This window comes from Streptomyces sp. NPDC053427 (assembly GCF_044544985.1).
In the GTDB taxonomy this organism is placed as follows: Bacteria; Actinomycetota; Actinomycetes; order Streptomycetales; family Streptomycetaceae; genus Streptomyces.
The window spans coordinates 55,632-263,104 of record NZ_JBITYA010000015.1 but is presented as its reverse complement, the minus strand read 5'-3'; the positions used below and the strand labels follow the sequence as shown (position 1 = coordinate 263,104).

Genomic DNA, 207,473 nt, shown 5'->3' with positions numbered 1-207,473 from the left:
CGCCCGGTTACATTTCGAACCCGGAAGCTAAGCCTTTCAGCGCCGATGGTACTGCAGGGGGGACCCTGTGGGAGAGTAGGACGCCGCCGAACAAAATTTAAGAGAAAGCCCCGTTGGGAACCCCGTTCCCGACGGGGCTTTTTCGCGTTTTCCTGGGCCCGGGACCCCCGGCGTGGCGTGGCCGACGGGCCAGGTAAGGTCAGGGGTATCGTCGGCACATTTCCCACAGGAGGCTTCCGCGTGGAGGTCCAGGAGACGCAGGTCCAAACGGACCGCGTCCTCACCATCCCGAATATTCTGAGCATGGCGCGCCTGGTCGGCGTGCCGGTGTTCCTGTGGCTGATCCTGTGGCCGGCATTCGACGGTCCGAGCGCTGCCGATCGCTGGGCTTTGCTGGTCCTCGCGCTGAGCGGCGTCAGCGATTATCTGGACGGCAAGCTCGCCCGGCGTTGGAACCAGATCAGCAGTCTTGGCCGGATCCTCGACCCCGCGGCCGACCGCCTCTACATCCTGTCCACCCTCGTCGGGCTGACCTGGCGCGAGATCCTGCCGATCTGGCTCACCGCGGCGTTGCTGGCACGCGAACTGATGCTGCTGATCGCGGTCGGATTCCTGGGCCGTCACGGGTATGGCCCTCCCCAGGTGAACTTCCTGGGCAAAGCGGCTACGTTCAACTTGATGTATGCCTTCCCGCTGCTCCTGCTGAGTGTCGGGAACGGCTGGCTTCACACGCTCGCTGCTATTTTCGGATGGGCGTTCGCGGGTTGGGGTACGGCGCTCTATTGGTGGGCAGGGATCCTCTACGTGGTCCAGGTCCGTCGGCTGATCAGGGCGGACGCCACGGCCGACTGAGCTCGCCGAACCGGCAGATTGTGCCAAGGCCCGGCGCCCGTACGTGAGTACAAGAACAGTGGGCGATCTGGACAGGTGAAGTCGGCAAGACCGTCGTCTCTTAGAGGAGGACGCTTCCGACATGAAGGCCGTTGTGATGGCGGGCGGTGAGGGCACACGCCTTCGCCCCATGACGTCAAGCATGCCCAAGCCGCTGCTGCCTGTGGTCAATAGGCCGATCATGGAGCATGTGCTGAGGCTGCTGAAACGGCATGGTCTCACCGAGACCGTCGTAACCGTTCAATTCCTTGCCTCGCTCGTCAAAAACTATTTCGGCGACGGGGAAGAGCTCGGAATGGAGCTCACGTACGCCAACGAGGAAAAGCCGCTGGGCACCGCGGGCAGCGTGAAGAACGCGGAGGAAGCCCTCAAGGACGACGCATTCCTCGTCATCTCGGGTGACGCTCTCACCGACTTCGACCTGACCGACCTGATCCGTTTCCACAAGGAAAAGGGCGCCCTGGTAACGGTCTGCCTCACGCGGGTGCCGAACCCGCTGGAGTTCGGCATCACCATCGTCGACGAGGCCGGCAAGGTCGAGCGTTTCCTGGAAAAGCCCACCTGGGGTCAGGTGTTCTCGGACACCGTCAACACCGGTATCTACGTCATGGAACCGGAGGTCTTCGACTACTTCGAGCCCGACGTTTCGGTGGACTGGTCCGGTGATGTCTTCCCGCAGCTCATGAAGGACGGCAAGCCGATCTACGGCTATGTCGCCGAGGGCTACTGGGAGGACGTCGGCACCCACGAGAGTTATGTGAAGGCCCAGGCCGATGTGCTCGAGGGCAAGGTCGACGTCGAAATCGACGGCTTCGAGATCTCGCCCGGGGTGTGGGTCGCCGAGGGCGCCGAAGTACACCCGGACGCGGTGCTGCGCGGTCCGCTGTATATCGGTGACTACGCCAAGATCGAGGCCGGCGTGGAACTCCGTGAGCACACCGTCGTCGGATCCAACGTGGTGGTCAAGAGCGGGGCGTTCTTGCACCGGGCGGTGGTGCACGACAACGTCTACATCGGGCAGCACAGCAATCTGCGCGGCTGTGTGATCGGCAAGAACACCGACATCATGCGGGCCGCACGGATCGAGGACGGCGCGGTCATCGGCGATGAATGCCTCATCGGCGAGGAGTCGATCGTCCAGGGGAATGTGCGGGTCTATCCGTTCAAGACGATCGAGGCCGGCGCGTTCGTCAATACCTCGGTGATCTGGGAATCCCGCGGTCAGGCTCATCTGTTCGGCGCGCGTGGGGTTTCCGGCATCCTCAACGTCGAGATCACCCCGGAGCTTGCCGTACGGCTCGCAGGCGCGTACGCCACCACGCTGAAGAAGGGCTCCACGGTGACGACCGCGCGCGACCACTCGCGTGGCGCGCGGGCGCTCAAGCGCGCGGTGATCTCCGCGCTGCAGGCCAGCGCCATTGATGTGAGGGATCTCGAGAACGTACCGCTGCCGGTCGCCCGTCAGCAGACGGCCCGGGGCAGCGCGGGCGGCATCATGGTCCGTACGACGCCCGGGGTGCCGGATTCCGTCGACATCATGTTCTTCGACGAGCGCGGGGCCGATCTCTCGCAGGCCGGGCAGCGCAAGCTCGACCGGGTCTATGCCCGTCAGGAGTACCGCCGCGCCTTCCCCGGTGAGATCGGCGATCTGCGTTTCCCGGCGAGCGTCTTCGACTCCTACACCGGCTCCGTCCTACGGGCGGTGGACACCACGGGCGTCGCCGACTCCGGGCTGAAGGTCGTCGTGGACGCCTCGAACGGCAGCGCCGGGCTGGTCCTGCCCAGTCTGCTGGGCCGGCTCGGCGTCGACTCGCTGACGATCAATCCCGGTCTCGACGAGTCCCGGCCGACCGAAACGCCCGATGCCAGGCGTTCCGGTCTCGTCCGGCTCGGCGAGATCGTGGCGTCGGCGCGGGCCGCGTTCGGCGTGCGCTTCGATCCCGTGGGCGAGCGGCTTTCCCTGGTGGACGAGCGCGGGCGGATCATCGAGGACGACCGCGCGCTGCTGGTCATGCTGGATCTGGTGGCGGCCGAGCGGCGCAGCGGGCGGGTGGCACTGCCGGTGACCACGACCCGTATCGCCGAGCAGGTGGCGGCGTACCACGGGACGCAGGTGGAGTGGACGACGACCTCGCCCGACGATCTGGCCCGGGTGGCCCGGATGGAGGGCACGGTCTTCGGCGGGGACGGCATGGGCGGCTTCATCATTCCGGAGTTCAGCGCCGTCTTCGACGGCGCGGCCGCATTCGTCACGCTGATCGGCCTGGTGGCCCGTACCCAGATCTCGCTCAGCCAGATCGACGCGCGGATCCCGCGGGCGCATGTGCTGCGCCGCGACCTCGCCACGCCGTGGGCGGTCAAGGGCCTGGTCATGCGGCATGTGGTCGAGGCGGCCGGCGACCGGGACGTGGACACCACCGACGGTGTGAGGGTCGTGGAGGCGGACGGCCGCTGGGTGCTGGTGCTGCCCGATCCGGCCGAGGCGGTCACGCACCTGTGGGCGGAGGGGCCGGACGACGCCTCCGCTCAGCAGCTGTTGGACGAGTGGGCGTCCGTGGTGGACAGCGCCGGACGCTGAGCCCGACCCACCGGCGTGCCCGCGATCGGGCACGCCGGTGGGGCCATTGGGAGACTGCGCGGGCGACGTGCGACGATGTGCGGCATGTCGCAGCAGCGCCCCGATCGGAGCACTCCCAGCAAGCCCGCTGCGCGCCCCGATGCGTCGATGTCGCTGCTGACCAATGTGATGGATCACAGCCTCGACGACGGGTACGCGGAGGCCGCCGCGCGGAAGTCCGCCGCGGGCGTACGCGGTCTGCCGCGCACCCTGCGGGCGAAGTTGGGCCTCGCGGCCGGACTGGTGCTGGCAGCGGTGGTCGTCACGGTGGGTGCCGCCCAGGCGCGGGTATCGGCACCGACGCTGGCCAAGGAACGCGAAGAGCTCATCCATCGCATCCAGAAGGGCACCGGCGAGGCGGACAAGCAGCAGAAGCGGGTGGACGCGACCCGGGACGCGGTCAGCAGGATGCAGCGCGAGGCGCTGAAGAAGCACGGCGGTGACAAGGCCGAGCTGCTGGCGCTGTTGTCCGGTTCGACCCAAGTGACCGGGCCTGGCGTGAAACTGGTGGTGGACGACGCCAAGGATGCGGAGTCCAGTGGGGGAGGGCCACGCGAGAGCAGTGGTTTCTCCGACACCGGGCGGGTACGCGACAGGGACATGCAACGCGTCGTCAACGGCCTGTGGGAGTCCGGAGCGGAGGCCATCTCCGTCAATGGGCAGCGGCTTACGTCACTCTCGGCGATCAGGGCCGCGGGAGACGCCATACTGGTCGACAACAAGCCACTGGTGCCGCCTTATACGGTGCTGGCGGTGGGGGACGGGCAGCGGCTGAGCACCGCGTTCCAGGACAGCGCCGACGGTCAGTATCTGCACGTCCTGCAGGAGAACTACGGCGTGCGTACCAGGATTTCCGCCGAGAGCGAGGTCATGCTGCCGCCCGCGCCCAGTTTGACCGTACGTACCGCAAAGCCGCAGGCCGGTGCCGCCAGAGCGGACGGCGCCGACACAGGGAAGGGCACATCGTGATCGCCGTACTGGGCCTCATTGTGGGAGTCGTGGTCGGGCTTGTGGTCCGACCCGTGGTGCCGACGGTGGTCGAGCCCTACTTGCCGATTGCTGTCGTCGCGGCGCTGGACGCCGTGTTCGGCGGTCTGCGCGCGATGCTGGACGGCATTTTCGACGACAAGGTCTTCGTCGTCTCCTTCCTGTCGAACGTCGTGGTCGCCGCGCTGATCGTCTTCCTCGGTGACAAGTTGGGCGTCGGCGCCCAGCTCTCCACCGGTGTCGTCGTGGTGCTGGGCATCCGGATCTTCTCCAACGCTGCCGCGATTCGCCGGCACGTTTTCAGGGCGTGAGGCGGATGGCAACGGACGAGACCCCCGAGCCGGAGAAGAAGCCGGAGCCGCAGCAGGACCGCAGCCCCGCCGACCGGCGGCCGATGCCTCCCGAGAGCCGGCCCGCTCCCAAGGCGGCCGATGAGGGGACGGAAGGGCGTAAACCGGACGACGCGCAGCAGAACGGCGACAAACCGGCAGACGCCGCCGCCCCTGCCCCAGGAGGGGAAGATGGGGGCGCGGGGAAGCCGCAGAACGGTCGGCAGCGGCTCGCCGCGAGCCTGTGGCCGCCTCGGCTGACCCGGGCTCAACTGATCGTTGCGTTGCTCCTGTTCATTCTCGGCCTCGGCCTGGCGATTCAGGTACGTTCCACGAGTGACAGCAGTGCGCTGCGGGGTGCGCGTCAGGAGGACCTGGTGCGCATTCTGGATGAACTGGACAATCGCTCCCAGCGGTTGACGGACGAGCAGCGGCGCCTGGAAGGGCAGAAGACGGAGCTGGAGAACAGCTCGGACCAGGCCGAGGAGGCCCGTAAGCAGACCGTGGAGAAGGAACAGCAGCTGGGCGTGCTGGCCGGGACCGTCGCGGCGCAAGGGCCCGGCATCAACCTGACCATCGCCGACCCGACGCACTCCGTCGAGGCGGACAAGCTGCTGGACACCATCCAGGAGCTGCGAGCGGCCGGCGCCGAGGCCATTCAGGTCAATGACGTACGGGTCGTCGCCAACACCTATCTCTCGGATGTCAGCGGCGGCGTGGAGATCGACGGCAAGCGGGTTACACAGCCTTACCGCTTCAAGGTCATCGGCAAGCCGGAGGACCTGGAGCCGGCGCTGAACATCCCCGGCGGGGTGGTTCAGACTTTGGAAAAGGAGCAGGCCAAGGTGTCTGTGACCCGGCAAGAGAAGATCATTGTGAATGCCTTGCGAGAGGCGAAGCGGCCTGACTACGCTCGGTCGTCTTCGCAGTGAGGTGTCCACGTATGTCCATGGCCCGGGGAGGGCATGAGGTAGCGGGGGGTCGGCGCACCGTGATTGTGGTGTGTGGTGGAAACTGTCTGCAGGCCACGGACGTTCACAGGATGTCCGGATCGGCCGGTGTGTGCATCGAGGGTTCGTCCTGCCCCACGGGCGGGTCTGTTTCGTTCAAGGGGAATCGCCCGTGAAGTTGTTTGGAAAGCTGTTCGGCAAGAGCGCCCGCCAGGAGGGCGGCAGCGGCTCGGCGCGGCATCGTGCCGCGGGCCGGGCCGATGAGAGCGGTGCGGGCGAGGACCGTCCGCTCTTCCGTGATGAGGTCAGCGGTCCGTCCGGGGGGTACGGCGCGGGTTCTGTTGACCCCTCCGGTGCCGCCCGCATAGGTTCCCAGGAACCATCAGCCTCATCCACGGGTGGAGGGTCGGCCGTGCCGGTTTGTACGAGGTGTGGGCACCGGAACGCCGAGGCGAGCCGGTTCTGCTCCAACTGTGGTGCGCCGCTGCGCCCGGGTGCACAGCCCGAGCGCGCGTCCGAGACGACCTCGACCATCTCCATCTCGGGGATCGAGGCCTATGACGCGGAGGCGACGGGCCAGACCCAGATGCCGTCCCTGTCGCCCGAGGCCCAGGCGGCCGTCGACGCCCTTCCGATGGGTTCGGCGCTGCTGGTCGTCCGCCGGGGGCCGAATTCCGGCAGCCGCTTCCTTCTGGACGGCGAGCTGACGACGGCGGGCCGGCATCCGCAGGGCGACATCTTCCTCGACGATGTGACGGTCTCGCGCCGCCATGTGGAGTTCCGTCGCGGCCCGGACGGGCGCTTCACGGTCGCCGACGTCGGCAGCCTGAACGGCACGTACGTCAACCGCGAGCGGATCGATTCGGTCGCGCTCTCCAACGGCGACGAGGTCCAGATCGGCAAGTTCCGCCTGGTCTTCTACGCGAGCCAGCGAGGCGCCGGAATCTGACCGGCCAGGGAAGGCATATGCGCCACTCACCGACGGGCGGTGCCGGGTCCTCCGGCGCCGCCTCCTCGGACGGCAAGCCGGTGAGCATCGGTACGGTGCTCACTTTGCTGCGCGAGGAATTTCCCGAGGTCACCATCTCCAAGATCCGTTTTCTGGAGGCCGAGGGGCTGGTCGAGCCGACGCGCACGCCTTCCGGGTACCGCAAATTCACCGCGGCCGACGTCGAGCGGCTGGCGGGCGTCCTGCGGATGCAGCGGGACCACTATCTGCCACTGAAAGTCATTCGGGAGCATCTGGACGCCCTGGAGCGCGGTGAGCAGGTGCAGCTGCCGGCCCAGGCCACTTCCTCGCGGGACCTGGTTCCGGGCATGCGCGAGCCTGGTGAGGACCGTCCGGCGGCCGCCCGGGTCGGCCGGGCCGAGCTGCTGGCCGCCGCCGAGGTGGACGAGGCGGCGCTCGCCGACTGGGAGTCGTACGGGCTCGTCGTCCCGGATGCCGACGGCGGCTACGACAGCGAGGCCGTCACGGTCGCGAAACTGGTCGCCGAGCTGGGGCGTTTTGGGCTCGAACCGCGGCATCTGCGGGCCGTCAAGGCGGCCGCCGAGCGGGAGGCGGGCCTGGTGGAGCAGGTCGTGGCGCCCCTCCGCCGGCACCGAAATCCGCAGACCAGGGCCCATGCGGAGGCCACCGCCAGGGAGCTGGCAACGCTGTCGGTACGCCTCCATGCGGCATTGGTGCAGAGCGCACTCAAGGTCCGCCTCACGTGAGCAAATGACTGCCCGACTACCCAAACCTGCCGGGCACGTCCTAGGGTTGCTGTGTGAACGAGCTCGACGTCGTGGGTGTCCGGGTGGAAATGCCTTCCAGCCAACCGATCGTGCTCCTGCGGGAGGTGGGAGGCGATCGCTACTTGCCCATTTGGATCGGGCCAGGGGAGGCCACCGCCATCGCCTTTGCCCAGCAGGGCATGGTCCCTGCCAGGCCGCTGACGCATGACCTTTTCAAGGACGTGCTGGAAGCGGTGGGCCAGGAGCTGACGCAGGTCCGCATCACGGATCTGCGCGAGGGAGTGTTCTATGCCGAACTGGTCTTTGCCAGCGGCGTCGAGGTCAGCGCGCGTCCGTCGGACGCCATAGCGCTGGCGCTGCGCACCGGGACGCCGATCTTCGGCACCGACGGTGTGCTGGACGACGCGGGCATTGCGATCCCGGACGAGCAGGAGGACGAGGTGGAGAAGTTCCGCGAGTTCCTCGATCAGATCTCGCCCGAGGACTTCGGCAGCAGCAGCCAGTGACGCCATCAGCCGGAAGCATCTGATTCCGGCCAAACTTATTAGCCGTTCCCCGCGCGAGGTCACGAGAAACCACTCGTAGGGTGATTATCACTCGGCGTGGCGAGCGCGGCGATCGTTGACGCACCCCGAGTGACTGCATACCGTCGATAAGGCAGGTCCCGTCCGGGACGTGGAGGACGGAGGGCGGCGTGGCAATCACCGGTGACGGTACGGCGGCGGAAGGGGCGTTGCCGCTCCACCCGAATGCAGCAATGAACCGCGCACCGGCACAGCCCGCCGCGGTGTCGGGGGACTGCGCGACGGGGACCATCGGCTACCGCGGTCCGACGGCTTGTGCGGCGGCGGGGATCACCTACCGGCAGCTCGACTACTGGGCGCGCACGGGCCTGGTGGAGCCGAGCGTCCGCCCCGCCTACGGTTCCGGCACCCAGCGGCTCTACAACTTCCGGGACGTCGTCGTCCTGAAGATCGTCAAGAGGCTGCTGGACACCGGGGTGTCGCTGCAGAACATCCGCACCGCCGTCCAGCATCTGCGTTCGCGCGGGCTGGACGACCTGACCCGTATGACGCTGATGAGCGACGGGGCCACGGTCTACGAGTGCACGTCGCCCGACCAGGTCGTCGATCTGCTCCAGGGCGGCCAGGGCGTTTTCGGGATCGCGGTGGGCGTGGTGCTCCGGGACGTGGAGGGCGCGCTCTCCGAGCTGCACGGGGAGCGGCTGGACACCGGCGAGACGCTGGTCGGCAAGAACCCGCGCGACGAGCTGGCGCGGCGGCGCAACCGGGCCGGCTGAGCCTCCGAACGCGGCCCCCGGCCCGGCAGCGGGCCGATTGTCAGTGGTGTGCGGGAGGATCGGTCATGTGAGACCCGCGCCGACGATTCTGCATCTGGACATGGATGCGTTCTATGCCTCCGCCGAGCAGGCGGCCAAGCCGAGCCTGCGCGGAAAGCCCGTGATCGTCGGCGGGATCGGGCCGCGCGGGGTGGTCGCCACGGCGTCGTACGAAGCGCGGGTCTTCGGTATCCGCTCGGCCATGCCGACCGCCCAGGCGCGCCGGCTGTGCCCCAACGCGGCTTACCTCAGTCCGCGGTTCCAGCTGTACCGCCAGGTGAGTGACACCGTGATGGAGCTGCTGCATGCGCTGTCGCCGCTGGTGGAGCCGCTGAGCCTGGACGAGGCGTTCGTGGACCTGGAGGCGGGCGGGGTGGCGGCCGAGGTGTCCGCCGTACGGGCCGTGGGGGAGCGGCTGCGGCGGGACATCCGGGCGGCCACGGGGCTGACGGGCTCGGTGGGGCTCGCGGGCGCCAAGATGCTGGCGAAGATCGCGTCCGAGGCGGCGAAGCCCGACGGCCTGATGGTGATCGAGCCCGGCACGGAACGGGAGCTGCTGGGGCCGATGCCGGTGCGGACGCTGCCCGGGGTGGGGCCGGCGACGGCCGAGGCGCTGCGCCGGGCCGGGATCCATACCGTCGCGGAGACCGCGGAGGCCGGTGAGGACGAGCTGGTGCGGCTGCTGGGCAAGTCGCACGGCGCGGGGCTGTATGCGATGGCGCTGGGCCGGGACGACCGCCCGGTGGTGGCCGAGCGGGATGCGAAATCCATCTCGGTCGAGGACACCTTCGAGGTCGATCTCACCGACCGGACGCGGGTGCGGGCCGAGCTGGTGCGGCTGGCCGAGCGCTGTGTGCAGCGGCTGCGGGAGGCCGGGCGGTCCGGTCGCACGGTGGTGATCAAGGTCCGTAACTACGACTTCTCGACGCTGACCAGGTCGGAGACGCTGCGCGGGCCGACGGACGATCCCGCGGTCGTACGGGAGGCGGTGGCGCGGCTGCTGGAGACGGTGGACACCACGGGCGGGGTGCGGCTGCTGGGGGTGGGGGTGAGCGGGCTGGCCGACTTCACGCAGGAGGATCTGTTCGCGCAGCTGGCGACGGAGCGGGAGGCCGAGGAGACGGCGGCCAGGGCGGCGGAGCCGGCGGCGGACGGGGCGGGTGAGCCGGAGGCGGAGGAGGAGCGGCCGCGCCGCTGGCATCCGGGGCTGGACGTGGTGCACGACGCATACGGCGCCGGATGGGTGCAGGGCAGTGGGGTGGGGAGAGTGACCGTACGTTTCGAACAGCCGTGGTCCGCACCGGGAAGGGTGCGGACCTTTGCCGTCGATGACCCGGCGCTGCGGCCGGGGGAGCCGTTGCCGCTGGTGGGCGGGGAGCCCGGGGCCGGTCAGTCCTCCGATCCGGCGATCCGGCCGAAGTCCTTGTCGCCCGGGGGAGGGGCGGGGTCGGAGGTCGGGGAGGAGATATCCAGCCGGTAGTGGTGGTAGAGCTGGAGTTCCTGCTCGGGAGAGAGATGGCGGCCCACCCCGAAGTCCGGGGCGTCCTTGATCAACTTGCGGTCGTAGGGGATACGCAGCCCCTCGTCGACGAGCTCGCTGGGCTCCAGGGGGACGAACGCGTCCCGGCTGAAGAGGCCGGTACGCACGGCCGCCCATTCGGGTTCGCCGGTCGCATCATCGAGATATACCTCATCAATGGTCCCGATCTTGGTGCCGTTCCGGTCGAACGCTTTGCGGCCGATCAGGCTCCGGGGATCGATATCGGTGTGCACAGCCCCTCCTTGTGGTCGCAGCTGCCCTGTGACAACTACCAAACGGCACATTTCATGCCCCGGCCACTCGAAGGTTCCCTCGAGAGGTGCGCTGGTAGGCTGACGTTTGGCCGCTGACCCCATGCGGGAGAGTCCCTTGCCGTTCGCGGCGGGGGCGCCGAAGGAGCAAATCCTCCCCGGAATCTCTCAGGCATCCCGTACCGCATGGACGAGGTCACTCTGGAAAGCAGGGCGGGCCGCGGAAGGCACAGTGCCGGGACCCCTCCTCACCGACGGTGAAAGCCGGGCCGCAGCCTGCGGACCCGGTGAAGCTCTCAGGTTGAGATGACAGAGGGGGAGGCCGTCCGGGCACCCGCGCCGTGGTGCCCCTCGTAGGTCGCAGTGACCAGGAGGCCCCCGCAGATGACCACCAATCGCATCTCCTTGACCGAGCTGGAGCGCGGTACGCCCTTCGAGCGCCGGCACATCGGCCCCGACCACGAGGCGCAGGCGAAGATGCTCGCGCAGGTCGGCTTCGGATCGCTGGACGAGCTCACCGCCACCGCCGTACCCGACGTGATCAAGAGCGCGGAGGCGCTCGGCCTGCCGCAGGCCCGTACCGAGGCCGAGGTCCTCAAGGAACTGCGCGGCCTCGCGGACCGTAACCAGGTCCTGTCGTCCATGATCGGCCTTGGCTACTACGGCACGTTCACCCCGCCGGTGATCCTGCGCAACGTCATGGAGAACCCGGCCTGGTACACGGCGTACACGCCCTACCAGCCGGAGATCTCGCAGGGCCGCCTCGAGGCGCTGCTCAACTTCCAGACCATGGTCGCCGACCTGACCGGACTGCCCACCTCCGGTGCCTCCCTGCTGGACGAGGGCACCGCGGCGGCCGAGGCGATGGCGCTCTCCCGCCGCATAGGCAAGGTCAAGGAGGGCGTCTTCCTGATCGACGCGGACTGTCTGCCGCAGACCATTGCGGTGATCCAGACCCGCGCCGAGCCGACCGGCGTCGAGGTCGTCGTCGCGGACCTGAGCGAGGGCATTCCCGCCGAGATCGCCGAGCGCGGCGTCTTCGGTGTGCTGCTGCAGTACCCGGGTGCCTCCGGCGCGGTGCGCGATCCGCGCGCCGTGATAGCGCAGGCCCAGGAGCTGGGCGCGGTCGTCACCGTCGCCGCCGACCTGCTCGCGCTGACGCTGCTGACCTCGCCCGGCGAGCTCGGCGCCGACATCGCCGTCGGCACCACCCAGCGCTTCGGCGTCCCGATGGGCTTCGGCGGGCCGCACGCGGGCTTCATGGCCGTGCGGGAGAAGTTCGCCCGCAGCCTGCCCGGCCGCCTGGTGGGCGTCTCGGTCGACGCCGACGGCCACAAGGCCTACCGCCTCGCGCTGCAGACCCGTGAGCAGCACATCCGCCGCGAGAAGGCCACCAGCAACATCTGCACCGCGCAGGTGCTGCTTGCGGTGATGGCCGGAATGTACGCGGTCTACCACGGCCCCGAGGGCCTGCAGACCATCGCGCGGCGCACCCACCGCTACGCCACCGTTCTGGCCGAGGGCCTGCGCGCGGGCGGAGTGGAGATCGTCCACGACGCGTACTTCGACACGCTTACCGCGCGGGTGCCGGGCCGGGCCGCCGAGGTCGTCGCCGCGGCCCGCGAGGCGGGCGTCAACCTCCGACAGGTCGACGCGGACCTGGTCGGTATCGCCTGCGACGAGACCACCGGGCGCGCGCAGCTGGCCGGTGTCTGGGGTGCCTTCGGGGTGCAGGGCGACGTCGAGCAGCTGGACGCCGTCGCTGCCGAAACGTTGCCGCAGGGTCTGCTGCGCGAGGTCGACTACCTCACGCACCCGGTCTTCCACCAGCACCGTTCCGAGACCGCGATGCTGCGCTACCTGCGCACGCTGGCGGACAAGGACTACGCGCTGGACCGCGGCATGATCCCGCTCGGCTCCTGCACGATGAAGCTGAACGCCACCACCGAGATGGAGCCGGTCACCTGGTCCGAGTTCGGCCAGCTGCACCCGTTCGCGCCCGCCGACCAGGCGCAGGGCTATCTGACGCTGATCCAGGAGCTGGAGGAGCGGCTCGCCACGGTCACCGGCTACGACAAGGTCTCCATCCAGCCGAACGCCGGATCCCAGGGCGAGCTCGCGGGTCTGCTGGCCGTCCGCGCCTACCACCGCGCCAACGGCGACGAGCAGCGCACCGTCTGCCTGATCCCGTCCTCGGCGCACGGCACCAACGCCGCCAGCGCCGTGATGGCCGGGATGAAGGTCGTCGTCGTCAAGACCGGCGAGGACGGCGAGGTCGACGCCGACGATCTGCACGCCAAGATCGAGAAGCACCGGGACGAGCTCGCGGTCCTGATGGTCACCTACCCCTCGACCCACGGCGTGTTCGAGGAGCACATCACCCAGATCTGCGCGGCCGTGCACGACGCCGGCGGCCAGGTCTACGTCGACGGCGCCAACCTCAACGCGCTGGTCGGCCTCGCCGAGCCCGGCAAGTTCGGCGGCGATGTCTCGCACCTGAACCTGCACAAGACCTTCTGCATCCCGCACGGCGGCGGCGGCCCCGGTGTCGGCCCGGTCGGCGTCCGCGCCCACCTGGCGCCCTACCTGCCCAACCACCCGCTGCAGCCCACCGCGGGCCCCGAGACGGGCGTCGGGCCGATCTCCGCGGCCCCCTGGGGCTCGGCCGGCATCCTGCCGATCTCCTGGGCGTACGTCCGGCTGATGGGCGGCGAGGGCCTCAAGCGCGCCACCCAGGTTGCGGTCCTGAGCGCCAACTACATCGCCAAGCGCCTGGAGCCGCACTACCCGGTGCTCTACACCGGCCCCGGCGGCCTGGTGGCCCACGAGTGCATCATCGACGTCCGGCCGCTGACCAAGGCGACCGGCGTGAGCATCGACGACGTCGCCAAGCGGCTGATTGACTACGGCTTCCACGCGCCGACGATGTCCTTCCCGGTGGCCGGCACGCTGATGATCGAGCCGACCGAGAGCGAGGACCTGGGCGAAATCGACCGGTTCTGCGACGCGATGATCGCCATCCGCGCGGAGATCGAGAAGGTCGGCTCGGGGGAGTGGGACAAGGACGACAACCCGCTGCGCAACGCCCCGCACACCGCGGGCGCGGTGACCGGCGACTGGTCGCACCCCTACAGCCGCGAAGAGGCCGCCTTCCCGGCCGGTGTCGTGGCCGCGGAGAAGTACTGGCCGCCGGTGCGCCGCATCGACGGTGCCTTCGGCGACCGTAACCTCGTCTGCTCCTGCCCGCCGCTGGACGAGTACGACGTCTGATCCATCCCTACGGAGCGTCCGTACAACATCAAGGGCCCTCGGCAGTTCTGCCGGGGGCCCTGTTGTACTGCCAGGCGCTGACGGTCAGGCCACGCTGGCAACCCGTTCGGCCTGCGGCCGGTGCGGGGCGATGACCTGCCCGTCCGGCAGCAGCTCACCGGTGTCCTCGAAGAGCAGGACGCCGTTGCACAGCAGGCTCCAACCCTGCTCGGGGTGGTGCGCCACGGGATGCGCGGCTTCCCGGTCGCTGGAGTCTGCGGACGGGCATGGAGGTTGGTGCTGACACATGGAAGTTGTCTTTCGCTGCGGTGTGAACGTCGTCGTGCGGCTCGATGAGGTGGTCATGGCCGCTCCCCCGTTTCCATCGGTTGGTCCCAGTGTTGCCCCACGGACGGGTTTCCGCAGGGATTTCGCCGCAGTAGTACTCACTGGATAGGGACGCATCACCCGTGCGGGCGGTTCAATTGCTTTCGGCCTCAAGGGGGTTGGGAGTATTTCCGGTCCACTGGACCGCCCGGGTGAGCGCAGCGCTGCGCCCCGCGTCCGGAAGGGGCGCGGGGCGCAGGGTCGGGCGACGGCGTACGCCGTCAGGCGGCCGGGGAGTCGAGCAGCGGGCCGGGGCCGATGCGCAGGGTGAGCCGGGGGAGCAGATCGGCGACGCGCTGCGGGTGGTGCGGGGCGATGCCGGGCGGGGCGGGCGCCAGGGGTACCAGCAGGTCACTGGGGGCGGGCAGGCCGGTGGTGCCGTCCGAGGCGATGTCGTGATGCAGCCACAGCGTGAGCATGTACAGCTCCGGTACGGACAGCAGCCGAGGCTGGTACGGCGTGGCCAGCGGCTCCGCCTGCTGGAGGGCCTGCTCGGTCGCGCCCACGTACGGGCCGCCGCAGAAATGCGAGAACGTCCAGCCGTCGGCGGTGAGCATCGCCTCGGCGGCCGCCACGGCGCGCTCCCCGCTGCGGACGAGGAAGCGCCAGCCCGCCAGCCGGGTGAGCGGCGGGCCGCCCGCACGGCTGACGTCGTCCCAGACGTGCACAGGCAGCGGACGGTCGGGGCTGAGCGGGCCTTGATGGGCGCGCAGGGCGGAGGTCGGGGCCTCGCGGACGGCGGTGGGCGAGCCGAGGGCGGCGAGAACGCTGCGCAGGGCGGGCGCAGGGGCAGGGGGGAGGTGCAGCGGCATGGTGGGTCGCCTCTCACTTCGGAGACACGGTGAAGCCGGGCAGGTGCGGACGGCGCTGTCAGCATGCGGGGCCAGAGCATGGCCGACCGGAGCGGCAGCCCCGGTGGGTCAGCCGCAGTGCCCCAGTGCCGGTGGGAACACCGCAGCACTGGGCGCCAACTCTCTGCCTCGTGTGCGGAGTTTATACGACGTATGTTCTGAAAATGTTTCGGCTACTGGTCTTGTGGATTTCCGGCAAGGCGGAATCCGGGCCCTTCTCCGGGGGGATTTTCACCGCTTTGCACGGGCCTTCGGGTGCGCCACCTCATATTTCACCACGGAAGCGGTAGGCCGGATCTCGTCGGTGTTTTTCACAAGAGAAATGCGGATGGCGATGGCCGCCGAGATATGCCGTTGGCGCGTGCCGCAGGTATCCCCCGATGAGGTTCGGACTCTCCGTCACTTCGAGCCTATCGGCACCGGCACGCCCTTGAGGCGTTATCGATCAGATTGCTGGGGCATCATCGACCGTAGCGCGTGCCCCGGTGGTGTCGGGGACGGCCCCAATCGGCCCGTGGCCGCGGGCCGTTCGCTCGATCGAGGAAGGACCCTTCGATGGGGGAGAAGGTCGCCGCGCACGGGATCGACCTGGCTGACCGGGAGCGTTATCGAAGAAAGCTGCACGAGTGTCTTACGGGATTGCAGAGGATGCTGACGGAGAAGAGGTTCGACCGGCCCAAGAATCTCATCGGTATGGAGATCGAGCTCAATCTCGCGGGCGCGGACGGACTGCCCAGAATGCTGAACTCTCAAGTTCTGGAACGCATCGCGAGCCGTGATTTCCAGACCGAACTCGCCCAGTGCAGTCTCGAGGTCAACATCACGCCGCACCGTTTGGCCGGTCGCGTCCTCGACCAGCTCGCCGAGGAACTCCGTACGGGCTTCGCCTACGCCGACAGAAAAGCCCGCGAGGTCGCCGCCCGGATAGTGATGATCGGCATTCTGCCCACCATGGCCGCCACCGACCTCACGGCCGCCAGCCTCTCCGCCATCGATCGCTATGTGCTGCTCAACGACCAGATGCGGGCGGCCCGCGGCGAGGACTTCGCGATCGACATACAGGGCGTCGAGCGCCTGGTCGCCCGCTCGGCCTCGATAGCGCCGGAAGCCGCCTGCACATCCGTACAGCTGCACCTGCAGGTCACCCCGGGCCGGTTCGCCGCCGTCTGGAACGCCGCGCAGGCCATCGCCTCCGTGCAGGTCGCCATCGGCGCCAACTCGCCGTTCCTCTTCGGCCGCGAGCTGTGGCGTGAGTCCCGGCCGCCGGTCTTCCAGCAGTCCACCGACACCCGGGCGCCGGAACTCCAGGCCCAGGGGGTGCGCCCGCGCACGTGGTTCGGGGAGCGCTGGATCGACTCCGCGTACGACCTCTTCGAGGAGAATCTGCGGTACTTCCCGCCGCTGCTGCCGATCCCGGGGACGCAGGAGCCGCTGCGGATCCTCGACGAGGGCGGCGTGCCCGACCTGGCGGAACTGGTGCTGCACAACGGCACGGTCTACCGCTGGAACCGCCCCGTCTACGGGGTCGCCGACGGCGCCCCCCATCTGCGGGTCGAGAACCGGGTCCTGCCGGCCGGCCCCACCGTCGCCGACGTCATCGCCAACACGGCCTTCTACTACGGCCTGGTGCGGGCGCTGGCCGATGAGCCCCGCCCCCTCTGGAAACGCCTGCCGTTCGCCGCCGCGGCCGCCAACTTCGACACCGCCTGCCGGTACGGCATCGACGCCTGCCTCCACTGGCCACGCTCCGGCCGCGCCGGCGGCATCACCGAGATGCCGGTCGTACGGCTGGTACGCCAGGAACTGCTGCCCCTGGCGGCGGCGGGACTGGACGCCTGGGGCATCGAACCGGCCGACCGGGACCTGTATCTGGGCATCATCGAAGACCGCTGCGCCCGGCGGGTGAACGGCGCGTCCTGGCAGGCCGCGGCCTTCCATCACGCGCTGCGGCAGGGGCTGGACAGGGATGCCGCGCTGGCCGCGATGACCCGGCGTTACAGCGAGCTGATGCACGCCGGGCAACCTGTGCACACCTGGCCGGTGGCCTGGGCGGTGGGCGCGCCGCCGGCCGTACCGGGGGCGCGGCACTCCGTCGAGAGCGCCTGATCGGGGCGGGCCGACGCGGCTCAGGGGTGCCCGGGGGCTGTGGGGTACGGATCCTCCTGCCTTGGAGGAGCCGCGAGTTCGGGGGAATGGCGTCGGGGCGGGCCCCCGTGCTCTCCGGCGCGGACGGATCGGGCAAGCTGTGTCGTTCCATTGCGGTAGCGCCTCTCCCGATGCCCGGAGCCCGTTGTCCCGGACTCGATCGGGATCAGGAGAGGGAACGCGCCACGTGGATGGCGCCCGTCCCCGGCCTGTCGCGCGCGATCTTCGTACCTGCTGTCGAGACCCTGGCGGGGCGGTGGTGGTGAAGCGGCGGCAGCCCGGAGGTGGAGGAAGCGTGGAGTCGGAGACGAGTCCCTTGGCTGATGCGGATGTTCCAGGCCGAGGGCCTGGTACGGGACGGGATGCGGGGGTCGCGGAGGGGCCGTTCCGGAGCGTCCTGAGGAGTGAGACGCTGCTCGTTCTGGCCCTCTCGCTCGGGGCCAGCGCGCTGTCGGCGCTCATCAGCTTCATCGGCTCGGTGACCAGATCCGGCGCCCTCAAGCACCAGGCGGCCACGCTCAATGCGTCCCATGCACCCGGCCGGCCATGGCTGGATCTCGCCTGGCAGCTGTTCGGTATCGCGACCGCCCTGGTGCCCGTAGCCCTGGTGGCGCACTTCCTGCTGCGGGAACGGGCGGGCGGACTGCGCGCCCTCGGCTTCGACCGGCGGCGGCCCGGCTTCGACCTGAGCCGCGGCGTCGGGGTGGCCGCGGCCATCGGCGGCAGCGGACTGCTGCTCTACCTGGGTGCGCGGGCGGCCGGATTCAATCTGACGGTGGTTCCCGAGGCGCTGCCCGAGGTGTGGTGGAAGATCCCGGTGCTGATCGCCTCCGCGGTGCAGAACGCCGTGGTGGAGGAGGTCATCGTCGTCGGCTATCTGCTGCGCAGGCTGGGGCAGTTGGGCTGGGCCCCGATGGCGGCACTGGCGGCCAGCGCGGTGCTGCGCGGCTCGTACCACCTCTATCAGGGCATCGGCGGGTTCATCGGCAACACGGTGATGGGCGTGATCTTCGTTCTGCTCTACCGGCGATGGGGCCGGGTCGGGCCGCTGGTCGCCGCGCATGCCCTCATCGACATCGTGGCGTTCCTCGGCTACGCACTGCTCGCCGGCCGGGTGGGGTGGCTGCCGACGGCATGAGAGCGGGGGCGGCGCGGGCCGCCGGTGGTGCGTCCCGCGCCCGGGGAACGGGCTCAGCCGGTGGCGAGCAGCTCGCCGTCGATGACGGTGACCGCGCTGCCGGTCAGCAGCGTACGGTCGCCGCGCAGCCGGGTCCGTACGAAACCGGAGCGGGCGCCGCCCTGGAGTCCGACCAGCGCGTCGCGGCCCAGGCGCGCCGACCAGAACGGGGCGAGCGCGGTGTGTGCGCTGCCCGTCACGGGGTCCTCGTCGATGCCCACGTACGGGAAGAAGCAGCGCGAGATGAAGTCGTAGCCGCCGTCGGGGTCTTCGGCGCGCGCAGTGGCGATCACACCCCGGCCGCCGTGCCCCGCCAGCGCTCTGAAGTCGGGTGACAGCGCCCGTACGGACCTCTCGTCCGCCAGCTCGACCAGGAGATCGCCGACGTCGGGGCCGGTGTCGTGCGCGGACCGGAGGTCGGCACCCAGCGCCCCGGCGACCAGGGGCGGCACCTCCACCGGGGTCAGCGGTGCCGTCGGGAAGTCCATGGTGATCGACCCGTCGTCCCCGGTGGTCGTGATCAGCACACCGCTGCGGGTGCGGAAGCGGACCGTGCCGGTCGCGGTTCCGGTGGTGTGCAGAACGTGCGCGGTGGCCAATGTGGCATGCCCGCACATGTTCACCTCGGTGGCGGGGGTGAGCCAGCGCAGCGCCCAGTCGGCGTCGCCGCCCGCGGGCAGCGGATGTGCGAACGCGGTCTCGGAGAGGTTGACCTCGGCGGCGATCTGCTGGAGCCAGGCGTCGTCGGGGAAGGCGTCGGAGTCGAGGAGGACGACTCCTGCGGGGTTGCCGGCGAACGGACGCTCACTGAAGGCGTCGACGATACGAATCCTCATGGCCGCGAGCGTAGAGGGGCCACAGAACCGCAGGCCAAGGCCAATCCCGGGAAATTGGACCCGGATGGACCACCGGGGGTTCCGTTTCGATGGTTCCTGACGGTCGCGCGGAACGGTGCGACGCCATCGAAGCCGGCGAGCCGGTCTGGGGCAGACGGCTGACTCTGCGGCCATAAGGCCGCTATGTCTACTTTGCATAGATATTCTATGAAGCGTGATCGAGTCTGGATGGCTGCGGCTCCGTCGTCGCCACGGCCGGGGGCCGCTTGTGCTGCTGTCGCCGGTGATCCTGACCGTCGTCATCGCCGGCCTGGCGTACGCCACGCCCCCGGAAATGGCCTTCAGCCGCCTGCTGCCCGCGGCGCCGGCACTCGCCGCCGCCATGTGGCCGGTGCTCCCCACCGTCCTGCTGGGGACGGTCTGCCTCTTTCTGATGATCGGCCTCAGCGTCGTGTTCCCCGGTCTGGGGACGTGGTGGACGGCTGCGGGGATCATCGCGGTCACCGTCGCGGCCGCGTACGGAAGTCATGTCCGGCTCCAGCGGGAGCGGACCCTCTTTCAGGTGCGGCTCGTCGCCGATGCGGCGCAGCAGGTGGTGCTGAGCCCGATGCCGCGCCGCTTCGGGGGTGTCGAGATCGACTCGCTGTATCTCGCGGCCGCGGCGGAGGCCCGTATCGGCGGGGACTTCTACGAGGTGGTCGACACGCGGTACGGGGTCAGGCTGCTCATCGGTGATGTGCGGGGCAAGGGCCTGCCGGCGGTGGGGGCGGCCGCGGCGATCGTCAACTCCTTCCGGGAGGCGGCCTACGGCGAGACCGACATGGTCAGCATCGCGCGCCGGCTGGAGGCCAGCACCACCCGTTACAACGCCGCCTTTCCTCCTGAGGGGCCGATGGAGCGCTTCGCCACCGCCCTTCTCGTCGAGATCCCGCACGAGGGCGGGCGTATCGAGATCCTCAACTGCGGACACCCCCCGCCGCTGCTCCTGAATCGCGGGGAACTGCGCGTCCTCGAGCCCACCGCTCCCTCGCCGCTGCTCAACCTCGCGGAGCTGATCGGCGATCACTACAACATCGACACCTTCGACTTCACCCCCGGTGACCTGCTGCTTCTTTACACCGACGGGGTCGCCGAGGCCCGCGCCCGCGACGGCGAGTTCTTCCCGCTGGCGGCCTGGATGCGCCGACAGTCCCCGACGCCGCCCCGCGAGCTGCTCGCGGCTCTCCACCGCGACCTCCTCCACTACAGCAGGGGGCGTCTCGACGACGACATCGCTGCCCTCGCCGTGCGCCTGCGTGAACCCTCGGAGTGAGCGCAAAGTCGACATAAACGGCTAATGGGGTCTTTGGGGAGGGCCGGCCCCTGGTTCGGCCAGTCGAGGGGTTGTTCGGCGAACAGTTCCGATATATCGTTGAGGCATCGCGATCGGTCAACGATGGCGGTTCAGTAACGACTGTGCGGGCGCGAGCAGGCACGACTGCACGATCGATGAGATCGACGAGATCAACGAGATCGATGAGAGCGGCAGGAACGGCCGAGAGCGACTGCAGAAACGAGAAGGAAGGACGCCGTCATGCGTTCCCAAGGACACCACCACGACAGCAACCACGAGCACCGTCATGAGCACTGCGGACCGGGCCGCCCAGGGGGCTGGGCCGAGTTCGCCGGCGGCTTCGAGCGGCGGCGGGCCGCGTTCGGCGGCTTCGGGCCGCCCTTCGGGGGTCCGCCCTTCGGCGGCGGCCGGGGCCGCGGCGGCCCGCGCGGCCGGGCGCGGCGCGGCGATGTGCGCGCCTCGATACTGGCGCTGCTCAAGGACCGACCGATGCACGGCTACGAAATGATCCAGGAGATCGCCGAGCGCAGCGGCGGGGCGTGGAAGCCCAGCCCCGGTTCGGTCTACCCCACTCTCCAGCTCCTGGAGGACGAGGGCCTGATCACCAACGCCAGCGAGGGCGGCAAGAAGCTCTTCTCGCTGACCGAGGCCGGCCGCGCCGAGGCCGACGGCGGTTCGGACGCCCCTTGGGAGGACGCCGGACGTGGCGTCGACTGGGAGGCGATGAACGAGATCCGTAAGGCGGGCGGCGGCCTGGTCGAGGCCTTTCGGCAGGTGTGGGCCACCGGTAGCCCCGAGCAGCGGGAGAAGGCCATGGCGGTGGTCAACAAGGCGCGCAAGGAGCTGTATCTGATCCTTGCCGAGGAGGACTGAGCGGCGGCGGGGCGCGCCGTATGCGTGCGCCCCGCCTCAGCCCACCAGGACCGCGAGCTTGCGCAGCGACTCGTTCAGGGCCGCGCTCGCCGAGTCCTTCAGTTTGCCTGCCATCAGGGAGACCGCGGCCCCGGTGAACGCCCCCTCGATCCGCAGCGTCGTCGCCCCGCCGTCCGGCGTCAGCTCGTAGCGCATCCCCAGATTGACGCCCATCGGCCCCTTGCCCTTGATGTCCAGGAGGCGGCCCGGCTCCAGTTCCTGCACGGTCCAGGTCACCTCGGCCGGGAAGCCCATCAGCTTCATGTTCTCCTCGTATCCCGCGCCCACTTCGAGCGTTGCGGGGCCGCCCTTGGGGAAGGCGGTGTGGGTGGCGTTCCACTGTCCGTACGAGTCGAAGTCGGTCAGCCGGTCCCAGACCTGCTCGGCCGGTGCCTCGATACGGGCCTGAGCGGTGACTTCGGCCATGCGACCACCCCTTCGGTGACTGTCCCTGGCTGGTGCCGCGGAACGTAGCCCCAAGGAGGCGAAGGTTCAATACCGAAGGCCGTCATTGCTGATGAGCCGTCAGGTTCATGCACAGCCGCGGCCGGGGCGGGGCGGCGAGCAGCCGGTCGACGTGGTCGCGGCGCAGTCCGCGCGCCGGATCCACCGGGATCAGCAGCCGGTCCGGCCGCCACCGGCTGCGCCGCACCAGGGAGTCGGGCATCACATCGTCGACCCAGGCGAACGGGCGCCCGTCCGCAAAGCGCAGTATCGGGGCCCACTTCCGCGCCAGCAGGCTCTCCGGACCGTCGAACTGCGGGTCATCGGGCCGGCCGAGATAGCCGCTGAACGCGACGACCGGCAGCTCGGGCAGCTTCAGCAGCGGGGCGATGTGGGTGTTCGCGTGATGCTCCCAGGTGGTCGCCCAGACGAGTTCGTAGCGCGCGGACAGCTCGCGCAGCCAGTCGGCGTGGTCCATGGAGAGCAGCACGGTGTGATCGAGAAGATCGTGCGCGGTGAAACCGGGGGACGGCAGCACGGGGTTCAGCACACCGTCGATATCGAGGAAGAGCAGCGGGCGGGTGGCCATCGGAATCCTTCGCCACGGAGGAGTTCGGGGTGGACAGGGGAGCGGGCGGACGTGGTCCGGTGGGGCCGTCGCGGAGCCTGTCGGGGAAGGACGTACGCGGGGCGGACTCCGGTTGCCCGCATCGGCCCCGAAAACGGGGAACCCGGAACCCGTAGGGGCAGCACCGGTACCGCGGTTCGGGCAGCACCGGTACCGGCGGCCTCCGTCTCGGCGCGCTTGCCGACGGGGCCGTGAATCCTGCGGCGATGGCGGAGGGAGGAAGGCAGCGGACCTGACACGGCCGGCAGGGATTTTTTTCAGCTCGCCCCGGTGTGATGTACACAAACCCGATGACCTTTTCTCCGCTGCGACTTCGCGGCGTTCTCGACCAGGAGTTTCCGGCCTGGGCGCGCATGATTGCCGACACCTACGGCATGGACCGGTCGGAGGAGGAACTGGCCGAGCAGCGAGCCGCGACGGATCTCGGTCGCACCCTGGCCGCGTTCGACGAGGGGGTGCCGGTTGCCGGAGCCTCCGTCTACAGCCGCATGCTGACCGTGCCCGGGGGCACCCTGCCCGTGGCAGGGATCGCCTCCGTAGGGGTGGCCCCGACACATCGCCGCCGCGGCATCCTCACGTCGATGATGCGTGCCCAGCTGACCGACCTGCACGACCATGCGCGCGAGCCGATCGCCGCGCTCCGCCCCTCCGAGGCCGGGATCTACGGACGCTACGGCTTCGGCCCCGCGACGCTCGGGAACCGGATGCGCTGCGACCGGCGTGCCATGAGCTTCCGCCCCGATACCGACGTCGGCGAGGGGACCGTCCGGCTGCGGCAGGCCGGCCAGGTCCGCCCCCTCCTCGAGAAGGTCTACGACCAGGCCCGCATCACGACGGCCGGCTGGCCCGACCGACAGGCGGTCCACTGGGCGGTGCGCCTCGCCGACCATCCGCACCGGCGCGGTGCGGCGACCTCGCTCCGATGCGCCGTGCACCAGGAGAGCGACGGCCGCGCCACCGGCTACGCGCTCTACCGGCACAGCTCCGCGCCGGACGGGCGCGGCGGCACCGACGGCGTGGCGGAGGTCGTGGAACTGGTGGCGCTCTCGCGCCGGGCGTACGCGGCGCTGTGGCGCTTCCTTGCCGGGATCGACCTGGTGACCTGGATCGACTACGAGGGCGCCGTGGACGAGCCGCTGCCGCACCTGCTGGCCGACCCGCGAGCGGTCCGGAGCGCACCGGTGGACCGCCTGTGGCTGCGGCCGGTCGACGTCGGCCGAGCCTTGACGGGCCGGAGTTACAGCCTCCCCTTCGATCTCGTCCTCGACGTGCGGGACGACTTCTGCCCGTGGAACACCGGGCGCCACCGGCTGCAGGCGGAGGGCGGGAGCGCGCGCTGCGAGCCCACGACCGCCCCGGCCGACCTGCGGCTGACGGCGGCGGAGCTCGGTGCCGCCTTCCTCGGTGGCACCCCGCTGACCGCCCTCGCGGCCGCCGGCCTCGTCGAGGAACTGCGGCCCGGTGCGCTCACCCTCGCCTCGGCGGCCTTCCGCGGGGAACGCGAGCCCTGGTATCCCGGAGGCTGGGCCTTCCCGCTGTACTGAACAACCCCTGGAACCACCCGCGTCTCCTCCGTAAGGAGGAGACGCGGGGAAGTCATCCCCAACCAGGGTGGGATGCGCAAATGCTTCCCGCCGGGGATGCTCCGGGCCGCAGCGGCTGGTGGGGTGGATCTGTGCAAAACCGTACTGCGTATGGCGACGGCCCCGCCCAGGTGGATCTCGACACTCAGCTCACCGTGGAGCTGGCGTCCGTTGTGTCCGCCGCCCGCAGGAGGGCCACCCGCGACGGCGACCGCCAGGTGGACACCGCGCATCTGCTGCACGGCCTCCTGGAATCGGACCCCGCGGTCCGCGATGCGTTCGACGGCGGCCCCCAGATCGCCCGGCTGCTCGGCTATCTCGTCCAGCGCAGCATCGGCTACGGACTTCAGTGGCACGGCACGGTCGAGGACTCCGGCTCCGTCCCCGTGGTCACCGAGGGCGGCGTCCCCGGGTGGTCGCCCGCCGCGGCCGCCGCCCTGGACGGCGCGCTCGACCGTGCGCACGCCCGCTACGACACCCGCGCCGGCTGCCTCGACCTGCTCGCCGCCCTGGTGGACGACCCCGAGTCCCGGGCCGTCGAGGTCCTGCACCGGGCCTCCGTGGACACCGGCCTGCTCGCCGCTCGCCTGGACGGGGACGGCCCCGGCCAGGACTGACAGGGGTCTCGGGGGTGGCGCTGCTGACGGCGGCTGTCATGATGACCGGATGCACGCGACTTCGGGGAGCCCCGCCGGTCCAGCCACCGGTATCGGCCCAGCAGCACCAGGGTCCGCCGGGACCCCCCAGGCATCTTCGGCCTCCGGTGGGAGCGCGCCCCGGGGCAGGGGCGCGGGCGTCGGTATCGCGCTGCTCTCCGCGCTCGCGTTCGGCGGCTCCGGCGTCGCCGCCAAGCCCCTGATCGAGGCCGGCCTCGAGCCCCTGCACGTCACCTGGCTGCGGGTGGCCGGCGCCGCGCTGGTCATGCTGCCGCTCGCCTGGCGTCACCGCGATCTGCCGCGCCGCCGGCCCGCACTGCTCGTGGGCTTCGGGCTGCTCGCCGTCGCCGGCGTCCAGGCCTGCTACTTCGCCGCGATATCCCGGATCCCCGTCGGAGTCGCGCTGCTCATCGAATACCTCGCGCCGGCCCTGGTCCTGGGCTGGGTGCGCTTCGTCCAGAAACGGCCGGTCACCCGCGCCGCGGCCGTCGGCGTCCTGCTGGCCGTCGGCGGTCTGGCCTGCGTCGTCGAGGTGTGGTCGGGGCTGAGCTTCGACATCATCGGCCTGGCCCTCGCGCTCGGCGCGGCGTGCTGCCAGGTCGGATACTTCGTGCTGTCCGACCACGGCGGTGACGGCGACGACACGCCCGACCCGCTCGGTGTGATCGCCTACGGCCTGCTGATCGGCGCCGTCGTGCTCACCCTGATCGCCCGCCCCTGGAACATGCACTGGGAGGTGCTCGGCGGCAGCGCCGGCATGAACGGCACCCAGGTCCCCGCGGTGCTGCTCCTCGGCTGGATCGTGCTCGTCGCCACGGTGGCCGCCTACCTCACCGGAGTCGTCTCCATCCGTCTGCTCTCGCCCCAGGTGGCCGGGGTGGTGGCCTGCCTCGAGGCGGTGATCGCGACCGTACTGGCCTGGGTGCTGCTCGGCGAACATCTCTCCGCGCCGCAGATCGCGGGCGGGGCGGTGGTGCTGGTCGGCGCCTTCATCGCGCAGTCGGCCAAGCCGAAGGAGCCGGCCACGGGTGCCTCGGATCCGGCGCCCGCCGAGGACGGCTTGTCGGCCGGCTCATGGGCGCCGTAGGCTATCGATCATGCGTTTGACTGTGCTGCCCCCTCCCGCCGCGTAGAGCGGGCGGCGGCCTCTGCGGAAACCCCGGCTCGGGAGAGCTCCTGAGCCGGTTGTCGCTGCCTGCACACGGGACCACGCGACCCTTCCGCGGCGCATCGCGCCGTCCTGGATTTCCCGGAGCACACTCTTATGCACGCCACACCCTCCTCCGCCCTGCCCGTGGGCCGGGGGCTGCTGTACGTCACCTTCACCGGCATTGTCTGGGGCACGGCCGGTGCCACCGCCGCCCTCCTCTACCGGGGCAGCGGGCTCGGCCCGCTCGCCGTCAGCTTCTGGCGCACCTTCGGCGGCCTGATGCTGCTGCTCGCCGTGCGGGCGGTGCTGCGCCGCCGGTCGTCCGGTACGGCCGCCGCCGCGGCCCCCTACGAGCCGGTACGCCGCCGGATGAGGCGGATCGCCGCCACCGGCATCGGCTTCGCCGTCTTCCAGACCGCCTATTTCGCCGCCGTCGAAGAAACCGGTCTGGCCGTGGGCACCGTGGTCACGATGGGGGCGGCGCCCGTCCTGATAGCCATCGGTGCGCGCGTCTTGATGGGCGAACGGCTCGGCGTGGGCGGGGTCCTGGCCGTGGCCGGGGCGGTGTCCGGACTGCTGGTCCTGGTCCTCGGCGGGGGCGACGCGACGGTGCGGCCCGCCGGCGTCGGCTACGCCCTGCTGTCCGCGGCCGGCTGTGCCGCGATGACGCTGATGACCCGGCGGCTGGGAAAGGGCGGGAGCGGTGATCCCTACGCCTCGACGATCAGCACCTTCGCGGTGGGCGCGCTCTGCCTGCTGCCGCTCGCGCTGGCGGAGGGGCTGTGGCCCCAGGCGCACGAGCTGGGCCGCAGCCTCCTCCTGCTGGGCTATGTCGCCGCCGTGCCGACGGCGCTGGCGTATGTGCTGTACTTCGCGGCGCTGGCCGTGGTGCGGGCCGCGACCGCATCCGTGATCCTGCTGCTCGAGCCGGTGTCGGCCGCGGCCCTCGCGGTGCTCTTCCTCGGGGAACGGCTGACGATGACCACGGCGATCGGAACCGGGGTGCTGCTGACGGCCGTTGCCGCGCTGGCGGTGACCGAGGCGCGGCGGGCTTCGACGGCCGTGGAACCGGCGGTGGTGCCGGCGGCGGGCTGACCGGGCGTGGCCGGCCGGCGGGTGGGCGCCGGCCGGGCAGCACGGCGGCTCAGCGCGTCGTGGCGGACCGCGCGGCCCGGCGGCGCTCCTGGTGGCCGCGGGCCGCCGCGTCGCCGGGGCCGTTCCGCTCGGCGAGGCGCTCGCAGATGCGCCGCTGGACGGCCTCGCTCCGCTTGCCCGCGTACTTGAACTTGGCGCGTACCTCGCGCACTTCGAGCCGCAGCCCACGGAGGCCGGAGAGCTGTCGGCCGTACGGCGCCTGGCCGGCGGCGACTGGAGCCGAGCCGCCCTCCGGCTGGAAGTGGCCCATCTGGCGCTGCAGCAGCGCGGCCTTGGCCTCCGGGTCGTCCACGACATGGGCGGTGCAGGTCAGCTGGACCGCGGCGTAGAAGCTGGTCGGGACGCCGTGCTCGGGCGGCTCGTCCTCCGCCGCCTGCCAGGGGCCGGGGATGAAGGCGTAGTCGTCCACCACGCTCAGCAGCACCGTGGGCCGCTCCTCCAGCGCGCGCCAGATGGGGTTGGGGCGGGCCAGGTGGGCGAGCACCTCCCGGCGGGCCGGGTCGTAGGCGAAGTGCGTCGGCTGCACCATCGGCGGTGCGCCGGATGTGCCGTTGACGGCCAGCTGGCCGAAGTCGTGTGCGGCGAGCCAGTCCTGCCACTCGGCGTCGTCGGTGGGGGCGTCCCAGGGATGGATCAGCATCGGGGCTCCTCAGCGGGCGGTGAGATACGGGGGCTGGGGCGTGCCGGGCGCGAGATCGTCGGCCGGTATGGGGGCGCCGTACACCGGGGCCACGGGCAGGACGCCGCTCCAGTACGGCAGCTCGAGATCCTCCGGCTCGTCGTTGGGGCCGCCGGTGCGGATCTTGGCCGAGACTTCGCGCAGGTCGAGGCGGATCACCGCGGTGGCGGCCAGTTCCTTGGTGTTGCCCGGCCGGGAGTCGGCGGCGCGGCCCGGGAGCACATGGTCGACGAGCGCGTCCAGGGCGGCCGTCTTCTCGTCCGGGTCGACGACCTGACGGGCGGTGCCGTGCACCACGACGCTGCGGTAGTTGATGGAGTGGTGGAAGGCGGACTTCGCCAGGACGAGGCCGTCGACGTGGGTGACGGTGACGCAGACCGGCAGGCCCGGGTCGGCCGTTTCGCCGGCCGTCCGCAGCGGGCGGGAGCCCGTCGAACCGTGCAGATAGAGGCGGTCGCCGACGCGGCCGTAGAGGGTGGGCAGGACGATCGGGTCGCCGTCACGCACAAAGCCGAGATGGCAGACGTATCCCGCATCGAGGATGGCGTGCACCGTGTCGTGGTCGTAGGCGGCGCGCTCGCGGGCGCGGGTGGGGACGGTGCGCTCGGTCGGCGTGTACGACGTATCCGGTGCCGATTCCTCGTGTGCCATTGCCTTCTCCATTGCACTAGTGCATAATCAAGTTTGTGCTAGGAGAGTATCGGATCGAAGGGCGGCGCGCATCGGAGATTGCCGCCAGCGTCGAGCGAGCCATCGGTGCGGGCGAGCTCAATCCAGGCGAAGTGCTGCCTCCGCTGAGGGAGTTGGCCGTCTATCTCGAGGTCAATCCCAATACGGTCGCCTCCGCATACCGGACGCTGCGGGACCGTGGAGTGATCGAAACCGCGGGTCGCCGGGGCAGCCGGGTGCGCCCCAGGCCCGCGAGCACCCCCCGGGAGGAGCTGCGGGTGGAGGCTCCGCCGGGCGTACGGGACGCCTCGGACGGCAACCCCGATACGGCGCTGCTGCCCGCCCTGGAGAGCGCGCTGGCCGAGGCCGCGGCGCGCAGCGCCCGGCGGGCCACGCTCTACGGCACGCCCTCCGTCGACAGCGATCTCGAGGCGCTGGCCCGCGCGGCCTTCGTCCGGGACGGCGTGCCCGAGGCCCCGATCGCCGTCACCAGCGGCTCGCTCGACGCCATCGAAAGGGTGCTCGCCGTCCATCTGCGGCCGGGTGACACGGTGGCGGTCGAGGACCCGGGGTGGGGCAGCCTGCTGGACCTGATCCCGGCGCTCGGGCTGCGTCCCGCGCCGGTCGCGGTGGACGACGAAGGGCCGGTGCCCGAGCAGTTGGCGCGCGCGCTCCGCGAGGGCGCCCGGGCCGTGGTGATCACCGACCGGGCGCAGAACCCCACCGGCGCCGCGGTCGGCCGCGCCCGTGCCACCGAACTCCGCGGGCTGCTGGCCGGCCATCCCGGCATCCTTCTCATCGAGGACGACCACGGCCACGGCATCGTCGACCTCCCGCTCCATCCGCTCTCCGGCGTCACCGACCGCTGGGTGCTGGTCCGCTCCACGGCCAAGGCCTATGGCCCGGACCTGCGCCTCGCGGTGCTCACCGGTGACGAGGTGACCATGGACCGGGTGCGCGGCAGACAGCGCCTGGGGCCGGGCTGGGTCAGCCATCTGCTCCAGGACGCGGTCGTCCATCTCTGGCGCACGTCCGCCATCGACCCGAAGCGGATCGCCGGGGCGTACGACCGCCGGCGGGACGCTCTCATACGGTCCCTGGCCGAGCGCGGAGTACGGGCGCGGGGGCGCAGCGGCATGAATGTCTGGGTGCCGGTCCCCGACGAAACGGGTGCCGTCGCCCGGCTTCTGCACTCCGGCTGGGCGGTGGCGCCGGGCGCCCGCTTCCGGATCCAGTCCTCGCCCGGCATCCGGATCACCGTGTCCGCCTTGTCCGACGACGACATCACGCCGGTGGCGGACGCCGTCGCCGCGGCCACGGGCGTCGGGGAGGCGCGGCGGTATGAGTGAGACCCGACGGGCCGAGGCGCCTTCGGCTGCGAACATACGGAAGGGCCGCCCGGCGGGCTGCGTCGGCCGCAGGTGTGGCAGCGGAACCGTGTCCGGCGGTGGTCGCCGGACCGTACCGGCCCGAAGCTGACCCGCTGCGATGTCGGCGAGGGAGTCGCCGAAGGGCAACCTTCCGCGATCGGCGGCGCTCTCGGCGACCGCGTCCGCCCGGCCGGTTTCGGGCGAGGGGCGTGAGGTTCACCGGGTCGGGGGTCGGCGGAAGTGTCGTACGGCAGGGAGGGGTCGGCGCTCTTGTTTCGGGCGGCGCTCGGGCGGCCCTTGTGCCGGGAGGGATCGGGGGATTCCTCGCGGGGCGCTGCGGGGGGCGCCCCCGACCGAGCGCGGGCACGGGTGCCGATGGGGAGGGGAGAGCCCCCGAGTTGGGGCTCGGGGGCTCTCCGGATGAGTGGCGTCGGGGCCGGGCCGGGCCAGGGCGAGCGCCAGGGCCGGAGCTAGGGGTGTCCGCAAAGTCCTGTCGTCCGCCCGGAGGGCGGGGCTGGCGGCGTCTGGTGCGTGCGATCGCAAGGCGGAGGGTCGTCCTCGTAGCGGGCTACGTGGACGATCCCGACAACGCAGCGAGCGTGCGTGCCAGGCGCCGCCAGCCAGGCGGGACTTTGCGGACACCGCCTAGGCCTTGCGTCGGGGTTTGCTCTGGGTGAGGGCGGCGCCGGCCAGGACGATCAGGGCGCCCACCGGGGTGTTCCAGCTCAGCCGTTCGTCCAGGAGGGCCACGCCGGCGGCGGTGGCGATCACGGGAATGAAGTACGTGCACATCTGGGCCGTGGTGGGGCCGATCTCCGCGACCAGGCGGTACTGCAGGACGAAGGCGAAGCCGGTGCCGAGTGCGCCGAGCGCGAAGACGCAGAGCAGCGGAGCGAGCGGGAACGACGTCGGAAGCGAGGTGAACAACGGCGCCACAACGGCCAGTTCAAGGGTGGCCAGCAGGAGCTGGGTGCCGGTCATGGCGACGGGGGAGTGGTCGACGCCGGCCAGCGTGCGGCGGACGTAGATCCAGCCGATGGGGTAGCAGAGCGAGCCGCCCAGTGCCATCGCGGTGCCCGTCAAGTCCGTACCGGAGAAGCCCTGCCAGGCGCCGAGGACGGTGAGCACGCCCAGGAATCCGAGGCCGAGCCCCGCGACGCGGCGACGGGTGGGGCGGTCCTCGGAGAGCGCGACGAGGGAGAGCAGCATGCCCCACAGGGGGGAGGTGGCATTGCAGATGCCGGCCAGGGTGGAGGGGATGGTCGTCTCGGCGTAGGCGAAGAGGGTGAAGGGGAGGACGTTGAGGATGGCCGCGGCCACCGCCAGATGGCCCCAGATCCGGGGGGAGCGCGGCAGCCGCTCGCGCTTGATCGCGAGGATCACCAGCAGGACGAGCGCACCGCAGGCCAGGCGGCCCAGGGTGAACTGCACCGGCGTGAAGCCCTGGGTGCCCACCTTGATGAACAGAAAGCTGAAGCCCCAGACCAGGCAGAGCACGGCGAAGCGGATCGGCCAGCCGAGAGCACGGCGGCGGGCGGGGCGGTCCGGAGCCTCGACGGAGACCGGGGCATCGGCGGAGGCCGGGACGTCGACGGAGACCGGAGCGTCGGTGGTCGCGGCGGAAGGGGGCGTGGTGCGGGCGGCGGCGGTGCCCGGGCCGGTGGCGGTGCTCATGCCGTCTACGATGCTGACCTCGACTTCTTAGCACAAGCGAGAATTCGTGGTAGGTATCGCGTAGCATTGCTTATGTGTTGAGCCTGGAGCGTCTACGGACCCTGAGCGCGGTCGCCCGCCATGGCTCGGTGAGCGCGGCCGCCGAGGGGCTGCACGTCACGACCTCGGCGGTTTCGCAGCAGATCGCCAAGCTGGAGCGGGAGACCGGGCAGCAGCTGCTGGCGAAGAATGGCCGCGGGGTGCGGCTGACGGACGCGGGACGGCTGCTGGCCGAGCATGCGGGGCGCATCCTCTCCCAGGTCGAGCTGGCGCAGGCCGAGCTGGAGGCGCACCGCGGCCAGGCGGTGGGCGAACTCCGGCTCGCCGCCTTCCCCACCGCGGCCCGGGGCCTGTTCCCGGCCGCGCTCGCCGCCCTGCGCACGGAGTACCCCCAACTCCGCGCGCGGCTGCGGGAGATGGAACCGGACGACTCGGTGCGTGGCGTGGTGCGCGGCGATCTCGATCTGGCGGTCGTCCTGGACTGGTACAACCGGCCGCTGCCGCTGCCCGAGGGGCTGGCGAAGGCCCCCCTGCTCGACGATCCGGCGGACGTGGCGATGCCGTCGGACCACCGGCTGGCGCACCGGAGCTCCGTCGAGCTGGAGGAATTCGCCGATGACGAGTGGATCTCCTGGCCGCAGGCCGAGTTCTGCCACGACTGGTTGATGTTCACCTTGCGCAGCAACGGCGTGGAGCCCCGCATTGCCCATATGGCGGAGGAGCACCACACCCAACTCGCCCTGATCGCGGCCGGGCTGGGCGTCGCGGTCGCCCCGCGCCTCGGCCGCGGCCCGGTGCCGGAGGGGGTGAGCGTGGTGCCCGTACGGCATACGATGCGCCGCCATGTCTACGCCATCTGGCGCGCGGACGCCGACCGCCGCCCCTCGATCCGGGCCGCCGTCGAAGCGCTCCAGGAGGCGGGGAAGGCCGTAGCGGGCCGCTGAGCCGTCGGAGCGGATCGAGGGGCGGCCGGTCAGGCCGGCGGGACGATGCCGCGGATGACACCCAGGTCCAGCAAGTCCTGTGGCCGGATGCGGAGTTGGTCGGCGGTGTGGTGCACCTCCTGCGCGTCGCGTTTGAGGATGGCCGCGGCCAGCTCCGGAGCGATGACGGAGAAGTAGCTGTCCGGGGTCGCCCAGAGATTGCCGGGCGCGGCGAGGGCCAGCGCGCCTCCCGAACCGCCCTCGCCGATGAGCAGCGACGTGATCGGCACCCGGGCCGAGGCCAGCGCGGCAAAGGCGTCGGCGATGGCCGCGCCGGCGCCGGCCCGCTCGGCCGCCGCGTCGTTCGCGGCGCCCGGGGTGTCCACGAGGGTGAGCACCGGGATGCCGAGCCGGTCCGCGAGCCGGACCAGCCGGGCCGCCGTCCGGAATCCGGCCGGGCGGGTGGCCGTACCGCACTGCGCGGCGAACGCGACGGTCCGGCCGTCGCGATGGCCGAATCCGCAGCGTATGCCGCTGTCGACGCCGCCGCACCGGTCGCCGCTGATCTCCTCCCGGTCGTCGAAGTACGCACGCAGATACGCCTCGGCGCGCGGCCGCCGGGCGTCCCGGGCGCGGACCACCGCGCGCCAGCCCGTCTCCGGCAGCTCGCGCTCACCGAGCGCGGACGGCGGCGGCACCGGACCGGGAGGGGCCGCAGCCGCCGGCTTCCCCGCCCCGCCCAGGAGGCGGAGCCACCGCTGCAGCGTGCCACGCAACCGGTCGGGCGGGACGACGGCGTCGATCTGCCCGGCCGCGAGCTGGCCCTCGGCGGAGTACGCGTGCGGGTCGGCGTCCGCCGGGCGCACCCGGGAGCCCGCGAAGCCGATCTGTGCGCCCGGCAGGGCGAGGAGCACATCGGCGCCCGCGCCGAGCGTCGCCCAGCCGCCGCCCGTCGTCGGATCCCTCAGCACGGCGATCCCCGGCAGCCCCGCGGCGCGATGGAGCGCCCACTGCCCGGCCACCCGCTGGAGCTGGGCCAGCGCCCGCATCCCTTCCTGCATCCGGCTGCCGCCCGTGGCGATCAGCGACACCAGCGGCAGGCGGCGCTCGCGGGCCAGGGTGTACGCGGCCTCCAGGCGGTCGCCGGTACGTTCGCCGAGCGAGCCGCCCAGATAGCCGAACTCGAAGGACAGCAGGACGACTTCGGTGCCGCCGAGGGTGGCGAGGGCGGCGACCACCGACTCGTCCTCGCCGGTCCGGGCGTGCGCCCGGGCCCGGGACGCGTCGTAGCCGCGCCAGCCCAGCGGCCCGTCCGGCCGGCCGGGCCCCGGATCCCCGGGCGCCGGCAGCTCGACGGAGGAGTCCGACACCGCCGCCATGGCCTGGCGGGCCGTCAGCCGCATACTCGGCATCGGGGCCGCGGCGTCGGACTCATGCATGGAGCTCTCGTTTCAGGATCTTGCCCATGTCGTTGCGCGGCAGCGCGTCCAGGAAGTGCACCACGCGGGGCCGCTTGTGCGGCGCCAGCTGGCGGGCAACATGGTCGGCGAGCTCCTGGCCGGAAGGCGGTGGCCCGGCGTCCGGGCCGGACTCGGCCACGATCCAGGCCACGATCCGCTCGCCGAGGTCCTCGTCCGGCTCGCCGGTGACGGCCGCCTCGGCGACCCCGGGGTGCGCCAGCAGGGCGTTCTCGATCTCGCCCGCGCCGATTTTGTAGCCGCCGCTCTTGATCAGGTCGGTGGCCTTGCGGCCGACGATGCGGTAATTCCCCGATGCGTCACGGACCGCCATATCGCCCGTACGGAACCAGCCGCCGTCGAACGCCGCGGCCGTGGCATCGGGACGGTTGAGGTACTCGACGAACAGATTCGGGCCGCGGACCTGCATCTCGCCCACCGTCTCGCCGTCGCTCGCCTCGATGGCCTGCCCCGCGTCGTCCACCAGCCGGACGTACACCCCCGGCAGCGGCACCCCGACCGTCCCGGCGGCGTCCGGGCCGTCCGCCCGCACGCTGGTGTTCATCAGCGTCTCCGTCATGCCGTAACGCTCGATCACCCGCCGCCCGGAGGCCGCCGCGATCCGCTCGTGATCGGTCAGCGGCAGCGCGGCCGAGCCCGAGACCAGCAGCCGCGCCCCGGAGAGCGCCTTGGCGAGCGCGGGGTTCTGCCCGGCCTCGACGGCGAGGCGGTGGTACATCGTCGGCACGCCGAACAGCATCGTGCCGTCCGCGGAAAGCTCCCGGGCGACCGCGTCGGTACTGAAGCGCCCCAGGTGGTGGACGCTGCCACCGCGGCGCAGCGGACCCAGGATGCCGAGGATCAGGCCATGGACGTGGAACAGCGGCAGGGCGTGGACGAGGACGTCGTCGGCGGTCCACTGCCAGGCGTCCTCCAGCGCGTCGAGGGTGCGGGCGATGGCGCGCCGCGGGAGGACGACGCCCTTGGGTGGTCCCGTCGTGCCGGAGGTGTAGACGATCAGGGCCGGTGCCTCGTCGACCGGTTCGTACGGGAGCGGCACCGGCTCGGACCCCTCCTCGGGCTCGGCCACCGTCACGTCGAGACGGGGGAGCGCGGCGAGCGCCGCCGGTAGGTCGTCGCCCGATGCGGCCAGGACCAGCGAGGGCGCGCTGTCCGCCACGATGTGTGCCAGCTCGCTCTCGCCGATCTTGGGATTCACCGGCACCGCGGCCACCCCGGCGAGCAGCGCGGCGACCGCGGCGACCGCGGTCTCCAGCGTCGGGGTCGCCCAGATCGCCACGCGGGTCTCGCCGCCGATCCGCCCGGCGAGCGGCACCGCCACCGCGGCCAGTTGGCGATAGCTGAGTGCGCGGTCACCGAAGCGCAGCGCGGGGGCGGGCGAAGCGTCGTGCAGTGCGGGGAAGAGCACGTTCACCAGATCTCCTTCGTCGTCGGCGCCCGGCCCGTGACGGCCGAGCCACCCCGCTCCCGCACCCGTGACGGTGGAGAACGGGCTGACCGCTCCACTTTCGCAGAGACCACCGACAATCCGATCTCCGACGGCGCGACGGACCATGTGATCTCGGACGGCTCGGCGAGGGAGGGCCGCCGTGACGGGGCGCGAAACCCCCGACGGCCGCGGCGGATCACCCCGGCATCTTGCGGAAGTCCCACGAAGCGAGGGAGTCCGGCGTCAGCCGCAGCCATGCGTGCCGCCCGTCGTGCGGCATCGCGTCCATCCCGAAGTACTTCGCCGCGAACAGCCGCTCCGGGACGTCCAGTTCGGGGCAGGGCTCGCCGGTACGGGGCGCCTCGCCGACGAACACCGCCTCGCCGGCCAGCTCGGCGCCGCGCAGCTCCCCGTACTCGTGCCCGTCGTCGACCACCACCGCGATCCGCGGATCCTTGCGCAGCTGGGCCCACCGCTTGCTGCGGGTGAGGGAGTAGAGCCACAGCGCCGTACCGTCCCAGACGAACCACAGCGCGCCGACATGCGGCGCGCCGTCCCCGCCGACCGTCGCCACCCGGCAGGTCCGCTGCGCCGCAAGGAACGCGTCGAGTTCCCCCCGCGTCATCATGATCCGGCGCCCGCGCCGCTGAGTGTCCGCCATCCGTCATCGCCTCCACTGCCGTCCATCGCGTACCGAACCGTCCATACCTGACGAGGTGTCAGGAATCACGGAGGAATCATGCGGGCTCTTCCTAACGGACGCAATGGCGGCTAGCGTCGCGCGCCTCGCACAGGAGGGGATCGCCCATGCCGTCGGACGCGCGACTCATCGAGCAACTGGACCCGGCCACCACGGTGCTGCTCACCGTCGAGTGCCAACGCGGGGTGGTCGGTACGGACAGCGCGCTGCCCGAACTCGCCGAAGCGGCCCGTACGACAGGGGCGCTGGCACGCATCGCCCGGCTGGTCGCGGCCGCCCACGAGGCCGGGGTCCAGGTGCTGCACGCGATCGCCGAACGCCGCCCCGACGGGCGCGGCGCCAGCCACAACGCCCGCCTGTTCAAGGCGGCCGAGCGGCTGCCCGTCCAGCAGACCATCGGGTCCACCGCGGTACGCGTCGCCGACCCGATCCCGGTCTCGGACGACGACCTGGTGGTGCGCAGGCTGCACGGCCTCTCCCCGCTCGCCGGCACCGATGTGGACGCCCTGCTCCGCAATCTCGGATGCCGGACGCTGGTCGTCACCGGGGTCTCGGCGAATGTGGCGATCCCCAACGCCGTGTTCGACGCCGTGAACCTCGGCTACACGGCCGTCGTACCGGCGGACGCCATCGCCGGAGTGCCCGCCGACTACACCTCCGCGATGGTCCGGCACACGCTCGCCCTGGTGGCCACCATCGCCACCACCGAAACCGTTCTGACCTGCTGGAAACGCCCCCGCCGCGCCCGCTGAACCGGGACGCCGTCCCGCCCCGGCCCGGCACCCCGGGCGAACGGTCCGCGCCCGTCGCCGACCGCTGCTGACACGCGTCCGCGCGGGGCCGGGCCGGAGGCCTCACAGTGCCGGGTGGCATCGGGTGCGGTGGGTGTTACGCCGCCGTGGCGTTGCCGGTCATGCCCGGGCAACACGCCCTTTCTAGGTTGGCGGGGACGGGATCGCCCCGCGCCGCCGGTCGCAGCGGCCCCGAGCCCGGGGTTGTCGGTCGGTGATCTGGAGGGGACTTCCTGTGGCTGAGGCGAAGGCTGCGACCGGGCGGGTGCGCACGGTCTGCTCGTACTGCGGCGTCGGCTGCGGGATCGTGCTGGACATCGCCGAGGGCGCCGACGGCCGGCGGACGGTGGCCAAGGCCTCCGGCGACAAGGAGCATCCGGCCAACGGCGGACGGCTGTGCACCAAGGGCGCGACGCACGCGGACATGCTGGCCGCCCCCGGCCGGCTGGCCACTGCGCGGGTCCGCGCCGAGCGGGGCGCCGAGCCGGTGGCCCTGGACGTGGATGCGGCGATCACCCGGACCGCCGGGCGCCTTCGGGAGATCCTCGACGAACACGGCCCCGACGCTCTCTCGCTCTACGTCTCCGGCCAGATGTCGCTGGAGGCGCAGTACCTGGCCAACAAGCTGGCCAAGGGCTTCCTGCGCACCCCCCGGATCGAGTCCAACTCCCGGCTGTGCATGGCGAGCGCCGGGAGCGGCTACAAGCTGTCGCTGGGCGCCGACGGGCCGCCCGGCTCCTACCAGGACTTCGAGCGGGCGGACGCCTTCTTCGTCATCGGCGCCAACATGGCCGACTGCCACCCGATCCTCTTCCTGAGGATGATGGACCGCATCAAGTCCGGCGGCGCCAAGCTGATCGTGGTCGACCCCCGGCGCAACGCCACCGCGGACAAGGCCGACCTGTTCCTCCAGATCCGGCCGGGCACCGATCTGGTCCTGCTCAACGGCCTGCTGCACCTCCTGGTCGAAGGCGGCTGGACCGACCCGGAGTTCATCGCCGAGTACACCGAGGGCTGGGACGAGATGCCCGGATTCCTCGCGGACCACCCGCCCGCGAAGGTCTCCGAGATCACCGGCATCCCGGAGGCCGACCTCCGCCGGGCCGCCCGGTGGATAGGCGAGGCCGGCGAGTGGATGAGCTGCTGGACGATGGGCCTCAACCAGTCCACCCACGGCACCTGGAACACCAACGCCCTCGTCAACCTGCATCTGGCCACCGGCGCGATCTGCCGTCCCGGCAGCGGCCCCTTCTCCCTCACCGGCCAGCCGAACGCCATGGGCGGCCGCGAAATGGGCTACATGGGCCCCGGCCTGCCCGGACAGCGCTCCGTCCTGGTCGAGGACGACCGCCGCTTCATCGAGAACCTGTGGGGCGTGCCGGAGGGCACGCTGCGCACCGAGGCCGGCGGCGGCACCGTCGAGATGTTCGAGGAGATGGCGGCCGGTGAGATCAAGGCGTGCTGGATCATCTGCACCAACCCGGTCGCCTCCGTCGCCAATCGGCGTACCGTGATCGAGGCGCTGGAGACGGCCGAACTCGTCATCACCCAGGACGTGTTCGCCGAGACCGAGACCAACGCGTACGCCGACATCGTGCTGCCCGCCACGCTGTGGGCGGAGGCCGACGGGGTGATGATCAACTCCGAACGGAACCTCACCCTCGTCCAGGGAGTCGTCGACCCACCCGGACAGGCCCTGCCGGACTGGCAGCTCATCGCCCGGGTCGCCTGCGAGATGGGTTTCGCCGACGCGTTCAGCTACTCCTGCGCCGAGGAGGTGTTCGAGGAGCTCAGGCAGGCATGGAACCCGAAGACCGGATGGGACCTGCGCGGCGTCACCTACGAGCGGCTGCGCCGCACGCCGGTGCAGTGGCCCGCGGCGGCCGTGACAGGTCCGGACCGCAACCCGATCCGCTACCTCAACGACGGCGTCAGCCAGGCCCTGGTCGAGCGCCCGGACGGCAGCCGGCCCCGGCTGGTGTTCCCGACCGTGTCCGGCCGGGCGTCCTTCTTCGCCCGCCCCCACCTCCCCGCCGCCGAACTCCCGGACGACGACTACCCCTTCGTGCTCAACACCGGGCGCCTGCAGCACCAGTGGCACACCCTGACCAAGACCGGAAAGGTCGCCAAGCTCAACAAGCTGGATCCCGGCCCCTTCGTCGAACTCCATCCGCAGGACGCCGCCGCGCTGGGCATCGTGGACGGCGACGGGGTGGACGTGGTCTCGCGGCGTGGCCGGGCGGTGCTGCCCGCGGTCGTCACCGACCGGGTCCGGCCCGGCAACTGCTTCGCGCCGTTCCACTGGAACGATCTGTTCGGCGAGTACCTCAGCGTCAATGCGGTCACCAACGACGCCGTCGACCCGCTCTCCTTCCAGCCCGAGTTCAAGGTCTGCGCGGTGACCCTCACCAAGACCAGGACACCGGTGCCCGCCCCCGGCCCGGCCGCCGCACGGCCGGTCCGCGGCGACCGGCGGGGCGCCGCGACGGCGGGGCCGCCCCCCGCCGCCGAGCAAGGTGCCGTCATGACCCGGTTGCACACGGAGACGAACGTGGCCACCTCGCCGGTCTCCGGCATCGCCGAACTGTTCGGCCTGACCGACCTGACCGCTCCCGCCCTCGCGGACCACGAACGCCGGTACCTGGCCGGCTTCCTGGCCGGGGTGGCCGCGGCCCCGCCCGGCCAGGCCGTGCCGACCCTCCCCGCCGACGCCCCGTTCGAGGCATCGACCGCCCTCTGGGTCGACGGCTTCCTGGCCGGCACCTTCTCCCGGACGCCGGGGCCGGTGACGGGGCCGCCCGGAGCCCCGGGGCGGTCCGCGGCGGAGCCGGCGCCCGCCACCGCAGGCGGCGAGCCCATGCGACAGGTCGTGGTGCTGTGGGCCTCCCAGACCGGCACTGCCGAGGACTTCGCCGCCACCGTCGGTGGGCGGCTGGCCGAGACCGGCCGTCCGACGACCGTGCACAGCATGGCGGACCGCGCACCCGCGGCCCTGTCGCCCGGCACGGACCTGCTGGTGATCACCAGCACGTTCGGCGACGGGGACGCCCCGGACAACGGGGCCGACTTCTGGCAGGCCCTCAGCGCCGCCGATGCCGCCCGCATGGAGGACGTCCGGTATGCGGTGCTCGCTTTCGGCGATTCCGCCTACGACGACTTCTGCGGCCACGGCCGCCGTCTCGACCACCGCCTCGACGAGCTCGGAGCCATCCGTCTCCTGCCGCGCGTCGACTGCGAGCCCGACCACGAAGAGTCCGCCGGCCAGTGGCTGGAGCAGGTGATCGCCGCCCTCGCGACCCCCACCGGGCCGACCGCCGCGCCGTCCGTCGGGCCGCCGGCAACTCCTGCGGGGCCCGCTCCCGCGGAAGGCACCGCGCGTCCCGCAGGCGCGGCCCGGCCGAGCAAGGCCGCCCCGTACCTCGCCCGGCTGTCCGGCAACCAGCTGCTCAGCCTGCCCGGCGCGGGCAAGGAGATCCGCCGGTTCACCTTCGACCTGGGCGAGAGCGGCGTGGCGTACGAGGCGGGCGACGCCCTCGGGATCTGGCCGGTCAACTGCGCCGGTCTGGTGGCGGAATGGCTCGCCGTCACCGGAGTGTCCCCGGACGCCGAGGTCCTGCTGTCGGGCCTGGAACCCATGCCGTTCGCGCAGGCGCTGCACCGCCACCTGGACATCACCCGCATCACCTCCGACCTGCTGCGTTTCGCCGCCGAGCGCACCGGTCACCGCGACCTCAAACGCTTGATGCGCCCGGACAACAAGGACGGCCTCGCGAGGTGGACCTGGGGCCGGCAGGCCGTCGACGTCCTCGCCGAGTTCCCGGTCCGGGTCGGCGCCCAGGAGTGGGCCGAACGGCTCAAGCGGCTGCAACCGCGCCTCTACTCGATTTCCTCCAGCCCGCTCGCCGACCCGCGCGAGGTCAGCCTGACCGTCTCGGTACTGCGCTACGAGGGGCCGTCGGGCCACCAGCGCAAGGGCGTCGCGTCGACCTTCCTCGCGGATGCCGAACCGGGCAACGAGGTGCCGCTGTTCGTGCAGCGCTCGGCGCACTTCCGCCCGCCGGCGGACCCCGCAACGCCCGCGATCATGGTCGGCCCGGGCACCGGAATCGCCCCGTTCATGGGCTTCCTGGAGCAGCGCCGAGCCCTCGGCCACCACGGCGGCAACTGGCTCTTCTTCGGCGAACAACGCCAGGCCACCGATTTCTACTACCAGCAGGAGCTGGCGGAGTTCCACCGGCACGGCACGCTGAGCCGCCTCGATCTGGCCTTCTCCCGCGACCAGCGGGCCAAGGTCTACGTCCAGGACAGGATGCGCGAGCATGGCGCCCAGCTGTGGTCCTGGCTGCAGGACGGCGCCCACTTCTACGTCTGCGGCGACGCGAACCGGATGGCCAAGGACGTCGACCGCGCGCTGCGCGAGATCGCCGTGGCCCAGGGCGGGCTGAGCGAGGACGAGGCCGCGGTGTACGTCAAGCAGCTCGCCACCGACAAGCGCTACGCCCGCGACGTGTACTGATCCGCCGGGCCCGGGTCCGGGCCGCCGGCCGGTCCGGTCACAGGCCACGTGCATTCCGACGGTTCTCCACCGGCACCCAAGATCGCATAAGCGAGAGCAAAAGCCCCCTGATGATTGCCACATGCGATGTGATGTAGTCGTCTCGCATCGCATCTGTGGATCGTGAGGTGAGTCGGTGACCGTCCTGGTGGTGGAGCACGTGCCCGGTGAGGGGCCGTATGCGATCGGCGAGGCGATCGCCGCGGCCGGTCTGCGCATGAGGGTGTGCCGGGTGTGGGCGGGCGACCCCGTGCCGGGGAGTCTGGACGGGGTGGCGGCGCTGGTGGTGATGGGCGGGCCGATGTCGGCGTGCGGCGACGACGGCTTCCCCACGCGGTCGGCCGAGGTGGCGCTGCTGCGGTCGGCGCTGGCCGCCGGGGTGCCCGTGCTGGGGGTGTGCCTGGGGGCGCAGCTGCTGGCGCTCGCGGCGGGCGGGGTGGCCCGTCCGGGGTGGGGGCCGCAGATCGGCTGGGGGGAGATACGGACGCGGGAGGCGGCGAGCCGGGATCCGCTGCTCGCCGGGGCGCCGAAGCGGTGGCGGGTGCTGCACTGGCACGGCGACACCATGGACCTTCCGGCCGCGGCCGTGCCGCTGGCCTCCTGCGACCGGTATCCGGTGCAGGCGTTCCGGGTGGGCGGCTCCGCGTGGGGGCTGCAGTTCCACCTGGAGGTCGACGCGGCGGCCGTGGACGCCTTCGTGACGGCGTTCCCCGAGGAGGCGGCGACCGCCCCCGGCCTGAGGGAGGCCGCCCCGGCGGAGCTGGCCGCGCTGGCCCCGCACCGGGACCGGGTGTTCGGGCGGTTCGCCGCGCTGGTGGCGGCCCGCGCCGAGCACACCGCCACCCGCACCTTCTTCGCCCCGCGGGCCGATGCCTGGGAGATGCGGTTCGCCGCCGACGCCCCGCGCTACGCGGCGGCCGTCGCCCGTATGCGGCTGCGCCCCGGCCAGACCGCGCTGGACCTGGGCTGCGGCACCGGGCGGGCGCTGCCCGCGCTGCGCGCGGGGGTCGGGGACGACGGCGCGGTCCTGGGAGTGGACGTCACCGAGGCCATGCTCGCGGCCGCCGCCCGCGCCGGGCGCATCGGCCCGGCCCGGCTGCTGCTGGCCGACTGCCACCGCCTGCCCCTGGCCCCGGGCAAGGTCGACGGCATCTTCACGGCCGGGCTCCTCGACCACCTCCCCGACCCGCCCGCCGCCCTGCACGAATGGGCCCGCGTCACCGCGCCCGGCGGCACCCTCCTGCTCTTCCATCCATCCGGCCGCGTCGAACGCGCCGCCCGTCACGGCCGCCCGCTCAGCCCCGACGACCCCCTGGCCGAGCCGAATCTGCGGCCCGCGCTCCACCACGCAGGCTGGGCGTTGGACGAGTACGACGACGCCGGGGAGTACTTCCTGGCCCGCGCCGTCCGGGCCCGATGACCGCTCGGCCCGGCGCCGCCGCGAAGACCGCCGCGTGACGCACGAGGTGCGCCCGGCGGTCGGGGCCGCCGACCGGCTCCGGTGCCGCGGGCGTGGGGGAGTGCCAGGCGCACCCCCGCCTCCGTATAACCCCCATTCGTAGCTTGACAGGTTAGGTTTTGGGTGGTTGGCTCGTACTCGTACTAACCATTTAAAGTCCCTATGCCGGTTATAAGTCGGTGGGAAGTCGAGTCTGCCGGCCCGGCACGGAACGGAGCAGACATGACGACCCTCCATCACCGTTACGCGACCGTGCGCGGGCAGCGGCTGTTCTACCGGGAAGCCGGGCCGGCCGACGCGCCGACCGTGGTGCTGCTGCACGGCTTCCCCACCAGCTCGTTCATGTTCCGGAACCTGATTCCGCTGCTCGCCGACCGGTATCACGTGATCGCCCCCGACCATCTGGGCTTCGGCCTGTCCGACGCGCCGCCCGCCGAGGAGTTCGACTACACCTTCGACGCCCTGACGGACCTGACCGCGGACCTGCTGGAGCAGCTCGGCGTCACCCGGTACGCCCTGTATGTCCAGGACTACGGGGCGCCCGTCGGCTGGCGGCTCGCCGTCAGGGACCCGGCGGCGGTCACCGCGATCATCACCCAGAACGGCAACGGCTACGAGGCAGGATTCGCCGAGGAGTTCTGGAAGCCGGTGCGGGAGTTCTGGCAGGAACGCACCCCGGCGACCGAGGCGCCGGTGCGCGGGGCGCTGACCCTGGAGGCCATCCGGTGGCAGTACCTGCACGGCGTGGCGGACGAGACCCTGGTCAGCCCCGACACCTGGCATCACGACTTCGCCCTGGTGTCCCGGCCCGGCAACGACGCGGTGCAGCTGGACCTGTTCGCCGACTACGCCAACAACCTCCCGCTCTACCCGCGGCTGCACGCCTATCTGCGCGACAGCCGGGTCCCGCTGCTGGCCGTCTGGGGCCGCAACGATGAGATCTTCGGCCCCGAGGGCGCGCTCGCCTTCGCCGACGACGCTCCCGGCGCCGAGATCTGCCTGCTCGACGGCGGCCACTTCCTGCTCGAAAGCCACCTGGATGCCGCCGCGGGCACCGTCCGCCGGTTCCTCGACAGAACGCTTCTGTGACCGGAACCCGGTCCGCGGCGGCGCCCGCTCCCCGGGCGTGATCGACACCGGCGCCGGGGACGCCTCGGTGAGAGCATGGCAGGGCGGGCCGCTGCGCCGATATCGGCGCCCCGCGTCGTCCGGCCCGGCGCATCGGCACTGCCGACGCCGTGGCCGACGGGGTCCTCCCCGCCGTGACCGGCGCCCTTCCGGCCGGCGTGCCGCCGGGCATCGACGGCGGTAGGTCGCCGACCCGCACTCCCCGCCCGGGCGGACATGTGCCCGGGTGTCTCCGGAAGGATCACCACGATGGGCCTTTCCTGGCAGCAAGGGCCGCTCGCCCCGGGCGCGGTCGGCCGATTCCTCGTCCCCGGTCCGCTGCCCGAGCGGATGCCGTTCGCCGAGCCGCTGCGCCGGCGGATGCGGGTCCGCTTCGGCGGCGCCTGGATCGCCGACAGCGAAGACGTCGTACTGCTGCACGAGCCGGGCCGCTACCCCGTGGCCTACTTCCCGCTCGGCGACGTCACCGACGACGTCCTGCAGCCCGGCGAGCACACCACCCGGCACCGTGACCTCGGCCCGACGGTCTGGTACACCGTCCGGGCCGGCGGGCACAGCACCCCGCGCGCGGCCTGGCAGCACACGGAACTGCCCCGCTACGCAGGCGAGTTGGAGGGGCGGGTGGCGTTCGCGTGGCGGGCGATGGACGCCTTCTACGAAGAGGACGAGCGGATCGTCGGTCACGCCGCCGACGGCTATCACCGCATCGACATCCGCCGAACCAGCCGCCATCTCGTCGTCCGCGGCGGCGACGGGATCGTTGCCGACACCACCAGCCCGCTGGTCCTGTACGAGTCCGGGTTCGCACCCCGCTGGTACGTCCCGCGCGCCGATGTCGACGCGTCCGCGCTCACGGCCGCCGAGGGCCGAACGTTCTGCCCGTACAAGGGCTTGGCCAGCTACTACGACATCGCCGGCGCCCGTCGCGCGGCGTGGTCGTACGAGGACGCCTGGACCGAGGTCCGGCGCATCAGCGGGCTGCTGTCGTTCGAAGCGGACCAGGTCGAGGTGCGGCTCGACGGCACCCGGCTGCGCCCGGAGCCCGGACAGGGCGTGGTCGCGCACGGCGTCGACCGCGACCTCACGCTCGACGAAGCGTCTCCGGGACGGCATCCATGACCGCCGTCGGAGAGGCCGTCGCCGCGGAGGGGAAGACCCGGCCGCCCGTCTTGCTGTCCGTGAACGTCGGCCTGCCGCAGAACGTTTCCTGGCAGGGCCGGACCGTCTACACCGGCGTCTGGAAACACCCCGTGCCCGGCCCGGCGAGGGTGCGCCGGCTCAACATCGACGGCGACGGTCAGGGCGACACCCAGGGCCATGGCGGCGAGCAGCGGGCGGTACTCGTCTACCAGATCGAGTCCTACCGGTACTGGCAACGGCACTTCGGACGCGACGACTTCGGCTACGGCCAGTTCGGGGAGAACCTCACCGTCGACGGCCTGGCCGACGACGAGGTCTGCATCGGCGACCGCTACCGCATCGGCGAGGCCGAGTTCGAGGTCACCCAGCCCCGGGTCACCTGCTACCGCGTCGGCCTGCGCCTGGGCGAACCCGAGCTGCCCGCGCTGCTGGTCAGCCACCACCGCCCCGGCTTCTACATGCGGGTCATCCGCGAGGGACGGATCCGGGCCGGCGACCGGATCATCAAGACCAGGGCCGGACCCGGCGCGCTGACCGTGGCCGCCGCCGACGCGCTGCTCTACCTCCCCGGCCGGGACCCCGCCACGCTGCGCCTCGCCACCCGGATCCCCGCCCTGAGTCCGGGCTGGCAGGACTCGTTCCGCGATCTGCTCAAGGCCGCCGACATGCCGGGCAGCGCGGCCGCGCCAGCGGACACCGAGCCGGCATGGCCGGGGTTCCGCGCGTTGCGGGTGACCAGAACGGTCCCCGAAAGCGCGACGGTCCGCTCCCTCCACCTGGCCGCCGCGGACGGGACCCGGCTCCCGGCTGCCCGGGCCGGTCAGTACCTGACGCTGCGGATTCCCGACGCAGGACAGCCTGCCCCGGTGCGCAGCTACTCCCTGTCCTCCGCGCCGGACGACGGCAGCTACCGGATCAGCGTCAAGCGCGAGGCGCACGGCACCGCGAGCAGGTACCTGACCACCGAGCTGCGGACGGGCGCGGTGCTCGACGCCGCGGCGCCCCGCGGCACCTTCGTCCTCGACGAGGACACCGGCCCGGTCCTCCTCGTCTCTGCCGGTATCGGCCTGACTCCGGTGCTGGCCATGCTGCATGAGCTGGCGGGTTCCGGCAGCGGCCGCACGGTCTGGTGGATCCACGGTGCGCGCGGCCCGCGGGAACATCCGCTGGCCGCCGAAGCGCACGATCTGCTCGCCTCGCTGCCCCGCGCCCGCGAGCACATCTTCTACAGCGCCGCCACGCCCGAGGAACGCCGCCGCGTTCACGCCGCCCCCGGTCGCGTCACCGGGGACAAGCTGATCGCTCTGGACCTCCCGGCCGACGCGACCGCGTACGTCTGCGGACCGGCCGCGTTCATGGCCGACGTGGGGGAGGCCCTCGCAACGGCCGGGATCGCTCCCGCCCGCATCCACACCGAGCTGTTCGAGGCCCTGCCCCCCATCAACCCCGGCCTGACCGGACAGCCCCGCCGGCCGCCGCACCAGCCACCCGGGCCGCCCGGAACCGGCCCGCTGGTGACCTTCGCCCGCAGCGGCATCTCCACGCCGTTCCCCGCCACCGAGCGCAGCGTGCTCGAACTGGCCGAGGCCTGCGACGTCCCGGCCCGCTGGAGTTGCCGCACCGGCGTCTGCCACACCTGCGTCACGCCCCTGCTGTCCGGCGAGATCACCTACTCGCCGGCCCCGCTGGAGCCCCCCGCCGCCGGACAGGTACTCACCTGCTGCGCCCGGCCCGGCAACGACGTCGTCCTGGACATGTGAAGCAGCCGCTGCCGGGACGGAACGGAGCGATGCCGCGTCAGCGGCCCCTTCCGGTCGGCTCGTTGCCCGTCATCGTGACGAGGCGTCCCGGGTCCGCTCGTAGTGCCGCCGGGCCTTCATGCGGTTGCCGCACGTGGCCATCGAGCACCACCGGGCGGTGTTCGGCTTGCTGCGGTCGATCAGGAACAGCCGGCACGCGGGATTGGCGCACGGCCGCAGCCTGCCGGGGCCGGACGTCTTGAGAGCGCCCCACGCGAGCACGGCCCTGGCGGCGGCGGATCGCCCTTCGGGCAGGTCCAGGCTCCAGACGATGCCGTCACCTTCGACCGTCGGACGGCGGCCGGCACCGGCCACGAACGGCGCCACCGAGGCCGGGGGCCGCTCCCCGCGGACCACGGCCTGAAGCGCCGAACGCGCCTCCCGCACGGCACGCCACTCCTCGGCCGAGGCCGGCTGGTCGTGGGCGGCGAGCCAGCGCCGTCCGGCGTCGACGTCACCGAGTTCGTCGCGCGGCAGGCCCTCGACGACCGGCGTGGTGTTCAGCAGGTCCAGCAGCAGTTCTTCGTCCGTCGGTGACGCAGCCGTCAATCTAACCTCCAAAGGTACCTTGACAGGTTAACCCAAGGAGGGTGAAAGGCCTAACTGGTGAAAGTACTTATCGGGGTTAGACGGTGCGGCCCCGGTCGGCGGCCGGTCCGGTCCATCACTGGGCGTGGCGGGCGGGGCGGAGCTTCCATGAGGAGTGAGGGCCGCTCACGCCCATCGACCTCCCGGCCTGCGCGCGCAGAGGAATGAGCCATGGACACCACGAACGACACCCTCCACGCCGACGTCCTCGTCATCGGCTTCGGCAAGGGCGGCAAGGTCGTGGCCGCGACGATGGGCGGGCTCGGCAAGCGCGTCGTCCTCGTCGAGCAGTCCGCGCACATGTACGGCGGCACCTGTCCCAACGTCGGCTGCGTACCGACCAAGGCACTCGTCCACCGCTCCGGCAAACGCCGCCCCCAGGACCCGCCGCAGGAGTGGTACGAGCGCTCCGTGCAGGAGACCCAGGCCCTCACCAAGCTGTTCCGCGGCGGCAATTACGACGCGCTCAACGGCATGGACACCGTCACGGTCCTCACCGGCCACGGCCGGTTCCTCGACCCCCACACCGTCGCCGTGGACACCGGCACCGGCCAGGTCACCGTCACGGGCGAGGCCATCCTGATCAACACCGGCTCCCAGCCGGTCGTCCCCCGCATTCCGGGGCTGCGGGAGAGCGCGTACCTCGTCACCAGCACCGAGCTGATCGAGTCGACCGTCCTGCCGGACCGCCTGGCCATCGTCGGCGGCGGCTACCTCGGCATCGAGTTCGCCGCGATCTACGGCGGATTCGGCTCGCAGGTCACCATGTTCGAGGCCGCCCCGAAGATCCTCGGCCACCAGGACGACGACATCGCCGCGGCGGCGGTGAAGATCCTCACCGACGACGGCATCGAGATCGTCGCGGGCGCTGAGGTGACCGAAGTCCGCGACGGGGAGACCGGCGCGACCCTCACCTATGAGACGGACGGCGTGCGCCACACCGTCGAAGCCGACGCGGTCCTCGTCGCCGCCGGCCGCGCCCCCGCCACCCAGGACCTCGGCCTCGATGCCGCCGGCGTCGCCATTACCGAGCGCGGAGCCGTCCAGGTCGACGCCTACCTGCGCACCAGCCGGCCGCACATCTACGCCCTCGGCGACGTCAACGGCGGACCGCAGTTCACCTACATCTCCCTCGACGACAGCCGCATCGTGCTCGACCAGCTCACCGGCGAAGGCAAGCGCTCGACCGATGACCGGGTGGCGATCCCCCACACCCTTTTCATGACCCCGCCGCTGGCGACCGTCGGACTCACCGAGAAGCAGGCCCGCGCGGCCGGACGCCGGGTGAAGATCGGCAGCCAGGCCGTCGCCGACATCGTGGCCATGCCGCGCGCCTACATCGTCGAGGAGACCCGCGGGATGATGAAGTTCGTCATGGACGCCGACACCGACGAGATCCTCGGCGCCGCCCTGCTCAGCGTCGACGCGCAGGAACTCGTCAACACCGTCGCACTCGCCATGCGACACGGCATCAAGGCGGCCGACCTGCGCAGCGCCGTCTACACCCACCCCAGCTCCACCGAGGCGTTCAACGACGTCATCGCCGCCGTCGTCCGCACCGACGAACCGCGGACGGCCGGCGTGTAGGCCGCCCGGTGCGCCGCCCGCCACGCGGCGGCCGCTCACTGCGGGGCCGCGCCGTCCCCGCGCATCGAGTTGCTGCGGCCAGGAGACCTGCGCAAGGTGGAGAGGGGGACGGCATCGCCCACCGCGTCCCTCCAGGGCAACCGTCCGGCCGGTGTCGGTCACCGCGTACCGGGGAGCCGCCCGAGGCCATGGAGCGGAGGGATCATGGGGACGACGGGAACCTCCCGGCCGGGTGCGGCGGCGTGGCCGCAGTTGCGCGTGGCCGACTGGACCGAGACCCGCGAGACGCTGCACATGTGGACGCAGATGGTCGGCAAGGTCCGGCTGGCGCATGCCCCGCTGGTCAACCACTGGTGGCAGGTGACCTTCTACGTCAGCCCGCGGGGACTGACCACCTCCGCCATTCCGCACGGCGCGGGCGTCTTCGACATCGAATTCGACTTCCTCGACCACGCGCTGAATCTGCGCACCAGTGACGGCGGCGCCCGCCGCATCACGTTGGAGTCCATGCCGGTGGCCGACTTCGGCACCCGTTTCCTGCGGGCCCTGGAGGAACTGGGCGTCCCCACCACCATCCAGGGGCATCCGAACGAGGTCGAGCCGGCGATCCCGTTCGCGGAGGACTACCGGCACCACACCTACGACCCGGCCGCGGCGCAGCTCTTCTGGCGCCAACTCCTGCAGGCCAACCGGGTGTTCGGGGAATTCCGCGCACACTTCGCCGGCAAGGTCAGCCCCGTCCACTTCTTCTGGGGCGCCATGGACCTGGCGTGCACCCGGTTCTCCGGGCGCGGTGCCCCGCGACACCCCGGAGGCGCACCCAACTGCGGTGACTGGGTCATGGTGGAGGGCTACTCGCGCGAGCTGAGCAGTTGCGGGTTCTGGCCGGGCGGCGGGGACGAAGGGGCCTTCTACTCCTACGCCTACCCCGAACCGGAGGGCTTCGCGGACAGCCCGGTCGCGCCCTCCGAGGCGTTCTACAGCCAGGAGAACGGCCAGTTCCTGCTGCCGTACGAAGCGGTGCGCCGCTCCGGCGACCCGGACCGGACGCTCTCCGGCTTCCTGCACAGCACCTATGAGGCGGCCGCCGAGCGGGCCGGATGGGACCGGGCATCGCTCGAGGTCGACCCCGCGCGCTGGAGTTCGGGCCCGGTCGGCGCGGAGACGAAGGGATGACCCGATGACGCATCACGACGACTGGCCGACACCCACCGAGGGGCTGGTGCTGACGCACTTCCTGACCGTGCGGGACGTCGCGACATCGCGGCGCTTCTACGCGGACGTCTTCGGCGGTGAGGTGGTGCTGGCGGAGAACCCCTGCATCGTGAAGATCGCCAATGGCTGGATCATCATGAACCCGGGCGGTGGCCCCACCCCCGACAAGCCGGACGTCACCCTCACCGCCCCCGAACCGGGCGACCCCGTCTCCTCCTTCCTCAACGTACGGGTGGCCGACATCGCGGCCTTCTACGAGCAGGCCGTGGCCAAGGGCGCGCAGTTCCTCACCGAGCCCCTCGACCGCAAGGCCGAACTCCGCTGCTACCTCCGCGATCCGGACGGCCACCTGATCGAGGTCGGACAGGCCACCGGCATGCTGAAGGGCGTCTTCGCGGACCGCGCCGGTCCGCCCGGACAGGAGGCATGAGCGCGCGGCGGTCGGCGGCCCGTGTCGGCGTCCCATGCCGGGATGCACCCCTCACCGCCGTACCGGCCGCCGCGGTCCGTCACAGCATGACGTGCTTGACCTGCGTGTAGTCGAGCAGCCCGGCGAGCGAGAGGTCGCTGCCGTAGCCGGAGTGGCGTACGCCGCCGTGCGGCATCTCCGACACCGTCGTGCCGTGGGTGTTGACCCAGACGATGCCGGTGTGCAGCGCGCGGCTGGCGCGCATGGCGCGGTCGTGGTCGCGGGTCCAGACGCTCGCGGCGAGTCCCTGGGGCACGTCGTTCGCCATCCGGAGGGCCTCGGACTCGTCGGCGAACGGCTGGACGGTGACGACCGGGCCGAACACCTCGCTCTGGACGATCTCGTCCTTCTGCTGCGCCCCCGCGACCACCGTGGCCTCGTGGAAGTAGCCCGGACGGGTGGGGGACGCGCCGCCGGTGACGATCTCGGCGTGGTCCGGCAGACGTCGCAACAGGCCCTGCACGGAGGCGAGTTGGGCGGCACTGGCGAGTGGGCCGAAGGCGGCGTGGGCGTCGTCGGGGGCGCCGGGCAGGCGTTCCGCGGCCCGGTCGGCGAAGGCGGCCACGAAGGCGTCGTGGATCCGGTGATGGACCAGGATCCTGGTGGCGGCCGTGCAGTCCTGGCCCGCGTTGTAGAAGGCCAGCGACGACAACTGCTCGACCGTGTCGTCGAGATCGGCGTCGTCGTGGACCAGCACCGGTGCGTTGCCGCCCAGTTCGAGGTGGAGCCGCTTGAGGTCGGCGGCCGCCGCGGCGGCGATCTCCTGTCCGGCGCGGACGCTGCCGGTGACGGCCACCAGCCGGACAAGGGGGTGGGTGACGAGGCAGCGCCCGGTGTCGCGGTCGCCGCAGACGACGTTGAGCACGCCGGGCGGCAGGTGCTCGGCGGCCAGCCGGGCGAGGAGCACGGCCGACGACGGCGTGCTGTCGGACGGTTTGAGGACGACGGTGTTGCCGGCGGCGAGCGCGGGGGCGATCTTCCACACGGCCATCATCAGCGGGTAGTTCCACGGCGTGATCTGGGCGCAGACGCCGACCGGCTCCCGCCGCAGGACGGAGGTGCGGCCCGGCGTGTACTCGGCGGCGGCGGTGCCCGGCAGGTTCCGGGCGGCTCCGGCGAAGTACCGCAGCACGTCGACGATCGCGGGCAGCTCGTCCGCCAGGAACAGCGCGCGCGGCTTGCCCGTGTCGGCCACCTCGGCGCTGGCCAGCGCGTACGCCTCCCACTCCAGGGCGTCGGCGAGGCGCAGCAGCGCGGCCTGCCGTTCCCCCGGGGCCGTGGCCGACCAGCCGGGAAAGGCGTCCTGCGCCGCCCGGCAGGCCGCGTCCACGTCCTCGGGGCCGGAGAGCGGGGCCGAGCCGTGGGGGAGTCCGGTGGCCGGGTCGACCAGCGACAGGGTGGCGCCGGAGGCGGCCGCGACTTCCTTGGCGCCGATGTGGTTGAGGACGGACCTCAGGCGTTCGGTGTCAGCCACGGCGCAGTGCCTCCTCGGCGGCGGCGCGGCCGGTGCGGACGGCGCCTTCCATGTAGCCGGCGACCCACTGGTCGGAGCCGCAGACGTAGAACGGCGGTTCGTGGGTGCCGTGCAGCGGGCCGACGGCCATGACCTCGCCCGGCGGCCACTGGGTGACATAGCCCTGCGTCCATGGGTCGGTGCCCCACAGCCGCAGGTGGCAGGCGGTCGGCCGGTGTGCCTCGTCGCCGAACATGGCGGCCATCTCGGCAAGCAGCTCGGGGGTGCGCAGGTGGGGCGGGGTGCCGAGCAGGACGCCGTAGCGCTCGGGCGGTATCAGCGCCGACAGGATGCCCTCGCTCTGCGGCCAGGTGCTGCCCAGCACCCCCTCGGACTCGGACAGGCCGTTGAGTCCGTCGGCGCGCCAGAAGGGCCGGTCGTAGACGGCGGCGAACTTCGCGGCCGCTGCATGGCGCTGCCGGTGCAGCGAGGCGAGCCGGGCCTCGCTCACGCCGCTGACGGCGACGGCCCGCAGGGGACCCACGGGAAGGGCGCTCACCACGGCCCCGGCGGTGAACACCTCGCCGGTGACCAGGCGCACCGCGCAGCGGCCGGGGCGGATGTCCAGGGCGGCGACGGGGGAGCCGAGCCGGATGCGCGGGCCCAGCTCGCGGCCCATGACCTCGGCGAGCGTCGCCGATCCCGCCGCCAGCCGCAGCCCCTCCCAGTCGTCGTAGTCGTAGTCGCCGGTGCCCGAGCCGGGGACCGCCGCGCTCTTGCGCAGCGCCGCCAGCAGCGAGATCCGCTCGTAGGAGCCGCCGGCCAGGGCGAGTTGACCGATGTCCCACAGGCGGACCACGGCGGGCGTGGCATGCCGGGAGCGCAGCCAGTCGGCCACGGACAGCCGGTCCAGGGCGGTCGCGTCCGGGTGCGACCAGGGGGCGTCGGGATCGACGCCGGCGGCCAGGTCGGTGTATTCCGCGCCGAGCCGCTCGTGCAGGGCCGCGTCGCCGGGGCCGAACCAGTGCGGGGGATCGCCGGCCGAGCGGCCCTCCGGCGTGGCACGGGTGAGGCGGCCGGGTTCGGCGACATAGCTGGGGACCAGGTCGAGGCCGAGTTCCTCGGCGAGTCGAAGGTAGGCGGTGTGCCCGCGGCCGACCACCTCACCGCCCAGCTGGACGGTGCGGCCGTCGGGCGTACGGGTCTGCTCGACCCGGCCGCCGACGCGGTCCCGGGCCTCCAGGACGAGCACGTCGGTGCCGGCGGCCGCCAGGTCCCGGGCGGCGGCGAGCCCGGCCAGCCCGGCGCCGAGCACGATCACGTCGTGATGCATCAGCTTCGCTTTCGTCGGTACGGGGGTTCGGGTGCGGGCGTCAGGCCAGGACCAGGCAGTGCTCGGGGAGCCAGCCGAACTCCACCGTCTCGCCGCCGCTCCAGCGGTCCTCCATGCGCGCGCGGGCCGTGTTCTGCTCCAGGACGGACAGCGTGACGCCGGGGGCGAGTTCGATGAGGTAGGTCGTGGTCGGGCCGCTGTAGACGGTTTCGCGGATGACGCCGCGCAGCATCGACATGCCCGGTTCGAAGTCGGACAGCCAGATCTTCTCGGGGCGCACGGACACACTGACGGCGGTGCCGTCCGCGATGCCGGTACGGGGGCCGACGGGCAGGGCCGGACCCTTCTCCAGCGCCACCGCACCGTCCCGGTAGGTGCCGGTCATCAGGTTGGAGGTGCCCATGAAGGAGGCGACGAAGCGGCTGGCGGGGTGTTCGTAGATGTCCTCGGGGGTGCCGCACTGCTCGATGCGCCCCGCGTTCATCACGGCGATCCGGTCGGACATGGTCAGCGCCTCGTCCTGGTCGTGGGTGACGAAGACGAAGGTGATGCCCACCTCGCGCTGGATCTGCTTCAGCTCCACCTGCATCTGCTTGCGCAGCTTCAGGTCGAGGGCGGCCAGCGGCTCGTCGAGGAGCAGGACGGCCGGACGGTTGACGAGCGCGCGGGCAAGGGCGACGCGCTGGCGCTGGCCGCCGGAGAGGGTACGGGGCTTGCGGTCGGCGAGACCGGCGAGCTGGACCAGCTCCAGCATCTCGCCGACCCGCAGCCGCCTCTCGGCCTTGCCGACGCCCTTGCGCTTGAGGCCGAAGGCCACGTTGTCGGCGACGCTCAGATGGTCGAACAGCGCGTAACTCTGGAAGACGGTGTTGACGTTGCGCCGGTTCGGCGGCAGCGCGGTCACGTCCTCACCGGCGAGCAGCACCGAACCTTCGGTGGGGTCGCTGAACCCGCCGATCATGCGCAGCGAGGTGGTCTTGCCGCAGCCGGAGGGGCCCAGCAGGGAGAAGAAGTGTCCGGCCTCGATGTCGAGGTCGAGGCGGTGGACGGCGTAGGAGTCCGCGAACTGCTTGGAGACGCCGTCGAGCCGGACTGCGGGGGTCGCGTCCATGGGGTCACTCTCCGGAGAGGATGTCGAGGCCGCCGCGGCGGCCGAAGAGGCGCGGGATGAACAGGGCCAGGGCGATCAGGGCGATGGATCCCGCGAGCATCAGCGTGCCGACCGCGTTGATGGTGGGCTGTACGCCGAAGCGGATCGCCGAGTAGATCCGTACCGACAGCGGCTGGGGGTCGACGCCGGTGGTGAAGTAGGCGAGGACGAAGTCGTCGAAGACGAGCGCGAAGATCAGTACGGCGGAGGCGAGCACGGCGGGCAACAGGGCCGGCAGGGTCACCAGGCGCACCGCTTGCCAGCGGGTGGCGCCGAGGTCCATCGCGGCCTCCTCCACCTCCGGGTTCAGCGCGGCGACCCGGGACCGCAGGACGACCGTGACGTAGGAGATCGAGAAGGTGATCTCGGCGAGCATCACCGTGCCGGTGGACAGGGTCACACCCAGGCCCTTGAACAGCAGCATCGACGCGACGCCCGTGACGATCTCCGGCGTGATCAGCGGCACCAGCATGATCAGGCCGGCCAGCGAGCCGAGCCGGGTGCGGCTGCGGACCAGGCCCAGCGCGAGCGCCACCCCGAGGACGAGGGAACCGGCCATCGCCACCAGGGAGATCCGCAGGCTGGTGCTCAGCGACGAGATGATGAGGTCGTCGTGGACGAACGCGTGGTACCAGCGCAGGCTGAACCCGCCGAACACGGTCAGGGACTTCTTGGAGTTGAAGGAGAACAGGGCCACCACGGCGATGGGCAGGTAGAGCAGCGCGAAGAAGAGCGCGGTGACGGCGATGAGGATCCGGGGCCTGCGGTCGGTACGGCCGCGCCGCGCGCGCTTCCGGGTGGCCGGACGGGCCGGGGCGGTGGTGGCGGACTCGCGCAGCAGGGTCATCGGCGGGCCTCCGCCTCGTCCTTGCGGGTGCGTCGCAGATAGCCGAACATCCCGATCAGCAGGACCAGCATCAGCAGCATGGTGAGTGCGGAGCCCAGCGGCCAGTTCTGGCCCTGGAAGAACTTGTCCTGGATGAGATTGCCGATCATGATCTGGTCCGGGCCTCCCATGAGCTGTGCGCTGACGAAGTCGCCCATGGCGGGCAGGAAGACCAGGACGAGTCCGGCCGCCGCGCCCTGCCGGGTTGCGGGCAGGGTGACGAAGAAGAAGGTGCGGATCGGGCCGCCGTACAGGTCGCGGCCGGCCTCGATGAGGGAGACGTCCAGCCGTTCCAGGGCCGCGTACAGCGGGATGATCATGAAGACGACGAAGCCGTAGACGAGTCCCGCGACCACGCCGACGCCGGTGTTGAGGATCTTCGTGCCCGCGTCGGCCAGTCCCACCGCGCGCAGCGCGCGCAGCACGGGCCCGTCGTCGGAGAGCACCACCGACCAGCCGTACATCCGCACCAGGTAGTTGGCGAAGAACGGCACCACGATCGCGGCGATCAGCGCGTGTTTGTAGCGTCCGCCGTGCAGGGCGATGGTGTACGCCACCGGGTAGGCGATCAGCAGGCTGATCGCGCAGGTCAGCAGGGCGTAGCCGAGGGATCGTGCCAGGACGTCGGTGTAGGCGGAGTCGGCGAGGGCACGCACGCCGGACAGGTCGAAGCCGAAGCGCGGGTTGCCGAGCTCGTCGGTGGTGCCGACCGAGAGGACGGCGACCAGCGCCAGTGAGGCGATCAGGAAGCCGGTCATCCACAGGGTGCCAGGCAGCATCAACCAGGTCCACATGCGGGTGCCGGTGGCGTCCGGGCCGCGGCGGCGGGTGCGCGAGGAGCGACGGAGCAGTGGCATGTCAGCCCGCCTTCACATGGGTCCAGGCGGTGTCGCGGGCGTTCTCCACCGCGCGGCTGCCGTTGCGGAAGAACAGGTCCGCCTTCAGGTCGTCCTGGGTGACGAGACACTCGGGGAAGGGTTTGACCACGTCCGCGTAGACCTTCTCGTAGCCCGCCACCGGCATCGGGTAGCCGATGTACTCGATGTTCTTCTTCACGTTCTCCGGCCGCAGCATGTAGTCGATGAACAGCATCGCGGTGCCGGGGTGGGGGGCGTTCCAGGGGATGGCGTAGCAGTCGGAGTTGATCGGCGCGCCCTTCTTGGGAGCCTGGAAGCCGAACACGGAAGGGTCCTTGGCCTGGTTGAGCATGGCGGCCATGTCGCCGCTCCACGCCTGCGTCATGAGCGCGTTGCCGTTGAGGAGGTTGTTGTAGCTGTCGCTGGAGAAGCCGCGCAGCCGCGGTCGCAGGGTGCCCAGCAGGGAGGTGATGCGGTCGAGGTCGCCGGAGTCCCCGGTGCTGACGTCCAGCCCGAGTTCGAGGGCGCCCATGCCGAGGACCTCGTCCCGGTCGTCGAGCAGGAAGACCTTGCCCCGGGCCTTGTCGCTCCACAGGTCCTTCCAGGAGTCGGTCAGCTCGCCGATCCGGTCGCGGCGCCAGCCGATGCCGGTCTTGTACGCGGTGAAGGGGACGGTGTGCGCGGAACCGGGGTCGTACCAGGGGTCGGCGAAGTAGGTGTACGTGCCGAACACGGCGTGCGCATGGGCGAGTCGGGAGTGGTCGATGCGGCGCAGCCGGCCGCCGCGGACCAGGCGCTGGGCCCACTTGGCGGTGGGGAAGATGATGTCGTAGCGGTTCCCGGCGTTGAGCTTGGCGACCATGCCTTCCATCGAGTCGAAGTTCGACTGGATGACCTTGACGCCGTACTCCTTCTCGAAGCCCCTGAATACGGACGGGTCGACGTAGTCGGCCCAGTTGAAATAGACGAGATCGCCGTCGACGCGCGGCCGGACCGGGGCGAGGGCCTTGGCGTCGGGTGCTTTCGCGGGCATGAACCCACAGCCACCGGCCGCGGCGCCGAGCAGGCCGAAGGCGCCTGCCCGCAGCACGGCGCGTCGGGTCGGTGGGGGTACCTCGGGGGACATGGAGCGTCCTCTCCGTCGAGGAACGGCACAAGTCCAGGGCGGGACCGGTTGGTCGGCTCACGGAGGCCCTGACTCCGTAGTGAAGACCGGTCTGGGGAGGGTGCGAGCGCGCGTCAGCGGGCGCGGGATAAGCCCGACGGAAGGCGTACGGCGGGCGAGTGCGGCGCGGCGGCCGCGCGGGAGGCCGTCACTGTGCGTCCCCCTCCAGGTCGTCCCGGACCCGGCGGGCGAACCAGCCGACGGCGGCCTCGCGAGCGGAGAGCGGACCCGGCTCGAAGCCGGGCGTACGCAGTCCGGCCTGCACGCGCTCCACCAGCTCGGCGTCCTCGTCGTTGGTGACCCAGCCGATGTGGATGTTCAGCCGCCGGGCCAGCCGGGTGCGGACGCTCTCCCCGTGCCGGGTGTAGAAGGCGCCGGGGATCGCCGCCCGGTCCTGGGCGGTGGGCAGGGCGGTCCACGCGAGCACGTGGTCAGGGTAGAAGTCGATGAGGGTGTTGGGATAGATCACGGCGTAGCGCCATACGCGCCGGTCGGCCTCGGTCAGCCCCGGCATGGGGGTCGCCAGCCGCTGGTAGAGCCGCTCGGTCCAGTTCGAGGACGGCTTGTCGCGCAGCGGGGACTCGAAAAGAACGTAGTTCTCCTGCACGTCCACCGTGTACGCCTGGTAGTCCAGCAGCCGCATGAGCGCGGGGTGGGCCACGGGGACGTGGTAGCCCTCGAGATAGTTGTCGACGATCACCTTCCAGTTGGCGTTCTGCTCCTCGCCGCCCTTGAGGTCGTGGATGCGGTACTTGCCGACGGGTACCAGGCCGGGCCCGGCATAGTGGCCGACGGCCTCGGCGAGCCCGGCGCAGCTCTCCGCGAGCGGCACGGCGTCGAGATCGAGGTTGGCGAAGACGAAGCCGAGGAAGGACTCCACCTTGACCGGGTGCAGCCCCAGGCGGGGCTTGTCCAGGCAGGGGATCCGGCGGGCCTCGGGGGCGCCGACGAGCCGTCCGTCCAGCTTGTAGGTCCAGCCGTGGTACGGGCAGCGGATGGCCTTGCCCGACGACTCGGGGGCGGCCACCAGGCGGGTGCCGCGGTGCCGGCAGACGTTGAGGTGGGCGGCGAGGTCGCCGTCCTCGGTACGGACGACCAGCACCTCCCGGCCGGCTACCGAGCCGACCAGCCGTGCGCCGGGGCCGGGGAGGTCGGATTCGTGGCAGACGAGCTGCCAGGACTTGGCGAAGATGCGCTCGGTCTCGGCCTCGGCGACGGTCGGGTCGGTGTAGTAGTGCGCGGGCAGCGCTTCCCCGGGGTGCTCGGAGGACGGCTCCGGCGGGGCAGGGGAGTGGGCGGCTGCCCGGGTGGTCGAGGGGTGCATGGAGTCCTCCTCCGCGCCGCGGCGGCGGCGATGGGCGGTGAGGCTGTACGCGGAACGGGCGGCGGCAGGTGTGCCGTCTGCGGCTTCCGGACCTGCCGGGATCCCGGCTGACTAATTGGTTAGTCAGACTGCGCCCGCCGTGGAGTCAAGTCAAGACTTGTGGGCTGACTAATTAGTTAGTTAGTCTCCTGGTAGGCGGATGGCCCGGGCCCGCAGACGGTCGCCCAGGCGCATTCCGTAAGCCCGCGGACACCGTCCGCACCCCACCGGGCGGCCGGATCCGGCCGCCCCCGGTCCGGCAGGTGTCGGCCCAGACGGGCCCCGCACACCGATCCGGACACCCTCCGTCCACGCCGTGCACGGCCCCGGCCGGGCACCCCGCACAGCTCCCCGCCCCTCTCCTCACGGCGCCGGAGCCTCCCCGTCCACGCCATCGCCGCGCCACGCCGTTCTCCGGACCACCCGGAGACGGTGCGCTCCCGGAGGCACGCATGAGCGCTCGTCGAAGTCTGGTATGGCTCGGCCTCACCCCCGAGCCCGAACAGGAACTGCCCGTTGTGGTGGCTGCCCTGCGGGCCCCGGCGGACGACCGCCCGCCGTCGGCGCTCGTCGCCGCCGAGCGGCACCGCGTCGAGCGGCTGGTGCTGCGCGGCACGCAACGCCGCTGGCTGCGCTACCTCGGCGAGGTCACCACCCTCGTCGTCGAGGCCGCGGCGGGATCCGCGACCGCCGACCCGCGGCCCGCCCTGGTGGCCGGCGAGGTCGTCCTCGACCACCACCGCATGCTGATCGGCCTGCCCGGGGCCGGTTACGCGCGCACCGCCGTGCAACGGCGCGATCTGGAACGGGCGTTGGCGCGCCTCAGAGCCCGCCGTGCCCCCGCCCCCATCGGCCACTCCGAGCCCAGGAGCACCGTATGACCGGCGTGTTCTCGCTCCTCCCCGAAGGACGGCACGGCCTGCTCGCCCCAGCGTCCGCCGGTGGCGAGGACCTCTCCCCCTACCTCGCCGCCGACGGCTACGCCCCCCTGCCGGTGCCCGACCGGCTGCTCGACCGGATCGCCACGGCGGGACTGCGTGGCCGGGGCGGGGCCGGATTCCCCGCCGCCGTCAAGCTGCGCACCGTACGCGATGCACCGGGTCGGCCCGTCGTCGTCGCCAACGGCGAGGAGGGCGAGCCGGGTTCCGTCAAGGACCGCTGGCTGCTGCGTCACCGACCGCACACGGTCCTGGACGGCCTCAGGCTGGCCGCCGCCATGACCGGCGCCGACCGCGGCTTCGTGTACCTCTCCGATGCCCCGGCCGAGCACGCCGTCCGCCAGGCGCTCGCCGAACGCCCCCCGGACCTGCCCGTCGACGTCGTACGGGTGGAGCACGCCTACGTAGCGGGGGAGGAGACCGCGGCCGTACGGCGCATCGACGGCGGCCCGGCCCTGCCCCGGGCGAAGCCACCCCGTCCGTTCGAGAGCGGCGTCGGTGGCGCGCCCACCCTCGTCGCCAACGTGGAGACGCTGGCCCGTGTCGCGCTGATGCACGCGCGTCCCGACGATGCGGCACTCGTCGCCGGTACGCATCTGGTGACGCTCGCGGGCCCCGGGACCGGTGGCACCGCGCTGGTCGAGGTGCCCGCCGGTACGCAGTTGAAGGTCCTCGCCGACCTGGGCGGGCACGGCGGGGCCGAAGGGGTCCTGCTGGGCGGGCTGTTCGGCGGCCTGTACGGCGCGGGCTGGACGGACCTTCCGCTCGACCAGGACCGTCTGAACGCGGCCGGTGGCGCGCTCGGCTGCGGAGCGCTGCACTTCCTGCACCCGCAGGACTGCCCGGTCGGCGTGGCCGCCGAAGCCGCGGCCTATCTGGCGGCGCAGAGTGCCCGGCAATGCGGGGTGTGCGTCTCCGGCACCGGGGCGCTGGCCGGAACGCTCGCCACCGTCGCACACGGTGAGGCGGGCGACGACACGGCCGACCAACTGCGCCGCTGGTCACGGCAGTTGCCCGGCCGCGGTGCCTGCGGACTGCTCGACGCCGCCGCCCGCATCGTCGCCACCCTCCTCGCCCACTTCCCCGACCGGGTCGACGCCCACCGCGGCGCCACCTGCCCCGCGTGCGCGGACGCGGCACCCGGCAGCGGCCGCCGCTTCACGGTGCCGGTGCCCTGACCCACCCCACCCCGCCGACCGAACCCCGCGCACTGAAAGGACCGCCATGAAACTCCTGCTGGACTCCACCCGCTGCCAGGGCTACGGCCTCTGCCAGGAACCCGCGCCCGAACTGATCGACCTCGACGAGTGGGGCTACGCGCAGGTGCGCGGCAACGACGTCCCGCAAGGCGGCGAGGAAGCCGCCGCGGACGCCGTGGCCGCCTGCCCCAACTCCGCCCTGCGGGTGGTGAAGTGACATGGGACGCGACCTGTCCGCCCTCTTCGACCCCGTCTCCGTCGCCGTCGTCGGAGCCAGCGACGACCCGGCCAAGTACGGCCACGCCATCGCCGCGCAGGCCGTCCGCGCGAACGGCCGCCGCCCCGTCCACCTGGTCAACCGCCGCGGCGGCACGGTGCTCGGCCGGCCTGCCGCGCCCAGCCTGAGCGCGCTCGGCGAGCCCGTCGACCTGGCGGTGGTCTCCGTGCCCGCCGCCGGCTTCGAGGACGCCGTCGACGAGGCCCTGCGGTGCGGGGCCAGGGCGATCGTCGCGATCACCGCGGGATTCGCCGAGACCGGCGACGCGGGGCGGGCACGCCAGCAGGCCGTCGCCGAACGTGTACGTGCCGCGGGCGCCGTGCTGGTCGGGCCCAACTGCCTGGGGCTGGCCGACAACACCACCGACCTCTTCCTGGCCTCCGACACCTTCACCCCCGGCGGCGTCGCGCTCCTGAGCCAGAGCGGCAACCTCGCCCTCGAACTCCAGCTCCGCTTCGCCCCGCACGGCCTCGGCTTCTCCCGCTTCGTCTCGCTCGGCAACCAGGCCGACGTCACCCTCGTTGACCTGCTCGCCGACTGCGCCCGGCACGAGGGCACCCGCGCCATCGCGGTCTACGCGGAGGACTTCGGCGACGGACGCGCCTTCGCCGAGGCGGCCGCCGACGCCGGGAAACCCGTGGTGCTGCTCACCGCCGGCCGCGGCGACGCCTCCGCCCGCAGCGCCCAGTCGCACACCGGGGCGCTGACCACCTCCGCCGACGTGGTGACCGCGGCCTGCCGCGACGCCGGTGTGGAACTGGTCGCCACGCCCCGCGAACTCGCCGTCGCGCTGGCCGCGTTGAACGGCCGGCGCCGGGCGGCCGGCCGCCGGGTCGCCGTGCTCACGGACGGCGGCGGACACGGCGTCGTCGCCGCCGACGCCGTCGAGGCCGCCGGGCTGACCGTGCCCGAACTCCGGGAGCCCACCCGCCTGCGGCTGCGCGAGGCCCTGTGGGAGCAGTCGGCCGTCGCCAACCCGGTGGACCTCGCCGGAAGGGGCGAGCAGGACCCCGGCTCGTACGCGGAGAGCGTCGCCGCGCTGCTGGCGGCCCCGGAAGTGGACGCCGTTCTGATGACCGGCTACTTCGGCGGCTACGCGGCGGCCGACGGCGGTCTCGGAGGAGGAGGAAGGGCGCTCGCGGAGGGCGAACTGGCCGCGGCGCGCCGCATCGCGGCCCGTCACCGTGCCATCGCCAAACCCCTGGTGGTGCAGTCGATGTACCCCCACTCCCCGAGCTGCCGCACCCTCCGGGACGCCGGCATACCGGTCTTCGACGCCACCGAGGACGCCGCCCGCGCGCTCTCCGCCGCGGCACCCCGCGCACTGCGCACCGGCGTCACGCCCCTGCCCCCGCCCGCGCCACCGCTGCGCGCGAGCGGCTACATGGAGACCCGCGGGGCCCTCGAAGCGGCCGGACTCGCCTTTCCCGCCGCCCGCGAGATCCACGACGAGGCCGAACTGCGCGCCGCGACCGAGGAGTTCACCGGGCCCTACGTCCTCAAGGCCCTGCATCTGCTGCACAAGTCCGACGCGGGAGGCGTCGCACTGGGCCTGGCCGGACCCGACGAACTGCTCGCCGCCTTCCGGGAGATGCACGCCCGGCTCGGCGCCGCCGCCTACTCCGTGGAGGCCATGGCGGACCTCACCGACGGCATCGAGCTGATCGTCGGCGTCAACCGGGACCCGCGGTTCGGTCCGGTCGCCATGGTGGGCCTCGGCGGAGTGCTGGCCGAGGCGCTGCACGACGTCGCCTTCACCCTGGCCCCCGTGCCCGCCGGCCGCGCCCTGCATCTGCTGCGCGGGCTGCGCACCGCCGCCCTGCTCGACGGAGTGCGCGGCAGACCCCCGGTCGATGTCGTGGCGGCCGCGGCGGCCGTCGAGACGATCACCGCGTTCGCCGCCGCCCACCCGGAGATCGCCGAGATCGAGGTCAACCCCCTTCTCGTACGCCCCGACGGCGTCCTCGCCCTCGACTCCCGCGCCGTACTCGCCTGACCCTTCCCGCCCGCCGTCCCACGACCGAAGAGGCCACCATGGACATGCGCTACACCCCCGAGCAGGCCGACCTGAAGCGCCGCGCCGCCGACTACGCACGGCTGCTGATGCGTTACGAGGACCAGTCCGAGCAGGCCGGCGGACCCCTCCCGCAGCGGCTCGTGACCGAACTGACCCGGGCCGCCATGGACGCCGGGGTCTACGCCATCAACATGCCCGCCGAGTGGGGCGGGGCCGGCCTCAGCCTCCTCGACCAGGTCATCGTCGAGGAGGAGTTCGGCAAGGTCACCAACTGCCTGTGGGACATCCCCTGGCGGCCCGCCAACGTCCTGGCCCAGGGCGACGAGCGGCAGCGTGAGAAGTACCTGCTCCCCGTGATCCGCGCCGAGAAGTTCGACGCGTTCGCCGTCACCGAGCCCGGCGCGGGGTCCGACCCCTCCTCCGGCACCTCCACGGCCACCCGCACCGACGGCGGCTGGCTGCTCAACGGCGAGAAGTGGTTCGTCACCTGCGGCGACATCGCCGACTTCCTGCTGGTGCAGGCGGACGCGGGCCCCGACCGGCTGCCCACGCTCTTCTTCGTGGACAAGGCCGCGCCCGGAGTCGAGATGACCCGCGTGCCCCACTTCATGCACTCCGCCGTCAACGGGCACCCCGAGTTCACCTTCACCGACGTCTTCGTGGCCGACGAGGACGTGCTCGGCGGCGTCGGCAACGGCTACGAGCTGACCAAGGAATGGTTCACCGACGAGCGCCTGATGATCGCGGCCCGCACGGTCGGCGCCGCCGAGCGCGCCCTGCAACTCGCCCGTGACTGGGCCGTGGAGCGGGAGCAGTTCGGCGCCCCGATCGCCTCCTTCCAGCTGATCCAGGGCATGCTCGCCGACTGCGCCGTCGACATCGCCGTCAACCGGGCCTACACCCACCAGGTCGCCTGGGAGGCCGACCAGCCGGGCACCGACCGCAAGACCCTGCACGCCAAGGCCTCCACCGCCAAGCTCGCCGCCAGCGAGGCCGCCGGCCGGGTCGCCGACCGCTGTCTGCAGATCTTCGGCGGCCGCGGCTACGACCGCACCTACCCCGTCGAGCGCATGTACCGCGAGCTGCGCGTCGACCGGATCTGGGAGGGCACCTCCGAGATCCAGCGGCTGATCATCGCCAACGAACTCATCAAGCGCGGCACCCGCGCCCTGGCCCTCCCCACGCACTGAACCCCCCTTTCGCCACCACGCAGCGAGGATTTCCATGGACTTCCGTCTCACCCCGCGCCAGTCACAGCTCAAGGCCGACGCGCGCGCCCTCACCGACCTCATCGCCGGCTACGAGATCGAGTGCGAGGAGAACAACGGCCTGCCCGCGAGCGCCCATGCCACGATCCGCGACGCGGTCCTGGACGCCGGACTCCAGGCCGTCAACATGCCCGCCGAATGGGGCGGCGCCGGCCTCACCATCGCCGAACAGGTCACCGTGCAGGAGGAGTTGGGGCGCCTCACCGGTGCCCTGTGGGACATGGTGTGGCGGCCCGCCAACGCCCTCCGGTTCTGCACGCCCGAGCAGCGCGAGCGCTTCCTCGTCCCGGTGATCAAGGGAGCGCGGCGCGACTGCTACGCCGTCACCGAGCCCGGCGCCGGATCGGACCCGCAGAACCTCGCCACCACCGCGACCAGGAACGACCGGGGCTGGGTGCTCAACGGCGAGAAGTGGTTCGTGACCGTCGGCGACCACGCCGACTTCATGATCGTGCTCGCCGCGGCCGGCCCGGAGCGCGCACCGACGCTGTTCCTCGTCGACAAGGACACCCCCGGCATCGAGATGACGCGCGTCCCGCGCTGGATGCACACCTTCGTCTACGAGCACCCCGAGTTCACCTTCACCGACGTCCAGGTCGGCGAGGACGCCGTGCTCGGCGGCATCGGCGAGGGATACGACATCACCCGCTCCTGGTTCACCGAGGAGCGGCTGATGATCGCGGCCCGCACCACCGGCGCGGCCGAACGGGCCCTGGAGCTGGCCCGTGACTGGGCCGTGGAGCGGGAGCAGTTCGGCGCCCCGATCGCCTCGTACCAGCTGATCCAGGGCATGCTCGCGGACTCGGCCGTCGACATCGCCGTCAACCGGGCCTACACCCACCAGGTCGCGTGGGAGATCGACCAGGCCCCGGCCGAGGACCGCAAGACGCTGCACGCCAAGGCGGCCATCGCCAAGCTCTCGGCCAGCGAGGCCTCGGGCCGGGTGATCGACCGGTGCCTGCAGATCCACGGCGGCCGCGGCTACGACCGTTCCTACGCCGTCGAACGGCTCTACCGCGAGCTGCGCGTGGACCGGATCTGGGAGGGCACCTCCGAGATCCAGCGGCTGATCATCGCCAACGAACTCATCAAGCGCGGTACGGACGTCCTGGACCTGCCCGTCGCATGACGCCCGGCGGCCGGGGCCCGCCACGCGCGCCCCGGCCGGCCGTAGCCGGTACCGGCCGGATACCGGACGACTCGACAGGATCGGAGAGGAAGACGGATGAGCGACATCGAGCGTGTAGGGGTCGTGGGCTGCGGCCTGATGGGCGCCGGGATCGCCGAGGTCTGCGCACGCGCCGACCTGCCGGTAACGGTGGTGGAACGCGACGCGGAGGCGGCCCGCGCGGGCCTACGGCGCATCACCCGCTCGCTCGACCGCGCCGCCGCCCACGGCAAGCTCAGCGCCGAGCGGCGCGAGGCCGCCTCGGCCCTGATCACCGTGGTCGACCAGATGGAGGCCCTGCACGACCACGACCTGGTGATCGAGGCGGTAGCAGAGGACGAGGGCCTGAAACTCGACGTCTTCACCCGCCTCGACGCCCTCGTCACCGGCGAACGCACCCTCCTTGCGACCAACACCTCCTCCATCCCGGTCATCCGGCTCGCCGCCGCGACCGGCCGCCCCGATCGCGTCGTCGGCGTGCACTTCTTCAACCCCGTACCGGTCCTGCGACTCGTCGAACTCGTCCCGTCGCTGCTCACCTCGCCCACCACCGCGGCCCGGGCCGAGAACTTTGTGACCACCGCCCTCGGCAAGGAGGTGGTCCGCACCCGGGACAAGGCCGGGTTCGTGGTCAATGCGCTGCTCGTCCCGTACCTCCTGGCCGCCATCCGCATGGTGGAGTCGGGCAGTTCGACCGTCGAGGACATCGACCGGGGCATGGTCCTCGGCTGCGCGCACCCGCTCGGTCCGCTGGCCCTGGCGGACCTGATCGGCCTGGACACCACGCGGGCCATCGCCGAGTCGCTGTACGCGGAGTTCCGCGAGCCCCAGTACTCGCCGCCGCCCCTGTTGTCCCGGATGGTGGAGGCCGGCCTGCTGGGGCGGAAGTCCGGGCAGGGCTTCCACGCGTACGACAGCCGGCCGGAGCGCGAGGGGGTGACACCGGGGCGTCGGCGGTGAGGGAAGATGGTCACGGCGTACGCCCACCGAACGACGGGAGCCGCAGGGTGTCCAGCAAGGCGCGCACGGCAGACACGCGCGAGCGCATCCTGACCGCGGCGTGCGAGGTCATCGCCGACATCGGCTTCGAGAAGATCCGCATGCGCATGGTCGCCGAGCGGGCCGGCGTGTCGACGGCGCTGCTGCACTACCACTTCGACACGCGCGAGAAGCTGTTCACCGAGGCGATGACGCATTCCTTCGCCAACACCGCCGTGGACGTCGAACGCGACGCGGGGACGGCGCCGGCGGCGGTCATCCTGGCCCGCATCCTGCGCAACCTGCTGCCGTCCGACGCCCAACTGCTCCAGGACTGGCGACTGTGGCAGGAGCTGTGGGTCCGGGCGCTGCGCGACGAGACCACCCGCGTCTTCGCCGTGGACCTGTACGCGCAACTGCACGCCTGGGTGTCCGGCGCGGTACGGCGCGGTATCGCCTCGGGTGAGTTCACACCGACCGACGTGGACGCCCTCAGCACGCTCGTCCTGTCCCTGAGCGACGGCTACGGCATCCGCCTCATGCTGCGCGATCCGACGGTCACCCTGGACACGACGCTCACCTCCATCTGGCGCCATGTGTCCGCGGCGCTCGGCCTGCCGGACGCCCTGCCGACGGACTGAGCTCCCGGTGTGCCGGCGGTCCCTGGTGTACCGGCGGTTCCTGGTGTACCGGCGGTGCCCGGGCCCCGGGCACCGTGTGGTGGGGGACGTCTCAGGCGCGTGGGGGTTCCAGGGTCGCGGGAGTCGGCCCGTCGGGGCGGACGACGATGCCGTAGGCCGCCTTCGCGGGGGTGGAAGGGAACGCCACGGTGTGGGACGGCAGGAGGTGTTCGAGGAGGACGGTCGCTTCGCGGAGCGCGAACTGCACACCGAGGCAGGCGCGGGGGCCGATGCCGAAGGGGAGGTAGGCGCCGGGGTGGGTGGGGCGGCCGTCCGGAACGGTGAAGCGTTGGGGGGCGAAGGACTCCGGGTCCGGCCACAGCTGGGGGTCGCGGTGCGTGAGGTAGGGGCAGACCAGGATGTCGGTGCCCGCCTTGACGGCGTAGCCGGCGAGGGTGTCGTCCTCGGCGGCGTGGCGGGGCAGGAGCCAGGCGGGCGGATAGAGCCGGAGCGTCTCATGGATCAGTGCCTGGACGGCCTGACGGCGCTGCGTCGATCCTTCGTCGCCGGCGGCCAGCGCCCGCTCGCGGGCGGCGGGATACCGGTCGAGGAGCAGATAGAGCCAGGTCAGGGTGGTGGCGGTGGTCTCGTGCCCGGCGACGAGCAACGTGACCAGCTCGTCGCGGATCAGCCGGTCGGTGTACTCGGGGTGCTCGGAGCTCCCGTCCACCAAGAGGTGCACCAGGCCCGGGCCGTCGGGACCGGCCGCCCCGCTCCGGGCGGCCTCGACGGCGCGCCGGGCGACCGCGTCGATCCGGGCGAGGTCGGCGGCAACGGCGTCCTGGGCGTCGGAGGCATCGGCCGGCAGAGTCGGAAGGGCGGCCATCACGGCTGCCACGGAGGCCAGTTCGCGCTCGGTTGCCTCGTCCAGGGGGTGACCGGTGAGCGAGCGCCAGATGGTGTCCAGGGCAAAGCGGTGCATCTCCCGCCCGACATCGAAGGTCCGCCCCGTACGGGCGTACTCCGACCAGCGTCCGGCGGTGGTCCGGGCGGCCTCGGTGATTCGGTGTTCGTAGCGGCGCATCCCGGTGCCGGTGAACTGGGATTGCAGCAGGCGGCGTTGCCGCTTCCACGCCGCGCCGGTGGCGGCGACGATGCCGTCGCCGATCAGCAGGCGGGCGCGGTGGGAGCGCTTGACGTAACGGTCCGGGTGATGGGCGAGTACGTGCTGGACCGCCTGCGGGTCGGTGACCAGGACGGTGGGGTCAGGTCCGAGGCGGAACGCTCCGATACCGCCGACCTGCTCGCGCACCTGGGCCAGCAGATCGACCAGTTCACCCCCGCCGGAATGCCACCGCTCCACGAGTGCGGGCTCGGCTTCGGGGACCGGGCGGTCCGTCCCGGGAACGCGCGGGAGGGGGCCGAGGCCGGCGTCGGTGACCACAGTTGTCTCCTGGTGAACCGGTGGACTTGGCGCCTGACGGAGCGCAGGCAGCACGTACTGTACGAGAACAGGCACGTACGGTGACAGCCCGCCCGGAGCCCCTGGGCCGCGCTGCTCGTCCGGGACACGCTGCCCGTCGTCGAGGTCGCCTCGGAGACCCGTGCCGACACCGACCGGGTGGGGAACGCAGGCGCTCCGTGGAGTACGGGCCGGTCAGGACGGGGCGCCAACCAGGACTTCCACCTTGCCGGTGTCGAGTGAGTAGTAGGCGCCGACCACGGCAAGGGCGCGCTTTTTCACGAGCGGGGCGAGGTCCTGATTGGAACGCAGGTCGTTCGCGGTCAAGGTGACCTGGGCGCGGGTCATGGTGTCGACGGGGTCGGCGCCGCCTTTCCGGGCTGCCTCGGCGTAGGCCGGCTGCAGCGCCTTGACGATCGCCTGGAGGTTCCCGGGCAGCGGCTTGTCGTCACGGAGGGACTCGTACGCCGCCTTGACGGCGCCGCAGCGCTGATGTCCGAGGACCACGATGAGCGGGGTGGCACTCGTCAACGGCCCGTACTCGACGGAACCGGTGACCACCGGGCCGACCGCCTCGCCGCCCGTGCGCATCACATAGAGGTCACCCAGCCCGGTGTCGAAGAGGAGTTCAGGCGGCACTCGGGAGTCGATGCACGAGAGGACCGCCCCGAACGGCTCCTGCGCCTGGGCCACGAACTGACGCCGGTCCGGGTCCCGGTCGGGGTGCTGTAGATCTCCGCTCACCCAGCGCCTGTTGCCGTCCATCAGTCGCGCGAACGCCGCGGCGGGCGTGGTCGGGCGTCCGGTCGGCGAAGCGCCGGTCGTCGACGGGCCCGCCGTCGACGGGCCGGGCGTCGACGAGGCGGCCGTCTTCGCCGAGCACCCCGACAGCGCGGCCGTGGCACCCGCAAATCCACAGGCGAGAAAAGCTCTACGGTCCGGGCGTCCTGCTCCATCCATCGGTCGTTCCCCTCGGTACTGCTCAGACGCGGCTGTCTGCCTGTCCGTCCTGACCAGGCGATTCTTCAGCGCGGGGTGGGAGCCCGGGCAGCAGGCGCAAGCGGGGGCGGGCCACATTGCCACCGACGGCCCACAGAGTCCGGCCCGGGCGGCGCTCGGCGATGTCGGGGGGAGGATCCCCGCCGACGCGGCGACGAGGGGGCGTTGTCAGTGGTCCGTCCTACGCTGGTCGGTACACCAGTCATGACGGGACATCACGCAACAGGGGAGCTTCCATGACGACCTTGCCCGATCGGCCGAACACCGCGCTGCTCGTCATCGACGTCCAGAAGGGGGTGATGGCCGGCACCCACAACCGCGACGGCGTCCTCGCGAACATCGCCACCCTGGTCGACCGGGCTCGCGCGCGGGCGGTGCCCGTGATCTGGGTGCAGCACTCCAGCGACGAGCTCAAGCGGGACAGCGAGAGCTGGCAGTACGTCCCGGATCTGGTCCGCCAGGATGCGGAGCCCCTCGTCCACAAGACCTACGGCGACTCCTTCGAGGACACCGAGTTGGAGGCGCTGCTCGCCGAGCGTGGCGTGGGCCGGCTGGTTGTCACCGGCGCGCAGACCGACGGATGCATCCGCTCCACCCTCCACGGCGGCATGGTCCGCGGGTACGACGTCACGCTGGTCGGCGATGCCCACACGACGGAGGACTTCACCGAGTACGGCGCGCCGGCCCCGGACAAGGTGATCGCCCATACCAACCTCTACTGGCAGTGGCAGAGCGCTCCGGGGCGCCGCGGGGGGACCGTCGACACGGCGGAGGTGACCTTCTCGGCGGAAGACGAACGCTGACGCCGCACGTGCGCCGGGGCGTATGGCAGTGGCCGCCTCTGTGGTCGGGGCCGATGAGCAGAGTGAGTTGGAGCGCCGAGGAGATGCGGGAAGCGCGTACGTTGGACGTGCTGCGGTCGGAGAACGATGTGCTGCCCGTGTGGTTGCGCGAGCAGCAGTCGCGGTTCGCGGCGTGGGTGCAGGAGATCGGTTGTCCCTGGCTGGTTACCGGTGTCTTACAGGGCGTTGGCCCTGGTCCCCCTGTGCGGGCGAGTTGGGCTTTCCTGGACACACGGCGGGGCCGACCGGTTGCGGTCGGCCCGCTCGTTCCCTTTTCAGGAGGTCTTGGTGTCCCGTATGTCGCGCCGTACCGTTGTGCCCGTCCTTCTCGTGCTGGTGGTCGCCGCCGGTATCGGGCTCGCTGTGTTCCAGCCCTGGAAGGCGTTCACCGACACGACGGTGAACGAGGCCCTGCCCACCGTTTCCGCGCCCGCGCAGAGGAAGGACGAGGCCGGCACGAAGGGCGGAGCGGCGCCGACGGGGCTCGCCGAGGGCCGCTTCGTCAGCCACGAACACGACACCAGCGGCACCGCCCGTACGGTCCGGCTCGCGGACGGCGGCCAGGTGTTGCGGCTGGAGCACCTCAAGACCTCCGAGGGGCCGGACGTACGGGTCTATCTGTCGACCCAGGAAGCCGATGCGGCCAAGAAGGGACTCGGGAACGGAGCCGTCGCCCTCGGGAAGCTCAAGGGCAACCTGGGCAACCAGAACTACACCGTCCCGGCCGGCACGGACCTGTCGAAGTTCCACAGCGCCGTGATCTGGTGCGAGCGGTTCTCGGTCTCCTTCGGAGCCGCCGATCTCGCCCAGGTGACCGGCTGACCCCTGAATACTGCGGTGCGGCCGTCCTCCGCGTGGGTGTGGATCAGCTGCCGCCCGCGCAGGCGAGGCCGCCTACGACCTACTCACCCGGCTGTACCGCACGGCGGTGCGGCGCGGTACAGCCGGGGTCCTCGGCGATGCGGTGGCCTTGGCGGCGGTGACCAGCAACAGCTGAGCCTCACGCACACAGCACCCCAGGAAAGATCCATTATCGTGCATTGCGCAGCGTGAGAATGTACGCCGCGGTAAGCGCAACGGCACGGTCTTCGTCATGTGACAGATCCCCGAGGGCATGTGACGCGGCGATTCCCGGGATGTCCGCGAGCGCCTCTGTCAGCCGTCGACGTGCAGACGAGTCAAGGGCGCCGTCGGCGAGGCGGTCGACGAGCCCGGTAGCGATCCGATCCGCCGAAGCGGGCCCGCTCGCCAGGGCGCTCAGTGCATCGGCCGCATCGACGTCGTTCGCCTCCTCGACGATCATGCCGATGAGCGTCGGGACCGCGTCGGCCACTCCACGTGCCCCGAGCGCCACAGCCGCGCACCTGCGGACCACGATGTCGGAGTTCGTGAGGGCGTCCCGCAGCAGTGCGGTCGCCTCACCGTCCGGAATCTCGGCGATGGACCGGACGGCACGTTCGCGCACGTCGGCCACCGGCGAGCCGAGGCCCTCCGCCAGCAGCGCCAATCCGCCCGCGCCCGATTGCGCCAGAGCCCATCGAAGGGCTCCGGCGACGTTCGGGTCCGTCTCGCTCAACGCTGCCTCGACCAGAGCTTCCACCGGCAACGGAACCTCTCCGACCGAGGACAAGGCCGCGCGCTGGCGCTTCCCGGCGCTCTCCGACCCCAAGGCCTGGAGGAGTGCGACGGTCTGGAGGACGTCCTCCCAGCCGGCGGGTTCCGCGGCGCCGATCCGGCGGAGTCGCGTGAGCAGCGCCGTCTCCCCCGCAATGCGGTCGCGCGTCTGGCGGATGAGGTCGTCGACGAGGTCCGAGGGCGTGAAGCCAGGATCATCCAGCGCGCACCCGACCTCACGCAGCGACAGCCCCAACGACCGCAGGCTCTCGATGTGGAAGATGCGCCGGATGTCCGCGCCGGAGTACTCCCGATAGCCCGCCTGGGTACGCCCCGTCGGCCGGACCAGGCCGAGCGAGTCGTAATGCCTGAGCATGCGGGCGCTGACCCCGGACCGTCGTGCCACCTCACCGATCAACACTGCCTCTCACCCCTCCTGGCCGGTCGTGCCGAGGGCAATGATCCGCTTCGCCTCCTCGATCGCGAACTCGAACCCGGCATCCGGGTCGCGCAACAGCCGTTCCGTGGCGATCGCGTGCCGACGCACCCGAGGGTCGAGATCCGTCCTCGCGGCGCGCAGAGTCGGCAGCATCACCTCACCGAGCGCGATCAGCGCCCGGCTGAGGCTCAACTGCGTCGCACGCTCGCCGCGCCCGAGCTGCGTCGCCAACACCCCGGCCAGCTGGGGCTCTTCACCTTCGGGCACGAGCACGACCGCTGCCCGCCACGCGCTCCGCGCCACCTCGTCGTCGGCGTCGGTCAAAAGCGCCCGTGTGAGCGCCGGCCACGCCTGCCGATCCCCGATCTTGGACAGCGTGTGCAACGCCTGGCTCCGTGCCTGCGCCCGCTCCGAGCGGAGTTCGTCGATGAGCGTGGGGACCGTCATCGATGAGGGCTGACGGATCAGCGCCCAGGTAAGCATTTCGCGCACGGAGAATTCGGGCTCGATCGCGCAGCGTGCGACGAGGGTGTCGATGATCCGCGGGTCCGGGGTCGTGCCGGCCGCCAGCGCCGCTCGCAGCCGCACCGACGAGCTGCCGTTCTCCAGCCCCTGGAGAACTCCCACCGTGTTCGTGTCCTGTTTCGGCATGGTCATCGGGGCCACCTCCTTGGCCCGTAGTGAAGACCTTGTCAACGTGTCAAGGTCAAGGCGGGGCCGCGCCGCGAGAGCGACGGGCACAAGGCGCCGGCGAGGAGGGCACGGAGGGCGGACCATCGGTCACCGCTCGCTCCGCGGCACCTACCGGGCGTGTGCCGGGACCGCGCGCCGGCCCGGTCCGTTGTAGACGCCCAGCGGGCGGATGAGGGAGTTGTGTTCCAGCTGCTCGGTGATGTGCGCGGTCCATCCGGTGATGCGGCTCATCACGAAGAGCGGGGTGAAGGTGGGGATGTCGAACCCCATCAGGTGGTACGCGAGCCCGGCGGGGTAGTCGAGGTTGGGATGGATGCCCTTGCGGCTGAGCATCGCGTGGCGCAGTGCCGCGTGGAGGGTGGCGAGCCGGGCGACGTCCGGGTCGTCCGCTCTCCCTACGAGGCGGTCGGTGGCCTCCTGCATGATCGGGACGCGGGAGTCGCCATGCTTGTAGACGCGGTGTCCGAAACCCATGATCTTCCGTTTGGTGGCCAGCGCCTCGTCCAGCCACCGTTCGGCCCGCTGCGGATCGCCGATCTCGTGGAGCATGCGCATCACGGCCTCGTTGGCGCCGCCGTGCAACGGGCCCTTCAGCGCGCCGATCGCCGCGGTCACGGCGCTGTAGAGGTCGGAGAGGGTGGAGGTGACGACGCGGGCGGTGAACGTCGAGGCGTTGAAGCTGTGTTCGGCGTAGAGGACGAGGGAGATCTCGAAGCACCGGACGACTTCGGGGGAGGGTAGGGCGCCGAAGCACATGTGGAAGAAGTTCTCGGCGTAGCCGAGGGAAGGGTCGGGCTGGAGGGGGGCGAGTCCGCGCCGGCGGCGGTGGTCGGCGGCGACCACGACCGGCAGTTTCGCCAGCAGCGCGAGTGACTTGGCGCGGTTGGCGGCGGCGCTGCCGTCGTCCTCGGTGGGATCCTCGGAGCCGAAGAAGCTGACGGCGGTGCGCAGCACGTCCATGGGGTGGCAGGTTTCCGGCAGCCGGGCGAGCAGTTCGGCAGCGGTGCGGTCCAGGGGGCGCAGGGTGCGCTCGCGCGCCCGGAACTCGTGCAGCTGCTCGGCGTCGGGGAGCTCTCCGTACCAGAGCAGGTGGGCGACCTCCTCGAACGAGCAGTGGGCGGCGAGGTCCTGGACCGCGTAGCCGCGGTAGGTCAGGGAGTTGGTCTCCTGGATGACCGTGGAGATGGCGGTGGTGTCGACGACGACACCGGTGAGACCGCGGTGGATCTCGGGCGTGGTGGTCATGGCGGGCCTCCGGTGCGGGTCAGGTGCCGGGCGGGAGCGTGAAGTCGAAGACGGCCGAGTCGAAGGCGGCGTATTCCCCGTAGCCGAGCACTTCGTACAGACGGGAGCGGGTCTGCATCCGGGGCAGCAGGGACTCCTGGGTGCCCTCGGCGGCGAGGGTGCGCAGTCCGTCCTCGACCGCGCCCATGGCGAGGCGGAAGAGGGTGACGGGGTAGAGGGCGATGTTGTAGCCCAGGTTTTCCAGCGTGCGCGCGTCGAGGAGCCGGCTCTTGCCGAATTCGGTCATGTTGGCCAGCAGCGGGACGTCCACGGCCCGACGGAACGCCTCGAACTCGGCCTCGTCCGCGAGGGCTTCGGGGAAGAGGGCGTCGGCGCCCGCGTCCACGTAGGCCTTGCCGCGGTCGATCGCGGCGGCGAGTCCTTCCCCGGCGCGGGCGTCGGTGCGGGCCATGAGGAGGAAGTCGGGGTCGCGGCGGGCGTCGGCGGCGGCCCGCAGCCGGTGGGCCATCTCCTCGCGGGGCACGACGCTCTTGCCGTCGAGGTGGCCGCACCGCTTGGGATTTACCTGGTCCTCCAGGTGCAGGCCCGCGAGTCCGGCGTCCTCCATGAGCTGCAGGGTGCGGGCGGCGTTCATGGGTTCGCCGAAGCCGGTGTCGGCGTCGATGAGCGCGGGCAGGTCGGTGACGCGGGTGATCTGCTGGGCGCGGGTGGCGATCTCGGTGGAGGTGGTCAGGCCGATGTCGGGCAGTCCGAGGTCGGCGGCGAGTACGGCTCCGGAGAGGTAGACGGCGTCGAATCCGGTCTCCTGGACGAGCCGGGCGGAGTAGGGGTTGATCGCGCCGGGGACCTTCAACAGCCGTCCCGAGGCGAGCCGTTCGCGGAAGGCGCGGCGGCGCGAGGCGGGGGTGGTGCGGGTGTGCAGCATCAGAACAGGCCTTTCGGGAGCTGCGCGTCGTACCCGGCGACCGCGTCCGTGTCGACGGCGGGGAACAGCGCGGCCAGGCCGGGAGCGTTCAGCTCCCTCACCCGTCCCGCGGCCTCCAGGAACAGGTCCTGATCGGCGGTGGCGACGATTCCCTCGGTCAGCGTGCGGAACTTGGCGGTGTATCCGGCACGGCCGAAGGGGCGGGCACCGGCGGGGTGCGCGTCGGCGACCGCGAGTTCGTCCTCGATGACGGTGCCGTCCACGAGCGTGATCACCGCGCGTCCGCCGAAGGCCCGCCGCGCGGGGTCGGGGTCGTGGTAGCGGCGGGTCCACTCGGGGTCCTCGACCGTGGAGATCCTGTTCCACAGCTCGACCGTCCCGGGCCGCCGGGCGCGCTCGGGGGCGTAGGAGCGCTCGTGGTGCCAGGCGCCGTCCTCCAGGGCAACGGCGAAGATGTACGGCACCGAGTGGTCCAGGGTCTCGCGGCTGGCCGTGGGCTCGTACTTCTGCGGATCGCCGGATCCGGAACCGATCACGTGATGGGTGTGGTGACTGGTGTGCAGGACGATCGAGCGGACTTTCTCCAACGGCCCGGCCCTGTCCCGCAGCCGCCGGGCGAGGTCGATGACCGCCTGCGCCTGGTACTCGGCCGAGTGCTCCTTGGTGTACGTGTCGAGGATGGCCCGGCGCGGCTCCCCCGGCTCCGGCAGCGAGACCGTGTACGCGGCGTGCGGGCCGTCCAGCATCCAGGCGAGGAATCCGTCCTCGCCTTCGTAGAGCGGCGAGGGGGAGCCCTCGCCGCGCATGGCCCGGTCGACCGCTTCGATGGCGGCCTTGCCGGCGAAGGCGGGGGCGTACGCCTTCCAGCTGGAGATCTCGCCCTTGCGGGACTGCCGGGTCGCGGTGGTGGTGTGCACCGCCTGCTGGACGGCCTGGTAGGTGGTCCCGGTGTCCAGCCGCAGCAGGGCGCCGATGCCGCAGGCGGTCGCGGCACCGAGGTGGGCGACGTGGTCGATGCGGTGCCGGTGCAGGCAGATGCCCTTGACCAGCGCGACGTGGATCTCGTACGCCGCGACGATGCCCCGTAGCAGGTCGGCGCCGCCGCGTCCGGAGTGCTGGGCGACGGCGAGCAGCGGCGGGATGTTGTCGCCGGGGTGGGAGTAGTCGGCGGCCAGGAACGTGTCGTGGAAGTCCAGCTCGCGTACGGCCGTGCCGTTGGCCCAGGCCGCCCACTCCGGTGACACCCGGACGTCTGCGGCAGCGCCGAGGACCGAGGCGCCGGGGGCGGTCCGGTGGGGGAGTGCCTGGGCGCGGGCGACCGCGACGGGGCGGCGGCGCAGCGAGGCGACGGCGACCGACGCGTTGTCGATGACCCGGTTGACCGCCATCGCCACGGCGTCCGGGTCGAGGTCGGGCGCGTCGTGGGTGCCGGTGGCCACGGCCGCCAGTTTCCAGGCGAGCTGCTCCTCGCGGGGCAGGCGGTCGGCGCTGGGGTGCACGCGTACCTGGTGATCGATCACGGGACTCCTCGCGGGGTGCGGTGGGTGCGGCGTACCGGACTCAGCCTTCCCCGCGCGCCACCGCGCCGCGACAGCTCCACCAAGCGGAATCCCTCCACTCGTGAGCTGCGAATCTGCAAATCTTGCAAAAGGTGCGGATGCTATCTTCGCGATAAATGGGGTGGGAGAGGGGCGCGGTACGCACATGGGACGGCCTGCCGGACGGAAGATCTACGCCCACGCCAAACTGCGCAGACTGCGTCGTGAGCGGGGAATGAACCAGGTGGAACTGGCCCGCGCCCTGGGTCTGTCGACCAGCTATCTGAATCAGATCGAGCACAGCCAGCGCCCCCTCACCGCGCCGGTGCTGCTGCGCATCGCCGAGGTCTTCGGCATCGATCCGGAATTCTTCTCCGAGGCCGACGAGGAACGGCTGGCCACCGATCTGCGGGCCGCCCTCGGCGACGAGGCATGCGGCGCCCCGGTGCTCCCGGAGGAGGCCGTGGACGTGGCGCGCGACCACCCCGAGGTGGCGCGGGCGCTCGTCTCGCTGCACCGCCGCTACCGGGACGCCGCAGAACGAGTCGTAGCCCTCGCCTCCCCCGAGGACACCGCGGCCCTGCTGCCCGCCGAGCCCCACGACGAGGTACGGGACTTCTTCTACGCCCACCACAACCACTTCAAAGACCTCGACACCGAGGCCGAGCGGACCGCCGAAGGCCTGGGCCTCGGCACAGCGGGACGAGCGGCCGACGCGCTCACCGCATTGCTCGCCGCACGGCATCGCATCAAGGTCGTCCAGGCAGCCCCTGAACGGGGGGCGGACGCACGCCGCTTCGACGCCGGCAGCGGGCTGCTCCTGCTCTCACCGTGGCTCAGCGAAGGACAGCGCGCCTTCCAACTCGCCACCCAGCTGGCCCTCCTGGAACACTCTCCGCTGCTGGACGCCTTGGTGGACGCCGCGGACCTGGCGTCGCCACAGGCGGCCGACCTGGCCCGGATCGGGCTCGCCAACTACTTCGCCGGCGCCCTGCTCATGCCGTACGCCGTCTTCCACCGCGCCGCCGAGGAACTGCGCTACGACATCGAACTGCTCCAGGCCCGCTTCGGCGTCGGCTTCGAGACCGTGTGCCACCGGCTGTCCACCCTCCAGCGCACCGGCCACCGCGGCGTTCCCTTCTCCTTCCTGCGCGTCGATCGCGCCGGCAACATCTCCAAACGGCAGTCCGCCACCGACTTCCACTTCTCCCGGCTCGGCGGCACCTGCCCGCTCTGGACGGTCTACGAGGCGTTCTCCGCACCGGGGCGCATCCTCACCCAGGTCGCCGAAATGCCGGACGGCAAGAGGTACTTCTGGGTGGCACGTACCGTCACCCGGGGCGGCTTCGGGCATCGTGCGCCACGCGCCGACTTCGCCGTCGCGCTGGGCTGCGAACTCCGGCACGCCCCCCGTCTGGTGTACGCGGAAGGCACCGCCCTCGACGATCCGGGCGCCGCGACGCCGATCGGGCTGGGCTGCCGCATCTGCGAACGCCGGGACTGCGCCCAAAGGGCCCGTCCCCCGGCCGGCGGACGGCTGGCCGTGGACCCCGACCGGCGCAGCCATGTGCCCTATCCGGTGATCACGGACGCCTGACCGCCCGGACCTGGTGCGGATTCCCGCCGTGCGGTCCGTGGCGGGGTGGACTTACTAGGACGTCCAACTATATGTTCGTGGGCAAGGCCCGCGGTGCAGGGAAGCCGGTGTGATTCCGGCGCGGTCCCGCCACTGTGACCGGGGAATGCGCTCCCCGAAAGAGACCGGCCACTGACGGAGAAGTCCGTCGGGAAGGCCGGGGAGCGTGTGCTGATCCGGGAGTCAGGATACCGGCCGCGGGGTGTTCCGTGTTGTCCACGAGGATGGAGCAGACACGCATGGCACCGGTGTGCACCCACGCCCTTGACCGGCGAACCCGGCGGGTACCGATCACCGACATCTGACGGTCACCCGGCCCTGCGCTTCTCGCGCCGCTTCTGCGCGCACGCCGTCCGGCGTCCGTGCCGGGCCGGCGCGCCATCCCCGGATCTCACCTGACGGAGAGCAGGCTTTCATGGTCCGCGAACTGGCACATTTCATCGGCGGCAAGCACGCCTCGGGCACCTCGGGGCTCTACGGCGATGTGTACGACCCCAACACCGGCACGGTGCAGGCCCGCGTCCCGCTGGCCGACCGCGCCGAGACCGAGGCGGCGATCGCCGATGCCGCCGAGGCCCAGCGCGAATGGGGCGAGTGGAACCCGCAGCGCCGCGCCCGGGTACTGCTGAAGTTCCTCCAACTCGTGGAAGGCGAGCGGGAGTCGCTGGCCCGGCTGCTGTCGTCCGAACACGGCAAGACGGTCGCCGACGCCCACGGAGACCTGCAACGCGGCCTGGAGGTCGTCGAATTCGCCGCCGGCATTCCCCATCTGCTCAAGGGCGAATTCACCGACAACGCCGGCACCGGAATCGACGTGCACTCGCTGCGCGGCCCCCTCGGCGTCACCGCCGGCATCACCCCGTTCAACTTCCCCGCGATGATCCCGCTGTGGAAGGCCGCACCCGCCCTCGCCTGCGGAAACTCCTTCATCCTCAAGCCTTCCGAGCGCGCCCCCTCGGTACCGCTCCGGCTCGCCGAGCTGTTCCTGGAGGCGGGGCTCCCGCCGGGCGTCCTCAACGTCGTCAACGGGGGCAAGGAAGCGGTCGACACCCTGCTGTCCGACCCCAGGGTCGGCGCGCTGGGCTTCGTCGGCTCCACCCCGATCGCCGCGCACATCTACGCCACCGCCGCCGCGCACGGCAAGCGCGCCCAGTGCTTCGGCGGCGCCAAGAACCACCTGATCGTCATGCCGGACGCCGACCTCGACCAGGCCGTCGATGCGCTGATCGGCGCGGGCTACGGCTCGGCGGGGGAGCGCTGCATGGCGATCTCCGTGGCCGTACCGGTCGGCGAGGCCACCGCCGACGCCCTGGTCGAGCGCCTGAAGGAGCGCATCGGGCAGCTGCGCATCGGCCGCAGCGACGACCCCGGCGCCGACTTCGGGCCGCTCGTCAGCCGGGACGCCCTCGACCGGGTACGCCGGTACGTCGACATCGGGGTCAACGAGGGCGCCGAACTCGTCGTGGACGGCCGCGGCTTCACCCTCGCCGGCCATGAGAACGGCTTCTTCGCGGGCGCCACGCTCTTCGACCGGGTCACCCCGCAGATGCGGGTCTACCGGGAAGAGATCTTCGGCCCCGTGCTGTGCGTCGTGCGGGCCGCCGACTACGAGGCGGCGCTGCGGCTGCCCAGCGAGCACCCGTACGGCAACGGCGTGGCGATCTTCACCCGCGACGGAGACACCGCCCGCGACTTCACCCGCCGGGTCAACACCGGCATGGTCGGCGTGAACGTGCCCATCCCCGTCCCGGTCGCCTACCACACCTTCGGCGGTTGGAAGCGCTCCGGATTCGGCGACCTCAACCAGCACGGGCCGGACGCGATCCGCTTCTACACCCGCACCAAGACCGTCACCTCGCGCTGGCCCTCCGGGGCCAAGGAGGGCGCGAGCTTCACCCTCCCGACCATGAAGTGAGCGCCATGACCACCACCATGCTCACCGACGACCAGCTCGCCCTCGTCGAAGCGACGCTCGACTTCACCCAGGACCACCTCACCCCGCACGCCGTGCAGTGGGACCAGGACAAACACTTCCCCCTGGACGTACTGCGCAAGGCCGCGGGCATCGGCCTCGGCGGCATCTACGTCCGGGAGGAGAGCGGCGGCAGCGGACTCGGCCGGGCCGACGGCGTGCTGATCTTCGAAACCCTGGCCTCCGGCTGCCCGTCCATCGCCGGATTCCTCTCCATCCACAACATGGTCGCCTGGATGATCGACCGGTACGGCGACGCCGCCCAGCGCGAACGATGGTTGCCGAGGCTGTGCGCCATGGAGGACCTGGGCAGCTACTGCCTGACCGAACCCGGCGCCGGATCGGACGCCGCCGCCCTGCGCGCCCGCGCCGTACGCGACGGCGACGGCTATCTCCTCACCGGCGTCAAGCAGTTCATCTCCGGCGCCGGGGCCTCTCAGGTCTACGTCGTCATGGCCCGCACCAGCGACGACGGCCCGCGCGGCGTCTCGGCCTTCCTCGTCGACAAGGACGATCCCGGGCTCTCCTTCGGCCCGAACGAGAAGAAGATGGGGTGGAGCGCCCAGCCGACCCGTCAGGTGGTCCTGGACGGGGTGCGGGTGCCCGCCGACCGGCTGCTCGGCCGGGAGGGCGACGGATTCCGCATCGCCATGAACGGGCTGAACGGCGGCCGGCTCGGCATCGCCGCCTGCTCGCTCGGCGGCGCCCGTGCCGCACTGGACGGCAGTCTGGTCCACCTCGCCGACCGCGAGGCGTTCGGCGCGCGGCTGCTCGACGCGCAGGCACTGCAGTTCCGGCTCGCCGACATGGCGACCGAACTGGCCGCGGCCCGCGCCCTGGTCCACCAGGCCGCGCAGGCACTGGACCGCGGTGACCGCCAGGCCCCGCAGCTGTGCGCGATGGCCAAGCGGTTCGCCACCGACACCGGGTACTCCGTCGCCGACCGGGCGCTTCAACTGCACGGCGGCTACGGCTACTTGACCGAGTACGGCATCGAAAAGATCGTCCGCGACCTGCGGGTGCACCAGATCCTGGAAGGAACCAACGAGATCATGCGCGTCATCGTGGCCCGCGGCCTGACGGAGACACTGCGGTGACCGCCGCCGACGAGCCCGTCCTCCTGACCACCGAGGGCCGAACCGCCCGCATCACACTCAACCGGCCCCGCGCCCTCAACGCCCTCACCCACCCGATGGTCGAGCGCATCGACGAAGCGTTGACCGCCTGGGAGCACGACCCCACTGTCGAGACCGTGGTCCTCACGGGCGCGGGGGAGCGCGGCCTGTGCGCGGGCGGCGACATCCGCTCCATCTACGAGGACGCGCGCACCGGAGGGAGCGCATCGGCGGCGTTCTGGCGGGACGAATACCGGCTCAACGCCCGCATCGCGCGCTATCCGAAGCCCTATGTCGCCCTCATGGACGGCATCGTGATGGGCGGCGGCGTCGGCCTCTCGGCCCACGGCAGCATCCGCATCGTCACCGAACGCTCCCGGATCGCCATGCCCGAGACCGGCATCGGCTTCGTCCCCGACGTCGGCGGCACCTACCTGCTGGGCCTCGCCCCCGGCAAGGTCGGCACCCACCTGGCGCTCACCGGGGCACCGGTCGGCGCCGCCGACGCCCTGCTGTGCGGCCTCGCCGACCACTTCGTCCCCGCCGACCTCCTGCCCCGGCTGCTCGCCGACCTCACCACCACTGGCGTCCGGGACGTCCTGGAACGCCATGTGCGGCAGCCACCACCGGGCGAACTCGCCGGGCAGCGGGCCTGGATCGACGCCTGCTACCGCGCCGACACGGTGGAGGACATCCTCACCCACCTGCGCGCCCACCCCGCTCCCGAGGCCGCACGGGCCGCCGAGACCCTGACCGGGAAGTCGCCCACCGCCCTCAAGGTCACGCTCGCCGCGCTGCGACGCGCCCGACGGCTCGGGCCCCTGGAACGCGTACTGGAACAGGAGTACCGGATCTCCTGCGCAGCCCTGTCCTCGCACGACCTGACCGAGGGCATCCGTGCCCAGGTCATCGACAAGGACCGCGCCCCGAAGTGGTCACCGGACACGCTGGCCGAGGTCGGAGACGCGGACGTAGCCCGCTTCTTCGCACCACCCGAACCCTCTGGGCCCGAACCCTCCCGACCCGGATCCGGCCTCGGCCTCGCCGCACTCGCATCGGCGCAGGAGGTGCCCTGGTGAACGCCGACACCCGCACCATCGGGTTCATCGGTCTCGGCCACATGGGCGGTCCGATGGCCGCCAACCTCGTCAAGGCCGGCCACCGAGTGATCGGTTTCGACGTGGTGCCCGACGTCCTCGCCGCCGCTGCTGGGGCCGGAGTCGAGGCGGCCGGCTCGGCGGTGGAGGCCGCGACCACGGCGGACGTGGTGATCACCATGCTGCCCGCGGGACGTCACGTCCTGGACCTGTACCGGAACGAGGGGCTGCTGACCGCCGCCCGGCCCGGCACGCTGTTCCTCGACTGCTCGACCATCGACGTCGCCGACGCACGCTCCGCCCACGAAGCCGCCGTCGCCGCCGGGATGCGTGCCCTGGACGCCCCCGTCTCCGGCGGCGTAGTGGGCGCCGAGGCCGCCACCCTCACCTTCATGGTGGGTGGTGCGCAGGCCGAGTTCGCCGAGGCCGAGCCGCTGCTTGCCGCGATGGGCAGGAAGGCCGTGCACTGCGGTGCCGGGGGCGCGGGGCAGGCCGCGAAGATCTGCAACAACATGATCCTCGGCATCTCGATGATCGCCGTCAGCGAGGCATTCGTCCTCGGCGAAAGCCTCGGGCTGTCCCACCAGGCGCTCTTCGACGTGGCTTCCACGGCCTCCGGCCAGTGCTGGGCGCTGACCGTCAACTGCCCCGTGCCGGGGCCCGTCCCCGCCAGCCCCGCCAACCGCGACTACCTCCCCGGCTTCGCCGCCCCGCTGATGGCCAAGGACCTCGGCCTGGCCGCCAACGCGGCACGCGCGGGCGGCGTACCCGTCGAACTCGGCCTGAAGGCAGCCGAGTTGTACGCCGCGTATGCGGCCGGAGCAGGCGCCGAAGCGGACTTCTCCGGAATCCTGCAAACCCTGAGGGGCGGAACCGCTCCCGAGCACGGTTCCGGTCCCAGGAACGACGCGAAGGGCGGCACCCCCTCATGACTCGACCCCAAGAAACGCCCTACGAGACCCTCCTCGTCGCACGCAAGGGCCGCACCGCCCTGGTGACCCTCAACCGCCCCAAGGCGCTCAACGCCCTCAGCCTCCAGGTCATGACCGAGGTCGTCGCGGCAACCGAAGCCCTCGACCGGGATCCGGATGTCGGCTGCATCGTCCTCACCGGCTCGGCCAAGGCGTTCGCGGCCGGAGCCGACATCAAGGAGATGGCCCCGCAGGGCTATCTCGACATGTACCTCAGCGACTGGTTCACCGCGTGGGACCGGCTGGGGCAGCTGCGCACCCCGACCGTCGCCGCCGTCTCCGGCTTCGCCCTCGGCGGTGGCTGCGAACTCGCCATGCTCTGCGACATCCTGTTGGCCGCCGACACCGCCGTGTTCGGACAGCCGGAGATCAAGCTGGGCGTGATCCCGGGCATCGGCGGCTCCCAGCGGCTGACCCGCGCCGTCGGCAAGGCCAAGGCGATGGAGATGTGCCTGACCGGCCGCACCATGGACGCCACCGAGGCGGAGCGCGCCGGCCTCGTCTCACGGGTCGTCCCCGCGGCCGACCTGCTCGGCGAGGCCCTCGCGGTCGCCGAAACCGTCGCGGGCATGTCGCTTCCCGTCGCGATGATGGCGAAGGAGGCGGTCTCCCGGGCCTTTGAAACGACTCTCGCCGAGGGGGTCCGCTTCGAACGGCGGCTGTTCCACGCGGTGTTCGCGACCGCGGACCAGAAGGAGGGGATGAGCGCCTTCATCGACAAGCGGCCGCCGGAGTTTGCCCACCGCTGAGAGACGGACCGGACATCCGAGTCCCTTCCGGTGCGCGGCGGGGCGGTCGGTGCGCTTTCCACGGGGTGTCCGGCGGGCCGTACCGCATCGATGTCGACGCGGTACGGCATGCGGAGCTCAACGGTGTCCCGTAACTGGCGGTCGGCCCTGGTGCCCTCAGCCAGACCGATGGGGAACCCTTGACTGAAGGTTGACCGCTTGCGTGGCCAGCCTATGGAGAGGGCGAACTACGTTCCCCTCATGCCTCTACGCCCCCCGCCCCTACCGATCCTGCCGTACCGAAAACCGACCCGTGGCCGGGACTACTGGGTGCTGGACGACGTGCTGCCGGACCCGGCAGGCGTACGGGAGCGCTGCCTGGCCAGAAACGACTGGATCGAGGGCTACCCCCACAAGCCCGAGAGCTGGCCGGGCCTGCGCACCATGCCTGCGCTGGAACCGGGCGAGCTGGCGCATGTCGAGAAGCTGGTGAGAAAGGCGACCGGTGCCCCGAGGATCTGGGCCGAACGTCCTGCGGGCGGTGGCACGTCCAACCACAACTGCGTCCAGGTCGTCGGTGCGGGCGAGTGCGAGCCGCGCCCGCACACCGACTCCCGCACCCTGTGCCGCTATGCGGCCGTGCTGTACCTCAACCCCCTGGTCCCCAAGGACTTCGGCACCAGCTTCCACCGCCAGAGCCTGCCGGGCGGCACACTCGGCGGCAACCAGGTGGCCGCTCCGCACAACAACCTGGTCGACGCCCTCGGCACCCGCTTCGTCGCGCCCGACTCCTTCGTCGAGGACCTCCGCGTCCCTCACCGCGCCAACCGCCTGCTGCTCTACTCCGCGAACCTGATCCACACGGCCACCGGCTACTGCGGCGCCACCCTGGAGCAGAAGCGGATGACAGCGGTCTTCTTCTGGATGGCCTGACCCGCCCGACCCCTCGCAGGCTGAACCGGGTATGGACCAGTGAATGCTCCCTACTTTGGCTCTGTTGGCCGGACCAGCACCGCGGCAGGGTGAGAGCACCCTTGATCCTTGCGGAGGTCTCCTTGAGTATCGCGTTCCTTCTGACCACCTTGGTTGTGGTGGTCACCCCGGGCACTGGCGCGGTGTACACGCTCGCCACCGGGCTGTCCCACGGTCGCCGGGCGAGTGTGGTTGCCGCGCTCGGTTGCACCCTCGGCGTCGTTCCGCATCTGGTGGCGACGATCAGCGGCCTGGCGGCTCTGCTGCACACCAGCGCCGTCGCGTACGAGGTGGTGAAGTACCTCGGTGTCGGCTACCTGCTGTACATGGCGTGGGCGACGCTGCGCGACAAGGAGGCGCTGGCGGTTGAGGGGGAGGCCGAGCCGCGGTCGGCGGCCCGTCTGATCGCCTCCGGGGTCCTGATCAACCTGCTGAATCCGAAGCTCACGATGTTCTTCGTCGCGTTCCTGCCGCAGTTCGTCCCTGTCGGCGAGCCCGACTCCCTCGGCGTGATGCTCCGCCTCAGCGCCGTCTTCATGGCACTGACCTTCGTCGTCTTCGCCGCATACGGAATGTGCGCCGCCGCCGTACGCAACCGCGTGCTGGCCCGGCCAAAAGTCATGACCGGCATCCGCTGGGTGTTCGCCGCCTGCTTCGCGGGCCTGAGCGCAGGGCTGGCGGTGACGTGAGAGAGCGTCGCTGCGTACACCTGCAAGGCCCCCGAGCAGCCGTACGTCATCGGCCTCGAAGGCAGCAGGTCGCATGGCGCCCGGGGCCTGGGTGGAGTGGAGGGGGAGGCGCGGAATGGGGGACCACCGCGTGCCAGCGGAACGTCCAGCACAAAAACACCCCGAGTGCTCGGCCGCTGGACTCCTCCAGGCCACAGTGCCCGGAGCACTTGTTCCGTGGCTGTCGTATTCCTGAGCAGGAAGGTCCGTCAGCCCCCTCGTACGTGGCTCTGGGCCGCGCGAATTCGCTGGTCGACAAAGGGGCCCGTACGGGATGCTGCACGCGTGATCGAGCGAGAAGCCGCCGTTCGGGCTGTCGAAGAACAGCTGGAGCGCGACTATCAGCAGTGGCGGGCCGTGAGTGTGGACGCGATGCGGATGGCTGTGGTCTGTGTCGAGGAGCACGAGCTGGTGTGGATCGTCTCCTGGCAGTCCGAGGAGTTCGTACGCACACGGAACTCGGAGTACATGCTGGCCGGCAATGGGCCGTACCTGGTCGACCGCGTCGACGGGGGACTACACCGGATCGGCGTGGTCTCCGCGCTGGGCGGGGAGTGGGAGGCCGACTACCGGGCCCGGATACGTGGGCTGCCGGTGCGCACCGCAGTGGACGACCTACACGATGCGCTACGCGGAGTCGCCGCTACGCGCGGACGCATGCACGCTGTGCGGACATTGCGCCAGAGGCTGCCCGTGCTCTCGCCTGCGGAGGCCATCGAGTACGTGAGCGCGTTGCTGGACGGTGCTGCACCCGCGCGCCTCGTGGCCGTCGCTACCAAGGAACTCGTGGAGCCTCTCAACCCGGCACTTGCTGTGGAGACCATGGTGAGTGGGGCAGTGATCCGAGCCGGTCGGAAACCTGACGGATGACTGGAAAGCCAGTCGGCATGCCGATCCCTTCGAGTCGACGTTCTCCACCGTCCGGCTACGGACCAAGGTCACCCGAGGGGCCACACCTCGTCGCCCTCGCCCGAGCCGGGGCCCGTTTCGAGCGCGGCGTCCTCCGTTCGGCCAGGACCCGCAGCGCAAGCCGAAGGTATCCGATGACATTGAGTGTCATCACTAGGATGAGTGACATGGGTCGATGGATGCCGGACGCAGCGGGCCGACTGTCGCGGGCCGCGCTTGAGCTGTACGAGGAGCGCGGCTTCGAGGACACCACGGTCGCCGAGATCGCCGAGCGGGCCGGTCTGACGAAGCGGACGTTCTTCCGTCACTTCCCCGACAAGCGCGAGGTGCTGTTCCCGCTCTCGGCCCGGATTCACCAGGTGATCGTCGACGCCATGGCCGCCGCGCCGGCCGACTTCTCGCCGCTCGCCGTCGTCCTGGAGGGGTACGGCGCCGCTGTGGACATGGTGAACAAGGGGCATGCGCACGCCCGGCGTCGACGAGCCGTCATCGTGGCCAACCCGGAGCTTCGGGAGCGAGAGCTGACCAAGTTCGCCGCGACCACTGCGGCCGTGACCGAGGCGTTGTGCGCGCGCGGTGTCGCGCCGCGGGCCGCCTTCCTGACCGCCGCGGCGGGTGCCGCCGCATGGAGAGATGCGCGCGCATGCTGGATCGAGGGTCCGGAGACACAGGACCTGCACGCCCTGCTGCGTGAATCCGTGGAGGAGCTCAGGGCCGCGGTCGCGGCCCCCCTCGCGCCGTAAGCCACAGGCACAACAGCCGTAGCCGCGCCTGTCGTTGCTGCTCTCGTTATCCATGACACCTGGTGTCATCACTGTTACGATGACACCAGGTGTCATCACATGCCACGTGTTCGACCGAGAGGGTCCATCGCGCATGTCGGAAACGTTCGACGAGGCCACCACGCTCAAACGACGAACCTTCGTCGCGGCATCGGCAGCGGCGGCCGGAATACCCCTGCTGACCTCGGATCGCCTGCCCACCTCCACACCCGCGACGGCCGACCGGCTCTCCACCGTCCGTCTGACGGTCAACGGCGAGCAGCGCACCGCCCAGGTCGACAACCGCACCTCACTCCTCGACCTCCTCCGCGAGCACCTGGACCTCCCCGGCACGAAGAAGGGCTGCGACCAGGGCGCCTGCGGAGCCTGCACGGTGCTCGTGGACGACCGGAGGGTGAACGCCTGTCTCACTCTCGCCGTGATGCACCAGGGCGCGCGCGTCACCACGATCGAGGGGCTCGCCCGGGGCGAGCAACTGCACCCGCTGCAACAGGCGTTCATCGACCACGACGGCCTTCAGTGCGGCTACTGCACGCCGGGGCAGCTCATGTCGGGCGTCGCCTGTATCGCCGAGGGCCACACCGGCTCCCGGGAGGAGATCCGCGAGTGGATGAGCGGCAACCTGTGCCGGTGCGGGGCGTACACGAACATCGTCTCCGCCATCGAGCAGACGGCCAAGGAGGCCTGACCGCGTGCATCCCTTCGCCTTCAGCCGAGTCTCCACCGTCACCGCCGCGCTCAACGCCGGTGCCCGCGACGGCCGTTACATCGCCGGCGGGACCACACTGGTCGACCTCATGCGGGAGACCGTCGAGCGCCCCGCGCACGTGGTCGACATCAACGGGCTGCCGTACAAGGACATCACCGTCACCCGACAAGGGCTGCACATCGGTTCCCTGGTCCGGATGAGCGAGCTCGCCGCGCATCCGGAGGTGCGCGCCGCGTACCCCCTCCTCTCGCAGGCCCTCGAACTCGGCGCCTCGGCTCAGCTGCGCAACATGGCCTCCATCGGGGGCAACATCATGCAGCGGCCCCGCTGTCCGTACTTCCGGGACGTCCACTCCGCCTGCAACCGCCGTGACCCGGGCTCGGGTTGCGATGCCCGGCACGGCGACAACCGTATGCAGGCGATCCTGGGGACGAGCACCCACTGCGTGGCAACTCACCCCTCGGACTTGGCAGTCGCCCTCGTGGCGCTGGACGCCGTGATCCAGGTACGGGGCCTCGACGGCACCCGCTCCCTCCCGGTCCAGGACTTCTTCCTCCGCCCCGGAGACACGCCCCGGAACGAGCACGCGCTCCGGCCGGGCGAGCTCATCACCTCCCTGACCGTCCCCGCGGGAGCGCACACGCGCCGCTCGGGATATCTGAAGGTCCGCGACAGGCAGTCGTACGAGTTCGCCCTCGCGTCCGCGGCGGTGGCGCTGGACATCAGGGGCGGCGTGGTGCGGGGCGCCAGGGTGGCCGTCGGCGGTGTGGCGACCGTGCCGTGGCGGCTGCCCAAGGTGGAGGAGGCGCTCGTCGGCAAGCGGCCGGGACGCCGGACGTGGGCGGATGCCGCGGCCCTCGCGGCCGAGGGCGCCGTACCGCTGTCCGAGAACGCCTTCAAGGTGCGGCTGCTCGAACGGACCGTACGCCGCCAGCTCATGACGATCGGAGGACAGTGATGGCGAAGACCGTCGTCGGGCAGCCGCTCTCCCGCGTCGACGCCCGCCGCAAGGTGACCGGCGCGGCCACCTACGCGGCCGAGCACCGCGTCGAAGGCCTGTTGTACGGAGTGATCGTCAACGGCACGGCGGCCCGCGGCACGGTGAGCCGGATCTCGGTGGACGCGGCGCTTGCCCACCCGGGCGTCCTGCGCGTCCTGACCGACTTCGGCAAGCTGCAACTGGCCCACCCCGTCGATCGGATCGCCTTCTACGGCCAGCCCATCGCGGTCGTCGTCGCGGAGACCCTGGAGGCGGCGACCCATGGCGCCTCGCTGGTCGAGGCGACGTACGAACGGCAGGACGCGGTCACCGACTTCGACGATCCTGACATCCCCTCGCAGACACCGGAGGACGAGCCCGACTACAGCCGCGGCGACCCGGCGGGCGCGCTGGCCTCGGCGCAGGTGAAGGTGGACCTGGAGCTCACCAGCGCCCGGGAGAACCACAACCCCATCGAACTGCCCTCGACCATCGCCCGGTGGCAGGACGGACGGCTGACGCTCTGGGACAAGACCCAGTGGTCACAGGGCGCCGCGCACACGGTGGCCGGCGCGCTCGGCATCGCCGTCGGCGACGTCCGCGTGCACAACGAGTTCGTGGGCGGAGGGTTCGGCAGCGGAATCCAGACCTACGACCATGTCATCCTGGCCGCGTTCGCCGCACGCGAGGTCGACAGGCCCGTCAAGGTGGTGCTGACCAGGCGGCAGTTCTACTACGGCACCGGGTTCCGGCCGGCCAGCCGGCACCGGATCGCCCTCGGCAGCACTGCGGCCGGACGCGTCAGCGCACTCGCCTACGAGGTCCGTATCGAGAACGCGCGCTACCGGCCCTACACGGACGGCCTGACCGACCTGCCGAAGTTCCTCTACGGCGTCCCCAACACCCGTACCGCCTACCGGGTCACGCCCGTCGACGTCCACTCTCCGGCCTCCATGCGAGGCCCGGGCGTGGTGCTCGGCAACTTCGCCCTGGAAACCGCGATGGACCAGCTCGCGCACGACCTGGCCGTAGATCCCATCGAGTTGCGGCTGCGCAACGAGCCGACCCGGGACGAGGTCTCCCAACTTCCCTTCTCCACACGGAAGTTGCGCGAGTGCTACGACACTGGCGCACGCCGCTTCGGCTGGTCCCGGAGGCACGCCGAGCCGGGCGCGCGCACGGACGGCGACCTGCTCATCGGCAGGGGGATGGCGACCGCCGGCTACCACAACAACCGCCGCGACGCCGGCGCACGGGCCCGGATCCACGCCGACGGCACCGCCGATGTCTTCGCGGCCTCCGCGGACATGGGCCCCGGCACCACCACCTCGGTCATGCAGGTCGCCGCGGACGCCCTGGGGCTGCCCGCCTCGGCGGTCACCTTCAGGCTGGGCGACTCCAGCTACCCCACCGCGCCCCTGCACGCGGCGGCCTGCACCATGGCGAGCGTGGGCTCGGCCGCGCACACCACCTGCAACGCGCTGAAGGCGGAGTTCATCCGCAGGGCGGTGGCGGACCCCGACTCGCCTCTCCACGGCGCGAATCCTGCGGATGTGCACGCCCGCGACGGCTACCTGTCGGCCGCCGACGGAGGAGCCCGGGACAGCTACCGGGACATCCTGCGCCGCGCCGGTCTGCCCAGCCTCGAAACCACCGGCAACTGGGGCCCGGGCGACGCCGATTCAAGGATCTCCAGCTACGGCTACGGCGCCGTCTTCGCCGAAGTCTCCGTCGATCCCCTGCTGGGCCTCGTCCGCGTACGGCGGATCTTCGCGGCGTACGACGTGGGGCGGGTGATCAGCCCCAAACTCGCCCACAGCCAGGCCATCGGCGGCATGGTCGGCGGCATCGGCATGGCCCTCCTCGAGGGCACCGTCACCGACCACCGCGACGGCCGCATCGTCAACGCGAGCCTCGCCGACTATCTCGTGCCGGTGAACGCGGACGTCCCCGACCTCGACGCCGCCTTCATCAACACCGAGGACCCGCAGGCCGATCCGATCGGTGTGAAGGGACTCGGTGAGATCACCATCGTCGGGGTGGCGCCCGCCATCGGCAACGCGGTGTTCAACGCGACGGGCAAACGCCTGACGGACCTGCCGATCCGTCCTGAGGCACTACTTTGACCTGGTGCGTTTCCACGAGGTGAGGGAGTGGGAGGCAGTGGTGCGCCCTTCCGCGGGGCGCACTTGTCGCCGCCCGCGGAAGGGCGCAGTTGTCCGGGCCGCCGAACCTGCCGGACCCAGGGTCTACGGCACGTACTTCTCCCAGGCGCTCCAGCCGCCGGAGTCGAGCTGGGAGTAGATCCGGGTGCTCCCCGCGGTGACCGCGTAGATCCGGTGCTTGCCGGTCGGGCGGATCTCGTACGTGTCCATGGTGTACGCGGCTCCGTTGCTGACCCGGACGGGACCGTTACTGCTGCCCGAAATCCGGTACACGTAGGAGTTCGGCGGGCTGACGAAGAACACTTCGTCCCTTATGCCGTCGCGGTCCCAGTCGGCATTCACCCACTTTCTTCCGCACACCACGGGAACACTGTGGCCGAATGCCTCGATCCGGCACTTGAAATCCGAGGACGGGCTCTGCGGAGCGGCTTGCGCGGGCGCCGCCGGCATGGCGATCGCCCCCATGACGCCTACGGCCAGCATGGCCAAAGTGCGAGAGTTCACCTTTCATTCCCCCTGTGATGACCGACGTACGGGTCGGCTAGCCGCGCAGGTGCGGATTCGGCACCCATTTCGTGTGCTGCTTCTCCTTGGTCCGGGACCCGAAGAGCTCGACACGCGCATAGGCCAGCCGCTCGTCCTGCGCGAAGTAAGTGAGGAAGACGTCACGCCATTCCTTGCACGCCTTGTCCCCGATCGGAACCCGGAAGATCGACGGGGAGGTTCTGACGCTTGCGGCACCGCCCATGGTGACGTACCCCTGGAGCTGGACCGTCGCCTGGTCCTTGTCCCCCGGCGTCGCGTCGCACAGCTGCAGAGTGATGTCTTCGAGGCGGTTGGCGTTCGCCCACGCGCCGCTCCAGTTCACCCTGATGTCGCCGGCCGTTCCAGAGGGGAACTGTGTAGCGGCCAGAGCCGACCCGGTCAGCGCCGTCGTTGATACGGAGATGGCCGCGGCGATAACAGCGATCCCCTTGGCCGCGGTCCTGTTGAATCTCATAGTGCAGTTCATCCCCCGGAATTGGTCGTGTGGCCCCTGCGGATCGGCCAGCGAAAACGCTAGCAGCGGTTCGCATAAAGGGGTAGAAGGAGACAAATTCCGAAGCGTCGCCTTCCGCATGCCCGCTGGCGGGTGGCCTACCACCCGCATCTCCCGCAGCACCCTCCCCAGCAGCATCGCGAATTCCTTGAACTCCGGTGCCGCAGCCCCCACTGCCTTCGCCCCGCCGTCCCACCGCCGCAGCCCTCCCCGCTGGTGGAGCAGCGCTGCGCACGGGCAGCGGCTTGCTCGCCTTTATCGGGCGAGGGGCGACGTGTCGCGCGCAGTCAGATGACGGGCCAACACGCGGGTGGTGCTGCCGTCGTCCTCTGTGATGTCCCGGACATGCTCGAAACCGATTCCGTCCAGCAGGGTCAGTGAGGCCTTGTTCGGTGCAGCTACCGTGGCGTAAACCTTGGTCAGCCCGAGGATCTCGAAGCCATAGGCGACGATCGCCTCTGCCACCTCGGTCCCCAGGCCACACCCCCATGCCGCCGGGGCCAGAGCGTAGATGATCTCGTGGCCTTCGACGACGTCGATCGGCTTGAGCTCGGCGTGCCCGACCAGAAGTCCGTCCCGACGGACAGCCCAGACAGAGAAGAGTTCCTGGGCGTAGACCTTCGTGAAGATCCGCCCGAACAGGGCCCGGTCTGCTGCTTCGGAAGCAGGGCCTTCACCCATCCACTGCGACACCCTGGTGTCCTGGAACAGAGCGACGAAGTCCTCTTCGTCCTCAGGGACGTACGGCTCCAGCAGCAGCCGCTCGGTGCGCAGAGTTGAGGTCACAGACGGCGACGCTACCCACGCGGCATCCAGGTCGGCAAACCACTTTCACCTGCGCGGAAATTGCCCTCCCCGTCGCCATGGGCAGGGCATGCGGCGCGTCGGGAGCGGTCACTTTGCGGTCAGCTGACTGCTGCACCGACTCGGGGTCGGCTCGACTCGGTGGCGGCGGTTAGGCTGGCGCAGTGAACCGCACAGATCGCCTGTATGCGCTGGTCGAGGAGCTTCGAGCGGTGGCGCCCCGGCCGCGCAGTGCTCCATGGCTGGCACGGCGGTTCGAGGTCAGCGTGCGCACCGTGGAGCGGGATCTCGAAGCGTTGAGGCAGTCGGGCCTGCCGATCCGCAGTGACTCCGGTCGGGCTGGTGGGTACAGCCTGGACCGGGACCGTACGCTGCCGCCCGTGACACTCAGCGCCACTGAGGCCCTCGCCGTCAGCGTCGCGCTTCGCACAGCGGCGTCCACGCCGTTCGCGGCAGCCGCACACCGCGCCGGTCAGAAGGTGCGGGCAGTGCTGCCCGCCGACGTGCGACAGCGGGAGGAAGCGCTCGCGCGGCTGGTGTACCGGGTCGGGGAGCACGCGCCCGGCCAGAGCGGCAAGTTGAACGAGATCATCGTCGAGGCAGTGGTCTCCGGACATGTCCTGCACCTCACCTATACCGACCGGGCCGGCGCGGCAACAACGCGCGACGTCGAGCCGTTGGGCCTCCTGTGGGGACCCAGCGGCTGGTATCTGGCGGCGTGGTGCCGGCTGCGGTCAGCGGTCCGAGGCTTCCAGCTCGACCGGATCGCCTCGTTGGAACTGTCGGACGAACGAGTGGCGTCCCGGGAACCACAGTGGACGGCCGAGTTGAAGCGCTTGGATGCCGAACCTTTCGCTCTGTGATCTGAAACACCGACAGGACGGTGTCGCGAGGGGCCGCAATGCTGTTCACCATGGACAACGAAAAGCGCATGATCACGTGGTGCCGCATGTGGAACGAGGACCCCTCCCTGGCGTACGGCCTGATGTCCGACGATTGCGTGCAGTGGTCGGATCACGGAGCCGGCCTGGACACGGTGGTCGGCCCGCACGAGCAGGAACAGTTCGTTACCGGATACCGCGCGCGCCACGTGAACATCTTCAGCCCGCGAATACTCGTCGACGCCGGTGACCGATTCGCCTACCTGTGGGATGTGAGGAAGGCCGACGGTCAGGTACTGACCGGCCTCGACGTCAACATTCTCACGGACGACCGCATACGGGAGAACTGGACGTTCGTGGCGGAGCGGCGTTGTGAGCAATCCGATCCAGAACCCGATGCGGCCCCTCCGACCGACCCTGCCACGATCGAGGACCTGTGCCACCACTGGGTTCAGCTTCGCAACGGCCGGGCCGAGCTGGTCACGGACGTGGTGACGGACGACTTCGACCTGTTCTCGGGCGTCGGACCGGGTGGCGATGCGCACGGCCCCTCCGAGTTGGCCGACCTGATCGAGCGACAGGCCAAGACCGACGACCCGCCCGCCATCACGATCCACCGGCAGCCCATCGTCGACCCCGCGCGAAGGTACGTAGCGTTTCTCTGGACGGCCGAAACCAGGTCTGACGGTACCTCTGTCGGCGGCGTCGACCTCCTGACAGTGCGCTCCGGCCGGTTCGCACGCGCGTGGTCCCTGACGGGGATTCGTCCATTCCGGTACTGAAGCCCGACCTGGTGTGATCGCTCCGGGCGGGACTGGCGGGAGTGCGTCGGGCGGGACTGGCGGGAGTGCGCCGGGCGGCTCGGGTCGTTCATGCTCTGGCTGCGGACGACGAGCTCCAGCGGCTCCGCCGCGAGCTGAGCACGTTCAGCCATACTTTCCCGGCTCCCGCCTAGGAACAGGGCCAGGGGGACGACGCCAAGGGCGTCGTCCCCCTGGCCCGCTGACCACCTATCCGGGCTCTGAGCAGCGAGTGGCCAGAGCATGCTCGTCGTCAGACCGCTGCGGTCAGTCGATCGAGTTCTCTGCTGATCTCTTCCCGCACGGCGTCATGGCGAGCGCCCAGGGCATATCGCTCATTTGCCCAGTTCTCACGGGGATAGAGCCAGACCGGCAGGTGCACCAGGTCGGTCGGTTCCCACTCGAAGCGCGGCCACACATGGGCGTGCAGGAATCCGTCGGTGTTGCCAAGGATCTCCAAGTTCACCCGGCGGAAAGCCGGGTCAAGGCGCCGACAGGCATGCTCAACGGCTTCACCGAGCACATCCATATCGGACAGGAACGCCAACCTCTTCGCCTTCGGAAGCTCGGACAGCCTCTCCACACGGGGGTCGTCCACCAAGAGCACCGAGTAGCCCGGCAAGAACTGGACGTCTCCGATCACCGCGAACCCTGCCGTCAACCGCCTCAGCACCGCGGGGTTCTCCCCCCGTAGAGCGCTTCCGATCCGGTCAGTCCGCCATTCGCTCGTCATGGAAGAAACCTATGCTCCGGCGATCAAGGGGGCAGCACAGTCGGCCCTCCGGGGAGACGAGCAGGTGCTGATGTCACACCAAGGTGATCAGCAGGGCCGAGACCCAGAGGCGGAAGAGGTGTTGGGCCTGGTCGACGGAGCATCGGCCCTGCGGGTTCTTCGCGAACTCGCTGCTTCCTCCGGCCGGCCCGGGCGAATGTGTGATCTTGGCCAGTTTGACCGCTACCGAGTGCGCGTATGTCGTGACAACTTGTGGCGAACCTGCTGCCGAGAGTACGGCCGGTGGCCCACCCCATGTCGGTGCACCAACTACTTCAGGAGGCCGTATGTCCACCACCCTCACCTCGGCCGAGCGCGCCGCTCTGTTGCGCGAACAGCTGTCCGGCGCCCGGTCCGAGACCCGGTCGGCCCGCCGGCTGCGGCAGAGCCCGGCAGTGAACGTCCTGATCGGCGCGACGCTGCATGCCGCGGCACGCCGGGAGCGGGGGCTGGAGCTGACCGAGCTGGAAGAACTGCTGGCCGGCAAGGTGGAGTCGCTGTTCGGCCCGCAGATGCTGGCGGAGTTCGGCCGCATCTACCAGGAGCCTGCCTCCCGGTCCGGTGCCGCCTCTCTGTTTCCGGCGCTGATCGCCGACCGTCCGTGGGAGGAGGGCTTCGGCGCCGAGGACCTGTGCGCGTTCGCGCCCGAGATCCAGAAGGAGGTCGAGGGCCTGCCCGGCGTCCGGCAGGTGGCGGTGGAGGACCTGGAGCGCGGGGTGCTCACGGGCGAGGAAGACGTCGTCGTGGTCACCGGCGCCCCGACCAAGGGCACCGAGTTCGAGGTCGACGACATCCACGAAGTGCGGCTGAAGTTCGTGAAGTTCCGCTGCGACCGCCGCTCCACCGAGCTGGGCAAGGACGAGATCTACTGGGCCTCGGCCGGGGCCGGCGACAGCAAGGCCCAGATCGTCATGCTCACCCCCGAGTTCGACGAAATCGTCACCGGGTCGGAGCGTGACTTCGCGTCCCACGCGTTCTGGTTCAAGGGCGCCGCCGAGGGCTTCATGGCCGGCCACATCCAGGTCTGGGAGGCCGATCACAGCCCCTCCTCCCACTACGCGAAGGTCCGCCAGGGCCTGGCCGACATCGCCCAGACCTTCGCCTACTCCGCCCTGGAGTCCGGCCCCACCTGGGACGCCGTCTTCCTGGGGATGGTGGCCGCCGCCGCAGGCCTGGTCAACTGGATCCTGAGCCTGAACAAGGACGACTTCATCAAGGAGTCCACCTTCGCCTACACCCGCGACGCGCTGGCCCGCATGGCCGGCACCAACGGCGGCCGCTCCCAGCTGGTCTTCGACGGCGGCGGCCAGGGCAAGCACACTCTGACCATCGAGGTGTCCTTCGGCCCGGTCATCGCCTCCAACCTGCGGCACTCCCTCTACTACAACGGGAAGTGGTCCACACCCGTCCACGTCCCCCAGCTGATGTCCGCAACCGTTCCCAGCATGGTCACACTCACCCAGCCCGCCATGCATGAAACCCGAACCCCGTCAGGGCTGTATGCGTTTTTCAAGGACGCCGGCGACGTCGTGCAGTTCACCCGGTACGACGGCGAGGCGTGGACCGCGCCGATCACCGTCCGCGATTCCGACAACCGGGAGGTGCGCTCCAAGTACGACGTGGGTGTCGTGGCGCACCGGCAATTCGATTCCGCAGAGATACCCCCCACGCTGATCCTGGGGTGGACCGACCACAGCTCGTCCACCGCCACCCGGTTCGACGCGGTCAACCCGGAAACCGGCCGGCTCGGGACAAGCTACGGTCGGGTCAGCTCCTTCAGCCAGCAGCCCTCCATGGTGTCGCACAAGGGAAACTTGTACCTGTTCCGCAGCATGTATGACTGGGGCGAGCTGGTCGTCTCGGTCTACGACCCCGGCCCCGCAGCCCCCAACGGCTGGGCGCCGGGACGCAACCACCCCATGCAGCTCGCACCAGACACCCCCCGGGTCATCGTCTACCAGGACCGCATCTGGGTGTTCGCCAAAGACCGACAGAATCCCTCACGGTGCCGGGTGGCCAGCAGCTCGGACCTCTACCTTCACCAATGGCGCGACGAGCCGACACTGTCCGTGGTGCAGGCCGAGCGCGTACCCGCTGTGGCTGCCGCCCACTTCGGAGCCTATGAAGACTCCGAGGAGAGGCTTGCCTTCACCAACTACGCCCAGGGGGGCTTCGTCACATGGATGACCCGCAACGGGGAGGGGATGACTCTGGCTGCCCTCCGGAAAGAGGACAGCGTCCGGCGCGGTATGGCCACCGCCTTCCACCTGGGCACCCTGCACCTGCTCTTCTGGTGACCACTTTCATGGCCACCTCGCGCCGCGGACCACGCTGCCTGGAACCGGGGAGTGTGACGGCTCTCGCCCGGCGCCCGGCAGGCGCTACAGCCCGGCCCGTCCCAAAGTCTCTGCTCTGCAGTTCTCTGAAACCGAATCGGTGATGCCAGAGGAAGCACAGCGAAGATGTTCGGGAGCGAGAGCCGCTCCGCCTGCCGCCTCAGTACTGTGACTTCGCATGACCGACACCGAGATCGAGATCACCGCAGACCTGGTTCGCGACCTGCTGCAGGAGCAACATCCAGACCTTGCAGGGCTGGCCATCCGCGAGGTGGCGGGCGGCTGGGGCAACCAAATGTGGCGCCTCGGGGACGAGTTGGCCGTGCGCATGCAGCGCATGGACCCCACCCCGGAGCTCCAGCTCAAGGAGCGGCGGTGGCTCCCCGTGCTGGCCCCGCGCCTGCCGCTCCCGGTGCCGACCCCGGTGCGGTTCGGCGAACCGTCCGAGCGCTTCCCCAAGCACTGGACCGTGATGACGTGGGTTCCCGGCGAGCCGCTGGACCACGGCTCGATCAGCCGCGGCGCCGACGCGGCCGACACGCTGGCGGGTTTCCTCCGGGCGCTCCATGTGGAGGCGCCCGCCGAGGCGCCGATCGCTACGGACCGCGGTGCCCATCCCAGGAACTGCACGGACGGCTTCGAGTACTTCTTCCAGGCCGTTGCCCCCGACGACATCGCTGCAGACCTCCGGGCCGTCTGGGACGACGCCGTTGCGGCCGACGCGTGGGAGGGTCCGCCGGTGTGGGTGCACGGCGACCTGCATCCCGCGAACGTCGTCGTCTCGGACGGAACGCTCTCGGGCATCGTCGATTTCGGTGACATGTTCGCCGGGGATCCGGCGTGGGACCTCGCCGCTGCGTGGGTGCTGCTACCCGCGGGCACGGCCTCACGGTTCTTCGACATGTATGCGCATGCCGACGAGGCGGCGATCCGGCGCGCCCGCGGGCTGGCCGCCATGAAGAGCCTCTTCCTGATGCTCATGGGGCAGAACGGAGATCGGGGCCTTCCCGGCGGCAAGCCGAACTGGGGACCTGCAGGCCGGGCGGCACTTGATCGTGTTCTGAAGGGTGTTTGATGCGCGCTTCTTCGAACTTGTTCTCGATCTTGGTTGAGGGCCACGCGGCAGTCCACCTTCGTGGGTTCATCGATCATCACGCGTGGTGGGGATGAAGCTCCTATTGAGCGTCAAGCGGCTTGTGAGGTGTCGGGCGACGCGAGAACGTCAGTGAGTTCCGACATCTGATGTCGGTACTTCCGACATGAGGTGTGTCAGTAGGCAGGCGGGGGCACTTCGGCGTCGAGGGTGCGGAGTCCGTACTGGACGTCGTCGGCGAGGGCCGCGATGTCGTCATCGACAAGAACCAGGAGCCCGGCATCGATCAGCCCGGCGATGGCGGAAGCCCACTCCGGCGACTCGCGGCCCTCCGGGGAGACACACCCGTCGTAGTGCGCGCGGAACAGCACAGCGGACGCCCGTTCGAGGCGCAATAAGGCCCCCGGCCGCCTGCCAGCCACCGGGGGCCTCACACACGCATCACCCGGCGACGGAGCGGGTGTGGTGGACCGTTAGTACGTGGTACATAGACGCCTCTCGCGAAGTGCGAGCCGCATCAACTGCAAGCCCCCGTGGCCCCGTCCGCTCAGCCGACGTTCGCAGCAGGCATCCCTAGAACCTGACGGCTGACTCGGCGGGCGAGTCCTTGCTCCCGATACACCTTGATAAATCGCGGTGTATCCAAGATCTTGAGCTGGCCAATCTGCCCGGTGATCTGGCACGCACTCACGTCGATGATGTCAGGCCCGAAGGTGATGTGACGAACCACAGTCTCGTACGGCTCACAGTCGTTCGGGTTCCGCTGGTTCGGGGGAGGGACACGGAGGTCGAAGCCCGCTGGGGCTACGTCGCGGTCAGCTGCGGACGAGTCATCCGGCCGTACCGCGTTGATCAGCCGCCGGGTTCTATCGCGGAACCAGACCTGGCCGATACTCCCGTTGAGCATGCAATAGACACGCTTTCCGTCGTAAGACCGATTTTCGTACGGCTCACAGTGGTGCTGATCCCGCTGGCTCGGAAGAGGCACGCGGAACGTGAGTTTCGCTGCAGATTGATCATAGTATTGGTAAGCCACGACTGGGGGGCGGTCAGCCGCGTCGGCCTCAGGTGCCACGGCAACAAGCCCTGGGAGGACAGCCGTAGCCGCTGCGATACTCACGAAAGCCTTTCGGGATTCTCTCATTGCGCACCTCCGATAATCATCATTCGCTGTGTAAACGAGCCGTCTGACGCCAAGTCACCGCCCCGGGCCGGCCAGACAGCCGGCCCGGGGCGGTGACTTGGCTGGGACATGTGGGGCGGTGGGATCGCCGCTGATGCGGGCGAGCGCCTGGCGGTCGGCGACGGCGCGTCGCGCTCGCGTCCCGGGCCAGCCGAAGAACTGGCGCCGAACCTCCCCGACGGACACTGCCACTTCTCATGTCGGGACCACCTGACAGTTCGTGTCGGCCCACATGAGGCAGGCGTTGTGGTGCTCGTCACCCCTGGGAGGTGTCGGTGGATCTCGCGGGCGACGAACCGTTTCAGGCACCGGATGATGTCCTTCTTCGTCAGACCCTGGGTGGTGCGTCGGGCGACGTACTCCTGGGTGCGCGGGTCGCATTTCATGCGGACGAGCACGATGGTGTGCAGGGCGGAGTTGGCGTGACGGTCGCCTCCGCGGTTGAGTCGGTGGCGGTCGGTGCGGCCGGACGAGGCGGAGATGGGGGCTGCGGCGCAGAGGTGGGCGAAGGCGGCCTCGGAAGTGAGGCGGTCGGGATTGTCGCCCGCGGTTTCGAGCAGCTGGCCGGCGGTCTCGGGGCCGACGCCGGGCAGGGCGACAAGCCTGGGGGCGGCCCGGGTGACCAGCGGTCCGATCTCGGCGTTGGCTTCTTTGATCTCATCACTGAGCTGGAGGTAGCGGCGTGCCAGACGCCGTAGCGCGACCTTGACCGCGCAGGCTGGATCGTGGAGTTCCCCGGCGGGCCGGGAGCGCGCCAACGTGTCGATCAGCACGCTGGTGGGCAGGGCCCGCAGCTTGTCGCGCACCGACGACGGTGCGGTGACGATCATTCCCAAGGACAGCCGAAGCGTCAGTCAGTGGCCGGGGCAGACCCCCGAACGGTGCCAGGTCCCAGTCTCAATGTCAGTGGGCACTGACAGCATCACGGCCATGACCGTCATTGATGACCTCGTGCAACGTGTTGCCACCCGGGCCGCATCGGACAGCAAGGACCTTCCCGAGCCTGTCGACAATGCCCAGATCGCGGAGGCCGAGAGGCAACTGGGCATCGCGCTGCATCCCCTGCTTGCGCGCCTGTATTGCGAGGTCGCTGACGGTGGCTTCGGCCCTGACTACCGACTGCTGCCACTGCTTGGTCCAGGCTCCAGCGTCGTTGGCGAATACCTGACGCGACGTGAGGCGTCCGTTGGAGTGGAGCACCCGGAGTGGCCCGAAGGCGTCGTACCGATCCTGACCTGGGGCTGTGCCATGTATGCAGGCGTTGATTGTCTCAGTGAGGACGGTCAGGTCCTGCTCTTCGAGCCGAACCCGTATAGCGGCGGATCGTGGGAGCAGTGTTGGTTCCTCGACTCCGCCGGCCTCGCAGCGTGGCTGGAGACATGGCTCGCGGGGACGGGCTGGTTCGAGGAGGACGCCTTCGACAGGGACGACATGGTCGAGCCTCAGCCATGGGAGCGGGCCGCAGGACGGCTGTCGTCCGGCGCATAAGGCCCGAGCGCACGTACCGGAGGAGAGCTTGCGCGTCTCGAAGTATCCGAGGAAGGCGTCCTATTCCTCTGTTGGCTACGTCGTGGCTGAGATTGGGGGGTGATCACTCGGGTGAGCGAGGGGGAATGAGCCGCAACTCTGGTGCAGGTGCCCGGGGTCCGCTGCCTCCGGATGGGCTGGCTGCGAGGGAAAGGGCGTCAGGCAGGTGGAACGCGGGACGGGGGTGACGCCTGGTGGCCGCTGGGGCGGGCCCCCGGCTTTTGTGCCGGACGGAAGCGATGAGGCGATCTTTTCGCTGCCCTGGTGGGTTTCCGGCCGTCGCGTGGTGTTCGAGTGAGGGCGGACGCGGCTGAGGACAGGTTGTTCCTGCGGGCGCCCGTTGCCCGTCCGCCGCGCGGTCGCGGCGGCCCTTCACAGAGTGGGCTGCTGGGCAGGCTGTCGCGCCGGGGTGGACTTTCCGGCGGTCGTGGCACGCGTCCAGGCCCATCGTATGCGTTCATCGACTCCGCGAGAGGATCCCTCATGTCGGTCCCGAAGTCGTCTCTTCCCGTGCGCCTGGGCGCTTCATTGCTGGTCGCCGTCGCGCTATCGGCGTCGGCCACTACGGCCGGTGCGGCCCCGGTGCCTGGGGCAGAGCAAGCCTGTTCCATCGAGGACTTCCGCACGGATGACGGTTGGAAGCAGATGAGCTCAAAGGTTGAATTGTGCGCGTCCACTGACGGTAAGACGTTGACGTATGGGCTGCGATCGGCGAGGTGCTTCATCTCAAACCCGCTCGCTCCGTGGAGCGAGCTCCCCGAGTGCAGTGTGACGTGGTCGCATCTACTCAGGGCGTCCAAGGACGGCGCCCCGTTGGATGTAAAAGACCTGCGCTACAAGGGGCCTGGCACCTACCGCTTCACTCTGCACCTGCACGTCGAAGGCCACGGTGACGGCGGCCAGGTCGACACCGAGGTCGATGGTGAGCCCACGTACCAGCTGAACCTCACCACGCCGTAGGAAACGGCGACCGATGGAGACAGGCACCGCACAGTGATGGGCGCGCTGCCACACTCGGCGAATGAGGCTCCCGCATTGATCTTCGAGGTCAGCCTCCGCCACTCAGCGGGCCACCTCTGATGCTCAGCCGGGCCAACTCAACCGCTCACGGGCCATCTGAAGAACTCCCTACCTTGTTGGCGGGTTGATTCCGGTCCTTCGTACGATCGGGAGACCCAGGGGCCTGGGCGTGGCCGGAAGCGCTCATGCCGTAGGTGTGGCTTTGACTGATGGGCCGCCCAGTGCCCCGCGCCGACACGGCCACTCATGGGGATGAGCGCACAGAGATCGCTTCGTGAGGACACGTCGGCGTGGTCGTCTGCAGGGACCAGGCAACCGATCGACGAGGGAGGCTCGGGTGCCTGCGCTCTGAGCGGGGGCGGACGCGGGCAAGGCCGCGCATCACTGCACCGTGATCGATACGGACGGGACGAAGGTGCTCTCGTGCCGGGTACCCAACAACGAACCCGAGCTGTTGGAGCTGATAGGCGACGTCCTCGCAGTGGCCGAGGATTGCCCGGTGGCCTGGGCTGTTGACCTGAACGCCGCTGACCGCACCCGCGCCATCGACCGGATGCGAGCCCAGCTCCTTGAGTCCCCGGTTCCGCCCGCGCGGCTCTCGGGTGCGGACACCGGCCTTCGCCCGGAACCGGCACCGTGAAACCATCCAGCGATGACCGAAACGAGCTACGGCGACGGCCGCGCCTTCCGGCGCGAGACCGAGCAGGTCGTCAACGAGATCGCCCAAGGTCGCCGCACGTTGGACGCTGGTGTGGGCTGGTTCTCCGGCCTCGCCCCGACACGCCAGCAGGAGGTACTGCAGGAAGTCGCCGGCTATGCGATGCAGGCGCACATTACCGCTGCGGACGGCCGTGCAGGGGTGGCGCGGTCCGGTGTGAAGCCGACGGCCAACCCCTCGGTCATGATGTGCATGGACCCACCCCGCTACGGGTTCGCGGGCCTCCCCGCCGCCGAACACGTCAAGGCATTCCGTGTCCTCGTTTCCGTGTTCGCCATTGCCGACACGCGCCGCCGCGAGACGTACTGCAAAGGCGCCTGCGGACATGCATGGCACAACCTGCCAGCGTCAACCGAGCAGCCGTAGCATCGGCCGCTCTCTCTCCGCGCGCCCACCGGAAACAGTCAGGACCAGCGGGGAGCGGGCCAGACAGGTCGCGTAGGCGGGCCCCTTCCAGGAGGCGCATGGCCTGCTGCAGCGCAGTGGTGAGGCGCGCTCTTGGGCCAAGGCGACGTCGAGTGCCACACTTCAGTCCCGGCGGCCCTCCGCATCTCCGCGAGCGCCGCCGGTGCTGCGCTCCAACCGGTCCAGCGCAAGCGCCAGCCCCCGGCGACAACGGCGACGGCGACTCCGGCTGCCGCACGCACATCGCTACCGCCGGCCCAGTCATCGCCCACGTAAGCGAGGGCCCACAGGGCCAGGAAGGCGGGCGGAGACAGAGCCCCATCGAGCGGCGGACCGGATGCCACGCAGTATCCGGCGGAGTGCGACAGCGGACGTCACCGCGAAGAATGCGGCGAGTGCCACCACGGCGGCCAGCACACCGAAGGATGCGGATCCGGTGCGCGCGGACCACGGGAGGAGAGCCGCCACCAGCGAGGTCGCAACTGCCCAGTGTCGAGGGGCTGGTCGCAGCCACTCGCTGAGGGCTGCGACGGGACGGTCGCGGTGCCGGCGTCCCCAGCTGGTTCCGGTCCAGGGGGCCGGAAGGTGTCCGGACGAGGAACATCCCGTGAAGACAGAGAAGTTATGTCAGTGACAGGGGGCACACTGAGAGCAACGTGACGTGTGAGCCCGGGGGAGTGCGATGGACATCAGGTTCGAGCTGATCGGTCCGGACAGCCGGCAGGAGCTGCGGTCGCTCTACACCTGGCTGTGCGACGACCGTTCGCTGCGCGGCCGGATCCCGATCGAGCCGGTGCGCGGACCGGCCAGGCCGGACGAGATGGGCGGCGACCTGGAGGCCGTGCTCGCGCTGGTGTCCACGTTCGCGACGCTGGCGCAGCTGCCGTTCTCCTACGCTGCTTGGCGGGACGGGCGCAGGCCTCGGTCCGAGGTCGTCATCCAGGTCGTGGGCGCCACGCCCGGGGAACTGGAAGCGGTCCGGGAGGCCTTCCCGGACGTCTCGGTGCGGCCGATCGCCGGGGACGGTCAAGAGCCGGAGCCGGAGCCGGGCCCGGGTACGGAGCAGGAGGCGGGGAGGTGACCGTCGACGCGACGACGGAGGGCACGAGCACCGAGGACGCGCTCGGGATCGACGCCGCGCGCTCGGCCTGTGTCCTCATCGGCGTCGACCATTACTCCGAGCTCGAACCGCTGCGCAGCGTACGGCACAACCTCACCGAACTGGCTGCCGCGCTGACCGACGAAGCGATCCTGGGTATCCCCGCGGAGCGGATCACAACGGTCCGCAACCCGGAGTCCGCGGCCGCTCTTGTCGGCCCGATCCGCGCGGCTGCCCGGGTGGCCGCCGACACCCTGATCGTCTACTACGCGGGGCACGGCCTGCTGGACCGCGCGGAGGAGGAGCTCTACCTCACCCTCCCCGACTCCGTCGAGGACCAGCCCGAGACGGCCGTCAGCGACTCCTACATCCGCCGTGCCATGCGCGATCACGGCTCCGCCGAGCGCCGGGTCCTCCTGCTGGACTGCTGCTACAGCGGCCGGGTCCTCAAGGGCGGCATGTCCGTCGCGGACCGTGGCGTGCGGGCATCGGGGAAGACGCTGAAGGGCGTGCGCGGCGCCTATGTGATGACGTCCACGTCAGCGGACCGCAAGTCCCATGCTCCCGACCCCCGCCGGTGTACGGCATTCACCGGTGAATTCGTGGGCGTACTGCGCGAGGGCGTGCCCGACGGGCCCGAACTGCTGGGGCTGCACGCGATCTTTGAGGCGGTCCGGGACCGGATGGCCGAGCGCCGGTTGCCGCAGCCGCAGGAGCCTCAGGACCGGGACGAGGGCGGGGTCGGCCTCCTGCCGTTCATCCGCAATCTGGCGGTGGCGCCGCCCCCGAGAGTCACGGACCCGCCTGTTGCGCCGCGTGTGCGCATCCCGCGCCGCGCGCTGGCGACAGGCGCCCTGGTGCTCGGCCTGGTGGCAGGACTCGCCGCACCGCCCGTGTGGCAGTGGGTGCGGGAACTCCATCCCCGCCTGCCGGGCGGCGCCTGCTCGCCGCGGGCCACCCTGCTGAGCTACTCCGACGCGCTCGACAAGCAGCAGGCGTCCGGCGAGACCATCGGCGGCCTCTCCGCGCTCGCGCTCACCGGGCCCGGCCGGGCCCTGGCCCTGACGGACAATCAGACGGGACGGGTTTTCCCGCTGCGCCTCGGTTCACCGGAGAAGCTCCGCCCTGAGGCTCTGACCGCCAAGACACTGCGCACCCAGACCGGCACCAAACCCTCCGAGTGGTTCGACGGCGAGGGCCTGGTCGTCGAGCGCGGCGGAAAGACGATCCTGGTCGCCTCGGAGTCCGGGCCCGCCATCCGCCGCTTCAAGATGGCCACGGGCACACAGGTGGGCGCCGACCTGCCCATTCCGCCCGAGTTCCGGACCAGCCCGCGGGGCCAGGGACAGGCCGGGCGAACGATCGAGTCGCTGACCGCCTCCCCGGACGGGAGGTATCTCTACGCCGCGATGGAGGGCGCGTTGGCCAAGGACGGTGACTCCCGCGGCCGCAACATGCTCCGCATCCTGCGCTACGTAGGCACCCCGGGCGGCGCCTACCGCCTCGACCGGCAGTACGCGTACCAGGCCAAGGAGGGCATGTACCTCGCTGAACTGGTCGCGTCCGCCGACGACCGGCTGCTCGCCCTGGAACGGCAGTACGTGGACGGCGTCGGCAACGCGATCCGGGTCTACGACGTCCCCCTCAAAGGTGCCCAGCCCGTGGACGCGGGCAAGGCGCTCTACGACCAGCCGGCCGATGTGTTCGTCGAGCACAGCCTGCTCTTCGACCTCGGGCAGTGCCCTGCCGGTGACCCCGGTGTCGTCCCCACCCACTCGGGACGGATCGTCAGTCCGCTGCTGGAGAACGTCGAGGGAATGGCCATCGGCGCGCCGTGGACCACCGGCCCGCACAAGGGCCAACGTCCGCTGTACCTCGTGTCGGACGACAACACCAACAGCGAACAGATCACCCGTCTCTACGCGTTGAGCGTGCAGCTCACCTGAGTTCGCCCGGGCGACTCGGTCCGGGCAGGTCCGATGGGTGCGGTGCGACCGGGTGTGCCCGGTGCACGAGGGAGGGGCTGTCGGAGTGCCCGCCTCATCCGGCGGTACACGATGATCGGCGCACCGCTCATATCCCCACGGTGCGGCCTGCCCGCTGCGTCTGCATCAGAGAGCGTGCCGCGGCGCCGGGGGAGCCGGCCAGAGCCCGCGGATCCCCACCGATGAAGCGGTCGGGCCGTCATGGGTCAGGGGACCGTGGCTTCCTCGTCGGCGGCTGCCACTACGGTGTGCGGCCATGACCGATAACGGTATCTGGGACTACCCGCCCGACGCCCCTGTAGTCCGCGACGGCTCTTTCACGCTGACCGTCATCAACAACCCCGCTCCGCACGAGATCCAGTCTCTTCCCCAGCACGATCACGCCAGGGCCCGCGAGGTGGCGGCGTCCCTCGTATCGGTCGCCGGCGTCGCCGCGGAGCTGGGTCGGCGGCGTGCCACGGACCGGATCGTCCACGACACCCGCGCGGATCTGGAACAGGTGCGCATCGGCTGCTGGGGCCCGGTCACCGAGATCAGCGATCCGGCGCTCGCCTACCGCGGCGGGTTCTTCCCGCTGGCGGAGCAGGCCGAGGCCCTCGCTGAGCAGAATCCGGGGGCCGCGGTGATCGGGTCGGCCCGGATCGACTTCTCCATCCGTTACGGCGCGTGGATATTCATCCACCCCGGCGGAAAGCACCTGTGGGCTGAGGGGTGGCCAGGTGACGATCCGTGGAGTGTGGAGGGCAGCGTCGAGGACATCCTGGGTGTCTTCGAGGCACACACCGAGCTGGACTCCGACTTCGACGTCGACGCCGATCCCAGCGTCATGGACTTCTCCGAGGTGGAGGACGCGGTTCTGGGCAGCCTGATGCCGATCGACCGGCGCAAACGTCTCCTGTCGACCTTTCGTGTGGAGCGCACCCAAGAGGCCGCCGCGCACCTGGAAGAGACCTGGCTCGAAGAGTAACAATCGTGAAAGCAAGGTGAGTTGGAAGAATTCGATCGCCGCGCCATCTGGATGGATCGGCCAGGTCACCTCTGAAGGTTGACAAGTCTCCGGCGCCGCACTCTTCCAGACAACCACGGGAGCCCCACGCGGCGCGGAAGTTCACGAACTCTCCGGGGGGAGAAAGACGCCCCGGGCTTAAGGCCCAGGGCGTTCCTCAGACTTACTGGATTGGGGAGTCGGGCGGGGGCAGCTGGATGGTGCGCTCCCGGTCGACGGATTCGACGCCGTCGACCGTCTCCAGAGCCGGTATCCGGTCCTCCGCGACGGTTCCGGAGAGCGTACCGAGGGTCGGCTGCTCGCCTGTGACCGTCAGCCCGGCCCGGCGCAAGGCCTCGACCACTTCCGCGAACCGGTCGGGGTCGACCGCGAGGATGACCCCGACCGGCGCGGACTGGGACGACTCGCTCACGGTGCCTGGAGCAGACCCGCGCCGACGTCCCTGGCGGGCTGCGTCAGTGGGAACACGCTGGACAGCAGACTGGCCTTGAGGTCGGCCGCAGAAGCGTTGGGGTTCGCCTGGGCGAGCAAGGCGAGGACACCCGCGACGTGCGGCGTGGCCATGCTGGTGCCGCTCATGCTCTGGTACCCGCCGCCAGGGGCAGCCGAGCGCACGTCCCTGCCGGGCGCGGCGATGTTGACTTCGCCGCCCTGGCCGTTGGTGCCGCCGTTGGAGAAGAACGACGTCGTGAGTGCCTTGTCGAGGGCGCTCACCGCGAGGATGGAGGGGCAGTTGGCGGGCCGGCTGACGGGAAGGATTTCCGGGGGCCGATGGCTGTCGTTGCCCGCGGCAGCGACGATCACCGTCCCGCGCTGGAGCGCGCGCTGGGCCAGCTTCTCGTATGTCTGGGGGAAGAGCTCACCCGGTCGGACCAGAGCGCCGAGCGACATGGAAATCACCCGCGCGCCGTTGGCGACGGCCCAGGCCATGCCCGCCAGGATCTGGCCGTCGGTGCCGCTGCCCGCCCCGTTGCTGAGCACCTTCGCCGCGAGGATCCGGGCGTCGCAGGCCACACCGTAGCGGGGTCCCTGCTGGGGCCTTGCCGGACCGGCAGCGGTGCCGATGCAGTGCGTGCCGTGGCCATGGGCGTCCTCGACGGTCTCGCCGGGCACGAAGGAGGCCGACGCCTCGATGCGCCCGACCAGGTCCGGGTGGTCGGTGTCCACGCCGGTGTCAATGACGGCGATCTTCACATCGCGTCCGGTCAGGCTGGACAGATTGGCCCGGATCGCCTGCAGGCCCCAGGTCCAGTTCTGCTCGTCCAAGGCCGGGCCCTGGGCAGCTGCGATTTCGGCCCTGGTGTGGTGGGCGACCACTTCCTCGTCGCTGCGGTAGGCCGGGAAGAACTCGGTCGGCGCCTGCTGCGGGGCGGTGATCGGCGAGGCGTAGACCATGCGCTCCGGCTCCGCCGCGATGATCGAGGATTCCGCCTCGGCCGTGGTCACCAGGTCGTGGCGCCTCTCGGGCCGCACCTCGACGACGGCGGCGCCGAGTTCCTCGAAGAGCACCGAGACGTCAGGGCGCTCAAGGAGTTCGGCGACGTTCGCGGCCTCGGTTCCTCGGACACGTTCGACGGATGCGATGTCGGCGGAGGAACGCAGTGCGTTCAGCCCGCTCTCCTGGTCACTCGGGTCGAGCAGGACTACGTATCGACCGGTGTATTCCGCACCGTGGCCCGTGACGAGGCCATTGGGCTGATCGGGATGCTCGCCGAAGGTGCGCCTGTCCATGGGTCCGTTCGCCATTGAATTTCCCGCTCTCTCTGCGCGTTCGTGGACGCGCGCCGATTCACGGAGTGCCAGGCGCCAAGGATGGTGGGGCGCGGATAAGTCGCGATATCGACGCGTACTGCCGCCGCCTGCAAGTTTGTCCATTGCCAGGCCGTCGGCGTGGCCCCCCGTACACCGTCGCACTGGGCACGGAGGCCCGCAACACAGCGCCGTATCCCTAGCAGGAAAGCACCGCCCCCGCCGCCCGGTGCTTCCGAAGAAGCCGCCTCCCCGGCTTGCGGCCTCATCTGCTGGAGACGCCTCAAGAGAGCCCGACCGTGATCGTGTTGCGAGGTACGCGTGCCCCGCCCGCAACACCCTCCAGGCCGACGTCGAAGCCGCTTTCCGGCCCTACCGGGCCGAATTGCCCAGCCTGGTGGCGCCGGCCGCCCCGGCCGCCGCGCCCCACTACGAGTGGTGTATCAGGACCGGGCTGGTGACGCTGAGTGCGCCGCCCTGCGCGCCGTGCGATAACGGCAGCATGACAGAGACTCCAACGGCCACGGCCGCGGAAATCAAGATCAGCTTTTCTGGAGACGAGGCCAGGGAGGCGGCCTGTGCGCTTGAGCTCCAGGTCGGCGAGGGCCGCAGTCGCACCATTCACTTCTGGGACAGTCCGAGGAAGGGCGGCGACGGCACCTCGTTGCCCTTCCTCGACCGCGGGATCATCTTCCGCCTGCGTCTGGACGACGGGGACCACGGGTCCAGGCGCGAATCGGACATGACTGTCAAGCTGCGGCCGTGCCCCCCGCTGCCGCCCGAGTGGCAGAAGAACCGCAAGGATGAGGACGGGGGCTGGGAGTTCACGATCGAGGAGGACCGTACCGGCCCCGCCTTCACGCCCGTGGTGTCCGCCTCACTGCAGGCCGACCGGAAGGTCGAGGCGAAGCTCGTCGAGTCGGCGCTCAGGCCCACGCCCGGAGCGGTGGACCACGTCCTTGCCAAGCCGCACCGCCACCTCCTGGAGGACGCCGCAGGATTGAAGCAGGGCGACCTCGCGGATCTGAGGGCGCTCGGCCCGGTGTACACCGTCAAGTGGAAGCAGGACTGGGAGGCTCTGCCCCACCCCGTGGCCATCGAGGAGTGGACCGCCAAGGACCTGCGCTTCCTCGAGGTCTCGGTGCGTACGAGCACGGCCGACGCGGCCGAGACCGAGAAGCTGCTCGAACAAGCCCTGCGCCGGCGCAACGTCGCCCCGCCGCGATCCGGCGAAACCAAGACCCGGGCTGTGCTGACCGTCCTCGCCCGCGACCTGGCACTCTGACAACGCCGCCGGATCCCGTCGCCAACCGCCCCTTTCCCAAAGGGATTTGGACGACGCGCGCCGGATGGGAGGCAGTCCAGCGCCGGACGGACGTACGGCGGTTGAGGTGTCAGATCGACCGAGCCACCCCGACACGGCCGTACGGCCTCTGGAGTGCTACGCGAGAGGCCGGCATAGGCCGGCTTCGAAGCGGCCGTCGCGCACGTCGCTTCCGCATTGGTGGACCGTACGGGTGCCGGCTGCTGCCATTGACGGGAGTATCGGCCCGCTGGGGACCGGACAGCAACGCCCATGGGCCGGTTCAGTCTCCGTCGGACTTCGCTGCCCACCTCCAGGACGGCACTTCCGCCGGCATGTGTGATCCGGTGGTCGACGTCTGGCTCGGGAGCCCCGTCTGGCTCAGACGGGTTGGTGCTCCGCACGCTCCTGCCGCAACCTGGCCTGGTCACCGACTGACTGCGCGCCGGCCTCACGAGGCGCACGTGCCTCGGGAAGGCGTTTCACCATGGCGGAGCGATCACCCATCATCTACCTGCGGGGATATGCCGGTCCGCCGAGCGGTGTGGACAAGCAGGTCGACGACCCGTTCTACGGGCTCAACAGCGGCGCCACCCACATTCGCGTCGACGGGGAGGGGACGCCGCGCTTCTACCAGTTCGAGGGCCCCCTGCTGAGGCTGATGAGCGACGAGGGCTATCAGCTCCTGGTGCGCGGCGACCAGCACGCGTATCTCCAGTCGCAGGCCGATGGCGCGGTCGCGCCCGAGTCCATCTGGGTGCACCGCTTCTACGACTATGCCGCGTCCACGTTCGGTACGTCCGTAACCGCGGCCCCGGAGGAATTCGACCTCGAAAGGGCGGCAGAGCGCCTCTATGACTTCGTCCAGCTCGTCCGCCGGAGGACCGGCGCCCCCAAGGTGCATCTGGTCGCCCACTCCATGGGGGGTCTGCTCGCACGCTGCATGATCCAGAAGGTTTCCCGCACGGCCGATCCGCGCACGGGTGAACCTCGCAGCCCCGGCAGCGAACTCGTGGACAAGCTCTTCACCTACGGGACCCCGCACGGCGGCATCGCCTTCGACCTCGGCGGAGGGCTGGTCGACTGGGCGATGGAGACCTTCGGGCCGAATGGATCGGACATCTTCGCCCCCGATCGGATGTACGCCTATCTGACCCCCGAGGCGTCCCACGGCGACGATCCCCCGCCGGGCTGGCGGCCCAACGAGATTCCGGCCGGGGCCTTCGACGCGCGCCGAGTGTTCTGTGTCGTCGGGACCAACGCGGCCGACTACGGACTGGTCGAGAAGGCGGTCGGACCGCGCAGCGACGGGCTGGTCCACATCGACAACGCCTATGTGCGCAACGCCCACCGGGCCTTCGTCCACCGCTCCCACTCGGGCCGCTACGGATTGGTGAATTCCGAAGAGGGCTATCAGAACCTGCGCCGCTTCCTCTTCGGTAACTACCAGGTTCGGGCAGACCTTCGCGGCCTGGACCTGCCCGAGCAGCCCTCCGGCGCATCACGGGTGTGGCAGGCAGAGGTGCGGCTGGCCGTCCGGGGCTTGCCGATCGTCATGCACGAGCAGCGCGCGGCGCACTACTGCCCCATCCAGCTGAACCAGGAAGCCGCCCAGCACGGCTCCGCGGAGGGCAACACCGGCGGCGTACCCCTGGCCACCGCTTTCCTCCTCGACCAGGTCGACGTACGTGGCGGCCGGGAGGACCGGCTGACGCTCCGCTCCCGCTACACGCTGGTGCTGCGCGTCTTCCACCTCGTGGAGAAGAGCGGCCGGTTCTTCTGGGAGGACCACCTCGAGCAGGTGCCCGACTGGGAGGACACGCTCATCGTCGACGTCGGCCGTCGCGGCGTCGACGGAGAGACAGGTTTGCAGGCCTGGGCGGCATGGAATTCAGGCGTCCCCGGCAGCATCGACGATATCGACCCGATCGCCGCGGAACCATGTCGGATGGTCGAGGACGGCGAGGGACTGCACACCGAGATCCCCATGCCCGAGGTGGTCCGTCCCATTCTCGGCAGCGAGTCCCGACTCCGCCTCACAGTGAGCCGCTTCAGCTGAGCTTCAGCCGAACGAAGCCAGCTCCCGGTGTGAGGACCAAGCGCGCAGTGCCACTTTGTCCTTGAAGTTTCCGACGTTGGTATCGACCGGGTCGTCGGTGTACTGGTGGAACATCCACGGGTGCTGGATGTCGGGCCGGCCGGGATTGCCGTTGTACTGAGCTATCCACAGGCCGTCCCCGGCGAAGGACGTACTGTCACGGTGCAGCCAGAAATCCCGGTTGCAGTAGAGGACCGTCCTGTGCTCGGGCGCGCGGTGCTGCACGCGCTTGATCCAGCTGTCCTTGAAGGAGTTCGAGACGCCATGGTCCTCCCAGTCGAGGGCGAGAATATCCCCGTCCGCCAGCTTGATCTTGGATAGGAAGAAATCGGCCTGGGCTTCAAAGGATCCAGGCCGGGCGAAATGATAGAAGCCGGTCACCATTCCGGCGTCTCGTGCGGTCTTACGTTGAGCGACCCACTTGGGGTTCGTGTAGGTGGTGCCCTCCGTAATTTTGATGAATACAAAGGAGAATCCGTCGGTGTGGTAGTTCTCCGACTGGAATGACGATACATCGATTCCTTTTATGGTCACGGTCAGCTCCTTAGGCGGCGGCGAGGCGCCTGGCGATCCTCGCGCGCATGCTATCCATCGTGAATCCCTTGGGATCGATCTTGCCGGGCTGCCACTCCAGGTGGCCGATCACGCTGCCGGCGTGCCAGTCGTATGCGCGGCAGATCGCGGCTGCTGCCTTTTCGATCGCCTCGAGTTGCTCCTCCGGCCAGGGGTCGATTCCGTCGCCGAGGTTCTCGCATTCGAATCCGTAGAACCTCGCGTTGCCGTCGGTGTTCTGTTCATTGTCAGGAGGCAGCGGCCTCTCGTCGATGACGGCCCGAAGCACATCGTCGTCACCTCGGCCGGCGTGGTTCGTGCGACCGTTGCCCACCATGTAGACGACTCCGTTTTTGCCGATGACGCCGTGGCACAGCGGGCCGGGGAGATCCGGACGGCCGTCATAGCAGAGTTTGACGGTGTTCTTCGTGTCGGATGTGACGGTGTGGTGGATCATCACGCCGTTCACATTGTTGAACGGACCTTTGTGGTTGCGATTGTGGTGGCGCCAGTCGCGGGTCTCCTCGACGACCAGGTTTTCGCTGCGGAGTGCCCGCAGCATCTCGTCCGCGGTCATAGGTGCGGCCATGGTGTCCTCCCTCCAGCGATGGAGGGTTCCTGAACGAAACCCCCATTGCGGGGGACTCGGTCGATGGGCGTGCTGTGGTGCGCTACGGGGCCGCCTTCGGGAGTCCAGGCCACATGCCCGTCCTGGAACCTGTTGGTGCGATTGGTCGGTTGCCCCATGTCATCCGAGACGAAATAGCGCAGGAACGAACGTTCCCATCCCGTGCGCTGCCACAGTTCGCGGAGGGCACCGTGGGCTTCATGGCCGGCGGCGGCGTCCACCGGTGTGCCGATCCAGGGGATCTGCCCCCCACTTCTCGTCGACGGTGGTGAGGGAACCCTCCCGGGGCAGTCACGGTCTCTCTTCATTTTCGCGCTGCGCCTCGACTGCGGCATCTGGATCAACCTGCCCGGCCGGAGCGCGACGCAGGCACCGGAACCACCGTCGACCCTTCGCGCCAAAATGCCGGAGGGTGGGCCTCAGCCGCGATGGTCGACGAGGTCTACGGGCACATCGATGTCCACGGCCCAGCCTTCAGTTCCGCCGGGGCGGGCAGCTGAGGTCCGCCTTCTCGGGGTCGGCGCAGAACGGCATGCTCCACTCGATGCCGACTCGGGCGCGGTACATGCGCCGGCCGCGGGAGCCCTTGACCTACAGGCTGCCGCCGTGGTGCATCTCCCACCGCTCGGAATTCTTCGACTCCTGCTTCGGATCTGTCGGCCTCACCGACCCGAAAAGGTGCCGGACGTCGGCCGATTGACGCCGGCAGTCCGGTTGCGGGGCATTCGGGGGAGAGTAGCCTGGAGTTGATTTGACGGTTCTGGAGGTAGGCGATGTTTCTCCGATTGCTGCGGCGCCGTAAGCCGCGTCGGCTCGTCCTTCTCGGTAACGGCCGTCTGATCCGCGGCTTCAGCGGCGGATTCTACGACGGTCACGGATACCAGCACTGACACCGTTTACGGTGGAATCCTGGAGGATATGCGGTGGCAGAGGACCCCGACGTCCTGGCAGCCATGGCGGCCATGGCGAGGATCCTGTCACCGCATTGCCGTGTCACCCGAATGTCCGACGGAGCGCTGATCGCGGACTGGAAGCGGACGCGATTTCTCGGATTGGCGACGACGGAAGTCCAGAAATTCACCTCCGGCAGCCCTGAGGAACGCGCCGAACTTGTCACCGGTCTCCTGCGTGCCGGGTGCGCGACAGGCCGCCGGAAGAAATACGCGGACGCCGGCATCGGGCTCTGGCTGGGTGGAGTGCACCTGCTGATCCGGACCCTTGGATTCGGACGCGTCCTCCGGCTGCTGTCCTTGGCCGCCCCGGGTTACGCCCGTGCGGACCTCCCCTCCGCGGAGGAGGTCGGACGGCTGAAACGAGCAGTGCAGTCACGCAGCAGCAGAAGCTGGTTCGTCAACGGCGACTGCAAGTCCGAGGCGGTGACGGCCTTCGTCCTGCTGCGGCGGTGTGGCCTCAAAGCCGTACTCCACGTCGGCGTGCATGAACACCCGTTCGCCCTGCACGCGTGGACAGCCTCGGGCGGCCTGTGCATCCCCGACGCCGATCCCCGAGGGCACGCCTTCACACCGGTGCTCTCGATCGACTGCGGAGGACAGTGACATGGATGCGCTCCGCCTCGAGTGGGCCGGGGGCGCACCGAGACTCCGGACCAACGAGGTCATGGCGCGCCAGGGACTCGTGACGACGGTCTCCTCGCGGGCCGGCACCGCGGCCGTCGTCGGCTGGGTCGGCTCGGCCCGTGACCGCGCGGCGGGCGCGCGCGGCCTCCTCGACGACTCCGGCAGGCAAGGCGTCACCCTGCCCGTGCCGGCCGGCGACTACGCGGCTGTCCTGGTGTACCGCGACCGCATCCTTCTGATCCGCGACGAGCAGGCACGCATCCCGCTGTTCTTCAGGGAGTCCGGTGGCCGCGTGAACGGCGTGAGCACCTCGGTCCGGTGCCTGGGGAGCGTCACAGAGCTGGAACCCCGCTACTTCTGCCGATACCTCACCGGGAACATGGCGCAACCGCACTCGGACCTCACCCCTTTCGTCGGGGTGCACCGCGTCCTCGGTGGCGAGGTGGTCGAACTGACCCTCACCGGGCAGATGCGCAGTCGTACGCTGCGACGCGCCCGTCGGGCCGCCGACCCGCCCGAGTCGACTGCAGACGGGTCCTGCCTCGATGAGGCCGCGGAGGAGTTGCGTTTCGCGCTGGAGAACGCTGTCGGACGCCGCATGGGCACGACGACGGCATGCCATGTCTCGGGCGGCACCGACTCCACCAGCGTCGCGCTGCTCGCCGCACGCCTGCTGGCCGCGGAACGGGGCGGCGCCGGGGACCTGGTCCTGATCGCCGGGCGATTCTCCCGCGGGGAGCTGGCCGCGGAGCGGCCGTACCTCGACGTCGCCATGGAGGAGATCCGCCGTCAGGCGCCCGCGGCCCGCCCGGTGATCGTCGATGCCGACGACGTGGCCGACTTCGACGACTTCCAGCATCACGCGGGAGACGCCGACGAGCCTCATGCGCACGCCTTCCGCGCCCCGTTCTGGGCCAGGCTGCACGCCGCGGCCGCGGACCTGGGCTGTGACGCGCTCCTGACCGGCTGCGGGGCCGATCCGATCGCGGACGCCAACCCGTTCCACCTGCACAGGCTGGCCCGCACGGGACAGCTCCGGCAGATGACCGAGCAGGCGCGTGCCTGGGCCGCGGGAAGCGAGCGGGGCTTGTGGGACATCGTCCGCGCCTACGTGGTGCAGCCGGCTGTTCCGCTGGCAGCCGAACGGATCACCGCGCTCGTCCGCGGCGGAACGGTGCTCGGCGGCCTCGGCACCTTCAACCGCCCTGGATGGCTGCGCTCCGGATTCGCGCGCGCTCACGGCTATCGGGATGCGGGCATCGCGGAGAGCCGGTTCGTGTTCGGGCGCAAGCCGGAACAGTCGCTGTACGGCGCCGCCAATTACCTCGCCGCACCCGACCTCCTGTCCTGGCAGCGCGCACGACGGGACGGGTTCTTCCTCTCGCACCCCTTCCTCGACCCGGAGGTCGTCGCCACGATGAGCCGCCTGCCCGCCGCAGCATCGTTCCGGCCGGGCCGTCCGAAGGCCGTTCTCCGTGCGGCCATGGCGAATCTGCTCCCGGCCCCGATCCGCGGCAGGACGGTCAAGGTGCCCTTCAACGACCTCTATGCCCGCGGCCTGCGGACACACGGCGACGAACTCATCGCCCTGTGCCGCTCCGCCCGACATCCGCTGATCGCGGAGATGTTCGACGTCGAGACGCTGTGCCGGGCCGTGCGGGAGGCTCAACTCGGCCTGGGGGACGCGCACTCCTGGGATCGCGTGAACAGCTCGCTCGCCCTGGTGGCCTGGCTGGAGCGACTGGACCGGCGTTCCGGCGAAATCGGCGCGGCGATGCCCGTCACCGCTGTTTCTTGATGTCCCACAGGGTTCGCTCGACCGGGCCGGTGACAAGGTCGATGAGGCCGTACCGGCTCAACACCTCGCGGTTTTCCTCCGCGCTGGGGATGCGGTCTTCCTCGCCTTTTCGCGCAATGGATGAATGCACGCTCGCGCCGTGCGTGCCGAACGTCCAGTAGACGGTGACGAAACGCGGTTTCCTCGTGCGTTCGTCGAGCGCATTGTTCTCGTGCACCCTGGCACGGTAGATGAGAGAGTCAAGACCGATTTTCTGTTGCTTCTTCATCCATCCGGGAACTTTTTCCCTGCCCCAGGAGTACGCCACGAAGTCGAGTGGTGGCTCCAGCGCGAGCCGGTCCTTGCGCGCGAGGCTCGCGGTGGCATAGAACGCCACCTGGTCGTACGGCGTGTTCATGGGCAGTTGCACCACCACGCGCGTGGCGTAGGTGTCGTTCGACTCAACCCAATTGCCTTGGGACATCCATGGTTTCGCCTCGACCAACTCGCCGGGCTGGTGAATCTCCCGGCGGGAGAGCGGGTTCCAGTCCGAGGAGTTGGGCCACTGCTCGGCATCTCTTCGCCACTGCTGGCGGAGCCGGTCCTTCGAGCTCAGCGGCACCCTTTTCCCCATGGCGTGGAACTCGGTGCCGAGTACGTAGAAACCCACGTCGCCATGGTTCCGGATAGTGATGTCGACCGGTACGGCGAATGCCGCGCGGTCCTTGCTCAGTACCGGCTTTCCCATGGACACCGTGATGAGAGGCTGGGTCTGCCGCTGGTACGGCTGAAAGAGATTCTGGTAGCCGAAATTGGCGGTCGCGATGACCGAGGAGACGATCAGCGCGGCGGCCACCCGCTTCGGAGCGGGGATCGCGACCGATGTCCGCCACACCGCGAAGACGGCGTATGCCGAACCCGCCGTGAGCGCGCTGAACAGCGCCGGGTAGGTCGGGGACTCGCCGTCCTTGACCACCTGCGCCAGGAGCATGGCGTTGGTCAGCAAGGCCGCGAACGTGCCGATCAGCGCGACCAGGCCGGAGTAGGGGAAGGTCTGCCGGATGTAGTGGTCCAGGATCGCGGCGGTGCCCACGAGCGTGGTGAACGAGACCACGAGAAGGACGGCACCGGTGAGGCGACCGGCGAAGGTCAGATCATGGGCGAAGTCCTCGAGACCGATCCGAGCCAGCATCAGCGTGGTCATGAGGAGGACCAGCACGATCACTGCCAGGGCCACCCGCGACTGCCAGGTACTCAGCGAGGGCTGTCGTGTTTTCGGGTGCGAGTGGGAATGAGGCTTGGGGGGAGTCCGCACGCGATCGCCTCCTGAGGCTGCCGGTCGTGCCCTGCTACACGTGTGCAGCACGGACTCAGGAGATCTGTCGCCGCGCCGAGGGTTCGAGCACCATCGTCCGTAGTGATCCATCGGGTCGCCACCCCGGTGCCCCCGGACGTGCGAGCCGGTGGTTTCGCCGGGTGGGCTTCGCGACGTCGCCGTAGGACCGGCAACCGACCTTGCCGAGCTGCTGGCCGGCGGTGACCTTCTGAGCGTCGTTCACCTGCCGCTGCGACAGATGGCAGAGGTATGGACATGGCCGTTGTCGGCGGCCCGACCCACTGGCCGTACGGTCCGCCCTGGCCGTTCGACCAGACGATGGTTCCGTTGCGTACGGCGACCACGGGGGGCGCCCGTCGGTGCGGCGAAGACCTCACCCACCTGGCGGCCGACGCCGTCCGGCTTCTCGGTGAAGGCGTGCACATCGACGCACACGGTCCCAGCGGTCACCAGCGAGTCTCCGGAGCACCGGATCAGTGGCTGATCACCACGCGGCAGGTGCGACCAGGCCATGTAACTCCGCGGAACGTTTGCGGACCGACGGATCGGCGACGAGACTCGGAATTGACGCGCCTCGCCTTGTGGACGATGAGCGAGGCAGGCTTGCAGTCGGCGGGATGCCACCGTTCCTCGGTCTTCCGGATGGCTGGTGGGAGGACGGAACCATGCGAGTTCTCCGGCTGCAGACGAATGACCCGGCGACCCTCTCATGGGGGCATGTCCAGGTTCTCCTGTGGATCCTGGTGGCCGCCGTCGTGGCCATCGGGGTCGTCCTGGTGGTCGCCCGGCGCCTTGTGCCGAGCCGCTCGGCGTCGTCGGACAGCATCGTCCGCAGCTGGGTCGCCGTGGCACTCGTCACCGGCCTCGTGGTGTTCTGCGCGGTGGCTTTCGCCGTACGTGACACCAACCTCCGCAGCACGCTGATCGGAGCGCTCGCCGCGGCCGTCGGCTCGACGGTGGCCTTCTACTTCTCGGGCAAGGTCGCCGAGGATGCCCGCAAGGACATGCTCAGTGCCGCGTTCGGGGGCCAGGAAGTGGTTCCCGATCTGCTCGGGTGCAGCAGAGACGAGGCGGCCGCGAAACTGGGAACGACGACGCTCAAGCTGGAGCCGGCACCCGATTCGGGACCATCCGCAGAACCGGCCACCATCTCCCGCCAGGACCCGGCCAAAGGAGCGACCGTCCCCAGAGGCACGGCGGTGAAGGTGACGTTTCCTTGATCTCTGACGATGCAATGGCGGCTGGCAGCTGGCAGCCAGTCAAGTCTAGTTGAAACATTTACGAGTTGCCGGAAATCGGGACCGTTCGCCAGTGGGGGCCGGTCGGTGCCTCCTTCGCTGGTGAAGCGGCCTCGTACCCCAGCCTCCGCACTCCGCATCGCCCGAGCTGGGGCAGGACCCGGTGCGCCGTGGAGGCAGGCGGCCCGAGTATCGGGTCGATGTGGACGAGGCCGAGGTGGCATCGGTCCGCAGCAGGCACGTCACCTCCGTGGCCGGCGGGGTGTAGTGCGGCGCGCTGCCGGCACCTGGGAGCCATCGCGTCGGCCCCTGGCTTAAAGGTTGTGGCGGTTTCGGTTCGCGGTGTGCTCGTCCGGCTGGGCGGACCACTGGAGGAGGAATCGCAGTGATTCCTGTGAGCGGGAGTCCGGTGGGGCCGTGTAGGCGACAAGTTGCTGGTCGGGCTGTGTGTCGACGCAGAACTGCTGGACGTCGAGGGTCACGGTGCCGATGACCGGGTGGCGGTAGGTCTTGGTGAGCTGCCTGGGCCCGCGGACCTGGTGGCTTGCCCACCAGGTGCGGAAGTCGGGGTCCCGGACGGCGAGTTCGCCGACCAAATCGGTGAGCGCCTGGTCGTTGGGGTTGCGTCCGGCCTCCATCCGCAGGACCGCTACGCACTCGCGGGCGGCGCGTGGCCAGTCCGCGTACAGGGACCGGTAGGCATCGTCGAGGAAGGTCAGCCGGATCAGGTTGCGCTCGTGGACGGGCAGTGCGGCGAAGTCGGTCAGCAGGGCTGCCGCGCCTCGGTTCCAGGCCAGCACATCCATGCGGCGATTGAGGACCATGGCGGGGATGCCGTGCATGCCGTCGAGCAGTTGCCGCAGTTGCGGGTCGACTTTCTGCTCGGCGGGCTGCCGGGCGGGGGTGGCCTGCGTGACATCGGCCACGGTGAACAGGTACGCGCGTTCGTCCGGGGCCAGTTGCAGAGCGTCGGCGAGGGCATCAAGGACCGGGCGGGAGACCCGGCGGGTCCGGCCCTGTTCCAGCCGTACGACGTAGTCGATGCTCACGTGGGCGAGCTGGGCCAGTTCCTCCCGGCGCAGGCCCGGTACCCGGCGCAACCGGCCGTCGTCGGGCAGGCCGACGCGGTGCGGGTCCAGGGCGGCGCGGCGGGCGCGCAGGAACTCGCCCAGGTCATTGCCGCCTGGAGGGCTGCCGGGGTAATCCATGGTTCCCAGTGTCCGCCAGGCGGCAGCCGCGTGCCTGGTACTGGCCTGCACAGGCAGGACCCTCCCTGGCACCGCGTCCCGGGCGGCGCGACGGTGAGGGAGGTGACCGGAGCACTCGACGCGGTCACCGGATCCCATCCCGCCACTGGGGCCGGCCCGCCCCCTGTGCGACCGGAGAGCACTGCCATGAAGACGGATGTCACCTTTCCCAGCGCCGGCCTGAAGCTCGCCGGCCACCTCTACACCCCCGACAGCGATATCGGCGGACCCCACCCCGCCGTCGTGGTGGGTCATCCCGGCAGCGGTGTGAAGGAACAGGTCGCCGGCCTGTACGCGTGCCGCCTGGCCGAGCAGGGTTTTGTCGCCGTCGCGTTCGACGCCGCCTACCAGGGCGAGAGCGAGGGCATCCCGCGCGGCCTGGAGGACCCGGCCCACCGGGTGGAGGACGTCAAGGCCGCGGTCTCGTTCCTCACCACCCGCGAGGATGTCGACCCCGACCGCATCGGGGCGCTGGGCATCTGTGCCTCCGGTGGGTATGTGCTTTCCGCCGCCGCCGGCGACCACCGCATCAAGGCCGTCGGCACCGTCAGCGCCGTCGACATCGCCCGCCAGTTCCGCCTGGGCGCCGACGGCGCGCAGGACCCCACCGTCATCCAGGGCATGCTCGACACGGCTGCAGCCGCGCGCACCGCCGAAGCCCGCGACGAGGGCGTGCAGAGCTTCCAGCTCTTCCCCGACACCGCCGAGCAGGCCCGCGCCCTGGGCGGCCGGCACGGCTTGGAGGGCTTCGAGTACTACCGCACCGACCGTGCCCAGCACCCGCGCTCGGCCAAGTTCTTCACCTGGTCCAGCGTCGACCGCCTGGTCAGCTTCGATGCCTTCCGCTTCGTCGACCTGATCGCGCCCCGCCCGCTGCTGATGATCGTCGGAAGCCAAGCGGTGACCTCCTGGATGACCGTGGAGGCATTCCAGAACGCCTGCAGCCCCAAGGAACTGCATTGGATCGACGGAGCCAGCCACGTCGACCTCTACGACGAAGAGCAGTACGTCGGCCCCTCAGTCTCCAAGCTCACAGACTTCTTCGGGACTCACCTGGCCAGCGCCAAGTAAACCGACCGTCCTGAGCACCGCAGCGCGGCGGCGCGGCCACGAGGGGCCCGCAGCGGTGCCCCTGGCATGAGAACGGCGATGCCGAGCCCGCCACCCGCAACCCGCAACCCGCACCCAGAAAGTGCCTTCCAGTTCTTTCGGACTGGAGAGACCTTGGGCACGTCTCATCGCCCAGGTCAGAAGGTACTTCTGCTTCCCCCATACGTTCCGGACACAGTCGCAACGATGGTGCGGGCCATGGAGCGGGTGGAGGAGATCTCAGCGTTCGGGCTGGCCCGGAGGCGAGACGCCGACCTGGCGACTGGCCCGGCCCACTACTTTCGGTGCTGGCGCTGCTACCTTGGGTTAGTGACCGTGACTCGTTGGATTGTGATCCACGTGCCTTCCTGGTTGCTGTTGGCGGGGCTCGTCGTCGGTGTCGCCGGCGGGACAGCAGTCGTCCAGGCGTGGGTACGGCACCGTTTCCCCAGCCTGATGCGGGGTGAGCAGAACGAGGTCGCAACGTTCCTGTTCCCCGTTGTCGCGGTCGTCTACGGGTTCCTCATCGGCTTCATCGTCCTCGCGCTCTGGGGTCAGGTGAACGCGGCGGATCAGACGACGCGGACCGAGGGTGCCATGGCGGTGCAGACGGCCAGGGGCCTCGATGTGTTCGGCAAGGAAGAGGGCGCACGGATTCGGCAGGGTCTGTTGGCGTACGCACGCGCGGCGGAGGCCGAGTGGTACGGCGCCGCGGCCGGCCGTACCGCGCCCGAGGCCGAGCGGGCACTGGACCGCCTGCACAGCACCTACGGGAGCATCAGGCCCCGCAATGACACCCAGCGCGCCTTTCTCGCCAGCTCGCTGTCGTCGTTGAGGGAATTGGGCAGCGCACGCACGGAACGGCTGCTCGAGGCGCGCACCGACGTCGGTCCGCCCCCGTCCTTGTGGATGGCGGTCCTTTTGACCAGTGGACTGATCCTCGGGTTCTCCGTCGTTTTCGGCTCCGAGCGTGCCCTGATCCACTACGGGATGGTCGGGGCGGTGAGCGTCCTCGTGGCCGCCAACCTGTTCCTCGTCACGGAACTGTCGTATCCCTTCCTCGGTGAGTTCTCGACGTCGCCGGAGCCGCTGCGCGCCGTGATCCAGGTCCTGTCGCCCCCTCGATAGACCCGCGCGTAGAGGGGATGCCGGCGGGGCGAAAGGCCGTTGACCACGAGGTGTGAGGGGGCGAAACGGAGTGGCCTCTGACGCCAACTCGGCGATCGCTGCACGAGGCGCTGGAGCAACTGGCCGCCGTAAGCGTCCTGACTCGCTGGGTGGACAGCGCGACGCTGGGACAGGGCTTGTAAGGGTCGTGTCGTGCTGCTCGACGTGATGAGCCGGTCGAGGAGGGACTCGGCGACGACGGGGTTGGGGACGAGGGGATACCAGTCGCTGGGCGCCCGGTTGCTGGTGATGCCCATCGGCCTGCCGAACCACGGGGCGAGGAACACGGACAGCTGGGAAAACCTCCATCGATGCCGGGATCAGCGGCCGGGTTTCTCCCAGGTCAGCGAGTACCGGCGCAGTACATGCCGGCGGTAGCGCACGCCGGGCAGCAGCCGCCGGGCAGCAGCCCGTACCTGCCCATAGCTCATCTGTGGGTCGGCGACCGGCATGCCCTGTGGGCCACGCGCGCGACGCAGCACCTTCGTGATCCGCACGAGGGGGGCTGCCGCGATCAACGCCGCCCACTCCGTCATGCTCGCCTCGCGGGCCAGACCGACCACCACCAGCGTGCCGCCAGGCCGCAGCAGCTCACGCATGCGGACGAGGGCCGCCTCGAAGTCCATGTGATGGATCGTGGTCACCGAGCAGACGAAGTCGTACTCCGCACCAGGAAGTTCCGCGGTGAGGAAGTCTCCCTCGACGAAGGTGAGCTGCGGGTGGCCGGCAGCGGACTCGCGTGCGCAGGCGATCATGTCCGGCGACTTGTCGATCCCGGTGACGTGTTTCGCCCGCCCGGCAAGCTTCCGTGCCAGCAGCCCGTCCCCGCAGCCGACGTCCAGGGCATCGCCGCAATCCTCGGGAACAGACCAGAGGATGCCCGGGTGCCGGGCAACGTTGGTGTTCCAGTACGGCTCTGCGGCGGGCTGGCGCATCCGACCATCGTAGAGGCCGGTCAGGGCCCGCCGAGTGCACACCGACGGATTCGCCGTCCCCAGGTGCGAGCTGTCGACCCGCGCCGTTCCCTCGAAGGCCGCTCCGAAATCCCCGATGAACACGGGTACCGCCGTCTCACCAGACACCCCCGACAGGCCTGACAGGCCTGACAGGCCCAATGGGTCGTCCCCCTCGATGTACTGACCGGGCGTTGCTGCTGTGACTTTTGGTGATCACCAGCCGTGCTCCTGCTACAGCCGTGAAGCAGCGCGGCGGCCTGAGGTCGCGTTGCTTGGATCGTCGCCGGAGCGGTCCTGTGTGGAATGCCGGGTGGCGCCAGTGGGTTGATCATGGCGAGTCTTGTCCGCTCGCCGTACTGCAAGGAGTACCCATGAACTACCCCTCTGCTCCCACCTCCGCTTCCGTTCCGGGCCCGGGTCTCGACGCCGTGCCCGGAACGGCCGCCCTGCAGGGACGCAGCGTGGTGTTGATCGGCGGCGGTTCGGGCATCGGGCTGAGGGTGGCGCATCAAGCTGTGGCGGCGGGTGCCCGGGTGGTGTTGGGCGGACGGACGCCGCAGCGGCTGGCGGCCGCTGCCGAGCAGCTGGGCCCGGCGGCCTCTTGGAAGACGGTGGATGTCACCGATCGGGCATCCTTGGCCTCGTTCTTCGCGCCGCTGGAGAGGGTGGACCACCTGTTCACCTCGGCTGCCTCCTACCGGGTGGGCCCGATGCTGGAGCTGAGCGACGAGGACGCCGAGAGCCCGTTCCTCTCCAAGTTCTGGGGCCAGTACCACGCGGTCAGGCATGCCGCGCCCAAGCTGACCGCTGATGGTTCGGTGGTCCTGATGTCCGGTGCGGCCGGTGCCCGCCCGCCGGCTGCTGCCCCCGCTTACGCCGCTTGTAACGCGGCGATCGAGGGGTTGGGCCGCGGACTGGCGCTCGAGCTGGCGCCCGTCAGGGTCAACGTTGTCTCGCCCGGCACGATCGACGGGAATCTGTGGGCGGGCCGTTCCAGCGAGGACCGGGAGGCGGCATTCGCGCAGTACCGCAGGGACACGCTGTTGCACCGGCTCGGCACGGAGGACGAGATAGCGCAGGCCGTCATTTTCCTGTTCACCAACGGCTTCACGACCGGCTCGACCCTGTACCCGGACGGAGGCTACACACTGCACTGATGCGCGCCTTTGCAGACTCCGCGCGCCCTGACTATCGGGTGCAGTCCACCATTCCGGCCCGGTCCCGGCGGGCGAAGAACCCGTAGCGCACGACGCACGTGGCCACTGAGGTGACGGAGCCGTTCGCCCACGGCGTTTCGGTAACGCGATTTCGTGACGTCTTGCGCAGGCCGCGGACCGCGCCGAGAAGGGCAAGCTGAAGCAGATCGCGGCCGGCTGCCCACGGACGACGGTGACGTACACGCCCGCACCGTAGACCGGTGAGGTAACAGACCGGTGGTCCGGAGAGAACTCGCCGGGCCACCGGTCTGTTGGCGTCGGTCTGGTGGGCGCTGGTCCAGCGTGTGCTGGGGTGTCAGCGTCTGCGGATGGCCGCGATGGTGATGCCGCCGATGGTGAGGGGGATGCCGAGGACGGCGGTGGTGGGGGTGGGGGGCCAGCGACGGGTGGCGCCAGGCGGCGTAGAGCACGATGCCGCCGAGGATGAGCGGCAGCAGGGTGCCCATCAGCACCATGAAGGCCGGCTGCAGCCCGCTGCCCGCTGTTGCCTGCGAACGTGGACGGCAGCCTGAATCGTCGCCCGCTCGATTCTCCCCGGATTCTCCCCAGCGGCCTGAGCGGCGTCCGTGACCGCCGGGCCGGGGCTCTCTTCCCAGCGGGCGGCTGGGTGGCCGCGCCGTCAGCCGAGGGTGACCGAGCCGTCCTTGACGTTCACCTTGGCGGGCTCCAGCGGCTTGGTGGCGGGGCCGTCCGCCACGCTGCCGTCGGTGATGTCGAACTTGCTGCCATGGCACATGCAGTTGACGGTGCCGCCGGAGATCTCGCCGACCAGGCAGCCCGCATGGGGGCAGACCGCGGAGAACGCCTTGAACTCGCCGTCCTGCGGCTGCGTCACCACCACCTTCTGCACCTTGAAGATCTTGCCGCCGCCCTTGGGGATGTCGGAGGTCTTCCCGAGGGTGGCCTCGGCCGCGTCGGACGAGCCGCCACCGCCGCACGCCGCCAGGGCCACGGTCAGCCCGGCCGCGCCGGCCGCCGCGACGACGGCCCGCCGGGTGGTCCCGCCCGTCCGCTCCGATGCCGCCCGCTCCGCCGATTCCTCTCGAGCCATGTGTGCCTCCGGTTCGTGGTGGGTTCGCTAGGGGCTTCCGCGTTCTTCAGGCCATACGGGCGGGCCGCCGCCCCCGTTCAATCCCCGCTCGATCCCACCGTCCCGGCGCAATTCACCGTCCCGGCTCGCTTCACCGTCCTCGCTCAATCCACCGTCCCGGCTCGATTCACCGTCCCGGCTTCCGGCTCGATCCCCGCCCCCGGCTCATCCCCCCGTCGTCCGCAGTGCATCGAGCAGGAAATCGCGCTGGAAGCGGAGCAGGTTCTCGTTGACCGCCTCGTCGGTCGGAGAATGGGTGGCCCCGGGCAGCGGCAGCACCGTGTGCGGCTTGCCCGCCGCGAGGAGTTCCGCCGAGAAGCGCAGGGTGTGCGCGGCCGCAACGTTGTCGTCGGCGAGTCCGTGGACGAGCAGCAGCGGGCGGCGGAGCCGGTGGCCGTGGCCGACCAGGGAGGAGCGCGCGTAGTTCTCCGGGTGGGTGTCCGGGTGGCCCAGGAAGCGTTCCTTCCAGTGGGTGTCGTACAGCCGCTGGTCGGTGGGTGGTGCACCGGCCACCGCCGCATGGAAGACATCGGGCCGGTGCAGCACCGCGGCCGCCGCCAGAAACCCGCCGAACGACCAGCCGCGGATCGCCACCCGCGTCGGATCCAGGTCACCGAACCGCTCCCCGGCGGCCAGCAGCCCGTCCACCTGGTCCTCGAGGGCGGGCGTGAGCTGGTCGCCGTGAACGGCCTTCTCCCAGGCGGGGCCCCGTCCCGGCGTCCCGCGGCCGTCAATCACCAGGACCGCGAACCCCTGCTCCGCGAACCACTGCGATACGCACGAGGGCCAGCCGCGGTCGCGCCCCACATTCTGCATGCCCGGGCCCCCGTACGGATCGAGCAGCACCGGCAGCTTCCCGCTGCCCTCCTCGTGCCACGACGGGAGGTAGAGGGCGCCGCGCAACTGCCGTTCGCCGAGTGTGAGCGGGAGCGGCCGCGGAGAGACCAGCGGTTCCTCGGCGAGCGAGGCGATGGCCGCGACGGGCGCGTACCCGCCGGCCTCGCTGCCCGCCTGACCGCGGCCGTCTCCCCGGCCGCCGCCGTCTCGTACGACCGTCACCTCGGCGCCCCGCGGCCCGACCCCCGCCAGGACGACCGTGCCGGCCCGCCCCACGCCCCCGTACCTGCCGGGATCCCGGCTCAGCCGGCGGATGCCGTGGCCCGGTTCGTAGGACCACACATGGGTCTCGGTGGGGTCCTCGCTCGCCGTGAACAGCACCCGCTCGCCCTCGACGCCGAGGACCTCGCGAAGTTGCAGCCCGTCGGGCGTGACCCGGTGGCCGCCGATGGCCAGATGGCGGGTGGCATCCGTGTCCTCCGGCAGCACCAGGGCCCCCGCGGCGGTACGCGCCGGCGTGCCGGCCACCAGCTGCACCCACGCGGGATCGGTCCGCTCGTGGAGCACTTCGGTGGCGCCGGTCGCCGGATCGACCGCGAGAGTGCGCAGGATGCGCTGGTCACGGCTCTGTACGGCGATGACCGGGCCGTGCGCGTCCCAGCCCGCGTCGACGAGATACTCGTACGCCTTCCGGTCCCACGTCACGTCCACCCGATCCCCGTCCAGGGACACCAGCTGCAAGGTGACGTCCGCATTCGCGGTGCCCGCCGCCGGATAACGGATGACCTGCGGTGGCTTCGCCGGGTCGGCCGGGTCGCTGAGGTAACGCCGTTCCATGGGGGAGGTGTCGACCCGGGCCACCAGGAGGTGCCGGCTGTCCGGCGCCCACCAGTACCCGCGCGACCGGCCCATCGACTCGGCGGCGGTGTATTCGGCGAGCCCGTAGCCGATCTCCGCCCGCTCGCTGCGGGCCAGCTGCCGGTCGGTGCCGTCCAGGCCGACGACGTGCAACGACCCACGGCTCACATAGGCGATGTGCCGGCCGTCGGGGGAGGGACGGGGGTCGACCACCGGGCCGGCCGCGGAGACGGGAAACGGCGCGCCGCCGTCCGTACGCACCGCCCACAGCGCCCCGGACAGCGCGAACGCCACCAAGAGGGCGGCGTCATCGGTGGCATACGCCACCACGCCCACGGACCGCTCCCGCGCCCGCTCCCGCCGCAGCCGCTCCTCCTCGGGCACCGCCTCCGGCCCGGCTCCCACCAGGAGCACCGGGTCGGCCAACACCCGCTCCCCGCCGTCCTCGTACTGCCACAGTCGGCCGACAGGATCGGTGCCCGACCCCGTACGCACAAAGAGCACCCGCCGACCGTCGGGGGAGACGGTGAACTGTCGCGGTACACCGAGCGAGAAGCGGCGGGTGCGCGCGAACTGTCGGGGAAAATTCGACGAGTTGGGGTTTTCGCTGACCGACGTGCCGATCAGCGTGCCGTGGGGTGTGCTGGGCGATGTGTCGTGGGATGTGTCGTGGGGTGTGTCGTGGGGTGTGCCGTCCAAGGCGCTGTCCTCCAGAGTGCCGTCCTGTGGGGGCTGTGATGCTCCAAGGCTGTATAGGCACAAAAGGACGCGGCGCGAAAGGGATCCACGAAAGAGAGCCACGAGAGGGATCCATGGGCGGCGGTATACGGAAGGCGATCTACGGGAGGCGATCAAAGGGAGGCGATCCACGGGAGATGGCCGCCGGGAAGCCCGGGTGGCAGGGGCAGCCGGCGGGTACTCCACTCCAGGTCAACACATCTAGGACGTGCTCCCGGTACGGGCCTCGTAGGGGAACCGGGCGAGCGGGGTCGGGCTCTCGAAGAAGGTCTTGGCGCGGATCGCCGCCCGCTTGTCGTCGTGCACCTGACCAGGCCGGGAACCGTTGCCGAACAGCACCCCGCCGAACCGCATCCGCAGGTACGCCGCGGTGTGGGTCAGGGTGGTCACCAGCCCGTCGGCAACGGCCTCGTCGCGGTCCGCCATGACGGTCACCCCCCACAGGGTGCGGCCCGCCATCCGCTCCTTGAAGTCCGAGTCGGGGGCCGTCAGCCAGCCCGACCAGTAGTCGAGGTAGCGCTTGACCTGCGCGGAGAGCGTGTACCAGTACAAGGGCGACGCGATGACGATGTCGGTGGCTTCCCGCGTGGCCTGCCGCAGCGTCGCCTCGTTCTCCCCGCCCGGCCAGGTGTCGTTCTCGTGCCGCCCGTCCTGGAAGTCGGGCAACGGCAGCGAGGCCAGGTCCACCCAACGCTGCGGAACGCCCGCGGGCAACTGCTCGGCGGCGGCCCGCGCGAGGATCTCGGTGTTGCCGTCGGGGCGGGAGCTGCCGAGGACGAAGAGGAACGAGCGGTCGGAGTCTGCCCGGCCGTTGGGTCGGACGGCAGAAGAGGTCATGCGTCACTCCATCAGTACGGAATCGAGTGGACCGGGAAGCGGATCCGGCCACGGAAACGGCGGTGATCGGTTCGGCTGCCGCTTCGTCGGGGACGGGCGGCGATGGCGCGCAGCCGCCGGACGTCGGCACCGCCGCCGACGTGCGCGGAATGCCCGCTCATGGTGCGACGTTAAGCCTTCACATCAATGGCAAGGTCAACATCGGAGGGGACGGTCAGATGCTGATCGGGGAGTTGTCCCGGCGTACCGGAGTCAGCCCGCGGTTGCTGCGCTACTACGGGGAGCAGGGACTGCTCGACGCCGGGCGCGGAGGGAACGGATACCGCGAATACGACGAGGACTCGGTGGTCACCGTGCGGAAGATCCGCGCCCTGCTGAATGCGGGCCTGTCCACCGAGGTGATCCGTTCGGTGCTCCCCTGCGCCCGGGGAGAGCGGCCGGAGTTCGACTGGTGCGCGGACCTGCGGGCCCTCCTGGACCGTGAGTTGGCCGCCACGGACAGGCGTATCGACGACCTCCAACGCACGCGCCGTACCCTCGCCGACTACCTGGCCCAGGCCTGACCCGCCGCCCGCTGCTCCCGCACCGACCGCAACGCACCGACCGCAACGCACCGACCGCAACGCACCGACCGCGATGCACTGCCGCGGATCGGACCGTTGCGCGGTCGCGGCGTCGCGGCGTCGCGGCGTCCCGGCGTGCGTCGCAGGAAGGCCGAGGTGATCCAAAGGGGACTGACAGATCGCCCTCGGGGTGGTTACGATGCCGGAGATGATGAACTTCTCCTCGTACGGATTGGGGGAAACGTTCGCTCAGGGTGAGTGCTGATGGCACCTCACTTCGCGAACGGGATTCCCGCCCACCTGTTGATGTGGCAGCGCGTGCGCGAGTACGCCGTGCCACCGTCCATGATCGAGACCGCGACCGCACGGCGTGCGGTCGGTGACTGGGCGGGGGCCTGCGCCGCCGCCCGGATCGACGTCGATCTCGATCTGCGCGCCGTGCGCGACCGCCACGGCACCGATCTCGTCACCCACCTTCGTGCGGATCTGCGTCGGCTGGCGCCGGATCTGCTCCGATGGCACATGCCTCGGATCGCCCCCGACGGGCGGCTCCGGCCCGGCCTCACCCTCTCGCTGGCCCGTTACCGGAGTTCCGGCGCCGCCCCGCTGCAGCTCGTAGTGCGGACGCCGCCGGCCTGGGCGGACGCCGGACAGCGGATGTCCCTGGCCCTGTGGGAGGGCCCCGGGAACGGCGCCCCCGGGCGCCCTGCGCACCCACGCTCACACCCGCACCCGCACCCCGACCGGCGTTTCCGGCTCGACCTGCACCGGCATCTCTGGGACTCCGGGCGGAGCGGCGAACTGGCGCGGCGGTGCGGTGTGCCGTCCGGGACGCCGCCCGATCGGCCCGCCGATCCCAACTCCCCATGGGCGAGGGCGCGTTGGGCCTCCGAGGCGGAAGTGCTGTTGCGGGCCGAGGGGCGCTCTCGCGGGGCCTTCACGGTGCGGCGCGGTGCGCGGAGTCGTACCGTGCTCGAGCTGGTCGCCCCCGACGACAGTCATGCACCGACGTTCCGGCCGCTGCGGGAGGCGCTTCCGCCGCAGGAGGTCGCGGCGCTTCCGGTGCTACCGGAGGCGGCGGCCCGGGTCCTGCCGGATCTGGAGCTGCTGCGGGCCGGGCTGGTCGCGACCGGGCGGCTGCATCCGCTCGTCGCCGCCGCGCTGGCGGTTTCCGGCTCGGATCCGGTGGCCGGGCCCGCGCCCGAGCCCGGCGATCCGCACCGGGTCGAGTGCCGGGGCGAGGTCCACCGGATCGCGCTGCGGGACGGGGTGCTGACGGCGGTTGACCACGACCCGGCCCAACTGCGCCGGGAGGAGCTGCTGGTGGCGCTCGGCGGGCCGGCGCTGCCCTGCCTGCGGGCGATCGACGCGGTGCACCGCAGCCCGGAGGCGCTGCCCGCGGTCCGGGAGCGGCTCGGCCACGGTGACGTCGTCGGGGCGCTGGCCGTGGTCGAGGGGCTGCTCGGTCCCGGTGCGGTCCTGCGCGACGGGCCGCTCCGGGACGAACTGGAGTCGGCCGCGGCCCGGCGTATCGACCACGGGCTGTTCCGCTCGGGGCTGGCCGCCGGGCACCCCGGTGCCGGCGGGGACGCCCCGGGCGTGGGGCACGCGGAGGCGGGCCACCGTCCCCGGATCGACCGCCGTACGCCTCCCGTATTGCGCCGCAAGCTGAGCAGCCGGTCCCGGCCCCGGACAGGCCTGGTCTGCTGACCGGCTGCCGCACCGAAGTCCCTTTCCCGCACTGCGCATTCCGCGCCGCACGCTCCACACCGCACGTCCCACACCGCACGTCCCACGACATCCGGACGGGCCCGTCCCGTTCCCCTACCCCACCCCAGGTGATGCCCATGACTTCCAGCACGCTCCTGTCCACCCTCGCCCCGGCCGCCGACACGCCGGTAGCCACTCCCGCCCCGGCCGCCGACATGCCCGTGCCCACCCCCGCCGGCACCTCCGGAACCGGTGACCTCGCGCTCGCCGACACCCTCCTGACCCTCCTGCGGACGACCACCACCGAGCCGCGCCCCGACGAGCAGCTCGAAGCGCTCACCCTGGCCGTCGCGGCCGACCTGCCCGTGCTGCTCTGGGGCGAGCCGGGCATCGGCAAGACCGCGGCCCTGACGCAGCTCGCCACCTCCCTCGACCTGCCGCTGACGACCGTGATCGCCAGCGTCCACGAGCCGTCCGACTTCTCCGGGCTGCCCATCGTGGGCGACGACCCGGCGGTCCACGGGGTGCCGATGGCGCCGCCGCAGTGGGCCGTCGAACTCGTGAGGGCCGGGCGGGGGCTGCTCTTCCTGGACGAGCTCTCCACCGCCACCCCGGCCGTCCAGGCCGCACTGCTCCGGGTCGTCCTGGAGCGGAGGGTCGGCGCGCTGCAACTGCCGCCGGGGGTACGGATCGTGGCCGCCGCCAATCCGCGCGCGTCGGCGGCGGACGGATGGGAGCTGAGCCCGCCGCTGGCCAACCGGTTCGTGCATCTGAACTGGGTCCACGACCGGGAGGTGGTGGTGCGCGGGCTGGGCGGGGTCTGGCCCCGGGCGGAGCTGCCCCGGCTGGTGCCGGAGCGGCTGCCGGAGGCGGTGGCGTTCGCCCGGCGCGCGGTCTGCGGCTTCCTGGAAGTCCGGCCGACGCTGATCCACCGGCTGCCGAGCACCGAGACGCGGCGCGGCGGCGCCTGGCCCTCGCCCCGTAGCTGGGACGCCGCGCTGACCCTGCTGGCCTTCGGCACGGCGGCCTCCGTCTCCCGGGAGGTGCTGGCGCTGCTGGTGCGGGGCGCGGTGGGGGACGGGCCGGGGCTCGAACTCCTCGCCCATCTGGACCGGATGGACCTGCCCGACCCGGAGTCGCTGCTGGCCGACCCGGCCTCCGCCGAGCTGCCGGTACGGGGTGATCTGCGGCAGGCGGCGCTGGAGGCGGTGGTGGCCGCCGTCGGGGCGCGGCCGGTGCGGGAGCGGTGGGAGGCGGGCTGGGCGGTGCTGGTCCGGGCGTTGGAGACCGGCGCCCCGGACCTGCTGGTCGCCCCGGCGGCGGCGCTGGCCGGGCTGCGGCGCGACGACTGGGAGGTGCCGGAGGCGGTGGAGCGGCTGGCCGGTGTCGTCGGTCTCGCCCGGCGGGCGGAACGGTCGGTGGGGCGGGCCGCGGCGGCGGCCGATGCCGGGCGCGCGACGGGGGTGGGCCGATGACGGGGGCCGCGAAGCGCCCGGCGCCGCGCCCGCTGCCGCGCCCGATGTCCCGGCCCGCGCCGCCGCGCCCGGTGCGGGCCACCCTGCCGCAGCCGCCGGCCGGCTCCGGCGAGCCGGCCGGCGGGCCCGGACTCCCGTTGGACAGGGAGAAGTTGCTGGCCGCCCGGCTGCACGCGGTGCAGGTGCGTCCCTACCTGGCCGACGCGCTCTTCGCGCTGCACGTGGTGGAGGACCGGACGGTCCCGACGATGGCGGTGGACGCGTACTGGCGCTGCTATGTCTCCGCCGGCTTCGTGGCGCGTACGCCGGTGGAGGAGCTGGCGGGCGTCTGGGTGCACGAGGTCTCCCATCTGCTCCGCGACCACCATGGGCGGGGCGAGCGGTATGCCCGGGAGCACGAGGAGCACGGACCGGGCGAGCGAAGCGCGAGGGGGCTCCCTTCGGCCGACGGCTGGGGGAGGCTGCGGCGCAACATCGCCGCCGACTTCGAGATCAACGACGACATCTATGGTGACGGTCTGCCGCTGCCCACCGGGGCGGTGCTGCCGTCGCTGCTGCGGCTGCCCGACGGGCTGCTGATGGAGGAGTATCTGCGGACGGCGTCGATGTCCGGGCTCGCCGCGGACCTGGCCTGGCTGGACTGCGGCAGTGGAGCGGACGGGCAGGACCGGCCGTGGGAGCTGGGGCCCGACGGGGCGCACGGGCTGAGCAGGCAGCAGCGGGACGCGGTCCGCTTCCGGGTCTCGGAGGGGATCAAGGGCCGACCGGGCGACGCGCCGGAGGGCTGGCGCCGATGGGCGGACGAGGCGTTCCATCCACCGCAGCCGTGGCGGCAGTTGCTGGGGGCGGCGATCCGCTCGGCGGCGGGTGCGCCGGGGGCGGGCGAGGACCACAGCTACCGGCGCCCCTCCCGGCGCTCGGCCGGCGTTCCCGGGGTGCTGCTGCCGAGCCTGCGCCGTACGCCGCCCCGGGTCTGCGTCGTGATCGACACCTCCGGGTCGGTGAGCGACGCCGAGCTGGGCAGCGCGCTGCTGGAGGTGGCGGCGATCTCGCGGGCGGTGGGCGGGCGGCGCGACCTGGTCTCGGTGATCTCCTGCGACGCGGCGGCCGGGGTCGCCGTCCCGCTCTGCCGCGCCGACAACATCGAGCTGATCGGCGGTGGAGGGACGGATCTGCGCTCCGGTTTCGCCCGGGCGCTGCGCTCCCGGCCCCGCCCGGACGTGATCGTCGCCCTGACGGACGGTCAGACGCCGTGGCCCTCCGCCCAGCCGCCCTGCCGCACCGTCGTCGGCCTCTTCCCCCGTCCCGCCCAGGCCGTGGACGAGGAGAACCCCGACTACGTCCCGGACACCCCGCCGCCCTGGGCACGCGTCGTCACCATCAGCTGAGAAAGCGCAGTGGCACAGCACCACCACCCGTTGCGATTCCCGCTGCTCCGTGCGGCCCGCGCCCCTCTACCCGACCGGCCTCCACAGCGCAGAAGTCATCCTCTGTTCCGCCCCCCGATCCGAACGAAACCGCCCAGGTGCGCCGACCCGGGACGGCGGGACCCTTCCCGCGCACGCGCCCGAGCCGGCGGCTGAACCCCGGAGCAATCAGACCGCCCTGTCCACCCTGTCCGCCCTGTCCGCCCTGTCGGAGGCGGCCGCGTCACGGCTCGCCTCGGGCATGGTGGACAACTCGCTTGCGAGCGCCCGACGCGCCATGGTCACGAACTCCCCGGTGCTGGCGAACCGAGCACGGAGTGCTTCCGAGCGTGCCGACGGATCGATTTCGGCAGCGCTGCGCGTCGTACCTGAGGGGGCGGTGACGATGCGCGAGAGGCGCCGGAACTCCTCACCTATGCTGCGCACCACGTCGGCTCCCCGCTCTGCGATCTCCTCGGGGCCGACCAGCCGCACCCGGACGAACGCCTCATCCAGCGCCCTGCGGGCAGCGAACCCCGCTTCCCCTCGCCCGGCATTTGGGAACGGTCGGGCGAACCACCCCTCGTCCAGCACTCGGTACGCCTCATCGGCCTGCGACAGGAACCGTTCGTACGCCTCGCGCCGCATCTCCCGAACATCGGCCGCTCGCCGCTCGGCCCGCTCCTCGCGTGCCAGCACTCCCTGGTGCCGCAGTTGCCTACCGGTCGCCCATGCCGTCGCGGCTCCTGCCAGTCCTGCAGCGCTCAGGGTCGACAGCGAGGTGATCAGTGCAACCGCGATCGTGTCGTTCATGGCGGCCATTGTTTCCCCATGGCAGCCCCCGGATCAGGCGAATCATCCGACTCTCCGCAGGCAGCCGGAGCCTTATGGCGCCTCGTTCGAGGCGGGACAGGAGTCGACGGGCTTTCCCAGGAAGCCCATTGCATCCCAGGAAGGAATTGCGGGTGGCTCGCCGGATCTGTGAAGGTGACGGCATGATCAAGCCCCCGAAGGGCCGCCCCGGCGCCGGCGGGTACGACGCCCAGCGGCTTGCAGCCGAGCTGCTGGACGCCATCAACTCCGGCGAGCTGCATCCAGGCGATCGGATTCCCACCACTGCGGCACTCGCCGAGAAATGCGGAGTCAACAAGAACACGGCCAGTAAGGCGGTCGTGCCGTTGAAGCGGATCGGCGTCCTGTCAGGGCCGGCTGGTGGCAAGACCTGGGTTCGCGTTCCGCCGCTGCACGGGAACCGGCACAAGATGATGTCGTCCTTCCGCTGACCGCCGATGCGCCGGCACCCGGATGGATGATCTCCGAGCCACGTCTGCCGTATCCGGAGGCATTCGGCTCGGCGCACCGCAGATCCTCGTTATCGGGATTTCGAGGAGCACGTCGGCCTGGAGGTCCCGGTGCCGGACCGGCTCCGTGCACTGCGTCGCCGGGATGGGGATTTTCCGGTGATCCGGCACCTGCCGACCCACCCGCGAGTGAGTACGAGAGGAACGTCATGGCCGCACCGAAGTGGCGGCAGCTTGCCGACGAATTCGCCGAGCGGATCCGCAGCGGCGACCTCGCCCCCGGATCTCCGCTGCCGCCCGTCCGCGCCCGCACCGCCGCCGACGCGGGAGCGACAACTGTCCAGATGGCGTACCGGGCCCTTGAGGCCGAGGGGTTGGTCAGAACCGACCCGGACAAAGGAACCGTTGTACGCGGACGTCGTACAAAGATCGTGCGCAAGCCCCAGGATCACTATCAGTGGGAGAAGGACCGTGTTCTCCTCCCCAGGGCGGAGCGCTCACGGACCGGAGTGACCGAGCGCGAGACCGGACTGCTCAAGAACCAGCTCAAGTTCACCGCCCGGTACGCGCGCGAGGGCGCACCGAAAGACGTCGCACGCCGCTTCTCCGTTGACGTCGGCACGCAGATGTTGCACCGGCGTTACCGGACCTCTTCGCGGGACGCGGAGGTGGCGATCAGCCTCATCGATTCCTGGCTCGTCTACGACGTCGCCGCACGCAACCCCGATCTCCTCGATTCCGCTCACGAACCGTGGCCGGGCGGCACCTTGCATCAGCTCTCGACGATCGGTATCGAGGTCGGGGAGATCAGCGATGCCATCACAGCGCGACCGCCGACCGGCCACGAGACGCAGAAGCTGGATCTGGATCCTGGCGTCGCCGTGCTCGTCCTGCACAAGACAAGCCACGATCTCGACGGCCGAGTCGTCGAGTTCTCCGAGGTCGTCCTCCCCGGCGACCGATACGAACTGCTCTACACCATCCCTCTCACCCAATGGACCGCCCGATGAACTCCCCGCGCACCCTCTCCGTCGTCACCCCTGTCCACGCCGAGGGCGTCACATTTCTGCCCGACGCCTACCGGTCGCTGGACAGCCAGAAGCTTCCCGAAGGGTGGGTCTGGGAGTGGTGCGTTCAAGAAGACGGACCGGGTGTCGATGCCGCGGCACACCTGCCGACCGACGATCCCCGGATCCGAGTCGGCACGTCGCGGCGGGGCGGCCCGCACGTCGCACGAACCCTCGCGTTCGCCCGCTCCGTCGGTGCATATGTGAAGAACCTCGACTCGGATGACCAGCTCGCCCCCGGCGCGCTCGCACGCGACATCGCCGCTCTGGAGGAGAACCCCACGGTGGGTTGGACGACGTCGAAGGCCATCGACCTCCTGGAGGACGGCAGCACCGCGTCATTCGAACTCAGCGACCCCGACGCCGGACTCCTTCCCCGCGGGCAGGCGTACGGCTTCTGGACGGAGCACCACCGCCCGCAGATCCATCCGGCGACGCTGTGTGTCCGCCGGAAGCTGCTGGCCCTGCTCGGGGGATGGATGGCGCTCCCGGCCTCCGGTGACACCGGCCTGCTGCTCGGCCTGGACGCCCTCAACGACGGCTGGTTCATCGGAGAGGTCGGACTCCTCTACCGAAAGCACGCCGGACAGATCACGACCCACCCGCACCACAAGGCCGGCTCCGAATGGGAAGCCCGCATGTCCCTCATCCGCGAGCACGCCGTGGCACTGCGCGAATGGACGGGCATCGACTCCGCCACGTGACGCCACCGGCCACCACACTTCCGGCCGTCGCAACGGACGTCACGACGAGGACGGCCGCCTGGCCTGTGGTCGAGTCGGTCCGAGTCCGGTCCGGATCGCCGGTGCCTCCCTCGATCCGCGTGAAGCCTCATGCTCCTTCGCGTGGAGTCCTTGTGGCGTAGGTTGTTCAGGTCCTCAGGCGAAGGCCGCGGCGCCCCGCGCGACCGGTACGGACGGGGGTACGGATGGAGCTTTCCGGTGTGATGCTGGCCGGGCGTTATGAGCTGAAGGAACTGCTCGGCCGCGGTGGCATGGGGGAGGTCTGGCTGGGTCGCGACTCCTCCCTGCTGCGGCGTGAGGTGGCCGTCAAGGTGTTGCCGCCCATGATGGGCCCGGGCGCTGTGCGGCGTTTCCAGCGGGAGGCGTCCACCCTTGCCGGGCTGCAGCATCCCGGAATCACCGTGGTGCACGACGCGGGGGAGCAGGACGGGTGCTTGTTCATCGTCATGGAGTTGCTGCGCGGCCACGATCTTGCGCGGGTGATGGCCGAGCACCGCGGACCGCTGCCGGTCGGGCGGGCGGTGAACCTGGCCCGGCAGACCGCCGTCGCCCTGGCGGCCGCGCATGGTTCCGGGGTCATCCACCGCGACCTGAAGCCGGGGAACCTGTTCGTGCAGCCCGGCGACCAGGTGAAGATCTGTGACTTCGGCATCGCCCGTACCACCGACGCCTCTGCGGTGCTGACGACGGCCGGACGGATGGTGGGCACACCGCTGTACATGTCGCCCGAGCAATGGCGCGCGGCGGACATCGATGCCCGCACCGATCTGTACTCGCTTGGCTGCGTACTGTACGAACTGCTCGCGGGACGCCCGCCTTTCACCACCGAGGCATCCGTATTCGCCCTGATGCACCAGCATGTGGAAGAGCTTCCGACGCCGCTGCGCGAACTGCGGCCCGACGTGCCGGAGCATCTCGCGGACCTGGTGCAGGGACTGCTGGCCAAGGACCCCGCCGAACGCCCGGACGCCCTGGCCGTTGCGGGCGAACTGGCTCGGTCGGCCGACCGGGACCCGGCCGACCGACAGCCCACCGCACCTCTCGTTCCGGCCCATCCGGCCACGCCCGCAGCGCCGCGGCATCCTCGAACGCAGGCTCCGTACGGAGAGCCGTACCTCACCCTGCCGGGCCACCGCAGCACGATGCACTCCCTCCAGTTCAGCCCCGACGGCCGCACCCTCGCCACCGGGGGCTGGGACAAGTTCGTGCGCCTGTGGGACCTGGACAGCGGCGAACCGCGCAGCCCCCTGCCCGTGGGCAGCGGACTCCGGGCGGGCGTCGCCTTCACCCGGGACGGCCGCATCCTCGCCACGGGCTGCGGCAAGTACACCGCCCTCTGGGACGCGCACAGCGGCGAGCAGTTGCTTGCCCTGAAGTACCCGAGATGGGCCGCATCCGTGGCGTGTCTCGCCTTCAGCCCCGACGACGGCACCCTCGCCACCGGTGGGAGCGACGGGGCGATCCGCCTCTGGGACGCGCGGACCGGCGCCCCGGGCCATGTCATGAACTGGTCCGGCGGGTGGGTGACATCGCTGGCGTTCAGCCCGGACGGCCGCAATGTCGTCGGCGGGGGAGCCACCAAAACGACGCGACTCTGGCACGTCCCCACGGGACAGCTCCGCTGGAAACTCTCCGGCCCGAATCCCTGCGCGAGCCTCGTTTTCAGCCCGGACGGAGAATTCCTGGCCACGGCCCATGGCACCACCACCGTGCACCTCAAGGACCCTCGCACCGGTGAGGACCTGCGCGTACTGGACGGACAGCCGCAGGGAGCCATGGCCCTGGCCTTCGCCCCGGACGGCCGTACCTTGGCCGGCGGCGGTGACGACGGTGCGATCAGCCTGTGGGACACGGCCACCGGAGAGCGGCGACGCACCCTGCTCGGACACGTGGGGCCGGTGATCTGCGTGGCGTTCGGCCCCGACGGACATACCCTGGCCAGCGGCGGCCAGGACCGGGTGATCCGGCTCTGGGACGTGCGGATCCGGTAGACGGGGGCCTGCGGTGAGGACCCGGACGCCTCCTGCCTCCGCCCGCCCGCGATGCTCCACCAGGCGCCACGACCGAAACGACCTGAACGACCTAGGCTGCCACCCGGCACCGGCCTCGACCCAGGAGCACACATCATGGTCAACCCCGCCCAGCAGCCCCCGTTTCCCGACGCCTTTCGACCGGAGGAGGCACCCGCGCCGCATGCACTGCTCGCGCCGGTGATCGGGTTCCTGGGCACTTGGGTCGGCCGGGGACGTGGCGAGTACCCGACGCTCACCGAGGAGTTCACGTACGCGCAGGAGGTCACTTTCAGCCACGACGGGCGTCCCTTCCTCCACTACGAGGCGCGCGCCTGGTTGCTCGACGCCGAGGGCACCCCGCTGCGCCCGTCGGCCCGGGAGAGCGGCTGGTGGCGGATGGGGGCCGACGGGCGCGTGGAGGCATTGATCACCCAGCCCACCGGCATCGCGGAGATCTCGGTCGGCCGGGTCGGCGACGGCACGGCCGACCTCACCACCCACGAGGTGGCCCTCGCCCCCACCGCCAAGGAGGTCAACGCCACCCGCCGCCGCTACACCCTGACCGATGAGGACACACTCGACTTCGTCCACGACCTCGCGGCGGTCGGTCAGCCACTTCAGCATCACCTTTCGGCGCGACTTCGACGCGCCGGCACAAGCTGAACCGCGCCGCCGGGGTGCGTGCGGGTTCGTCCAAGAACGACAGGGACGCTGATTCCCCGGTTCACGCACCTCGGCGTCCGCTGCGGATACGCGCCGACCTGCTGCCCTGAGGGCGGCGCCGGCCTACCCGGCGCCGCCGGCCGGATCGTCCTGGCCCGCCCGTTTCGGGGCCGGGCTCAGGATCAGCGGCAGGTACACGTCATCGATGATGTCCGTGATGATCGCGTCGTCCACGGGCGCACCGAACAGCAGGAAATGGTTGCGCAGCAGGTCGGTCGCGACCGTGGCCCGCCGGGAGTCCGGGATCCAGGGCTCGACCTCGCCGCGCTCGATGGCCCGCTCCAGGATGACGCGGAGCGTCGGGGGGCCGACGGTGTGGACCCGTTCCCGGATCAGTGCGGCGAATTCCGGATCGCGCGTCATCTCGGTGAGCAGACCTCGCAGAATGCCGCCGAGCGGGCTGGCCATTTTCGCGGAGATCTGCCGCAGCAGGGCGATGACATCCGTGCGGAGCGCACCGGTGTCGGGCAGATCGACGTCGGTGACGCCGCGCAACTTGCAGGCTTCCATGACCAGTTCGGCGCGGCTGGGCCAGCGGCGATAGAGGGCCGCCTTGCTGGTGCGGGCCCGGGTGGCGACCCGTTCCATGGTCAGCGTGGCGTAGCCCCCCTCGGCGAGTTCCTCCAGCGTCGCCGTCAGGATGGCGTTCTCGAGTTCCTCGCCGCGGCGGCGGGGACCTTTGCGGTGGTCAACGGCCGATTCGGCCGCCTTGCCGACGTTGAGTGACAGTGTGACTCCTTCGGGAGCGTGACCCCTTCGGATTGGCTGAGAGTCCGTTGCGTTCTCTATGGGCCCAGCCTATCCTTTCATTTAGAGAACTTGCCGTTCTTTAAGCGCGAGAGACTCTAAGGGGAACGATGACAGAGACCGCTGCGACACCCCGCCCACAGGACGCCCCCGCTTTCCCGAACGACCGCACCTGTCCCTATCAGCTGCCGCAGGAGTACACCAGGCTGCGGGACGAAGCGGACACGCTGCAAAAGGTGACCCTCTACGACGGTCGCCAGGCCTGGGTGGTGACCACACACGAGGCGGCGCGAAAGCTTCTGGCCGACCCCCGGCTGTCCTCCGACCGCACCCATGCCGACTTCCCCGCCACCTCGCCGCGTATCACGAACTTCCGGGATCGCCGCCCGGGGTTCATCAGCTTGGATCCGCCGGATCACGGCCCCAAGCGGCGCATGGCGATCGGCGAGTTCACCGTGAAGCGCATCAAGGGCATGCGCACGGACATCGAACGGATCGTGCACGGTTTCCTCGACGAGATGCTTGCCGCCGGCCCGCCCGCCGACCTGGTCAGCCAGTTCGCGCTGCCGGTGCCCTCCATGGTGATCTGCCAGCTGCTCGGTGTGCCCTATGCCGACCACGACTTCTTCCAGGACGCGAGCCGGCGGTTGGTGCAGTCGGTGGACGCGGCGGATGCGGCCACCGCGCGCGACGACCTCGCGGGCTACATGGACGGATTGATCACCAAGCTGCAGGCCGAGCCCGGTCCGGGCCTGCTCGGCAACCTGGTCGCCGAGCAGTTGGCCAACGGCGAGATCGACCGTGAGGAACTGGTCTCGACCGCGATGCTGCTGCTCGTCGCCGGCCACGAGACGACGGCCTCGATGACCTCGCTCAGCGTGATCACCCTGCTGGAGCACCCCGACCAGCACGCCGCCCTGCGCAGCGACCCCGGCCTGGTTCCCGGCGCGGTCGAGGAACTGCTGCGCTACCTCGCCATCGCCGACGTCGCGGGTGGCCGCGTCGCGAAGGCCGACATCGAGATCGACGGCCAGCTCATCCGCGCGGGCGAGGGCGTGATCGTCACCAACTCCATCGCCAACCGCGACGGTTCGGTGTTCAAGGACCCCGACACCTTCGACATTCACCGCTCGGCCCGCCACCACGTCGCCTTCGGCTACGGCGTACACCAGTGCCTCGGCCAGAACCTGGCCCGCCTGGAACTCGAGGTGATCCTCACCGCGTTGTTCGACCGCATTCCGACGTTGCGCCTGGCCGTCCCGGTCGACCAACTGACGCTACGCCCCGGCACGACGATCCAGGGCGTCAACGAACTCCCGGTCACGTGGTGACCACGACGAAAGGAGCGGCCATGCGGGTATCCGCCGACCGAACTGTCTGCGTCGGCGCGGGAATGTGCGCGCTGAACGCTCCTGGCGTGTTCGACCAGGACGACGACGGCCTCGTCCTCGTGCTCCGGTCCGCCCCCGAAGGCGAGGACGAACCCGCCGCCCGCGAGGCCGGCCACCTCTGCCCTTCCGGGGCCATCCAGATCTCCGACCAGGCCGCGTCCGACTGACCGATCACGCCGACCGAAAGGCGCCTGCCGGGCAAAAGCCCAGGTCAGGCGCCTTTCAAGCCAAGGATGAACGGGCCGGAGTTCACGCGTCGAGCGGCGGACCGAGCGCACGGTGAGCGAGATCCTCCAGCCGCTGACGGTGATCGCCGGCGGGGAGCCGGTGGAGGTGGGCGAGAGCCTGAGTGGCGTGGGACCGGGCGAGCCGGTCGGCTTCCGTGAGGGCGCCGGTTTCCTGTACCAGCTCGCGGACCCTGGCGTACGCGTCGTCACGCGGGAGTGCGGCGAAGGCGTCGCGCAAGGCCGCTCGCTGGGCGGCGGATGCACGGTCGCGGGCCTGGAGGACCGGCAGCGTCGGACGCAGGTTGCGCAGGTCGCTTTCGGCCGGTTTCCCGGCGGCCACGGGGTCGTCGGCGTAGGGCAGGAGGTCGTCCCGGATCTGGAAGGCCACTCCCAGGGCCTCGCCGTACGAGGCGAGAGCCGTCACGAGGGCCGGGGAGGCTCCGGCGAGGACCGCCCCGATCCGGCAGGCTGCCGCGGTGAGGACGGCGGTCTTCAGGCGGGCCATCTCCAGGTAGGCGTCAACCGGCGTTTCCCACCGCCCGGTCATGGCGACCTCCCGGGCCGCACCGTCGCACACCTGTCTGCCGGCCCGGGCCTGGATCTGCATCGCCTCGACGATCCGCTGGTGGGGGACGCCACGCCGCCCGCACGCGGCCAGCGCCTCGAACCACGTGAAGTACAGGGCGTTGCCGGTCACGATCGCGGTGGCGGGGCCGAAGCGGCGATGGGTGGCAGCGCGGCTGCGCCGGACGTCGTCGTGGTCGATGAGATCGTCGTGAACGAGGCTGCCGGCGTGAGCGCTTTCAAGGCCCGCGGCAGCGGGGAGAACCAGCGCCGTATCACCGCCGACTGCCGCGGCGCTGTGCACAAGAAGCAGCGGACGCAGGAGTTTGCCGCCGGGCAGGAGCGCATGAAGCGCTGCGTCCGCGATTCCCGGTGCCTCATCGGTCAGGGCAGGCAACCGACGAATCTCGTCCCGCAGGAGAGCGACGAGGTCCGGCTCCGGGGCCGGCGGCGCGATGGCTCCCGCAGCGGGACGCGGCGTCGGTGTCGCAGGGTCGGCCGAGGTCCCGGCTCCCATATCGATCCTCCAGGGGCAATGTCTGAGTGAACGTGACGCGGCCAGGCCGGACCCACATCCCTGACAAGGTCCGGAGCAACAGAAGCAACAGGAGCGACAAGAGCGACAGCAGCGACACGCGCAACAGGAACGACAAGCAGGCACCGGCCCCGAACCGGCTACGGGGCACCGACCCGGCCGGCGGCGAGGATCGGGGGGAAGTGGGTGTGGTCGGGATGGAGCACGAAGGTGCCGGTGAGAGCGCCGGTCCAGCGGAAGTTGGCTCCGTGGTGCGCGGTCCAGTGGCCGTGCCTTCGGTCCGTGGTGTGCTGCCCAGTTTCGGTACGTGGCAGACACCTGATCCGGGGCGGTGACCGGCGCCCGGCTTCCCGAGGTGCCGGAATCCGGAGGTCGGATCGGCAACTTGTCCGGGGGTGCGACGACTTCACCGCCTGGCGCGATGTCTTCGACCCGTCCGGTGTGTGCGTCGACCCGTACCCGGATCGCGTCCTCGGCCGGGCCCCGTAGGTGGCGGGCCGGCCGGGCAGGTGATCGGGGTGCCGGCTAGAAGAGCCCGGCGCGCATGTGCTGGGTGAGGTTCTCGAGGATCTCGCGCAGCCACGGGCTGCGGACGGCCGGCAGTCGGGCCAGGGTTTCCCGGAACGTTCCCGGGTCGGCCCGGAACGGGTGGCGGGGGCGCGGCGCGGGCGGGTCGTCGCGGAGGACGCCGTCGGGCATGACGCCCGACGCGGGGACCGGCAGGTACGGCTCGGGGAAGGCCAGCCACAGCCACACCCCGAACGGCAGCGGCACCGGGTACGCCGGGTCGGCCGGGGCCCAGGTTTCCCCCGTCTGCGGATGGATGGGCACGAGGAGGATGTCGGCGTCCGCTTCGGGGGCGGGCCGTCCCGGTCCGGCCAGGGCGGCGCGCCGGGCCGACGGACCCGCGGGCAGCAGGGTGTCGAGCGCGCGTTGGAAGACCTCCTGGATCAGGCCGTCCGGGACTGTCACCGGCAGGCCCCTCGAGGCCGCCAGCAGGTGGGCGAGTGCCTGGCCGGCCGCAGCCTCCCACCGCGGGCTCCACGACCACCAGTAGTTCGACTTCAGCGGTGACCCCCACGTGGTGATCGGCTCGAACGGGGGCGTGCTCTTCCCCTCCGCCATCAGCTCCGCCCAGGAGAGCGGTGCGGCCTCGGCGCCGTCGACGGGGAGGCGGCGCACGGCGTCCGGCGCGAGCCACACCGCCTGCCAGAGCGAGCAGTCGTCGATCCGGCTCGCCACGGGCAGGCCGCACGCTTCGCAGGCCATGTTGGGGCCGTCGGCCCAGTCGAGGCCGCAGCAGTAGCCGCCGCCCTTCTCCGGGATCAGCAGGGTGCCACGGGCGTCGCCGGGTGCGATGACGATCGCGCCGGGCGTGCTGTCGGACAGGGCGTGAACCGGCGCGTGGACACCGCGGGCGGCCGCCTCGTCCGGAGGGATCTCCTCCCACGTCCGCCACGGCGGCCCCCAGGGCTCCGGGTCCACGGCGAAGGTGCCCGGTTCCATGAGCACCGGGAGCTGAATCCCGTTCCCGTACTTCTGATGGGCGTGGGCCGGCAGGGCGACCCGGGACAGCGGGGTGGTCAGCTCGGCGCCGCACCCCGCACACGCGAAAACGAACAAGTGTCCTCCGCCTGGGTAATGGAGGCATCTTCGCAGCTCGGCAGCGGCCGGCCCATCGGTTTTGGGCGGGGCCTGGAGGACAGCCATCCCTCAGCCGGCGTGCATATCCACGGAGGTCGAGCCGGAACCGTGAGCCATCGATGGAGCCGACCGTTCCCGCGGGCGCGGGGAGCGGGGCGTCATGCCGCGCGCCCGGTCCCGCCCCCCGTGGCCCGCCGCGCCGTACGCCCTCCCACCCGCCTTCAGCCGGGAGTTCGGCACGACGCGGGGGCGGGACCGGGCGGGGACGGCGGGAGAAGGGGGAGGCAGGGCGAGTGTGCGGCCGGGGGGCCCGTCAGTTCGCGGCGTCGGCGCCCTCCGCCTCGGTGACGGGCAGGACGAGTGCGGACGGATGGTGGAGGGAAATGACCGTCGCGCGGAGCCGGGTGGCCGTCGGCAGGGGGGCGTCGGTGCCGGTGTTGCGGGCGAAGCGCGGGTGGGCGCCGCCGCTGATCTGCAGGCGGATCCGGTGGCCGGCGGGGAAGTGGTGGGCGGTGGAGCTCATCGCCACCGTGACGGCGGTCGGAGCGGTCCCGCTGTCCTCGCCCGGAACGTCGGCCTGATGGTCGGGCCGCAGCCGCTGCAGCCCGTCGCAGACATTGGTCGAGCGGTCCCGTTCGTCGACGTCGCAGAGCCGGGCGAAGACATCGGCGTGACCGGTGTCCGTGCTGACGAGCACCTCGGCGTGGACCGGCCCGAGGATCTCGACCGGTTCGGTGAGCGGCGCGGTGGTGAAGGTCAGTACGTCGTCCCTGGCCTCCAGGGTGGCGTTGTCCTGGTGGCCGGCCTTGGGGGACAGCAGCGGCCCGCCGACCGACGGGGTCGGGTCGGCCGGGTCGTAACGGAAGGTCAGCGGCGCCGCAGTGGCCTCGGGCGCCCGGGCGCTCAGTGAGCCGTCGGCGTCGAGGTACCAGCGCCGGCCGGTGGCGGCCGGGGGCCAGGTGGGAAGCTCGCGCCACTGCCCCTGGCCCGCGTCGTCGTCTCCGGCCGGCCGGCCGCCCAGGTGGACGCGCACCGGGGCACTCCGCAGGCCGGACGGGTCGTCGTACAGGTGGGCCCGCAGCCAGGCGAGGCTTTCGGCGAAGACCTCAGGCCAGCCCTGCTGGAGCGCGGAGTTGTGCGTCCAGGGGCCGACGAGCAGGGCGGTGTCGCAGCCGGCGCGCCGCAGTCTGTCGTACTGCTGGAGGGTCTGGTCGAGGGCCACGTCCATCCAGCCGGTGATCAGGCCGGTCGGCACGGTCAGACGTGCCGCCGCGGGTCCCATGTCCACACCCTCCCAGTGCGCGTCCTGCGGGTCGGGGTGGGCCATCGCCTCCTCCAGGAACGGCACCCGGCCGCCCAGACCGGGCGCGTACGCCTCGCCGAGGGGAAGGGTGCGCGCGATCTTCGGTGCATGGCGTTGCAGGCGCAGTACGGCACCTATGAAGTGGCGCAGGCCGCGGTGCTGATGGGCCAGCCCCAGGGAGCTGGCGAGGGCGTTCTCCAAGGCGAACGCCCCTCCGGGGTAGAAGTAGCCGTGCATGTCGTGCAGGCCCACTTGCACGACCATCGCGCGCAGCTCCGGCGGCGGGTCCTGCGCGAGCGCCCACTGGACGTAGCCGAGGTAGCTGGGGCCGATCGTGCCCAGCACCCCGGAGAACCAGGGCTGCCGGCGCAGCCAGGCGACGGTGGCCCGGCCGTCGGCGGCCTCGTTCTGCCACAGGGCGGATGCGCCGCCGGAACCTCCCGTACCGCGGCAGCTCTGCAGGACGACGTGGAAGCCCTGCTCGGCGAAGAGGATGCCGTACATCGGGGCCCAGGGGAGCCCCCGGCCGTAGGGCGAGCGGACCAGGAGGGTGGGGAAGTCGCCTTCGGCACGCGGGAAGTAATGGTCCGTCAGCAGAGTGCTGCCGTCGGCTGCGGGTACCGCGAGGCCGCCTTCGAAGGCGACCTCGTGCAGCCGGGGAGGCACACCCCGCATGGTGCGGCGCATGGCGCGGTAGGGGAGGGGCGGCTTCTTCGCGGACGTGTGGTGGCGGGTCGCCGTCGTCGTCATGGTGCCTCGATTCCTGGAGCAAGGGCGGGAGCGCGAAGGGGAGCAGGGGCAGGTGAACGGGTCGTACGTACGGGTCGGAAGCGGGGTCCGCTATTTCCGGTACGTTGTACGAGAATAGCGGATGGTTGGATGGACGGGAAAAGTGAGGAGAGTTGTCGTGGCCCGTACAGGCTCAGCCGGCCGTCCCGCCGGTGTGGATCCCGAGCTGCTCTGGCAGCGGGCCGAGCGCCCGCGCCGCGGGCGGCCGCCGGCGTACGACCGCGCCGCGATCACCGCCGAGGCCGTGGCCCTCGCCGACGCCGAAGGGCTCGCCGCCGTCACCATGCGTGCGGTCGCCGCCCGGATCGGTGCCGGGACGATGTCCCTCTACAGCTACGTCCCCAACAAGGAGACGCTGCTGGAGCTGATGATCGACCAGGTCAGCGGCGACCACCGGCTGCCGTCCGAACCCTCCGGAGACTGGCGCGCCGACCTCCGGCGGTTCGCCCGCGATCAGCGCGCGATCATGCTGCGTCACCCCTGGCTGCCCGCCGCCCTGCCCGCCCGGCAGACGCTCGGCCCGAACACCCTCGCCGCCGTGGAGCACACCCTCGCCGTACTCGCCCCCGTCGGCCTGGACCCCCAGGCGAGACTGGAGACCTTCAGCCTGCTCACCGGGTTCGTCGCCAGCCATGTGACCTACGAACTCGCCCAGCAGCGGGCGATGGAGGCCGACGGCCGCACCTCCGGCGAACTCCTCGACGCACAGGCCCGGTATCTCCGCTCCGTAGCCGCCGCGGACACCTACCCCCACCTCGCGCAGGCGCTCGCCGCGCCGAACCACGACCCGGCCGCCCAGGACGTCTTCGACCGCCTCCTCGACCGCATGATCAACGGCCTGACGGTGGCTCCGTAACCACCCGGTGCCCGAGTACGGGTGGACGAGCGGACGTGTGGCCGAGTGCTCCAGTCGGCGGGATTTGCCAGGGGGAGCACTCATTCGGCGGTGGTCAGGTGGTCACGCGCCCTGTCGATCGAATGCGAGGTGACAGGCTTGAGCGGCGGCGGAGCTTCCGCTGCCATCCGATGCCATCCGAAAGGACCGTGAGGCGATGCGGATCTTCATCACGGGCGGCTCCGGCTACATCGGCCGCTCCACCGTCCAGGCGCTGATCCGGCACGGCAACGAGGTGGTGGCGCTGGCGCGCAGCGAGCGCTCGGCGCGCGGCCTGTCGGACCTGGGCGCCACCCCCGTCGCGGGGGCGCTCACCGACACCGACGTCCTTCGGGAGGCGGCCCGTCAGGCCGACGGTGTCATTCATCTCGGGGTGGACTACACCGCGAGCACGGCGGAGACCGACCGCGCCGCGGCGCAGGCGCTGCAGGACGGCGCGGGAAGCCGACCCTACGTGCACACGGGCGGGGTGTGGGTGTACGGCGACACCGACGGGGTCGTCGACGAGGACGCTCCGCTGAACCCGCCCCGCATCACCGCCTGGCGGGTGGAGAACGAAAAGCGCGTGCTGTCCCGGGCAGCCGACGGAGGGCATCCGGTGGTGGTGATGCCGGGGCTGGTCTACGGCCGCTCCGGCGGGCTGGTGCAGTCGTTCTTCGTCGAGCCGGGGCGCACCGCAGGCGCCGTGCCCTGCATCGGGGACGGCTCCCCACACTGGGCGCTGGTCCACGTCGACGACCTCGCCGAGCTGTTCGTCCTTGCCCTGAAGGCCCCGGCCGGTTCCGCCTACGCCGGGGTCGGCGGGCAGAACCTCCCGATGGCGGACATCACCCGAGCCCTCAGCCACGCCGCCGGGTGTCCGGACAGGATCGACCCGCTGTCTCTGGAGGAGGCCGTGCGGCGGATGGGCCCGATCGCCGAGGCATTCGCCCTCGACCAGCAGCTCACCGGCGCCCGGGCCCGCCGTGAACTCGGTTGGACGCCCACCCGCCTCGACGCCCTGGCCGAACTCGCCCAGGGCTGACCCACCCGCACCGGCCGGCACGAGGGAGAGGGGCCGGCGGCCCCATCGGGAAGGCGGTGCCGAATGCGTGGCCTCGAAGTCACCGTGGTGGTGCTCGCGGCGGTGCTGACCATGACATGGCTGGCGCGCCGCCTGCGGTGGAACGAGCCGGTCATGCTGGTGGCGGGCGGCTGCCTGATCGGCCTGATCCCCCACTTCCACCGGCTCGCCCTGCCTCCCGAGGTGGTCCTGCTGCTGTTCCTGCCCCCACTGCTCTACTGGGAGTCGCTGACCACCTCGCTCCGTGAGATCCGGACGAACGTGCGCGGCATCGTGCTGCTCGCAACCGGCCTGGTGCTGGCCACCGCTGCCGCCGTGGCCGCGGTGGGGTACGCGCTGGGCCTCTCCTGGCCGCTCGCCTTCGTCCTGGGGGCCGTCGTCGCGCCCACCGATGCCCTCGCCGTGGCGACGGTCGCCCGAGGTCTGCCCCGCCGGATCCGGACCGTCCTGCGGACGGAGAGCCTCATCAACGACGGCACCGCGCTCGCCCTCTACGCCGTGGTGGTCGCCGTCGCCGTCCAGGGGGTGACCGTCACCTGGTCGGGCACCGCCGTGCGCTTCCTGCTCGCCTACGCGGGCGGTGCGGCGATCGGTGCCGCGTGCGCCGTCGTCGTGGTGGCCCTGCGCAGACGAGTGCGTGACCGCACCGCGGAAAACGCCTTGGGCGTGCTCACCCCCTTCGCCACGTATCTGCCCGCGCAGATGCTGGGCGTCTCCGGCGTCCTGGCGGTGGTCATCTGCGGTCTCGTCCTCAGTCAGGCGGATCCCAAGGTGATCAGCGCGGGCACGAGAGTGCAGATCACCTCGTTCTGGGAGGTGAGCACCTCCCTCCTCAACAGTGCTCTCTTCGTCCTGGTCGGCATCCAGACGCCCGCCATCGTCAGCGACATCGGCTCCGCCTCCCCGGGACACGCGGTCCTCACCGCCCTGCTGGTCAGCGGCGTAGTGATCGCCACTCGCCTGGTGTGGCTGTACTCGGTGCCCTACCTCCTCCGGGCCGTCGACCGCCGCCCGGTCCAGCGCACGCTGCGCTCCGGCGCCCGGCAGAGGTTCCCGCTCGCCTGGAGCGGGGTGCGCGGTGCCGTGTCGCTCGCGGCCGCACTCGCCGTCCCGGCCTCCACCGCCGCAGGCCGGCCGCTGGCGGGACACGGACTGCTGGTCTTCACCGCGGTCACCGTCATCCTGGTCACGCTGGTCCTCCAGGGGACGACCATGCCCGCAGTGATCCGCTGGTCCGGACTGCACCGCGATCCCGACGAGACCGCCGAGGAACGGCGCGCCCATCGCCGGATCATCGCCGCTGCGCTGGAAGCCCTTCCCGATCACGCCAGGCGCCTGAGAACGCCGCCGGAGACCGCCGACGCCATCCTGAGCGAACTGCGCCAGTACGCCGCCGAGGACGCGGGACCAGCGGATACCGGCGATCCCGGCGTGCGTGCCGGGCTCGAACTGCGCCGCGCCCTGATCGGTGTCAAACGCAGCGCCCTGATCCGCCTGCGGGACCAACGCAGCATCGACGACATCGTCCTGCGCCGACTGCAGTCGCTGCTGGACACCGAGGAGATCAGTATCGAGCTGGCCCTGCGTGCCTTCACCGGTCGGCTGTCGTAGCCACCGCCCAAGGGGAGGCGCTCGGTCCCGCCAACTCAAGTGCGCGGACGAGAGTGGAGGCCGGGTGGTGGATGCCCCTCGTCATGGGCTCCCGCTTCCGGATCGGCGGCAGCGGCCCGGGAGTTGGGCCGAGGAGAGGGCTGTGCCGAGGAGGCGAGCGCCTTGAGCCGCGCGGTGTGTCCGGGAAGGTGCTCGCTCGCACGGAGACGGATCAGGTCGTCCCAGGGCAACTCCTGGTCGGGGACCGGCCGGCCGTCGCGGCCGACCAGGTGCAGTTGTACGGGTGTGGCGGCGGCATGGTCGGGGATCGCTTTGATCACGGTGGTGAGGTCGGCCGCGTTGCGCCGCACCACATCGACACGCTGGGCGTGAGTCGTGGAGGCAACCAGTGAGGCGATGGCGGTGTTCTCCAAGGTGTCGCGGTTGTCGATCGTGACGGACAGTCCGGAAAGAATTCCGCGTGCTGCGGTGGCGAGCATGCGGTCGCTGAGCGCCAGGTGGGCCAGGGTCCAGTCGACCGCAGACTGCGCGTCCGCCGACAGGGGGGTGGTGTCGCCGATCGCTTCGGCTTCGGAGAGCAGGTCGGTGTAGGCGGCGTCGAGTTCGGTGGCGTCCATGGTTCTCCGGGAGGGGAGGAGGGAAGAGCGGCCGTTGGTCCGGGGTCAGTTGGCAGCGGTATCGAGGGGAGCCGACGACGCAGCGGCCGATGCGCGGCGATGCCCTCGGGCCAGGACGAGCAGCACCACCACGCAGAGCACGGCGGCCACGGCGGCGAAGCACTGTACGGCGACGAGGAGTCCGGCGACGGTGGCGAGGAAGCCGACGCCGACGACCGGCAGGCCGACGCCGAGGTAGATGACCACGTAGAAGCTGGACAGCACGTCGGCGTGGCGATCGGCGGGGGCGGCCTGGTTGACCGCGGTGAGACCGCCGAGGAACGCAAGTCCCTGGCCGGTACCGCCGATCGCGGTTGCGGCGAGCAGCAGGGACAGCGAGGACAGCCGGCCCGCGAGGGCCAGCAGCACCAGTCCGGCGGCCAGGAGGGGGAGGCCGACCAGCTCCAGGCTACGGGCCCGCTTGCCGTAGCCGGCGAGTTGGGCGAGCGCGGAGCACAGCAGCATCAGTCCCACGGCGGCGCTGCCCAGAAGCAGGTTCTTACTGCCCGAGAGAGTGGTGACGTAGGTGGGGACGAGCGTGAGAAAGAGCCCGATCACGGCGAACGCGAGAAAGCTCGCCGTCCCACTGGTCGCGAAGGTGGCGCGCATCGCGGCAGGGATCTCAGGGCGGCGGGGACGCCACCGGGTCGTTGAAGACGCCGCCGGCAGACCCGTGATGGCCACCGCCGCCGGAACCAGCAAGACGATCTCCACCGCGAACGGCAGGACATCCGGTGCCGGGGCGTACTGAGCGAGCAGCCCGGCCATCACCGGCCCGAGGCCGAGGCCGCCCACGGAAGCCACGGTGGACACCAGCGCCGCCTTGCGGCGGTTGCCGCTCGGCTCGAGTTCCGTCAGCGCCGCGGTCAGCGTCCCCGAGGCCGCGCCGAGCGCCAAGCCCTGCAGGACACGGGCGGCAAACAGCCACCCGGTGCCCGCTGCGAGGGCGAAGACCAGGGATCCCAGCGCGGCCAGTGCTGTCGCCGGCAGCAGCACACTGCGGCGGCCGACCGCATCCGACAGCGGTCCGGCCACCAGCAGGGAGGGGATCAGCGCGGCTACGTACGCGGCGAAGATCAGCGTGACGACCAGCGGGGAGAATCCAAATCTCTCCTCATAGCCCCGGTACAAGGGCGTCGGCAGGTTCGTGCCGGTCAGCAGGATCAGCAGCGCGTACGCCGTGGCCCAGAACCTCCACCGGCCTTGTGGAACGGGCGACCCGGCAAGGTCCGCATCCGGCGAGCCGGAACGCTCCGGACGTCGATCACGGCGGAGCGGCCGGCCGCGGTGCGCGGCGGCGAGTCGATCGAGAGGCATGCGTCCCTCCATTTACATGTTCGGAGTTCCCGAACATAGCAGATGTTCGGGAATTCCGAACATGGTCCGCTACTCTGGAGACATGGCCAGCCGTACCGCGACCGAACTCGTCCATCCCCACCGCACCCAACTGCGGTTCACTGCCGTGCTGGCCGCCCTGAGCGACCCGGTGCGGCTGGCCATCGTCGCCCGGCTCGCCGATGCCGAATCCGCCGTCGGATCCGACGGCGAACTGGCATGCACGACGTTTGCACTGCCGGTCAGCAAGTCCACCCAAAGCGGCCACTTCAAGGTCCTGCGGGAAGCCGGCGTGATCCACCAGAGGGACGAGGGAACCCGGCGATTGAACCGGCTGCGCCGAGACGACCTCGACGCCCGCTTCCCCGGCCTGCTCGCCCTTGCCGTCCCGCAAGGGCGCGACGTGCTTGCCGGTTGGTGACCGCAGCCGCAACGCCAACGCCGCAGGCCATGGGGCCGTTGCCTACGGGACGGCTTCAGGCCGGTCCCGCCCGTTTGACCTTGACGCGACGGCAGGGTTTCTACTGAGGGCATGCGATCCCGAGCAGGCGTCGCGCCGCCCCCCAGGTGACCCGTCGCTGTCGGCGCGAGTGCGACGTCCCTGTCTCCGTTGATCGTGGCCGCTCGATCTCCCCGAGGAGAAGGACCCCTTCATGAACACGGCCCCTGAGAAGAACCTGGCCCTGATGCACACCGCGTACAAGACGCTGCAGAGCGGTGATCTCGACGCGTGCGCCGCAATGCTGACGGAGAACTTCATCGCCAACGTCCCCGGAATGCCCGACCCGCTGCACGGGCGGGAGGTCTGGAAGCTGGGGGCTCAGGCCATGCTCGAGGCCTTCCCCGACCTGCAGATCCAGGTCGAGGACATGTTCAGCGTCGACGACAAGGTGGCGGTGCGCGTCCACTTCCGCGGCACACACCAGGGCACCTTCCAAGGGATCCGGGCGACGCAGCGGCCTGTGAGCTTCCGCAGCATCGAGCTCTACCGCCTGGAAGGAGACAAGATCGCCGAGGAGTGGGTTGCTCCTGACATGCTGAGCCTCATGGGGCAGATCTCGGCCGGTGGGGCCGGTGAAGCCCGTGAGGAAGACGCGCTCGCGCCCGATCAGGGTGTCGGTGAAGACGACGGTTCGGCGCACAGGGCCGCGAACTGAGATGTGGCGGTCCGCCTATCCCAGACGGTCGGCCCAGTCCTTCGGGACGCGTCCTGCGGGGCCGGGGGTGGGCTGATCGGCAGGGTGGCTCTCCGGGGGAGCCAGGTGGGGGCCCGAGGCGTACGTCTCCGAGGTCTCGTAGTCGTAGAACCAGGTTTCGCCCGGTTCGAAGCTGCGGATCACCGGGTGCCCGGTGGCCCGCGTATGGGCCGTCGCGTGCTTGGCGGGGGAGGAGTCGCAACAGCCGATGTGGCCGCACTGTGCGCAGCGTCGCAGGTGGAACCACCAGCCGCCGCCGGCGTCGCACTCGGCGCAGCCGGTTCCGCTGGGTGGGGCCGAGGGGTCGATTCCGTTCGGGGAACTCATGAGGTCTCCTGTGGGGGAGGGGGGTCGGCGGAGGCCAGCGGGAGGCGTACCTGGAAGCGTGTGTCGCCGGGGACGGAGTGGAACCGCAGGTCTCCCTTGTGTTTGTTGACGACGATGCGCCAGGAGATGTCCAAGCCGAGACCTGTGCCGTCACCCACCGGTTTGGTGGTGAAGAACGGGTCGAAGACCCGGTCGCGGATCTCCGCGGGGATTCCGGGACCGGTGTCGCAGAACTCGACGAGCAGATGATCGCCGTCACGCGCCGTGCGTACGGTCAAGGTGCCGTCGGTGCCGCTGCTGTTCATCGCCGAGAGGGCGTTGTCGATCAGATTCGTCCATACCTGGTTGAGCTCGCTGGGGTAGGCCGGGATCTTCGGCAGGCCGCGGTCGTAGTCCTTGACGACGGTGAGGTGGGGGCCGATCTTCGCGGAGACCATCAGCAGGGTGCTGTCCAGCAGTTCATGCACGTCAGCGACCTGGTGAGGCGCTCGATCGAGTTGCGAGTACTGCTTCGCCGCGGTGACGAGGGCCGAGACGCGGGTGGTCGAATCCTCGATCTCGTTCATCAACAGTTCGGTTTCGACGGTGTAGCCGAGCCACCGCACGGCACCTTCGAGGGTGTCCGCGTCCACCGCCGCGGCGATCTGGTCCAGCCAGTCGGTGTCGAGGCCGGCCTGTACGAAGGTCGGCGCGAGCTGCCATCCGTCCCCGATGCCGTGGTCGTCCAGCCAGTCGGAGAGGGTGTCCTCCCGGTCCGAGGCTTCCAACGGACTCAGGCCGGGGGCCTTGGCGACGCGTTCGGCCGTGCGGTCCTGCACGTTGATGAGCGCCTCCAGGCTGTCGCGCCGGTACGAGCGTGCCGCGATGACGCCGAGCTTGTGGCGCATCTCGGTCACACGATCGCGGAGCGCGGACGTTGCTCGCACGGCCGCGGTGGCGGGGTTGTTCAGCTCATGGGTCAGCCCGGCGGACAGCGACCCGAGAGCCAGGAGCCGTTCTCGCTGGCCGACGGCCTCCTGGGTGCTCTTTGCGCCGAAGAAGAGCCCTTCGAGCAAGTGCACGGCCATGGGAAACCACTCGCGCATGATCGCGGCAAAGGTCTCCGCGGGCAGCACGAAGAAGCGCGTGGGCTCGATGACCCGCAGGGAGCTGTTGTACACCTGCCGCAGGCGGTCACCCAGGTAGGCCTGGAAGGCTCCCGCGTACACGCCGCGGTCGGAACTCCGGTTGATCTCCACGTCGTACTCCCCGATCCGGCGCGAGAGAACGAGGGTCCCTTCGAGCAGCACGTAGAAGCACGTGGCGTCCTCGCCCTCCCCGTACACGGTGCCGGGTTCGAACTCCTCCACGCGGCCGTCGCGGCAGAGCCGGTCGATCTGGTCGGGGGTCAGCTTCTCGAACAGGAACAGCGTGCCGAGCTCCTCCCGGCGGCACGGCATCGGCCGGCCGTTCATGACTGCTCCAGATATCGGTGGGCGAGCATGACCGCCATGGCTCCCTCTCCTACTGCGGAGGCGACACGCTTGGCGGACTCGGCGCGGGCATCCCCGGCCACGAACACGCCCGGGACGTTGGTTTCCAAGTGGTAGGGCGGCCGGTCCAGCTCCCAGCCGGCCGGCGGGCGGCCGTCCGCGGTCAGATCGGGGCCGGTCAGGATGAACCCGCGGGAGTCCCGGAGCACCGTGCCCTCCAGCCAGTCGGTCAGCGGCGCCGCGCCGATGAAGACGAACAGCCAGTGGGCATCGACGAGTTCGGTGTCGCCGGTCGCGGTGTTGCGCAGGGTGATCTGTTCCAGTTGACGCGAGCCGTGGGCGGCGTCGACGACCGAGTTGGTGCGTACGGAGATCGTGGGCGTCTCGTCCACCTGCTGGATGAGGTAGTGCGACATCGACGTGGACAAGGACGGCTTACGCACCAGTATGGTGACCGACTTGGCGCTCCGGGCCAGGTATATCGCGGCCTGACCTGCGGAGTTCGCGCCGCCGACGATGTAGACGTCATGGCCTTGGCAGGCGGCCGCTTCGGTCAGGGCCGAGCCGTAGAACACTCCGCAGCCGGTCAGCTCGGTCACATGGGGTGCATCCAGTTGCCGGTACGACACGCCGGTCGCGAGAATCACGGCGTGCGCGGCGACGGCGGACCCGTCCGAGAACCGGACGACGCGCGACGCGCCGTTGATCTCCAGCCCGGTGACCTCGCGCGCGGTCAGTATCTCGGCACCGAACTTCGCTGCCTGACGCCGGGCCCGGTCGGTGAGCTGTGCCCCGGACACTCCGTCCGGAAAGCCGAGGTAGTTCTCGATGCGCGAGCTCTGGCCCGCCTGGCCTCCGGTCGCGGACCGTTCCACGAGGACGGTCCTCAGGCCCTCGGAGGCCCCGTACACCGCCGCACCCAGACCGGCCGGTCCGCCGCCGATGACGACGAGGTCGTAGAAGTCGGTTGCCGGGGTCGTCGCGAGGCCGACCCGGGTGGCGAGCTCGCGATCCTCGGGCTCGATGAGGGCCGTGCCGTCCGGAGTGATCACCAGCGGGAGCCGCAGGCCGTCCTGGCCCGCGGCGCACAGCAGCCGCCGGCCTTCCGGATCGTCGGACGAGTACCAGCGGTACGGCACCTGGTTGCGGGCCAAGAACTCCCGTACGGCCGACGAACGCGCCGACCAGCGGTGTCCGACGACCTTGGTGACGGCCACCGGACCGCGGTCGGTGGCCCGCCAGGCCTGCAGCAGATCATCGAGGACGGGGTAGAGCTTCTCCTCGGGCGGCTCCCAGGGCTTGAGGAGGTAGTGGTCGAGGTCGACCACATTGATCGCGTCGATGGCCGCGTTGGTGTCCGCGTACGCGGTCAGCAGGACCCGCCGGGCGTCGGGGTAGACGTCGAGAGCCTGCTCGAGGAACTCGATGCCGTTCATCTTCGGCATCCGGTAGTCCGCCACGATCACCGCGACGGGGCCGCCGCGCAGCTTCAGCTCGCGCAGGGCGGCGAGGGCGGACTCGCCGGACTCCGCCCGTACGATCCGGTACGACGCACCGTAGCGTCGCCGCAGATCGCGGGCGACAGCGCGCGACACGCCCGGGTCGTCATCCACAGTCAGGATGACGGTCCGCACCGGACCGGCGGCCGGACTGGCGGCCTGATCCATAGGGTCCACAGGCATCCCGTCCCCGGGTCGTTCGCCCTTCCGCACCGCCCTGACGCGCTCGTCCGACACGCCGGTAAGTCGATACGTCGGCAATGTCCATCCTAGGCGTGACCGTCATCCTTTGCCGCCCAAGATCAGGAGACCGGCTCCCTGCCGATTACCGCCGGGGTGCTCCAGCCGCGCGCCTGCCCCATGACTCGTGCCGCAGGCACTTAAATATCGGAGCGTGACTAAAGAGCCGCAGCGCTTCACGATCTTGTTGGTCCCCGAACATGTCGAGGACAGGGGCGGTGCCTCCGTGGAGGACTCAGCCGTACGATCGGCGGTCGTCGAGGCTACGGGTGAGACGGGCGCCTCGGGCTACCCCCGCTACGCCGGGCACGGGATCGTGGCCGACATCGACCCCCGCACGCGCACGGTCGAGGCGCTGCTCGTCGACGGCGCAGAGCTGGACTACGGGGTGACCGCCTTGGTCACTTCCTGAAGCGCATGGGCAGCTTTGACCCCGGCTCGACCTTTTTCATGGGGCATGAGACCGTCCGGCTGTGCCAGAGACGATGAGTGGGTTGCCGGCGGCCTTGGCCGAGGCGTTGTCTCCTTCGTGGTCGCACCGTGTCCGTGCCGGGCGTGACCTTGCTTCCTTCGCTGATGTTCCTGAGGCCGCGGCCGTGATGCTGCGCTCAGGGTGCTGCGCGGTGAAAGCGGCGGTGCAGGTCGCGTACCTGCTCCGCGAGGCCGGGAACCGGGCCCTCCACTGCGAGGTCAGGGACGATCTCCTGGATCGGCAGGGCCCGCACCGGAGCCGCGGGAACCCCCAACTCGGACAGCCAGGCCACCAGTTGCTCGGCGGAACTCGCGTACACAATGCGACCCAGTCCGACCCAGCCGTGCGCGGCGGCGCACATCGGGCAGTGCTCACCGGAGGTGAAGACGGTCGCCGCCGCTCGTTCCTCGGGGGACATGTGCGCCGCGGCCCAGCGGGCCAGCTCGAACTCCGGATGGCGGGTCCGGTCGCCGGAAGCCACACGGTTGTGGTCCTCGGCAAGGACGGTCCCGTCCGCGGCGACGAGCACGGAGCCGAACGGCTCGTCGCCCGCTTCCAGGGCCTCGTTGGCCAGTTCCACGCAGCGGCGCAGGTGCCGCAGCTCAGTCTCGTTCACCATGATTCCCCCAGTATGTGATCGTCACCGGATGCTCGCCCCTCGACCCGCTGGCGCCGGCCACAGGTGTTGGCCGTGTCGCTCGGCAGTGGTGCGCTGATGGCCAGGTCCTTGTCGAGTTTGGTCACCAGGTCCATGGCCAGGGACGGAACGTGGGAAGCGGCCCATTGCTCGGTGAGAGAGAGGAAGCCGTGCATTCCGTCGCGCACGGACTGCAGTATTCCCGCCAGGTCACCGACCGGGATCTCGAGGGGACGCGTTGACGGAGCCGTTACCGCGTCTCCGCCGTCGGGCCACAGCCGGATGACCGTGTCGGCATGCTCGATCCTTGGCGAGGGGTCGTGGCCGAGCCACGGCGTTTCTCCCGTCAGGACATCGAACCACTCGCGCCAGTCCTCCAGACCGCAGCAGCACCCCGGGCTCACCGTGATGCCGATGTCGGTGTGGTGGAAGCGCAGACCGCCCGGCGCGATGACTTTCTCCGCTTCCAGCAGGCGACGAATCTGCTCGTCGGCATCTGTCACTGGACGGTCGTCGCCGGACGCCCGGGAGTTGTAGTCGGTCAGGGTCGCCAGTGCGGTGCCGAGTTCGAGCAGGGACATGCGGGGGGACAGAGCCAGGGGTCGGTAGGGAGGCAGGTCGGCCACGGGCCAAAAGGAGAAGTCGGCGGTGTCCACGGTTTCCAGTACAGCATCCACGATCAGCATTGCTTCAGTGTCGCTTCGCGAGGCCCAAATCGCCTGGCTGTTTCGGGCAGGGCCATGTTGCCCGGAGAACGCCCTTGCGGCGGCGAGCGAAGCCGGCACGGCCGAACAGCTGCCGCCTGAGGGCATGTTCACGTCCACCGACAGCACCACGACGCGTGCCCGGGAAACGGAGCTGGAAGCAGACGGTGATCTGTCGAAGTTCTCGCCGACGGGCGATGATGATCAGCCTGCACTGGTGGTGGCGAAGGAGGCGGAATGTCCGGGGTCGGCGAGAACGATGGGCCTGAATCGGCTGAGAGCGGTGTTGGCCCTGTTCAGCCCCACTGGGGGCGGATCATCTTCTTGAACGGGACGTCCAGCTCGGGCAAGTCCAGCATTGCCGAGGAACTGCTGCAGCTCCTGGACGGGCCCTGCTTTCACATGCCCGTGGACGCCTTCCACGCGATGCGATCTCGCCGGGAGGTCGGTCCCGAGGAGCTGCCCGAGATTCTGCGGCGGACGTGGAGGGGCTTTCACCGGGCGGTCGCTGGTATGGCCGCGGCCGGCAACAACGTGGTGGTGGATCATGTGCTGAGCGAGGAGTGGCGTCTCCTGGATTGCCTGGAACTCTTCAGCGCCAGGGATGTCGTGCTGGTCGGCGTGCGATGTTCGCTGGACGAACTGGAACGGCGCGAGCACGTGCGCGGGGACCGGCCGGCGGGCCTCGCGGCCCGGCAATTCCCACGTGTCCATGCGCACGGCCTGTACGACTTCGAGTGCGATACGACCAGCGCCAGTGCTCGGGACTGCGCCCGGCAGATCAGCACCTTCCTGCCGCAACGACCGCGTCCCACCGCGTTCGAGCAGCTCCGGACGAAACTGCGGCCCGACCTGCCGGCCGTCGACTGATCGGCAAGGCGTGCCGGTCGACGGTGCCGTCCCGACCGAATCCGGCATGATCACCCCCTGGGCCGGAGGCACCACCGAGAGGAACGACGTCCGTGAGTGAATGGCAGCTGACCGAGACCTTCCGCAGCACCTCCGGCGACGTTCGCTGGCACCGCCTCGGACAACCCGGCCGGCATCCGGTCGTCCTCCTCCACGGCACCCCCTTCTCCTCGTACGTCTGGCGCGCCGTCGCCCGCTCCCTCGCCCGCCGTCACCAGGTGTTCGTATGGGACATGCCCGGTTACGGGGCATCGGAGAAGTCCGCCGGCCAGGATGTCTCCCTGGCTGCCCAGGGCAGGGTCTTCACCGAACTACTGGCGCACTGGGGACTGGCAGAACCGCTGGTGGTCGCCCACGACTTCGGCGGCGCCGTCTCCTTGCGGGCACATCTGCTGCACGATGCCCGCTACCGCGCCCTCGCCTTGGTCGACCCGGTAGCGCTGGCACCGTGGGGATCCCCGTTCTTTCGGCTCGTCGGCGAGCACTCCGAGGTGTTCGAGCAGCTGCCGTCCGCGCTGCACCACGCCCTGGTGCGCGAGTACGTGAGTTCGGCCAGCAGCCCCGGACTGCACCCGGCAGTCCTCGACCGGCTCGTCGAGCCCTGGCTCGGCGAACGCGGCCAGGCCGCCTTCTACCGGCAGATCGCCCAGGCCGACCAGCGCTACACCGACGAGGTGCAGGACCGGTACGGCGAGATCGCCATCCCGACGCTGGTGTGCTGGGGCCACGACGACACCTGGATTCCCGTGGCGAAGGGACGGGAGCTCGCCGCCCGCATCCCGGGCGCGCGACTCGAGCCCATCGCCGGTGCGGGCCACCTCGTTCAAGAGGACGCACCCGCCGAACTCACGGCCGCTCTCCTCGCCTTCCTCCAAGACCCGCGCTAACCGGCAGATCTGCCGCAACACCCCGGCCCTGGGCAGCGCCCACCTCGCGAAAGCGCGAGGTGGGCAACGCCAGGCCGGAGCGCGCCGTTGCGAGGTGACGGCGCGTCCCCGGGCGGCGGCCGACGTGTCTACAGATCGAGCTGGTACCGAAGCGAGGTGTGCGTGGGCGCGTAGCCGAACGCGTCATTGATGGCGCGCATGGGCCGATTGCTCGCGGCGGTGTCTGTCAGCAGGCCGTCGAGAAGCGGGTGGTACTCGATGGCCTGCCGGATCGCCTCGGCCTTCATCCATCGGCCGAGGCCGAGCCCGCGATGTTCGGGCAGGACGCCGGTGCCGTAGTGCTGGCCGTCACCCCTGCGGCTACCGGGCACGACAAGCTCGGTGAACCCGACGATCGCACCGTCCGCCACTCTGACGGCGGCGACCGTGTGCAGGAGGTCGCCCCGCTTCTCGACGGCCCGAGCTACCGATCGAACCCGGTCCACATCCCAGGTCACCGTGCCGTAGTCGGCGTCATCCATCGGCATGTCGTCCATGGCTCGCCGCGAGGCCGCGAAGGTCTCCGCGAGTTCGTCGGGGACGGTGCCGTCCCACGACTCCAGCCGGAAGCCGGGATGGCGCTGTCGGACGATCTCCTTGAGGGCAGCGGTGTCCACCCGCGCCAGCGCGAGCCGGGTGAAGACCATGGTCTGGACCGTGCGAAAGCCCAGTGCCGAGAGGAACAGGTCGCCGGGCGAGTCCGCTTCGACCTGGGCTGTGACGCAGCGTCGGCCTTCGGCGCCGGCGGTGGCCACGGCCGCCGCCAGCAGTTGAGAGCCGGTGCCGTTGCGCCGCTCGGCCGGATGGACGGTGAGTTCGAGTTCGGCCAGGTGATCCTGGCCGGGCGAGGTGAACAGGCGCAGGAAGGCCGATCCGACGGGAGTCCCGGTGGGCCCGGACGCCAGCCAGGCCAGGCGGTGGCTGGACGCGGTGCGGTCGGGGTCGGTCAGCTTGGTGATGCGTATCGACAAGGTGTCTCCGTCTTGAGGGAGTAGCAGGTGGCAGAGCATGGATTCTGGTGGTGACGGTTCCTGCGCATGTGCTGCACACCTCCAAGTCTCCTCGTCGACGCTCCTTGTCGACGGCGCCGGTCCACATGTGGGCGGCCCGGCGAAGCTATCTGTTGTGCCCCGTCGGCTGCAATGGATTTCATGGCTGCGCGCCCTCGGTCCGAACGCCACGCCTCGTCCGTCGATGTTCTGTCCACCCGTCAGGGGGCCTGCTCGAAGTGGAACGACTTGATGAAACAGTCCCGGGGCTGCCTGAGGGCGAAGAACACGCATTCCGCGACGGAGTGGGCCGTAAGCATGTCGCCGGAGCCTCGCGGCGTGCTCTCCCACTGCGAGGACAGCGGATCCGGGTTGCAGAAGTCCGGCGGGTAGAGCGAGATGACCCGCACTCCTTGGGGCCGCAGCCGCTTGGAGAGGATGTCGGCGAAGCCGGCCTGTGCGCTCTTTGCGGCGTAGAAAGCATCATGCGCGTGGGAGCGGTGGTGGCCCGGCAGCCCGGCAGCGGAGATCATGTTGACCACGTCCGGTCTTTCGGACGTGAGCAGTAGCGGCAGGAGATGCTTCACCATCAGGACGGTGCCGGTGGCTCCGGCGCCGATCGTGTCGATCACGTCCTCGTCACTGGCGGACAGGAGATCCTGCCCCTCCAGCCAGCGGGCGCCGTTGTTGACCAGTACGTCCACCCGGTCGGTGCACTGCGCCACGTCAGCGGCGAAGTGCCGGATCGAGGCGGCTTCAGCGAGGTCGCACGCGAAGGCGTGCACCTTCTCGTGGCCGAGGTCACGTATCTCGCCCGCCACGCGTCGCGACGCCTCCAGACTGCGGGAGGACACAAAGACCTCAGCACCCTGCTGAGCGAAACGGATGGCGAGAGTCCGGCCGAAGTCGCGGGAGGCGCCCGTGATGACGACACATTGCTGTTCGAAGCTCATGTGCATGCCTGCTGCCCCTGGAGTGTCATGGCTGACCTGCAATTACTGTCTAGGAGGTGAAACGGCGGTCAGGTGGTGCGGACGGCAGTCAGGTGGTGCAGTCCCTCGCGACCTTCAGGCCGAGACCGATCATGGCCACGCCGCCCGCGCGCTCGGCGAGCGCCAGCCGCCGTGGGGAGCGGCCGAACCAGTCCCGTGTGGCCGAGGCCGTCAGCCCCCACGCGCAGTCGCACGACAGGGCCGGCGGGGTGCCGGTCAGCCCGAGTAGCAGCATCTGGCCCACGACTTGGTGAAGACCAGGCACCTCGACATCATCACAACCCGACCCCGGAGAGGGAACACAGACCTTCGGCCTAGGACTTCCGACCTCGAGTCCTTCTCGTTCGAGGCGCGGTGTGGGCCCATGGCGAGGAGATCAACTCCTCGCCGTGCTCAACTTGCAGCGCACGGGGGGCCTTGCGGTAAGTGCCGGGTGGTGTCGCAGAATCGTCGGCCATGGCCCGGAAGTCGGGCCGGAAACCATGGGACGGAACAGCGGTGGACGCGAAGCCGCTGCTCGATGCGATCGGTTGAACCTGCCGCCCGGCGGGCCGCATCGCCCCTCCAAGACCACTATGTGAGGAATTCCAGTGCCTTTTGCATCCGGGTTCGCCTCGGAATCCCACCTGTCATTCCACGGCCCGCTCTCCACCGAACGTGCCGACCGTCTCGCCGCCGAGCTTGCCGCCCGCAACCCCGTCACCGTTGTCGACTACGGCTGCGGTTGGGGCGAATTGCTGCTGCGGATTCTGGACGTCGCACGCGGTACACGCGGTGTCGGGATCGACGTCCGCGGCCCCGATATCGCGCGTGGCCGGGACAACGCCGCGAATCGAGGACTGGCCGATCGGGTCGACTTCATCGAGGGCTCGGCGACCGACCACTCCGGCGCGGCCGACGTCGTCATCAACTGCGGCGCCTACCAGGCGTTCGGCGCGGTCCCCGAGGCGCTCACGGCATTGCGCCGGCTGGTGAACCCCGGCGGCGTGCTGCTGTTCGGCGCCGACTACTGGGAGCGGACGCCGAGCGAGCAACAGCTGGCGCACATGTGGCCGGGAACGACCGTCGACGAGTGCTTCCACCTGCCCGATCTGGTCGATGTGGCGATCGCCGCGGGCTTCCGCCCGCTGCGCATCCAAACGGCGACGCGCGACGAACTGGAGGAGTTCGAGTCCGGATACGCCGCCGGAGCCGAGGAGTGGCTGCTCGCCAACCGGGACCATCCCGAGGCCGAACAGGTACGGACCCGGCTCGACGACCATCGGTCGATCTGGTTGCGAGGGCTTCGCGACGTGTGGGGCTTCGCCTATCTCACCCTCGGCGTGCCCGGCTCCTGAGTCGGATCGGGCGACGGCGGCCTTGTCGAGGGTTCCGGCGACCCGGCCGAGGACCTGGCGAACGGGGTGTCGCACGCAGCGCATCCAGCGCTGCGCCGATCACGGCGAGGGTGGACGTGGCCTGAGCACATAGCCGATCCTGGGCCGATGTCGCTCAGTACGCACGAGGCCGATCTGTTCGAGAGCTCCAGGGGGCGCCTGGAGGCGATTGCCTACCGGCTCCTCGGGTCGGCCGGTGATGCCGAGGATGCTGTGCAGGATGCGTTTCTGCGGTGGCATGCGGCGGACCGGGAACGCATCGAGACGCCCGAGGCGTGGCTGACGAAGGTGCTCACCAATCTCTGTCTCAATCAGCTCACTTCGGCGCGGGTCCGGCGGGAAACGTACGTGGGTCAGTGGCTGCCGGAGCCGGTTCTGGCCGGGGACCGGATGCTCGGTCCGGCCGACACCGCCGAGCAGCGCGAGTCGGTCTCCCTCGCGATGCTCACCCTCATGGAGCGGCTGTCGCCCAATGAGCGTGTGGTGTACGTGCTGCGCGAGGCGTTCGGGTATCCGCACCGAGAGATCGCGGAGATCCTCGACCTCACCGAGGCGAACTGCCAGCAGATCTACCGGCGTGCCAAGCAGCACGTCACGACCGACCGGGCCCGCACCGAGGTCGATGCGGCTGCCGCGGAGAAGATCGTCAAGGAATTCCTTGCCGCGGCCCTCAGCGGCGACACCGAGCCGCTGATCCGGCTGCTCGCCGACGATGCGGTCAGCGTGGCCGACGGCGGTGGCCGGATTCCGGCCCGCAGGACCCCGCTCATCGGCGCGCTCGGTATCGCGCGATACCTCCGCCGTCTGTTCCAGCAGACCGATGCCAAGCGAGCGCTTGCCGGTGGCAGCGCGGCCCTCCATGCCGCCGTCGTCAACGGCGGTCCCGCTGTGCTGGTCGAGGTCGGCGAGCGGGTCGTCGGCGTCATCTGCCTCGACGCGACCTCCGACCGCGTCGAGGCGCTCCATCTCCAGGTCAACCCCGACAAATTGGAACGCATCACGCGCCAGTGGGCGGCCGCCGGCCCGCATCGCCCCCTCGCGGAGATGTGGTGACCCACCTCACATGCGTTTCCTGTCAGGGAAGGCGCGGCTGTGCGGTTCAGGAGGTGAACACAGCCAGATAGGAGCGAGCCATGAAGCACCGCATTGTCGTCCTCGGAGCCGGGTACGCAGGAGCCGTCACCGCAGGTCGCCTCGCCAGGCGGCTGCACCGCGACGATGTCGAGATCACTCTGGTCAACGGCGACCCCGAGTTCGTCGAGCGGGTGCGTCTGCACCAGCTCGCGAGCGGACAGGACCTTCCCCATCGCCCGCTGCGCGACGTCTACGCGGGCACCGGCGTGCAGGTCCGGCCGGCGTGGGTCACCGCGGTCGATGTGGACCGCAAGACCGTCGCTCTCACCGGCGAGCACGGCGCCGAGACCCGCTACGACACCCTCGTATACGCCCTCGGGAGCACCCTCGCCGACCATGGAGTCCCAGGCGTCGCCGAGTACGCCCACAACGTCGCCGGGAAGCAGGCCGCGCTGCGGCTGCGGGCGCGCCTGGACGAGTTGCGGCCGGGTGGGACCGTACTGATCGCGGGCGGCGGCCTGACCGGTATCGAAGCGGCCACCGAGATCGCCGAGGCGCACCCGGACCTCGAGGTCGCCATCGCCGCCCGCGGCGCCGTCGGCGACTGGCTCAGTGACAAGGCCCAGCGCCACCTGCGTGGCGTCTTCGACCGGCTCGGCATCACGGTCCACGAGCACGCTGACATCACACGCGTCGAAGCGAACAGGGTGGTCACCGGTGCGGCCGGCGAGATCCCGGCCCAAGTGACCGTGTGGACCGCGGGGTTCACCGTGCACCCGATCGCGGCCGCCACCACCCTGGAGGTGTCCGACACCGGGCGGATCGTCGTCGACGGCACCATGCGCTCGGTCTCACACCCCGATGTGTACGCCGTCGGCGACGCCGCGCTCGCCGAAGGAGCGGGCGGCAAGCCGCTGCGGATGGCCTGCGCCACGGCGAACCCGATGGCGTGGCTGGCCGCCGACGCCCTCGCCGCGCGCCTGACGGGTCGCAAGGTTCCCGAGACCACGATCGGCTACGCCGTCCAGTGCATCAGCCTCGGACGCCGCGATGGAATCGTCCAGCGCGTGACCCACGACGATCAGGTCACCTCCACCGTCATCAGGGGCCGGACCGCCGCCCGCATCAAGGAGTTCATCTGTGCGGCCACGGCCTGGGGCATCTCCCACCCGACCAACATGCTGCCGAGCCGCCCCCGCCGTCTCGTGGCAACCGACGAGGAGGAGACCCGCTTCGCCACCCGGTGACGCGGCCGGCTGATCGCGGGCAGCGCTTTGGCGCCGACCCGCGATCACGCCGTGGCTGAGCAGTCGGAGAACCGTCGGTACTCGACGCATCATCAGGCGGCGGTCGACGCCGAAACCCGGCTGGTGGTTCGACGCCGGCAGCCGGCTGGTGGTCGTGGTCGGCCGGCCGCTCCCGCCGCCCGCGGCGATCGTTACGGCCTTCCCGACCGCGTCCTTCGTGCCGGTCCACGCCACCCCGAGGTCAGTTCATCTGTCGGCGGGCCTGCTTCACCTCGCGGTCGACGGCCCAGGCGTCGGCGACCGTCCCGAGGTGGCCGAGCTTGTCGGGATTGATCACCGCGCGGATGGTGTGAATCCGCCCGTCGAGCACGTCCAGGGCCAAGGTATGGAGCACCTTGCCGTCCCGGTCGCGGAAGATTGCGCCGGGCTGGCCGTTGACCTCGTGCGGAGCGAACGTTACGTCGATCCGGCTCATCAAGGGGAAGACGGTGCCCAGCACGCGGGCCACGTTCTCCGCACCCATGACGGCCTTGGCCAGCTGCGGGGCCTTGCCGCCGCCGTCCCCGACCAGTTGCACGTCGGCGGCCAGCAGACTCTGCAGCCCGCCCACATCGCCGTTCTTCAGCGCGTCGAAGAACTGCGTCGCCAGCTTGTCCCGCGCCTGCCGGTCCGCTGCGAACCGCGGCCGCCCGGCCTCCATATGCCGCCGCGCCCGCACCAGCAGCTGCCGGCATGCCGCCTCCGAACGCCCCACCGCCGCGGCGACCTCGTCGAACCCGAAGGCGAACACCTCCCGTAGCACGAACACCGCCCGCTCCAGCGGGCTCAGCCGCTCCAGCAGCACCAGCGCCGCCATCGATACCGAGTCGGCCAGCTCCGCCGACCGCGCCGGATCCTGATACGGATCGCTCAGCAGCGGCTCGGGAAGCCACGGCCCGACATACTCCTCCCGCCGCACCCGCGCAGAACGCAGCACATCGATCGAGATCCGTGTCACCGCGGCTGACAGAAAGGCCTTGGTCGACGTGGGCCGGGTCGACGAGCCGTCAAAGCGCAGCCATGTCTCCTGCACCGCATCCTCGGCCTCGCCCACGCTGCCCAGAATCCGGTAGGCGATCGAAAACAGCAGCGGCCGCAACTCCTCGAACTCCTCGACCTTGCTCACGCCGACCCCTCCTCACTCGCCGCCCTCACATCCGGCCCACCCGCCGGACTTTCTTGCCCGACCTCCGCCCTCCCCCTCTCAGTGGAACTGCCCGACCTCGTAGTCGCCGGCCGGCTGCTGGGTGAGGATGTTCAGCCGGTTCACCGCGTTCATGAAGGAGACCAGCACCACCAGGGCGGTGAGCTGCTCCTCGTCGTAGTGCTTGGCGGCGTATGCCCACACCTCGTCGCTGACCCCATGGGCCGCATCCGCGACTCGGGTCCCCTCTTCCGCCAGCTCCAGCGCGGCACGCTCGGCCTCGGTGAAAACCGTGGCCTCCCGCCACGCCGCGACCAGGTTCAGCCGCACCGAGGTCTCACCGGCGGCGGCGGCCTCCTTGGTGTGCATGTCGATGCAGACGGCGCAGCCGTTGATCTGGCTCACGCGCAGCGCCACCAGCTCCTGCGTCGCGGCCGGCAGCGGCGAGTCCTTGAGCGCCTTGCCCGCCGACATGAAGTGCTTGAGGGCCTTTCCGGCGGTCGGGCTGGCGAAGTAGTTCAGTCGCGCGTTCATGGGGTGCTCCTCTGCGTTCGTCAGTGGCTACACCCCTGAGACGAGACAGCCCGATCCCCTGTGACATGGACGAATGTGACCCGCGTCTCCTCGACGCCGGCGTCCGCCGGCCGACACATCACTCGCTCGCTACTCGTCGCCCACTACCAGGACCGGCCCCGGCCCGACGCGCCCAAGACCGCCACACACCAAGATCACGGAGATCATGGGGCGGCTGGTCGCCTCTGTCACCATGACCGACCATCGGAATGATCAGCAGGTGGTTCGTCGCTCGGCGTGTCCGACGAGTCGGCGTCGACCATGGGGGTTCGCACCGGACTGTCGGCGTTCGTGATGACTGCAGACGCTCGGCTGGTCGCAGGCCTGCGACGCTCATGGGGTGGTGAACAGCCACCAACTGGGGGTGCCATTCTGCGCACAGAAGAATGACCGCCATTGTCCCGCCTGCTGCCCTTCGTTGCCGGCGATCCAGCACTCCTCGTAGCCGGCGTACGGTCCATACTCCGCATCCGGCTTCCGGTTGGCCGTCACATCCGCGATCTCGGTGCCCGCCCCCGGCGCCGCTACCGGCTGGAGTGTGGACACGGGTCCTGCCGCGGTGGCGTCGGCAGCTGCTGTTACGGGTGTGCCAAGTGCGATACCCGCGACGAAGAGAGCCATAAGGGCTCGGCGAAAGGTTGTCATGCCGTGAAGCTGTCCTTCCCCTGAATGGCCTACTCTCGCGATCCATTTGGCTGTTCTGTTCGACATGCCACCTTGCCCATCGCGTATGGCCCATGGCCCATGACCCATGGGAGGACATCGCCGACGCGGTCGCCTTCCTGGCCTCCGACGACGCTCGCTGGATCACCGGCTCCTCGCCTCGTGGACGCCGTTTTGCCGGACCGGCAACAGGAGTGGCGTGACCGGAACGCGATCGGCAACGGTGGGCCCGTGACCGACAACATCGCAGCAACATCGCCGACGTCCAACACCCCCTCGTCTACCGACGGATACGTCGGAGACCCCGCACTGCGGGTGGAATGGGACAACCGCTACGCCGACCGACAACAGCTGTGGAGCGGCTTGCCCAATGGTGCACTCGTGGCCGAGGTCGACGGGCTCACTCCCGGGCGGGCGCTCGACGTCGGCTGCGGCGAGGGCGCGGACGCCGTCTGGCTCGCGCGCGGCGGCTGGGACGTGACCGCGCTCGAGGTCTCGGGGGTGGCGCTGGAGCGGGCGACCCGGCATGCGCGGGAAGCCGGCCTCGCCGTGCGCTGGGTGCACGCGGCACTGACGGAGGCGGTGCTCCCGCCGGCCTCCTTCGACCTGGTCTCCGCCCAGTACCCGGCCCTGCTGCGCACCCCCGGCGCCGCGGCCGAGCGAGCGCTGCTCGCGGCCGTCGCGCCCGGCGGCGTGCTGCTGCTCGTACACCACGCAGGGATGGACTCCGAGCATGCGCACGACAGCGGCTTCGACCCGGCCGACTACGTCTGGCCCTCGATGGTCGCCGCTCTGCTCGACGACGACTGGGAGGTGGAGGTGGACGAGCAGCGGCCACGTGTCGCCCCCGACGGCGGTGCCGGCGCGCACCATACCGACGACCTGGTGCTGCGCGTGCGTCGGCTGCGCTGAGCCCCCTCCGCTCGCAGCAGGCCCGGCAACTGGGCAGACCCTTTGGGGCGAGGTGGCTGATGGCCGCCCCGCCCCGTTCTGCTGGTGTCAGGCAGTGCAGTTCAGGGTGCCGGCACGCAGTGCGTGGCCGTCATCGTTGGTGTCGTCGGACCAGACGACCGGCTTGTGGCCGTTTGCGCAGGTGGACTGAGGGGCGATGGCGAACCCCTCGTTGTTGTAGTTCGGCATCCCCGTCGGACGGTCGTGGACCGCGGTAGCGGAGAACTGACCCTGAGCGTTGATGTCGAGAGTGGCGGTCTGGCCCTGGCACGTGTCGTCGCAGGCGGCCCACAGGTGCCCGGTGGCGGGCTCGAATTCCAGATCCATCACGCCCGAGAGGCCGCTGGTGATCGTGGCGACCCGGGTGAATCCGCCCCCCGACCGGTCAAGGGCGTAGGCGTAGAGGGGGCCGTGGTCCTCAACGCCGGTGAAGAACAGGCCGCTGCCGTGCCCGGGATAGGCGGCCGGATCGTAGGTGGTCCCGGCGTGCTCGTCACGGAAGCCGTGCGCGGTCAGGAACGAGTCCGGGATCCACGAGATGCCCTCGGGCCCCGCGTTCGCGGGAAGGGAAGGCAGGTCGGAGGTGAGGTTCCACTCCCCGGTCGCGTTCAGCGAGGAGGACGTGGAAGAAGCGTCGAAGCGCAGGATCTCGGGCCGACTGGTGGAGTCCTTGTCGTTGTCGCGCTCCGTGGCGACGAACATCCCGTCAGGGGTGACGACCACGCCCTCCGAGTCGGGGTCACCACTACCGTCCGGGTAGTGCAGGGACTTGCCGCCGGACCAGCCACCGGCCGTGTCGGGGTGCCACGTCGTGCCGTTGGGCACGAGCCGGTAGAGCTTGCTCGGACCGTTGTCCACCGCCCACAGCACACCGGTGCTTTCGAAGGACAGACCGCTCAGGTTCTCCCCGAAGACGTTCGAGCCGTCGGCGACGGTCACCGCGGAGCCACCCGGCCACGCCCCGTGGGACGGCTGGCTACCGCCCCCTCCGCCGGTGGTGCCGCACGCGTTGGCCGCGCCCTTGGTCGGCGCAGCCGTGGTGGTGAACGCGCCAGTGCCGTCCGGGCAGCGGCCGTAGGTGGTGTCGGCGTGGTCGGTCCACGCGTAGGAGTCCACCAGGGTGGAGCCGTTGAACAGCCGCGCGGAGTCCGCGCGGCCCAGGCCGAACGACGGGTCGACATCCAGCGCCAGGAAGGCGCCCGGTGCCAGCTTCGTGTCCTTGCCGATCTTGTAGGAGTGGCCGTCGTCATTGTCCTTGACGACCCATCCGGACACGTCGACCGCGGCGGTCCCGGCGTTGACGATCTCGACCCAGTCGCCGGGGCTGCCCTCGCTCGACTCGACCTCGTTGATCCGCACCGCGGACTGAGCCTGAGCCTGAGCCGAGGCCGGCACACCGGACAGGCCGAGAGCCAGCAAGGCCAGGGCGACCGCGGTGAGGGGGGCTTGGCTACGCCAGTGCGTACGCAAGATGGCTGCTCCTCTTGTCAGGGGCCGAGCAGGCGAGGAGCGCGCTCACGCTCCCGGCGAAGCATCGGGCACCCAGGCGGCCACGGACTGAACAGGCTGCGAACGGCGCGGGGATCTCAGGGGAGTGGCCGCGGTCCGGTCCGGAACGACGGGCAACCCCTTGGAGGCGTCGACATCGGGTCGCCCCGTGCGACCGCACGCCACGGCAGCGGCTCTCAAGGACCATCCCCATCCCCCTTCAACGTGCATATGGCTGCCGGGAGATGAGCAACAGAGTCCCCTGCTATGGTGCGCCGATGTCATCGATCAAGCAGTTCCAGGTCACCTTCGACTGCGCAGAACCTGAGCGCGTCGCTCGTTTTTGGTGCGAGGTGTTGGGGTACGTCGTACCGCCGCCACCGGAGGGGTTTGCTACTTGGGACGAATTCGATCGTTCGCTGCCGCCTGAGCGTCAGGGTTCAGCGTTCGCCTGCGTCGATCCCTCAGGTGTGGGCCCGCGGCTGTTCTTCCAGCGCGTTCCCGAAGGCAGGGTCGTCAAGAACCGGGTGCATCTTGACGTGCGGGTCGGCACCGGGCTCGTGGGTGAAGAGCGCCTCGCCGCACTCGAGGCCGAGTGCGCACGACTGGTCGCGCTCGGCGCGGTATGCGTGCAAGTACTGCGTGCCGATGGCTTCAACGAGTCGTGCATCCCGATGCAGGACATCGAGGGCAACGAGTTCTGCCTCGACTGAGCATCCTCGGAGAGGGCAAGGCAGGGAGGGGAGCCGTACCACGCGTGACCCCGACACCTCCATCGGCGACGCGTGGCCCCGCCCCGCCGTGAAGGCCCCCGCGCAGCGCTGACGCACGCCGTCCGGTCCTCCCGGCCTTCCCGCACGGCAGGACCCGCGTGGGGGAAGGCCGATGCGCCCGTCAGACGAAGTGGACGCCGTCGCCGGCCGTTCCTGTGTCCTCGGCCGACAGCGCGGCTCGCTCGGCTTGCTGTTGGCGCCACAGGCCGGGCGGTTGGCCGTGGTGGCGGCGGAAAGCCGCGGCGAAGGCGTAGGGCGACGCGTAGCCGGTGCGTTCGGCGACCTGCGTGAGCGTCGGCTGACCGTTGCGCAGGTAGTCCCGTGCCAACGTCATGCGCCAGTCGGTCAGGTACTGCATCGGGGCCTGGCCGAGTGCTCGCTGGAAGCTCCGCGCGAAGGCCGCCCGTGACAGCCCGCTGACGGCTGCCAGTTCGGGCACCGTCCACGCGTGGGCGGCATCGTCATGCATGGCTTGCAGAGCCGCGCTCAGCCGGGGATCGGCCGACGCCCGGAACCAGCGGGGCGCACTGCTGCTCGTCGTGAAGCTCGTGCGGATGGCGAGCACCAGGAGAATGTCGAGGAGCCGGTCGAGGACGGTCTGACGGCCGGGCTGGGGGGCGGACAGTTCCCGCGACAGCACGGCAACGATGTCGTGCAGGGGGTCGCCGACTGCCGCGGAGAGCGGCAGGATCTGGGGCAGCGCGCCCAGCAGTCCTTCTCCGACATCGCCGGAGAATCGGTAGGCGCCGCACAGGAACACGGTGGCCCGTCGGTCATCGGGGTGCTCGTCGTGAGCGTGCCGCGCGGTGAATTCTTCCGGGTCCAGGCAGGGGGCTGCCGGCTCGTGGGCGATGTGGTGGTCCGGTCCGCCGCGTACGAGTGCCAGCTCGCCGGGTGCCAGTTCGAGGGCCGCCTGCGGGTCGTCGAGCCAGAGCCACGCGCGGCCCTGAACGACGGCGTGCAGCGAGAGCTGGATACTGCCGGCCAGCCGCAGCCCCCACGGGGGGCCGGCCACCGTACGGGCGAAGACACCGCCCGAAGCACGCGCCCTGGTCAGGTGATCCTGCAGGAGGTCCATAGGAAGAGTGTTTGCCAGAACGAACTCCATCGTCAAGAAATTGAGCGTCTGACGTAAAGACAACGCGCCTTTCGCGCATTGATTCACTCCATCCCTGCTTGGATCATGGAGCCATGGACAACTCGTCGCAGACCACGCTCGTACTCGGTGGCACCGGAAGGACGGGATCACTCGTCGCGAAAAAACTGGCCGAACGGGGCCTGACCGTGCGGACGGCGGCACGGCACGGTGCCGATGTGCGGTTCGACTGGGACGCGGCGGCCACGCACGGCCCCGCCCTCGCCGGTGTCGACCGCATCTACCTCGTCACCCCCGTCATGCGGGTCGCGTACGCCGGCCTGGTGTCCGGCTTCCTGGACCTCGCCGAAGCCTGCGGGGTACGGCACGTCACCTACCTCAGCACCTACGGAGGCGACCAGGCCCCGCCGGAGGTCGACATCAGGGCCGTCGAGCTCGACGTCATGGGCCGGGACGCCTTCACGTCGTCGGTCATCCGCCCCGCGTGGGTGATGCAGAACTTCAGTGACGACCATCTGCCCGTCGTCCAGGGGGTGATCACGGTGCCGACAGCAGGAGGCAGGGAGGCGTTCGTCGACGCCGCGGACATCGCCGCGGTCGCCGCCGAGACGTTGGCCGACCCCGGCGCCCACGCCGGCGCGACGTATGCGCCCACCGGTCCCGAAGCGCTCACGGTCGCCGAGGTCGCCGAGATCATCGCGGGCGTCTCCGGCCGACCGGTCAGGCACGATGACATCGACAGCGGCGCTTGGATCGACGGCGCCATCGCGGCCGGCCTCGTGCCCGCCGACTACGACGTCATGCTCAGGTGGCTGACGGGGACGATCGCCTCCGGCCGCGGCTCGCGACCCAACGACGACGTCCTCAAGGTCACCGGAATTCCGCCGTCGGGCTTCGCGGACTTCGCGCGCCGTAACGCCCGTGCCTGGGCCCTCCCGGCGGTGCGCTCATGACCGGCCGACCGGGTTTCGAGGCGCTCGCTCCGTTCTTCCGGATCATCGAGGAGGGACTGCGCGGGCTCGTCGACGGCGAGCACTTCTTCGACACGCTGGCGGAGGACGTCGTCTTCGAGTACGTCATCACCGTCCCCGGTTACCCACGGCGCCTCGTGGGCCGCGAAGCCGTCGCGGAGCTCTACCGTGGCTACGGCGAGACGATCGTGCTGCACGGGTCCGACGAGCTGGCCGTCCACCGGGACCCCGCATCATCCGTCGTCGTCCTTGAGTACGCGGTCCACGGCCGAGCGGTCGGCACCGGCAACGCCTACGACAACCACTTCGTCTCGGTCATCACGTTCAAGGACCGCAAGATCACACACTGGCGCGACCACCTCGACCCCGTCGCCGTGTTCGACGCCATCGGCTGGCCCGCTCACCACAGGTGACAACGGACGAGGCCGACCACACCACCCCTGACGATTGCCCGTGCACGACCCGTTGCCCCGTCTCCCGCAGCGGAGCACACCGCTTTCTGCGGAGCTGGGGTCATCGGCCCTTCACTCACCTTGTCCCTCCCTATTTTCCTCTAAAGAACTCTGTTGTCCTCTCCTCAAGAGGAAATTAGAGTACTTTTCATGAGTGAACGTCTGTACTCGGTGGAGCAGGTCGCCGAACGCCTCGGGCTCCACGTCAGAACCATCCGCAACTACGTACGGGACGGCCGACTCGCCGCGGTGCGTATCGGCAAGCAGTACCGGATCGCGCACGCCGACCTGGAGGCTTTCACCGGGCGCCCGTTGCCCGGGCCGCCGGACGAGGACGCCCGCGGCCCGCGGCACGCGGAAGTGTCGAGCATCGTGGAGATCGACGCGGTCTCCCGCCGGACGGCCGATCGCCTGACGACACTCGTCACCGCCGGGGTCGCCGGCCGCGAGCGGGACGGCGGCAGACAGTTGCGGATCCAGACCGTCTACGACGAGGAGAGGGCTCGGATGAAGATCGTCATCCTGGGTGGTCTGAGGGACACGGCCCAGGTCCTGGAGCACGTCGAGCAGGTGCTGGCCTCATGAGCGTCACGATCTACACGTCCGAGGAGGGCGCGGCGGCGGTCCGCCGGCAGTACCAGGAGGCGCTGGACGGCTGGCCGGTGTCCGCCCAGCAGGTGCGGGTGCCGACCCGTGAGGGGGAAACCTTCGTCCTCGTCTCCGGGCCGCCGGATGCGCCACCGCTCGTACTGCTGCACGGCTCGGGCGCGAACGCGTCGATGTGGGGCGAGGACATCACCTCCTGGGCCGGCCACTTCCGCACCTACGCCGTCGACATCGTCGGGGAACCGGGACTGAGCGCACCGTCCCGACCCACCTTGAACTCCGAAGCCCCGGCCCGGTGGCTGGACGATGTACTGGACGGCCTCGGCCTCGAGAACGTTCCCGTGGTCGCGGCCTCGCTCGGTGGCTGGTTCGCGGTCGACTACGCGATCCGCCGCCCGGCCAGGGTGGCGCGGCTGGCCCTGCTCGGCCCCGGTGGCCTGGGCAGGCAACGGACGGGACGCATACTCCGGGCGCTGCTGGTGCGGCCCTTCGGCCGCTGGGGCGCGCGCCGTTCGGTCCGCTCCCTCACCGGTCTCGACTCGCCGCGGGACGAGGCCGTCCTGGAGGGCGTGATGCTGACCTTCGCGCACTTCAGGCCGCGCAGGGAACGGTTGCCCGTGTTTCCCGACGTGGCGTTGCGGGGCCTGGCAATCCCGGTGCAGGTGACGGTCGGCGCGCGCGACGCCATGTTCGACTCGCGGGAGACCGCCCGGCGCGTACGGCACTGCCTGCCGCATGCGGAGGTGCACGTACTGCCCGGGACGGGGCACGCGGTGCTCGGCCGCACCGACTCCGTCCTCGGATTCCTCCGCACCTGAGCCCGCCCGTACGGCCGTGCGGGGCAGCGCGAGCAGCACCTCCACCACGGCAGCGATCGCCGACGGCACTCGGGTTGTCCTTGGCGTCTTTCCCCTGCTCACACCCGTGTTAGCCGGACGTTAGCGGAGTGGCAGCCTTGCGACAGTGGCCTGGATCAGAGTGGGTGACGTACGGAGGAAACAACGACGCCGACTGTCCCGGGGGGGACCTGAAATGAGCTCCAGCACCACTGTCCGCACCGCTCGTCGCCGCACCCTGCGCATGGCCGCCGCGGCACTGACCGCAGCCGTCGGCCTTACGCTGACCGCCTGCTCCGGCGCGGAGGCCACCGGCGCGAAGCCCGCGGGTCACACGGGCACGGGCACGGCCGCCGTCGAGTCCAGCGGCGCGGGCTCCTCCGCGGGGGCGCAAGGCTCCGAGGCCAAGGAGGGCTCCGGTGACCAGGGTGGCACCGGTGCCAAGGCCGGTCCCGAGGCGGGCGCCACGGGCAAGCAGTCGGGCGGTACGCAGTCCGCCGACGGTGGCAGGGCGGCTTCCCCGGTCCGCACCCAGCGCCTGGCGGACGGCATCAGCAAGGCCGAGATCTACAAGGTCGGCGCCCAGCACTACCGGGCCAAGATCGTCGCCCGCGGTTCGGTCCTGGCCACGCTGGAGACGAAGGGGCGCGACGCCGGGCTCGACGCCAACGACATGTTCGTCGTGCTCACGCTGGACGGCCAGGTCCATTCCTGGATGGGCGGCGGTCACCAGGGGCCGGGCACGTTCAAGATCACGGGCGGCTGGACGGTCAAGGTCACGAAGATCGGCGAGCTCCGGTACCGCGCGCAGTTCCTCAGCCAGAGCGGCGACGCGGACGACACGGTGGAAGCGAACCAGCACGACATCGGATTCGTCACCAACGGCGTGTACGTCGTGCTCAGCGCCGGCGGTGTGATCAGCGCCCACGAGTAAACGCCCGTTCGGCCGCGCGGTGGAGCCGCCTCCGGCGGGGCGGCTCCACCGCCGCAGTGACGGAGGCGTACGAGCGGCCCGGAAGCCCCCTGGCGCCTCGCGAACGCGGTCCGGCAACACGACCCCTCTCACGAAGCCGGCCACGGGCCCGACTACGAGCCCGACCAGGGCAGGTCACGACGCTGTGGCCGGGCGGACGCCGACCAGGACAGCAAGGTCAGGCCGCTGCGACGAGGACGGCCGTGACAGCGAGTAGACCGAGCCCGGCGAGCATGCAGTCAACCGCGGCCTGGATGAGCCGAAACTTCCGCATGGCGAGTGTGGCCATGAACCTCAGGTGTTCCACCTGGTAGCCGGATGTCAGCTCATCGCGCAGTTGATCGGTGCTCAACCGAGACCAACTCGTCCAGCCGCTGCCTCCGAGATGCGGACGGATCGCGAGTAAGAGGATCATCGTCGAGGCCAGCAGCGCAGCGGCGGCGAGGGACGCGGCCGCGGCGGCTGGAACGGTCGGGTGGAGGCTCGATGCCGTCGAGGCCAGCGCCACAAGTGCGGCTCCGGACAGGGCCAGCAGCAGGCTTGCTTTGGCATCGGTGCGAGCCAGGTCGGCCTGGAGGGAGGTGAGCGTCGCGGCGATACGGTCCTGCGCCGTGTCGTGCTGCGGATCAGGTGCGGTGGTTGCCATCGGTGTGCCCTTCCTCGCCGGCCGACTTCAGCTTGCCCAGGGCCTGCCGGCAGCCCGGGAGGGACTCTGCGCAGCTATCGAGAGGTAGGACGTTGCGATCGGCCACTCGGTTTCCGGGGGCTGTCCTCGCCCGGTGCCGCGGCGACCACCCCCTTTCGAAGTCACGCCGACGGTACGCCGGTTCGTACGCGACGGTCCCCCGTCAGCTCTCCTCGGTAGTGTGATCGGCATGTCAGACGGGATCGCCTGGATAGGCGAGCACAGCCTTACGAACACGGAAGGTGTGCCGGGGATGCGCGGCCGCATTCACTGCCCGCCGAAGCTGATCGTTCATGCGCCGGGGGACGGCGATGGCCGGCAGGCGGACTTCGCATCGGATACCGCATCCGGGTCGGCGCTGGATGCGGCGCTTTGGGCCGCGGGCGCAGTGTTCCCCTCGGTCCCGGACATGCCGGAGGCCGAGGTGACCCGTCACTACGAGGAGCATGACGAGGGGCTGCCGAAGGCCGTGTTCACCGCGGTCGGCAGCTACACCGGGCTCGTGGTCGACCAGGCCGCAGTGGAAGCCGGCACGCTTCCATTGGCCGTTCTGCCTGTGGCGACGTGAGCTGACGGCCGGCAGGAAGGGGACTATGCCCGCGGGCAACGTCCCCTTCCTTCGTTCACCGGTTGTGTCAGAGCGCGGTCAGCTTGCAGATGTGCCGGACCGACCTCGACCAGGCAGGCGGGTCAGTCGTCGATCGCCTGGTAGAGCGTGGTCCAGAAATCGTGGAGGGCCCGCGCCGAATCCGGGCTGGACATCCCGGTCTGGGTGAGCAGGATGCCGACGAGCTGGTTGTCCGGGTCGGCGTAGGTCGTGGTGCCGGCTCCGCCGTCCCAGCCGAACTGGCCGAGGGGCGCGTAGTCACCACGGTAGGTGCGCACCGTCATCCCGAAGCCCCAGCCGCCGTGCTGCCCCAGGCCGTAGGACAAATGGACGAGGTTGCGGGCCATGGCTTCTCGGGCGGTTAGCTGCTCGGGCGGGAGGCGGTTGGTGGTCATCAGCTCGACGGCGGGCCGGGACAGGATCCGTTGGGTCCCGTGCATCCCGTGGTTGAGCAGCATCCGGAAATAGGCGTGATAATCGTCGACGGTTGAGTCGAGTCCGCCGCCGCCCGACTGGAACGCCGGCGGCCGGCTGTGATGTCCCCCCTCGACCTCGTCCGCCACGATGAACTCTCCGGTCTGCGGATCGGGGGCATACAGGGGCGGCAGCCGGTCGATCTTGTCGGCGGGCACGTGGAAACCGGTGTCCTTCATGCCCAGCGGGGCGAAGATGCGCTCGCGCAGGAACGCCTCGAACGACTGGCCGGTGACCCTGGCCACCAGCACGCCGAGCACGTCGTCGCTGACGTTGTACAGCCACCGCTCTCCGGGCTGGTGCATCAGCGGGAGCGTGCCGAGGCGGCGCATCCACTCATCCGGCTCCGGTGCCGGCAACAGCCATCCGTCCTCTTGGCCGTAAACCCCCCGCTCGAAGAGCGCGCCCATCATCGGGGAGCCCATCGCCGTCATATCCATGCCGAGCCCGAACGTGGAAGTGAGCAGGTCCCGTACGGTGATCGGCCGCCGTGCCGGCACGGTGTCGTCCAGCGGGCCGTCGGCCCGCTTCAGCACCCGGCGGTCGGCGAGCTCGGGCAGCCACGGATCTATCGGGTCGTCCAGCCGCAGCCGGCACTCATCCAGCAGGGCCATCGTCGCCGCCACCGCGACCGGCTTGGTCGTCGAGGCCATCCGGAAGATGGTGTCCCGGCGCATCGGCGCGCCACCGTCATGGCGCATCGTCCCGATCGCTTCGACGTGTGTCTCCTCGCCCCGGCTGACCAGGGCGACGAGCCCAGGAATCTTCCCGGATGCGACATGCCGTGCCAGCACCTCGCGCATTCTGCGCAGCCCTGCTTCGGAGAAGCCGCTCTTGCCTTTGCCCATCATGAACCGCCTTACATAAAGCGTTCGATAAACACAGTGATTGCTCTTGCGAGGCCCGTCCCGGCGCGGCGCTCATGGGCATGGCATGGGCGCCGCACGAGGGTCGGGGGTGAGCTCGGCATGGCCCGGTTCGCGGCCCCGAGGGCGCAATCGCTGAACCGTTCATGGCATCTGCCATCGCCGGCCGTGTTGATATTGGCTGTCGCCGTCTTGACGCTGCCGCTGACACGCGGCGAGAAATAGCCAGTTGGGTGTGCCCCCGTGGCCGCGTAACGCAGACAGCCGGTGAAAGTGGTGCTCGATCGACCCCGGGCACGATGTGCTGAGGTGCTATCAGACTGCCTTGTCTTCTTTTCCGGTGTCCTCGCCGGCGGCGCGCGTGATGGCGTCGGTCAGTCGCTTCCGCTCGCGGGCGGGGACGTAGCCACCCTCCGAGTAGTTCTGGACGAACGCCTCGGCGAACTCCACCGGGTCCTCCCCGACGATTTCGCGGATCGACGTTCCGTCCGCCGCGGCCCGCTCGAAGAGGTCGCCGAGGTCGTCGAACATCGACGCATTGCTGTCGCCGTCGGTCGGCACGAAGTACATCAGGTACCGCTCGATCGCTTCGACCGTCGTGCGATAGTCCTCGGGAAGCTGCTTCATGCGCGCTTTGTACTGCCGCCACTGCCGCTTGGGGCCGATCACCTTCGAGATGAAGCCGCCCTTTTCAGCGTCGGACATGGTCAACTGCCTCCTTTGCGGAGCTGTTCCAGCCGTTCTGCGAGGAAGCTCCAGGTCCTCCAGAATTCTTCGAGATGTTCCCGTCCCTGAGCGTTCAGGGAATACACCTTGCGCGGTGGCCCCTTCTCCGACGGGACCTTCTCCACATCCACCAGGCCGCGCTGCTCGATCCTGACCAGCAGCGCGTAGATGGTGCCCTCGGCGATGTCGGAAAAGCCCTGATCCCGCAGCCACGCCGTGATCTCGTAGCCGTACGCGGCCCGGCCGGACAGGATCGCCAGGACGATGCCCTCCAGCGTTCCCTTGAGCATCTCCGTCGCCTGCTTGCCCATGGAGCCTCCCTTCAGCTACTCGGTGTTGCTGACTACCGGTACACAGTAACGCTGACTACTGGTACTTAGCAACACCGAATAGCCGGGCGCGCAGGCAGAGACTGCAAGTAGCGACGGCGTGTAGCGACGGCAAGTAGAGACCGCAAGCAGGGACCGCAAGCGGATGTTGTCGCGGCCGTGAAGATCGGGACGCTCGACGCAATGGCCTGTGCGCGGCCCGTGCGCGGCCCGTGCGGGGCCGGTGCGCACTGCCCAACCCGGCTGTCTCAGAGTGCGTCGCTGAACTCCGGCGGGGCTCTCTCAAAGATCGCGATCGAGCCGGAACCGGAGTCGGAACTAGGCTAAAAAGGTCGGTATGGAACTCACCCAGATACGCCTGTTGGTGTCCGACTTCCCCACCGTCTACCGCTTCTACCGGGACGTGCTCGGGCTCAAGCCGCAGTTCGAGGCCGAGAGCGGCCCGTACGCGAAGCTCAGCCCCGACACCGGACACGCCGCGATCGCGCTGCAGGATCGGGCGCAGATGGCGGGCGTGCTGGAGCGGTTGGGGGCGGAGCCGGGGGGATACCGCGCGCTGGTGGTACTGCGCGTGGAGGACCTGGACGCCGCCCACGCCGAGCTCACCTCGCGGGGGGCGGAGTTCACCAGGGACCCGGGCCCGATGGGCGAGCGGATGCGGGTCGCGTACCTGGAGGACCCGGAGGGGAATCTGATTGAGCTTCAGGAATGGCTGACGCTGCGCGAGCAGGCTGGTAGCGCACCGGCGTAGGAGGTGCAGCAGCGGGGCTCCGTCTGCGGCCGAGTCTCCGTAGCGTAGCCAGCTGGCCGACGTGGGGCCGTCGAGCCTCGCTGCGCTCGGCGAGCGGCTGGGCCGGGGGCGGATGTTCTGCGTCATGCCTGACACAACGAAGAGCCCCTGGCAGGACAGGAGTTGACTGTGTTTCAGCCCTACCAGGAGCTCTCGTGTTCATTGCCGCGTGTCTGCCTCCGCCTGTCATGCCCTGCCCGCGACCAGGCTGCGGCGGTGTCCGGGTGCAGGGCCTACCCGTCCTCGTCGATGACGGACCAGCAGTGCGCGATTGTCGAGCCTCACCTGCCTTCACCAGCCAATACACGCGGCAGAGGCGGTCGGCGGCCGGAGAGGCATCCGCGCCGATTGGTGCTGGACGCGATCTTCTACGTCGTGCGCGGCGGCATCGCGTGCCCCTTCGTCGCATATCGCGGCGACACCCCTGGGCGACCAGTCGGACGTTCAAGGAGGTCGCGGATCCGATCGCTTTCCGGTGCGCGGCTGGGCGGGCTGGGGGGGGGGGCGGCGCGTCGCTGACGTGCCTCCCTTCAGCGTTTTACGTCGTCGTGGGGGCCTCGGCGCCCGCGTCCGCGCTCCCCGTGGCCCTGCGCCCGTCGACTGCGGGTCGACGCTGAGTGCGGCGTGCCTCGACTTGATAGGCAAGTGAGTAGTTGCCTATCCTGTGGTCGTGGCCGACGACCTATTCAAAGCCTTGGCCGACCCCACCCGCCGCACCATCCTCGACGAGCTCGCGGAGAAGTCCGGACAGACACTGTTCGAGATCTGTTCGCGACTGAGCATGAAGCATCAGCTCGGCATCTCGCGCCAGGGGGTTTCCCAGCACCTCGCCGTGCTGGAGGCCGCCGGGCTCGTCGAGACAAGGCGGGAGGGCCGCTACAAGTTCCACGATCTGAACGCGGCCCCGCTGCGGGGGATCGTCGAGCGATGGCTCGTGCCCGACACATCCGCACCGGAGGAGAGCACCCTATGAAGATCCATCTGACCAGCGTCTTCGTCGACGACCAGGCCAAGGCCCTGCGCTTCTACACCGAGATCCTCGGCTTCGTGACGAAGCACGACGTCCCGGTGGGCGAGAACGTCCGGTGGCTGACCGTCGTCTCGCCCGACGAGCCCGGCGGCACCGAACTCCTCCTGGAGCCCGCCGGCCACCCGGCCGTCAAGCCCTACCGCGACACGCTCGTCGAGGACGGTATCCCGCTCGCTCAGTTCGCCGTCGACGACGTGCACGCGGAGTACGAGCGCCTGCGCGGCCTCGGTGTCCGCTTCACCCAGGAGCCGGTGGAGATGGGTCCGGTCACCACCGCCGTCTTCGACGACACCTGCGGCAACCTGATCCAGATCGCGACAAAGCCGCAGTAGGCGGCGGCCGCGTGCGGGGCTCGGCCGTGCGGCGACCGGCGGGCACGGCCGCCGAGGGCTGTCTGATGCTGCTCGTGATGGCGGCGACAAGCGGCTCGGCTGATGAGGCGGTGGCCGTTCGGTCTTGTTCGGTCCTGTCCGATGGGCCAGTCGCACCGGCCTGTCGGACAGGACCTGGACGGCCGCGGTGTCGAGGCGGCCTGTTGGTGTTCGCTCTTCTCAGAAGGCGCTGTTGTTGCAGCCCATGCTCGAGCCGAGGCGGGTGGACTGCGCGCCCGGGGCGCCCTCGCCGTTGAGCGCGTTGCCCAGCAAGCCGTTGAGGGCCCCGACCTCGCCGAGAACGTCGATGTTCAGATCGTGCGACCGGCACTGGCTGGCCTGGCGAATGTCGAATCGGCTACCGCCCGGACCGGGATCGGCGAAGGCACTGCCTGCGGTTCCGAGGATGGCGAATGCGGCCAGGGCAGAAGCGGCGACGGTAGTGCGGATGCGCATGTTCACTCCCATGGGACGGTGGTCTCGAACCGGCGATGTCGCTCGGCAGGGCGGCCCGGAGAGCGCCGCCGCTCAGGTGATGATCTCCGGCCCAACTGGTCATAAACGACAGTTGCCTTGGTTTCCGTCTAAACGGTGAGAGTTACAACTTCTGCTGAATAAAGCCATTTAGGGTGTTTGGCGGGGTGCATCGGTCACGCGGTAGGCAGGTGGCCTCGGTCCAGGCGCTGCATCTGGGCCTGCCGCGAAAGGGGATCTCGGTGGCGATTACTTGAGAGGTAATCGTCGTGGGCCGTCAGGGGCGGAAAGAATGTGATCTCGCCGCGTCGATACGCGGTTCCAAGAATGAAACGAAGGGATTGGCCATGTCCTTGGACGCGCCCACGATGACCCGCTCCGTGGTGGAGGAGTTGCTGCGCCGGATCGGCGAGGGTGACCCTGACCGCATCGCCGAACTGTATGCGGAGCGGGGCGACTGGAAACTGGACTGGCCGGAGTCCGAGCACGGCCGCACTGCCACCCCATGGATCCGCCACCGGTGCACCCGCAGCGACGCCGCAGCTCACTACCGCGAGCTTGCCGAGCACCATGTGGCCGGGCAGGCGGCCACCGAGGTCGAGCGCGTCTTCATCGACGGCAATGATGCGATCGTGCTCGGCGAAATCCGCCAAACCGCCCGGCCCACCGGACGTGCGTACCGCGCGCGATTCGCCTTGCATCTCACGGTCGAGCACGGCCTTGTCACCCGGCACCACGTCTACGAAGACAGTCTCGCGGTTGCTCAGGCATTCGACGCGGAGAGCCTTGAGGGCCAGTAAATGCGTGCGGAGGGACCGGTCGCAGCCGCTCGTCGACGGTGGCGACGACTTGGCTGGTCATCCCGGACGGACTGTGCACAGCCGGCGGATTGACGCGTTGCACGGACATGACCTTCTCCTCTCGGCAGTCAGGAGGGAGTTCCGGCCCAGGCCGTGAGAGCTCGGCGCCGCTCGTCGCGCCGCGCACCGATGTCGACGGTACGCGTGGCCCAGGCGATATGTCCGTCGGGGCGGACGAGGACCTCGGTCACGCCGGCCAGGTCGGCATGATCGTCGCGATGGGTGACGGTGACGGCGTTGACGCGTGCGCCCCACCCCGGCGTGACGGTATCGCTCAGATCCGGGTCGCCCACGAGGTCGAGGTGGCCGAACCGGCCCTCGGTGAGCAGGTCGTAGACCCGCATCGCATCCGACGCGACGGCGGTCAGCCCGATGTCCGGCATCCGCCTTCCCGCCAGCGGGTCGGCCCCGGGCGTCGCGGGCGGATAGACGGTGCCCAGCGCGGAGACCTGTGCGGCGAGCCGGCGGTTGACCTCCGGCATGCCGAGCAGTTCGTTGGCGAGCCCCCGCAGTGCCGCGGCGGGGCGCTGGTACTGGGGGACGAGCGTCAGTTCCGCGAGCAGCGTCTGGACCTCGGTGTTCTCGGTGACGGCCCGGCCGACGGGGTTGCGTTCCTCGTCGTAGCTGTCGAGCAGGCCGGGCGGTGCCCAGCCGTTGAGCACGGCGGCCAGCTTCCAACCCAGGTTCATGGCGTCCTGCAACCCGGTGTTGAGCCCTTGGCCCGCCGCGGGGAAGTGGATATGGGCGGCGTCGCCCGCCAGCAGGACGCGGCCGGAGCGATAACCCTCCGCGAGGCGGGTGGCATTGCCGAAACGTGACAGCCAGCGCGGCTCGGCGATCCCGCAGTCGGAGCCGCAGATCCGGGTCAGGGACGTACGGAACTCCTCCAGGGTGACCGGCTCGGCGGCCGGTACCCGCATCCGCTCCGGATCCAGGTAGACCAGCCGGGTCAGGCCGTCCTCCAGCGGCGCGACCAGCACACCGCGGTCCCGGGCCGCGCCCAGGACCGCGGGGTCCGCGTCGATGACCGCGAAGTCGCCGAGCACACCGGTGAGGGTCTCGTCGGTGCCCGGAAAGCCGATCCCGGCGGCCTGCCTCACCACACTGCGTCCGCCGTCGCACCCGACCGCGTACCGGGCCCGCACGGTCTCGGTGCCCTCGGGATCCCGCACCTCCACCGCGACCCCGTCGCCGTCCTGGCTCAGCCCGACGACCTCGCGTCCACGCAGGATCTCCACGCCCAACTCGCGAGCCCGCTCCGCGAGCAGCGCCTCGGTGCGCGCCTGGGCGAGGAACAGGGTGTAGCCGTGCCGGGAGTCCAGTCGGGAGAAGTCCAGATGGGTGGGGAGCTGGGCGAAGTGCCAGCCGGGCACGGTCCGGCCGAGCGGGAGGAACCGGTCGAGCAGCCCGCGCTGGTCCATCAGTTCCACGCTGCGCGGGTGCAGGCTCAACGCCCGGGAATCCCGCTGTGGTTCGGTGCGGCGCTCCAGTATCCGGGTCCGTACGCCTGCCAGCGCCAGCTCGCAGGCGAGCATCAGGCCGGTCGGTCCAGCGCCCACGACGATCACATCGGCGTTCATTGGCGATGCCCTCCCTCATGTGGTGCATCATTTAGTGAACAGCGTTCACGTGAACAATGTTCACTATATTGAGGCCCATGAGCTCCCCGTCAACCCCGACCCGCGGCCGGCCGGCCCGACTCGATCGCACGCGCACCCTGCACAAGGCCCTTGACCTGCTGAATCAGTCGGGTCTTGACGCATTGACCATGAGGCGGCTCGCCGACGCGATGGGCGTCCGGGCCGGTGCGCTGTACCGCTATTTCGCGACCAAGCAGGACCTGCTCACGGCGATGGCCGAGCGCATGATGGACGGCGTGGCGGAATCTGCCGCCGAGGCGGGGGAGGGCGACTGGAGCGAGCAGCTGACCGCCCTCGCCCGCGCGATGCGCACGGCCCTACTGGCTCATCGCGACGGTGCACGCGTGTACGCCGGCACGCACGCGACCGGGGCGAACGTCCTCGGCTTCGCCGATGCCTGCGTAGGCGTTCTGCGCGAGGCGGGCTTCCGCGACGACGACGCGGCGCGGGCCCTCTTCACGGTGGCCAACTTCACCGTGGGCCACACCCTGGAGGAGCAGGCGGCCCTCCGGGCGAGCGACGGGGAACCGGCGGACCCGGAAGTCCTGCGCGAGGCGCTGACGGCGGGTACGTATCCGCACCTCAGCGCCACCTTGCCCACGCTCACCAGCACGGACTTCACCCGCCTCTTCGACTTCGGACTCGGCCTGCTCGTCGAGGGTCTGAGGGCGCGGCGCTGAATGCCTGGGCTCCGGACGTCAGCCGTACGAGGCGTGCACGAGAGGGCGGGCGGATCACGCGGGTGGAGGGTCCTCGCCGCCGAGGAGATGGACGGTAACGGGGGCGGCAGGCGCGGCAGGTGTGGCTGGGACGACCCGATGCTGATCGTCGTCAACGAAGCCTGTGTCGCCACCGTCGAAGCAGGTCGCACCAACGGGTGGTTTCCCGGCTGAGGTCGCTCTCGGGGCGCGTGTATGCGCGTTAATCGTGGCGCTGATCAAAATCCGATCATGCGCCAACCGCACCGTTCCCGGAGGACCGCCATGACCAGCACCGTATCGCCTGGCTCCGGCACCCTGCTGCGCCACACCCTCGGCGAGTGGCGTATCGCCCTGGTGGCGTGGCGGCTGCTGGTGCTGCAGAACGCCGACCCGGCCGTGGCCGCCGGCGTCGCTCAGTTCTCCACCTACCGGGCCCACCCCTGGCGGCGCATCGAGCACACCATGGACAGTGGCAAGCATCTGTTCTTCTCCGATCGCGACACGCTACGGCGGGAGATCGCACGGCTGGATCGCACCCACCGCCGCATCGGCGGCACCGACGCCCAGGGCCGGACGTTCACGGCGACGGACCCGAAGGTGAGGGTGTGGGTGCTGGTGACGGTGTACGAGTCGATGACGGCCATGCGTGAGCTCTCCGGCAATCCCCTGTCCCACGCCGAACTTGATCAGCTCTACGGTGAATTCCGCTCCGTCTGCGCCGAGTTCGGCCTTGCGGACGAGTTGTTCCCGGAAACGGCCGCAGACGTGCCCGCCTACATGGACCGCACCATCCGCGAGCGCCTGGAGTACACCGAAGCCGTACACGACTTGCTCTACACGATGCTGCGTCAGGCCCCGGCCCCCAGGCGCCTGGGGCGTCTTCGGCCCGCGTGGCCGCTGCTGCGCCTCCTGGTTGCCCGCACCCTGACCGCACTGACCCTCGCCGACCTGCCTCCTTCCTTCCGGGAGCGGTTCGACCTGCCCCGCACTCCGGCTGCCGCGGCACTGTCCTGGACGCTCCACCACGGCATGCGGCTGGTGGTGACGCGCCTGCCCGACCGGCTGCGCTACCGCACACTGCCGGCCGACACCCTCCCCTCCCAGCCGTCTCCCGCGCCGGTCGCCGGCGCCACGGACACTCCCGTCGCCGTGCGGATGCCCCGGCCCCGCCGCCGATCCCGCCGCGAAGGCGCACGCTCGCACCGGGTCGATGCGTTCTTCCGGCAGGTCCTGGACCAAACCGGCGACGGGTACATCAACGCCGCCGATCTGCAGGCCATGGCCCATAACGCCTGCTGGCAGCTGGAACTCGACGAGGCCCGAGAGGCCGAGGTGTACGCCGCCTTCGACACCTGGTGGCAGCAGATCCGCTCCACCATGGACGCCGATGCGGACGGCCGGGTCTCCCGCGCCGAGTTCGTCACGGCCATGCTCGCCGGCATCGACCGCGATCCCGACTATCTCGCCACGGGCCTTCACATCGCCGTGCACGCCCTGTTCCGGGCCGCGGACGCCGATGGAAGTGGCCACCTGTGCGCCGACGAATACCGCGCCCTCTTCGGCGGCTCCCGCGTCCACCCTGCCGAACTCAACCACGGCTTCCGCCAGCTGGACGCCGACGGCGACGGGCAGATCACCGAGGAGGAGTTCGTGCACGCCTTCACCGAATACTTCACCGCCCGCGCTGACACCACCGCCGGTGCCCAGCTGCTGGGACGACCGTGACACGTACGCACGGCGCACGGCCCGGTGGGTGGGGCTGACGGCACGCACGCCCGGGCCTTCGGTCGGACGGCCCGGGCTCCCGCAGCTCCTCTTCCCTACGTCTTTCGTGAACATGGCGCGGACTCGGCTCTCGAAGCGGGAACTTCCTTCCTGAGAACGCGAGTTGGTGATGAGGACCGTGACCCACTGAGCAGTCAGTCTTGCCCGCTACGGGGGTCTCGGTGTCCGTCAATGGCGCGGGACGTCGATGCCCGCCGCGCGCAGGTTCGCCTCGATCAGCGCGTTCAACCGGGCGATGGACGGCGACTGCTCTTCCCGGTGGCGGTTGACCAGTCCGTACCGGGAGGCGGTGTCGGACCGGTTCTGCACCCCGTTCGGCATCGCCAGCTGCGCGCGGTTGGCCAGCAGCTTGTCGGCCAGCGCGGTTGCCAGCCGGTCGATCCGCGGGTCGTCGGGATCCCAGGACATCGCGTCCCAGCCGCGCTTGGTCAGCTCGATCCATTCGGAGTCGTCGAGCCAGCGTTCGAGCTGCGTCAGGAAGCTGTCGAAGACCTCCGGAACCAGCGCCCGGGCCAGCACCAGAGCCTCCCGCTGAGTGGCCACGTAGTCGGGACTGAAGTCGAGATCGGCGAGTCGGTCCAAGACCGCGCAGGCCCGGTCGGGCAGCAGGGCCCGGTCACCTTGGGTGAGCCGGTGCAGCGTGTCGCGGCGCGCGACCAGGTCCTCGATCCGTTCGGTGAGCCGGCGATGGACGTCGTCCAGGGCGGTGGTGAACCCCTCGGGATCGGCGTCGAGCAGGTCACCGACCTCGGCCAGCGGCACGCCGGCCCCGGCCAGGGTCCGGACCTGGACCAGGCGGAGCAGGTCGGCCGACCCGTAACGCCGGTAGCCGGAACCGTCACGTTCCGGCTCCTGGACCAGGCCGAGCCGGTGATAGTGCCGCACCGTCTTGATCGTGACGCCGACGTACGCCGCCGCCTGACCGATCGTGAGTCCATCAGCCATCGGCTCAGCGCACCTCCAGATCGTGGGCGGCTGAGGTCTCGCGAACCGCGTCGGCGTCGGCATCGGCGACGGCACGGAAGTCGTTGCGCAGGATCGAGCCGTGGGCGCCGGCGACCTTCGCGCTCGCCTTGAGGTGTGGGTTGCGGGCGATCACAGGGGTGAGGGTAGCGCGCCTCTGTTCGGAGTTCGTCCCCCTTGTCGGTGCCGGTCGGTCCACGGTCGCGACAGGGGTTGAGCTTGACCTTGGGTCAGGGTGCACGCTCATCGCATGGCCGCCTCGACAGCGCAACGGTAGCCACCAGGGCCACCGTTGCGCTGTCGAGCTGCGCCGAACATCTACTGTCGCGAGCTAAGGAATGACCGTGAGCGAGTCCCTTCACACCATCAAGAACTCCGCTGCCGGGCCGGACCGCCCGGAGCTGCAGAAGGCCATCCAGGAGATCGTCGATTCCGGTTTCGCCGGGATGCAGCTGCGCGTGCACGATCAGCGGGGCCAGTGGGTGGGCAGCGCCGGGGTGCGCAAGCTGGGCGAGGCCGCCAAGCCACCGACCAACGGGCACTTCCGGATCGGCAGCATCACCAAGACCTTCACCGCGACCCTGGTGCTGCAACTGGTGGCCGAGGGCAGGATCGGGCTGGACAGCCCGGCGGACGACTATCTGCCCGAGTTGGACCTTGACCGACGGATCACGGTGCGGATGCTGCTCCAGCACACGAGCGGGTTGTTCAGCTTCACCGGCGAGGTCTACGACGACGGGACGGTCGTGCCCGGTGGAGTCCCCGGGGTGGGCAAGGAGTGGATGGACAATCAGTTCCGCACCTACCGGCCGGAGGAACTCGTGCGGCTGGCGTTGTCCAAGCCGGCGCGGTTCGAGCCGGGGACGGACTGGAGCTACTCCAACACCAACTATGTGGTGGCCAGGCTGCTGATCGAGCAGGTTACCGGCCGCTCCTACGCCGAGGAGATGCGGCGGCTGATCCTCAGGCCGCTCGGGCTGACCGGCACCGTGGTGCCGGGCGCCTCGCCGGAGATCCCCGAGCCGCACGCCCACGGTTATTACGGGTACGAGGACGCCGGCGAGTGGAAGGTGGCCGACACCACGCGCTTCAACCCCTCCTGGATCTCCGCCGCCGGTGACATGATCTCGACCAGCCAGGACCTCCACACGTTCTTCTCCGCGCTGATGAGCGGCAAGCTCCTGCCGGCCCCGCTGCTGGCCGAGATGCGCACGCCGCATCCCAAGATGGGCTACGGCCTGGGGGTGTTCGTGGAGAAGACGGACGGCGGTGGCACCATCCTCCAGCACAACGGCGGCTTCTGGGGCTGGGCGGCGCTGATGTACAGCACGCCCGACGGCAGTAAGACCCTGACCGGCTCGCTGACCTGCGGGGACTCCGAACTCGACTGGCCCGCCCTGGTCGAGGCGTTCGAGAAGGTGAAGCAGAGGCTCGTCAAGGAGGTGTTCTGCGACGGGCAGACCGAGCCGGCGCAGCCGACGGGCTGAGCACCTCGGACCCGTACCCCTCGCAGGTGGACTCCTCACGGTCGTGCATGAGGCAGTCGATGGTCCGGCCCCGCGAGGACGCTGCGGCGTGGTCGCGGGCTCGAACGAGGCGGCCAATTGAGTGAGGTAAAGGATAAGATTCCGCGGTTCCGGTCGCTACCGGAGCGGTTATCACCTAAACGCAGATCCGAGATCCGAGATCCGAGATCCGAGACCCGACCGGTCAATTCCAGGCCACGGCGAATTGGGTTCCGGCCCCACGACTCCACCGTCGGAGAAATCCGTGCGCCATTGCGCGAATCTCCGGCGGCTGCGTCACCCGATGGGCGACTGGTGCAGCTGCTGCGGCCTTGAAATCCTTTGACGGTAAGCACGTGAGACAGCAGGCGGGCGGTGATCGGTCCGCGAAGTTGGGCTGCGGGGCCCGCGGCTGACCGAGTCGTTCGCCCCGCAGCAGACGCGCACCACCTCGGTTGTCGTGTCCTCTTCGCGTGGTCTGATCGGTGGGCCTGCCTCCGTAGGACGGAGGCCATCCATGGCGAAGATTGCGGATCTGATCAAGAAGTTCAGCGGAAACGAGGAAGAGAAGGCGAAGGTCCTTTTCAGCCTCGGAGTACTCAATAAGCTGGCCACGACGAAGACCGATGACTTCGAAGCCAAGATGGGCACACTCCACGAAGATCCGCAGACCGTCGTCAAATACAAGGCGAATCCGGGCAACCACTCCCTCATGCAGTACGTGCAGGTGACGAAGGCCCCGAACCCGGTGCTCAGCCAGATCATCGACACGGTTCTCGGCTACGGCGACAAGGAATCCAAGAAAGTCATCGGGGGTACCTTGACGATGCTGGTCGACGCCTTCCTGGGGAATGTGTCCGTCGGGGAACAGTACGACTGGACCACCCAGACCACGATTTCCGGGCCGTCCATCATCCGCGTCGACTCGATGGTCTGGAACTACCACTTCAAATCGGTCGGCCTGACGGTCGACTCGCAAAACGCCTTCGCCTACGGGGTCACCCGGTCCGTGGTCCGCGCCGACGAGCTCTCGGAATGGGACCTGAAGGATCTCCTCTTTCAGATGATCACCAAGCGTCACCCCACGTGGACCGAGGATCAGAAGGATACGTGGATCGCGGAACAGATGAAGAGGTTCAAGCCCGTGCACGAGCAGATGCTCTTGAAGCAGGGCAAACTCAATGCCCTCCAGAACGCGGTCAATACACACGTCACCAACCCGTCGGGCCTGGTCCGCAACCACGACGACAAGGCGCTGTACATCGTCTCCACGGACCAGGCAAAGGTGTGGGCCGTCACACCCGACGACGAGAAGAACCCGGTCACCCTCATCGCCGGCGGCGGCAACGACGAGCAGGCCACAGATCCGCTGCAGGCGAAGCTGGTCGACCCGGTGGACATCGCTTACAACGGCAAGAAGCTGTACATCGGCGAACGCAGGGGCCGCGTGCGCTGTCTCGACCTGGAGAACAAGAAACTGAGCATCAGGCACGACGACACGGCGGACGGGTACCGCCTGGCCCGTCTGGCGGCCGGCGGCAACAACGGAAACGTCACCGCCGTGACCTACAAGGACGGGGAGGACAAGCCGCTGAGGATCGCTCATCTGACCAAAGACGGTGCGACGTACATCTACCAGAGTCAGCTCGCCTCGGGATCGCAACATCCCGAAATCAAGGACCCGACGATCCACGGCGTGACCATGCTGCCCAACTCGGACGTCGTGCACCTGGCGATGTCCGGACACAACCTCATCAGCACCCTGGACACCGGCAGCAAGCAGCTCGACAAGCACACCGGCGGCGGCGACGTGCACTCCGACACCGTTCTGGTCGTCATCGACCAGAACGACCCGTCGAAGAACCGGCCGCTGCTCCCGTCGGAAACCAGCGTGCGGCGACCGCAGGGCCTCGCGTACGACAGCGAGGGCAGCCTGTACTTCGCGGACGTCGACCCGCTCACCCAACACGGCCGGATCCGCAAAATCACCAAGGACGGCAAGACGGTGCTGGGCGTCGGCTCGGGCCGTAACCCCTACTCCATCGCGGTCGATCTCGACGGGCTGGTGCTGTTCCAGCTGTGTGACGCCAAGGGCAAGGGCCAGCGCGGCAAGCGCGTCTTCACCGCCGGCGAACTGGGCCCGTGGGCTGCGGAAAAGAAGCTCCACGAACGCGACGCGTAGCCACCACCCCGACCGCCGCCGCGGCCCCTCCAGCGCAAGGAGGACCGCGGCGGACGGCGGAACAGACGGAAGAAGGACGGCCCACCGTGGCGACGCGTACCCACCTGCTCAACCGCTTCACCGGCACGCAAACGGAGCTGGAGCAGGCCAGCTTCGTACTGGAGCAGCTGGAACGCCTGGCAACGGCCAAACGGAACAACTACGAGCATCTGCTCCTCCAACTCCCGTCGCGCCCCTTGCCGCCGGTGTACGTCGAGGCCGACCCCGTCACCGTGCGCGCGGATACCTTCTTCGACGTCAACACGATCAGCGACGACACGTTGCGGCAGACGATCGCCGAGTCCTTCCCCCGGCAGCCGGCCGACTTCACCGCGCACCTGCAGACCGTGGCGCGCAGCTGCCTGGACCAGGTCCTCGGCATTCCGGCGGAGGGCGAGGCGCAGCGCAGCGACGGCTTCGTGGCGATCTTCGGTCAGGACATCGTCCGCGTCGATGTGTGGGCGTGGCGGTACGCGTTCGAGCCCGGCAAGCTCACCGCCGGAGCGGGCAGCGTGTTCTGCTATGCGGTGGCGCTCTCGCACGTGAAGACGAACCTCCTCACCGATGCCGCGGTCGATGACCTGGTCTGGCAGCGGGTCAACCAGATCAAGGGTCTCGACGCCGAGCAACGCCGACACGAGCGCGACAAGCTGCACGCCGCCATCATGGCGAAGAAGGACGGCACCGCGCAGAAGCGGGCGCGGTTGGAGAAGCTCACCAGGGCAGTCAACGACAGGCTCGGCAACCGCAGCGATGACATTGCGCTCTCCACCGTCGGCAGCGACGGCGTGCTGTACATCGCGTCGAGCATCGAGCGGCAGGTCTTTCGCGCCGCCCCGGGTCTTGGGATCACTGCCGTGGCCGGCCGAGGAACCTCCCCTCCGGACCAGGTTGACGCCCTTCAGGCCCAATTGAAGGACCCCGTAGCGGTCGCTGCGGATGACGCCCACCGGGGCTTCGTTCTTGCCGACGTCGAATGGTCCCGCGTATGCCGGGTCACCGGAGGCACGATCTACACCATCGCCGACGGGACGAAGATTCCAGGTGGCAGCAAGGACCACCCGATCCGCCCGACCGTTGTGAGCGCCGACGTGGACGGCACCGTCTATGCCATGGCTTATCAGGTTCTTCCCGAACGCGGGGCCCTCCTGCGGATCGTACGCATCGCCGTCAATGGGACCGTCACCGTCTGGAAGGAAGAAGACCTCAAGAACATGCTTCCGCCGTCGCCCTTCGACTCTGCCGGTGTGGCAGCCCGCGGAGCCGGCCGTGCCGTGTTCACCCTGACTCCGTGCGGGACCGTCGAGGAACTGTCCGGCGATGCTCCTCGCGTGACGCTCTTGGGCGGCGGCGGCACCGATGAGAGCGACTCTGTCCCCGACGCCCGCCGAGCTCGTTTGGTCAACCCGCGCGGCACCGATCTCGGCCACGATGGTGACGTGTACGTGGCGGATTGCTCCAACCTTGACCCACCGGGCGCCAGCCGGATCCGCAAGATCACCAGTGCTGGGCGGATGGAAACGGTGGCGCGCAACTCGGGGCTCACCTCGCTCGCCGTGAACGAGAGCGATGGTGTCGTCTACGCGCTGCAGTGGGGACAGCTGTACGCCTACCTGCTGCCGTCCTGGCACTGACAGCGAGCGTGCCCCCACCGGCCGCTGCCCGATAGGTGCTCGCGGCCCCAAAGGGCTTCGTAGAAGGCTCAGCCACGCATCACCGTAAGTATTCGCGCGGCCCGCACCCCGTGCCCCTGCGTAACCGTTGATCACCGTGGGTAGTTGACGTGGCATGCACGACGTACGCACCGTAAGGGCGCCCTCCATGCTGCGGCTCGCGGCCGCCTCACTCGCCGGGACGGCCATCGAGTTCTACGACTTCTTCGTCTACGGGACCGCCGCGGCGCTGGTCCTGGGGCCACTCTTCTTCCCCACGTTCTCATCGGTCGCCGGGACGCTGGCCGCCTTCGCAACCTTCGGCGTGGGCTTCGTCGCCCGGCCGCTCGGCTCCGTGCTGTTCGGGCACATCGGGGACCGGCACGGCAGGCGCCCGGTTCTCATCGCGTCATTGCTCCTGACCGGCGCCTCCACGGTCGCGGTCGGCTGCGTGCCGACGTACGGCACGATCGGGGTGACCGCTCCCGTGCTGCTGCTCGTCCTGCGGTTTCTGCAGGGGCTCGGGCTCGGCGGGGAGTGGGGCGGGGCCGTGCTGCTGACCGCGGAGCACGCGCCCACCGAGCGGCGCGCGCTGTGGACGAGCGTTCCGCAGATCGGACCGTCGCTGGGGTTCCTCCTGGCCAACGGCGTGATGCTGGCGCTGTCGGCGACGCTGTCCGACGCGCAGTTCGCGTCCTGGGGGTGGCGCGTGCCCTTCTGGGCGGCCGGGCTGCTGGCCACGGCGGGGCTGTGGCTGCGGTCGTCGCTCGCCGAGAGTCCGCGTTTCCTCGAAATCGACGACCGCGCGCGCCTGCCGCTCGCCGAAGTCGTGCGCGACCACTGGCGGCTCGTCCTGCTGACCGCCGGCGCGCTCGCGGTGGGATACGCGATCTTCTACGCCGTGACGACCTGGTCCCTCGCCTACGCGACGGAGCGGCTGGGCGTGAGCCGTACCGTCATGCTGACCTGCATCATGGCCGCAGTGGTGGTGAAGGGCGCACTGACGCCGCTGGCGGCGCTGCTGGGCGACCGCTTCGGCCGGCGGCCCCTGTGCCTGGCGGGATGCGCGGCCTCCGCCCTGTGGATGTTCCCGATGGTCGCGCTGCTCGCCACGGGGGCGCCGCTGTTGATGTTCCTCGGCTTCCTGGGGGCGATGCTGGCGTTCATCACGATGTTCGCCGTGATCGCCGCGTATCTGACGGAGCTGTACGAGCCGCGTGTGCGCTGCACGGGGGCCGCGGTCGGCTACAACCTCGGCGGGGTCCTCGGCGGCGCGCTGACGCCGATCGTGGCGACGGCGCTCGCCGAGCAGGGGGGCCTGGTGCCCTGGGGCGTGGCCGCGTATCTGACGGGGATCTCGCTGCTCAGTCTGGGCTGCTTCGCGCTGCTGCCGGAGACGCGCCCGGTGCAGGTGATGGCGGCGACGGAGCCCGCGGCGGGATGACCGATCAGGCGGCGCAGGCATGCCGTCACGCAGGCGGCTCCGCCGGATCCTCGACTTCGGCTCCGCCGGCGGACGCAGCGGCTACCGGATCATCTTCGAAGACACCCCCGCCGACCTCCTCAGGTCCACAGAGCCATTCACTGCAGAGCACGTCCGCCACGACCTCTCCGGCTCATGACCGGTTGGTCAACGCCCATCGTCGGATACAACGATGTTCTGCCCACCGGCGTCGGTGAGGGCGTTGTCAAGTTGCCGATGTCGTAGGTGAGTTGGAGAGGAGCTTGTGAAAGAACCGCTTCGTCGCGGCCGCGTCCCGCTGGTTCTGCGCGAGGGATGTCGAGGGCATAGCCGTCCTGGTCAACGGCCCGCCGCAAATGCCGCGATCCATACCAAGATCATCGCATGCCTCCGCGAACTTGACGGTGCCGTCGGCTGGATAAGCTCATCAACGGTTGTAGCAGGCTGTAGCGAGTGCGTAAGCCGAGTTCGGTGTGCGCGAAGGGCCCTCTGGGCTCGAAGGGGGTTCTCATGACCAACAGGCCGGGAATCGGTCCGGGACCGGGCGAGCGGGAGATCGACGACTCCGAGTTGATGGACGTCGCGCAGGACCCGGAGCAGGCTCACAGCCTCCACAAGGCGCTCCGCACTCTGGCCAACAGCCCCAACGCGAGCGGACCGCTCCAGGAGATGGCCCAGGGCATCCTGTCGGGACGTATGGGAATGACCGACGCCATCAAGAACGAGCGCTACATGGACGCGCTGGGCGACCGCATGACCGAGATCCGCCGCGCCGCCGAGTCGCAGACCATGGAGGACCGCGAGGCCGAGCGCGAGAAGCGCGAGCAGTGGGAGCGCAAGCGGGACGAGGAAGAGCAGAAGGAGCGCGCCGAGCACGACGGTCCTTCGACCAACCTGGTCACGGGGCCGAAGAAGCGGGGGCGGGGTGGCCACCGGGGTTGAGCCCGGGGCCGGATACGGACCAAGGGCCCGTGCCCACGGAGGCTCGGGCCGTCTCGTCGGCGCACCGCCTACCGGCGAACGAGGGGGAGGCCCTCGAAACGGCCCGCCCCTTCTTCGGTCCCACCGGGCCTGACGGCACCCAGACGCCGTTGGGGGCGCGAGTTCCACATCGGCTACCCCGAACACGACGATCGCTTTTGTCCCGGAAGGTGTATCTGCCGGACGCTCCCGGACAGCACTGTGACACCCAGGGGGGTGAGGGCTTGTCAGCGTCTCTGGGTACGCTGGCACAGACATGAATCGGACCGGCAGCTCGATGATGCCGGTCGGTGAACGGGGGCGCAGTCATGGGCGACGGGTTCAAGAGCAATCCGGAGATGCTGAAGACCGAGGGGAAGAACTTCTCCGAGATCGGCAGGGATTTCTACCAGGCGACCACCAAGCTGAAGAACGGCTTGGCCGCGCAGGGTGACGGTGGAGGCGGCGGAGGCGGAGCGCCGAAGGAGACGACGTTTGCGAGCGTCGCCCAGGACGCCTGGAAGGGCATGACCAGCTTCAGCGACAAGGAAGGCACCCCACCGTGGGGTGACGACGAGCTCGGCGAGAAGTTCGGCGTGGTCTACGAAGGCCTGCGCGACGGCATGACGGACTCGATGGAGCACCTAGCCACCAAGCTCAACGAAATCGGCAAGGCGTTGGAGCGGATGGCGAAGAACCACGAGGAGAACGAGGACTTCAACGAGGCTCTGATCAAGGAGCACAAGCCGGAGAACCAGTTCGGCGGCGAGGTGCGAATTCTGAAGTCCGTGAGCAAGTGACACGGCCCGCACCACGGGGGCGTGTGGCGACCGTAGAGCGGGGTTGCAGGGCCGCCACAGCAGCACAGTCGCTGCAGCCAGGGCCGAGTGTTTGCGCCGTATCGGTTTCGGCGTCGGCTCGGCTCCGACTCGACGTTTCGACGGCCACTTGCCCCGCGCCAAGCCCGAGTTCCACCGCATGACCGCGCCTGACCCACAGCCGCCCTTCACTGATAGGAGAGAGTCCGTGTCGCATCCCGACGCGCCGGAACCGGTACAGCCCATCCCCACCACTGCCGAAGAGGCCTTGGCTGCCGCTCGCGCCCGATTCGAAGTACTGGATCTGGACGGAAACCCGGCGCCGTTGTACGTGGCGGAGTTCGACATCGGTTTCCTCATCCACGCCGTCATGCCCCCACCGCCGCCCGGCACGCAGGCGCCATTGGGTGGCAGTCACATGGTGATCTCCAAAAGCGACGGAGCCGTCACCTATGTCCCCAACTTTCCGCCGGACTCCGCGATCGAGCTGTACCGCAGCCTGCGCCGGCCCCATGGCTAGGGCGGCCGCCTGAGGGCGCTGGACGGCTTTGGACCGGATGTCGTCTACAGCGCTGCGACACAACAGAGTTGTGGGATCAGAAGGGCCGTTGAGTAGGCTCTGGCATGGGCATGGGTATGGCTCTGCGCCGACGCAAGCCGGTTTGAGCACTCACGAGGCTCCGCATGGCGCCTCCGGCAGCAGCAGAGAAGCAGGGCCCTTCCGCCGGCGGTGAGGCGGAAGGGGTCGGTCGGTCCACAGGGCCGGGACAACACGAACTACATGGGCAATAACGGGGGTCTTTGTCGTGGCTTTGATGCTGCCGAACGCGCTTGAGTGGGTTCTCGAGATGTGTGGCTTCGAATGGCCCACAGGCAACGAAGACAAGATGATGGAGTGCGCCAACACCTGGCGCCAGTTCGCCGCTGATGTGGAGAGCCTCCAGGCCCGTGGCATGAGCGCCGCCGGCAACGTCCTCGCCGAGAGCGCCGGCGACTCCATCGACGGCTTCAACAAGACCTGGGACAAGTTCGCCGGCGGCTCGGGCTACTTCGACGACGCCCGCCAGGGCGCCGAGCTGATCGCCATATGCATGGACGCCGCGGCGATGCTCATCATCGGGCTAAAAGTGGCGGTGATCGCCCAGTTGATCATCCTGGCGATCGAGATCGCCGCGGCCCAGGCCGCCGCTCCCTTCACCCTGGGTCTGTCCGAGCTCGGCGCGGTGGGCGCGGCCGCCGCCACGCGGATGATCCTGCGCAAACTCCTCAAGGAGATAGCCCAACAGATCTTGCAAGCGGTGTTGGAGACCGCCAAGGAACCCTTTGTCTCCGCTCTGGAAGCCATGGTCTCCGACCTGGTCGCCCAGACCGTCGAGCAGAACTTCGGCAAGCAGTCGGGCTACGACCTGGGCCGCACCGCCAAGAAGGGTTACGAAGAGGGCAAGGACGCCCTGAAGAATTCCGGTTCCACCTTCGGCGAGTCCCTGCGCGACGGCGCCGGCTCCCGCGCAGGGCATGGCGCCCGCCACGGACTGACCAACAGCGGAAACGACGGCGGCGACGGCTCGTCGGACTCCGGCAACGACAGCTCGTCGAACTCCAACGATTCGTCGTCGAACGACAGCAGTTCCAACGACTCTTCGTCCAACGATTCGTCGTCCAACGATTCGTCGTCGTCGAACAACAACTCGTCGTCCAATAACAACTCGTCGTCCAACGACAGCAGTTCGTCCAACGACTCTTCCAGCCCCTCCCATTCGTCGAACTCGCCGAGCTCGTCCGACTCGTCATCGAACGACAGCAGCTCGTCCAGCAACTCACCGAGTTCCAGTAGTTCGCCGAGTTCGAGCAGCGGCGACTCCGGGCGCCGGGCACCGGATATCGGCGGTCCGTCGTCCTCGTCGCCGTCGAGCGGTTCGGACAGCTCTTCGTCGAGCCCGTCCTCGTCGTCCGATGGCCCGTCGGATTCGAGTTCGCCCTCCTCTTCCTCGAGTACGCCGTCCCACAGCGGCACGGACAGCAGCGGCAGCCCGGATTCGTCGAACCCCTCGTCGTCCTCGCCCTCACCAAGCCGTGGCTCCGACTCGCCCAGCCCCTTCGACGTGGGCACCCAGGCCTACAACGACAGCATCGGTCGTCCTCCGGGCGACGACTCGTCCGCCCCCGACTCGTCTCCGGACTCGTCCACGCCGTCCACCACGACGAGGCCGGACGTCGACGGCGGACCGGCCCCCGACACCACCCCTGACTCCGCCCGTCCGGACAGCACCCCGGACGCCCCGCCGAGCACGGCACCGGGCAACGAGCCGTCCCTGCCCTCCAACTCCTCGCCCAACGAGGGCCCGGGCGCCACGCCGGATGCCGATGGCTCCCCGGCGCCGGACACCACTCCGGACAGCGCTCGCCCGAGCCGCCCGGAAGGCGTCGACGCCCACACCCCTGAGCAGGGCGCGTCGATCCCGGACCCGCGCAACGCCGAGCCCGCGCCCATGCCGTCCCCGCCGCCGGAGACAGACCGCCCCGAGGCCGCACCGGCCCCGGCTCCCGACAACTCCCACCCCGAACCGGGCGTGCACCAGGTCGACCGTGACTCGGGCACCACCATGCCCGCACCGGCCCAGGGCCCCACGCCGGGCGACTCGCACGACGGCAACAACAACGACAACCAGAACCAGAACCAGGGCAGCGGCCGCGGCTCCATGCCGAGCGGTGCCATGCCCGGCAACACACCCACCGCACACCCCAGCCCTGGTCAGGGGCACGCGCCCACACCGTCAAGACCGACCCCGCACGACCCGGACGACGACAGCATGGGCCTCATGGGCAACGCCGCCACGGCGACGCCCCCGGCCTCCGGTACGCAGCACGGTGACGCGGGCACCCCGCAGCAGCCGGCCCCGTCGTCCGCGACGCCCTCGACGTCGACCCCGGGTGCCATGCCACCGGCGGCCGGCCCCATCCCGACGCAGGCGCCGGCGGCAGGCAGCCCCAGGACGACACCGCGAGCCACCACGCCGCGTACGGAACAGCCGAGCACCAGGCCCACGACGCCGTCGCGCGACACCCAGCAGAACCGCCCCGCATCGCCGCCTCGCACCGCGATGCCTCGCACCGCGACGCCGCGCAGCGAGACACCGAGCCGCCCGACCACGCCGCCGCGCACTGACACACCGCGTACCGAAACGCCGCGCACCGAGACGCCGCGCACCGAGACGCCTGGGCGCCCGACCACGCCGCCCCGCGGCGAGCAGCCGACGAACCGTCCGACGGACCAGCAGTCACCGGCCGAGTCCCCCACTCCCACGCCGAACGACCAGGGGATGCCGGCACCGCACAACCAACAGCCGGACCATCAGCAGCCGGACGCCACCAACCAGACGCCCGATCAGAACCAGCCCCCCGCTGACGACAGCGCGTCCGAGCACCCCACTGCGCCTCCGCCTCCGTCCCAGGCAGACAACCTTTCGGACATCCGTAACGACCTGAACATCCCGTTCGAAGGCCTGACCACACCCGACCCCGCCCATCAGCAGGACCTCGAGAACGCCCACCCGAGGAACCCCGACGGCACCCCCCAGGTGTACGCGGACCCGCGGCAAGGAAACTGGGCCGGTCTGCAGAACGACGGCGGCCCGGGGGTGCCCGGTCGGTCCAACAACTGCGCCGACTGCACCCGCTCGTTCCTCGAGACGTGGTTCGGCCGACCGACGGTGTCCGCCCCGCGCACCTTGGACCTCAATGCGGACGGCACCCTGAACACGTATTCCGCGGAGCGCGACTCGGTCGACAACCAAACGCGTTGGGCCGGCGCACCCAGCACGTACGCGGGCAACGACCATCCCAACCCGTACGCACGAATAGCCCACGAGCTGTCGCAGGCCGGGCACGGCTCGGCAGCCGTGATCGGCGTCAACTGGCCCGGCGGTGGCGGCCATGCCTTCGCCGCGGTCAACCACAACGGCCAGGTCCTGTTCGTCGACGCGCAAACAGGCGTCGTCAGCGAGAATCCGATTCACCTGGGCGCCCAAGAGGTCTTCTACACCCCGCTGGACGCCAATCGGAATCCGATCACTCCGTACTTCCTGACCCCGTCGACGCCTCAACCGTCTACGGAGAACACTCCGGACACCGACAACAGCTCGGACCCCGACTCGTCGACGGATCAGTCGACTCCCGACGCTCAGTCGGACGGACCTTCCACGACCTCGCCGTCCACTGACGGGACGCCCTCCGACAACGACGGCTCGACCGCCGAACAGAACGCGAACGACGGCAGCACCGACACCGCACTGCCGTCGACGACCCCGGAATCCTCCACAACGCCGGAGACGACGCCGGCCCCCGAAACGACTCCGGCCCCGGAGCCGACGTCACCGCAGAACGAGGACACCTCTCCGGACACGGACTCCACCCAGGAGTCGAACCCGGACCAGGCGTCCGAGAGCACCCCGGACACGGACTCCACCCAGGAGTCGAACCCGGACCAGGCGTCCGAGAGCACCCCGGACACGGACTCCACCCAGGAGTCGAACCCGGAGCAGGCGTCCGAGAGCACCCCGGACACGGACTCCACCCAGGAGTCGAACCCGGACCAGGCGTCCGAGAGCACCCCGGACACGGACTCCACCCAGGAGTCCAATCCGGACCAGGCGTCCGAGAGCACTCCGGACACGGACTCCACTCAGGAGTCCAATCCGGACCAGGCGTCCGAGAGCACTCCGGACACGGACTCCACCACGGAACGGGACTCGGAAGCGACCCAGGACTCGGACACGGCGGACCAGGACAGCCCGCAGGCCGACAACGCGCAGGACACGCAGGACAGCCAGGAATCCCAAGACCCTGAGGACACCCAGGACACCCAGGACCCTCAAGACGCCGACCAGCAACCGGAGTCGGGGGAGCCGGTCTTCCCGTCCACCGCCACGCGCCCCTCCGGTCCGCCGGATGGCTACGACGACCCCACCGACGCCGACAACCGTGCACAGCAGGAACGATTCCCGCGCAACGAGGACGGCTCGTTCCAGCAGGCCCCTGACCCCCGCGAGGGCACTTGGGTCGACGACATCCGCGGCCAGAACCCCGACGAATCCGGCCGCAACGTCAACTGCCCCGACGGGGCGCTGGCGTTCGCCGATTCGTACGCGGGCAACCCCACGGTCGCCGCCCGCCGCAGCCCGAACGAGGACGGCACCCCCGCCGACACTCCCGAGCGCAACGGCCGCGACCGTATCGAGAACGCCCTGGGCGCCGAGTTTGACGACTTCGGCGACGGCCGCCACGCGTACAACAACCTGGAGACCACCCTCCTCAGCGAGGGCCACGGCTCACAGGCCGTGATCATCACCCAGAACGCCGACGGCCGTGCCCACGCCTGGAACGTGGTCAACCACAACGGCCAGATCGTCTACGCCGACCCGCAGACGGGCCAGAGCAGCACCACACCGCTCCACAGCGGCAACAACGGCGTCTTCGCCATCCCGTTGGACGCCAACCGTCGACCCATCCAGCCCACCAACCAGCCCACCACGCAAAACCAGAGCCAGACCACACCTGTCGATACCGGCCACACAGCGCCCCAGCGCCCGGCCGGTTCGGGCCCTGAGTCCAACGACCCCAGCGCGGAAGGCACTCGCCAGCGGCGCAACCAGAGCCTTCCCGACCCGGAAGGACGGAACGATTCGCATGCGAACCTTCCTCCGGACAAGGCACAGGGCGACCTTCGAGACGCGCACAACGTCCATCGGATCGGTCTGGACCCGGTCCAGGCGCAGATGCGGCAGTGGGCGCAGCCGCAGGGCGACCCGCCCCGGGTGCCCTTGGCCGACGTGCTGCGGGAATCCATCGATCGCCGGCAGGCGCACGCGGAGTCGGCGCAGCAGGTACGTGAAGCCAGGCAGGACTATGACCGGGCGCTGAAGGAAGTCTCCGACGCCAAGGCAGAGCGGACCAGGGCGGCGACCGCGGAGCGGAAAGCCAAGACCCCCGAGGCGAAGCAGGCGGCTCAGGCCAAGCGGGCGGCGGCGGAGCAGCGGCTCGCCAATGCCCAGCAGGCTCTCCCTCATGCTGATGCCGCCCACAAGGCCGCGATGACGGCGCACCGGAATGTTCCGATGCCGTCGACGAACTTCACCGACAGTGATCTCCGGCAGCATCTTGATCCCGCGTGGTCGCACATGAACGACGGCCAGCGGTACGCCGCGATCGCCACCCTGGCCCGCATCAGCCAGTCCTTCCATGCCAACAACGCCGTTGGCGTGAACCCTGACCCGGCCGCGAACAACGACGCGTACAACGACGGAAAGTTCCACGAATCAGCGGCTCCCTGGCGACGTGAACTCGCATCGCACCCGGACGGGACGAACCTTCGGGATGTGGACGACCTCAAGCAGCTGCTTGAGGAGACGGAGAGCAATTCGCCCGACCTCTCCGGTAAGAATTACGCGGTCGTGGAAGTTGTCGACCCGGACACCAAGGAAAGTCACTACATAGTCGATTCGTCGGTTCCCCCTGCCGTGGACGGCGCCGACCCGATGCACTCCGAGTCGCACATCCTCAATTGGATCGACCAGCTCAACGAGAATCGGGCAGCTCAGGGGCAGGCCGAGGTCGAGGTCAGGGGCCTCTACACCGAACGTGAGCCCTGTGGCCTGCCCAACACGCCATCCGGTCATCCCACCGGCCACGCCAACTGCTCCAGGACAATCAACGATTCCCAGGCGATGAACGGTGTTCCCGTCTACTACAGCACGACCTATCGAGCAGCCCCGGATCTCAAGCAGCTGAAGGCGGCCGAGGCTGAAAGGCTGCGAGCGGAGGGCAAGACCGAGGCTCAAATCAAGACGGCGCTCAGCAAGTACCGCACGCCGAGCCAGCAGATCCAGGACGCGGAGATTCGCGATCACCTGAACTTCGTTGACCAGTTCGCGCAATCCCTGGCCAACCAGAACCAGAACCAGAACCAGACCCCACCCCCGCCCCACGGCCCTGGCCAGAACACGCCGCCCACCCAGGCGCCTCAGTCGGGCCCGTCCCATCCCGCGGACCCCCACCGCACGCCTCCATCGGACCCGGCAGGTACGGACCGCAGGCCCGCCGCCGATCCGGCAGGCGCAGACCGCACACCTCGATCGGACCCGGCAGGCACGGACCGCACGCCTCCATCGGACCCGGCAG

189 protein-coding genes, 1 rRNA gene, 4 pseudogenes and 2 riboswitches (1 of these 196 only partly in view) are annotated in these 207,473 nt (G+C 70.3%); of the genes and pseudogenes, 121 read left to right on the top strand and 73 right to left on the bottom strand.

The window, feature by feature from the left end:
* From rrf to ACIGWZ_RS35260, 11 genes are all read left to right on the top strand, one after another.
* Positions 1-92, top strand: a 5S ribosomal RNA gene (gene rrf / locus ACIGWZ_RS35310); the annotation flags it as partial.
* Between the two features lie 148 nt (positions 93-240).
* Complete coding sequence (locus ACIGWZ_RS35305; protein ID WP_400071364.1) at positions 241-852, top strand: CDP-alcohol phosphatidyltransferase family protein; 612 nt, start codon at positions 241-243, stop codon at positions 850-852.
* Between the two features lie 121 nt (positions 853-973).
* Positions 974-3,469 carry a sugar phosphate nucleotidyltransferase gene (locus ACIGWZ_RS35300; protein ID WP_400071362.1) on the top strand — a complete coding sequence of 832 codons (2,496 nt, stop codon included), beginning with the start codon at positions 974-976 and terminating at the stop codon, positions 3,467-3,469.
* Between the two features lie 75 nt (positions 3,470-3,544).
* Positions 3,545-4,477 carry a DUF881 domain-containing protein gene (locus tag ACIGWZ_RS35295; RefSeq protein ID WP_400071360.1) on the top strand — a complete coding sequence of 311 codons (933 nt, stop codon included), beginning with the start codon at positions 3,545-3,547 and terminating at the stop codon, positions 4,475-4,477.
* Positions 4,474-4,806 carry a small basic family protein gene (locus ACIGWZ_RS35290; protein WP_003984969.1) on the top strand — a complete coding sequence of 111 codons (333 nt, stop codon included), beginning with the start codon at positions 4,474-4,476 and terminating at the stop codon, positions 4,804-4,806. Before ACIGWZ_RS35295 ends, ACIGWZ_RS35290 begins: the two co-directional genes overlap by 4 nt.
* A 5-nt stretch (positions 4,807-4,811) precedes the next feature.
* Complete coding sequence (locus ACIGWZ_RS35285) at positions 4,812-5,756, top strand: DUF881 domain-containing protein (protein ID WP_400071358.1); 945 nt, start codon at positions 4,812-4,814, stop codon at positions 5,754-5,756.
* Positions 5,757-5,874: 118 nt separating this feature from the next.
* Positions 5,875-6,723, top strand: a complete 849-nt coding sequence (locus ACIGWZ_RS35280; RefSeq protein WP_400071390.1) for an FHA domain-containing protein — start codon at positions 5,875-5,877, stop codon at positions 6,721-6,723.
* Positions 6,724-6,740: 17 nt separating this feature from the next.
* Positions 6,741-7,490 (top strand): MerR family transcriptional regulator, encoded by a 750-nt coding sequence (locus tag ACIGWZ_RS35275; protein WP_400071356.1) that lies wholly within the window; start codon positions 6,741-6,743, stop codon positions 7,488-7,490.
* A gap of 53 nt (positions 7,491-7,543) precedes the next feature.
* Positions 7,544-8,017 carry a bifunctional nuclease family protein gene (locus tag ACIGWZ_RS35270; protein WP_362711539.1) on the top strand — a complete coding sequence of 158 codons (474 nt, stop codon included), beginning with the start codon at positions 7,544-7,546 and terminating at the stop codon, positions 8,015-8,017.
* 188 nt (positions 8,018-8,205) lie between these two features.
* Entirely contained in the window at positions 8,206-8,811 is a 606-nt protein-coding gene (locus ACIGWZ_RS35265) for a MerR family transcriptional regulator (RefSeq protein ID WP_400071355.1), read from the top strand.
* A gap of 67 nt (positions 8,812-8,878) precedes the next feature.
* Positions 8,879-10,330: a DNA polymerase IV gene (locus ACIGWZ_RS35260; RefSeq protein ID WP_400071353.1), complete on the top strand. Its 1,452-nt coding sequence runs from the start codon at positions 8,879-8,881 to the stop codon at positions 10,328-10,330.
* On the opposite strand, the gene ACIGWZ_RS35255 is transcribed toward ACIGWZ_RS35260, so the two are convergent.
* Entirely contained in the window at positions 10,240-10,623 is a 384-nt protein-coding gene (locus ACIGWZ_RS35255; RefSeq protein ID WP_400071351.1) for a PRC-barrel domain-containing protein, read from the bottom strand. The genes ACIGWZ_RS35260 and ACIGWZ_RS35255 overlap by 91 nt on opposite strands.
* A gap of 114 nt (positions 10,624-10,737) precedes the next feature.
* Positions 10,738-10,836, top strand: a riboswitch (glycine riboswitch).
* 189 nt (positions 10,837-11,025) lie between these two features.
* Here ACIGWZ_RS35255 and gcvP point away from each other — a divergent pair.
* The gene (gene gcvP, locus ACIGWZ_RS35250) at positions 11,026-13,911 is read left to right on the top strand and encodes an aminomethyl-transferring glycine dehydrogenase (RefSeq protein ID WP_400071350.1); all 2,886 of its coding nucleotides are present in this window, start codon (positions 11,026-11,028) and stop codon (positions 13,909-13,911) included.
* An 84-nt stretch (positions 13,912-13,995) separates the two neighbouring features.
* Here gcvP and ACIGWZ_RS35245 read toward each other — a convergent pair whose 3' ends face one another.
* Together ACIGWZ_RS35245 and ACIGWZ_RS35240 are read right to left on the bottom strand one after the other, a co-directional pair.
* Positions 13,996-14,199, bottom strand: coding sequence for a DUF5999 family protein (locus ACIGWZ_RS35245; protein WP_362702004.1), 204 nt, complete (start codon positions 14,197-14,199; stop codon positions 13,996-13,998).
* Between the two features lie 299 nt (positions 14,200-14,498).
* Positions 14,499-15,089, bottom strand: a complete 591-nt coding sequence (locus ACIGWZ_RS35240) for a hypothetical protein (RefSeq protein ID WP_400071347.1) — start codon at positions 15,087-15,089, stop codon at positions 14,499-14,501.
* A gap of 594 nt (positions 15,090-15,683) precedes the next feature.
* On the opposite strand from ACIGWZ_RS35240, the gene ACIGWZ_RS35235 reads away from it, so the two are divergent.
* A complete protein-coding gene (locus ACIGWZ_RS35235) occupies positions 15,684-17,234 on the top strand; it encodes a glutamate-cysteine ligase family protein (RefSeq protein WP_400071346.1) in 1,551 nt (516 codons plus the stop codon).
* A gap of 436 nt (positions 17,235-17,670) precedes the next feature.
* Positions 17,671-18,411, top strand: a complete 741-nt coding sequence (locus ACIGWZ_RS35230; RefSeq protein ID WP_400071388.1) for a CPBP family intramembrane glutamic endopeptidase — start codon at positions 17,671-17,673, stop codon at positions 18,409-18,411.
* 53 nt (positions 18,412-18,464) lie between these two features.
* Here ACIGWZ_RS35230 and ACIGWZ_RS35225 read toward each other — a convergent pair whose 3' ends face one another.
* Positions 18,465-19,286 (bottom strand): PhzF family phenazine biosynthesis protein, encoded by an 822-nt coding sequence (locus tag ACIGWZ_RS35225; protein ID WP_400071344.1) that lies wholly within the window; start codon positions 19,284-19,286, stop codon positions 18,465-18,467.
* A 214-nt stretch (positions 19,287-19,500) separates the two neighbouring features.
* Between ACIGWZ_RS35225 and ACIGWZ_RS35220 the strand changes: the two genes are divergently transcribed.
* Entirely contained in the window at positions 19,501-20,598 is a 1,098-nt protein-coding gene (locus ACIGWZ_RS35220) for a PP2C family protein-serine/threonine phosphatase (protein ID WP_400071342.1), read from the top strand.
* Between the two features lie 261 nt (positions 20,599-20,859).
* Positions 20,860-21,492 (top strand): PadR family transcriptional regulator, encoded by a 633-nt coding sequence (locus tag ACIGWZ_RS35215; RefSeq protein WP_400071340.1) that lies wholly within the window; start codon positions 20,860-20,862, stop codon positions 21,490-21,492.
* Between the two features lie 36 nt (positions 21,493-21,528).
* On the opposite strand, the gene ACIGWZ_RS35210 is transcribed toward ACIGWZ_RS35215, so the two are convergent.
* Together ACIGWZ_RS35210 and ACIGWZ_RS35205 are read right to left on the bottom strand one after the other, a co-directional pair.
* The gene (locus ACIGWZ_RS35210; RefSeq protein ID WP_400071338.1) at positions 21,529-21,957 is read right to left on the bottom strand and encodes an SRPBCC family protein; all 429 of its coding nucleotides are present in this window, start codon (positions 21,955-21,957) and stop codon (positions 21,529-21,531) included.
* 82 nt (positions 21,958-22,039) lie between these two features.
* Positions 22,040-22,564 (bottom strand): HAD domain-containing protein, encoded by a 525-nt coding sequence (locus ACIGWZ_RS35205; protein ID WP_400071336.1) that lies wholly within the window; start codon positions 22,562-22,564, stop codon positions 22,040-22,042.
* A gap of 329 nt (positions 22,565-22,893) precedes the next feature.
* Here ACIGWZ_RS35205 and ACIGWZ_RS35200 point away from each other — a divergent pair, with 329 nt between their 5' ends.
* From ACIGWZ_RS35200 to ACIGWZ_RS35185, 4 genes are all read left to right on the top strand, one after another.
* Positions 22,894-24,147 carry a GNAT family N-acetyltransferase gene (locus tag ACIGWZ_RS35200; RefSeq protein ID WP_400071334.1) on the top strand — a complete coding sequence of 418 codons (1,254 nt, stop codon included), beginning with the start codon at positions 22,894-22,896 and terminating at the stop codon, positions 24,145-24,147.
* A gap of 131 nt (positions 24,148-24,278) precedes the next feature.
* Positions 24,279-24,803 carry a Clp protease N-terminal domain-containing protein gene (locus tag ACIGWZ_RS35195; protein ID WP_400071332.1) on the top strand — a complete coding sequence of 175 codons (525 nt, stop codon included), beginning with the start codon at positions 24,279-24,281 and terminating at the stop codon, positions 24,801-24,803.
* A 49-nt stretch (positions 24,804-24,852) separates the two neighbouring features.
* Positions 24,853-25,929, top strand: a complete 1,077-nt coding sequence (locus ACIGWZ_RS35190; RefSeq protein ID WP_400071330.1) for an EamA family transporter — start codon at positions 24,853-24,855, stop codon at positions 25,927-25,929.
* A gap of 177 nt (positions 25,930-26,106) precedes the next feature.
* On the top strand, positions 26,107-27,087 hold the full coding sequence (locus ACIGWZ_RS35185; RefSeq protein WP_400071328.1) for a DMT family transporter: 981 nt from the start codon (positions 26,107-26,109) through the stop codon (positions 27,085-27,087).
* Between the two features lie 49 nt (positions 27,088-27,136).
* On the opposite strand, the gene ACIGWZ_RS35180 is transcribed toward ACIGWZ_RS35185, so the two are convergent.
* On the bottom strand, positions 27,137-27,787 hold the full coding sequence (locus tag ACIGWZ_RS35180) for an FMN-binding negative transcriptional regulator (protein WP_400071326.1): 651 nt from the start codon (positions 27,785-27,787) through the stop codon (positions 27,137-27,139).
* Positions 27,788-27,796: 9 nt separating this feature from the next.
* Positions 27,797-28,477 carry a pyridoxamine 5'-phosphate oxidase family protein gene (locus tag ACIGWZ_RS35175; RefSeq protein ID WP_400071324.1) on the bottom strand — a complete coding sequence of 227 codons (681 nt, stop codon included), beginning with the start codon at positions 28,475-28,477 and terminating at the stop codon, positions 27,797-27,799.
* 35 nt (positions 28,478-28,512) lie between these two features.
* Between ACIGWZ_RS35175 and ACIGWZ_RS35170 the strand changes: the two genes are divergently transcribed.
* Positions 28,513-29,844 carry an aminotransferase class I/II-fold pyridoxal phosphate-dependent enzyme gene (locus ACIGWZ_RS35170; protein ID WP_400071322.1) on the top strand — a complete coding sequence of 444 codons (1,332 nt, stop codon included), beginning with the start codon at positions 28,513-28,515 and terminating at the stop codon, positions 29,842-29,844.
* 666 nt (positions 29,845-30,510) lie between these two features.
* Here the strand turns inward: ACIGWZ_RS35170 and ACIGWZ_RS35165 are convergent.
* The gene (locus ACIGWZ_RS35165) at positions 30,511-31,539 is read right to left on the bottom strand and encodes a DMT family transporter (protein ID WP_400071320.1); all 1,029 of its coding nucleotides are present in this window, start codon (positions 31,537-31,539) and stop codon (positions 30,511-30,513) included.
* 74 nt (positions 31,540-31,613) lie between these two features.
* Between ACIGWZ_RS35165 and ACIGWZ_RS35160 the strand changes: the two genes are divergently transcribed.
* Positions 31,614-32,522 carry a LysR family transcriptional regulator gene (locus ACIGWZ_RS35160; protein ID WP_400071318.1) on the top strand — a complete coding sequence of 303 codons (909 nt, stop codon included), beginning with the start codon at positions 31,614-31,616 and terminating at the stop codon, positions 32,520-32,522.
* Between the two features lie 29 nt (positions 32,523-32,551).
* On the opposite strand, the gene ACIGWZ_RS35155 is transcribed toward ACIGWZ_RS35160, so the two are convergent.
* The 3 genes from ACIGWZ_RS35155 to ACIGWZ_RS35145 all read right to left on the bottom strand — a co-directional run bounded on the left by ACIGWZ_RS35155 (position 32,552) and on the right by ACIGWZ_RS35145 (position 36,069).
* Positions 32,552-33,880, bottom strand: coding sequence for a carboxyl transferase domain-containing protein (locus ACIGWZ_RS35155; protein ID WP_400071386.1), 1,329 nt, complete (start codon positions 33,878-33,880; stop codon positions 32,552-32,554).
* A gap of 52 nt (positions 33,881-33,932) precedes the next feature.
* Positions 33,933-35,393 carry an acyl-CoA synthetase gene (locus tag ACIGWZ_RS35150; protein WP_400071316.1) on the bottom strand — a complete coding sequence of 487 codons (1,461 nt, stop codon included), beginning with the start codon at positions 35,391-35,393 and terminating at the stop codon, positions 33,933-33,935.
* Between the two features lie 211 nt (positions 35,394-35,604).
* Positions 35,605-36,069 carry a pyridoxamine 5'-phosphate oxidase family protein gene (locus tag ACIGWZ_RS35145; RefSeq protein WP_400071314.1) on the bottom strand — a complete coding sequence of 155 codons (465 nt, stop codon included), beginning with the start codon at positions 36,067-36,069 and terminating at the stop codon, positions 35,605-35,607.
* A gap of 146 nt (positions 36,070-36,215) precedes the next feature.
* On the opposite strand from ACIGWZ_RS35145, the gene ACIGWZ_RS35140 reads away from it, so the two are divergent.
* The 6 genes from ACIGWZ_RS35140 (at position 36,216) to ACIGWZ_RS35115 (ending at position 46,941) form a co-directional block, all read left to right on the top strand.
* A complete protein-coding gene (locus ACIGWZ_RS35140; RefSeq protein ID WP_400071311.1) occupies positions 36,216-36,860 on the top strand; it encodes a cysteine hydrolase in 645 nt (214 codons plus the stop codon).
* A 274-nt stretch (positions 36,861-37,134) separates the two neighbouring features.
* Positions 37,135-41,415 carry a molybdopterin-dependent oxidoreductase gene (locus ACIGWZ_RS35135; protein WP_400071309.1) on the top strand — a complete coding sequence of 1,427 codons (4,281 nt, stop codon included), beginning with the start codon at positions 37,135-37,137 and terminating at the stop codon, positions 41,413-41,415.
* A gap of 175 nt (positions 41,416-41,590) precedes the next feature.
* Positions 41,591-42,874: a methyltransferase domain-containing protein gene (locus ACIGWZ_RS35130; RefSeq protein ID WP_400071307.1), complete on the top strand. Its 1,284-nt coding sequence runs from the start codon at positions 41,591-41,593 to the stop codon at positions 42,872-42,874.
* Positions 42,875-43,135: 261 nt separating this feature from the next.
* Positions 43,136-44,002 carry an alpha/beta fold hydrolase gene (locus tag ACIGWZ_RS35125; RefSeq protein ID WP_400071305.1) on the top strand — a complete coding sequence of 289 codons (867 nt, stop codon included), beginning with the start codon at positions 43,136-43,138 and terminating at the stop codon, positions 44,000-44,002.
* A 288-nt stretch (positions 44,003-44,290) separates the two neighbouring features.
* Positions 44,291-45,160 carry a DUF427 domain-containing protein gene (locus ACIGWZ_RS35120; RefSeq protein WP_400071303.1) on the top strand — a complete coding sequence of 290 codons (870 nt, stop codon included), beginning with the start codon at positions 44,291-44,293 and terminating at the stop codon, positions 45,158-45,160.
* Positions 45,157-46,941 (top strand): MOSC domain-containing protein, encoded by a 1,785-nt coding sequence (locus tag ACIGWZ_RS35115; protein ID WP_400071301.1) that lies wholly within the window; start codon positions 45,157-45,159, stop codon positions 46,939-46,941. The genes ACIGWZ_RS35120 and ACIGWZ_RS35115 overlap by 4 nt, the downstream gene beginning before the upstream one ends.
* A gap of 69 nt (positions 46,942-47,010) precedes the next feature.
* On the opposite strand, the gene ACIGWZ_RS35110 is transcribed toward ACIGWZ_RS35115, so the two are convergent.
* Positions 47,011-47,529 (bottom strand): CGNR zinc finger domain-containing protein, encoded by a 519-nt coding sequence (locus tag ACIGWZ_RS35110; protein ID WP_400071299.1) that lies wholly within the window; start codon positions 47,527-47,529, stop codon positions 47,011-47,013.
* 210 nt (positions 47,530-47,739) lie between these two features.
* Here ACIGWZ_RS35110 and ACIGWZ_RS35105 point away from each other — a divergent pair, with 210 nt between their 5' ends.
* The 3 genes from ACIGWZ_RS35105 to ACIGWZ_RS35095 all read left to right on the top strand — a co-directional run bounded on the left by ACIGWZ_RS35105 (position 47,740) and on the right by ACIGWZ_RS35095 (position 50,800).
* Positions 47,740-49,155: an FAD-dependent oxidoreductase gene (locus tag ACIGWZ_RS35105; RefSeq protein ID WP_400071298.1), complete on the top strand. Its 1,416-nt coding sequence runs from the start codon at positions 47,740-47,742 to the stop codon at positions 49,153-49,155.
* Positions 49,156-49,359: 204 nt separating this feature from the next.
* Positions 49,360-50,331 (top strand): DUF5996 family protein, encoded by a 972-nt coding sequence (locus tag ACIGWZ_RS35100; RefSeq protein WP_400071296.1) that lies wholly within the window; start codon positions 49,360-49,362, stop codon positions 50,329-50,331.
* 4 nt (positions 50,332-50,335) lie between these two features.
* A complete protein-coding gene (locus tag ACIGWZ_RS35095) occupies positions 50,336-50,800 on the top strand; it encodes a VOC family protein (protein WP_400071294.1) in 465 nt (154 codons plus the stop codon).
* Between the two features lie 79 nt (positions 50,801-50,879).
* On the opposite strand, the gene ACIGWZ_RS35090 is transcribed toward ACIGWZ_RS35095, so the two are convergent.
* The 7 genes from ACIGWZ_RS35090 to ACIGWZ_RS35060 form a co-directional block, all read right to left on the bottom strand.
* Positions 50,880-52,313: an aminobutyraldehyde dehydrogenase gene (locus ACIGWZ_RS35090; protein ID WP_400071292.1), complete on the bottom strand. Its 1,434-nt coding sequence runs from the start codon at positions 52,311-52,313 to the stop codon at positions 50,880-50,882.
* A complete protein-coding gene (locus ACIGWZ_RS35085) occupies positions 52,306-53,625 on the bottom strand; it encodes a flavin monoamine oxidase family protein (RefSeq protein ID WP_400071291.1) in 1,320 nt (439 codons plus the stop codon). The genes ACIGWZ_RS35090 and ACIGWZ_RS35085 overlap by 8 nt, the downstream gene beginning before the upstream one ends.
* 40 nt (positions 53,626-53,665) lie before the next feature.
* The gene (locus ACIGWZ_RS35080) at positions 53,666-54,736 is read right to left on the bottom strand and encodes an ABC transporter ATP-binding protein (RefSeq protein WP_400071289.1); all 1,071 of its coding nucleotides are present in this window, start codon (positions 54,734-54,736) and stop codon (positions 53,666-53,668) included.
* Positions 54,737-54,740: 4 nt separating this feature from the next.
* A complete protein-coding gene (locus ACIGWZ_RS35075) occupies positions 54,741-55,622 on the bottom strand; it encodes an ABC transporter permease (protein WP_400071287.1) in 882 nt (293 codons plus the stop codon).
* Positions 55,619-56,518 (bottom strand): ABC transporter permease, encoded by a 900-nt coding sequence (locus ACIGWZ_RS35070; protein ID WP_400071285.1) that lies wholly within the window; start codon positions 56,516-56,518, stop codon positions 55,619-55,621. Before ACIGWZ_RS35070 ends, ACIGWZ_RS35075 begins: the two co-directional genes overlap by 4 nt.
* A 1-nt stretch (position 56,519) precedes the next feature.
* Positions 56,520-57,644 (bottom strand): spermidine/putrescine ABC transporter substrate-binding protein, encoded by a 1,125-nt coding sequence (locus ACIGWZ_RS35065; protein WP_400071283.1) that lies wholly within the window; start codon positions 57,642-57,644, stop codon positions 56,520-56,522.
* A gap of 187 nt (positions 57,645-57,831) precedes the next feature.
* Positions 57,832-59,007 carry an aromatic ring-hydroxylating dioxygenase subunit alpha gene (locus tag ACIGWZ_RS35060; RefSeq protein ID WP_400071281.1) on the bottom strand — a complete coding sequence of 392 codons (1,176 nt, stop codon included), beginning with the start codon at positions 59,005-59,007 and terminating at the stop codon, positions 57,832-57,834.
* Positions 59,008-59,498: 491 nt separating this feature from the next.
* On the opposite strand from ACIGWZ_RS35060, the gene ACIGWZ_RS35055 reads away from it, so the two are divergent.
* From ACIGWZ_RS35055 to ACIGWZ_RS35020, 8 genes are all read left to right on the top strand, one after another.
* The gene (locus ACIGWZ_RS35055; RefSeq protein ID WP_400071279.1) at positions 59,499-59,927 is read left to right on the top strand and encodes a hypothetical protein; all 429 of its coding nucleotides are present in this window, start codon (positions 59,499-59,501) and stop codon (positions 59,925-59,927) included.
* Entirely contained in the window at positions 59,924-61,162 is a 1,239-nt protein-coding gene (locus ACIGWZ_RS35050) for an NADH-ubiquinone oxidoreductase-F iron-sulfur binding region domain-containing protein (protein WP_400071277.1), read from the top strand. Before ACIGWZ_RS35055 ends, ACIGWZ_RS35050 begins: the two co-directional genes overlap by 4 nt.
* A gap of 46 nt (positions 61,163-61,208) precedes the next feature.
* Complete coding sequence (locus tag ACIGWZ_RS35045) at positions 61,209-61,400, top strand: ferredoxin (protein ID WP_400071275.1); 192 nt, start codon at positions 61,209-61,211, stop codon at positions 61,398-61,400.
* A gap of 1 nt (position 61,401) precedes the next feature.
* Entirely contained in the window at positions 61,402-63,456 is a 2,055-nt protein-coding gene (locus tag ACIGWZ_RS35040) for an acetate--CoA ligase family protein (RefSeq protein ID WP_400071273.1), read from the top strand.
* Positions 63,457-63,494: 38 nt separating this feature from the next.
* Positions 63,495-64,667: an acyl-CoA dehydrogenase family protein gene (locus ACIGWZ_RS35035; protein WP_400071271.1), complete on the top strand. Its 1,173-nt coding sequence runs from the start codon at positions 63,495-63,497 to the stop codon at positions 64,665-64,667.
* A 34-nt stretch (positions 64,668-64,701) separates the two neighbouring features.
* On the top strand, positions 64,702-65,874 hold the full coding sequence (locus ACIGWZ_RS35030) for an acyl-CoA dehydrogenase family protein (RefSeq protein ID WP_400071270.1): 1,173 nt from the start codon (positions 64,702-64,704) through the stop codon (positions 65,872-65,874).
* A 96-nt stretch (positions 65,875-65,970) separates the two neighbouring features.
* Complete coding sequence (locus ACIGWZ_RS35025) at positions 65,971-66,873, top strand: 3-hydroxybutyryl-CoA dehydrogenase (RefSeq protein WP_400071268.1); 903 nt, start codon at positions 65,971-65,973, stop codon at positions 66,871-66,873.
* Positions 66,874-66,920: 47 nt separating this feature from the next.
* Positions 66,921-67,532, top strand: coding sequence for a TetR/AcrR family transcriptional regulator (locus ACIGWZ_RS35020; protein WP_400071266.1), 612 nt, complete (start codon positions 66,921-66,923; stop codon positions 67,530-67,532).
* 91 nt (positions 67,533-67,623) lie between these two features.
* Here the strand turns inward: ACIGWZ_RS35020 and ACIGWZ_RS35015 are convergent, their stop codons facing one another.
* Together ACIGWZ_RS35015 and ACIGWZ_RS35010 are read right to left on the bottom strand one after the other, a co-directional pair.
* Entirely contained in the window at positions 67,624-68,955 is a 1,332-nt protein-coding gene (locus ACIGWZ_RS35015; protein ID WP_400071264.1) for a cytochrome P450, read from the bottom strand.
* Positions 68,956-69,168: 213 nt separating this feature from the next.
* Complete coding sequence (locus ACIGWZ_RS35010) at positions 69,169-69,933, bottom strand: carbonic anhydrase (protein WP_400071261.1); 765 nt, start codon at positions 69,931-69,933, stop codon at positions 69,169-69,171.
* Positions 69,934-70,208: 275 nt separating this feature from the next.
* Here ACIGWZ_RS35010 and ACIGWZ_RS35005 point away from each other — a divergent pair, with 275 nt between their 5' ends.
* Together ACIGWZ_RS35005 and ACIGWZ_RS35000 are read left to right on the top strand one after the other, a co-directional pair.
* Positions 70,209-70,775 carry an isochorismatase family protein gene (locus tag ACIGWZ_RS35005; RefSeq protein ID WP_400071259.1) on the top strand — a complete coding sequence of 189 codons (567 nt, stop codon included), beginning with the start codon at positions 70,209-70,211 and terminating at the stop codon, positions 70,773-70,775.
* Positions 70,776-71,111: 336 nt separating this feature from the next.
* Complete coding sequence (locus ACIGWZ_RS35000; RefSeq protein ID WP_400071385.1) at positions 71,112-71,636, top strand: DM13 domain-containing protein; 525 nt, start codon at positions 71,112-71,114, stop codon at positions 71,634-71,636.
* A gap of 208 nt (positions 71,637-71,844) precedes the next feature.
* Here ACIGWZ_RS35000 and ACIGWZ_RS34995 read toward each other — a convergent pair whose 3' ends face one another.
* The 5 genes from ACIGWZ_RS34995 to ACIGWZ_RS34975 all read right to left on the bottom strand — a co-directional run bounded on the left by ACIGWZ_RS34995 (position 71,845) and on the right by ACIGWZ_RS34975 (position 77,250).
* Positions 71,845-72,849, bottom strand: coding sequence for a HEAT repeat domain-containing protein (locus ACIGWZ_RS34995; RefSeq protein ID WP_400071257.1), 1,005 nt, complete (start codon positions 72,847-72,849; stop codon positions 71,845-71,847).
* A gap of 6 nt (positions 72,850-72,855) precedes the next feature.
* Positions 72,856-73,524, bottom strand: coding sequence for a HEAT repeat domain-containing protein (locus ACIGWZ_RS34990; protein WP_400071255.1), 669 nt, complete (start codon positions 73,522-73,524; stop codon positions 72,856-72,858).
* Positions 73,525-73,668: 144 nt separating this feature from the next.
* Positions 73,669-74,805, bottom strand: coding sequence for a bifunctional 2-methylcitrate synthase/citrate synthase (locus ACIGWZ_RS34985; protein WP_400071253.1), 1,137 nt, complete (start codon positions 74,803-74,805; stop codon positions 73,669-73,671).
* A 19-nt stretch (positions 74,806-74,824) separates the two neighbouring features.
* A complete protein-coding gene (gene prpB / locus ACIGWZ_RS34980) occupies positions 74,825-75,730 on the bottom strand; it encodes a methylisocitrate lyase (protein ID WP_400071252.1) in 906 nt (301 codons plus the stop codon).
* Positions 75,730-77,250 carry an MmgE/PrpD family protein gene (locus ACIGWZ_RS34975; RefSeq protein WP_400071250.1) on the bottom strand — a complete coding sequence of 507 codons (1,521 nt, stop codon included), beginning with the start codon at positions 77,248-77,250 and terminating at the stop codon, positions 75,730-75,732. The genes prpB and ACIGWZ_RS34975 overlap by 1 nt, the downstream gene beginning before the upstream one ends.
* A 184-nt stretch (positions 77,251-77,434) precedes the next feature.
* Here ACIGWZ_RS34975 and ACIGWZ_RS34970 point away from each other — a divergent pair, with 184 nt between their 5' ends.
* From ACIGWZ_RS34970 to ACIGWZ_RS34905, 14 genes and pseudogenes are all read left to right on the top strand, one after another.
* Positions 77,435-78,865, top strand: coding sequence for a short-chain fatty acyl-CoA regulator family protein (locus ACIGWZ_RS34970; protein ID WP_400071247.1), 1,431 nt, complete (start codon positions 77,435-77,437; stop codon positions 78,863-78,865).
* A gap of 67 nt (positions 78,866-78,932) precedes the next feature.
* Positions 78,933-79,119: riboswitch (cobalamin riboswitch) on the top strand.
* Positions 79,120-79,319: 200 nt separating this feature from the next.
* Positions 79,320-80,819, top strand: coding sequence for a CoA-acylating methylmalonate-semialdehyde dehydrogenase (locus tag ACIGWZ_RS34965; protein ID WP_400071245.1), 1,500 nt, complete (start codon positions 79,320-79,322; stop codon positions 80,817-80,819).
* 5 nt (positions 80,820-80,824) lie between these two features.
* Entirely contained in the window at positions 80,825-81,973 is a 1,149-nt protein-coding gene (locus ACIGWZ_RS34960; protein WP_400071243.1) for an acyl-CoA dehydrogenase family protein, read from the top strand.
* The gene (locus ACIGWZ_RS34955) at positions 81,970-83,070 is read left to right on the top strand and encodes an enoyl-CoA hydratase/isomerase family protein (protein ID WP_400071241.1); all 1,101 of its coding nucleotides are present in this window, start codon (positions 81,970-81,972) and stop codon (positions 83,068-83,070) included. Before ACIGWZ_RS34960 ends, ACIGWZ_RS34955 begins: the two co-directional genes overlap by 4 nt.
* Positions 83,067-84,020 (top strand): 3-hydroxyisobutyrate dehydrogenase, encoded by a 954-nt coding sequence (gene mmsB, locus ACIGWZ_RS34950; protein WP_400071239.1) that lies wholly within the window; start codon positions 83,067-83,069, stop codon positions 84,018-84,020. The genes ACIGWZ_RS34955 and mmsB overlap by 4 nt, the downstream gene beginning before the upstream one ends.
* Positions 84,017-84,808, top strand: a complete 792-nt coding sequence (locus ACIGWZ_RS34945; protein WP_400071238.1) for an enoyl-CoA hydratase — start codon at positions 84,017-84,019, stop codon at positions 84,806-84,808. The genes mmsB and ACIGWZ_RS34945 overlap by 4 nt, the downstream gene beginning before the upstream one ends.
* Positions 84,809-85,048: 240 nt before the next feature.
* Positions 85,049-85,720 (top strand): DUF6445 family protein, encoded by a 672-nt coding sequence (locus ACIGWZ_RS34940; protein WP_400071236.1) that lies wholly within the window; start codon positions 85,049-85,051, stop codon positions 85,718-85,720.
* A gap of 122 nt (positions 85,721-85,842) precedes the next feature.
* Complete coding sequence (locus ACIGWZ_RS34935) at positions 85,843-86,448, top strand: LysE family translocator (protein WP_400071234.1); 606 nt, start codon at positions 85,843-85,845, stop codon at positions 86,446-86,448.
* A gap of 324 nt (positions 86,449-86,772) precedes the next feature.
* The gene (locus ACIGWZ_RS34930) at positions 86,773-87,357 is read left to right on the top strand and encodes a YrhB domain-containing protein (RefSeq protein ID WP_400071232.1); all 585 of its coding nucleotides are present in this window, start codon (positions 86,773-86,775) and stop codon (positions 87,355-87,357) included.
* A pseudogene (locus ACIGWZ_RS34925) lies at positions 87,353-87,491 on the top strand (IS256 family transposase); the annotation flags it as partial. The gene ACIGWZ_RS34930 and the pseudogene ACIGWZ_RS34925, both read left to right, overlap by 5 nt.
* Before the next feature lie 72 nt (positions 87,492-87,563).
* Entirely contained in the window at positions 87,564-88,139 is a 576-nt protein-coding gene (locus tag ACIGWZ_RS34920) for a TetR/AcrR family transcriptional regulator (protein ID WP_400071230.1), read from the top strand.
* A 133-nt stretch (positions 88,140-88,272) separates the two neighbouring features.
* Positions 88,273-88,866 carry a (2Fe-2S)-binding protein gene (locus ACIGWZ_RS34915; RefSeq protein ID WP_400071229.1) on the top strand — a complete coding sequence of 198 codons (594 nt, stop codon included), beginning with the start codon at positions 88,273-88,275 and terminating at the stop codon, positions 88,864-88,866.
* A gap of 4 nt (positions 88,867-88,870) precedes the next feature.
* Positions 88,871-89,845: an FAD binding domain-containing protein gene (locus ACIGWZ_RS34910; protein WP_400071227.1), complete on the top strand. Its 975-nt coding sequence runs from the start codon at positions 88,871-88,873 to the stop codon at positions 89,843-89,845.
* Positions 89,845-91,992 (top strand): xanthine dehydrogenase family protein molybdopterin-binding subunit, encoded by a 2,148-nt coding sequence (locus tag ACIGWZ_RS34905; protein ID WP_400071225.1) that lies wholly within the window; start codon positions 89,845-89,847, stop codon positions 91,990-91,992. Before ACIGWZ_RS34910 ends, ACIGWZ_RS34905 begins: the two co-directional genes overlap by 1 nt.
* Positions 91,993-92,115: 123 nt before the next feature.
* Here ACIGWZ_RS34905 and ACIGWZ_RS34900 read toward each other — a convergent pair whose 3' ends face one another.
* From ACIGWZ_RS34900 to ACIGWZ_RS34890, 3 genes are all read right to left on the bottom strand, one after another.
* Positions 92,116-92,535 carry a hypothetical protein gene (locus ACIGWZ_RS34900; protein ID WP_400071223.1) on the bottom strand — a complete coding sequence of 140 codons (420 nt, stop codon included), beginning with the start codon at positions 92,533-92,535 and terminating at the stop codon, positions 92,116-92,118.
* Positions 92,536-92,572: 37 nt separating this feature from the next.
* Entirely contained in the window at positions 92,573-93,031 is a 459-nt protein-coding gene (locus tag ACIGWZ_RS34895; RefSeq protein WP_400071221.1) for a hypothetical protein, read from the bottom strand.
* 294 nt (positions 93,032-93,325) lie between these two features.
* Positions 93,326-93,856: a GNAT family N-acetyltransferase gene (locus tag ACIGWZ_RS34890; protein ID WP_400071219.1), complete on the bottom strand. Its 531-nt coding sequence runs from the start codon at positions 93,854-93,856 to the stop codon at positions 93,326-93,328.
* A gap of 182 nt (positions 93,857-94,038) precedes the next feature.
* Here ACIGWZ_RS34890 and ACIGWZ_RS34885 point away from each other — a divergent pair, with 182 nt between their 5' ends.
* Positions 94,039-94,737 carry a helix-turn-helix transcriptional regulator gene (locus ACIGWZ_RS34885; RefSeq protein WP_400071218.1) on the top strand — a complete coding sequence of 233 codons (699 nt, stop codon included), beginning with the start codon at positions 94,039-94,041 and terminating at the stop codon, positions 94,735-94,737.
* Positions 94,738-94,775: 38 nt separating this feature from the next.
* Positions 94,776-95,537 carry a nuclear transport factor 2 family protein gene (locus ACIGWZ_RS34880; protein WP_400071216.1) on the top strand — a complete coding sequence of 254 codons (762 nt, stop codon included), beginning with the start codon at positions 94,776-94,778 and terminating at the stop codon, positions 95,535-95,537.
* A gap of 271 nt (positions 95,538-95,808) precedes the next feature.
* Here ACIGWZ_RS34880 and ACIGWZ_RS34875 read toward each other — a convergent pair whose 3' ends face one another.
* Positions 95,809-96,288 carry a diadenosine tetraphosphate hydrolase gene (locus ACIGWZ_RS34875; RefSeq protein ID WP_400071214.1) on the bottom strand — a complete coding sequence of 160 codons (480 nt, stop codon included), beginning with the start codon at positions 96,286-96,288 and terminating at the stop codon, positions 95,809-95,811.
* A 326-nt stretch (positions 96,289-96,614) separates the two neighbouring features.
* Here ACIGWZ_RS34875 and ACIGWZ_RS34870 point away from each other — a divergent pair, with 326 nt between their 5' ends.
* Together ACIGWZ_RS34870 and ACIGWZ_RS34865 are read left to right on the top strand one after the other, a co-directional pair.
* Positions 96,615-98,624 carry a hypothetical protein gene (locus ACIGWZ_RS34870; protein ID WP_400071212.1) on the top strand — a complete coding sequence of 670 codons (2,010 nt, stop codon included), beginning with the start codon at positions 96,615-96,617 and terminating at the stop codon, positions 98,622-98,624.
* A 217-nt stretch (positions 98,625-98,841) separates the two neighbouring features.
* On the top strand, positions 98,842-99,738 hold the full coding sequence (locus tag ACIGWZ_RS34865) for an aminoglycoside phosphotransferase family protein (protein ID WP_400071210.1): 897 nt from the start codon (positions 98,842-98,844) through the stop codon (positions 99,736-99,738).
* A gap of 194 nt (positions 99,739-99,932) precedes the next feature.
* Here ACIGWZ_RS34865 and ACIGWZ_RS34860 read toward each other — a convergent pair whose 3' ends face one another.
* Positions 99,933-100,127 carry a hypothetical protein gene (locus ACIGWZ_RS34860; protein ID WP_400071208.1) on the bottom strand — a complete coding sequence of 65 codons (195 nt, stop codon included), beginning with the start codon at positions 100,125-100,127 and terminating at the stop codon, positions 99,933-99,935.
* A gap of 769 nt (positions 100,128-100,896) precedes the next feature.
* Positions 100,897-101,769: a transposase gene (locus ACIGWZ_RS34855; protein WP_400071206.1), complete on the bottom strand. Its 873-nt coding sequence runs from the start codon at positions 101,767-101,769 to the stop codon at positions 100,897-100,899.
* A gap of 100 nt (positions 101,770-101,869) precedes the next feature.
* On the opposite strand from ACIGWZ_RS34855, the gene ACIGWZ_RS34850 reads away from it, so the two are divergent.
* The 7 genes and pseudogenes from ACIGWZ_RS34850 (at position 101,870) to ACIGWZ_RS34820 (ending at position 108,660) form a co-directional block, all read left to right on the top strand.
* Complete coding sequence (locus ACIGWZ_RS34850; RefSeq protein ID WP_400071204.1) at positions 101,870-102,427, top strand: SMI1/KNR4 family protein; 558 nt, start codon at positions 101,870-101,872, stop codon at positions 102,425-102,427.
* An 852-nt stretch (positions 102,428-103,279) separates the two neighbouring features.
* Positions 103,280-103,426, top strand: a complete 147-nt coding sequence (locus tag ACIGWZ_RS34845) for a hypothetical protein (protein ID WP_400071202.1) — start codon at positions 103,280-103,282, stop codon at positions 103,424-103,426.
* A gap of 424 nt (positions 103,427-103,850) precedes the next feature.
* Positions 103,851-104,126, top strand: a pseudogene (locus ACIGWZ_RS34840) (transposase); the annotation flags it as partial.
* Between the two features lie 12 nt (positions 104,127-104,138).
* The gene (locus tag ACIGWZ_RS34835; RefSeq protein WP_400071200.1) at positions 104,139-104,570 is read left to right on the top strand and encodes a DUF5958 family protein; all 432 of its coding nucleotides are present in this window, start codon (positions 104,139-104,141) and stop codon (positions 104,568-104,570) included.
* Positions 104,571-105,291: 721 nt separating this feature from the next.
* Positions 105,292-105,690 carry a hypothetical protein gene (locus ACIGWZ_RS34830; protein ID WP_400071198.1) on the top strand — a complete coding sequence of 133 codons (399 nt, stop codon included), beginning with the start codon at positions 105,292-105,294 and terminating at the stop codon, positions 105,688-105,690.
* Positions 105,687-107,654, top strand: coding sequence for an esterase-like activity of phytase family protein (locus tag ACIGWZ_RS34825; protein ID WP_400071196.1), 1,968 nt, complete (start codon positions 105,687-105,689; stop codon positions 107,652-107,654). Before ACIGWZ_RS34830 ends, ACIGWZ_RS34825 begins: the two co-directional genes overlap by 4 nt.
* Positions 107,655-107,949: 295 nt before the next feature.
* Positions 107,950-108,660 carry a DUF6333 family protein gene (locus ACIGWZ_RS34820; RefSeq protein ID WP_400071194.1) on the top strand — a complete coding sequence of 237 codons (711 nt, stop codon included), beginning with the start codon at positions 107,950-107,952 and terminating at the stop codon, positions 108,658-108,660.
* A 202-nt stretch (positions 108,661-108,862) separates the two neighbouring features.
* Here the strand turns inward: ACIGWZ_RS34820 and ACIGWZ_RS34815 are convergent, their stop codons facing one another.
* Together ACIGWZ_RS34815 and ACIGWZ_RS34810 are read right to left on the bottom strand one after the other, a co-directional pair.
* Positions 108,863-109,111 (bottom strand): hypothetical protein, encoded by a 249-nt coding sequence (locus ACIGWZ_RS34815; protein ID WP_400071192.1) that lies wholly within the window; start codon positions 109,109-109,111, stop codon positions 108,863-108,865.
* Complete coding sequence (locus ACIGWZ_RS34810) at positions 109,108-110,430, bottom strand: S8 family peptidase (protein WP_400071190.1); 1,323 nt, start codon at positions 110,428-110,430, stop codon at positions 109,108-109,110. The genes ACIGWZ_RS34815 and ACIGWZ_RS34810 overlap by 4 nt, the downstream gene beginning before the upstream one ends.
* A 520-nt stretch (positions 110,431-110,950) precedes the next feature.
* Here ACIGWZ_RS34810 and ACIGWZ_RS34805 point away from each other — a divergent pair.
* Both ACIGWZ_RS34805 and ACIGWZ_RS34800 read left to right on the top strand, forming a co-directional pair.
* Entirely contained in the window at positions 110,951-111,733 is a 783-nt protein-coding gene (locus ACIGWZ_RS34805; RefSeq protein WP_400071189.1) for a hypothetical protein, read from the top strand.
* Between the two features lie 505 nt (positions 111,734-112,238).
* A complete protein-coding gene (locus ACIGWZ_RS34800; protein ID WP_400071187.1) occupies positions 112,239-113,810 on the top strand; it encodes an esterase/lipase family protein in 1,572 nt (523 codons plus the stop codon).
* A gap of 3 nt (positions 113,811-113,813) precedes the next feature.
* Here ACIGWZ_RS34800 and ACIGWZ_RS34795 read toward each other — a convergent pair whose 3' ends face one another.
* The 3 genes and pseudogenes from ACIGWZ_RS34795 to ACIGWZ_RS34785 all read right to left on the bottom strand — a co-directional run.
* Entirely contained in the window at positions 113,814-114,383 is a 570-nt protein-coding gene (locus tag ACIGWZ_RS34795; protein ID WP_400071185.1) for a glycoside hydrolase family 25 protein, read from the bottom strand.
* 13 nt (positions 114,384-114,396) lie between these two features.
* Positions 114,397-114,990, bottom strand: a pseudogene (locus ACIGWZ_RS34790) (N-acetylmuramoyl-L-alanine amidase); the annotation flags it as partial.
* Between the two features lie 513 nt (positions 114,991-115,503).
* Positions 115,504-115,602 (bottom strand): annotated as a pseudogene (locus ACIGWZ_RS34785) (DUF6424 family protein); the annotation flags it as partial.
* 350 nt (positions 115,603-115,952) lie between these two features.
* On the opposite strand from ACIGWZ_RS34785, the gene ACIGWZ_RS34780 reads away from it, so the two are divergent.
* Positions 115,953-116,585, top strand: coding sequence for a lasso peptide biosynthesis B2 protein (locus ACIGWZ_RS34780; RefSeq protein ID WP_400071183.1), 633 nt, complete (start codon positions 115,953-115,955; stop codon positions 116,583-116,585).
* 1 nt (position 116,586) lies between these two features.
* Positions 116,587-118,404: an asparagine synthase-related protein gene (locus tag ACIGWZ_RS34775; protein WP_400071181.1), complete on the top strand. Its 1,818-nt coding sequence runs from the start codon at positions 116,587-116,589 to the stop codon at positions 118,402-118,404.
* Here ACIGWZ_RS34775 and ACIGWZ_RS34770 read toward each other — a convergent pair.
* Positions 118,388-119,608 (bottom strand): hypothetical protein, encoded by a 1,221-nt coding sequence (locus ACIGWZ_RS34770; protein ID WP_400071179.1) that lies wholly within the window; start codon positions 119,606-119,608, stop codon positions 118,388-118,390. The genes ACIGWZ_RS34775 and ACIGWZ_RS34770 overlap by 17 nt on opposite strands.
* Before the next feature lie 776 nt (positions 119,609-120,384).
* On the opposite strand from ACIGWZ_RS34770, the gene ACIGWZ_RS34765 reads away from it, so the two are divergent.
* Positions 120,385-120,939 (top strand): PASTA domain-containing protein, encoded by a 555-nt coding sequence (locus tag ACIGWZ_RS34765; RefSeq protein ID WP_400071177.1) that lies wholly within the window; start codon positions 120,385-120,387, stop codon positions 120,937-120,939.
* A gap of 332 nt (positions 120,940-121,271) precedes the next feature.
* On the opposite strand, the gene ACIGWZ_RS34760 is transcribed toward ACIGWZ_RS34765, so the two are convergent.
* Entirely contained in the window at positions 121,272-122,165 is an 894-nt protein-coding gene (locus ACIGWZ_RS34760; RefSeq protein ID WP_400071175.1) for a helix-turn-helix transcriptional regulator, read from the bottom strand.
* Between the two features lie 186 nt (positions 122,166-122,351).
* Here ACIGWZ_RS34760 and ACIGWZ_RS34755 point away from each other — a divergent pair, with 186 nt between their 5' ends.
* Positions 122,352-123,275 (top strand): alpha/beta hydrolase, encoded by a 924-nt coding sequence (locus ACIGWZ_RS34755; protein ID WP_400071173.1) that lies wholly within the window; start codon positions 122,352-122,354, stop codon positions 123,273-123,275.
* A gap of 225 nt (positions 123,276-123,500) precedes the next feature.
* Positions 123,501-124,421 carry a hypothetical protein gene (locus tag ACIGWZ_RS34750; protein ID WP_400071171.1) on the top strand — a complete coding sequence of 307 codons (921 nt, stop codon included), beginning with the start codon at positions 123,501-123,503 and terminating at the stop codon, positions 124,419-124,421.
* Positions 124,422-124,780: 359 nt separating this feature from the next.
* Here the strand turns inward: ACIGWZ_RS34750 and ACIGWZ_RS34745 are convergent, their stop codons facing one another.
* Positions 124,781-125,395, bottom strand: coding sequence for a class I SAM-dependent methyltransferase (locus tag ACIGWZ_RS34745; protein WP_400071168.1), 615 nt, complete (start codon positions 125,393-125,395; stop codon positions 124,781-124,783).
* 392 nt (positions 125,396-125,787) lie between these two features.
* Between ACIGWZ_RS34745 and ACIGWZ_RS34740 the strand changes: the two genes are divergently transcribed.
* Entirely contained in the window at positions 125,788-126,573 is a 786-nt protein-coding gene (locus ACIGWZ_RS34740) for an SDR family oxidoreductase (RefSeq protein WP_400071166.1), read from the top strand.
* Positions 126,574-127,252: 679 nt separating this feature from the next.
* Here the strand turns inward: ACIGWZ_RS34740 and ACIGWZ_RS34735 are convergent.
* The 4 genes from ACIGWZ_RS34735 to ACIGWZ_RS34720 form a co-directional block, all read right to left on the bottom strand.
* Positions 127,253-127,684: a Rieske (2Fe-2S) protein gene (locus tag ACIGWZ_RS34735; RefSeq protein WP_400071164.1), complete on the bottom strand. Its 432-nt coding sequence runs from the start codon at positions 127,682-127,684 to the stop codon at positions 127,253-127,255.
* A gap of 204 nt (positions 127,685-127,888) precedes the next feature.
* Positions 127,889-130,042, bottom strand: a complete 2,154-nt coding sequence (locus tag ACIGWZ_RS34730) for a prolyl oligopeptidase family serine peptidase (RefSeq protein WP_400071383.1) — start codon at positions 130,040-130,042, stop codon at positions 127,889-127,891.
* Between the two features lie 315 nt (positions 130,043-130,357).
* On the bottom strand, positions 130,358-130,993 hold the full coding sequence (locus ACIGWZ_RS34725) for a flavodoxin family protein (protein ID WP_400071162.1): 636 nt from the start codon (positions 130,991-130,993) through the stop codon (positions 130,358-130,360).
* Between the two features lie 11 nt (positions 130,994-131,004).
* Positions 131,005-131,154 (bottom strand): hypothetical protein, encoded by a 150-nt coding sequence (locus tag ACIGWZ_RS34720; protein WP_400071161.1) that lies wholly within the window; start codon positions 131,152-131,154, stop codon positions 131,005-131,007.
* Between the two features lie 57 nt (positions 131,155-131,211).
* Here ACIGWZ_RS34720 and ACIGWZ_RS34715 point away from each other — a divergent pair, with 57 nt between their 5' ends.
* The 4 genes from ACIGWZ_RS34715 to ACIGWZ_RS34700 all read left to right on the top strand — a co-directional run bounded on the left by ACIGWZ_RS34715 (position 131,212) and on the right by ACIGWZ_RS34700 (position 136,129).
* Positions 131,212-131,556, top strand: a complete 345-nt coding sequence (locus ACIGWZ_RS34715) for a MerR family transcriptional regulator (protein ID WP_400071159.1) — start codon at positions 131,212-131,214, stop codon at positions 131,554-131,556.
* 264 nt (positions 131,557-131,820) lie between these two features.
* The gene (locus tag ACIGWZ_RS34710; RefSeq protein WP_400071157.1) at positions 131,821-133,266 is read left to right on the top strand and encodes a hypothetical protein; all 1,446 of its coding nucleotides are present in this window, start codon (positions 131,821-131,823) and stop codon (positions 133,264-133,266) included.
* 215 nt (positions 133,267-133,481) lie between these two features.
* Positions 133,482-134,741, top strand: a complete 1,260-nt coding sequence (locus ACIGWZ_RS34705; RefSeq protein ID WP_400071381.1) for an AAA family ATPase — start codon at positions 133,482-133,484, stop codon at positions 134,739-134,741.
* Positions 134,738-136,129, top strand: a complete 1,392-nt coding sequence (locus tag ACIGWZ_RS34700) for a VWA-like domain-containing protein (protein WP_400071155.1) — start codon at positions 134,738-134,740, stop codon at positions 136,127-136,129. Before ACIGWZ_RS34705 ends, ACIGWZ_RS34700 begins: the two co-directional genes overlap by 4 nt.
* A gap of 207 nt (positions 136,130-136,336) precedes the next feature.
* Here ACIGWZ_RS34700 and ACIGWZ_RS34695 read toward each other — a convergent pair whose 3' ends face one another.
* Positions 136,337-136,960: a hypothetical protein gene (locus ACIGWZ_RS34695; protein ID WP_400071154.1), complete on the bottom strand. Its 624-nt coding sequence runs from the start codon at positions 136,958-136,960 to the stop codon at positions 136,337-136,339.
* Between the two features lie 182 nt (positions 136,961-137,142).
* Here ACIGWZ_RS34695 and ACIGWZ_RS34690 point away from each other — a divergent pair, with 182 nt between their 5' ends.
* The 5 genes from ACIGWZ_RS34690 (at position 137,143) to ACIGWZ_RS34670 (ending at position 141,933) form a co-directional block, all read left to right on the top strand.
* On the top strand, positions 137,143-137,430 hold the full coding sequence (locus ACIGWZ_RS34690; RefSeq protein WP_400071152.1) for a GntR family transcriptional regulator: 288 nt from the start codon (positions 137,143-137,145) through the stop codon (positions 137,428-137,430).
* A 227-nt stretch (positions 137,431-137,657) separates the two neighbouring features.
* Positions 137,658-138,458, top strand: coding sequence for a GntR family transcriptional regulator (locus ACIGWZ_RS34685; protein WP_400071150.1), 801 nt, complete (start codon positions 137,658-137,660; stop codon positions 138,456-138,458).
* Positions 138,455-139,219, top strand: a complete 765-nt coding sequence (locus ACIGWZ_RS34680; protein WP_400071148.1) for a glycosyltransferase family 2 protein — start codon at positions 138,455-138,457, stop codon at positions 139,217-139,219. The genes ACIGWZ_RS34685 and ACIGWZ_RS34680 overlap by 4 nt, the downstream gene beginning before the upstream one ends.
* A 224-nt stretch (positions 139,220-139,443) precedes the next feature.
* Positions 139,444-141,249, top strand: a complete 1,806-nt coding sequence (locus ACIGWZ_RS34675; RefSeq protein ID WP_400071146.1) for a WD40 repeat domain-containing serine/threonine protein kinase — start codon at positions 139,444-139,446, stop codon at positions 141,247-141,249.
* A 135-nt stretch (positions 141,250-141,384) separates the two neighbouring features.
* A complete protein-coding gene (locus tag ACIGWZ_RS34670) occupies positions 141,385-141,933 on the top strand; it encodes an FABP family protein (RefSeq protein ID WP_400071144.1) in 549 nt (182 codons plus the stop codon).
* 123 nt (positions 141,934-142,056) lie between these two features.
* Here ACIGWZ_RS34670 and ACIGWZ_RS34665 read toward each other — a convergent pair whose 3' ends face one another.
* Positions 142,057-142,722, bottom strand: coding sequence for a TetR/AcrR family transcriptional regulator (locus ACIGWZ_RS34665; protein ID WP_400071379.1), 666 nt, complete (start codon positions 142,720-142,722; stop codon positions 142,057-142,059).
* Positions 142,723-142,850: 128 nt separating this feature from the next.
* On the opposite strand from ACIGWZ_RS34665, the gene ACIGWZ_RS34660 reads away from it, so the two are divergent.
* Together ACIGWZ_RS34660 and ACIGWZ_RS34655 are read left to right on the top strand one after the other, a co-directional pair.
* Positions 142,851-144,071, top strand: coding sequence for a cytochrome P450 (locus ACIGWZ_RS34660; protein WP_400071142.1), 1,221 nt, complete (start codon positions 142,851-142,853; stop codon positions 144,069-144,071).
* A gap of 20 nt (positions 144,072-144,091) precedes the next feature.
* Entirely contained in the window at positions 144,092-144,298 is a 207-nt protein-coding gene (locus ACIGWZ_RS34655; protein WP_400071140.1) for a ferredoxin, read from the top strand.
* A gap of 82 nt (positions 144,299-144,380) precedes the next feature.
* Here the strand turns inward: ACIGWZ_RS34655 and ACIGWZ_RS34650 are convergent, their stop codons facing one another.
* The 3 genes from ACIGWZ_RS34650 to ACIGWZ_RS34640 all read right to left on the bottom strand — a co-directional run bounded on the left by ACIGWZ_RS34650 (position 144,381) and on the right by ACIGWZ_RS34640 (position 149,091).
* Positions 144,381-145,319, bottom strand: a complete 939-nt coding sequence (locus tag ACIGWZ_RS34650) for a polyprenyl synthetase family protein (RefSeq protein ID WP_400071138.1) — start codon at positions 145,317-145,319, stop codon at positions 144,381-144,383.
* Between the two features lie 663 nt (positions 145,320-145,982).
* Entirely contained in the window at positions 145,983-147,080 is a 1,098-nt protein-coding gene (locus ACIGWZ_RS34645) for a hypothetical protein (RefSeq protein ID WP_400071136.1), read from the bottom strand.
* Positions 147,081-147,414: 334 nt separating this feature from the next.
* Positions 147,415-149,091 carry a CocE/NonD family hydrolase gene (locus tag ACIGWZ_RS34640; protein WP_400071377.1) on the bottom strand — a complete coding sequence of 559 codons (1,677 nt, stop codon included), beginning with the start codon at positions 149,089-149,091 and terminating at the stop codon, positions 147,415-147,417.
* Positions 149,092-149,311: 220 nt separating this feature from the next.
* Between ACIGWZ_RS34640 and ACIGWZ_RS34635 the strand changes: the two genes are divergently transcribed.
* The 3 genes from ACIGWZ_RS34635 to ACIGWZ_RS34625 all read left to right on the top strand — a co-directional run bounded on the left by ACIGWZ_RS34635 (position 149,312) and on the right by ACIGWZ_RS34625 (position 152,762).
* Entirely contained in the window at positions 149,312-150,049 is a 738-nt protein-coding gene (locus ACIGWZ_RS34635; RefSeq protein WP_400071134.1) for a TetR/AcrR family transcriptional regulator, read from the top strand.
* Between the two features lie 196 nt (positions 150,050-150,245).
* Positions 150,246-151,112 carry an NAD-dependent epimerase/dehydratase family protein gene (locus ACIGWZ_RS34630; protein ID WP_400071132.1) on the top strand — a complete coding sequence of 289 codons (867 nt, stop codon included), beginning with the start codon at positions 150,246-150,248 and terminating at the stop codon, positions 151,110-151,112.
* A gap of 63 nt (positions 151,113-151,175) precedes the next feature.
* Positions 151,176-152,762, top strand: a complete 1,587-nt coding sequence (locus ACIGWZ_RS34625) for a Na+/H+ antiporter (protein ID WP_400071130.1) — start codon at positions 151,176-151,178, stop codon at positions 152,760-152,762.
* Positions 152,763-152,797: 35 nt separating this feature from the next.
* Here ACIGWZ_RS34625 and ACIGWZ_RS34620 read toward each other — a convergent pair whose 3' ends face one another.
* Both ACIGWZ_RS34620 and ACIGWZ_RS34615 read right to left on the bottom strand, forming a co-directional pair.
* Entirely contained in the window at positions 152,798-153,379 is a 582-nt protein-coding gene (locus ACIGWZ_RS34620) for a hypothetical protein (protein WP_400071128.1), read from the bottom strand.
* A 45-nt stretch (positions 153,380-153,424) separates the two neighbouring features.
* Complete coding sequence (locus ACIGWZ_RS34615; RefSeq protein WP_400071126.1) at positions 153,425-154,735, bottom strand: MFS transporter; 1,311 nt, start codon at positions 154,733-154,735, stop codon at positions 153,425-153,427.
* Between the two features lie 82 nt (positions 154,736-154,817).
* Here ACIGWZ_RS34615 and ACIGWZ_RS34610 point away from each other — a divergent pair, with 82 nt between their 5' ends.
* A complete protein-coding gene (locus ACIGWZ_RS34610) occupies positions 154,818-155,174 on the top strand; it encodes an ArsR/SmtB family transcription factor (RefSeq protein WP_400071124.1) in 357 nt (118 codons plus the stop codon).
* 232 nt (positions 155,175-155,406) lie between these two features.
* Positions 155,407-155,910 (top strand): ester cyclase, encoded by a 504-nt coding sequence (locus tag ACIGWZ_RS34605; RefSeq protein WP_400071122.1) that lies wholly within the window; start codon positions 155,407-155,409, stop codon positions 155,908-155,910.
* Positions 155,911-155,925: 15 nt separating this feature from the next.
* Here ACIGWZ_RS34605 and ACIGWZ_RS34600 read toward each other — a convergent pair whose 3' ends face one another.
* The 3 genes from ACIGWZ_RS34600 to ACIGWZ_RS34590 are packed head-to-tail and all read right to left on the bottom strand — an operon-like array spanning position 155,926 to position 159,415.
* Positions 155,926-156,276, bottom strand: coding sequence for a UBP-type zinc finger domain-containing protein (locus tag ACIGWZ_RS34600; protein WP_400071120.1), 351 nt, complete (start codon positions 156,274-156,276; stop codon positions 155,926-155,928).
* Positions 156,273-157,730, bottom strand: coding sequence for an ATP-binding protein (locus ACIGWZ_RS34595; protein WP_400071118.1), 1,458 nt, complete (start codon positions 157,728-157,730; stop codon positions 156,273-156,275). Before ACIGWZ_RS34595 ends, ACIGWZ_RS34600 begins: the two co-directional genes overlap by 4 nt.
* Positions 157,727-159,415, bottom strand: a complete 1,689-nt coding sequence (locus ACIGWZ_RS34590) for an FAD-dependent oxidoreductase (protein WP_400071375.1) — start codon at positions 159,413-159,415, stop codon at positions 157,727-157,729. The genes ACIGWZ_RS34595 and ACIGWZ_RS34590 overlap by 4 nt, the downstream gene beginning before the upstream one ends.
* Before the next feature lie 226 nt (positions 159,416-159,641).
* On the opposite strand from ACIGWZ_RS34590, the gene ACIGWZ_RS34585 reads away from it, so the two are divergent.
* Complete coding sequence (locus ACIGWZ_RS34585; RefSeq protein ID WP_400071116.1) at positions 159,642-159,899, top strand: hypothetical protein; 258 nt, start codon at positions 159,642-159,644, stop codon at positions 159,897-159,899.
* Between the two features lie 196 nt (positions 159,900-160,095).
* Here ACIGWZ_RS34585 and ACIGWZ_RS34580 read toward each other — a convergent pair whose 3' ends face one another.
* Together ACIGWZ_RS34580 and ACIGWZ_RS34575 are read right to left on the bottom strand one after the other, a co-directional pair.
* The gene (locus ACIGWZ_RS34580; RefSeq protein ID WP_400071114.1) at positions 160,096-160,578 is read right to left on the bottom strand and encodes a nucleoside deaminase; all 483 of its coding nucleotides are present in this window, start codon (positions 160,576-160,578) and stop codon (positions 160,096-160,098) included.
* Complete coding sequence (locus ACIGWZ_RS34575; protein WP_400071112.1) at positions 160,572-161,282, bottom strand: hypothetical protein; 711 nt, start codon at positions 161,280-161,282, stop codon at positions 160,572-160,574. Before ACIGWZ_RS34575 ends, ACIGWZ_RS34580 begins: the two co-directional genes overlap by 7 nt.
* 7 nt (positions 161,283-161,289) lie before the next feature.
* Between ACIGWZ_RS34575 and ACIGWZ_RS34570 the strand changes: the two genes are divergently transcribed.
* From ACIGWZ_RS34570 to ACIGWZ_RS34560, 3 genes are all read left to right on the top strand, one after another.
* The gene (locus ACIGWZ_RS34570) at positions 161,290-161,628 is read left to right on the top strand and encodes a hypothetical protein (RefSeq protein ID WP_400071111.1); all 339 of its coding nucleotides are present in this window, start codon (positions 161,290-161,292) and stop codon (positions 161,626-161,628) included.
* Positions 161,625-162,170 (top strand): chloramphenicol phosphotransferase CPT family protein, encoded by a 546-nt coding sequence (locus ACIGWZ_RS34565; RefSeq protein ID WP_400071109.1) that lies wholly within the window; start codon positions 161,625-161,627, stop codon positions 162,168-162,170. Before ACIGWZ_RS34570 ends, ACIGWZ_RS34565 begins: the two co-directional genes overlap by 4 nt.
* Before the next feature lie 92 nt (positions 162,171-162,262).
* A complete protein-coding gene (locus ACIGWZ_RS34560; RefSeq protein ID WP_400071107.1) occupies positions 162,263-163,096 on the top strand; it encodes an alpha/beta fold hydrolase in 834 nt (277 codons plus the stop codon).
* 128 nt (positions 163,097-163,224) lie between these two features.
* Here ACIGWZ_RS34560 and ACIGWZ_RS34555 read toward each other — a convergent pair whose 3' ends face one another.
* The 3 genes from ACIGWZ_RS34555 to ACIGWZ_RS34545 form a co-directional block, all read right to left on the bottom strand.
* On the bottom strand, positions 163,225-164,106 hold the full coding sequence (locus ACIGWZ_RS34555; protein WP_400071105.1) for a GNAT family N-acetyltransferase: 882 nt from the start codon (positions 164,104-164,106) through the stop codon (positions 163,225-163,227).
* Between the two features lie 239 nt (positions 164,107-164,345).
* Positions 164,346-165,077 (bottom strand): SDR family oxidoreductase, encoded by a 732-nt coding sequence (locus ACIGWZ_RS34550; RefSeq protein ID WP_400071374.1) that lies wholly within the window; start codon positions 165,075-165,077, stop codon positions 164,346-164,348.
* An 88-nt stretch (positions 165,078-165,165) separates the two neighbouring features.
* Entirely contained in the window at positions 165,166-165,381 is a 216-nt protein-coding gene (locus tag ACIGWZ_RS34545) for a hypothetical protein (RefSeq protein ID WP_400071103.1), read from the bottom strand.
* Between the two features lie 325 nt (positions 165,382-165,706).
* On the opposite strand from ACIGWZ_RS34545, the gene ACIGWZ_RS34540 reads away from it, so the two are divergent.
* From ACIGWZ_RS34540 to ACIGWZ_RS34530, 3 genes are all read left to right on the top strand, one after another.
* On the top strand, positions 165,707-166,453 hold the full coding sequence (locus ACIGWZ_RS34540) for an SAM-dependent methyltransferase (RefSeq protein WP_400071101.1): 747 nt from the start codon (positions 165,707-165,709) through the stop codon (positions 166,451-166,453).
* A gap of 147 nt (positions 166,454-166,600) precedes the next feature.
* Positions 166,601-167,545, top strand: a complete 945-nt coding sequence (locus ACIGWZ_RS34535) for an RNA polymerase sigma-70 factor (protein WP_400071099.1) — start codon at positions 166,601-166,603, stop codon at positions 167,543-167,545.
* 80 nt (positions 167,546-167,625) lie between these two features.
* A complete protein-coding gene (locus tag ACIGWZ_RS34530) occupies positions 167,626-168,813 on the top strand; it encodes an NAD(P)/FAD-dependent oxidoreductase (RefSeq protein ID WP_400071096.1) in 1,188 nt (395 codons plus the stop codon).
* A gap of 241 nt (positions 168,814-169,054) precedes the next feature.
* On the opposite strand, the gene ACIGWZ_RS34525 is transcribed toward ACIGWZ_RS34530, so the two are convergent.
* From ACIGWZ_RS34525 to ACIGWZ_RS34515, 3 genes are all read right to left on the bottom strand, one after another.
* Complete coding sequence (locus ACIGWZ_RS34525; protein WP_400071094.1) at positions 169,055-169,978, bottom strand: RNA polymerase sigma-70 factor; 924 nt, start codon at positions 169,976-169,978, stop codon at positions 169,055-169,057.
* Positions 169,979-170,056: 78 nt separating this feature from the next.
* Positions 170,057-170,530, bottom strand: a complete 474-nt coding sequence (locus ACIGWZ_RS34520; RefSeq protein WP_400071092.1) for a carboxymuconolactone decarboxylase family protein — start codon at positions 170,528-170,530, stop codon at positions 170,057-170,059.
* A 372-nt stretch (positions 170,531-170,902) separates the two neighbouring features.
* Positions 170,903-171,115, bottom strand: a complete 213-nt coding sequence (locus ACIGWZ_RS34515) for a hypothetical protein (RefSeq protein ID WP_400071090.1) — start codon at positions 171,113-171,115, stop codon at positions 170,903-170,905.
* Between the two features lie 191 nt (positions 171,116-171,306).
* Here ACIGWZ_RS34515 and ACIGWZ_RS34510 point away from each other — a divergent pair, with 191 nt between their 5' ends.
* Together ACIGWZ_RS34510 and ACIGWZ_RS34505 are read left to right on the top strand one after the other, a co-directional pair.
* Positions 171,307-171,435: a hypothetical protein gene (locus tag ACIGWZ_RS34510; protein ID WP_400071089.1), complete on the top strand. Its 129-nt coding sequence runs from the start codon at positions 171,307-171,309 to the stop codon at positions 171,433-171,435.
* 28 nt (positions 171,436-171,463) lie between these two features.
* Positions 171,464-172,144 carry a class I SAM-dependent methyltransferase gene (locus tag ACIGWZ_RS34505; RefSeq protein ID WP_400071087.1) on the top strand — a complete coding sequence of 227 codons (681 nt, stop codon included), beginning with the start codon at positions 171,464-171,466 and terminating at the stop codon, positions 172,142-172,144.
* Positions 172,145-172,231: 87 nt separating this feature from the next.
* Here the strand turns inward: ACIGWZ_RS34505 and ACIGWZ_RS34500 are convergent, their stop codons facing one another.
* On the bottom strand, positions 172,232-173,653 hold the full coding sequence (locus ACIGWZ_RS34500) for a lamin tail domain-containing protein (RefSeq protein ID WP_400071085.1): 1,422 nt from the start codon (positions 173,651-173,653) through the stop codon (positions 172,232-172,234).
* Between the two features lie 296 nt (positions 173,654-173,949).
* On the opposite strand from ACIGWZ_RS34500, the gene ACIGWZ_RS34495 reads away from it, so the two are divergent.
* Positions 173,950-174,384, top strand: coding sequence for a VOC family protein (locus ACIGWZ_RS34495; protein WP_400071083.1), 435 nt, complete (start codon positions 173,950-173,952; stop codon positions 174,382-174,384).
* A 181-nt stretch (positions 174,385-174,565) separates the two neighbouring features.
* Here ACIGWZ_RS34495 and ACIGWZ_RS34490 read toward each other — a convergent pair whose 3' ends face one another.
* Positions 174,566-175,522, bottom strand: coding sequence for an AraC family transcriptional regulator (locus ACIGWZ_RS34490; RefSeq protein ID WP_400071081.1), 957 nt, complete (start codon positions 175,520-175,522; stop codon positions 174,566-174,568).
* Between the two features lie 113 nt (positions 175,523-175,635).
* On the opposite strand from ACIGWZ_RS34490, the gene ACIGWZ_RS34485 reads away from it, so the two are divergent.
* The 5 genes from ACIGWZ_RS34485 (at position 175,636) to ACIGWZ_RS34465 (ending at position 179,339) form a co-directional block, all read left to right on the top strand.
* Entirely contained in the window at positions 175,636-176,493 is an 858-nt protein-coding gene (locus tag ACIGWZ_RS34485; RefSeq protein ID WP_400071079.1) for an NmrA family NAD(P)-binding protein, read from the top strand.
* A complete protein-coding gene (locus ACIGWZ_RS34480; protein ID WP_400071077.1) occupies positions 176,490-176,924 on the top strand; it encodes a nuclear transport factor 2 family protein in 435 nt (144 codons plus the stop codon). Before ACIGWZ_RS34485 ends, ACIGWZ_RS34480 begins: the two co-directional genes overlap by 4 nt.
* 189 nt (positions 176,925-177,113) lie before the next feature.
* On the top strand, positions 177,114-177,548 hold the full coding sequence (locus ACIGWZ_RS34475) for a helix-turn-helix domain-containing protein (RefSeq protein WP_400071075.1): 435 nt from the start codon (positions 177,114-177,116) through the stop codon (positions 177,546-177,548).
* Positions 177,545-178,387 (top strand): alpha/beta fold hydrolase, encoded by an 843-nt coding sequence (locus ACIGWZ_RS34470; protein WP_400071073.1) that lies wholly within the window; start codon positions 177,545-177,547, stop codon positions 178,385-178,387. The genes ACIGWZ_RS34475 and ACIGWZ_RS34470 overlap by 4 nt, the downstream gene beginning before the upstream one ends.
* Positions 178,388-178,601: 214 nt before the next feature.
* Positions 178,602-179,339, top strand: a complete 738-nt coding sequence (locus ACIGWZ_RS34465; RefSeq protein WP_400071071.1) for a hypothetical protein — start codon at positions 178,602-178,604, stop codon at positions 179,337-179,339.
* A 217-nt stretch (positions 179,340-179,556) separates the two neighbouring features.
* On the opposite strand, the gene ACIGWZ_RS34460 is transcribed toward ACIGWZ_RS34465, so the two are convergent.
* Positions 179,557-180,024, bottom strand: coding sequence for a Pycsar system effector family protein (locus ACIGWZ_RS34460; protein ID WP_400071070.1), 468 nt, complete (start codon positions 180,022-180,024; stop codon positions 179,557-179,559).
* Between the two features lie 229 nt (positions 180,025-180,253).
* Here ACIGWZ_RS34460 and ACIGWZ_RS34455 point away from each other — a divergent pair, with 229 nt between their 5' ends.
* Positions 180,254-180,631, top strand: a complete 378-nt coding sequence (locus ACIGWZ_RS34455; RefSeq protein ID WP_400071068.1) for a hypothetical protein — start codon at positions 180,254-180,256, stop codon at positions 180,629-180,631.
* Positions 180,632-180,753: 122 nt separating this feature from the next.
* On the opposite strand, the gene ACIGWZ_RS34450 is transcribed toward ACIGWZ_RS34455, so the two are convergent.
* From ACIGWZ_RS34450 to ACIGWZ_RS34440, 3 genes are all read right to left on the bottom strand, one after another.
* Positions 180,754-181,992: a serine hydrolase domain-containing protein gene (locus tag ACIGWZ_RS34450; protein ID WP_400071066.1), complete on the bottom strand. Its 1,239-nt coding sequence runs from the start codon at positions 181,990-181,992 to the stop codon at positions 180,754-180,756.
* 333 nt (positions 181,993-182,325) lie between these two features.
* A complete protein-coding gene (locus tag ACIGWZ_RS34445) occupies positions 182,326-182,715 on the bottom strand; it encodes a DUF1048 domain-containing protein (protein ID WP_400071372.1) in 390 nt (129 codons plus the stop codon).
* 2 nt (positions 182,716-182,717) lie between these two features.
* A complete protein-coding gene (locus ACIGWZ_RS34440; RefSeq protein WP_400071064.1) occupies positions 182,718-183,047 on the bottom strand; it encodes a PadR family transcriptional regulator in 330 nt (109 codons plus the stop codon).
* 355 nt (positions 183,048-183,402) lie between these two features.
* Here ACIGWZ_RS34440 and ACIGWZ_RS34435 point away from each other — a divergent pair, with 355 nt between their 5' ends.
* The 4 genes from ACIGWZ_RS34435 to ACIGWZ_RS34420 all read left to right on the top strand — a co-directional run bounded on the left by ACIGWZ_RS34435 (position 183,403) and on the right by ACIGWZ_RS34420 (position 185,217).
* Positions 183,403-183,816 carry a VOC family protein gene (locus ACIGWZ_RS34435; RefSeq protein WP_400071063.1) on the top strand — a complete coding sequence of 138 codons (414 nt, stop codon included), beginning with the start codon at positions 183,403-183,405 and terminating at the stop codon, positions 183,814-183,816.
* 288 nt (positions 183,817-184,104) lie between these two features.
* On the top strand, positions 184,105-184,374 hold the full coding sequence (locus ACIGWZ_RS34430; protein ID WP_400071061.1) for a transposase: 270 nt from the start codon (positions 184,105-184,107) through the stop codon (positions 184,372-184,374).
* A 151-nt stretch (positions 184,375-184,525) separates the two neighbouring features.
* Positions 184,526-184,828 carry an ArsR/SmtB family transcription factor gene (locus ACIGWZ_RS34425; RefSeq protein ID WP_400071059.1) on the top strand — a complete coding sequence of 101 codons (303 nt, stop codon included), beginning with the start codon at positions 184,526-184,528 and terminating at the stop codon, positions 184,826-184,828.
* A complete protein-coding gene (locus ACIGWZ_RS34420; protein ID WP_400071057.1) occupies positions 184,825-185,217 on the top strand; it encodes a VOC family protein in 393 nt (130 codons plus the stop codon). Before ACIGWZ_RS34425 ends, ACIGWZ_RS34420 begins: the two co-directional genes overlap by 4 nt.
* Positions 185,218-185,436: 219 nt before the next feature.
* Here ACIGWZ_RS34420 and ACIGWZ_RS34415 read toward each other — a convergent pair whose 3' ends face one another.
* Complete coding sequence (locus ACIGWZ_RS34415; RefSeq protein WP_400071055.1) at positions 185,437-185,712, bottom strand: hypothetical protein; 276 nt, start codon at positions 185,710-185,712, stop codon at positions 185,437-185,439.
* A 365-nt stretch (positions 185,713-186,077) separates the two neighbouring features.
* On the opposite strand from ACIGWZ_RS34415, the gene ACIGWZ_RS34410 reads away from it, so the two are divergent.
* On the top strand, positions 186,078-186,530 hold the full coding sequence (locus ACIGWZ_RS34410) for a nuclear transport factor 2 family protein (RefSeq protein ID WP_400071370.1): 453 nt from the start codon (positions 186,078-186,080) through the stop codon (positions 186,528-186,530).
* A gap of 128 nt (positions 186,531-186,658) precedes the next feature.
* On the opposite strand, the gene ACIGWZ_RS34405 is transcribed toward ACIGWZ_RS34410, so the two are convergent.
* On the bottom strand, positions 186,659-188,170 hold the full coding sequence (locus ACIGWZ_RS34405; protein ID WP_400071053.1) for a monooxygenase: 1,512 nt from the start codon (positions 188,168-188,170) through the stop codon (positions 186,659-186,661).
* A gap of 77 nt (positions 188,171-188,247) precedes the next feature.
* Between ACIGWZ_RS34405 and ACIGWZ_RS34400 the strand changes: the two genes are divergently transcribed.
* Complete coding sequence (locus ACIGWZ_RS34400) at positions 188,248-188,910, top strand: TetR/AcrR family transcriptional regulator (RefSeq protein ID WP_400071051.1); 663 nt, start codon at positions 188,248-188,250, stop codon at positions 188,908-188,910.
* Between the two features lie 303 nt (positions 188,911-189,213).
* Positions 189,214-190,656 (top strand): oxygenase MpaB family protein, encoded by a 1,443-nt coding sequence (locus ACIGWZ_RS34395; RefSeq protein WP_400071050.1) that lies wholly within the window; start codon positions 189,214-189,216, stop codon positions 190,654-190,656.
* 228 nt (positions 190,657-190,884) lie between these two features.
* On the opposite strand, the gene ACIGWZ_RS34390 is transcribed toward ACIGWZ_RS34395, so the two are convergent.
* Together ACIGWZ_RS34390 and ACIGWZ_RS34385 are read right to left on the bottom strand one after the other, a co-directional pair.
* Positions 190,885-191,661, bottom strand: coding sequence for a MerR family transcriptional regulator (locus tag ACIGWZ_RS34390; RefSeq protein WP_400071048.1), 777 nt, complete (start codon positions 191,659-191,661; stop codon positions 190,885-190,887).
* 4 nt (positions 191,662-191,665) lie between these two features.
* Positions 191,666-191,815, bottom strand: a complete 150-nt coding sequence (locus ACIGWZ_RS34385; RefSeq protein WP_400071046.1) for a hypothetical protein — start codon at positions 191,813-191,815, stop codon at positions 191,666-191,668.
* Between the two features lie 208 nt (positions 191,816-192,023).
* Between ACIGWZ_RS34385 and ACIGWZ_RS34380 the strand changes: the two genes are divergently transcribed.
* The 8 genes from ACIGWZ_RS34380 to ACIGWZ_RS34345 all read left to right on the top strand — a co-directional run.
* The gene (locus tag ACIGWZ_RS34380) at positions 192,024-193,166 is read left to right on the top strand and encodes a serine hydrolase domain-containing protein (protein WP_400071044.1); all 1,143 of its coding nucleotides are present in this window, start codon (positions 192,024-192,026) and stop codon (positions 193,164-193,166) included.
* A 535-nt stretch (positions 193,167-193,701) separates the two neighbouring features.
* Positions 193,702-195,366: a hypothetical protein gene (locus ACIGWZ_RS34375; protein WP_400071042.1), complete on the top strand. Its 1,665-nt coding sequence runs from the start codon at positions 193,702-193,704 to the stop codon at positions 195,364-195,366.
* 86 nt (positions 195,367-195,452) lie between these two features.
* Entirely contained in the window at positions 195,453-197,039 is a 1,587-nt protein-coding gene (locus ACIGWZ_RS34370; RefSeq protein WP_400071040.1) for a hypothetical protein, read from the top strand.
* A 154-nt stretch (positions 197,040-197,193) separates the two neighbouring features.
* Positions 197,194-198,501 carry an MFS transporter gene (locus tag ACIGWZ_RS34365; protein ID WP_400071038.1) on the top strand — a complete coding sequence of 436 codons (1,308 nt, stop codon included), beginning with the start codon at positions 197,194-197,196 and terminating at the stop codon, positions 198,499-198,501.
* Between the two features lie 528 nt (positions 198,502-199,029).
* Positions 199,030-199,461 carry a hypothetical protein gene (locus ACIGWZ_RS34360; RefSeq protein WP_400071036.1) on the top strand — a complete coding sequence of 144 codons (432 nt, stop codon included), beginning with the start codon at positions 199,030-199,032 and terminating at the stop codon, positions 199,459-199,461.
* A gap of 329 nt (positions 199,462-199,790) precedes the next feature.
* On the top strand, positions 199,791-200,279 hold the full coding sequence (locus ACIGWZ_RS34355) for a hypothetical protein (RefSeq protein WP_400071034.1): 489 nt from the start codon (positions 199,791-199,793) through the stop codon (positions 200,277-200,279).
* A gap of 226 nt (positions 200,280-200,505) precedes the next feature.
* Complete coding sequence (locus ACIGWZ_RS34350; RefSeq protein ID WP_400071032.1) at positions 200,506-200,817, top strand: hypothetical protein; 312 nt, start codon at positions 200,506-200,508, stop codon at positions 200,815-200,817.
* A gap of 328 nt (positions 200,818-201,145) precedes the next feature.
* Positions 201,146-207,473: the 5' portion of a toxin glutamine deamidase domain-containing protein gene (locus ACIGWZ_RS34345; RefSeq protein ID WP_400071030.1), read on the top strand. It continues 1,607 nt past the right edge of the window; 6,328 of the gene's 7,935 nt are visible here — the first part of the coding sequence; its start codon is at positions 201,146-201,148; the stop codon falls past the right edge of the window.

Excerpts from the sequence above, each read along its gene's own strand:
- ACIGWZ_RS34755 (WP_400071173.1), top strand. The coding sequence starts at position 122,352 with ATGAAGACGGATGTCACCTTTCCCAGCGCCGGCCTGAAGCTCGCCGGC.
- ACIGWZ_RS34475 (WP_400071075.1), top strand. The coding sequence starts at position 177,114 with ATGAGTGAACGTCTGTACTCGGTGGAGCAGGTCGCCGAACGCCTCGGG.
- ACIGWZ_RS35295 (WP_400071360.1), top strand. The coding sequence starts at position 3,545 with ATGTGCGGCATGTCGCAGCAGCGCCCCGATCGGAGCACTCCCAGCAAG.
- ACIGWZ_RS34395 (WP_400071050.1), top strand. The coding sequence starts at position 189,214 with ATGACCAGCACCGTATCGCCTGGCTCCGGCACCCTGCTGCGCCACACC.
- ACIGWZ_RS34700 (WP_400071155.1), top strand. The coding sequence starts at position 134,738 with ATGACGGGGGCCGCGAAGCGCCCGGCGCCGCGCCCGCTGCCGCGCCCG.
- ACIGWZ_RS35005 (WP_400071259.1), top strand. The coding sequence starts at position 70,209 with ATGACGACCTTGCCCGATCGGCCGAACACCGCGCTGCTCGTCATCGAC.
- ACIGWZ_RS34695 (WP_400071154.1), bottom strand. The coding sequence starts at position 136,960 with ATGAACGACACGATCGCGGTTGCACTGATCACCTCGCTGTCGACCCTG.
- ACIGWZ_RS35100 (WP_400071296.1), top strand. The coding sequence starts at position 49,360 with ATGGGGACGACGGGAACCTCCCGGCCGGGTGCGGCGGCGTGGCCGCAG.
- ACIGWZ_RS35165 (WP_400071320.1), bottom strand. The coding sequence starts at position 31,539 with ATGAGCACCGCCACCGGCCCGGGCACCGCCGCCGCCCGCACCACGCCC.
- ACIGWZ_RS34875 (WP_400071214.1), bottom strand. The coding sequence starts at position 96,288 with ATGACGAGCGAATGGCGGACTGACCGGATCGGAAGCGCTCTACGGGGG.
- ACIGWZ_RS35240 (WP_400071347.1), bottom strand. The coding sequence starts at position 15,089 with ATGCCGCTGCACCTCCCCCCTGCCCCTGCGCCCGCCCTGCGCAGCGTT.
- ACIGWZ_RS34390 (WP_400071048.1), bottom strand. The coding sequence starts at position 191,661 with ATGGCTGATGGACTCACGATCGGTCAGGCGGCGGCGTACGTCGGCGTC.
- ACIGWZ_RS35045 (WP_400071275.1), top strand. The coding sequence starts at position 61,209 with ATGAAACTCCTGCTGGACTCCACCCGCTGCCAGGGCTACGGCCTCTGC.
- ACIGWZ_RS34410 (WP_400071370.1), top strand. The coding sequence starts at position 186,078 with ATGTCCTTGGACGCGCCCACGATGACCCGCTCCGTGGTGGAGGAGTTG.
- ACIGWZ_RS34575 (WP_400071112.1), bottom strand. The coding sequence starts at position 161,282 with ATGCTGATCGTGGATGCTGTACTGGAAACCGTGGACACCGCCGACTTC.
- ACIGWZ_RS35285 (WP_400071358.1), top strand. The coding sequence starts at position 4,812 with ATGGCAACGGACGAGACCCCCGAGCCGGAGAAGAAGCCGGAGCCGCAG.
- ACIGWZ_RS34365 (WP_400071038.1), top strand. The coding sequence starts at position 197,194 with ATGCACGACGTACGCACCGTAAGGGCGCCCTCCATGCTGCGGCTCGCG.
- ACIGWZ_RS35120 (WP_400071303.1), top strand. The coding sequence starts at position 44,291 with ATGGGCCTTTCCTGGCAGCAAGGGCCGCTCGCCCCGGGCGCGGTCGGC.
- ACIGWZ_RS35040 (WP_400071273.1), top strand. The coding sequence starts at position 61,402 with ATGGGACGCGACCTGTCCGCCCTCTTCGACCCCGTCTCCGTCGCCGTC.
- ACIGWZ_RS35245 (WP_362702004.1), bottom strand. The coding sequence starts at position 14,199 with ATGTGTCAGCACCAACCTCCATGCCCGTCCGCAGACTCCAGCGACCGG.
- ACIGWZ_RS35055 (WP_400071279.1), top strand. The coding sequence starts at position 59,499 with ATGAGCGCTCGTCGAAGTCTGGTATGGCTCGGCCTCACCCCCGAGCCC.
- ACIGWZ_RS34580 (WP_400071114.1), bottom strand. The coding sequence starts at position 160,578 with ATGGTGAACGAGACTGAGCTGCGGCACCTGCGCCGCTGCGTGGAACTG.
- ACIGWZ_RS34725 (WP_400071162.1), bottom strand. The coding sequence starts at position 130,993 with ATGACCTCTTCTGCCGTCCGACCCAACGGCCGGGCAGACTCCGACCGC.
- ACIGWZ_RS34535 (WP_400071099.1), top strand. The coding sequence starts at position 166,601 with ATGTCGCTCAGTACGCACGAGGCCGATCTGTTCGAGAGCTCCAGGGGG.
- ACIGWZ_RS35070 (WP_400071285.1), bottom strand. The coding sequence starts at position 56,518 with ATGCCACTGCTCCGTCGCTCCTCGCGCACCCGCCGCCGCGGCCCGGAC.
- ACIGWZ_RS34750 (WP_400071171.1), top strand. The coding sequence starts at position 123,501 with ATGGTGCGGGCCATGGAGCGGGTGGAGGAGATCTCAGCGTTCGGGCTG.
- ACIGWZ_RS34415 (WP_400071055.1), bottom strand. The coding sequence starts at position 185,712 with ATGCGCATCCGCACTACCGTCGCCGCTTCTGCCCTGGCCGCATTCGCC.
- ACIGWZ_RS34595 (WP_400071118.1), bottom strand. The coding sequence starts at position 157,730 with ATGAACGGCCGGCCGATGCCGTGCCGCCGGGAGGAGCTCGGCACGCTG.
- ACIGWZ_RS34775 (WP_400071181.1), top strand. The coding sequence starts at position 116,587 with ATGGATGCGCTCCGCCTCGAGTGGGCCGGGGGCGCACCGAGACTCCGG.
- ACIGWZ_RS34970 (WP_400071247.1), top strand. The coding sequence starts at position 77,435 with ATGGGACGGCCTGCCGGACGGAAGATCTACGCCCACGCCAAACTGCGC.
- ACIGWZ_RS35225 (WP_400071344.1), bottom strand. The coding sequence starts at position 19,286 with ATGAGGATTCGTATCGTCGACGCCTTCAGTGAGCGTCCGTTCGCCGGC.
- ACIGWZ_RS34615 (WP_400071126.1), bottom strand. The coding sequence starts at position 154,735 with ATGCCTCTCGATCGACTCGCCGCCGCGCACCGCGGCCGGCCGCTCCGC.
- ACIGWZ_RS34830 (WP_400071198.1), top strand. The coding sequence starts at position 105,292 with ATGGACATCAGGTTCGAGCTGATCGGTCCGGACAGCCGGCAGGAGCTG.
- ACIGWZ_RS35000 (WP_400071385.1), top strand. The coding sequence starts at position 71,112 with ATGTCGCGCCGTACCGTTGTGCCCGTCCTTCTCGTGCTGGTGGTCGCC.
- ACIGWZ_RS34470 (WP_400071073.1), top strand. The coding sequence starts at position 177,545 with ATGAGCGTCACGATCTACACGTCCGAGGAGGGCGCGGCGGCGGTCCGC.
- ACIGWZ_RS35025 (WP_400071268.1), top strand. The coding sequence starts at position 65,971 with ATGAGCGACATCGAGCGTGTAGGGGTCGTGGGCTGCGGCCTGATGGGC.
- ACIGWZ_RS34735 (WP_400071164.1), bottom strand. The coding sequence starts at position 127,684 with ATGGCTCGAGAGGAATCGGCGGAGCGGGCGGCATCGGAGCGGACGGGC.
- ACIGWZ_RS34590 (WP_400071375.1), bottom strand. The coding sequence starts at position 159,415 with ATGGATCAGGCCGCCAGTCCGGCCGCCGGTCCGGTGCGGACCGTCATC.
- ACIGWZ_RS35235 (WP_400071346.1), top strand. The coding sequence starts at position 15,684 with ATGGGGGAGAAGGTCGCCGCGCACGGGATCGACCTGGCTGACCGGGAG.
- ACIGWZ_RS34455 (WP_400071068.1), top strand. The coding sequence starts at position 180,254 with ATGTCAGACGGGATCGCCTGGATAGGCGAGCACAGCCTTACGAACACG.
- ACIGWZ_RS34945 (WP_400071238.1), top strand. The coding sequence starts at position 84,017 with ATGACTCGACCCCAAGAAACGCCCTACGAGACCCTCCTCGTCGCACGC.
- ACIGWZ_RS34865 (WP_400071210.1), top strand. The coding sequence starts at position 98,842 with ATGACCGACACCGAGATCGAGATCACCGCAGACCTGGTTCGCGACCTG.
- ACIGWZ_RS34745 (WP_400071168.1), bottom strand. The coding sequence starts at position 125,395 with ATGCGCCAGCCCGCCGCAGAGCCGTACTGGAACACCAACGTTGCCCGG.
- ACIGWZ_RS34855 (WP_400071206.1), bottom strand. The coding sequence starts at position 101,769 with ATGATCGTCACCGCACCGTCGTCGGTGCGCGACAAGCTGCGGGCCCTG.
- ACIGWZ_RS35060 (WP_400071281.1), bottom strand. The coding sequence starts at position 59,007 with ATGCACCCCTCGACCACCCGGGCAGCCGCCCACTCCCCTGCCCCGCCG.
- ACIGWZ_RS35210 (WP_400071338.1), bottom strand. The coding sequence starts at position 21,957 with ATGGCCGAAGTCACCGCTCAGGCCCGTATCGAGGCACCGGCCGAGCAG.
- ACIGWZ_RS35030 (WP_400071270.1), top strand. The coding sequence starts at position 64,702 with ATGGACTTCCGTCTCACCCCGCGCCAGTCACAGCTCAAGGCCGACGCG.
- ACIGWZ_RS34720 (WP_400071161.1), bottom strand. The coding sequence starts at position 131,154 with ATGAGCGGGCATTCCGCGCACGTCGGCGGCGGTGCCGACGTCCGGCGG.
- ACIGWZ_RS34405 (WP_400071053.1), bottom strand. The coding sequence starts at position 188,170 with ATGAACGCCGATGTGATCGTCGTGGGCGCTGGACCGACCGGCCTGATG.
- ACIGWZ_RS34680 (WP_400071148.1), top strand. The coding sequence starts at position 138,455 with ATGAACTCCCCGCGCACCCTCTCCGTCGTCACCCCTGTCCACGCCGAG.
- ACIGWZ_RS34895 (WP_400071221.1), bottom strand. The coding sequence starts at position 93,031 with ATGAGATTCAACAGGACCGCGGCCAAGGGGATCGCTGTTATCGCCGCG.
- prpB (WP_400071252.1), bottom strand. The coding sequence starts at position 75,730 with ATGCTGCACACCCGCACCACCCCCGCCTCGCGCCGCCGCGCCTTCCGC.
- ACIGWZ_RS34740 (WP_400071166.1), top strand. The coding sequence starts at position 125,788 with ATGAACTACCCCTCTGCTCCCACCTCCGCTTCCGTTCCGGGCCCGGGT.
- ACIGWZ_RS34640 (WP_400071377.1), bottom strand. The coding sequence starts at position 149,091 with ATGCGCCGCACCATGCGGGGTGTGCCTCCCCGGCTGCACGAGGTCGCC.
- ACIGWZ_RS34760 (WP_400071175.1), bottom strand. The coding sequence starts at position 122,165 with ATGGATTACCCCGGCAGCCCTCCAGGCGGCAATGACCTGGGCGAGTTC.
- ACIGWZ_RS34905 (WP_400071225.1), top strand. The coding sequence starts at position 89,845 with ATGGCGAAGACCGTCGTCGGGCAGCCGCTCTCCCGCGTCGACGCCCGC.
- ACIGWZ_RS34960 (WP_400071243.1), top strand. The coding sequence starts at position 80,825 with ATGACCACCACCATGCTCACCGACGACCAGCTCGCCCTCGTCGAAGCG.
- ACIGWZ_RS34440 (WP_400071064.1), bottom strand. The coding sequence starts at position 183,047 with ATGGGCAAGCAGGCGACGGAGATGCTCAAGGGAACGCTGGAGGGCATC.
- ACIGWZ_RS35145 (WP_400071314.1), bottom strand. The coding sequence starts at position 36,069 with ATGGCGGACACTCAGCGGCGCGGGCGCCGGATCATGATGACGCGGGGG.
- ACIGWZ_RS34465 (WP_400071071.1), top strand. The coding sequence starts at position 178,602 with ATGAGCTCCAGCACCACTGTCCGCACCGCTCGTCGCCGCACCCTGCGC.
- ACIGWZ_RS34880 (WP_400071216.1), top strand. The coding sequence starts at position 94,776 with ATGCTGTTCACCATGGACAACGAAAAGCGCATGATCACGTGGTGCCGC.
- ACIGWZ_RS34870 (WP_400071212.1), top strand. The coding sequence starts at position 96,615 with ATGTCCACCACCCTCACCTCGGCCGAGCGCGCCGCTCTGTTGCGCGAA.
- ACIGWZ_RS34495 (WP_400071083.1), top strand. The coding sequence starts at position 173,950 with ATGTCATCGATCAAGCAGTTCCAGGTCACCTTCGACTGCGCAGAACCT.
- ACIGWZ_RS34655 (WP_400071140.1), top strand. The coding sequence starts at position 144,092 with ATGCGGGTATCCGCCGACCGAACTGTCTGCGTCGGCGCGGGAATGTGC.
- ACIGWZ_RS35190 (WP_400071330.1), top strand. The coding sequence starts at position 24,853 with ATGCACGCGACTTCGGGGAGCCCCGCCGGTCCAGCCACCGGTATCGGC.
- ACIGWZ_RS34610 (WP_400071124.1), top strand. The coding sequence starts at position 154,818 with ATGGCCAGCCGTACCGCGACCGAACTCGTCCATCCCCACCGCACCCAA.
- ACIGWZ_RS34420 (WP_400071057.1), top strand. The coding sequence starts at position 184,825 with ATGAAGATCCATCTGACCAGCGTCTTCGTCGACGACCAGGCCAAGGCC.
- ACIGWZ_RS35185 (WP_400071328.1), top strand. The coding sequence starts at position 26,107 with ATGCACGCCACACCCTCCTCCGCCCTGCCCGTGGGCCGGGGGCTGCTG.
- ACIGWZ_RS34360 (WP_400071036.1), top strand. The coding sequence starts at position 199,030 with ATGACCAACAGGCCGGGAATCGGTCCGGGACCGGGCGAGCGGGAGATC.
- ACIGWZ_RS35300 (WP_400071362.1), top strand. The coding sequence starts at position 974 with ATGAAGGCCGTTGTGATGGCGGGCGGTGAGGGCACACGCCTTCGCCCC.
- ACIGWZ_RS34990 (WP_400071255.1), bottom strand. The coding sequence starts at position 73,524 with ATGACCATGCCGAAACAGGACACGAACACGGTGGGAGTTCTCCAGGGG.
- ACIGWZ_RS34715 (WP_400071159.1), top strand. The coding sequence starts at position 131,212 with ATGCTGATCGGGGAGTTGTCCCGGCGTACCGGAGTCAGCCCGCGGTTG.
- ACIGWZ_RS34805 (WP_400071189.1), top strand. The coding sequence starts at position 110,951 with ATGACAGAGACTCCAACGGCCACGGCCGCGGAAATCAAGATCAGCTTT.
- ACIGWZ_RS34375 (WP_400071042.1), top strand. The coding sequence starts at position 193,702 with ATGGCGAAGATTGCGGATCTGATCAAGAAGTTCAGCGGAAACGAGGAA.
- ACIGWZ_RS35180 (WP_400071326.1), bottom strand. The coding sequence starts at position 27,787 with ATGCTGATCCATCCCTGGGACGCCCCCACCGACGACGCCGAGTGGCAG.
- ACIGWZ_RS35095 (WP_400071294.1), top strand. The coding sequence starts at position 50,336 with ATGACGCATCACGACGACTGGCCGACACCCACCGAGGGGCTGGTGCTG.
- ACIGWZ_RS35115 (WP_400071301.1), top strand. The coding sequence starts at position 45,157 with ATGACCGCCGTCGGAGAGGCCGTCGCCGCGGAGGGGAAGACCCGGCCG.
- ACIGWZ_RS34800 (WP_400071187.1), top strand. The coding sequence starts at position 112,239 with ATGGCGGAGCGATCACCCATCATCTACCTGCGGGGATATGCCGGTCCG.
- ACIGWZ_RS35080 (WP_400071289.1), bottom strand. The coding sequence starts at position 54,736 with ATGGACGCGACCCCCGCAGTCCGGCTCGACGGCGTCTCCAAGCAGTTC.
- ACIGWZ_RS34940 (WP_400071236.1), top strand. The coding sequence starts at position 85,049 with ATGCCTCTACGCCCCCCGCCCCTACCGATCCTGCCGTACCGAAAACCG.
- ACIGWZ_RS35075 (WP_400071287.1), bottom strand. The coding sequence starts at position 55,622 with ATGACCCTGCTGCGCGAGTCCGCCACCACCGCCCCGGCCCGTCCGGCC.
- ACIGWZ_RS35105 (WP_400071298.1), top strand. The coding sequence starts at position 47,740 with ATGGACACCACGAACGACACCCTCCACGCCGACGTCCTCGTCATCGGC.
- ACIGWZ_RS35010 (WP_400071261.1), bottom strand. The coding sequence starts at position 69,933 with ATGGATGGAGCAGGACGCCCGGACCGTAGAGCTTTTCTCGCCTGTGGA.
- ACIGWZ_RS34435 (WP_400071063.1), top strand. The coding sequence starts at position 183,403 with ATGGAACTCACCCAGATACGCCTGTTGGTGTCCGACTTCCCCACCGTC.
- ACIGWZ_RS34630 (WP_400071132.1), top strand. The coding sequence starts at position 150,246 with ATGCGGATCTTCATCACGGGCGGCTCCGGCTACATCGGCCGCTCCACC.
- ACIGWZ_RS35035 (WP_400071271.1), top strand. The coding sequence starts at position 63,495 with ATGGACATGCGCTACACCCCCGAGCAGGCCGACCTGAAGCGCCGCGCC.
- ACIGWZ_RS34520 (WP_400071092.1), bottom strand. The coding sequence starts at position 170,530 with ATGAACGCGCGACTGAACTACTTCGCCAGCCCGACCGCCGGAAAGGCC.
- ACIGWZ_RS34530 (WP_400071096.1), top strand. The coding sequence starts at position 167,626 with ATGAAGCACCGCATTGTCGTCCTCGGAGCCGGGTACGCAGGAGCCGTC.
- ACIGWZ_RS34705 (WP_400071381.1), top strand. The coding sequence starts at position 133,482 with ATGCCCGTGCCCACCCCCGCCGGCACCTCCGGAACCGGTGACCTCGCG.
- ACIGWZ_RS34550 (WP_400071374.1), bottom strand. The coding sequence starts at position 165,077 with ATGAGCTTCGAACAGCAATGTGTCGTCATCACGGGCGCCTCCCGCGAC.
- ACIGWZ_RS34605 (WP_400071122.1), top strand. The coding sequence starts at position 155,407 with ATGAACACGGCCCCTGAGAAGAACCTGGCCCTGATGCACACCGCGTAC.
- ACIGWZ_RS35275 (WP_400071356.1), top strand. The coding sequence starts at position 6,741 with ATGCGCCACTCACCGACGGGCGGTGCCGGGTCCTCCGGCGCCGCCTCC.
- ACIGWZ_RS35085 (WP_400071291.1), bottom strand. The coding sequence starts at position 53,625 with ATGCATCACGACGTGATCGTGCTCGGCGCCGGGCTGGCCGGGCTCGCC.
- ACIGWZ_RS35200 (WP_400071334.1), top strand. The coding sequence starts at position 22,894 with ATGACCTTTTCTCCGCTGCGACTTCGCGGCGTTCTCGACCAGGAGTTT.
- ACIGWZ_RS34480 (WP_400071077.1), top strand. The coding sequence starts at position 176,490 with ATGACCGGCCGACCGGGTTTCGAGGCGCTCGCTCCGTTCTTCCGGATC.
- ACIGWZ_RS34690 (WP_400071152.1), top strand. The coding sequence starts at position 137,143 with ATGATCAAGCCCCCGAAGGGCCGCCCCGGCGCCGGCGGGTACGACGCC.
- ACIGWZ_RS34400 (WP_400071051.1), top strand. The coding sequence starts at position 188,248 with ATGAGCTCCCCGTCAACCCCGACCCGCGGCCGGCCGGCCCGACTCGAT.
- ACIGWZ_RS35125 (WP_400071305.1), top strand. The coding sequence starts at position 43,136 with ATGACGACCCTCCATCACCGTTACGCGACCGTGCGCGGGCAGCGGCTG.
- ACIGWZ_RS34660 (WP_400071142.1), top strand. The coding sequence starts at position 142,851 with ATGACAGAGACCGCTGCGACACCCCGCCCACAGGACGCCCCCGCTTTC.
- ACIGWZ_RS34510 (WP_400071089.1), top strand. The coding sequence starts at position 171,307 with ATGGCCCATGACCCATGGGAGGACATCGCCGACGCGGTCGCCTTCCTG.
- ACIGWZ_RS34675 (WP_400071146.1), top strand. The coding sequence starts at position 139,444 with ATGGAGCTTTCCGGTGTGATGCTGGCCGGGCGTTATGAGCTGAAGGAA.
- ACIGWZ_RS34620 (WP_400071128.1), bottom strand. The coding sequence starts at position 153,379 with ATGGACGCCACCGAACTCGACGCCGCCTACACCGACCTGCTCTCCGAA.
- ACIGWZ_RS34920 (WP_400071230.1), top strand. The coding sequence starts at position 87,564 with ATGGGTCGATGGATGCCGGACGCAGCGGGCCGACTGTCGCGGGCCGCG.
- ACIGWZ_RS34820 (WP_400071194.1), top strand. The coding sequence starts at position 107,950 with ATGACCGATAACGGTATCTGGGACTACCCGCCCGACGCCCCTGTAGTC.
- ACIGWZ_RS34485 (WP_400071079.1), top strand. The coding sequence starts at position 175,636 with ATGGACAACTCGTCGCAGACCACGCTCGTACTCGGTGGCACCGGAAGG.
- ACIGWZ_RS34850 (WP_400071204.1), top strand. The coding sequence starts at position 101,870 with ATGACCGTCATTGATGACCTCGTGCAACGTGTTGCCACCCGGGCCGCA.
- ACIGWZ_RS35175 (WP_400071324.1), bottom strand. The coding sequence starts at position 28,477 with ATGGCACACGAGGAATCGGCACCGGATACGTCGTACACGCCGACCGAG.
- ACIGWZ_RS35065 (WP_400071283.1), bottom strand. The coding sequence starts at position 57,644 with ATGTCCCCCGAGGTACCCCCACCGACCCGACGCGCCGTGCTGCGGGCA.
- ACIGWZ_RS34430 (WP_400071061.1), top strand. The coding sequence starts at position 184,105 with ATGACGGACCAGCAGTGCGCGATTGTCGAGCCTCACCTGCCTTCACCA.
- ACIGWZ_RS34710 (WP_400071157.1), top strand. The coding sequence starts at position 131,821 with ATGGCACCTCACTTCGCGAACGGGATTCCCGCCCACCTGTTGATGTGG.
- ACIGWZ_RS34450 (WP_400071066.1), bottom strand. The coding sequence starts at position 181,992 with ATGGGCAAAGGCAAGAGCGGCTTCTCCGAAGCAGGGCTGCGCAGAATG.
- ACIGWZ_RS34835 (WP_400071200.1), top strand. The coding sequence starts at position 104,139 with ATGACCGAAACGAGCTACGGCGACGGCCGCGCCTTCCGGCGCGAGACC.
- ACIGWZ_RS34810 (WP_400071190.1), bottom strand. The coding sequence starts at position 110,430 with ATGGACAGGCGCACCTTCGGCGAGCATCCCGATCAGCCCAATGGCCTC.
- ACIGWZ_RS35155 (WP_400071386.1), bottom strand. The coding sequence starts at position 33,880 with ATGGCGGCGGTGTCGGACTCCTCCGTCGAGCTGCCGGCGCCCGGGGAT.
- ACIGWZ_RS35215 (WP_400071340.1), top strand. The coding sequence starts at position 20,860 with ATGCGTTCCCAAGGACACCACCACGACAGCAACCACGAGCACCGTCAT.
- ACIGWZ_RS34625 (WP_400071130.1), top strand. The coding sequence starts at position 151,176 with ATGCGTGGCCTCGAAGTCACCGTGGTGGTGCTCGCGGCGGTGCTGACC.
- gcvP (WP_400071350.1), top strand. The coding sequence starts at position 11,026 with ATGACCACCAATCGCATCTCCTTGACCGAGCTGGAGCGCGGTACGCCC.
- ACIGWZ_RS34600 (WP_400071120.1), bottom strand. The coding sequence starts at position 156,276 with ATGAGTTCCCCGAACGGAATCGACCCCTCGGCCCCACCCAGCGGAACC.
- ACIGWZ_RS34445 (WP_400071372.1), bottom strand. The coding sequence starts at position 182,715 with ATGTCCGACGCTGAAAAGGGCGGCTTCATCTCGAAGGTGATCGGCCCC.
- ACIGWZ_RS34965 (WP_400071245.1), top strand. The coding sequence starts at position 79,320 with ATGGTCCGCGAACTGGCACATTTCATCGGCGGCAAGCACGCCTCGGGC.
- ACIGWZ_RS34670 (WP_400071144.1), top strand. The coding sequence starts at position 141,385 with ATGGTCAACCCCGCCCAGCAGCCCCCGTTTCCCGACGCCTTTCGACCG.
- ACIGWZ_RS34490 (WP_400071081.1), bottom strand. The coding sequence starts at position 175,522 with ATGGACCTCCTGCAGGATCACCTGACCAGGGCGCGTGCTTCGGGCGGT.
- ACIGWZ_RS34460 (WP_400071070.1), bottom strand. The coding sequence starts at position 180,024 with ATGGCAACCACCGCACCTGATCCGCAGCACGACACGGCGCAGGACCGT.
- ACIGWZ_RS35205 (WP_400071336.1), bottom strand. The coding sequence starts at position 22,564 with ATGGCCACCCGCCCGCTGCTCTTCCTCGATATCGACGGTGTGCTGAAC.
- ACIGWZ_RS35050 (WP_400071277.1), top strand. The coding sequence starts at position 59,924 with ATGACCGGCGTGTTCTCGCTCCTCCCCGAAGGACGGCACGGCCTGCTC.
- ACIGWZ_RS34765 (WP_400071177.1), top strand. The coding sequence starts at position 120,385 with ATGCGAGTTCTCCGGCTGCAGACGAATGACCCGGCGACCCTCTCATGG.
- ACIGWZ_RS34915 (WP_400071229.1), top strand. The coding sequence starts at position 88,273 with ATGTCGGAAACGTTCGACGAGGCCACCACGCTCAAACGACGAACCTTC.
- ACIGWZ_RS35140 (WP_400071311.1), top strand. The coding sequence starts at position 36,216 with ATGCCGTCGGACGCGCGACTCATCGAGCAACTGGACCCGGCCACCACG.
- ACIGWZ_RS34985 (WP_400071253.1), bottom strand. The coding sequence starts at position 74,805 with ATGACCACCACGCCCGAGATCCACCGCGGTCTCACCGGTGTCGTCGTC.
- ACIGWZ_RS34685 (WP_400071150.1), top strand. The coding sequence starts at position 137,658 with ATGGCCGCACCGAAGTGGCGGCAGCTTGCCGACGAATTCGCCGAGCGG.